We start from the raw sequence: 229,695 nt of genomic DNA on the forward strand, positions 1-229,695 counted from the left end.
CCTCCCTTACAGCCTGAAGGTGCTGCTGGAGAACCTGCTCCGGACGGAGGACGGCGCGAACATCACCGCCGACCACATCCGTGCGCTGGGCGGATGGGACTCGCAGGCCCAGCCCAGCCAGGAGATCCAGTTCACGCCGGCCCGCGTGATCATGCAGGACTTCACGGGTGTCCCGTGTGTCGTGGACCTCGCCACCATGCGTGAGGCGGTCAAGGAGCTCGGCGGCGACCCGGCGAAGATCAACCCGCTGGCCCCGGCCGAGCTGGTCATCGACCACTCCGTCATCGCCGACAAGTTCGGCACCAACGACGCGTTCGCCCAGAACGTCGAGCTGGAGTACGGCCGGAACAAGGAGCGCTACCAGTTCCTGCGCTGGGGCCAGACCGCCTTCGACGAGTTCAAGGTCGTCCCCCCGGGCACCGGCATCGTCCACCAGGTCAACATCGAGCACCTGGCCCGCACGGTCATGGTCCGTAACGGCCAGGCGTACCCCGACACCCTCGTCGGCACCGACTCGCACACCACCATGGTCAACGGCCTGGGCGTGCTGGGCTGGGGCGTCGGCGGCATCGAGGCCGAGGCCGCGATGCTGGGCCAGCCGGTCTCCATGCTCATCCCGCGCGTCGTCGGCTTCAAGCTGACCGGCGAGCTCCCGGCCGGCACGACCGCCACCGACCTCGTGCTGACCATCACCGAGATGCTCCGCAAGCACGGCGTCGTCGGCAAGTTCGTCGAGTTCTACGGTGAGGGCGTCGCCGCCACCTCCCTCGCGAACCGCGCCACCATCGGCAACATGTCGCCGGAGTTCGGCTCCACCGCCGCGATCTTCCCGATCGACGACGAGACGCTGAAGTACCTGCGCCTCACCGGCCGCGACGCCCAGCAGGTCGCGCTCGTCGAGGCCTACGCCAAGGAGCAGGGCCTCTGGCTGGACCCGGCCGCCGAGCCCGACTTCTCCGAGAAGCTGGAGCTCGACCTCTCCACGGTCGTCCCCTCCATCGCCGGCCCGAAGCGCCCGCAGGACCGGATCGTCCTCGCGAACGCCAAGGCGCAGTTCGCCCAGGACGTGCGCAACTACGTCGCAGACGACGAGGAGGCGGGCAAGGAGTCCTTCCCGGCCTCCGACTCCCCGGCCGCCACCAACGGCGTCCCGTCGAACCCGGTCACCGTCACGGCCCCCGACGGCACGACGTACGAGCTCGACCACGGTGCCGTCACCGTCGCCGCGATCACCTCCTGCACCAACACCTCGAACCCCTACGTCATGGTCGCCGCTGCGCTCGTGGCGAAGAAGGCGGTCGAGAAGGGCCTGACCCGCAAGCCCTGGGTCAAGACCACCCTCGCCCCGGGTTCCAAGGTCGTCACCGACTACTTCGACAAGGCGGGCCTGACCCCGTACCTCGACAAGGTCGGCTTCAACCTCGTCGGCTACGGCTGCACCACCTGCATCGGCAACTCCGGCCCGCTGCCGGAAGAGGTCTCCAAGGCGGTCAACGACCACGACCTGGCCGTGACCTCTGTGCTCTCCGGCAACCGCAACTTCGAGGGCCGGATCAACCCCGACGTCAAGATGAACTACCTGGCGTCCCCGCCGCTGGTCGTCGCGTACGCCATCGCCGGCTCGATGAAGGTCGACATCACCAAGGACGCCCTCGGCGTCGACCAGGACGGCAAGCCCGTCTTCCTCCAGGACATCTGGCCCTCCGAGGCCGAGGTCAACGACGTCGTCGCCAACTCCATCGGCGAGGACATGTTCAACAAGTCCTACCAGGACGTCTTCGCGGGCGACGCCCAGTGGCAGGCGCTGCCGATCCCGACCGGCAACACCTTCGAGTGGGACTCCGAGTCCACCTACGTGCGCAAGCCCCCGTACTTCGAGGGCATGGCGATGGAGACGACCCCGGTCGAGGACATCACCGGCGCCCGCGTGCTGGCCAAGCTGGGCGACTCGGTCACCACCGACCACATCTCCCCGGCCGGTGCGATCAAGGCCGACACCCCGGCCGGCAAGTACCTCACGGAGCACGGCATCGAGCGCCGCGACTTCAACTCCTACGGCTCGCGCCGTGGCAACCACGAGGTCATGATCCGCGGCACGTTCGCCAACATCCGCCTGCGCAACCAGATCGCGCCGGGCACCGAGGGCGGCTTCACCCGCGACTTCACCCGGGCCGACGAGGGTGCCCCCGTGTCGTTCATCTACGACGCCTCGCAGAACTACCAGGCCGCGGGCACCCCGCTCGCCATCCTGGCGGGCAAGGAGTACGGCTCCGGCTCGTCCCGCGACTGGGCGGCCAAGGGCACCGCGCTCCTGGGCGTCAAGGCCGTCATCGCCGAGTCGTACGAGCGCATCCACCGCTCGAACCTCATCGGCATGGGCGTCCTGCCGCTGCAGTTCCCGGAGGGCCACACCGCCGAGACCCTCGGTCTGACCGGCGAGGAGACCTTCTCCTTCACCGGCGTCACCGAGCTGAACAACGGCACCACGCCGCGCACGGTCAAGGTGACCACCGACACGGGTGTGGAGTTCGACGGCGTCGTCCGCATCGACACCCCGGGCGAGGCGGACTACTACCGCAACGGCGGCATCCTGCAGTACGTCCTGCGCAGCCTGATCCGCAGCTAGGAACACCGGCCACGGCCGCGAAGTGAGCGAAGGGCCGCACCCCGGGGGTGCGGCCCTTCGCCGTTAGGCTCAGCTCCTGATGAAGAACACCCTCACCTCGCCCGCGGCCAAGGCCGGACACGAGTCCGTGCGCCGTCACAACCTGAGCCTCGTCCTGCGGACCGTGCGCGACGAGGGCGAGGTCACCCGGGCCCGGGTGGCGAGCCTCGTCGGGCTCACCAGGGCCGCCGTCTCCTCCCTCGTCGAGGAGCTGCTCGCGCTGGACTGCCTGAGCGAGTCCGGCAAGACCTCCAGCGGATCGGCCGGGCGCCCCGGCACCGTACTGAAGCTGTCCCGCACCGGCCCGGCAGGGCTCGGCGTGGAGATCAACATCGACTACGTGTCGGTGTGCGCGGTCGACCTGACCGGCACCGACCGGGTCCGGGTCACCGAGCACACCGACCACCGGAACGTCCCGCCCGCCGAGGTCCTCGCCCACGCGGCCCGGCTCACCAACCGGGTCATCGCCTCCACCCGGGAGCAGGAACTGCGCGTGGTGGGCGTCGAGCTGGCCCTGCCCGGCCTGGTGTCCGGCGGCGTCGTCAGACACGCCCCCAACCTCGGCTGGAGCCGGGTCGCCGCCGAGGGGATCTTCGGCCAGGCGCTCAGCACACTGCGCCCGGCCGGACGCGCACTCGCCGTCGGCTCGGACAACGAGGCCAACCTGGCGGCCCTCGCCGAGCTGTGGTTCGGCGGGCTCGGCGACGTACGCACGTTCCTCTATCTCACCGGCGAGACCGGGGTGGGCGGCGCGCTCGTCGTCAACGGCGAGATGCTGCGCGGCGCCCACGGATTCGCGGGCGAGATCGGGCACGTCGTCGTCGACCCCGAGGGCCCGCTCTGCCGCTGCGGCGCGCACGGCTGCCTGGAGCAGTACGCGGGCCGGGCGGCGCTGCTGCGGGCGGCCGGGATCGACCCGGACACCGGCGTACGCGGGATCGCCGAGCTGGAGCAGCGGGCCGCCGACGGGGAGGAGCGGGCCGTCACCGCGCTGCGCGAGGCGGGGGACCGGCTGGGCGTCGTCCTGGCCGGCGCGGTCAACCTCTTCGACCCGGAGGCGGTCGTACTCGGCGGGATCTACCGCAATCTGATGCCGTGGCTCGAGGCACCCGCGGACGCCCAGCTCACCGCCCGGGTGGTCTCCGGCCGCTGGCACGAGAACGGCAGCAGCCTGCGGGCCTCGTCCCTGTCCGGCGACGCGGCCCGGGGAGCGGCGGCGCGGGTGGTGCACGAGGTGATGGACAACCCGGCGGCGTACGCGGCGCGTTGAGCGTGCCCGCGTACGCCTCCCGGGCGGCGGTCAGCCCCGGTGCGCCGCGATCAGCCGCTGATACCAGCGGTAGCTGTCCTTCGGTGTGCGCTCCAGCGTGTCGTAGTCGACCCGGATGATCCCGAACCGCTTCGCGTAGCCCAGTGCCCACTCGAAGTTGTCCAGCAGCGACCAGACGTAGTACCCGCGTACCTCGACACCGGCGTCCATCGCCGCGCGCAGCGCCGTCAGGTGGGTGCGCAGGTACTCCACCCGGTCCGCGTCGTGGACGGAACCGTCCGCCTCGACGCCGTCGAGCTCGGCCGAGCCGTTCTCCGTGATGTGCACCGGCGGCAGGTCGTCGCCGTACGTCTGCTTCAGCGCGGTCAGCAGGTCGGTGAACGACTCCGGGACGACCGGCCAGCCCATCGCCGTCCTGCGGACGTCCGGGTACTGACCTTCCGCGTACCGGTTGTCCGTGGCCACGCGCAGGGCCGGGTCCGCCTCGTGGTGCGGGGCGGCGGCGACCACGATCGGCCGGTAGTAGTTGATGCCCAGGAAGTCCATCGGCTGCGAGATCAGCTCGAGGTCGCCCTCGCGGCGGAAGTCCTGACCGGTGATCAGCTCGCCCCAGGTCTCCTCCTCGGTGGCCGGGTAGCGGCCCGCGAGGAGCGGCTCGGTCCACACCAGGTTGTGCTGGGTGTCCGCCCGCACGACCGCGGCGAGGTCGGCGTCCGACTCGGTGGCCGGGACGTTGCGGTCCAGGTTCAGTGTGATTCCCGCCTCGCGGACGCCCGCCGCGCGCAGCGCCTCCATCGCGTGGCCGTGGCCGACCAGCAGGTGGTGGGCGGCGGCCAGCGCCCCGCGCCCCTCCTTGGCGCCCGGCGCGTGCCGGCCCACCGAGTAGCCGAGGAAGGCGCTGCACCAGGGCTCGTTGAGGGTGATCCAGCGCGGCACCCGGTCGCCGAGGTGCTCGGCCATGATCGCCGTGTACTCGCCGAAGCGTTCCGCGGTCTCCCGCACCCGCCAGCCGCCCCTGTCCTCCAGGGCCTGCGGAAGGTCCCAGTGGTAGAGGGTGGCGGCCGGCTCGATACCCGCGTCGAGGAGCGAGTCGACGAGCCGGGAGTAGAAGTCCAGCCCCTTGGGGTTGACGGCGCCGCCGCCCGTGGCCTGGACGCGCGACCAGGCGATCGAGAAGCGGTACGACTCCACGCCCAGGTCGCGCAGCAGCGCCACGTCCTCGGGATAGCGGTGGTAGTGGTCGCAGGCGACGTCACCCGTGTCACCGCCGTCCGTCCTGCCGGGCGTGTGGCTGTAGGTGTCCCAGATGGACGGGCCGCGGCCGTCCTCCTCCACGGCGCCCTCGATCTGGTAGGAGGCCGTGGCCGCGCCGAACACGAATCCGGGCGGGAAGACCGGGAAGTCAGTCATGGAAACCCTTACTTGACCGAGCCGCCGGTGATCCCGGCGGCGATGTACTTCTGGGACAGGACGAGCAGGACCGCCGCCGGCACCGCGGAGAGCACGGACGCCGCCATGACCGAACCCCAGTCGCCGACGTGGGCCCCGATGTACTGGTAGATGCCGAGCGTGATCGGCTTGACGTCGTCCGTGGTGTTCAGCGTGAGCGCGAACATGAAGTCGCTCCACGCGTAGAGGAACGAGAACAGTCCGGCGGTGATCAGGGAGTTGCGGCTCATCGGCAGGACGACCTGGACGAACGTGCGGAGGCGGCCCGCGCCGTCGACCTCGGCGGCCTCGACGACCTCGCGGGGGATCGACACCATGAACGAGCGCATCAGCACGATCGCGAAGGGGATGCCGAGCGAGGCGTCCGCCAGCATCAGGCCGAAGTAGGAGTTCACCAGGCCCAGGTCCACGTACGCGCTGTACAGCGCGTTGGCGATGACGATCCCCGGCACCATCTGCGTGATGAGCGTGCCGAAGACGATGGTCCTGCCGCCCCGCAGCCTGAACTGCGCCAGCCCGTACGCGGCGGGCGCCGAGACCGCCAGGCAGATGGCCACCGCGCCGAGCGCGACCGCCAGCGAGGTCAGCAGGTTGGCGCCCTGGTCCGTGACGGCCGAGGCGAAGCCGGAGAAGTCGAGGCCCGTCGGGACCGGGCCCACGTCGACCAGGCTCGCGTCCGGCTGCAGCGCCGTGTTGATCATCCAGTACAGCGGGAACAGCATGACGGCGAGGACGGCGAGGCCGAAGACGGTCGCACCCCAGCGGCGCCTCGGCCGGTGGACGGCGGCCGGAGCCGGGGCGGCGGGGATCTGGGTGGTGGTCGCCATGCCGGTCACTTCCCCTCGTTGCGGTTGACCCGCAGGTAGAACACCGCGAAGACGGCGGAGATCAGGATCAGGATGTTGCCGACCACGGCACCGGCCCCGAAGTCCATCTGGACGAAGGAGTTCTGGTACGTCAGCGTGCCGAGCGTCTGCGTGGAGTCGGCGGGACCGCCGTCGGTGAGGGCGAGCACCAGGTCGAGGATCTTGACCGTCGACATGAAGCCGAGCACCAGCACCACGGTGATGACGGGCTTGAGCATCGGCAGCGTGACCGAGCGGAAGGTACGCCAGGCCGACGCCCCGTCGAGCGCGGCGGCCTCGTTCAGCTCCTTGGGGACCTCCTGGAGGCCGCCGTAGAGGATCACCATGTTGAACGGGATGCCGATCCAGATGTTCACCAGGATCACCGAGGTCAACGCCATGCTCGTGCTGGTCAGCCAAGGGGTGTCGCCCGGCAGGCCGACGGTGCCCAGGAAGGAGTTGAGGACACCGGTGTCCTGGTCGAAGATGCGCCGCCAGACGATGCCGGAGACGACCATGGGGACCAGCCACGGCAGCAGGATCAGCGAGCGGAGGATGCCGTTCAGCGGGAAGCGCCGGGTGAAGAAGACGGCGAGCGCCAGACCGATGCAGAACTGGCCGACGAGCGATCCGACGGTGAAGAGGACCGTCTGCCACAGTGCCTTGCCGAACAGCCCGTCGCTGAAGACGTTGCTCCAGTTGTCGGTGCCGTTGAACGGCGCCTCACCGGTGAAGAACGTGGACGGAGAGTAGTCCTGGAAGCTCATCACGATGTTGCGGACGAGCGGATAGCCGAAGAACAGCGCCATGAAGATCACGGCGGGCGCGACGAACCCCCACTGGGCGAGCGTCCTGCGCCGCCTGGTGCTCCGAGGGTTCACAGGCCTGCCGACCGCTCCGGCCGCCGGGGCCTTCGGGTCGGAGGGGAGTGTGGCGGCCGAGGCCGTGGTGGATGACATGTTCGGTGACCTCAGTTCCCGCTCGTGACCTGCTGCTGGGCCCGCTTCAGAGCGGCCTCGCTGGACTCGCCGGTGAGGGCGGACTGGAAGGCGCTCTGCAGGGCGAGCGACACGGACGACCACTGTGCGCCGACCTTCGCCGTACGGGAGCGGGCCGTCGAGACCTGCCCGGCGAGCGCCGCCAGCTCCGGGGCCTTGGTACGCCACACGGCGGCGGCCTTGGTGTTCGCCGGGACCATCCAGCTGTTCAGGGCGTACGTGATCTGCTCCTGCTCGCCCGACATGCAGCCGATGATCTTCGCGGCCGTCTTCTCGCGCTCGCTGTCACCGGTGTTGGGCACGGTCAGCACACCGCCGCCCAGCGGACCTACCGAGTCGTCGCCCGCCTCGGGGACGGGTATCTCGGCGATGCCCCAGTCGAGACCCTTCTTGGCGTTCAGGGTCTCGACCTGCCAGGGGCCGTTGATCATCATGGCCGCGTTGCCCGCCATGAACTGGTCGTTCACGTCGGCCTGGGTCCAGTTGACCGTGGACTTGGAGAGGGAGCCGTCCTTGAGCAGGCCCTTCCAGTAGTCCAGCGCGCCGGCGACCTCGGGGGTGTCGAGCTTCGACTCGTCGCCGCCGTTGGACCACATGAACGGGGTGAACTGGAAGACACCGTCCTCCGCGCCGCCCGCGCTCAGCGCCAGTCCGTATCTCTTGCCCTGGGTCAGCTTCTCGGCGGTCGACCGCATCTCGGCCCAGGTGGTGGGCACCTCCAGGCCGGCCTTGTCGAGGGTGTCCTTGTTGTAGAACAGCGCCAGGGTGTTCACCGTGCGCGCCGCCCCGTAGTACTTCCCGTCGAACGAGCCGAAGTCGACGATCCCGTCCGGGATGTCCGTCGTGGTCAGCCCGAGGTCCTTCAGCGGGATCAGCCCGCCGGCCTCGGCGAACGTCGGCATCTCGGAGGCGTCCAGCTGGAGCACGTCCGGCAGCGACTTCGAGGAGGCCATCCGCAGCGCCTTCGTCATGAGCTGCGCCGCCGGCACGCTCTGCTGCTCGATGGTGACCCCGAGCTCCTTGCTGCAGCGCGCGAGGGTGTCGCCGTCCCAGCGGTGGTACGACTCGTCGGTCGAGGAGTTCATGACGGTGAAGACGTCCTCGTCCCGCTGCTGACCGCACCCCGACAGGACGCTGCCGGCGACGATCGCGGAGACGACGGTGAGGGGGACGGCGATCCGCCTGGTACGGCGGCTGCGGCGTCCGGTCCGCCCGTCCGGGGATGGTTCTGTCACGGTGTGCCCTTGCGGTGAGAGGGGGAGGCCGGGGCCCATGGGAACGCTCCCACGGGATGCTCGTCAAGCCCTTGCGTGAATCCGGCGGTGTCCGTGCGGGGAGGGATGAGGGGTGCGCGACCGCCGTCGGCCGCTCACCGCGGCGGCGGGCGCGATGCCTCGTGTCGCGGGTCGGACCGGCATGACCCCTCCATCGATCGGCCAATTTGTTTGCTTGCAGTACTAATACGTCATCTCGTCGATGGTTTCCAGACCGTTTCCGTGACGTGTCCGTCACGTGGCGCCAACGGCGCGGATTCAGGCCCGGTCATGGCCGTGCGACTACTCGGGCAATGCGGGGATTCCCGTCACGTACCAGCCCTGTCGCTCGCATTTGTTTTGTGTACGATCAAAATCGGGACGACCCGCAGCCGCGCCTCCCGCGGGCACCCTGGAGCCCAGCAGTCCAGCACCTCCGCACGTTCCGACCGGCTAAGGACCACCCCCATGAAGTTCACCGACGGCTTCTGGCAGTTGCGCACCGGTGTGCACGCCTCGTACGCCACCGAAGTCCGCGACGTCCGCCTCGACGACGACCGCCTCGCCGCCTACGCCGCGGTGCAGCGCGTCCAGCGGCGCGGCGACACGCTGAACGCCCCGCTGATCACCGTGGACGCCTACGCGCCGGCCGAGGGCGTCATCGCGGTACGCCTGACCCACCACGCGGGCAGGCGGCGCCGGGGCCCCGACTTCGAGATGCCCGGCGCCGCCGCGAGTTCGGCCGCGACCACCCGCACCGAGGGCGCCCGCGCCGAGCTGGTGAGCGGCCCGCTGACCCTGCGCCTGCCCACCGAGGGCGCCTTCGGCCTGGAGTTCCTCGACGAGGCCGGCCGGGTGCTGACCTCCGCCGGCCGCAAGGGCAGCGCGTTCGCCACGGTCGACGGCGGCGGGCACCACATGCTCGCCCAACTCGCCCTCGGTGTCGGCGAGACCGTGCACGGTCTCGGCGAGCGCTTCACGCCGTACGTGAAGAACGGCCAGGTCGTCGACATGTGGCAGGCCGACGGCGGCACCAGCAGTGAACAGGCCTACAAGAACATCCCGTTCTACCTCTCCTCGCGTGGCTACGGCGTCTTCGTCAACCACCCCGGCAAGGTCTCGTTCGAGGTCGGCTCCGAGGCCGTCGGACAGGTGCAGTTCAGCGTCGAGGACCAGACGCTCGAGTACTTCGTCATCGCCGGCCCCACCCCCAAGGACGTCCTGGCGCGCTACACCGCGCTGTCCGGCCGCCCGGCACTGCCGCCCGCGTGGTCGTTCGGGCTCTGGCTCACCACGTCCTTCACCACCTCCTACGACGAGGCGACCGTCACCTCCTTCGTCGACGGAATGGCCGAACGCGGCATCCCGCTGAGCGTCTTCCACTTCGACTGCTTCTGGATGCGCGAGTACCGGTGGTGCGACTTCGAGTGGGACCCGGCGGTCTTCCCCGACCCGGAGGGCATGATCGCCCGCCTCAAGGACAAGGGGCTGAAGATCTGCGTCTGGATCAACCCGTACATCGGGCAGCGGAGCGCCCTGTACGAGGAGGGCGCCCGCGAGGGCTACTTCGTCCTCACCCCCGAGGGCGACATCTGGCAGTGGGACAAGTGGCAGGCCGGCATGGCGCTCGTCGACTTCACGAACCCCGCGGCCACCGCCTGGTTCCAGGGCAAGCTCAAGGGCCTGCTCGACCAGGGGGTCGACGGCTTCAAGACCGACTTCGGGGAGCGCATCCCCACGGACGTCGTCTGGCGCGACGGCTCCGACCCGGAGCGCATGCACAACTACTACGCGCACCTGTACAACAAGGCCGTCTTCGAGCTCCTCGAGGAGGAGCGCGGCCAGGGCGAGGCCGTGCTCTTCGCCCGTTCGGCGGCGGCCGGCGGCCAGCAGTACCCCGTCCACTGGGGCGGAGACTGCTGGTCCTCCTTCGAGGCCATGGCGGAGTCCCTGCGCGGCGGACTCTCGCTCTCCCTGTCGGGCTTCGGCTTCTGGAGCCACGACATCGGCGGCTTCGAGGGCACCCCGGACCCCGCGGTCTTCAAGCGCTGGCTCGCCTTCGGCCTGCTCTCCTCGCACAGCCGCCTGCACGGTTCGTCGTCGTACCGTGTGCCGTGGGAGTTCGGCGACGAAGCGGTGGACGTGGCACGGCAGTTCACCCGCCTCAAACACCGCCTCATGCCGTACCTCTACGCCGCGGCGGTCGAGACGCACCGCACCGGCGTCCCGATGATGCGCCCCCTGCTGCTGGAGTTCCCGGACGACCCGACCGCCCGCGTGGCCGACCGCCAGTACCTGCTGGGCCCGGACCTCATGGTCGCGCCGGTCTTCTCGGAGGACGGCACGGTCGAGTACTACGTCCCCGAGGGCGCCTGGACCCACCTCCTCACCGGTGAGACGGTCACGGGTCCCGCCTGGCGTCGCGAGACCCACGGCTTCGACAGCCTCCCGCTCCTGGTCCGCCAGGGCGCGGTCCTGGCGCTGGGCGCGGACGAGTCCCGCCCGGACGGAGCGTGGCTCGACGGCCTCGAACTGCGCGTCTTCGCACCCGCCGGCACGGGTGACTTCACCCGCACGGTGACCGTCCCCGGCCCGACCGGCGCCGTGGCCGCGACGTACGAAGTGGTCCACGAGGGCGGCGAGGTCCGCGTCGCGACGGACACGGACCGGCCGTACACGGTCACGGTGGTCGTCGGCGGCACGGCCTGACGGCTGTCAGCCGCTGACCAGGCCCCGGGCAGGCGGCCGGAGTGCCCGGTCCTGCCGCCTGCCCGGGCGAGCCGCCCCGCCCCGGGCGCGGTGGAATGCGATCGTTGGCCGGCAGGTTGGCACCTGTGGCACACACGTACGAGCACGGCGCACAGAGCGGAAGTATCCATGGGCGAGCTCATCCTCATCCGGCACGGCGAGACCGAGTGGTCCCGGTCCGGGCAGCACACGAGCTGGACCGACCTGCCCCTGACCGAACTCGGGGAGCGCCAGGCCCGCGCCCTGGTCCCGCTCCTCGCCGAACGCGAGATCGGGCTCACCATGGTCAGCCCGTTCCTCCGCGCCCGCCGTACCGCGGAACTGGCGGGGCTGACCGCGCCCCGCGAGGCACCTGACCTGCGGGAGTGGGACTACGGGGCGTACGAGGGCATCACCACGGTCGAGATCCGCCGCACCCGCCCCGACTGGAACCTCTGGACCGACGGAGTGGCCCCGGGCCCCGAGGAGCACCCGGGGGAGAGCCCGCAGGAGGTGGGCGACCGGGCCGACCGGATCCTGGCGGAGGTCCGGGCGGCGGCCTCCCGGCTCGGCGAGGCCGACATCGCGCTGGTGGCCCACTCGCACTTCCTGCGCGTCCTCACCGCGCGCTACCTGCGGCTGACGCCCGCGAGTGGTGAGCTGTTCCAGCTCGCCACGGGTGCGGTCTCCCGCCTCGGCACGGAACACGACAAGCCGGTCGTCACGGCGCTCAACATGGCGCTTCCGGAGAAGCTGTTCGACGCCATCCGCTGACCGGTGTCAGAGTGCGCCGCCCCTGAGGGCCTGGACGAACTGAGCCCAGTGCGCGGTGGCGAAGGCGAGCGCGGGGCCGTCGGGGGCCTTGCTGTCGCGTACGGGGACGAGGCCGGGGAAGCCGTCGGCGGACCTCGACGCACTCGCCGCCGTCGCCGTTGCCGTGGGACGCCTTACGCCAGGCAGCTGTACGCAGATCAGGCACGGTGGTCATGGCGCCAAGAACTCCTTCGCCGCCGAGGCGATCCGGTCCGGGGCGTTTACAGGTCGTGGCGTCGGCGCTAGCCTCCGCCCATGGGAGCGCTCCCAAACTCGCACCGTACTCCGGCCCCAACCGGCACCGCAGCGAAGGGACGTACATCGTGATCCGTCTCGACAGGCATCGATTACTGGCGGGCACCCGCCGACGAGCGCTGCTCCTCACCCTGCTCGCCCTCCTCGCCACCGTCCCCGCCATCGGACTCGTCGTCACCACGGGCGAGAAGGCCGAAGCCCACGGCACCCCGATGAAGCCCGCCAGCCGCACGTTCCTGTGCTGGCAGGACGGGCTGACCGACACCGGCGAGATCAAGCCGGTCAACCCCGCGTGCAAGGCCGCGGCGCAGGAGAGCGGAACCACCCCCTTCTACAACTGGTTCTCCGTGCTGCGCTCCGACGGCGCCGGCCGGACGCGCGGCTTCGTCCCCGACGGGCAGCTGTGCAGCGGCGGCAACCCCAACTTCACCGGGTTCAACACGCCGAGCACGGACTGGCCGCTGACCCATCTGACCGAGGGCGCGACGATCGACTTCTCGTACAACGCCTGGGCCGCGCACCCGGGTTGGTTCTACGTCTACGTCACGAAGGACGGGTACGACCCGGCGCAGCCGCTCACCTGGGACGACATGGAGGAGTCGCCGTTCCTCTCCGTCGACCACCCGCCGCTGAACGGCAGCCCGGGGACCGTCGAGGCCGACTACAAATGGACCGGCGCCCTGCCCGAAGGCAAGGACGGGCGGCACGTCATCTACGTGGTCTGGCAGCGGTCCGACAGCCAGGAGACGTTCTACTCCTGCTCCGACGTCGTGTTCGACGGTGGCGACGGAGAGGTGACCGGGGTCAAGGACGGCTCCTCCACCACGCCGACCGAGCCCCCGCCCGGCGCCTGCACCGCCACCCGCAGCACGACCGGGAGTTGGAGCGGCGGCTACCAGTCCGAGGTGAAGGTCACCAACTCCGGGACGGTGCCCATGCTCGGATGGATGGCGCAGTGGACGCAGCCGGCCGGTCAGAGCGTCGCGAGTCTGTGGAGCGGAGCCATGACGGCGCAGGGGCAGGAGGTGATGGTCCACAACACGGACTGGAACGGTTCGCTGGACCCCGGTGAATCGACGACCTTCGGCTACGTCAGCGCCGGAGGCGCCCCGGATCCCGGCCTGGAGATCGGCTGCAGGGTGGGCTGAGCCGCTCGACGCACCGACCCGGCGCACGAACGGCCGGTACCTCGCCCCCGAGGTACCGGCCTGTTCCGTGCGGCGTGATCAGGCCGCCTTCCTGCCGAGTGACGTGAGGTGGGCGAACACGACGACGTTGGCCGAGTAGCCGTTCTTCTTGTCGAAGCGTCCACCGCACGTCAGGAGCCTCAACTCCGGGCGGCCGGTGGGCCCGTACACCTGCTCGTCCGGGAACTTGTCCTTCGTGTACGTCTTCACCTTGTCGACGGTGAACACCGCGACCCTCCTGTCGGCCCGGCTGACCTTCACCGTGTCGCCGCGGCGCAGGGCGTTGAGGTTGAGGAAGATCGCCGGTCCCGTCGCCGTGTCCCGGTGGCCGACGAGCAGGGACGTTCCCGCCTCCCCGGGGGACGGCCCCTTCCGGAACCACCCCACCAGCTTGGGCTTCGTCAGCGGCGGGGCGCCCAGGCGGCCCTTCGCGTCGAGGCCGAGGCCGGTGACCGGGGCCTCGATGAAGATCGCTGGGATGGCGACCTTCACCGGCCGGGAGTGCACCAGTGGGGCGTGCGAGGCGGGAACCTTCTCCTGAGGCTTGTGCGGCGCCCTCCGGAAGGGCGGCGCCTCGCCGCCCGCGGCGTCGCTGCCGCGGGCGGCGGTGACCGACGAGGCGTCCTCGGGCGAGTCCGAACTCGCCCACACGACGCCGGTCACCAGCGAGAAGGTCACACCGAGGGTCATCGCGAGCCGGCATGCGCGGCTCGGCCCCCGTCGTCGCCGTCGGCCGCGCGCGCTATGCCTCGTTACGGGCACGGCGGCGTGCGGATCGGCGGACCACGATCAGTCCCGCGATACCGGCAGCGCCGGCCACGAGCGCGGCCGAGGTCCCGATGCCGGACTCGCTCTCGGAGCCGATGTTCTCCATCTCCGGTACGCCGCCGCCGCCCGCGGGCACCGCGCCGGACGGCTTCTCCCAGGTCTTCTCGCCGCCCTTCTCGCCGCCCTTCTCGGAACCCGACGCCGACGACGAGCCGCGCTCGCCGTCAGCACGGCCGCCGCCCTGGCCGCGCTGGGCGCAGTCGACCTCGAAGCTCTTCTGCTTCGGCGTGGCACCGGGGACCAGCCAGGTGAGCTGGTACGTGCCCTCGGGGAGCAGGTACTCCTGGCTGCGGGCCTTGCCCTGGATGAGCGGCAGGGAGGCGGTGAGCGTGTCGCCCGGGGGAACGGTCGGCGGCTGCTCGGTGATCGTCCACGTGACGAACGGGAGCGCGTCGAAGTTGTTGGCCACGAGTGCGAACTGGCAGACCTCGACGCCGTCGCGGTCGCCTCGGGAGTGCCAGCTGACCGAGCGGACGTCGATGTCGCCGCTCTCGCCGATGGCGAACGCGGCGGGTGCGCCGGCCAGAGTGGCGACGCTCGCGACCGCTACTGCGGCGGCGAGCTTGGCACCCGTGCGGGCGGTGCGGGAGCGGACGGAAGCGGAAATGCGCATGCTGGACCCCTTCGAGCCGAGATGATTGTCGTACTGATCACCTGATCGCATAAGGGATGACATGGATCATCGAGAGAGTCTGTAAGGACACCGTAAAAGCGCGCAAAAGACCCCTGACTGGCCCAAGACGGATATCGAGTGGCTCTGGAGCGGAACGGGTGCCGGTCCGTCGGCGGCCGGTCAGGCCGATCTGGAGCGCAGCCTGTGGCAGCGGCCGGCACGAGGTCCAGGGCGAGAGCTGTGGTGGCATCCGTGACCGGAGCCACCGCGCGCCCGGTGCCGTACCGGTGAGGGCACGCGGCGCACCACGCCGAAGGGGGCGGACCGCCCGCGTCTGCGGGTGGTCCGCCCCCGATGTGCGGAGCGGTGTGCGGATCAGGCGGTCAGGAGATCAGCTCGATCTCCGCCAGCGTCGCCGCCGTCGCGCTCACCAGCCGGTACTTCGTGTACGTCCCCGGCGCGCGCACCGAGAACACCCGGGTCTGCTTGTCCCAGGCGAACGTCTGGCCGGACCGCTTGTCGAGGTCCTTCCAGGACTTCCCGTCCGCAGATCCCTGGAGCACCCAGCCCGCCGGGGCCTTGGCCGCGGTGGCCGAAGTCAGCGTGTACTGGACCGCCTTCGTGCCCGTGGCGACCGGCAGGTCGACCGTCTCGACCGTGGACGAGGTGGCGGAGGAGTCGTCGAAGAGGGCGCCGGCTCCCTTGAGCACGTCGGCCTTCGGTGTCGGCACCTTGTCGTCCTTGGTGATGGAGACCGGGGCCGCGTCCTTGCCCGTGCCCCACGCCGACGGCTCGGAGCCCATGTCGAACTCCAGCACCCCGCCCCTGGCGAGCAGGTCGTGCGGCAGCGAAGTGGAGTTCCACCTCTTGCCGTTGACCTTCAGACCCTGGACGTAGATGTTCGTCGCGCTGTTCTTCGGAGCCCTGACGACCAGGTCGCGGCCGTTCTCCAGGTGCACGGTCGTCTTCGTGAAGAGCGGCGAGCCGATGGCGTACTCACCGCTGCCCATGACCAGCGGGTAGAAGCCGAGCGAGGAGAAGAGGAACCAGGCCGACTGCTCGCCGTTGTCCTCGTCGCCGTGGTAGCCCTGGCCGATCTCGCTGCCGGTGTACAGCCGGCCGAGGACCTCGCGGACCTTCTCCTGGGTCTTCCAGGGCTGCGAGGCGGCGTCGTACATGTAGGTGGCGTGGTGCGCGACCTGGTTGCTGTGGCCGTACTGGCCCATGCGCACGTCGCGCGCCTCGGTCATCTCGTGGATCACGCCGCCGTACGAGCCGACGAACTCGGGCCCGGCGGTCTCCGGGGTGGAGAAGTACGTGTCCAGCTTCTTCGCGAGACCGTCACGGCCGCCGTAGAGGTTGGCCAGGCCCCGGCTGTCCTGCGGGGCGGTGAAGGCGTAGCCCCAGCCGTTGGTCTCCGTGTAGTCGTAGCCCCAGACGCGGGGGTCGTACTGGTCGGACGGCAGGCGCCAGTCGCCGTTCGCCTTCTTGCCCTGGAAGAAGCCGGCCTTGTCGTCGAAGAGCTTGACGTAGTTCCGCGCGCGGTTCAGGAAGTACTCGGACTCCTCCTTGTAGCGCTCCTTCTTCGTCCTCTTGTAGAGCGCCTGCCCCATCTGCGCGATGCCGTAGTCGTTGAGGTAGCCCTCCAGCGACCAGGAGAGGCCCTCGTGGGTCGAGGTGTCGGCGTACCCGGTGAAGACCGAGGTGTCCATGCCCTTGCGGCCGACGCCCGAGGACGGCGGGGTCACCGTGGCGTTCTTGACCGCCGCGTCGTAAGCCGCCTCGGCGTCGAAGTCGACACCCTTGACGTACGCGTCGGCGAAGGCCACGTCGGAGCTGGTGCCGGTCATGAGGTCGGAGTAGCCGGGGGAGGACCAGCGGGAGATCCAGCCGCCGTCCTTGTACTGCTGGACGAAGCCGTCGACCATCTTGCCGGCCTGCTTCGGGGTCAGGAAGGAGTACGCCGGCCAGGTCGTCCGGTAGGTGTCCCAGAAGCCGTTGTTGACGTACACCTCACCCTTGACGATCTTCGCGCCGGTGTGGGTCGGGGTGTCTGCCCCGGTCTGCGGCGAGAAGGGGCTCGCGTAGGTGGACCTGCCGTCGACCTGCTCGAAGCCCGAGTTCGGGTAGAGGTAGAGCCGGTACAGGCTGGAGTAGAGCGTGGTCAGCTGGTCGGCGTTCGCGCCCTCCACCTCGACCTTGCCGAGGATCTTGTCCCAGGCCTTCTGCGCGTTCTTCCGCACCTTGTCGAAGGAGGTCCTCGCCGGCAGCTCCATGGCGAGGTTCTTCTTCGCCTGGTCGACGCTGATCAGCGAGGTGGCCAGCCGCAGGCCGACCTTCTTGTCCTTGCCCGCGTCGAATCGGAAGAAGCCGGTGACGTCGTCACCGCCGCCGCCCTTCAGCTTGCCGCTGTCGGTGACCGGCGCGTCGAAGGAGCCGTATACGAAGAGGCGGGTGGCGCCGGTGGAGCCGCCGCTCTTCACGTCGGAGTAGCCGGTGAAGGAACCGGACTTCGCGTCGAGGGTGAGACCGCCGTCGTTGGAGACGTTGTCGAAGACGAGGCTCGCGTCGTCACCGGGGAAGGTGAACTGCATCCGCGCCGCGTGGTCGGTGGGCGTCATCTCGGCCTTGAGGCCGTTCTCGAACGTCACGCCGTAGTAGTGCGGGGTCGCCGTCTCGTTCTCGTGGCGGAACGGCAGCGCACGGGCGGTGCGGGAGGCGTCCGGGGTGCCGGAGGCCGCCGAGGGCATCATCTGGAAGGTCTGGCGGTCGCCCATCCAGGGGCTCGGCTCATGACTGGCGCTGAAGGCCTGCAGGGTGGGCAGGTTGTCGTCGTTGTTGCCGCGCGAGTAGTCGTAGAGCCAGCTCGTGGAGCCCGCGTTGGTGACCGGGGTCCAGAAGTTGAAGCCGTGCGGGACCGCGGTCGCGGGGAAGTTGTTGCCGCGCGAGAAACCGCCGCTCGAGTTGGTGCCGCGCACGGTCGACGCGTAGTCCGAGAGGTGGGCCTTGCGCTTCTCCGGGGCCTTCGGGGCGATCGAGATGTCGTCGATCCAGCCCTGGAACTTCGACGGGCCCTTGGGGGAGTCGTACGCCACCAGGATCCGGTCGACCGTCTTGCCGGCGGCCACCGAGCCGATGCGCGAGGCGACCTTGTTCCACTGGTTCACGTACAGCCGCTTGGCGTCCGCCTGGCCCTGCGGGGTCAGCGGTCCGCCGTGGCTGTCGGTGGCCTTCAGCTCACTCAGATAGGTGCCGTCGGTGAAGGCCAGGTCCACCGCCACGTGCGTCGCGGGGTAGTCGAGGTCCGTCTCGTTCATCTGGGGGTAGACCAGGTACGAGAGCTGCGTGTCCTTGGTGACCGCCGTGTCGACGTCGAACACCTTGTTGTACGAGTAGGCGCGGCCGTCCGGCTTGTGCGTGCCCGCGTAGCGCAGTGCCTTCCTGCCGGTGAAGCCGGCGCCCTGCTTGGCGGTGGGGGAGCCGGAGGGGCCCCGGTCCGCCTGGGTGCGCATGTCGTCGGGGGCGGGGGTGGAGGCGTCCCCGTTCGAGAACTGCACGTCGGCGAGTTGGAGCGCGTCGGACGCGCCGTTGTTCTTCGTGATCTCCAGCCGGAAGTGCTGGTAGGTCCTGTCCGCGGTGAAGTCGTACGACTTCGTCTGGAGCCGCCCGGTGAACGCCTGGCCGGTGCGGGTGTCCAGGTCCGTCCACGTCTTGCCGTCGGCGGAGCCCTTCAGGGTCCAGTCCTTGGGGTCCCGCTCGGCGTGGTCGTTGGCCGAGGTCAGGGCATAGGTGACGACCTTGGTGGGCGCGGCGAGGTCGAACTCGACCCATCCGGTGGTCTCGAAGGCCAGCCACTTGCTGCCGGGTTCCAGGTCGGTCAGGTTCTCCTTGACCTCGCCGCCGGCGGTGTTCTCGTCGCTGGCGCGCAGATCGGTGACCTGATCGGTGACATTGCCCGGTATTCCGGCGGAGAATCCGCCGTCGACACCCGACGCCCTTTTCTTTCCGTCCGCCCCCTCCTCAACCGTATTGCGCCAGTCCGGCTGCTTTTCATCTGTTTCGAAGGAGGAGCTGAACGACAGATCGCCGGAAGGCTTCTTGGCGGCGCCGGAAGGCTGGGCGAGGGCCGCGGTGGGTGCCGCGAGAGTCAGGACGAGAGAGGCCGCGAGGACCGCGGCCGAGCGGCTTTGTCTGTGGCGCGAGCCTTGCTGGGGACCACGTAGGGGCTGCATACGGAGCCATTCCTCCCGGAGGGGCATGCCTGGACAACGTTGTCATCATGGGATACGTGTTCCAGTAGGGAGCCAAGTGACCGAGTGTGTCAAGGGTGTTGCACGGGGCCGCCCTGGTGGTTCGACCGTATTGCGAGAAACGGTGCATCCGCGTGAGGGCGCGCGGTGCCGAGGTGTCCGTGAGGTCTCAACTCGGGAAAGACTGCCGCTCAACCATGCATTCGATCTTGCTCAGTTGGCGGGAAGTGGACTATACCTGTCGGCGTCTGCACAGCCGCTTCACAACGGCACGCGGGCACGGGGGAGGGGGTGCGTGCGTGGGTCGCGAAGGCGGCCTGCTGTACGGTCCCCAAAACTCCTCCACGGCATCTGGTAAACCGCAATCTGCACGACCCGAGCGCAACTGACCGCGGTGGCGGGACCCTTCGCCTGAGGCGAATTCACGACGGGTGACCGGTACACCGCCTGAGTCCTGGAGAAGGCGAGGACTTGAGCATGGGATCCACCTCAGGCCACACGAATGAGGGCCTTGGCCGTCGCGATCTGATCAAGCGTTCTGCCGCACTCGGCCTGATCGCTGTTCCGACGATGAGCTTCCTGTCCGCCTGCGCGAGCAGCGACAGCGGAAGCGACGAGAAGGTCGAGAAGGGCACCAAGAGCGCGAAGAACCCGCTCGGTGTCAACGAGACCGCCGCCCTCGAGGTCGTCATCTTCAACGGTGGCTTCGGCGAGCAGTACGCCATCGACGCCGAGAAGAAGTACAACACCGCCTTCCCGAAGGCGCCCAAGGTCAAGCACGCCGCGACCGAGAAGATCCAGTCGACGCTGCAGCCGCGCTTCAACGGCGGCACCCCGCCGGACCTCATCGACAACTCCGGCGCCGAGCAGATGGACATGGGTGTCCTGGTCGGCAAGAAGCAGCTGGCCGACCTCACGCCGCTGATGGACGCCCCGTCCTACGACGACCCGGCCAAGAAGGTCCGCGACACGCTGCGCCCCGGTGTCCTGGAGATGGGCCAGTTCGAGGGCGACCCGGTCTGGATCATGTACTACGCGTACACGGTCTACGGCGTCTGGTACTCGCAGACCAACCTCGAGAAGCTCGACGCGACGTACCCGGAGAACTGGGACGACATGCTCGCGCTGTGCGAGAAGGCGAAGAAGAAGGGCATCGCCGGCTGGACCTACCCCGGCAAGTACCCGTACTACCTGCCGTTCTCGCTCTACCCCTTCATCGGCAAGATCGGTGGCCGCGAGGTCCTCGACAAGATCGACAACCTGGAGCCGAACGCCTGGAAGGACCCGGCCGTCAAGGCCGCCTTCGAGGCGTACTACGAGCTCTTCAAGAAGGGGTACATCCTCAAGGGCACGCCCGGCCTCACTCACATCCAGTCGCAGACCGAGTGGACCAAGGGCAAGGCGCTGTTCATCCCGAACGGTTCGTGGGTGGAGAACGAGGCCGCGCCCACCACGCCGGAGGACTTCAAGATGATGGTCGGCGCCCCGTCCAGCCTGGACTCGTCCGACAAGCTGCCCTTCGGCACCCTGTGGGCCTCCGGTGGCGAGCCGTTCGTCGTCCCGGCGAAGGCGAAGAACCCCGAGGGCGGCATGGAGCAGCTGCGCATCATGCTCAGCGAGGAGTCCTCCAAGAACTTCACGAAGTCGGTGAAGTCCCTCAGCGCCTTCAACGGCGGCACCGACGGCCTCACGCTCTCCACCGCCATGCAGTCCGGCGTCGACGTCCTGAAGACGGCCGGCGACAACGTGCTGAACCCGCGTCTGCAGGACTGGTACGTGAAGCTCCAGAAGGAGCAGATCGGCATCGCCGGAATCGGCGAGATGATGGCCGGCCGCGCGACCCCGGCGGAGACCATCAAGAAGATCCAGGCCTTCGCGGACGCGGCGGCCAAGGACCAGTCCGTCAAGCACTACAAGCACCAGTGAGCCACCGTCACCAGCGGCGGCACCCGCTCAGAAACCGGGGTCGGTAAGCGATGCAGCACGGCAAGTACCGTTTCATCGTGGGGTTCCTCGTCGCCCCACTGGCGTTGTACGCCATCTTCGTGATCTGGCCCTTCGCCCAGTCCATCTACTACTCGTTCACGGACTGGACCGGGCTGAGCCCTGACTTCAAGATGGTCGGCTTCGACAACTACAGTCGGATGCTCGACGACAACATCTTCTGGAAGTCGTTGCAGCACAGCGTGCTGCTGGCGCTGCTGCTGCCGCTGGTGACGCTGGGCCTCGCGCTCTTCTTCGCCTTCATGCTCAATGTCGGTGGCCGTCGGCGCAAGAGCGCCGCGGTCGCCGGTGTGCGGGGCTCCTCGTTCTACAAGATCGCGTACTTCTTCCCGCAGGTCCTGTCGATCGTGATCGTGGCCCTGCTGTTCCAGTTCGCGTTCAACCCGTCGTCCGGAATGCTGAACGAGACGCTGAAGGCGGTCGGGCTCAAGAGCCTCCAGCCGGACTGGCTCGGCGACCCCGACCTCGCGCTCTACTGCGTGATGGTGGTGCTGATCTGGTCGACGGTCGGGTTCTTCGTCGTCCTCTTCTCCGCCGGAATGGCGTCCATCCCGAAGGACTTCTACGAGGCGGCCCTGCTCGACGGGGCGAACCGCATCACCACGTTCTTCAAGATCACGCTTCCGCTGCTCTGGGACACCGTGCAGTCCGGCTGGGTCTACATGGGCATCCTGGCGCTCGGGGTGGAGGCCTTCACCGCCGTACAGGTCATGACGGTCGGGCCCGGCGGGCCCGACTACTCCACCACCGTCCTGCCGCTGTACGTCTACCAGACGGCCTTCCGCGACGCCCAGGCCGGCTACGCGACCACGATCGGCGTCGGACTGCTCATCGTCACCATGCTCTTCGCGGCCGTCGTGATGCGGCTGGGCCGGCGCGAGCGGCTGGAGTTCTGATGCCGGCCCCTTCGCGCTACGCCGCCCGGTCCGCCGGCGGCACGCAGAACAGTTCGGTCCCGGTGGCCGGCTCGACAGTTGTACGAGGTGAGCACACATGAAGGTCACTGAGACTCCTCCCGCCGTCCCGGCCCAGCGCTCGCCGGTGACGAAGACGGACGCACCCGCCGGTGAGCAGGCGAAGAGCAGCGAGGGCAAGGTCCTCAACGTCTTCTCGCACGGTGTGCTGGTCATCTGGGCGGTGCTCGTCATCATGCCGCTGCTCTGGGCGGTGATGGCGTCCTTCAAGACGGACGACTCGATCCTGTCGACGCCCTGGGCGCTGCCGGACAGGCTCCACTTCGAGAACTGGTCGCGTGCCTGGAACCAGGCGCACATGAGCGACTACTTCTTCAACACCATCCTGGTGGTGGGCGGTTCACTGATCGGCACGCTGCTGCTGGGCTCGATGGCGGCGTACGTGCTGGCGCGGTTCGACTTCCCGGGGAACCGCTTCGTCTACTTCCTCTTCATCGGGGGGATGAGCTTCCCGATCATCCTGGCGCTGGTCCCGCTGTTCTTCGTCATGAACAACATGGGCCTGCTGAACTCGCCGCACGGGCTGATCCTGGTCTACATCGCCTACTCGCTGCCGTTCACCGTCTTCTTCCTCACCTCGTTCTTCCGGACCCTGCCGACCTCGATCGCGGAAGCGGCCATGCTCGACGGCGCTTCGCACACCCGGACGTTCTTCCAGGTGATGCTGCCGATGGCCAAGCCCGGACTGATCAGCGTCGGCATCTTCAACTTCCTCGGGCAGTGGAACCAGTACATGCTGCCGACGGTGCTGAACACCGATCCGGAGGGCAAGGTGCTCTCCCAGGGCCTGGTCGAACTGGCAACCAGCCAGGGGTACAAGGGGGACTGGTCGGGTCTGTTCGCGGGTCTGGTCATGGCGATGCTGCCGGTACTCCTCGCCTACATCGTCTTCCAGCGCCAGGTCGTCGCAGGGCTGACGGCGGGGGCGCTCAAGTAGCGGCGCGCGTTCAGCTGTCAGGTCTTGTCGTCACTCCGGTAACAGGAGTCACCGGAAGCGAACAGGCTCCCGGAGCGGGGAACCACCCTTCGGCCATCGGCCGGGGGGTGGTTTTCGTGACCTTTGCGATGCTTTCGCGCCCGTCGGTTTGTGGAGGCCCCATGCTCATCGGAGGCTGCGACTGCTCAAGGTCTTGACGGGAGGCGCCCCAAAACGCTCAGCTTAGGGTTCACATGTTAGAGAAAACGGCAGGAGTGAGTGAGTCGATGGAGACTCCGGGGTCGCAGACATCTCTGCATCGGGCCAACCTTGAGCGGGTCGTACGTGCCGTGAGGATGGCAGGGTCGCTGACCCAGGCCGAGATCGCCAGGAGCACCGGCCTCTCCGCAGCCACCGTCTCCAACATCGTGCGTGAGCTCAAGGACGGCGGCACGGTCGAGGTCACCCCCACCTCGGCCGGCGGGCGCCGTGCCAGGAGCGTGTCCCTGAGTGGTGACGCGGGAATTGTCATAGGGGTAGATTTCGGGCACACGCACCTACGGGTCGCCATCGGCAACCTGGCCCACCAGGTGCTGGCCGAGGAGTCCGAGCCGCTGGACGTGGACGCCTCGTCCGCGGAGGGCTTCGGGCGGGCCGAACGGCTGGTCAACCGCCTGGTCGAGACCACGGGCATCAGCCCCGAGAAGGTGATCGGCGTGGGCCTCGGTGTGCCGGGGCCCATCGACGTCGAGTCCGGCACGCTCGGCTCCACCTCGATCCTGCCGGGCTGGACGGGCATCAACCCCAGCCAGGAGCTCGCCGGCCGCCTCGGTGTGCCGGTGTACGTCGACAACGACGCCAACCTCGGGGCGCTGGGCGAGCTCGTCTGGGGCAGTGGCCGCGGGGTCAGGGACCTGGCGTACATCAAGGTCGCCAGCGGTGTGGGTGCCGGCCTGGTGATCGACGGGCACATCTACCGGGGCCCCGGGGGTACGGCCGGCGAGATCGGCCACATCACGCTCGACGAGTCGGGCCCCGTCTGCCGCTGCGGCAACCGGGGCTGCCTGGAGACCTTCACGGCGGCCCGGTACGTCCTGCCCCTGCTCATGCCGAGCCACGGGCCCGACCTCACGATGGAGCGGGTGGTGCAGCTGGCCCGCGAAGGCGATCCGGGCTGCCGCAGGGTCGTCGGGGACGTCGGCCGGCACATCGGCAGCGGGGTGGCCAACCTGTGCAACCTGCTCAACCCGAGCCGCGTGGTCCTCGGCGGTTCCCTCGCGGAGGCGGGCGAGTTGGTGCTGGGGCCGATCCGCGACTCGGTCTCGCGGTACGCCATCCCCAGTGCCGCGCGGCAGCTCTCCGTGCTCCCCGGGGCGCTCGGAGGGAGGGCCGAGGTGCTCGGCGCGCTCGCCCTCGTACTCAGCGAAATGGGTGATTCATCCCTTTTGGAGGGCACCCTCCCTGCTGCGACTCCTGCCTTCACTTAGATAACGAATGGCACCGTTGTCATCTCGTTAAGGATTTACTCCTTGACGCTGACCTCGCGGCCGAGTTGACTTCCAGCCACCTCGGCCGCAACGTCGCGGCCTCGTCAGGGAGGTTCGAAATGAACACGCGTATGCGTCGTGCCGCCGTTGCCGTTGCCGCCACCACCATGGCCGTCTCGCTCGCTGCTTGCGGCAGTGCCAAGGAGTCCGGCGACAAGGCCAGCACCGACTCGGGTAAGAAGGGCGACGACCTCAAGATCGGTCTGCTCCTTCCCGAGAACGTCACGGCCCGTTACGAGAAGTTCGACAAGCCGATCATCGAGAAGAAGGTCAGCGAGCTGACCGGTGGCAAGGCGGAGGTCGTCTACGCCAACGCCAAGCAGGACGCCACCACGCAGTCCCAGCAGGTCGACACCATGATCACGAACAAGGTCGACGCGCTGATCATCGACGCCGTCGACGCCAAGGCCATCGAGAACAGCGTGAAGAAGGCCAAGGACGAGGGCATTCCCGTCGTCGCCTTCGACCGCCTCGCCGAGGGTCCGATCGACGCCTACACCTCCTTCGACAACGAAGAGGTCGGCCGTGTGCAGGGCAAGGCCCTGCTGGAGGCCCTGGGCGACGCCGCCAAGCCCACCGTCGTGATGATGAACGGCTCGATCACCGACCCGAACGCCGCGCTCTTCAAGAAGGGCGCCAAGTCGGTGCTCGACGGCAAGGTGACCTACGGCAAGGAGTACGACACCAAGGAGTGGAAGCCGGAGAACGCCAACTCCAACATGGAGGGCGCGATCACCGCTCTGGGCAAGGACAAGATCGCCGGCGTCTACTCCGCCAACGACGGCATGGCCGGCGGCATCATCCAGGCCCTCAAGTCCGCCGGGCTCTCCAAGCTCCCGCCGGTCACCGGCCAGGACGCCGAACTCGCCGGTGTGCAGCGCATCGTCACCGGTGAGCAGTTCATGAGCGTCTACAAGCCCTACCCGCAGGAGGGCGTCGTCGCCGCGGAGATGGCCGTCGCGCTCGCCAAGGGCGAGAAGCTCGACTCCATCGCCACGTCCAAGGTCGACAACGCCGGCACGAAGGGCATCGCCACCGTGCTCGTCCCGGTCGTCTCGCTGACCAAGGACAACATCAAGGACACCGTCATCAAGGACGGCATCTACACGCTCGACGAGATCTGCTCGGCCAAGTACAAGGCCGCCTGCGACTCCGCGGGCCTGAAGTAGGCCCCCGCCGCCCGGCAAGGCCCTCACGGCCTGCCGGGCGGCCCCGAAGCCTGTCCGGCGCCCCGCCCACCAACTGTCCCGCTACCGGGCCGGGTGCCGGACGGAACACCTTCGGACGCTCTTCCTCAATTCTTCTGCTCAACCACCGCGCCTCCCCCCAGGCGCGGTATCCCCGCCGGGTCAGGCGGCGAAGGAGATGGTTCACGTGTCCGCTACGCCCGTGTTGGCGTTGCGAGGGGTCTCCAAGCGATTCGGTGCCGTCCAGGCGCTCACCGACGTAGAGCTTGAGGTCCACGCCGGTGAGGTGGTCGCCCTGGTGGGTGACAACGGCGCCGGTAAATCAACGCTGGTCAAGACGATCGCCGGAGTACATCCCATCGATGACGGTGTCATCGAGTGGGACGGCCGGCCGGTCCAGATCAACAAGCCGCACGATGCCCAGAACCTGGGGATCGCGACCGTCTACCAGGACCTCGCGCTCTGCGACAACATCGACGTCGTCGGCAACCTCTACCTCGGCCGGGAGCTCCGCAAGTACGGGATCCTCGACGAGGTCGAGATGGAGCGGCGCTCCCGCGAGCTCCTCAGCACGCTGTCGATCCGCATTCCCAGCGTCCGCATCCCGATCGCGTCGCTCTCCGGCGGTCAGCGCCAGACCGTCGCCATCGCGCGTTCGATGCTGGGCGAGCCCAAGCTCGTCATCCTCGACGAGCCCACCGCCGCGCTCGGTGTCGAGCAGACCGCACAGGTCCTCGACCTCGTCGAGCGTCTGCGCGAGCGGGGCCACGCGGTCATCCTCATCAGCCACAACATGGCCGATGTGAAGGCCGTCGCCGACAAGGTCGCGGTGCTCCGGCTGGGCCGGAACAACGGGATCTTCGACGTGAAGACCACGTCGCAGGAAGAGATCATCTCCGCCATCACGGGTGCCACGGAGAACGCCGTGACCCGACGTGCGGCGCGCAACGCGGAGGCCCAGAAGTGACAACCGACAAGAAGTCCACCGCAGTGGTCAACCCGGAGGCGGCCAAGGGCGCCGACACCGTGGTCGACCCCCGGCTCCTCGTGCGCGAGCAGGGCCTCGCCGGCTACCTCAGCGAGTTCAAGCGCAAGATGCGCGGCGGTGACCTCGGCTCGATCCCCGTGATCGTCGGCCTGATCATCATCTGCGTCGTCTTCCAGAGCCTGAACTCCGAGTTCCTCTCCGCGAAGAACGTCAGCGACATCGCCGTCACGATGGTGGCCACCGGCATGATGGCCGTCGGCATCATCTTCGTGCTGCTGCTCGGCGAGATCGACCTCTCGGTCGGCTCGGTCAGCGGTGTCTCGGGCGCGGTCGTCGCCGTGCTCAGCGTCACGCACGGGATGAACGAGTGGCTCGCCATACTCGTCGCCGTCCTCAGCGGCGCGGTCATGGGCGCGATCCACGGCTTCTTCTTCGCACGGATCGGCGCCCCGGCGTTCGCCGTCACCCTCGCCGGTCTGCTGTTCTGGCTGGGCTTCATGCTCCAGCTGCTCGGCGACACCGGCACGATCAACCTGGACAGCGACGGCGTCGTCGGCAGTCTGACCACGTACTACTTCGCGGACGTCGCCGCCGCCTACGGGCTCGCCGCCGTCGGGGTGATCGGCTACTTCCTCGCCGCCTTCCTCGACACCCGCCGCCGTGAGGCCGCCGGCATCCCGGCGCGGCCGCTCGTCGACATCGTGGTCCGCACCGTCGTCCTCGCGCTGTTCGCCTTCGGCGCCGCCTTCATGTTCAACCAGTACCGCGGCCTGCCGCTGGCCCTGGTCCTCTTCCTCGTCGTCCTGGTCGGCACGGACTTCATCCTGCGCCGCACCTCCTACGGCCGGAAGATCTTCGCGCTCGGCGGCAGCGTCGAGGCGTCCCGCCGCGCGGGCATCAACGTCACCGCGATCCGCGTCTCGGTCTTCTCCATCGCCGGTACCTTCGCGGCCGTCGGCGGCCTGTTCTGGGCCTCCAAGATCGCGGCGGCCAACCAGGGCTCCGGAGCCGGTGACCTCCTGATGAACGTCATCGCCGCGGCCGTCATCGGCGGCACCAGCCTCTTCGGTGGCCGGGGCCGCACCTGGAACGCGCTGCTCGGCGTCATGGTGATCGTCTCGATCCAGTACGGCCTGGCCCTCGAAGGCATCGCCACGCCGATCAACTACATGATCACCGGTGCTGTTCTTCTCATCACGGTCGTCATCGACTCCATCACCCGCAAGACGCAGAAGACCGCAGGCCGCGCCTGACCGTCGCACCTGCGCACATGTGCCCGGCATCCTCCGCGATGCCGGGCACACCCGTGTCCGGCGGGACCCGGCGCGGCCGGGCCGAAATGCGCCGCCCGACGACCCGGGCCGCCGGCGGAACATTAGACTCATCGGATCGACACGCTCGACCAGCTCACACGCAAGGAGGCACGGGTGGATCTGCTGACCCGCATCAGGGGACCGCGCGACCTGGACCGGCTCGACTCCGAGCAGCTGGACCAGCTCGCCGGGGAGATCCGTACCTTCCTCGTCGAGGAGGTGTCCAAGACCGGCGGCCACCTCGGCCCGAACCTGGGTGTGGTCGAGCTGACCATCGCCCTGCACCGGGTCTTCGAGTCCCCGCAGGACAAGGTCCTCTTCGACACCGGCCACCAGAGCTACGTGCACAAGCTGCTCACCGGCCGGCAGGACTTCTCGAGGCTCAAGAGCAAGGGCGGCCTCTCCGGATACCCGTCCCGCGCCGAGTCCGAGCACGACGTCATCGAGAACTCGCACGCCTCGACGGTGCTCGGCTGGGCCGACGGCCTCGCCAAGGCCAACGAGGTCCTGAAGAAGGACGACCACGTCGTCGCGGTCATCGGTGACGGCGCGCTCACGGGCGGTATGGCCTGGGAGGCGCTGAACAACATCGCCGCGGCCAAGGACCGGCCCCTCGTCATCGTCGTCAACGACAACGAGCGCTCGTACGCCCCGACCATCGGAGGCCTCGCGAACCACCTCGCCACCCTCCGCACCACCGACGGTTACGAGCGGTTCCTGGCACGCGGCAAGGACTTCCTGGAGCGCACGCCCGTCGTCGGCAGGCCGCTGTACGAGACCCTGCACGGCGCCAAGAAGGGCCTCAAGGACTTCATCGCCCCGCAGGGCATGTTCGAGGACCTGGGCCTGAAGTACGTCGGCCCGATCGACGGCCACGACATCGAGGCCCTGGAGTCCGCGCTCCAGCGGGCCAAGCGCTTCGGCGGGCCCGTCATCGTGCACTGCCTGACCGAGAAGGGCCGCGGCTACACCCCCGCGCTCCAGGACGAGGCGGACCGCTTCCACGCGGTCGGCAAGATCCACCCGGACACCGGCCTGCCGATCTCCACCTCCGGCCTCGACTGGACCTCGGTCTTCGGCGAGGAGATGCTCAAGCTCGGCCAGGAGCGGGAGGACATCGTCGCCATCACCGCGGCCATGCTCCAGCCCGTCGGCCTCGGCAGGTTCGAGGAGGCCTTCCCGGACCGCATCTACGACGTGGGGATCGCCGAGCAGCACGGCGCGGTCTCCGCGGCGGGCCTGGCCACGGGCGGGCTGCACCCCGTCTTCGCGGTCTACGCGACCTTCCTCAACCGGGCCTTCGACCAGGTCCTGATGGACGTCGCCCTGCACAGGTGCGGAGTGACCTTCGTCCTCGACCGTGCCGGTGTCACCGGTACGGACGGCGCCTCGCACAACGGCATGTGGGACATGTCGATCCTCCAGTGCGTGCCCACCCTGCGCATCGCGGCCCCGCGCGACGCCGACCAGGTCCGCGCCCAGCTGCGCGAGGCCGTCGCTGTCGACGACGCCCCGACCGTGGTCCGCTTCTCCAAGGGCGCCGTCGGCCCCGCGGTCAAGGCGGTCGGCACGGTGGGCGGCATGGACGTCCTGCGCGACGCCGGCACGGACGAACCCGACGTCCTGCTGGTCTCCGTCGGCGCGCTCGCCCCGATGTGCCTGGAGATCGCCACTCTGCTCGACGCCCAGGGCATCTCCACGACGGTCGTCGACCCGCGCTGGGTCAAGCCCGTCGACGAGGCGCTCGCCCCGCTCGCCGCGGAGCACCGGGTCGTCGTCACCGTCGAGGACAACAGCAGGGCCGGCGGTGTCGGCTCCGCCGTCGCCCAGGCCCTGCGCGACGCGGAGGTCGACGTACCGCTGCGCGACTTCGGCATCCCGCCGGTCTTCCTCGACCACGCCTCACGGGCCGAGGTCATGGCCGAGATCGGGCTGACCGCGCCGGACATCGCCCGTCAGGTCACCGGCCTGGTCGCCAAGCTCGGCGGCGGGTACGAGAGCCGGACCGCGGCGCCCGTCCGCGACTGATCCACCGCGCCCGTCGGGCCGGTCGGCCACCCCACTCGGGTGGTCCGACCGGCCCATTCGCGTGAAACGGGGCCGGGCGGAGCGTGCCGGAGCGGCCGGTTCCGAATCATGGCGTGCACGACGAGTGCGTGGAGGTACGCCGGTGAGCACGCAGCAGGACACGCCCCCCAGCAGAGAGGGGCTGTTCCGGACCAAGACGGTCGAACAGTCCATCCGCGATACCGAGGAGCCGGAGCACGCCCTCAAGAAGTCCCTCTCCGCTCTGGACCTCACGGTCTTCGGGGTCGGTGTCATCATCGGCACCGGGATCTTCGTCCTCACCGGCAAGGTCGCCAAGGAGACCGCCGGCCCCGCCACCGCCCTCGCCTTCGTCGTGGCGGGCATCGTCTGCGCGCTCGCCGCACTCTGCTACGCGGAGTTCGCCTCCACGGTCCCGGTGGCCGGATCCGCGTACACCTTCGCCTACGCCTCGCTCGGTGAGCTGGTCGCCTGGATCATCGGCTGGGACCTCGTGCTGGAGTTCGCGCTGGGCACCGCGGTGGTGGCGGTCGGCTGGTCCGGCTATGTCCGCTCGCTGATGGACAACGTCGGCTGGACCATGCCCGAGGCGCTCTCCGGCCCCGACGTGGCGAGCGGCTTCGGCTTCGACATCCTGGCCTTCGCACTGGTCCTGGTCCTGACGGTCATCCTGGTGCTCGGGATGAAGCTCTCCGCCCGGGTGACCACGGTCGTCGTCGCCATCAAGCTGGCGGTCGTGGCCATCGTGATCATCGCCGGCCTGTTCTTCATCAAGGCGGCCAACTACTCGCCCTTCATCCCCGAGGCCGAGAAGCAGACGGGCGGCTCGGGCCTCGACGCCCCGCTGGTCCAGCTGATCTTCGGCTACGAGCCGACGAACTTCGGCGTCATGGGGATCTTCACCGCGGCGTCCATCGTCTTCTTCGCCTTCATCGGCTTCGACGTCGTGGCCACGGCCGCCGAGGAGACCAAGCTCCCGCAGCGCGACATGCCGCGCGGCATCCTCGCCTCGCTGGTCATCTGCACCCTGCTCTACGTCGCCGTGTCGATCGTGGTCACGGGCATGCAGAACTACTCCGAACTCTCCGTCAGCGCGCCGCTCGCCGACGCGTTCAAGGCCGTCGGGCACCCCTTCTACGCGGGAGTGATCAGCTTCGGCGCGGCCATCGGTCTCACCACCGTCTGCATGATCCTGCTGCTCGGCCAGACCCGGGTCTTCTTCGCGATGAGCCGGGACGGCCTGCTGCCGAGGTTCTTCTCGGTGACGCACCCGCGCTTCGGCACCCCGTACCGCCCGACGATCCTGCTCGGCGTGATCATCGCGATCGTCGCCGGCTTCACGAGCATCAACGAACTCGCGACGCTGGTGAACATCGGCACGCTCTTCGCTTTCGTGGTCGTCGCCCTCGGTGTGATCGTCCTGCGCCGCACCCGGCCGGAACTCCACCGCGCCTTCCGTACGCCGTGGGTGCCGGTGCTCCCCATCGTCTCGGTGGCCGCGTCGGTCTGGCTGATGCTCAACCTGCCGGCCGAGACCTGGCTCCGGTTCGTGATCTGGATGGTGATCGGCGTGGTCATCTACTTCTGGTACGGGCGCCGGAACAGCCGTATGGCCAAAGGGGAACTGACCCGGCCCGCCTCGTCGTGACGGCGGCGGCGGGGCCCGGGGACCGCCTCGGGTGCCGCCGCCGCCCGTCCTGCCGCCTCCCCGGGGTCAGCCGCCGGTGGCCGGGGACTTCTTCGCCGACTCGGGGATCGTGCCGTCCTCACGGATCGCCTTCCAGAGGTCCCCGGCCCGCGGCTCCGAGGCCACCACCCGGTTCGGGTCCCGCTCGTCGTACGCCACCGGGAGCATGATCGTCTCCATGGAGGCGGGATCGACGCCGTTCATCGAGCGGGCGAACTCGCTCAGCGACGTCAGCGAGGCGAGACCCTCGTCGGTCGTCAGCGACCTGGTCGCCGAGTCGGCGATCCGGTACGTCGTCGTCGGACTGCCCAGCAGGTCCTGCGACTTGATCTCGGTCAGCAGCGCGAGCAGGAACTGCTGCTGCAGCCCTATCCGACCCAGGTCGCTGCCGTCGCCGACGCCGTGCCGCGTACGGACGTAGGCGAGCGACTCGGTGCCGTCGAGGCGGTGCGTGCCCGCGGTCAGGTCGAGTCCCGAGGCCTGGTCCTTGATCGGCTCCTCGACGTCGATGGTGACGCCGCCTATCGCGTCGACCAGGTCCTTGAAGCCCGCGAAGTTGATCTCCAGGTAGTGGTCGATCCTGACCCCGGACATCTGCTCGACCGTCTTCACCACGCAGGCCGGACCGACCTGGGAGTACACGGAGTTGAACATGACCCGTTCCGCCGACGCCTTCTTCGAACCGTCCGGCGCGGTGCACTCGGGCCGGGTCACCAGGGTGTCGCGCGGGATGGAGACGGCCACGGCCTCGGTGCGCCCCTCGGGGATGTGCACCACGAGCGCGGTGTCGGACCGGGCGCCCCCGACGGCGCCGCCCCCGCCCAGCTCCCTGTTCTCCGCCCCGGCCCGGGAGTCGGAGCCGAGCACGAGCAGGTTCTGTCCGGTGGTGGGCAGCTTCTCGGGACGGTTCCCGCCGAGAGCCCTGTCGATGTCGACGCCCTTGATGTTGCCTTGGAGGTCGGAGTACATCCAGTACGCCGTGCCGCCGCCCGCGAGCAGGAGTACGAGCAGCACCCCGAGCGTGATCCTGAGGCCACGTCCGCGCTTTCGTGGCTCGGGGGTGTGTCCGGACCGGGACCCGTCGGATATCCGCGATCCGGTGCCGGTGTTCTGATCTGTCATGGGCTCGTCCGGTTCTTCCGTCGCGACGCGCTCGGCGCGTGCGAGAGGCGAGGAGAAGGAGTGCGGACGGTCCGGTTCGTGCGTGCCGGAGTCGTCCCTGTGCCGCGCTTCCTCCAGACGTCGTGCACGACTGGAAGTCGCATTCTGTGATAGGAAGCAGCCTGAAATCGACCCCTGTCGAGTATTATTGCGACACTAGTTGACGCCGTGAAAGTAAAAACGGTCATTCGACAGAGAAACCACGAGACTCCGCCCATCGCCTCCGGCACCGGAGGAAGTACTCGGTGAGGAACGGGCGGAGAGCCATGGGTTTGCGTTCGGGGCGCGTGCGCGCGGGTCGTCCTGCCGAAGCGGGACCTGCCGCACAGCCGGCTCCCGCACCGCACGCCGTGGCCGCGGCTCCGCGAACGGCCGGCTGGCTCGTGCCGGACGGCGAAGGCCGTCTCACCGCGTACGCGGCCGGCAGGGCCGGTGGCGTCGTGCGCTGGACCGAGTCCGCGGTGCCGGCCGGCGGCTGGTCCCGGCCCGAACCACTGCTCCCGGACACGCGGATACTCCCGTACCTCTCCGTCGCGCGGAGCCCCCTGGGTTACGTCGACCTCTTCGCGGCGCGCCGCAAGGGCAAGGGCGCGAAGCCACCCGTCGAGATCGTCTTCGCGTCCCAGTACCAGACGGGCCGTCCCATGACGGGTTGGCACTCGATCGGAAACCCGCACACGGACGCCGCACAGGCGGCCGCCGTCGGCGCTCCGGTGGCTGTCGTCGACGGCAGCGACGTGGTGCACGTCTTCGTCCGCGACGCGGCCGGCGGGGTGTTCACCCGTCGGCGGGGCCGTGAGGGCACCTGGAACAAGTGGGCGGCGCTGCCGTGCGATCCGGTGCGGGACGGCATCTCCGCGGTCGTCACCGGGTCCGGCCGCGTCGAACTCCTCATGCCGGCCGACGAGGGCGTGTACGTATGGCGCCAGGAGAAGCCGGGCGGCTCCCTGGACCGCGCCCCGGACCTGGCCTTCGTGGCCCGGCCGGGTACGGCGTCGGGCACCGGGTCCCACGAGGACAGGATCACCCACTTCTGGCGCGACGAAGCCACCGGCGACGTCGTCGCCTACCGGCTGCCCGCACCCGGTGGCGAGGACGTCGCCCCCGCCCCGCTGGACGGCCGTGCGGGCCGCGGCCCCCTCGCCCTGTCCCGGTGCCTCGTCGACGGGTACGACTGCACCGTGCTGGCCCAGGCCGAGGAGACGGGCACCCTCGCGGTGACCGCCTACCCGACCGAGGAGGAGTCGGCCGGCGCTTGGTGGACCCGCACCAGGCAACCCTGCGAAGGCGTCCCCGCGCTCGCCCGTGACCGCGCCGGACGGCTGGTCGCCGCGGTCATCGGCCCGGACGGCGGGCTGAGCGTGAGCCGGCAGCGGACGGACGAGCGCGGCCTGGCGCTGGAGGCCTGGCTCCGCTGCTGAGACCGGCCCCGGGCACGGCGCGGCGAGGCGAGTGTCGCGCCGGAACGCACGGAAGCGGGCCGCACGGTGATCCGTACGGCCCGCTTCCGCTCAGCACGCGGATCCGGTGAGGAAGAGTGCGGCCCCGCCTCAGGCAGGCACGCTCGCCACGCCCGGCTCCAGGAACCGCTTCCCGTTGACGCGCTCGGCGACGCCCTCACGGTCCAGGTACGGGGTGATGCCGCCCAGGTGGAAGGGCCAGCCGGCGCCGGTGATCAGGCAGAGGTCGATGTCCTGGGGCTCGGCGACGACACCCTCGGCGAGCATCAGGCCGATCTCCTGCGCCACCGCGTCCAGGACGCGGTCGCGGACCTGCTCCTCGGTGAGGACGGTGTCGCCCTGCTCGAGGAGAGCCGCGACCTCCGGGTCCAGCTCCGGCTTGCCGGAATCGTAGACGTAGAAGCCGCGCTTGCCGGCCTTGACGACCGCCGCGAGGTTCCCGGAGACCGTGAAGCGCTCCGGGAAGGCGCGGTTCAGCGTCTCGGAGACGTGCAGGCCGATGGCCGGGCCGACCAGCTCCAGCAGCACCAGCGGGGACATCGGCAGGCCGAGGGGCTCGATGGCCTTCTCCGCCGTCGCGACCGGGGTGCCCTCGTCGATGACGTTCTGGATCTCGCCCATGAAGCGGGTGAGGATGCGGTTGACGACGAACGCCGGGGCGTCCTTCACCAGTACCGCGGTCTTCTTCAGCTTGCGGGCGACGCCGAAGGCCGTGGCCAGCGAGGCGTCGTCGGTCTGCTCGCCGCGGACGATCTCCAGGAGCGGGAGGATCGCGACCGGGTTGAAGAAGTGGAAACCGACGACCCGCTCGGGGTTCTTCAGCTTCGACGCCATCTCGGTGACCGAGAGGGACGAGGTGTTCGTGGCGAGGATCGCGTGCGCCGGGGCGACCGCCTCGACCTCCGCGAACACCTTCTGCTTGACGCCGATCTCCTCGAAGACGGCCTCGATGATGAAGTCGGCGTCGGAGAAGCCCTCCGCCTTGTCCAGCACACCGGAGACCAGGGCCTTCAGGCGGTTGGCCTTGTCCTGGTTGATCCGGCCCTTGCCGAGCAGCTTCTCGATCTCGGCGTGGACGTAACCGACACCCTTGTCGACGCGGGTCTGGTCGATGTCCGTGAGGACGACCGGGACCTCCAGACGGCGCAGGAAGAGCAGCGCGAGCTGGCTGGCCATCAGACCCGCGCCCACCACGCCGACCTTGGTGACCGGGCGGGCCAGGGCCTTGTCCGGGGCACCGGCCGGGCGCTTGGCGCGCTTCTGGACCAGGTTGAAGGAGTAGATCCCCGAGCGCAGCTCGCCGCCCATGATCAGGTCCGCGAGGGCCTGGTCCTCGGCGTCGAAACCGGCGCCCAGATCGCCGCTCTTCGCCGCGGCGATGATCTCCAGCGCGCGGTACGCGGCCGGGGCCGCGCCGTGCACCTTGGAGTCGGCGACGGCCTTGCCGCGGGCGACGGCCTGGTCCCAGGCGTCGCCGCGGTCGACCTCGGGGCGCTCGATCGCGATCTCGCCCTTGAGGACGGCCGCGGTCCAGATCAGCGACTGCTCGAGGAAGTCCGCGCCCTCGAAGATCGCGTCCGCGATCCCGAGCTCGAAGACCTGCTTGCCCTTGAGCTGGCGGTTCTGGTTGAGCGAGTTCTCGATGATCACCGAGACGGCGCGGTCGGCGCCGATCAGGTTGGGAAGCAGCGCGCAGCCGCCCCAGCCGGGGACCAGGCCGAGGAATACCTCGGGCAGCGAGAACGCGGGGATCGCGGTGGAGACGGTGCGGTACGAGCAGTGCAGCCCGATCTCGACGCCACCGCCCATCGCCGCGCCGTTGTAGTACGCGAACGTCGGGACCGCGAGCCCGGAGAGACGGCGGAAGACGTCGTGGCCGCCCTTGCCGATGGCCAGGGCGTCCTTGTGGTCCTTGAGGAGCTCGACGCCCTTGAGGTCGGCGCCGACCGCGAAGATGAAGGGCTTGCCGGTCACACCCACACCGGTGATGGTGCCCTCGGCCGCCTCCTTCTCGACCTGGTCGACGGCGGCGCTCAGGTTGGCCAGCGACTGCGGGCCGATGGTGGTCGGCTTGGTGTGGTCGAAGCCGTTGTCCAGCGTGATGAGGGCGAACCGGCCGGCGTCACCGGGAAGGTCGAGGTGGCGTACGTGCGCCTGCGTGACGACCTCACCGGGGAACAGCTCGGCCGCACCCTTCAGAAGCTCGGTGGTGGAGCTCACTTGCTGCCTCCGGCTGCGTTGTCGAAGTTCGGGTTCTCCCAGACGACCGTCGCGCCCATGCCGAAGCCGACGCACATGGTCGTCAGGCCGTAGCGGACCTCCGGCTGCTCCTCGAACTGGCGCGCCAGCTGAGTCATCAGGCGTACGCCGGAGGAGGCGAGCGGGTGGCCGTAGGCGATGGCTCCGCCGTACTGGTTGACGCGCTGGTCGTCGTCGGCGATGCCGTAGTGCTCCAGGAAGGCCAGTACCTGCACGGCGAAGGCCTCGTTGATCTCGAAGAGGCCGATGTCGTCGATGGAGAGACCGGCCTTCGCCAGTGCCTTCTCCGTCGCAGGGATCGGGCCGTAGCCCATGACCTCGGGCTCGACGCCCGCGAAGGCGTACGACACGAGCCGCATCCTGACCGGGAGGCCCAGCTCGCGGGCGGTCTCCTCGGACGCGAGCAGCGAGGCGGTGGCGCCGTCGTTGAGTCCCGCGGCGTTACCGGCCGTCACGCGGCCGTGGGCGCGGAACGGGGTCTTCAGGCCGGCCAGGGACTCCAGCGTGGTGCCGGGGCGCATCGGCTCGTCGGCGGTGACCAGGCCCCAGCCCGTCTCACCGACCTCGGCGTTCGTGCGGCGCACGGAGACCGGCACCAGGTCCTGCTGGATCTTGCCGTTGGCGTACGCCTTGGCGGCCTTCTCCTGCGAACGCACCGCGTACTCGTCGGCGCGCTGCTTGGTGATCGTGGGGTACCTGTCGTGCAGGTTCTCCGCGGTCATGCCCATGAAGAGGGCGGACTCGTCGACCAGCTTCTCCGACACGAGGCGCGGGTTCGGGTCCACGCTCTCGCCCATCGGGTGGCGACCCATGTGCTCGACACCGCCGGCGATGACGACGTCGTACGCGCCGAAGGCGATGGAGCCGGCCGTCGCCGTGACGGCGGTCAGGGCGCCCGCACACATGCGGTCGATGGAGTAGCCGGGCACGGACTGAGGCAGACCGGCCAGGATTCCGGCGGTGCGGCCGAGCGTGAGGCCCTGGTCGCCGATCTGCGTGGTCGCGGCGATGGCGACCTCGTCGATCCTGGCGGGGTCCAGGTCCGGGTTGCGGCGCAGCAGCTCCCGGATGGCCTTCACGACGAGATCGTCGGCGCGGGTCTCGTGGTAGATGCCCTTCGGGCCCGCTTTGCCGAACGGGGTGCGGACGCCGTCGACGAAGACGACGTCCCGGATGGTACGAGGCACGGTGGCTCTCCTCCAGGGTGCGGGATGGCACTGCTGCGGGCGCGCACATCGGCACGCCACGACCCTCATGCTACTTGCGGGTAACCAGACTGCCCACCCCCCACCGCCGGAGCGGCGAACGTCACACGTGCGAGGGGCTCCGCCGGTGGCCCGGAGAGGCCGGGTAACTGGCGTGAATTCGATCCTCGCCGATGAGGTGATCCCAGGCGCCGACCCGACACGCGTACGCCCCCCTGCCGACCGGAGGGGGGCGTGCCACCACGGCGGTCAGGCGGCGTTCGTGTCCAGGGCCCGCAGCAGCAGGGGGCCGACCTGCTCGATCTGCCAGCGGCGCGCGCCGTACCCGGCGAGGGCGGTCTCGACCGCGTCCGGCGTCAGGGCCTTGGGCGGCTCCCAGCAGACCCGGCGCACGGTGTCGGGGGTGATCAGGTTCTCCTGCGGCATGTGCAGGCGCTCCGCGAGCTCCGACACCGAGGTGCGGGCCGCGGACAGGCGGGCCGCGGCGTCCGGGTCCTTGTCCGCCCAGGACCGGGGCGGCGGCGGGCCCGCCGGCTGCTGGCCCGGCTGCGGGAGCTCCGACTCGGGCAGCTCCTTGGCCCGGTCGACGGCCGCCTGCCACTGCTCGAGCTGGCGGCGCCCCATGCGGTGGCCGAAGCCCGGCAGCGCGGTCAGCGCCTGGACGTTCGCGGGGACGGCGAGGGCCGCCTCGATGATCGCGGCGTCCCCGAGCACCTTGCCCGGCGAGACGTCGCGGCGCTGCGCCACCTGGTCACGGGCGGTCCACAGCTCCCGCACGACGGCGATCTGGCGGCGGCGGCGCACCTTGTGCATGCCGGAGGTCCGGCGCCAGGGGTCCTTGCGCGGGGGAGCGGGCGGCGCCGAGGCGATGGCGGCGAACTCCTCCAGCGCCCACTCCAGCTTGCCCTGGCTGTCCAGCTCCTCCTCCAGGGCGTTGCGCAGATCCACCAGCAGCTCGACGTCCAGCGCGGCGTAGCGCAGCCAGGGGTCGGGCAGCGGACGGGTCGACCAGTCGACCGCGGAGTGGCCCTTCTCCAGGGCGTAACCGAGGACGTTCTCCACTATGGCGCCCAGTCCGACGCGCGGGAATCCCGCCAGCCGCCCCGCGAGCTCGGTGTCGAAGAGGGACGTCGGCGTCATGCCTATGTCGCGCAGGCACGGCAGGTCCTGGGTGGCGGCGTGCAGGATCCACTCGGTGCCGGTGAGGGCCTCGCCGAGACCGGAGAGATCGGGGCAGCCGACCGGGTCGATCAGCGCACTCCCCGCGCCCTCGCGGCGCAGCTGCACCAGGTAGGCGCGCTGGCCGTAGCGGTAGCCGGAGGCGCGCTCCGCGTCGACGGCGACGGGGCCGGTCCCGGCGGCGAAGTCCGCGATCACCCGCGCCAGCGCGTCATCGGTCGCCACCACCGGGGGGATGCCCTCGCGTGGTTCGAGCAAGGGGATCGGCGCCGGGGCGACGTCGTCCGGGGGAGCGCCCCCGGTGGTTCGCAGTGAGGTGTCTGCTGCGGTCTCTTGGGCGTCGGTCACATGCCAAGGGTATCTGTGTATGCGCGCCGCCCGTCGACGGAACGTTCCGTCGACGGGCGGCCATGCGCGTAAACCGGCCGGATGCGCATCCGCGCAGGTACCGGCGGGTCGGGTCGTCCGGATCGGGCCGGATCAGGCGGTGGGCCCGGCACGATCCGGACGAGAGGCCCCGGGGGTCAGTGGATGATGCCCGTCCGCAGGGCCACGGCGACCATTCCTGCGCGGTCTCCGGTGCCGAGCTTGCGGGCGATGCGGGCGAGGTGGCTCTTGACGGTGAGGGCGGAGAGGCCCATCGAGACGCCGATGGCCTTGTTGGACTGGCCTTCGGCGACCAGGCGGAGCACCTCCACCTCACGGCCGGACAGTTCGCGGTAGCCGCCCGGGTGGCTCGGTGAGCCGGGAGGCCTGCGGTGCATCCGGGCGGCGTTGGCGCCGATCGGGGCGACACCGGGACGGGTGGGATGGCCGATGTTGGTACGGGTGCCGGTGACGACGTAGCCCTTCACTCCGCCCGCGAGGGCGTTGCGTACCGCGCCGATGTCGTCGGCGGCGGAGAGGGCGAGGCCGTTCGGCCAGCCGGCGGCTCGGGTCTCGGACAGCAGGGTCAGCCCGGAACCGTCGGGCAGGTGGACGTCGGCAACGCAGATGTCGCGCGGGTTGCCGACGCGGGGGCGGGCCTCCGCGATGGACGACGCCTCGATGACGTCACGAACTCCGAGGGCCCACAGGTGGCGGGTGACGGTGGAACGGACGCGGGGGTCGGCCACGACGACCATGGCCGTCGGCTTGTTCGGGCGGTAGGCGACCAGGCTTGCGGGCTGCTCGAGGAGAACGGACACCAGGCCTCCTGGGGAGTGGCGGCACGGGCCGACTCGGGGGTGAAGCCGGGGCGAACCGTGATTGAAGGGTCATTGACCTCTTCGGCAGCAGGCACGTCCTCCTTTAGGGGAAGATCGCGATTTAGTGAGTAACAATTCGGGCAAATCGGACGGGCGATCGATTGTACGAAAAGAGAGCCGGTCCATGTGCGACCGGCTCTCTCCGAAAATGACGCAGCGTTATGAGACCTGTGGCCCACGCCGTTGGGGGAGGGTGACCACCGCGGCGTCGGCGGTGCCGGACGGCGGCAGGCCCGCGAGCTGGCAGAGCAGGTCGCCCCACGCGACCAGGTGCGCCGCCACGTCGGGCACGCCGCCACGCCCCTCCCGAGGCGTCCACGAGGCCCGGATCTCGATCTGCGTGGCCGGACGCCGCGCGGACAGCGCCCCGAAGTAGTGCGAACCGGCACGGGTCACCGTGCCGCCGGCCTCCCCGTAGGACAGCCCCCGTGCGTCGAGGGCGCCGGTCAGCCACGACCAGCAGACCTCGGGCAGCAGCGGGTCGGCCGCCATCTCCGGTTCCAACTCGGCCCGTACGAGCGTGACCAACCGGAAGGTGCCCTGCCAGGCGTCGTGGCCGGACGGATCGTGCAGCATCACGAGCCGGCCGTCGGCGAGATCGTCCTCACCGTCCACGACCGCGGCCTCCAGGGCGTACGCGTGCGGTGCGAGGCGCTTCGGCGGCGGCGTGGTCTCGACCTCGAGCTCGGGGCGCAGCCGGGCGGAACGCAGCGCGTCGACCGCCGACCGGAACGCGACCGGGGCTGATTCGCCCTCCCCACTCCCCTCGGTGCCTGTGCCATCGGAATGATCGGAGAATTGTCCCTGAGCCGGAGCCATGCGGGGAAGAGTAGGCGGAACCGGAGCCCCGCGCAGGGAGGGACACCCATGCGACGTCCGGCTCCTTGCCGCTCCGTGCGAAGATTCTGTGTGTGAGTGTCAACGACCTTTCCCCAGAGATCAGCCCCCTCCGATCAGGGGAGGGCCCGTCCTCGGGCCTGCGGACGCCCCCCGCCACCCGTGAGTCGGCGTTCCTCAAGGCGTGCCGCCGGGAACCGGTGCCCCACACCCCGGTCTGGTTCATGCGTCAGGCGGGGCGCTCGCTGCCCGAGTACCTGAAGGCCCGCGAGGGCACCGCGATGCTCGAGTCCTGCATGATGCCGGAGCTGGTCACCGAGATCACGCTGCAGCCCGTACGCCGCCACAAGGTCGACGCCGCGATCTACTTCAGCGACATCGTCGTGCCGCTCAAGGCCATCGGCGTCGACCTCGAGATCAAGCCCGGCGTCGGCCCGGTGATCGCCGAACCGATCCGCACCCGCGCCGACCTGGCCCGGCTGCGCGACCTCACGCCCGAGGACGTCCCGTACGTCACCGAGGCCATCGGCATGCTCACCGCCGAACTCGGCGCCACGCCGCTGATCGGCTTCGCCGGAGCGCCCTTCACGCTGGCGAGCTACCTCGTGGAGGGCGGCCCGTCCCGCAACCACGAGCGCACCAAGGCCATGATGTACGGCGACCCGGAGCTCTGGGCCGACCTGCTCGACCGGCTCGCCGAGATCACCGGTGCGTTCCTGAAGGTCCAGATCGAGGCGGGCGCCTCCGCGGTCCAGCTCTTCGACTCCTGGGTCGGCGCGCTGGCCCCCGCCGACTACCGCCGCTCCGTGATGCCGGCCTCCGCGAAGGTCTTCGACGCCGTCGCGCCGTACGGCGTCCCGCGCATCCACTTCGGCGTCGGCACCGGCGAGCTGCTCGGCCTCATGGGCGAGGCCGGCGCGGACGTCGTGGGCGTCGACTGGCGCGTCCCGATGGACGAGGGCGCCCGCCGGGTCGGCCCCGGCAAGGCCCTCCAGGGCAACCTCGACCCGGCGGTGCTCTTCGCGCCGACCGAGGCGGTCGAGGCGAAGACCCGCGACGTGCTGGACGCCGCCGCCGGTCTCGAGGGCCACATCTTCAACCTCGGCCACGGTGTCATGCCGACGACCGACCCGGACGCCCTGACGCGGCTCGTGGAGTACGTCCACGAGCGCACGGTGCACTGAGGCGCGGTCTCAGCGGTCCCCGTCCTCCCGCAGCGCCGCCCGCACCGCCGACACGGCCTTGCGGGCGGCCACCAGGACGGGGTCCCAGACCGGCGAGAACGGCGGGGCGTAGCCCAGGTCGAGCGCGGTCATGGCCTCCACCGTCATTCCGGCGGTGAGGGCGACGGCGGCGACGTCCACCCGCTTCGCCGCCCCGTCGCGGCCCACGATCTGCACGCCCAGGAGCCGGCCGGTGCGGTGCTCCGCGAGCATCTTGACCGTCATCGGCCGCGCCCCCGGGTAGTAGCCCGCACGGCCCGTCGACTCGATCGTCGCCGTGACGTAGCGCAGGCCGACGGCACGCGCGTCCTTCTCGCGCAGCCCGGTCCTGGCGATCTCCAGGTCGCAGACCTTGCTCACCGCCGTACCGACCACGCCGGGGAACGTGCCGTAGCCGCCGCCCGCGTTGGCCCCGATGATCTGGCCGTGCTTGTTCGCGTGGGTGCCGAGCGCGATGTGCCGGGTGCGGTGCGCGACGAGGTCCATGACCTCGACGCAGTCCCCGCCCGCCCAGATGTCGTCGTGGCCCACGACCCGCATCGACAGGTCGGTCAGCAGGCCGCCGTGCGGGCCCAGGGGCAGACCGGCCGCGCCCGCCAGCGCGGTCTCCGGCTCGACACCGATGCCCAGCACCACCACGTCCGCCGGATAGGTCTCCTCCTCCGTGACCACCGCGGACACCCGTCCGTCCTCGCCGGTGAGGACGGCGGTCACCGCGGCGTCGTTGACCGTCGTGATGCCCAGGCCGTCCATCGCCTCGTGGACCAGCCGCCCCATGTCCGGGTCGAGGGTCGCCATCGGCTGCGTGCCCCGGTTGAGCACCGTCACCTCGAAGCCGCGCTTGAGCATCGCCTCGGCCATCTCGACGCCGATGTAACCCGCCCCCACGACCACGGCCCGGCGCCCCGTCGCCCGGTCCAGCGAGTCCAGGAGCGCCTGGCCGTCCTCCAGCGTCTGCACCCCGTGCACACCGGGGGCGCCGATGCCCGGCAGGTCGGGGCGGACCGGCCGGGCACCCGTCGCGATCACCAGCTTGTCGAAGCCGGTCCAGTACGACTCACCGCTGTCGCGGTCCAGCGCGCGTACCCGCCGGCCCTCGACGTCGATCTCCGTCACCTCGGTACGGGTGCGCAGATCGATGGAACGCTCCCGGTGCTCCTCGGGCGTACGGGCGATGAGGTCGTCGCGTGACTCGACGTCGCCGCTCACCCAGTACGGGATGCCGCAGGCCGAGTACGAGGTGAACGCGCCGCGCTCGAAGGCGACGATGCTCATCTCCTCGGGCCCCTTGAGCCTGCGAGCCTGCGACGCGGCGGACATGCCCGCCGCGTCGCCTCCGACGACCACCAGTCGCTCCGCCGCCATGCCGGGTCCCTTCGCCGCCGTGTACAGGTCGGGGGCCCACGCTACGGCGTCAGACGGCGGGTGGGGTCTGCGCAGTCCCGGAGGGCTCCTGGGGCGTCCCGCGGCGGCGCGGCAGCCGCCGCCCGCGCAGCAGCCGCCACAGGACCAGCAGGACGGCCGCGGCGGCCAGGAACGGTGCCGTCGCGCCGACCGCCACCGCGATCCACCGCAGCATCGTCACGAAGGCGTCCCAGCCCCCGGCCAGTGCGTCCAGGAAACCGGTGGTCCCGTCCTCCGGGGCCCCGCCCTCCTCGTACGGTTCGCCGAGCTCGAGCGTGACGGTCGCCAGCGAGGTGCGGTCCTCCAGGGACGCCTGCTGGGCGAGCAGCGACTCCAGATCGGCCTGACGGCTGCTGAGTTCGCCTTCGAGGGCCACCACGTCCGTGAGCTTCCCCGCCTTGTCCATCAGGTCGCGGACCCGCGTGACGCTCGCCCGCTGGGTGGCGATCCGGCTCCCGACGTCGACGACCTGGCCGGTGACGTCCTTCGCGTTCGACGTGCGGGACAGCAGCTTCCCGGCGCCGGCGAGCCGCCGCAGCACCTCGTCGTACCGTGCCTGGGGCACCCGCAGGACCAGGTGCGACGTCTCGTGGGTGTCGTCCACCCGTTCCGTGGTCTCCTCGGCCACGAGTCCGCCCGCCCCCTCCGCGGCGTCCCGGGCGGCGGCGACCGCCTTCGGCACGCTCTCCACCTCGACGGAGAGCGTGGCCGTGCGTACGACGTGGACCGCGACCGCGGGTCCCGGCGCGGTGGAGGCGCCGTCGGCCGGCTTCGCCGCGGACTCCCCGCCCGCCCCCTCGGCGCCGGGAGCCGCCGCCTTCCTGTCGGACGCGGAGTCCAGCGCCTGCCCGCCGCCGTCCCCTGAGGCGCCGCACGCTCCGGTGGTCAGCAGTACGGCGAGCAGTCCGGCGGCCGCCCACGCACGCGGTGGGCGCCGAGGGTGGTGGACGGGGCTGGCGAGGTGGTCCGGTGGACGGCTGTCGGTGTGGCGGTCGAACGGCATGTGACGTCCCCCCAGGGCGCGTGTCGATGGTGCTGGTTCGACGTACGGGGGCCGTGTGCGGGTTGCCCGCCCGCGGTTTCGAAGCGGTCACGTTCAGGACTCGGCGCGGGTTTGAGAGAGTGGACCCATGCAGCGTTCCCCTCAGCGCGACACCACAGGCACGGGCCACGCCGTCGTCATCGGCGGCGGCATCGCCGGACTCGCCGCCGCCCACCGGCTGCTGGGCTCAGGTCTCAGGGTCACCGTCCTGGAGGCGACCCAGCGGCTCGGCGGCAAGCTGATGACCGGCGAGGTCGCGGGCACCCGGGTCGACCTCGGAGCCGAGTCGATGCTCGCGCGCCGCCCCGAGGCGACCCGGCTGGCCACCGACGCCGGACTCGGCGACCGCCTCCAGCCACCCGCCACCGCCACCGCGTCGGTCTGGACCCGCGACGCCCTGCGGCCCATGCCCAAGGGGCACGTGATGGGCGTGCCCGGCGACCCGGCAGCCCTCGGCGCACTGCTGTCGCCCGAGGGGCTGGCCAGGATCGCGGAGGAGCGGGACCTCACGCCGACGGCCGTCGGCGACGACGTCGCGGTCGGTGCTTACGTCGCCGACCGGCTCGGCCGCGAGGTCGTGGACCGGCTCGTGGAGCCGCTGCTCGGAGGGGTCTACGCGGGAGACGCGTACCGGATCTCCATGCGCGCCGCCGTGCCGCAGCTCTTCGAGGCCGTGAAGGAGGGCGGCCCGCTCCTCGACGGCGTACGCCGCATCCAGGAGAGGGCGGCGGCCCGGCAGCAGACAGGACCGGTCTTCCAGGGCATCGAGGGCGGCGTCGGTACCCTGCCGGGCGCGGTCGCCGACGCCGTGCGGGCCGGGGGCGCCGAGATCCTCACGGAGACCCCGGTGCTCGGCCTGACCAGGACCGCTGACGGCTGGGACGTGCGCACCGACCGCCGGGTGATCGCCGCCGACGCCGTCGTCCTCGCGGCCCCCGCCTGGTCCGCGTCCACCCTGCTCGCCGCCGAGTGCCCGGCCGCCTCCGTCGAACTGGCCGCCGTCGAGTACGCCTCGATGGCCCTGGTCACCATGGCCTTCCGGCGCACCGACACCGAGGGCACGGACGCGCTCCGGGGGCGTTCCGGATTCCTCGTACCGCCGGTCGACGGGCGGACGATCAAGGCCGCCACCTTCTCCAGCAACAAGTGGCGGTGGGTCGCCGACGCCGCCCCCGACCTCTTCGTGCTGCGCACCTCCGTCGGACGCTACGGCGAGGAGGAGCACCTGCACCGTGAGGACTCCGAACTCGTCGACGTCTCCCTGAGCGACCTCGCCGCCGCGACCGGACTGACGGCCCGGCCCGTGGACACCGAGGTCACCCGGTGGATCGGCGGGCTGCCCCAGTACCCCGTGGGCCACCTCACCCGGGTCGCCCGGATCCGCGACGAGGTCGCGAAGCTGCCCGGTCTGCGGGTGTGCGGCGCGGCGTACGACGGCGTCGGGATCCCGGCCTGCGTCGCGAGCGCGCACCGCGCCGCGGACGAGATCGCCGAGGAACTCACGGGGGTGGGCGCGGGTGGGACCGCCGAGATCCCCACCCGGGTTCGGGGCACCCGGAGCGAGGCGGGACAATAGCCGTATGAGTGCGCCAGAAAAGCTTCCGAACGCGGGTAAGAAGGCCAAGGACCTCAACGAGGTCATCCGCTACACGCTGTGGTCCGTCTTCAGGCTGAAGGACGTCCTTCCTGTCGACCGCGCCGGTTACGCCGACGAGGTCCAGGAGCTGTTCGACCAGCTCGCTGCCAAGGACGTCACGGTCCGAGGCACCTACGACGTGTCCGGTCTGCGGGCCGACGCCGATCTGATGATCTGGTGGCACGCGGAGACCTCCGACGAACTCCAGGAGGCGTACAACCTCTTCCGGCGCACGAAGCTGGGCCGCGCACTCGACCCGGTGTGGTCGAACATGGCGCTGCACCGCCCCGCCGAGTTCAACAAGTCGCACGTGCCGGCCTTCCTGGCCGACGAGACGGCCCGTGACTACATCAGCGTGTACCCCTTCGTGCGCAGTTACGACTGGTACCTGCTGCCGGACGAGGACCGTCGCCGTATGCTCTCGGACCACGGCAAGATGGCCCGCGGTTACCCTGACGTGCGGGCCAACACGGTGGCCTCCTTCTCGCTGGGCGACTACGAGTGGGTCCTCGCCTTCGAGGCCGACGAGCTGTACCGCATCGTCGACCTCATGCGTCATCTGCGTGCGTCCGAGGCGCGGCTGCACGTACGTGAAGAGGTGCCGTTCTACACGGGACGCAGGAAGTCCATCGCAGACTTGGTGTCCGGACTCGCATAGCCAGCGTTTCCGGTCATCCAGACCCGGAAGATCAGTTGGCGGGCAACGGCGCGTGTGACGCCGCCCGTCGTTCCAGCGATCACCGGGTCCGGTGCCGGGTGCACATCGGCCGAAGGCCGGCGAACCGCCGTGGCGCGCGGGGGAGTCATCCATTCCTCCCCGCAGACCGCCGCTCCTCGCCGGCACCGGCCGATGTGTCCCGGCCCGCATACGTGGATACGGCACGACGGAGGGCCGCCCCGGCCGGGGCGGCCCTCCGTCGTGCCCGGGTCGTCCGGGGCCGCGCCGCTCGCCCCGGCGCGTCTCAGGACCGCGGCCCGCTCAGCAGGGCGGCCCGCAGCGCCGGGTCCTGGACGGCGCCCACGCCCCGCACCGCCACCGCCGCCAGGAGGTCGCGGTCCGCACCGTGCACCGGGGCCGGCAGCGAGTCCAGCCACCGCTGCCCGGTCGGGGAGGCCCACGGGCTGTACGGGGGGTTCTCCACCCTGGCGATGGCCAGGCATCCCAGCGTCAGCACCAGCGGCAGTCCGAACCAGGACGCCACCAGGCCTGCCTGGTCGGCTTCCTGACCAGGCATCAGCATGGCGGTCACGGCCAGGGCCACGACCAGTACGGCGGCGCCCCGGACGGACCGCACCGCCGACTCCAGGGTCGTACGGGTGCCGTGCGGCACGGCGAGCCCCGCCGCCACGAGACGGTCGGCGAGGGTGCGTACGGCGTCGGCGGCCGCAGCGGACGCCCTTATCGGAGCTATCCGGGACTGGCCTCCCGGCCCGATCGCCCGGATCACCGTGCGTTCCACCTCGTCCCGCCCCTCCGGGTCGACGACCGTCGCCCAGCCCGTGTGGGCGAGCAGCAGCCGACGTCGCAGATGCATGGAGACCAGGGCCAGGTCGGCGACCCGGTGCGGTCCTCCGGCCAGGAACGCCGTCTCGTACAGGTTGAGTTCGGGCGGGGTGTGTTCCCGCGGGCCGCAGGGCTGCCGCTGGGCCGCGCCCGCGGTGACGAGGCACAGCCGGATGCAGGAGACGGCCGCGGCACCCCATGCGACCAGAAGAAGCAATACCCAGAGCATGACGGAGTTCTATGCGAAACCTGCGGGGAAGCGCCACGGGTTGTTCACGATTCGGACGAATCCCGGTCACGAATGGTCACCGGTGGCTGAAACCATACGCATGCCAACCCATCTGCGGCGTGTGCCGGTTGTGACGGGATGTCCGTCGTGACGGAGCGGCGCAGCCGGCGCCCGCCGCGACCGCGGGGTTCACGAACCGCCGCCCCCGCAGCTGGAACCACCGCCACCGCCGCAGCTCGACCCGCCTCCGCAGCTGGACCCGCCACCGCCCCCGCAACTGGACCCGCTACTGCCGCCGCAGCTCGATCCCGAGCTGCACGTGGAGCCCGTCCCCGAGTCGCCGCCCCCGCCGGTGGAGCCGCCGCAGCCGCCGCCGGGTCCCGCCCCCGCGCACCACATCACCGGCACGAACGCCGTCGTCCCCGGGTCCGACGCCGAGGAGGTCCTGGTGCGCCGCTGCCGGGCCGCCGCCACCAGCTGACCCTGGAGCTCGGGGTCGGGGAGCGAGCCCAGCCCCCGGGTGGCCACCAGGTGGGCCGGATCGGTCAGGTGGGCGTTGGCCGTGCGGTAGCTCTCGACCGCCCCGCGCCCCGCCGTGGTGAGCCGTGCCCTGGCGGCCGACGCGGTGACCAGACCGACCACGGCGCCGACCAGGAGGGCCGGAAGCACCTTCACGACGAAGGGGAACGGAGGATCCGTGTACCCGTCGTGCGTGGCGTACTCCGCGATGGTCAGGGCGATGGAGACCGGGAAGCCCACCATGCACCCGATACCCAGGGTGAACGCCCGGACGCGGCGGGTCCGGCTCCCTCCGGGTGCGACCATCAGCCCCCGTTCGGCGAGGCCGTCGCCGATCTCCTGCACCGCCGGGTGCCTCATCACGGCCTCCCGCAGGGTGTGCAGGGCGCCGCTCGGGGCGGCGGCCGACTCCTGGAGCACGGCGCGTTCCACCGGGTCACGGGCCTCGTCCCGCAGGACCACGACGATGCCGGGCCCACCGACGGCCAGCCGCCCGTCCGCGTGCAGACGGGTGAGGGCGGTGTCCACCACCCTGGCCGGGCCGCCGCTCAGGAACGCCGCCTCGAAGAGGTCGTGCACGTACCCGGCGGTGCCGCTGCCCCGCAGACCGGCGTGGCGCGTCGCGACGACCAGGAGTGTCGAGGAGACGGCCACGACAAGGGTCACAAGAAGAGCGAGAGTGTTCACGGCGGTCACTTTCCGATGAGGGCTGAACGGGCGGCGCGGACCAGACGGGTCCCCCGGCGCGGTGGGCGCGGTGCGGCGCGCTCCTGCCACCAGCGGGTCAGCCTCCGTCGGGCCGCCTCGTCGTCCGGCTGGCCCGAGACGAGCAACTGCTCGGCGAAGCCGAGGGCGTCACGGCGGTAGCCGGCGGACATCGGCCGGTTCCTGGCGTACGCGAGGAACGCCTGCCGGTAGCCGTCGCCGAGGATCTCGGGCAACTCCGGTGCGACCTTGGCGACGACGTCGGCGCGCTTCGCCGCCAGGGCACGGCTCTGCACCCCGAGCCGCCGGTGGTCGAAGCCGTCCGGTGCCGGTGTCCCGGCCACCAGGGACGAGAGCAGCGCGGTCTGCGCCACCGCCGTACGGTCGCGGGCCCCGGCAGTCCGGGAGGACGGCTCGGCGGCCCGCACGGGCCTCTGCCGCGTCGGCACGGGCACCGCGGTCGACGCGGCCAGGGTGTCCCGGATCGCGGCCAGTTCACCCGCCAGCTCCGCGGCCGGCGGGAAGTCGTCGTCGCGCTCCAGCAGCACTCCCGGCGGGTCGACGCGGGAGCGGAGCTCGCTCAGCACGTCCAGGACCGGGCGGGTCACGGGATGGGCGTGGGTGTCGTGCCAGACCCCGTCCTTCTCGACGCCGCCCGCCACGTGGACGTACGCGATGGCCTCCACCGGCAGTTCGTCGAGGGCGGTCGCCGGGTCCTCGCCGCGGTTGACGTGGTTGGTGTGCAGATTGGCGACGTCGATCAGCAGCCCTACGCCGGTGCGCTCGACCAGCTCCGCGAGGAACTGCCCCTCGGTCAGCTCCTCGTCCGGCCAGGAGATCAGCGCTGCGATGTTCTCCAGGGCAAGGGGAACGGGCAGCGAGTCCTGGGCGATCCGCACGTTCTCGCACAGCACCTCCAGCGCGTCCCAGGTCCGCGGCACGGGCAGCAGGTGGCCCGCCTCCAGCACCTGCGACGCGGTGAGGAGTCCTCCGGCCCGTACGAACGCGATGTGCTCGGTCACCAGGGGCGCGTCCAGCAGTTCGGCCCGCGCGGCCAGGTCGGCGAGACGGCCGGGGTCCGGTCGGCCTGCCCCGCCGAGGCCCAGTGAGACGCCGTGCGGGACGACGGTGACCCCTCGCCCCCTGAGGCGCGCGAGGGACTCGGGGAGGTGGCCCGCACAGATGTTCTCCGCGACCGCCTCGACCCAGTCGATCCCCGGCAGCGCCTCGACCGCGTCCGCTATCTCCGGCCGCCAGCCGATCCCTGTTCCCAGCCTCATGGTGTCCCCTCCCCGTTCTGTCCAGGGGTGATGGCCCCGCCGGGCGGCGGTGAACCCGAAAGGGGGGACGTTCAGAGGTGAATTTGAGGTTCCCTGACGCGCGCATGTCGTGCCGTTGCACGATCGCGATGTGTTCGGCCGGCCGTTCGCGGGCCTACGGCTGCGGCAGCGGGGCCATGGTGGGCGGCACCGGGCGTGAGGTGAAGGACTGGTCGGCGCCCGGGGTCACCGGTACCGGGACCTGGGGGACGCCGCCGCCCGACGATACGGGCGGACCCGAGGGGCCGGCGGTCGAAGCCGCCGCCGCGTCGCGCGCCAGACCGTCGAAGTCGACGAACCCGGTGCGTTCCAGCATGGTGATGTGGTCGAGCACGGTCTGGTTGGCGTCCGAGGCCAGCTGGCGGATCAGCGAGTTGCGTGTGGTGTGCCGGACCTGGGCGATCAGCGCGAACACCTTGCCGTGCGCGGCCCGCAGGAGGTTGGCGAACTTCTGCTCGTACTCCTGGCCACTGGCGGCGGTGAGCTCGTCGAGCCAGCCCTGCTGCTGTTCCGACGGCTGGTTCGGGAGCTCGACGCCGAGCTTGGCCGCCACGTCGCGGGCCCGCCGGTCCAGGTCCGTGTGCCCGACCACCAGGTGGTCGCCGGCCAGCCTCACGCCCTCGCTCGGCGCGCGCTCGATGGCCTGCTGCCCCGCCGGCAGTTCCCACAGCCCGGCCAGGCGCACCTTGACCAGGAAGTCCCGGTCGGTGGCGGAGAGCGGACCCCACTGGGTGGCGACGCTGGACGCGTTCAGATTGGCCTCGCCGGTCCCGGAGCGGTCCGCGTAGGACCAGACGGGAAAGGCGAGCGCGCCGAGCGTGGCGACCAGCGCGGCGATGATGAGGGCCGTTCCGTTGATGCGTCGCAGCAAGATGTTCTCCCGGGCCGGTACGTGACAGCGTCGAATCGACCGCCAACTGACTCGTCGGGCAACCTGCTTGGCGGTACGCCGATGTGGCGGTACGGGGAGATACGCAATCGGGCGCGGCGATGTTCAGCCGGGCCGGAACCGGTCGCGCGTGGAACCGGCCCGGCACGTCAGGTCAGCGGCGCAGCGCCGGATGATCGGCGACGACCGTGCAGGAGCCCGGGGCGACCTCGGTGAATCCGGCGTCGCGCACCACCGGGAGCCCGCTCGCGGTGAGTTCGCGCCAGCGGCCGGCTTCCGGGGTCGCGACACAGAGCGGGAAGCCCGCCTCGCGCCAGGCCTTGCGCTCCGTGTCCGACAGCTCCCACCAGGCGAGCTGCGCGCCGTGCCCGGCCTGCGCCATCGCCTTGCCCGCCGACATGCCGACCTCCGGATTCATCCAGAGCACGGGACCGGCCGGATCGGGCGCGGCCGGGGGCTCGGGGTCGTCGAGATCGGTGCCCGACACCTGGAGCTTGGCCAGCTCCTTGGGCCAGCCGTCCAACGGCACGGGCGGGAAGACCCGGACCTCGGCGTGCTCACCGGTGACCGTGATCCCGGGCAGCGCGCACGCCTTGCGCCACTCCGCGCCGCGGGCCCGCCGGACCACCTTGCGGATCCGGGCGTCCTGCCAGTCGCGCACGGCCCGCGCCCACTCACCCTCGCCCTCGCTCCCGATCTCGTCCTCACCGAGGGACCGGACGTCGGAGAGGAGCGTGAGCACCGCGCGGGCGGCGGTGACCAGCGCGTCGTTGCGCGCCGGGGGATCCGTCTTCTCGATGTGCACCACCAGCGGCAGGACGAACTGCGGCGCCTCGTCGCGGGGTGTCGGCTCCGTACGGAACGGGCTGTCGGCGGGGGCCGGGGACGCCGCGGGAAGGGGCTCGGGAATGCTGTCGCTGCTCACCCACCCAGTCTGCCAGGCGTCCCGCGGAAGCCGTTCTTGGCGGAACGCGGGGCTCCGGGTGAGGATGCACGGCATGAAGAGCGACCTCTTTTCCAGCGAGCACATGGCGCAGCAGGCCACCGCCCCCGGCATGACCCTGCAGAACGCCAAATCCATCAAGTACGCCGTCGACGGCGAGCTGCACGCGCGTCAGGGATCGATGATCGCCTTTCGTGGCAGTCTCCAGTTCGAGCGCAAGGGCCAGGGCATCGGCGGCATGCTCAAGCGCGCGGTCACCGGCGAGGGCCTGCCGCTCATGGCTGTCTCCGGCCGGGGCGAGGCGTGGTTCGCCCACGAAGCGGCGAACTGTTTCATCGTGGACATGGAGCAGGGCGACGTCCTGACCGTCAACGGCCGCAACGTCCTGTGCTTCGACTCCACCCTCGCGTACGAGATCAAGACCGTGAAGGGCGCCGGAATGACCGGCGGCGGCCTCTTCAACAGCGTCTTCAGCGGCCACGGCAAACTCGGCCTGATCTGCGACGGCACTCCCATAGTGATACCCGTCACAGCGCAGCAGCCGGTGTACGTCGACACCGACGCGGTGGTCGGCTGGAGCGCGCAGCTCTCCACCTCGCTGCACCGTTCGCAGAGCTTCGGCTCGATGGTGCGCGGCGGCTCCGGCGAGGCGGTCCAGCTGATGCTGCAGGGGGAGGGGTTCGTGATCGTGCGGCCCAGTGAGCTGAAGCCGGAGAAGCCGTCGGCCAACTGATCCCGCTGATCCCGCTGGGTGGCGGCCGGCCGGGCCGTGCGTCCGGGGTGCCGCGCGGGTCCGGTCCGGAGCCGCGATCCGCTGCCCGCGCGTGAGTACCCTCGTGCGCATGGACGATGCGTACTGCGAGACGCCCGCGCCGGCCCCCGACCCCGCACCCGGGGACGCGGGTCCGCCGTACGCCGACTGCGTGCTGTGCCGGAAGCCGACCGAGTACCCGGAGTCGGCGAAGGGGCGCACGCTCTGCCCGGTCTGCGCCTGGCAGGAGGCGGAACGTAACGCGTGCTCCGGCTGACCGGTGCGGGGGTGCCCACGCCGGGCCCCCACGGCGGCGCGTCAGCTCCGGGAGCCGCGCATCAGCTCCGAGACCTTCACGAAGCGGTAGCCCCGCTCGCGCAGCTCCGGGACGATCCGGCGTACGGCCTCGTCGGTGACGGGTGCCGCGCTCCGGGTGCAGTGCATCACCACCAGCGAGCCGGGCCGCACTTCCGCCAGCACCTGCTCCGCCACGGCGTCGGCGTCCGTGGCGAAGGCGTCGCCGCTGACCACGTCCCACTGCACCGCGGTCACCCCGGTCGGGGCCAGGGTCTTCAGCGACGCGTCGTCGTAACAGCCTCCGGGGAACCGGAAGTACGGCACGACGTTGCGTGCGCCCGTCCCCCGGATCGCGGCGAAGGCCCGTTCCACCTCACGCCGCATGTCCGCCCTCGCCACGGTCGGCAGTCCGTAGCACGGGGAGGAGAAGGCGTAGTGGCTGAAGGAGTGGTTGGCGATCTCGAACAGCGGATCCGTGCCGATCGCTCGGGCCTGGACGGCGTACTCCTGTGCCCATCTGCCCGTCATGAAGACCGTCGACGGCACCTCCAGCCGGCGCAGGGACGTGATCAGCCCCGGATTGTCGAAGTGCTCGCCCGCAGCGGCCCTCGGCCCCTGATCCGCCGTCATGTCCGCGTCGAACGTGAGGGCCACGACCTTGTCGGTCCCGGCAACCCTGCCCGCTCCGTCCGTCTCCCCGGCCTTCTCCGTCCCGGCCCGGGACGGAGCGCCGTCGGCCCGGCGCTCGAAGACCGGTGTGCGGCCGCCGGGGCCGGGGGCGAGCACGGGGGGCCCGCTCTCCGCGGCCTGCTTCGGGACCCGTGACGGGGACGCGGATCCCGTGGCGGACTCCTGGCCGGATCGCTGCGCTCGTGGGGGAGAGGCCGCCGGTTCCGCGCCCGTCCCCGCGCGGGTGGCGTCAGGGCCCCCGCAGCCGACGAGCGCCGCGCCCAGGACAGCCAGTGCGGTCATCGTACGAACAGATCTGATCACATTCCGAAGTTATCTGATGGATAATCAGATCATTCCGAGGCGCTCCGGTCGCGGCCCGGACGGATCACCGCGTCCCGTGGAAGCGGGCCCGTCCCGGCCTGCCGGCGCCCGAGCGCCCCGGCCCGTTCAGCGCCGGGGCCGCCCGGACCCGTCAGTCCCGGGGCCTGCCGTGACCGGTCAGCGCCAGGGGCCCGTCACGGCGAAGGTCGTGCCCGGCGTGTAGCAGTTCACGAACATCGTGCCGCCGTCCGGCGAGAACGTGACCCCGGCGAACTCGCCCCACTCCGGTTCGTCGGCCGTCCCGATGTTCTGCCGCCCGCGCGCCATCGGGTAGACGTCGCCGCGCCGCGTCACTCCGAGCACGTGCTGGGCGCCGCCGCCGTCCTCGCAGACCATCAGCCCGCCACCCGCGGCGAGGCAGATGTTGTCCGGGGACTCGCCCGGCAACTGGATGTCGGTGTCCGGGCCGAAGACGACCACCAGCGTGAGCCGGCGTCGCTTCGGTTCGTACCGCCACACCTGGCCGAAGTGGTCGGCCGCCGAACCCTCCGCGCTGTGCGCGAAGCTGGAGACGAAGTACACCGAGGAGCCGCCCCAGTAGCAGCCCTCCAGCTTCTGGGCGTGGGTGATGCCCTTCGGCCCGAAGTCCTGCAGCCGGATCGGCGTCCCGTCCGCCTGCGGGTCCGGTACGGGGACCCACTCGATCCGGTCGAAGCTCGCACCGGTCTCCTGCACGACGGAGAGGTCGGGCACGCCGGGCACCCGCATCGCCTCCAGGGCGCCCCCGGCGCGCAGCGAGCCCGTGCCGCCGAGCGGCTTCTTCGGGAGGAAGCGGTAGAAGAGCCCGAACGGCTTCTCGAACGCGTCCTCGGTCTCGTACACGATCCCGTTGCCCGGATCGACGGCGATCGCCTCGTGCTGGAAGCGGCCCATCGCGGTCAGCGGCACGGCCCCGGTGCGGCGCGGATCGGCGCCGTCCACCTCGAAGACGAAGCCGTGGTCCTTCGTGTAGCCGTTGGTGCCGGCCCTGTCCTCGGTCTCCTCGCAGGTCAGCCAGGTGTTCCAAGGGGTGGGGCCGCCCGCGCAGTTGACGGCCGTACCGGCGATGGCGACGCGCTCACCGCGTACGCCGCCGTTCGCGTCGAGCTCGATGGACGTACAGCCGCCCTTGCCCATCGGGTCGTAGGTGAGGCCCTCGACCGTGGGTACGCCGATCTTTCCGGTGACCCGGTTCTCGTGGTTGCGGACGAGATGGACCCGCCCGTGGCGGCCGGCGAAGGCGGACATGCCGTCATGGTTGCTGGGCACGAGGCCCTCACCGGAGCGGAGCGGGTCGCCCTCCCGGGAGAGCACGCGGTAGCGGAAACCTTTCGGCAGGTCGAGCAGGCCGTCGGGGTCCGGCAGGAGGGGCCCGTAACCACTGTGGCCCCTGGCTTCTGCGGTGCCCGCGAAGAGTTCGGTGAAGGCCCCGGTGAAGGCTACGGAGGCCGCGGTCGCGGCGCTTCCTGCCAGGACCTGTCGTCGTGTCGCGAGTCGTCGAGGTGCGGATGACATTGAGGCAACTCCCTGTTGGCGGACAGGTGAAGTGACCCGCATGTGTGTACCACGCGTCGAGGCGCGCGGGAACCATGCGGACCACGGTGCCCCTTGTGTCCCCGGGGCGGACGAGGCCCCGGGGACGGGTGGGATCAGGCCAGCGACGCGGTGAGCGTGATGGTGGTGCCCGTGAGCGCCTGGCTGACCGGGCAGTTCGCCTTGGCGTCCTCGGCGGCCTTCACGAAGCCCGCCTCGTCGAGTCCGGGAACCGTGCCCTCGACCGTGAGGTGGATGCCGGTGATGCCGGTGCCGGGCTGGAAGGTGACCTCGGCCTGCGTGTTCAGCCGGGTCGGCGGGTTGCCCGCCGTGGCCAGGCCGTTGGAGAGGGCCATCGAGAAGCAGCTGGAGTGCGCCGCCGCGATGAGCTCCTCCGGGCTGGTCTTGCCGTTCGCCTTCTCCGCGCGGGAAGGCCAGGAGACCGGGTACTCCCCGATCCCCGAGGAGTCGAGGGTGACAACGCCGTTGCCCTCGATCAGGTTGCCTTCCCAGACCGTGTGCGCCTGACGCGTGGTAGCCATGCTGGATCCCTTCGAACGGAGTGCGCGCTTACGGGTGTACGGCGTGTCCGGAGACGGCGCCTGACACCCTTCGCCCCCGAACCTACTGCGCCACCAGCCCCTTCGCGTCACGCGCCAGCGCCGTCAGACGCGAGATGGCGCGGAAGTACTTCTTCCGGTACCCGCCGTTCAGCATCTCGTCGCTGAACAGCCGGTCGAAGGGGAGACCGGACGCGAGCACCGGTACCTCGCGGTCGTACAGCCGGTCGGCGAGCACCACGAGGCGCAGCGCCGTCGACTGGTCGGGCACCGGGCCCACATCGGTCAGGCAGACCGCCGAGATCCCGTCCGTCAGCGCGCCGTAGCGGCTCGGGTGGACCCGCGCCAGATGGTCGAGCAGAGCCGGGAAGTCGTCGAGCGAGGCGCCCGCGGTCGCGTACGCCGCCCTGGTCACCTGATCGGTGGAGTACGGCGGCGGTGCCTCGGGCAGCCCGCGGTGGCGGTAGTCCTCGCCGTCGATACGCAGGGGCCTGAAGTGCGAGGAGAGCCCCTGGATCTCACGGAGGAAGTCGACCGCCGCGAACCGGCCCTCGCCCAGCTTGCCGGGGAGCGTGTTCGACGTGGCGGCCAGTGCGACGCCCGCCTCGACGAGCCTGCTGAGCAGCGAGGACACCAGGACGGTGTCGCCCGGGTCGTCAAGTTCGAATTCGTCGATGCAGAGCAGTCGGTGCCCGCTCAGCGTCTGCACGGTCTGCTGGAAGCCCAGCGCGCCGACCAGGTTCGTGAGCTCCACGAAGGTGCCGAAGGCCTTGAGGGAGGGGTCGGCCGGCGTGGCGTGCCAGAGCGAGGCCAGCAGGTGCGTCTTGCCCACGCCGTACCCGCCGTCGAGGTAGACACCGCGCGGCCCGGTGGGTGCCGGCTGCTTCTTGCCGAAGAGTCCGCCCGTCGCCCGCAGCCACTTTCCGGGGGACCCGCCTCGCGATCCGCCCGAGCCCGTCGCGTGCGCCCCGCCGAGTCCGGCGGCGAAGGAGCTGAGCACGCCGACCGCCTCGGTCTGGCTCGGCTGGTTCGGGTCCGGTACGTACGTATCGAAGCGCACCGAGTCGAAGCGCGGCGGCGGCACCATCTCCGCGACCAGCCGGTCGGCGGGAACGCGCGGCTCGAGGGCGCACAGGGACTGCGGGGCCGTTTCGGCTATGGGGCGCTGCCCCGGCACGGCTGTTGAGGACGACACAACTCTCCACCTTAAGGGCCGTGCCAGACTGCGGGGCATGCGACGCCTGCTCCCTGTGACGGACCCGACAACCCCGGCCGCTGCCGCTGACCACGAGTGGACGCTCGACGAGCTGGCGGACGCCTACGCGTACCCCGGCGGCGGACGCCCTTGGCTGCGCGCCAACATGGTGTCCACGCTGGACGGCGCCGCCCAGCACGACGGCCGGTCCCAGGGCATCTCGTGCCCGGCCGACATGCGGATCTTCGGCACCCTGCGGGGGCTCGCCGACGTCGTCGTCGTCGGAGCCGAGACCGTGCGCCTCGAGGGTTACCGGCCCGCCCGGGCCCGCGAGGCCTTCGCCGCCCGGCGTGCTGCGGCGGGTCAGGGCCCCGCCCCCGCGGTCGCCGTGGTCAGCGCGAGCCTCGACCTGGACTTCTCGCTCCCGCTCTTCGTCTCGCCCCTGGTCCCGACGTTCGTGATCACGGGGGCCGCGGCGCCCCAGGACCGGATCCGGGCGGCCCGGGACGCGGGGGCCGAGGTGCTCGTCGCCGGGGACGGCGGCGCTGTCGATCCGGCCCGCGCGGTGGCGGAACTCGCGGCACGGGGCCTCAACCGGCTCCTCACCGAGGGCGGACCGCGCCTCCTCGGCCAGTTCGTCGCGGCCGGGGTGCTGGACGAGCTCTGCCTGACCCTGTCCCCGCTGCTCACGGCCGGAGAGGCGCAGCGGATCGCCGGCGGACCCGCCGTCGCCGTGCCGGAACGTTTCTCCCTTGTCTCGCTGCTGGAGGAGTCAGGGTTCCTCTTCACCCGGTACGGGAAGATCTGACACTTAGCGGAATTTACCGTTCCGCTTAGCTCCGGGTGGGCACACTTAGTCCTGCTACCCCGTGCAATTGCGGGGAAGGATGGTTTCAGCAACAGAGGTCGTCCCGGCGGCCGACAAGATGAAGCGGAAGGGCGCCTGTCGTGTTCACAAGCGTTTTGATGATCGAGAAACCCCTCACCCCCGAGGACGTGGAGTTCGTCACGACCCTCCACGGCGAGGAGCGGATCTCGTTCGTCGTCCTGATGCAGCCCCGCAGCGACCAGGCCGACGTACTGCTGCGCGCGATCGACGACGTGGCGATCGGTGAGCTCCGGGAGGCCGTACGCGAGGGGGACCGGCCCGAGGGCAAGGAAGCCCGCGAGCCGGCCGAGATGGCGCTGGAGTACTCGCTCAGGGAACTGCGCGAGGCGGGCTCCGAGGCGGTCGGACAGGTGATCGAGGACCACCCCCTGGACAAGCTCAAGACGGTCGTCGACGACTCGGGGGCCGACGAGGTCATCGTGCTGACCGCGCCGCACTACGTCGAGGAGTTCTTCCACCGCGACTGGGCGTCCCGCGCCCGTCACAAGGTCGGCGTACCGGTGCTCAAGCTCTTCGCGCACAGCGAATAGGCTGGGGCGCACCAGATCCACGTCACACCTCGGGAGACACACGCATGGCATCCGGTATTCCTGCCGCCCTGGAACGGCCGCACTTCATCGGCATCGGCGGAGCCGGAATGTCGGGCATCGCGAAGATCCTGGCCCAGCGCGGAGCGAAGGTGGCGGGCAGCGACGCCAAGGAGTCCGCCACCGCCGAGGCGCTCCGCGCCCTGGGGGCCACCGTCCACATCGGGCACGCCGCCGGTCATCTGGCCGACGACGCGACCTCGGTCGTCGTGTCCAGCGCCATCCGCGCCGACAACCCCGAGCTGGTCCGCGCCGCCGAGCTGGACATCCCCGTCGTGCACCGCTCCGACGCGCTCGCCTCCCTGATGGAGGGGCTGCGCGCCGTCGCGGTCGCCGGCACGCACGGCAAGACCACCACGACCTCGATGCTCGCCGTCGCCCTCACCGAGCTCGGCCTCGACCCGTCGTACGCCATCGGCGGCGACCTGGAGGGCCCGGGAACGAACGCCACGCACGGCGGCGGTGACATCTTCGTCGCCGAGGCCGACGAGAGCGACCGGAGCTTCCAGAAGTACGACCCGCAGGTGGCGATCGTCCTCAACGTGGAGCTCGACCACCACGCGAACTACGCGTCGATGGACGAGATCTACGAGTCGTTCGAGACCTTCGTGGGCAAGGTCGTCCCCGGCGGCACCCTGGTCATCGCGGCCGACCAGCCCGGGGCCGTCGAGCTGACCCGCCGGGTCCGCGAACTGTCCTCCCTCACCGTCGTCACCTACGGCGAGTCCGAGACCGCCGACGTGCGCGTGCACAAGGTCACCCCGCGCGGTCTGACCAGCGAGGTCACGGTCGTACTCAACGGCAAGTACCTCACCTTCACCGTCTCCGTGCCCGGCCGTCACTACGCCCACAACGCGGTCGCCGCCCTCGCCGCGGGCGTCGCCCTCGGCATCCCGGCGCACAACCTGGCCTCCGCCATCGGCAAGTACACCGGGGTCAAGCGCCGTCTCCAGCTCAAGGGCGAGGCGGCCGGCGTCCAGGTCATCGACTCCTACGCGCACCACCCCACCGAGATGGCCGCCGACCTGGAGGCCATGCGCGGCGCGGCCGCGGACTCACGCCTCCTGGTGGTCTTCCAGCCCCACCTCTTCTCCCGCACCCGGGAGCTCGGCACCGAGATGGGCCAGGCCCTCGCCCTCGCCGACGCGTCCCTGGTCCTGGACATCTACCCGGCTCGCGAGGACCCGATCCCGGGCATCACCAGCGAGCTGATCATCGACGCCGCGAGGACCGCGGGCGCCGATGTCACGGCCGTGCACGACAAGGCGGGGGTGCCGGCCGCCGTCGCGGGAATGGCGAAGCCGGGCGATCTGGTTCTCACCATGGGAGCGGGCGATGTCACCGACCTCGGCCCGCAGATCCTGGACCACCTGTCGAGCTGAGGGAGCCACCGTGTCGTACGACGTCGAGAAGCCGGACGAGCAATGGCGGGCGGACCTGACCCCCGCCGAGTACGCGGTGCTGCGCAAGGCCGGCACCGAGCCCGCGTTCGTGGGCGAGTACACCGATACGAAGACGGCGGGTGTCTACTCCTGCCGTGCCTGCGGCGCGGAGCTGTTCCGCTCCGACACCAAGTTCGAGTCGCACTGCGGCTGGCCGTCCTTCTACGACCCGAAGGACACCGACGCCGTCGAGCTGCTCCAGGACAGCAGTCTCGGCATGGCGCGCACCGAGGTGCGCTGCGCCCGCTGCGGTTCACACCTCGGGCACGTCTTCGAGGGCGAGGGCTACCCGACGCCCACGGACCAGCGGTACTGCATCAACTCGATCTCGCTGAGGCTCGCGCCCGACGAGGCCTGAGAGGCGCGGGCCCGCGTCGTCCTGAGTCCGGGGCGCGGGCCGGGTCCGGCGCCGCCATACCGCGGGGCCTTCGCACGACGCCGCCCGCCGGGAGCAGGTCTCCCGGCGGGCGGCGTCGTGCGAGACGGATGCGCGACCGGCGGTCCGTCCACACCGCCGTGCGATCAGGCGGTCCCGCCGCGCGGGTAAGCGACCCGTGGGGCAGCAGGACCGCCGTTCTGTTTCGCGGCACGGCCGCTCACACCTTCGTGAGCTCCGCGGTCTCCCGCCGCACCGGGATCTCCTGCTGCAGCCGCTCACCCTCGATGTCGAGGTCGGGCAGGATCCGGTCGACCGGGCGGGGCAGCCACCAGGCGGCACGTCCCAGCAGGTGCATGACCGCCGGCACGAGGGTCATGCGGACCACGAAGGCGTCGACGAGTACGCCGATGGCCAGGGCGAAGCCGATCGACTTGATGACCGGGTCGTGCATCAGCACGAATCCGCCGAAGACGGCGGTCATGATGATCGCCGCCGCGGTGACCACCCGTGCGTTGTGGCCGACCCCGCTGATGACCGACTCGCGGGCGTCGCTGCCGTGGACGAAGTCCTCCCGCATCCGCGAGACGAGGAAGACCTCGTAGTCCATGGCCAGCCCGAACAGGATGCCGATCAGCAGGATGGGCAGGAAGCTGACCAGCGGCCCGGGGACGTCGAGGCCCACCAGGTCTGCGAGAGCGCCCTGCTGGAAGATGGCGACGGTGATGCCGAACGTGGCACCGATGGTCAGCAGGAAGCCCAGCGCCGCCTTGACGGGCACCAGGACCGAGCGGAAGACCAGCATCAGCAGCAGGACCGACAGCCCGACCACCAGGAGCAGGTAGACCGGCAGGGCGTCGGCGAGCTTCTCCGACACGTCGATGCCGACCGCGGTCGCGCCCGTCAGGGCGACGGCGGCGCCCCGCACGCCCTCCACCCGGTCGCGGATCGCGTTGACGGTGTCCTCCGTCGCGGCATCGGTGGGGCCGGTCTCGGGGATCACGGCCAGCAGGGCGGTGGTGCCCTGCTGGTTCAGCTGCGGAGGGGCCACGGCCAGTACGCCGTCGGTCTCCATGATCAGAGCGGCGGTCTCCTTCGCGGCGGCGCCGGTCGCCTGCGCGGTGTCGCCGGACACGACGGCGACCAGCCGCCCGTTGAAGCCCTCCCCGAAACCCTCGGTGGTCAGGTCGTAGGCCTCGCGGTTGGGTGAGCCCTCGGCCTCGGTGCTCGCGTCGGGCAGGGCGAGCCGCATGTCCTGCACCGGCAGGGCGAGAGCGCCCAGGCCGATCACGCCGATCAGGAGGACGGGGACGCGCAGCCGGGCCACGATCCGCCCCCAGCGGAAGCCGAAGCCGGTGCCGGTCTCCGCGGGAGGCGTGGCGGGTGTCCCGTCCCCGGTCCGCTGCTTGCGCGGCAGGACACGCGGCCCCGCGAAGCCGAGGACGGCCGGAAGGAGTGTGAGGGACACCAGCACCGCGAGGGCTACCGTGGCCGCCGCCGCCAGGCCCATCACCGTCAGGAAGGGCACGCCGGCGACGGCGAGCCCGGCCAGCGCGATGACGACGGTCGCCCCGGCGAAGACCACGGCCGAACCGGCCGTCCCGGCGGCCCGGCCGGCCGCCTCCTCGCCGTCCATGCCCTCCGAGAGGTAGGTGCGGTACCGGGAGGTGATGAACAGGGCGTAGTCGATGCCGACGGCCAGGCCCAGCATGAGCGCCAGGATCGGCGCGGTGCTCGTCAGCTCGACGGTGCTGCTGAGGGCGAACAGCCCCGCCATACCGGCCGCCACGCCGACCAGGGCGTTCAGCAGGGTCATCCCCGCCGCCACCAGGGAGCCGAAGGTCAGGACCAGCACGAGCGCGGCGACCCCGACACCGATGATCTCGGTCGAACCGACTTCGGGGACGCCCCGCATGATCTCGCCGCCGTGTTCGACGCGCAGATCCGCCACGGACGCGCCCGCCTTCGAGAAGGCCTCGCGCTGGGCGTCGGTGATGCCGTCGACACCGGACTTGAACTGCACCTGGATCAGCGCGTAGCGGCCGTCCGGCGAGACGGCCCTGGACACGAACGGGTCCACGGCGGCAACCACGCCGGGAACCTTCGCGGCCTCCCCGGTCACGGGAGCCACGGCCGCCTTCGTCAGCTTGCCGCCCCCGGGTGCGGCCACGACTATGGTCCCGGTCGCGCCGCCCGCCTGCGGGAACTCCCGGGAGAGTTCGTCCAGGGCCTTCTGGGACTCGGTGCCCGGAATCGAGAACTTGCTGGTGGTGGGCCCGCTGAAGGCCGCCGCTCCTCCTCCGAGCAGTGCGAGCAGCAGGAGCCAGAGCGCGAGGACACGTCCTCGGCGGCGGAAGGAGGACCGGCCGAGCCGGTAGAGCAGGATTGCCATGCGAGAGAGGCGTCTTTCTCTTCGGACTGGACGACTTCTGTCAGCTGACGGGATGCCCGAGGACTCTCAGGGCTCCCCGCACCAATTCGGCGCGCATCGTTTCCGTGGGGACATCCACGTCGCCGGCGACCGTGACTGCCACGCCGCCGATCACCATCTGTGCCGCCACACGGGCACGCGGTTCCCGCGAACGCCCGGCCAGGGCGTCCGCGAGTTCGTCGACCGCCCGGGGGATGACGGCCAGGACCGGGTGACCGAGCATGTCGGGCAGCTCGGCGAAGATGATCTTCACTTCCTGGCGGAACCGCATCGCCAGACCTACGTAGACGGCCACGGCCGACCGCACTGCCTGGTCGCCCTCCAGCGTCGCCAGTTCGTCCCTCATGGCCGACAGGCTCTCGGCCGGAGGGGTCAGCAGTTCCGTGAGGATCGCGTCCTTGCCTGCGAAGTGGTAGAGCAGGGACGCCTTGGAGCAGCGCGCCTCGACCGCGATGTCGTGCAGCGAGGCCCCTTTGAAGCCGTGCTCGGCGAAGAGGTGCAGTGCGGAGTCGAGGATCTGGCGGCGCATGGGGGAAGGCGGGCGTGGCATGCCGACACCGTAGCTGGCCGATCGGTCAGTTCTGGCCGATCGGTCAGGTATTTACTGTGAGCCACGCCACTTTCCGCCGGTTGCCGCTGGGTGAGGCGTCCGCCCTCCCGATGACGCACGAGGACCGGCCGGCCTCCAGCCCTCTAGTCCTCCTCGGGGGACCTGGACTCCGCAGCCGCCTCCGCCCGGAGCAGCGGGTGCGCGACGCCGGGGAACACCCTGGCCCGCACGATCTCCTCGGCCGCCCCGCCCTGCACCACGGTCTCCGCGACGCCCCACGGGCGCCCGGCCAGGTGGACGGTCAGCGTGTACGAGGACGAGCAGCCCATGCACTCGTACCGGTCCGCCCAGGCCTCCACGTCGGTGACGCTGCCCGGATAACGCTTCACGTGCCGATGGCGGGCGTGGCAGCGGTCGCAGGTCTCGCCCGGCTCGCACGTGCCGCCGCACGGGCAGGGCACGTCCAGCGAATCTGCGGGCTGCCAGCGCTGGACGAGAAGGGCGTCACGGGTCGCGCCCATGTCCTTCATCGCCTTCAGGTTGCGCGCGGCGACGTTGTACGACTCGCCGGTCGCGGCCATCCGGTCCCGGATCACGTCCTTGCGTCCGCGGTTCGTCGTCATGCTGTCTCCTCCCGGGGTGTCACGCAGCCCGCCAGGAGGCACACGAGATCAGAACCGCCAACGGTACCCGCCCCACGGGCGCGGGCGGACACGCGCACCGGGCGCCGCGCCTGGCCGTTGCCCCTGGCGGGCGGACGCCCGGTCCGTCACCCCCGGCGCACCCGGCCCGCGATCCGCTTGCCGAGGCGCCCCAGGGTGCGGGGCGGACGGTTCCAGGCGCGGAAGGCGTCGAGGGTGCGGCTGCTTCCCTCGCGTTCCACCGCCTGTTCCACCGCGGCCAGTCCCTCGGGCGACAGGGCGCGGACGGCGGGACGCAGTACGTCGTCGAGCAGGGCGGCCCGCGTTCCCGTCCAGGCCTCACCCGCGTGCGGATGGGCGTTCCACACCGCGAAGCAGTCCGCCGCGTACGCCGGATCGGCCTCCAGGAGGGCCCGGACCTCGTCGCGGCGGGCGGCCCTGCCGTACGCCGCGATCAGGTCCTCGTCCCCGCTGTGCACGAACGCGTACAGCTCCGCGTCGGGCCGCTGCGGGGCGAGCAGCCGGCCGGCCAGGGCTCCGTAGGCGTGTTCCAGGGCCAGGGGCTCCACCGGTTCGGCACGGCTGCGCAGCATTCGGGCGTGGTCCGCCCAGCCGGGCTCCGCCGATCCCGAGCGCATGGTGCGCGCGAAGTCCAGCAGCATCAGGCAGGCGCGCACCCGGGTGCTGATCTCCTGCGGGAACCCCCGCAGCAGGTCGTGCGCGAGTTCGGCGGCGTCCTCGTCGTGTGCGGGGGCCCCGAGCGCGGCGTCGACCAGGCGCGTCCAGGTGCCGGCCGTTCTGTGGGCGTCGGACGTGGTCTCGTCGAGCAGCGCCCTGGCCTCGCCCGCCGTAGGGGTCTCCTCGCCCCACACCAGGCCGACCGCGGTCCGCAGCACCAGGGGCTCGGCGAACGGGGACATGCCTGCGGCGCGCAGCACCGTGTGCAGGACCGCCACCCGCTCGGTGCCCCGGGCCCTGGCGGCCGGTGCCTCGGCGCACATCCGCAGATGGGGCAGTGCCTGCGTCCCGGTGAACGGCAACGAGACCCGGGTCAGCAGCGACTCCGTGTCCGCCGGATGGTCGGGCCCGAGCCGGTCCAGTTCGCCCAGCAGGGCCGTACGCACGTCGAACTGCTCGTCCAGCAGCTCCAGCAGAGCCGGACACGCCTCCGCCCCGGGATCGTCGAGCAGCGCGCGGGCCAGTCGGCGTACGGCGTCGGGGAGCAGCTCGGCGACGTCCAGGCCGAGCAGCCGCACGAGCCGCAGCAGTTGTACGGTCCGCGCGACACCACGGGGTACTCCGGAGGAGAGCTCGGCCAGCAGTTCGTCGCCGAGCTCCTCGACCAGTGCGGCGAGCGCGCGTCGTCCCTCGGGTTCCTCGAACGCCGAGCGTGCGGGCGGCTCCAGGTCCACGTCGTCGCCCCGCACCGCCTCGGTCACCAGCAGTGCCGCCAGCGGCGCCGTGACGTCGGCGGGGCAGCGGCCGTCCAGCGCCGTCAGCAGCCGTAGCGCGGCCGCGCACTCCGCGGCAGTGCGGTCGTCGGCGGGCGCGGTCAGCGCGTCGGTCAGCTGCCGGGTGCGCTTCTCGTCCAGGGCGTACGGCCGCTCGGCCGCCCAGTCGGCCGCCGCCGCACGCTCGTTGGAGCCGAGTGCGATACCGGCGCCGAGCGCGGTCACGGCGAGCGGCCCGGCCGCGAAGGGCTCGCCCGGCAGGTCCGCCGCGTCCCGGAAGAGCTCGGGGGCCCGGCTGCGCCAGATCCTGGCGGCGGTCCCCGCCCAGGCGTCGCCGACCGCTCCGGCCGGCCGCGGGCCCGAGGCGACGTGCACACGGAAGCGGGGGTCGCGGGTGTCGGGCGCGTCCTCCGGCAGGACGCCGACGACCTGGTGCGCCGTGCGACCCGGATGCCGGGTGTAGGTGGTGAAGGTCAGCCGCTCCGCGTGCTCCCGGGGCAGTGCGGCGGCTGCCAGCGCGATCCACCTGGCGACGTCGGCGCTCTGCCGCTCCACGAGTACGACGGGTGGCGCCGACGGGTCCTCGCTCGCCCGGCGCAGGTCGGCGAGCACGGCCGCGAGCCACGGGCTGCGTGACACCGCGAAGTCGCCGAGCCCCTCCCGTGTGAGCCCTCGGGACGGGCCGTGCGTGGTGGACAGCGAGGTCAGAGGGTCGGGAGGGGTGCGGTCCGGTGTCCCGGAGAGCCAGCCGGCGGCACCCCACGCCGTCACCGGGAGGGCCTGGCCGGGCATCGGCGTACCCGGTGTCAGATGTACGGCGTGCGCGTGGAAGCCGGCCGGGCCGGTGGCGACCGCACGGCTGAGCAGGTGGCTGCCGTCGGAGAGCGCTACGTACCCGAACGCTACCGGCAGGGCCCGGAGTTGGGAATCGGAGAGCCGGTCGGGAGTGCCTGCCGGGGCTTCGTACGACAGAAGCGGCGCGGCCTCGGCGCGGACCGGCCCCGGTATCCCGGGGTCGACGGCGGTGAAGCGGCCGCCGGTCTCCCCGCCGCCGGCCGTGACGGAGGTGTAGTGCAACTGCGGGAGGCTCATGCGTAGGCCCTCATTGTCCCTGCCACGTGCGTCCCCGTGACACGCACCGGCCACTGCTCGCCGCCCTGTCGGTGCGGCCCGGCCCGGCGGAGCGACGACCCCGGCGGGGAGCTTTCCGTAGTCGTGCGGGCGACGCTATCAAGGCCTGACACCCTGTCGGGCCGCGCGCCGTACGACGACGCCACACGTTGGACGTATGACCGGGGACCGCTCCACGCGGGAGCGGTGGAGCGCGAGGGCGGCGGCGGCCCGGGCCGCCGCGGAGCCGCGCCGGTCCGGGCCGCGCAGGGCGAGGCCCCCGGGGTCCGCGGGAGCGGGCCGGTCCGGCCGGGTGGCGGGCGCGTTCCCCGCGCTGACCTTCTCCCGGCCGCACTTGACGAGACGTCAACTACGTACGTCGGTCGGCCCGGTGGCGCGGCGCATGCCGAATCCGGCCAGGAGCGCCCCCGCGACACAGAGGACTGCCGTGACGAGTGCGGCGCTGTGCACGCCGTTCATGAACGCGTTGCCGCTGCCCTCCACGACAGCGGCCCGCAGTTGGGCCGGCATGTCGTCCGTGACGGGGGCGACGCCCATGGCCACAGCGTCCTCCGCCTTCCGGAAGCCCGCCGCGGCCCCCGCCGGAACACCCGCGGAGGTCAGTTCGCCTGTGAGGGTGGAGCTGACCTTGCCGCTGATCAGGGAAACCAGCACGGAGGTGCCGAGCGCCCCGCCGACCTGCAGCGACGTGGCCTGCAGGCCTCCCGCCACCCCGCCGTCCCTCTTCGGGGCGTTGCCGACGATGGCGTCGGAGGACGCGGACATCACCATGCCCACGCCCAGCCCGATGGCCAGGAACGGCGGCCACAGGGCGGCGTACGGGGAACCGGCGTCCCAGGTGAGCATCCACAGGGAGGCGGCGGCCTGGAGGACCATGCCGGCCGGCATGGTCAGCCGCGGGCCGAAACGCTGGGTCAGGGCGGCCCCCAGAGGTGCGGCCACGACGGTGGCGAGGCTGAGCGGCAGGGTGCGGACGCCGGACTCGACGGGGCTGAAGCCGCGCACGTTCTGCAGGTACAGCATCAGGAAGAAGATGACGCCGAGCAGCACGAAGAAGTTGATCGCGGTGACGATCGTGCCGATGGTCAGCGACCGGTCGCGGAAGAGGCGCATCGGCAGCAGCGGGTGCCGCAGACGCGTCTCGTACCAGCCGAAGACGGTCAGCACGACCAGGCCCGCGACGACCGAACCCAGTGTTCCGGCGGACGTCCAGCCCCAGGTCTCGCCCTTGACCACGCCGAAGACCAGGGCCACCAGACCGAGCGCCAGCAGGATCACGCCGGGTACGTCGAAGCGGTGGTGGCCGGTGGAGTCCTTGCTCTTCGGGAGCACGAGCAGGCTGATCACCAGGGCCACGACGCCGATGGGGGCGTTGATGTAGAAGACCGACTCCCAGCCGACGTGCTCGATGAGCAGCCCGCCGACGATCGGCCCGAGTGCGGTGGAGCAGGACGCCACCATCGCCCACAGGCCGACGGCCGTGCCGAACCTGTGGGGCGGGAAGACCGCGCGCAGCAGCCCCAGCGTGTTGGGGATCAGCAGCGCGGCGAAGAGGCCCTGCACGGCACGGAAGGCGATGACCCCCTCGATCGAACCTGAGAGGCCGATGGCCACCGAGGCCAGCGTGAAGCCGACGGTGCCGACCATGTAGACCGTGTGCCGGCCCAGGCGGTCACCGAGCTTGCCGCCGAGGATCAGCAGGGCCGCCATGGCGATGAGGTAGGCGTTGGTGACCCACTGGAGGTCCGCGGTGGACGCGTCGAGGTCGCGGCCGATCTCGGGGTTCGCGATCGCGACGACGGAGGCGTCGAGATTGACCATGAACAGGCCGATGGCGACGGCGACGAGGGTCAGCCAGGGGTTGGTACGCCTGCCCCTGGGGGCGTCGGCCGGGCTGGTCTCGGGCGGGGAGGAGGTGTCCACGGTGGTGGAGGACATGCGGAAGCCTTGTCTGTGAACTGCTTGATCGGGGGAGGCCCTGGATCAGGGGAGACGGAAGCGTGGAGGCGTGCGGGAGTGGAACGGCGCGCACCGGTGGGACGGGCCGCGGCACGCGGGTGCGGCGGCCGGGCCGCAGGGATGTGCTGAGGGCTCGGCGGGAGGTCAGCCGGCGGCGGAGTGGAGGTTCCGGTTCAGGGAGGACAGTGCACCCAGAGCCGCGCCGAGGGCGTCCAGCTCACCCTCGGTGAGGGTGTGCAGGGCGCGGGCGAGGTGCGTCTCCTTGAGCGTCCGCGCCTGGGCGAGCCGCTCCCGGGCCGTGGCCGTCGGGTACAGGTGGGCGACCCGCTTGTCGGCCGTGTCCTGCCTGCGTTCCAGCAGCCCCTGCTCGGTGAGCTGGGAGACCAGCGCGCTGACGTTGTTCGGCTTCATGAGCAGGGCGTCTGCCGACTCGCGCACCGTGATCCCCGCACGCTCCTCGACCAGGAACAGCAGCGCCAACTGGCCGTCCGGAAGCCGGGGGTGAGGGAATCCGTGCGCGACCTGCCGCTCCAGACCCCGGTGCAGCGCGGGCAGGAAGGCCACGAGCACGGAGGCGACGTGGTCGATGTCCTGGTCGGGCGCGGTGGAGTCGGGCACGCCGGCAGCATAGGTACCGGATGATAGCTATGTCAACATACTTAAATGCGGTGTCGGGTGGTACGCGGTCGGGGAGAGTGGCTCCGGCGCACCTGGGGTGAGGGCTCACAGGGGTGGTATACGTGCAGTTGAGAGCCCCGAAGGGCCCCGAAGAGCCCCGAAGCGTCGCGAAGGCGGTCGAGAGAAGGACCATGGACAAGCCCACGCATCTGATCGAGTTCGAGACCATGCTGCTCGGGCGGCACCTTCAGCTGGGCGCTCCCCGGTCCCGCAGGGGCGGCGGATGCCTCGACCGCAGTGCGTACACCCTGCTCAGCCGGATCCGGATGGAGGGCCCGATGTCCATCGGGCAGCTCAGCGAGGCGTTCGGGCTCGACGCCTCCACCCTGAACCGGCAGACCGCCGCGATGCTGCGGGCCGGGCTCGTCGAGCGGATCCCGGATCCCGCCGGCGGCATCGCCCGGAAGTTCCGCATCACGGAGCAGGGCGAGGGCAGCCTCGACGCCGAGCGCGCGGAGAACATCAGCGGTCTCGACCAGGTGATGGCCGGCTGGGCCCCTGACGAGGTCGCCGGCTTCGCCGCGTACCTCAAGCGCTTCAACGGTGACATCGAGGACCTCGACGGCCGGCCCTGGCCCCGGCCCCGCTCCTGAGGCCCCGGTCCCGCCCCCTGCTCCCGAGGCCCCGGCCCGGCCCCCGCGGCCACCCCTCGGCGCCCTCCGGACCACGGCCCGAGGCTGATCCACGGCCTCGCTCGGGATCACGGCCTGAAGTCGATCTACGCCCTCGCTTAAGAAATCCTCGATGGACCTGAGGCCCTGCGTACGGCACATTCGTCATGACGGCGGACAGCCCGTCGGCAGGCCTCACGGTCCGCCCCGTCCGTCGTGACCCCCCAGCCACCCCGGGCCGAAGGCCGCCTTGGCCGTGCCTCCGTCCGGGGTACTCACCATGCACCAGGACAGGGAGCCGCACCCGTGAAGGCACTCGTGAAGCACAAGGCCGAGCCCGGACTCCTGCTGATGGACGTGCCGGAGCCCGAGACCGGCCCCGGGGACGTGCTGATCAAGGTCCTCCGTACCGGGATCTGCGGCACCGACCTGCACATCCGCGACTACGACGGCTGGGCGCAGCAGGCCGTGCGCACCCCGCTGATCCTGGGCCACGAGTTCGTCGGCGAGGTCGCCGGGATCGGCGCGGACGTCGTCGACATCAAGGTCGGCGACCTGGTCAGCGGCGAGGGCCACCTGGTGTGCGGGAAGTGCCGCAACTGTCTCGCCGGCCGTCGGCACCTGTGCCGCTCCACGCTCGGGCTCGGCGTCGGCCGGGACGGTGCGTTCGCCGAGTACCTCGCCCTGCCCGCCTCGAACGTCTGGGTCCACCGGGACAAGGTCGACCTCGACATCGCCGCGATCTTCGACCCGTTCGGCAACGCCGTGCACACCGCGCTGTCCTTCCCGCTGGTCGGTGAGGACGTGCTGATCACCGGCGCCGGTCCGATCGGCATCATGGCCGCCGCCGTCGCCCGTCACGCCGGTGCCCGCAACGTCGTCATCACCGACGTCAGCGAGGCGCGGCTGGAGATCGCCCGCAAGGTCGGGGTGAACCTCGCGCTGAACGTCGGCACCGGGACCATCGCCGACGGCCAGCGCGAACTCGGCCTGCGCGAGGGCTTCGACATCGGCCTGGAGATGTCGGGACGCCCCGAGGCCATGCGCGACATGATCGCCAACATGACCCACGGCGGACGTATCGCGATGCTCGGACTGCCCGCGGCGGAGTTCCCCGTCGACTGGTCCCGGATCGTCACCTCGATGCTCACGATCAAGGGCATCTACGGCCGCGAGATGTACGAGACCTGGTACGCCATGTCCGTACTGCTGGAAGGCGGGCTCGACCTCGCCCCGGTGATCACAGGCCGGTACGGCTACCGCGACTTCGAAGCCGCGTTCGACGACGCCGCGAGCGGCCTCGGTGGCAAGGTACTGCTCGACTGGGCCGCCTGAAGCTCCTCGTACGCACCCCGTAACCACCTGGGAGACACCCTTCATGTTCGATTCCGTACGCGACGACCTGCGCACCACCCTCGACGAGATCCGCGACGCCGGGCTCCAGAAGCCCGAGCGGGTCATCGGCTCCCCGCAGTCCGCCACCGTCACCGTCACCTCAGGTGAGGTGCTCAACTTCTGCGCCAACAACTACCTCGGTCTCGCCGACCACCCCGAGGTCGTCGCCGCGGCCCACGACGCACTGGACCGCTGGGGCTACGGCCTGGCGTCCGTACGTTTCATCTGCGGCACCCAGGAGGTCCACAAGGAGCTGGAGCAGCGGCTCTCGGGCTTCCTCGGCCAGGAGGACACGATCCTCTACTCCTCCTGTTTCGACGCCAACGGCGGAGTCTTCGAGACGCTGCTGGGCCCCGAGGACGCGGTGATCTCGGACGCCCTCAACCACGCCTCCATCATCGACGGCATCCGCCTCTCCAAGGCCAAGCGCCACCGCTACGCCAACCGCGACATGGCGGACCTGGAGCAGCAGCTCAAGGACGCCTCCGGGGCGCGCCGCCGCCTCGTCGTCACCGACGGCGTCTTCTCCATGGACGGCTACGTCGCCCCGCTGGCGGAGATCTGCGACCTCGCCGACCGGTACGACGCGATGGTCATGGTCGACGACTCGCACGCCGTCGGATTCGTCGGGCCGGGCGGCCGGGGCACCCCCGAACTGCACGGGGTCATGGACCGCGTCGACATCATCACCGGCACGCTCGGCAAGGCGCTCGGCGGTGCGTCGGGCGGTTACGTCGCGGCGCGCGCCGAGATCGTCGCGCTGCTGCGCCAGCGTTCGCGCCCGTACCTCTTCTCCAACTCCCTCGCCCCGGTCATCGCCGCCGCCTCCCTCAAGGTCATCGACCTGCTGGAGTCCGCGGGCGACCTGCGCGAGCGGCTCAACGCCAACACCGCGCTGTTCCGCTCCCGGATGGCCGAGGAGGGGTTCGACATCCTCGCCGGTGACCACGCCATCGCCCCCGTGATGATCGGGGACGCGGCGAAGGCGAGCCGGATGGCGGAGCTGCTCCTGGAGCGCGGGGTGTACGTGATCGGGTTCTCCTACCCCGTGGTCCCGCAGGGCGCCGCCCGCATCCGCGTCCAGCTCTCCGCCGCCCACTCCACCGAGGACGTCGACCGGGCCGTCGAGGCGTTCGTCGACGCGCGGAAGGCACTGGAGGCGTAGCCGTCCCCCCGCGACCGGGGACAATGAGCACATGATCGATGCACGGCGGCTGCGTATCCTCCGTGCGGTGGCCGACCACCGCACGGTGACCGCCGCTGCCGCCGCGCTCTACCTCACCCCTTCCGCGGTCTCCCAGCAGCTCGCCGCACTCGAGCAGGAGACCGGCCACCGCCTGGTCGAGCGCGGGGCGCGGGGCGCCCGGCTGACCGCCGCCGGCGAGATCCTGCTGACCCACGCCAACGCCGTCCTCGCCCAGCTGGAGCGGGCGGAGGCGGAACTCGCCGACTACGGCGCGGGCGTCGGGGGGACCGTCACCGTCGCGGCGTTCGCCACGGGCATCGGCCTCGTCCTCGCCCCCGCCATCGCCGGACTCGCGCGCTCCGCGCCCGGCATCCGGGTCCGTGTGCAGGACGCGGAGGGCGACGCGAGCGTGCCCATGGTGCTGGACCGGCAGGCCGACGTGGCGGTGGCCGTCGAGTACCGGGGCGCGCCCGGTGAGGACGACCGGCGGCTGACGCGGGTGCCGCTCTACTCGGAGCCCTTCGACGCGGTGCTCCCGGCAGGCCACCGCCTCGCCGACGAGGAGCAGGTGGCCGTCGCCGACCTCGCCAAGGACGCGTGGATCGGGCCGTATCCCGGCAACCCCTGCCATGACGTGGTGGTCCTGGCCTGCGAGTACGCCGGGTTCGCGCCCCGCCTGGAGCACTCGTCGGACGACTTCCACGCGGTGGTAGCCCTGGCCGGGGCGGGCGCCGGAGTGGCGCTGGTGCCCCGCTCGGCGCTGCGCGGCACGGAGCTGGGCGGTGTCGTCGTACGGCCGGTCGAGGGGGTCGCCCCGACCCGCCGTGTCTTCGCCGCGGTGCGCCAGGGTGCCGAGGGGCACCCGCTGATCAAGCCGGTCCTGGACGCGCTCCTCGCGGCGGCCCGGCCGGGCGGCGAGGGCGGCGGGGCCTCGGTCACGGCCCCGGACGTCGGGCCCGCGTGACGGCGCGTGTCCGCCGGGGCGTTCCGGCCCGCGGCGGGTCCCGCGGGTCCGGGCCGGTGCGTACTCAGGCCGGCTGCAGCAGGTCCCACCGGTTGCCGTAGAGGTCCTCGAACACGGCGACGGAGCCGTACGTCTCGTGCCGCGGCTCCTCCAGGAAGCGGACACCGGCGGCCCGCATCCGGGTGTGGTCGCCCGCGAAGTCCTCCGTGTGCAGGAAGAAGCCGACCCGGCCGCCCGTCTGCGCCCCGACGCTCGCCAGTTGCGTGTCGTCCTTGGCGCGGGCCAGCAGCAGCCCCGTACCCGCCGTACCACGCGGCCGCACGACGATCCAGCGGGTGCCGTCGCCGCGGTCCGTGTCCTCCACCAGCTCGAAGCCGAGCGCCCCGGTGTAGAAGGACAGGGCTTCGTCGTAGTCGCGGACGACCAGCGTGACCAGGGCGATGTGGGACATGGAGATCCTCGTCGTCGGAGTGGCGGAACGGGTTGGTTATACGTAACACTAACCTGGTGCCGACCGGTGCGAGGACAATCGCCGCCATGGACACGAGTGACTTCGCCGCACAGGCGGACCGGGCGCGCGGCCTCGCCGCCACCGGCGAACGCCGCATCCTCGGCATCGCGGGACCACCCGGCGCCGGCAAGTCCACCCTGGCCGCCCGGATCGTCGGCGCGCTCGAAGGGCGCGCCGTCCTCGTCCCGATGGACGGATTCCACCTGGCGGGAGCGGAGCTGGAGCGTCTGGGACGTGCGGGGCGCGAGGGCGCTCCCGACACCTTCGACGCCGCCGGATACGCGGCGCTCCTGCGGCGCCTGAGGCATCCGCCGGAGTCCGGTCCGGTCTACGCGCCCGCCTTCGACCGGACCCTGGAGGAGCCGGTCGCCGGCTCCGTCCGCGTCCCGCCCGGCATCCCGCTCGTCGTGACCGAGGGCAACTACCTGCTCCTGGACGAGGGTCCCTGGGCGCCGGTGCGCGGGCTGCTCGACGAGGTGTGGTTCCTGGACGCCGATCCACGGGAAAGGGTCGGCGGACTCGTGGAGCGGCATGTGCGCTTCGGCAAGTCCCGTGCGCACGCCGAGCGTTGGGTCGCCGACTCCGACGAGCGCAACGCCAGGCTGGTCGAGCGCCACCGCGACCGCGCCGACCTGGTCGTACGACGCAGCTGATCCGCACGGCCCACGCGACACCCCGCCGCACCACGCCGCAGGACGGGCGCGGCGCCACGCTCGCGTCCACCGGCGCGGACGGGCAGGATGCTCGGTGCCGCGTCGCGTTCCCGCCAGGAGGTCCCCATGCCCAGTCCCGACCAGCCCGTGCCCTTCACCGCCGACGACTACCGCGACCGGATGGCCCGCGCGGCCGGGGCCGCGGACGCCGCGGGCCTCGCCGGTGTGCTCGTGGCCCCGGGCCCCGACATGGTGCATCTCACCGGGTACCGCCCGACGGCCGAGACCGAGCGTCTCACCGTGCTCGTCCTGCGTGCGGGGCACGAGCCCGTCCTCGTCGTCCCGGCGCTGGAGGCCGCGGACGCCGGTCGGGCGCCCGGCGCCCCCGCCCTGGCCCTTCGGGACTGGACCGACGCCGCGAACCCGTACGCCCTGACCGCCGGACTGCTCGACGCCAAGGGCAGGTTCGGGATCAGCGACAACGCCTGGGCGTTGCACCTGCTGGCCCTGCACGGGCTGCTTCCCGACACCTCCTACGCCTCGCTGACCGAGGCCCTGCCGATGCTGCGCGCTGTCAAGGACGCCGCCGAGCTCGACCGGCTCGCGGCGGCAGGCGCCGCCGCCGACGCGACGTACGAACGGATCCTCAAGGTCCGCTTCTCCGGGCGGCGGGAGAGCGAGGTGGCGGCCGATCTGGCCGGGCTCCTCCTGGAGCACGGGCACTCCCAGGTCGACTTCACCGTGGTCGGGTCCGGGCCGAACGGCGCCGACCCCCACCACGAGGCGGGTGAACGGACCATCGGAGCCGGTGACATGGTCGTCCTGGACTTCGGCGGGCTCAAGCACGGCTACGGCTCCGACACCTCCCGCACGGTCAGCGTCGGTGAACCCACCGCCGAGGAGCAGCAGGTCCACGACGTCGTACGGGAGGCGCAGGAGGCGGGCGTCCGCGCGGTGCGGCCGGGCGTCTCCTGCCAGGAGATCGACCGGGCGGCCCGCGCCGTGATCACCGAGTCCGGTTACGGCGAACGGTTCATCCACCGCACCGGCCACGGCATCGGCGTCACCACCCACGAACCGCCGTACATGATCGAGGGTGAGGAGCTGCCCCTCGTGCCCGGGATGTGCTTCTCCGTGGAGCCCGGCATCTACCTCCCGGGCCGCTTCGGCGTCCGAATCGAGGACATCGTCACGGTCACGCGGGACGGCGGGAGGCGGCTCAACACCACCTCCCGCGAACTCGCCGTCGTCGAGTAGCGGACCCGACCGGCGCCGCACCGGTCCCGCGGCCCGAGGTCGCGGAACCGGTGCGGCACGTCGTACGGGCAGGGCGTGGGGCAGCGGGCCGGTTCAGTCGTCGGCCAGCACCACGCACGACTCGGGCGGCAGGTGCAGCAGCCCGTCGGCGCCCGGAGCCTCCACCGGCTCCCAGGCGGCCAGCACCCTGCCCCCGCCGCCCCGGTGCCGGCCCGCGCCCAGCGCGATGGCGGCGGGCTTCCCGGACAGGTTGACCGCGATCCGCAGATCGCCCCTGCGGCAGACGAGCCAGCGGGCCTCCTCGTCGAACGCCGCCTTCACCGAGGCGAGATCGGGGTCGGAGAGGTCGGGCACGGCGTGGCGGAGCGCGATCAGCTCTCGGTACCAGGCCAGCAGCCGGGCGTGCGGCTCCCGGTCCCGTTCGCTCCGGTCGAGGCAGGAACGGGCCCGGGTTTCCGGGTCCTGCGGGTCCGGGACGTCCTCCGCCGCCCAGCCGTGCGCCGCGAACTCCCGGCGCCGTCCGTCGCGTACGGCGCGTGCGAGCTCCGGATCGGTGTGGTCGGTGAAGAACTGCCACGGGGTCCGTGCGCCCCACTCCTCGCCCATGAACAGCATGGGGACGAACGGGCCGGTGAGCACGAGCGCCGCCGCACACGCCTGGAGGCCCGGGGAGAGTCCGGCGGAGAGCCGGTCCCCGAGGGCGCGGTTGCCGATCTGGTCGTGGGTCTGGGCGTATCCGACGAAGCGGTGGGCGGGCACCCGGGACACGTCGACGCGGCGGCCGTGTGCGCGGCCCCGGAAGCTGGAGTACGTACCGTCGTGGAAGAAGGCGCTGGTCAGGGTCTTGGCGAGGGCGGCCAGCGGTGCGGTCGCGAAGTCGGCGTAGTAGCCCTGGGACTCGCCGGTGAGCGCGGTGTGCAGGCCGTGGTGGAAGTCGTCGTTCCACTGGGCGTGCAGACCGAGGCCGCCCTCCGAGCGCGGCGTCGTCGTCCGGGGGTCGCAGAGGTCGGACTCCGCGATCAGGACGAGCGGCCGGCCGAGCTCCGAGGCGAGTGCGTCGACAGCCGTGGAGAGCTCCTCGAGGAAGGTGAGGGCCCGGCCGTCGGCCAGCGCGTGCACGGCGTCCAGGCGCAACCCGTCCAGACGGTGGTCCCGCAGCCAGGCGAGCGCGCTGCCCAGCAGGTAGGCGCGCACCTCGTCCGAACCCGGCGCGTCCAGATTGACGGCCGAGCCCCAGGGGGTGTGGTGCGTGTCGGTGAAGTACGGGCCGAAGGCCGGCAGGTGGTTGCCCGACGGGCCGAGGTGGTTGTGGACCACGTCCAGGACGACCGCGAGACCGAGCCCGTGCGCCGTGTCGACGAAACGCTTCAGTCCTTCCGGCCCGCCGTACGGCTCGTGCACCGCCCACAGGGACACTCCCTCGTACCCCCACCCGTGGGTTCCGGGGAACGGGCAGACGGGCATCACGGACACATGGGTGATGCCGAGGTCCACGAGGTCGCCGAGCCGCTCGGCCGCGGCGTCGAAGGTGCCCGCGTCCGTGAACGTGCCGATGTGCAGTTCGTACAGGACGGCGCCGGGCAGGCCGCGCCCCGCCCACGTCGTCCGCCAGGCGTAGGCGTCCTGGTCGACGACCGCGCTCTCGCCGTCGGGCCCGTCCGGCTGCCGCCGCGAGCGCGGATCGGGCAGCACCGGGCCGTCGTCGAGCGAGAAGCCGTACCGGTCGCCGTCCGCGGCCTCCGCCTCGGCGGTCCACCAGCCGGCCCGCAGCGGGTCGCGCCCCATCGGGACCCGCCCGCCCGCCGTGCACAGGGCCACGGACCCGGCCTCGGGGGCCCACACCTCGAACCGCATTCACCACTCCTCGTCCATGAACCTGACGCCTCACCGGAGGCCCCATGATCGGCGTAATCCGCACGCACGGCCCCGGGACACTGGAGCGAGCCCACAACTGGCCGTTAGGGTCTGGTCCTGATCATTGCCCTTCCGGGTTCTGCTCATTCGCGGCGAGCCCGGGCAGTAATACGAGGTCCCTCTTACGGCTGCTGGAGGCCGAGATGACCGTGCCGACGTTCCCACCCGGTTTCCTGTGGGGCGCCTCCGCCTCCGCTTTCCAGACGGAAGGGGCCTTCGACGCCGACGGCAAAGGGCTCTCCGGCTGGGACGCCTTCGCCGCGCAGCCCGGCCGCATCAAGGACGGCACCGACACCACCCGCGGCACCGGCTTCCACGAGCACTACCGCGAGGACGTGGCCCTGCTCGCCGGACTGGGCGCCGACGCGTTCCGCTTCTCCATCAGCTGGCCCCGGGTCGTCCCCGGCGGAAGCGGCTCGCTCAACCCCGCCGGACTGGACTTCTACGACCGGCTCGTCGACGAACTCTGCGCCAACGGCATCACCCCGGCACCGACCCTCTACCACTGGGACACCCCGCTCCCGCTGGACGAGGCGGGCGGCTGGCTCAACCGGGACACCGCCTACCGCTTCGCCGAGTACGCGGGCATCGTCGCCGAGCGGCTCGCCGACCGCGTACCGATGTGGATCACCATCAACGAACCGGCCGAGGTGACCATGCTCGGCTACGCGCTCGGCGAGCACGCCCCCGGCCGCACCCTCCTCTTCGACGCCCTGCCCGCCGCCCACCACCAGCTCCTCGCACACGGCCTGGCCGTACGGGCGCTGCGTGCCGCCGGTGCGGACAACATCGGCATCGCGCTCTCCCACTCGCCCGTCTGGACGGCGGGGGAGTCGGACGAGGACCGCACGGGCGCGGAGCTCTACGACACCCTGACCAACTGGCTGTTCGCCGACCCGGTCCTCACCGGCCGCTATCCCGACGAAGCCTTCGCCGCCCTGATGCCCGGCCCGGTCGAGGACGACCTCAAGGTAATCTCCGCCCCCCTCGACTGGTACGGCGTCAACTACTACAACCCGACCCTCGTCGGCGCCCCGCGGCCCGAGGCGCTCGACTCGTTCTCCGGCTACTCCATGCCGGAGGGGCTGCCGTTCGGCATCAGGGAGATCGAGGGGTACGACACCACCGACTTCGGCTGGCCCGTCGTCCCCGAAGGACTCGCCGAGACGCTCGGCGGGCTGCGTGACCGCTTCGGCGACCGGCTGCCGCCCGTCTACATCACGGAGAACGGCTGCGCCGTCGACGAGCCCCTCGCCGACGGCCGCCGCATCGCCTTCCTCCAAGGGCACCTGGAGGCGCTGCGGACGGCCATCGACGCGGGCGTCGACGTACGCGGCTACTTCACCTGGTCACTGACCGACAACGTCGAGTGGACCGAAGGCGCGAGCAAGCGGTTCGGCCTGGTCCACATCGACTACGAGACGCTGCGGCGCACCCCCAAGGAGTCCTACGCCTGGTACCGCGACGTGATCAGCGCGCAGCGCACGGCCGGCGCGCGGGGAGCTGCGCCCACACCGGGCGGGGGTGTTCCCGGATGGCAGCCGCCCGCTGCCGCACAGGTCGGGGAGGCCGGAAACGGGCATCGTCTGGACACCCCGGGCCCGTCGGCCCGACAATCGTTGCTGTGACGTCCTCCTTCGAGTCCTCCACGCATCCCGCGCGGCTGTCGGACGCCCAGCGCGACCGTGTTCTCGGTGTACTCAGAGACGGCGCCGCCCAGGGCAAGCTCTCCCACGACACGTTCCTGCGGCGCATGGAACTCGCCCTGGTCGCCAGACGCCCCGAGGAACTCGTCGCCCTCACATCGGACCTGGACCCGGGCGGGCGCTGGTCCCGGGGCCTGTTCCGCGCGGTGGGCGGCGTCTCCGCCTTCCCGGCCCGGGTGCGCAGGGCCTGGCAGTCCGAGCGGCTGCCCAGGCTCCTGCTGCCGGTGCCGGGCCCACACCCCCTGCTCATCGGCCGTGACCCCGGCAACGGACTACGGCTCAGCCACGAGACGGTGTCGCGGCTGCACGCCGAACTGTCCGCGCACGGCAGCCGGTGGATCCTCCGCGACCTCGGCTCGACGAACGGCACGTGCGTCAACGGGCAGCGCGTCGTCGGATCGGTCGGGGTGCGCGACGGTGACCAGGTGAGCTTCGGCCGGATGACCTTCCGGCTCACGGCGTCACCGCCCGTACCCCCGGCCTGACCGCTCCCACGGCCGTCCTTCACCCCTGCCCCGGCGCCGCCCTCACGAGCAGTGCCACCGGCCGCCGCGCGAAGAGCCCCGCCACGGCGACCCCGGGACCGGTGAACTCCGAACCCGGCGACAGCAGATCGGTCCACGGTCCCTCGTCCGGCAGGGACAGCACGGTGTCGCGCCAGCCGCCCTCCTCGTCCAGCCGCAGCGCCAGCCGCGTCACCGCCGTGACCACCTCGCCGGACCGGCAGAACGCCAGGCAGTGTGCGGCAGCCGTGCCCCGCGCCGTCAGCGGGACATACGTGCCCGCCCCGCCGAAGACCTCCGGGCGCTCCCGGCGCAGGTGCAGCGCTGCCGTGGTCAGGGCCGCCTTCTCGTCGTCGCCCTCGGGGGGCCTGCTGAACGGCCGCCGGTTGTCCGGGTCCACCAGTGCGATGTACTCCCGTTCCGTGCCCTGGTACAGATCGGGCACACCCGGCATCGTCAGATGCACCAGCGCCGCACCCAGCACGTTGGCCCGCACGAAGGGGGCGAGTGCGTCCGCGAACCGGGTCATCAGCTCCCGCGCCTCACCCGCCTCACCGCCCGGACCCGCCGCGACGAAGTCGGTCACCGCACGCTCGTACGCCGGATCCGGTTCGGTCCAACTGGTGAACAGCCCCGCCTCGCGCACGGACTTCAGCAGCGCGGGCTCCAGCCTGCCCGCCGTCTCACCGGCGGGCATCGCCGCGCAACCGTACGCCGACTGCCAGGCCTGCCAGGCCAGCTGCGGGTCCGGAGCCGGCACGGACGTCGCCGTGGACAGCCGCGCCACCAAAGACGACCACCGCTCGGGGCACTCGGACAGGACCGCGATCCGGGCCCGCATGTCCCCGCTGCGTTTGGTGTCATGCGTGGTCAGCACCGTGCCGGTGCCCGGCCAGTCCCGGCCGATCCGGGCGCCGAAGGCGTGGAACTCCTCCGGGCTCACCGCCGGCTGCCCCGGGTCGCCGCCCACCTCGGTCGCCGAGATCAGCGGGACGTAACGGTAGAACGCCGTGTCCTCCACCGACTTGGCGTGCAGCGCGGACGCCGTCTGCGCGAACCGGGCGCAGAACGCCGCCTGCCCGGGCCCGGCGCCGAGGCGGCCCAGCGCGAGGTCGCGCACCACGTCCACGGCCTCCGCCTCCTGGGGGACGGAGAACACCGCCTTGGCGTCCCGCACCGCCTCGGCCGGGAGCGCCGACTCCGCGACCTCCGTGAGCGGGCCGCCCGCCGTGACGTACGGCCGGTAGACCGGGACCCGTACCAGCAGCTCGCGCACCGCCGTGCGCAGCGCCCACGGGGCGTGGTCACGCAGGGCCGGATCCTCCGCGCAGACCTGGACCGCCAGACGCGTCAGCCACTCCGTCTCGGCGGCCAGTTCATGGGTGACCACGCGGTACGCCGCCCTGCGGACGGTGGCGGTCCAGTAGCCGCCGCGATCCCCGGGAGGGCCCGCGAAGTCCCGGTAGCGGCCGAGCAGGTCCGCCGCGCCCATCGGGTCCGTGAACAGCCCGTCGATCCTGTGCAGCGCGTCGTACCCGGTCGTCCCCGCGACCGCCCAGCCCGCGGGCAGGGTCTCGGAACCGGTGAGGATCTTCTCCACCACGGTCCACCGCCCACCGGTCTCCTCGCCCAGCCGGCCGAGGTACGCCGCGGGATCGGCCAGCCCGTCCGGATGGTCGATGCGCAGCCCGTCGACCACCCCGTCGCGGACCAGTTCGAGGATCTTGCCGTGGGTGGCGGCGAAGACCTCGGGGTGCTCCACCCGGACACCGATCAGCTCGGAGATGGTGAAGAAGCGCCGGTAGTTCAGCTCGGTCCTGGCCAGCCGCCACCATGCGAGGCGGTAGTGCTGGGCGGCCAGGAGCTCGGGCAGCGGGAGTTCCGCCGTGCCCTCGCGCAGCGGGAACTCCAGGTCGCCGTAGCGCAGCACAGGCGTGCCGTCGTCCCTGGCGGCGGTCTCGAAGCCGGCGCTCTCCTCACCGACGCGTCCGGCGAGCACGGGCAGCAGGATCCTCCCGCCGCCGGCCGCCCAGTCGATGTCGAACCAGCGGGCGTACGGCGAATCCGGCCCCTCCCGCAGCACCTCCCACAGCGCCAGGTTGTGCCGGGGGGCGGCAGCCATGTGGTTGGGCACGATGTCCACGACCAGCCCCAGGCCGTGGGCGCGTGCCGTGGCGGAGAGCTGCCGCAGCCCCTCCTCACCGCCGAGCTCGGCCCGCACCCTGCCGTGGTCGACGACGTCGTAGCCGTGCCCGGAGCCGGGCACTGCCTCCAGGACGGGCGACAGGTGCAGATGCGAGACGCCGAGCGAGGCGAGATACGGCACGGCGTCCGCCGCGGCGGCGAAGGGGAAGTCCGGTTGGAGCTGCAGCCGGTACGTGGCGGTGGGCGTCATGGTCTCGTACGTACCCAGCCACGCGACTCTCTCCCACCCGTCTCCGCCACCCGGCACCGGCCGGCGGTGCTCGCCGGGCCCCCGGCACCCCATCGGCCTACGCCGGACGTTTGAGCACCGTCAGGCTGCGCCCGACCAGTGTCACCCGCTCGCCCGCGGACACCTTGGGCCCCGCGCCCGGCGGCACCCCGTCCGGGACGGCCGTGTCCACGACCACCTGCCACTGCCTGCCGTGGTTCATCGGCACCGTGAACTCCAGGGTCTCGGCGCCCGCGTTGAACATCAGCAGGAACGAGTCGTCGGAGATCCGCTCCCCCCGCGGCCCCGGTTCGGAGATCGCGTGGCCGTTCAGGAAGACCGTCATGGCCTTGGCGTGCGCGGCCTGCCAGTCCCGCTGGGTCATCTCCTCACCCCTGGGGGTGAACCACGCGATGTCGGACAGCTCGTCGTGCGTGCCCTCCACCGGGCGGCCGTGGAAGAAGCGCCTGCGCCGGAAGACCGGGTGGTCGCGCCGCAGCCAGACCATGGCCCGGGTGAACTCCAGCAGGCTGGTGTCCGTGCCGGCGGCGCCCCGGTCGCCGTCCTCGGCGCGTGAGGCGGCGGCCGGATCGGGCCAGTGCACCCAGGAGAGCTCGTTGTCCTGGCAGTAGCCGTTGTTGTTGCCCCGCTGCGTCCGCGCGAACTCGTCGCCGTGGCTCAGCATCGGCACACCCTGGGACAGCATCAGCGTGGCGACGAAGTTGCGCATCTGACGGCTGCGCAGCTCCTGGATCTCCTTGTCCTCGGTCTCGCCCTCCGCGCCGCAGTTCCACGAGCGGTTGTGGCTCTCGCCGTCCCGGTTGCCCTCGCCGTTGGCCTCGTTGCGCTTGTCGTTGTACGAGACCAGGTCGTGCAGCGTGAAACCGTCGTGGCAGGTGGTGAAGTTGATGGACGCCAGAGGCCGCCGCCCGTCGTCCTGGTAGAGGTCGGACGAGCCCGTGAGCCGCCCGGCGAACTCCGCGAGCGTGCGCGGCTCGCCCCGCCACAGGTCGCGGACGGTGTCCCGGTACTTGCCGTTCCACTCGGTCCACAGCGGGGGGAAGTTCCCCACCTGGTAACCGCCCTCGCCCACGTCCCACGGCTCGGCGATCAGCTTCACCTGGCTGACCACCGGGTCCTGCTGCACCAGGTCGAAGAACGACGACAGCCGGTCCACCTCGTGGAACTGCCGTGCGAGCGTGGCCGCCAGGTCGAAGCGGAAGCCGTCCACGTGCATCTCGGTCACCCAGTACCGCAGCGAGTCCATGATCAGCTGCAGGACGTGCGGCGACCGCATCAGCAGGGAGTTCCCGGTGCCCGTGGTGTCCATGTAGTACTTCTGGTCGTCGGCCAGACGGTAGTACGAGGCGTTGTCCAGCCCCCGGAAGGAGAGCGTCGGGCCGAGGTGGTTCCCCTCCGCCGTGTGGTTGTAGACGACGTCGAGGATCACCTCGATGCCCGCCTGGTGCAGCGCCTTCACCGCCTGCTTGAACTCCAGCACCTGTTCACCGCGGTCGCCCCACGAGGCGTAGGCGTTGTGCGGGGCGAAGAAGCCGATGGTGTTGTAGCCCCAGTAGTTGGCGAGACCGGCGTCGGCGAGGCGGTGGTCCTGGACGAACTGGTGCACGGGCATCAGCTCGATCGCCGTGACCCCGAGCTCGGTCAGGTGGGCGATGACCTCCGGGTGCGCGAGTCCCGCGTACGTGCCGCGCAGCTCCTCGGGCAGGCCCGGGTGAAGCATCGTCAGGCCCTTCACATGGGCCTCGTAGATCACCGTGCGGTGGTAGTCCGTACGGGGTCGGCGGTCGTCGCCCCAGTCGAAGTAGGGGTTGACCACGACGGAGCTCATCATGTGCGGCGCCGAGTCCAGGTCGTTGCGCTCGTCCGGCTTGCCGAACGGGTAGCCGTAGACCGCCTCGCCCCACTCGATCTTCCCCGAGATCGCACGTGCGTACGGATCGAGGAGCAGCTTCGCGGAGTTGCAGCGCTGCCCGTGCTGAGGCTCGTAGGGGCCGTGCACCCGGAAGCCGTACCGCTGCCCCGGCATCACCCCGGGCAGGTAGGCGTGACGCACGAAGGCGTCGGTCTCGCGGAGCTCCACCGCCGTCTCGGAGCCGTCGTCGTGCAGCAGGCACAACTCGATCCGGTCGGCGGCCTCCGAGAAGACCGCGAAGTTGGTTCCGGCGCCGTCGTACGTGGCGCCGAGGGGATAGGCGTGTCCCGGCCAGACCTGCATAGATAGGACTCTTCCACTTCTGATCCGGGTGCTGGGGGTTTTCGCCCCGATACTCCCCGAAAGACGGTCCTGTACCTAGTACGTCGGCCGGTGCGGCCGGGTCCCGTCGACGCGATCCCGTCGGGCCGGTCAACCTGGGACACCTCGGTGTCGCCCGGACAGGTGTCACGGGCTGCCCGACAGCTCCTCCGTCCGGTATACGGCCTGCGAGAGCGTGCACAATCGCTATGAACCATCTCACTCCACCCGATCTCGCCGCAAGGAACAGGCCTGATTCATAGGGGAGTTGAGTGAGGAGCCTGTGCATCCTGCTGCACCGGCTCCCGCTCGCGGAGTACCCTTCCTTGATCGTTGGTGGGGGAGTGGAAGGCGGTACACGGGTGAGCTCGGGAGGATTCGAGCTGCCCCCAGGTGACGCAGGTCACGAGGGGGAGTCGACCGATGCTCAGCCGGGGGCGGTCTCCCTCGTGCAGCCCATGGAGATCGGCGCCGAGCTGGACTGGGGGGCGGACGCCTGGAACGAGGTGCGCACCCGAGCCCAGCGGGCCGGTCGTGCGTACATCTGGCTGAATCTGGTGGAGCAGCGGCTGCGCGCCGTGGTCTCGGCGGTGATCCGGCCGATCTACGAACCGGTGCACGGCGAGGACTGGGTGGTGGCCGCGGCGGGCCCCGCCGGACAGGAGTGGGTGCAGCGCGCGGTGGCGGTCCGGGAGGTGTCGCGGCGCAAGGGCTACCTGCTCGACCCGGCCGACGACAACGTCCTCAGCTTCCTCACGCTGCCCCAGCTGCGCGAGCTGATGGTCCAGCACTGGCCCTGTTTCGAGCCGTACTTCGACGACCGCCGCGAGGTGGAGCTCGCGCTGGACGAGCTCGAGGTGGCGCGCAACGTCGTGTCCCGCAACCGTGCGCTCAACGAGGCCGTCCTCGCGCAGGCCGAACGCGCCTCGGCCCGCCTCCTGGAGATCCTGGGCAACGGCGCCGCGGTCCCCTCCGCCGACCGGCTGCCCGTGGACGCGGTCGAGGAGCTGGTCGGCGACCGTTACGCCGACGTGGTCTCCGTCCACCCCGACCGGGTGCGGCTGCAGCGCCAGCTGCCCGCCGAGGACCTGTTCGGCGCCGCGCGCCGGCTCGACGCGATCGGCATCGGGCTCAACCTCCTCACCCAGAACTTCTCGGGGCGCCGGCTGGTCCGCCTCGCCGAGTCCGGCTGCCGGGTCAGACTGCTGTTCATCAACCCGGCGAGCAGCGCGGTCAAGCGCCGGGAGCGCGAACTGGGCCTCAAGAAGGGCGAGCTGAGCCGCTCGGTGGAGATGAACATCCTCCACATGCGCCGGGTCCGCTCCAAGCTCCGGGACCCCGGCGCCTTCCAGATCCACGTCTTCGACGAGACACCGCGCTTCACGGCGTACCTGGTGGACGGCGACGGGCCCGACGCGGTCGGGGTCGTCCAGCCGTACCTCCGGCGCGCACGCGGCATGGAGGCGCCCGTGCTGGTGCTGCGGGGCGGCGGGCGCGCCGTGGTCCGTGCGGGGCAGGACAGCGAGCACGGTCTCTTCGAGACGTACCGCGAGGAGTTCGAGTCGGTCTGGACGGACTCCAGGCCGGTCTCCTGACGTCCCTTCCGCCGTTGTCAGTGGCGCGTGCGAGGGTTTGTCCATCACTCGGGGGAACGCACCACAGGAGGAGGTACGGGATGAGCTGGCACCAGGAGCGCCTGGTCGGTTTCGACCTGGAGACGACCGGCACAGACCCGCTGGAGGCCCGGATCGTCACCGCCGCGGTCGTCGCCGTGGACGGCAGGGACGCGGAGCCGGTCCGCTGCGGCACCTGGCTGGCCGATCCCGGCATAAGGATCCCCGAACAGGCCTCCGCGATCCACGGCATCAGCAGCGAGCGGGCGGCGGCGGAGGGCCGCCCGGTGCGCGAGGTGGCGGACGAGGTCGCCGAGGCCCTCGTCGAGTACTGGCGCGAGGGGGTGCCCGTCGTCGCCTACAACGCGGCATTCGACCTGACGCTGCTCGCCGCGGAGCTGCGACGCCACGGCCTGCCCTCGCTGGGGGACCGGCTGGGCGGCAGGGAGGTCGGGCCGGTGGTCGACCCGTACACCATCGACCGGGCCGTCGACCGCTACCGCAAGGGCAAGCGCACCCTGGAAGCGGTCTGCGTGGAGTACGGCGTGGTGCACGGCGGGGCCCATGACGCCGCCGCCGACGCGCTGGCGGCCGTACGCGTGGCGTACGCGATAGCCGCACGGCACGGCTCGGTGGCCGCGCTGGGGACCGACGAGCTGCATGAGCGTCAGATCGCGTGGTACGCGGACTGGGCGGCCGACTTCCAGGAGTTCCTGCGCCGCAAGGGCACGGCCGACGCCGTGATCGACGGCCGCTGGCCACTGCGGGAGCCGGCCGGGGTGCACGCCTCCTGACGGCGGACGCGTCAGAAGGGGTACCAGCGCACCTCGGGGTCGTCCTCGCGCAGGGACGCCACCCTGCGCCGGAACTCCGTGAGCGCCTTGGGGTTGGCCGGGGCGTGCTGGGAGACCCAGGCGCAGCTCGCCGTCTCGCGGGCGCCGCGCAGCACCGCGCATCCCTCCCATGAACGGACGTCCCAGCCGTACGCCTCGGTGAAGGCGTCGTAGGCGTCGGCCGGCAGGCCGTACCGGTCACGGGAGAGGGCCAGGACCACCAGGTCGTGCTCGCGCAGATCGGCGGAGAAGGTCTCCAGGTCCACCAGCACCGGCCCGTCCGGGCCGACATGGACGTTGCGGGGGAGCGCGTCGCCGTGGATCGGACCCGAGGGCAGATGGGGGACGAGCGCGGCCGCTGCCTTCGCGAAGCCGTCGCGCCGGCCGCGCAGGTAGTCCGCGTCGGCCGGGTCGATCGCGTCGCCGGCGAGCCGCAGCCAGCGCTCGACACCGCCGAGCAGCTCACGGCGCGGTAGGGCGAAGCCCTCCGGTGCGGGCAGGGCGTGCACCTGGGTGAGCAGCGGAGCCAGATCGCGTGGTTCGGGCGGACGCACGGCGTCCGGCAGCCGGTGCCACAGGGTGACGGGGTGGCCTTCCACCAGGCGGGCCCGGGATTCGGCGGCGCGCACGGCGGCCACGCCCGACTCGGCCAGCCACCGGGCGACGGCGACCTCGCGCTCGGCCCGTTCCCGCAGCTCCGGGTGGTGCGTGGCGTCACGGCCGACCTTGACGACCAGGCCGCCGTCGGCGAACACCGCGTTCTCGCCCAGCGCGAGGAGCTCCGCCCCGGCCGGCAGTCCGGCGGCGGTCAGAACCTGGCGTGCACGCGTCTCGTCCATGGCCCGATTTTCTCATCCCCGCAGACCACCTTGACGAACGGGCGGCCCGTCAGCACGATGACGATGGCTGCCCGGGCGGCCATACAGGTGTGAAACCGATCCAATGATGCAAAGGGGTCGAATTCATGACACTGGCGACCGCGGCGAGGCGGTCCGGGCGCAGGGTTCCGCAGGAGGGACAGGGCGGGCGTCGCCGGGTGCGGGACGGCGCGACATGGTTCCTGGTGCTGCCCGCGCTCATCCCGATCCTGATCCTGAGCGTCGGCCCGCTGCTCTACGGCATCGCGCTGGCCTTCACGGACGCGCAGTCGGGTCGCACCCGGTCCACGCAGTGGGTCGGCGCCCTCAACTTCCAGGACCTGCTGCACGACACCCTGTTCTGGGACTCCTTCCGGATCGGGCTGCTGTGGGCCGTCGGCGTCACGGTCCCGCAGTTCGTCCTCGCCCTCGGCCTCGCGCTGCTGCTCAACGCGAACCTCCGGATGCGCTGGCTCGCCAGGGCGCTGGCGATCATCCCCTGGGCGATGCCCGAGGTGGTCGTCGGCATCATGTGGCGCCTGGTCTACAACCCCGACGCGGGCATCCTCAACGAGACCGTCCGCGACCTCGGGCTCGGCGACGGCCGGGACTGGCTGACCGGGCTCGCCACCGCCCTGCCCGCGGTGGTCGTCGTCGGCATCTGGGCCGGCATGCCGCAGACCACGGTCGCGCTCCTCGCCGGACTGCAGAACACCCCGCAGGAGCTCCACGAGGCGGCCGCCCTCGACGGTGCGGGCGCCTGGCGCCGCTTCCGCACCGTCACCTGGCCGGCCGTCCGCCCCGTGGCACTCGCCATCAGCGTCCTCAACTTCATCTGGAACTTCAACTCCTTCGCCCTGGTCTACGTCCTGACCAGCGGCGGACCCGGTGGCCGCACCCGGCTGCCCATGCTCTTCGCCTACGAAGAGGCCTTCCGCTACGGGCAGTTCGGTTACGCGGCCGCGATGGGGTGCGTGATGGTCGCCGTCATCTCGGTGCTGCTCGCGGTGTATCTCGCCGGCCGGCTCAAGGGAGATGAGGACGCGTGATGCCGCGTACGAGCCCGACCGCGCGCGCCGGACAGTACGCCGCGCTCCTCTGCTACCTCGTCTTCCTGGCGTTCCCGTTCCTGTGGCTGATCTCCACCGCCTTCAAACCGGCCCGCGAGCTGGGTTCGCTGCACCCCACCTGGATCCCCCGGGACCCGACGCTGGAGAACTTCCGGCAGGCCTTCGACGAGCAGCCGCTGCTCCGGGCGGCGGGCAACTCGCTCACCGCCGCGGTCTGCGCCGCCCTGATCGCGGTCGTCATCGCCACGCCCATGGCGTATGTGATGGCACGGCACCGGGGGAAGCTGTCCACGGCCGCCACCGGGTGGGTCGTGATCAGTCAGGCCTTCCCCTTCGTCCTGGTGATCATTCCGCTCTTCCTGGTCCTCAAGTACCTGCACCTGATCAACTCGCTGTGGGGGCTGATCCTGGTGTACGTCGTGTGGTCGCTGCCGTTCGCGCTGTGGATGCTGGCCGGATACGTCCGGGCCGTACCGCCCGAACTGGAGGAGGCCGCGGCGGTCGACGGGGCCGGGAAGGCGCGCATCCTCGTATCGGTCACCGCGCCGCTGCTCGCGCCCGGGATCGTGGCCACCGCGCTGTTCGCGTTCATCACCGCGTGGAACGAGTTCTTCTTCGCGCTCGTCCTCCTCAAGACACCGGAGAAGCAGACCTTGCCGGTCGTACTCACGCACTTCCTCGGCGCGGAGGGGGTGGTCGACCTCGGGCCGCTCGCCGCTGCCGCCTTCCTCGCCACGCTCCCCTCCCTCGTCGTCTTCGCGGTCATCCAGAAGCGGATCACGGGTGGCCTCACGGCCGGGGCGGTGAAGCACTGATGCGCCGACTCCCCGTGACGGCCGCGGCGGCCGTCACCGCCCTCGCCCTCCTGCTCTCCGGGTGCTCCGGCGATGACGGCCGCGGTACCGACGCCGACGGCACGGTCCGGCTCAGTTTCCAGTCCCTGGCCTGGCAGAAGGAGTCGGTCGACGTCAACAGGCGACTCGTGCGCGAGTGGAACGCCGCCCACCCGGACATCCAGGTCGACTACGTCCAGGGCAGCTGGGACAACGTCCACGACCAACTGCTCACCTCCTTCGAGGGCGGTGAGGCGCCGGACATCATCCACGACGCCTCCGACGACCTCGCGGACTTCGCGTACGGCGGCTACCTGGCCGATCTGCGGACCCTGCTGCCGGACCGCCTGACCGAGGACATCCCCGAGCAGTCCTGGGAGACCGCCACCTTCGGCGACGGCGTCTACGGGGTGCCCTTCCTCCAGGAGCCCAAGGTCCTGATCGCGAACAAGAAGATCCTCGAGTCCTCGGGCGTGCGCATCCCGACCCCCGGGAAGCCGTGGAGCTGGCCGGAGTTCCGGCAGGTCACGGCGGAGCTGGCCGGTGAGGGGAGGTACGGCGTTGCCTGGCCCCTGAAGGAGCCGGTCTCCGTCACCCTCAACCTGGGCCTGTCGGCCGGCGGGCAGCTCTTCCACCGCGGCGCGGACGGCAGGGTGACGATCCGCTTCGACGAGGGGGACGGGGTCGTGCCCGGCACGGTCCGTGACCAGGTCGACGACGGCAGCGCGGCCCGGACCGCCCTCGGCATGGGGGGTTCGGACACGCTCCCGGGCTTCTTCGGCGGCAGGTACGCCATGGTCCCGCTGGGCTTCTCCTACCGCCAGCAGGTCGTCGAACAGGCCCCCGAGGGCTTCGAGTGGACGGTTCTCCCCACCCCGGCGAGCAGCGGCCGACTCGCCCAGGGCGTCAGTCCGCAGACCCTCTCGGTCGCGGAGGAGAGCCCGCACAAGAAGGAGGCGGCCCGGTTCATCGACTTCATGCTGCGCCCGGCGAACATGGTGCGCCTCGCCAAGGGTGACTGGATGCTCCCGACCGGCACCGAGGCCCTGGCCGACCCCGCGCTGCACACCGAGGAGAACGGCTGGGCGACCGGGACAGCCCTGGCCCGCGAGTTGCGCCCCGCCCCCGCGCAGTCGGTGCGCGGCTACCCGGAGTGGAAGGACAAGGTCGCGACGCCCGCGCTCCAGGAGTACTACAGCGGCGCGATCGGCACCAGGGAGCTGAGGAAGCGCCTGGTCGACGACGGGAACCGGGTGCTGGCCCGCTACCAGCGCTGATCCGGCCGCGGCGTGGTCCGAAATGGAGTGGACGATACGTATCGTCTCGCCTAGCGTCCCGTGGCATGACATCGACCCCGAGCGCCCACATCGCCATGTTCTCCATCGCCGCCCACGGGCACGTGAATCCGAGCCTCGAAGTGATCCGGGAACTCGTCGCCCGTGGGCACCGCGTCAGCTACGCCATCCCCGCCTCGTTCGCCGAGAAGGTCGCCGCCACCGGGGCGGAGCCGGTGATCTACAACTCCGTGCTGCCCACCACCGCGGAGGAGTGGGGCGGTGAACTCATCGATCACTTCGAGCCGTTCCTCGAGGACGCCGTGCAGGCCCTCCCGCAACTGGCGGCGGCCTTCGACGGCGACGAGCCGGATCTCGTCCTGCACGACATCACTTCGTACCCGGCCCGCGTCCTCGCCCACCGGTGGGGCGTACCCGCCGTCCAGCTCTGGCCCAATCTCGTCCCCTGGGAGGGGTACGCCGAGGAGGTGGGGGAGCCCGCGACCGCCGGACTCAAGCAGACCGAACGGGGTCGTGCCTACTACGCGCGCTTCGCCGGCTGGCTCACGGAGAACGGCCTCGGCGACCTCTCCAGCGACGACTTCGTGGCCCGGCCGCGCCGTGGGCTGGTGCTGATCCCGGAGGTGCTCCAGCCGAACGCCGAACGCGTGGACCACGACCGCTTCACCTTCGTCGGCGCCTGCCAGGGGGAGCGGGCCGACCAGGGGGAGTGGAAACGGCCCGCGGGGGCCGATAAGGTCCTGCTCGTCTCGCTCGGCTCCTCGTTCACCGGCGAGCCGGGGTTCTACCGCGCGTGCGTCGAGGCCTTCGGAGGCCTGCCGGACTGGCACGTGGTGCTCCAGATCGGCACGCAGGTCGACCAGGCCGAGCTCGGGCGGATCCCGGCAAACATCGAGGTGTGCTCCTGGGTTCCGCAGTTGTCGGTGCTGAAGCAGGCCGATGCCTTCGTCACGCACGCCGGCGCCGGTGGCAGTCAGGAGGGGCTCGCCACCGGAACCCCGATGGTCGCCGTCCCGCAGGCGGTCGACCAGTTCGGCAACGCGGACGTGCTCCAGTCCCTCGGCGTGGCACGGCACCTGCCGAAGGAGGAGGCGGACGCCGCCGCCCTGCGTGCCGCCGTCCTCGCCCTGGTGGACGATCGCGAGGTCGCCGCGAGGCTCGCGCGGATCCGTGAGCGGATGAGGGGCGAGGGCGGCGCGCGTCGGGCGGCCGACCTGGTCGAGGCCGAACTACCCGCCCGCTGAGGGCGGTCCGCTCCCCGCGTCGGCCGTCCGGCGCCGGGAGCGGCGTGTCGCCCGCGGTGCGCACGAGCGGAACCCGCGTTCCGCTTCGTTGCGCCACAGCGCTGAGCTGCGGTTGTTCGCCGTGGGTCGGGCCGAGTCCACCCGCCCGGCACTCGGATGGGCCCCGGTGTGCGGGAGCGGCCCGGACGGCAATGTCTTATATCGGATGAAGTGCGGCAGTTTTCTGTGGCGAAAGCTTGCCGACTACGTGACGGCTACATGAAGGCCTTGATCTGGGCGCGTCAATCGAGCAGGGTTTCGACCCAACCCCCGGAGATCTTCCGGCCGAGGGTCAATCCCCCCACAAAGAATGACGAGGAGGCCCCTCTTCATGGCAACTCACAAGCGTGCACGCTCGGTCAAGCTCACCGCCGCGATAACCGCAGTCGCAGCGGCCGCCGGTGTCACCCTGTTCGCCACCCCGTTCGCCGGAGCCGCCACCGCACCCGCGACGGGCACCGTGTACGGCGCCGACGCGGCCACGGCCGTGTCCGGCAGCTACATCGTGATGCTGGACCAGAAGACCGACAAGGCCGAACTCGCCGCGGAGTACGGCGGCAAGCTGAAGAGGAACTACAGCTCGGCCATCAACGGCTTCTCCGCCAGCGGCCTCTCCGACACCGAGGCCAAGCGACTCGCGGCCGACCCGGCCGTCTCCAAGGTCGTCCAGAACAAGAAGTTCCACATCGACGCCACGCAGGACAACCCGCCGTCCTGGGGTCTCGACCGGATCGACCAGGCCGAGACCGCGGGCGACGGCGCGTACACCTACCCGGACGCCGCGGGTGACGGTGTCACCGCCTACGTCATCGACACCGGCGTACGCGTCACGCACACCGACTTCGGTGGCCGGGCCACCTCGGGCTTCGACGCCGTGGACAACGACGACGACGCGAACGACGGCAACGGACACGGCACCCACGTGGCCGGGACCATCGCCGGTTCGGCCCACGGTGTCGCCAAGAAGGCCAAGATCGTGGCCGTCCGGGTCCTGGACGACGCCGGCTCGGGCACCACGGAGCAGGTCGTCGCGGGCATCGACTGGGTCACCGCGAACCACGAGGGGCCGTCCGTCGCCAACATGAGCCTGGGCGGGGGCGCCGACCCGGCGCTCGACGCCGCCGTACAGAAGGCCATCGCCTCCGGCGTCACCTTCGCGGTCGCCGCGGGCAACGAGTCGAGCGACGCCGGCGAGGGCTCCCCCTCCCGTGTCCCCGAGGCCATCACCGTCGCCTCGTCCACGAAGGAGGACGAGCAGTCCTCGTTCTCCAACTTCGGTTCGGTCGTGGACATCTATGCTCCCGGCTCGGACATCACGTCGGCCTGGAACGACAGCGACGACGCCACGAACACCATCTCCGGCACGTCCATGGCGACCCCGCACGTGGTCGGTGCCGCGGCCGTGTACCTGGGCGGGCACCCGGACGCCACCCCTGAGGCGGTCGCCACGGCGCTCACCGAGGGAGCCACCCCGGACGCGATCAGCAACGCGACCGAGGGCACGGCGAACAAGCTCCTGAAGATCGTGGAGTAACGAGGCCAGAGGCCGCCGTGCCCTCCCCCACGGGGCACGGCGGCCGCCGTCTGCTCGCCCGGCAGGGGCGTTCGGTCCGATCCGGACCGGAGGCTCTAGGGTGGGTGCATGAGCACGATGTACGCGGCGCTGCTGCGCGGGGTCAACGTCAGCGGCCACCGCCGGGTCCCGATGGCCGAACTCCGCTCGCTGCTCGGGGATCTGGGCCACGAGGACGTCGCCACGTATCTGCAGAGCGGGAACGCCGTGTTCCGCGCAGTGGCGGGCGACGAGAACACCCTGGCTGCCGCTCTGGAGCGGGCCATCGAGGAGCGGTTCGGCTTTCCCGTCGACTGCCTCGTGCGCTCCGCCGCCTACCTCGCGGACGTGGCCGACGCCTGTCCGTTCCCCGCCGCCGAGCTCGAACCGAAGCAGCTGCACGTCACCTACTTCGACAAGTCCGTCGACGCCGCCCGCTTCGCCCCGCTCGACCCCGAAGCCTTCCGCCCCGAGGAGTTCCGGCTCGGGGAGCGCGCCCTCTACCTGTACGCGCCCGACGGGCTCGGCCGTTCCAAGCTCGCCGTGGCACTGGGCCGCCCGGCTCTGAACCGTGACCTCGTGGCGACCAGCCGTAACTGGAACACCGTGGTCAGACTTGTGGAGATGACCCGTGACTGAGCCTTCGCCCGCCGTGGCCGCAGCCATCGAGGGTGAGCTCCGGCTCCTCGACCCCCTGGTGCGAGCCTCCGTGGACCAGCTGGCCACCCTGCTCCACCCCGACTTCCGGGAGATCGGCACCAGTGGCCGGCTGTGGGAGCGGGACACGATCATCGCCATGCTCACCGACCCGGACGCGCCACGTCCCGGACCCCTCACCGCGTCCAGGATGAGAGGCGACCTGCTCGCGCCGGACCTGGTGCATCTCACCTTCGACACCGAGTCCAGGGGGCTGCGCTCCCACCGCAGTTCACTGTGGCGGCTGACCGGAGCCGGCTGGCTCCTCTACTTCCATCAGGCCACGCCGTTCATCGACGATCCGTTCGCCGAGGCCTGACCGGCCGACCGGCGGGCGTTCCGTCATCCTCCTCTGCACATCACGGGGCGGCCTCGCAAGAGTGCCGCCCCGGTCTGATGCGTGCTCGGAACCCGGCCGATTCTCGCCGGAAGGGCTGTTTTCAGCCAACTGGAACGCTCGGGCAAAAGGCAGGTAAAGCGCCTGAACGGACAGCGTTCCGGTGGGCCCGGACCGTGCCCGCCGGCCGCTTGGTGCCGCCGGCTCCCGGGCGGCCGGGGCGTGTGTGAACGCGATGCGCGCGGACAGGATCCGACGTCCGCTCGCCGCTTCGCGCTTTGCTGCAATTCGCCTGGCCGCTCCGTTCGGTGGGCGGACGTCGGCGTTCGGAGGGCACCCGCACGCATATCGGAGTTCACGGTCCGTTCTCCGCCAGGGTCCGGAAGGGGGCCTTGCCACCGGGTCAACCGGAGTCAAGGATTCGAGCCGTGCGGTTGGCAGGTCCACGACCAGAACCCAATTGGTGGTGGAGAGCCGCACAGCACTCGGTCCGCCCACCCAGTGGACCGGTCACCCCCCAAAGACGGAGGATCCTGTGACCTTCAAGCGCTTCGCTCCTCTCGGTTCGCTCTCCAGACGCGCTCGCCTCATCGCCGCGACCTCAGGTCTGGTCACGGCCGTGGCGCTTGCCGCCCCCACCGCTGTCGCACAGGCCGCACCGGACACCGTGACGAAGGCGGAACTGGCGTCGGCCAGCTCGGCCGTGGGCGGCGCCGACATCGCCGGCACCGCCTGGTACACGGAGGCGAGCACCGGCAAGGTCGTCGTGACCGTCGACAGCACGGTCAGCGCTGCCGAGATCGCCACGATCAAGAAGTCGGTCACCGACTCGGGCGCCAAGGCCGACATCAACCGTACCGAGGGCACGTTCAACAAGCTCATCGCCGGCGGGCAGGCCATCTACGCCGGCGGTGGACGCTGCTCCCTCGGCTTCAACGTCCGCAGCGGCAGCACCTACTACGCGCTGACCGCGGGGCACTGCACCGAGATCGGCAGCACCTGGTACACCAACTCGGGCCAGACCACCTCCCTCGGTACGCGGGCGGGCTCCAGCTTCCCCACCAACGACTACGGTCTGATCCGGCACTCCAACTCCGCAGCCGCTGACGGCCGGGTCTACCTCTACAACGGCAGCTACCAGGACATCACCTCCGCCGGCAACGCCACCGTCGGACAGTCCGTCAAGCGCAGTGGCTCCACCACCGGGGTCCACAGCGGCACCGTCACCGGCCTCAACGCGACGGTCAACTACGGCGGCGGCGACGTCGTCTACGGCATGATCCAGACCAACGTCTGCGCCGAGCCCGGCGACAGCGGCGGCTCGCTCTTCGCCGGCAGCACCGCACTGGGCCTCACCTCGGGCGGCAGCGGCAACTGCAGCTCGGGCGGCACCACGTTCTTCCAGCCCGTCACGGAGGCGCTGAGCGCCTACGGCGTCAGCGTCTTCTAGTCGCGACCTGAGCCACCGGCACCATCTGATCCACCTGATCCACCTGAACGACTCGTACCCCCGGCGGGCCGCGCTCCCTGAGCGCGGCCCGTCGCCGTATCCGCTTTCCCCGTGCCGCGGTGCTGTGCGAGGCTCGCCCGTATGCGCTACATCATCGTGGGAGCGGGCGCCGTCGGCGGCGCCCTGGGCGGACGGCTGGCCGAGGTGGGCCACGAGGTGGTGCTGGTCGCACGGGGAGCGCAGTACACCGCCCTGCGCGACGACGGGCTCCGTCTCACCACACCCGAAGGCACCCGCACCCACCGCCTCCCCGTCGTCGACGGCCCGGCCGCACTGCGTCTCGGAGAGGGCGACGTACTCGTCCTCGCCGTCAAGACGCAGGACGCCGCCGAGGCGCTCGACACCTGGAGCGCCGTCCCCGTGGAGGGCGGCGGAACGGCCGGGGAGCGGCTGCCCCTGATCTGCGCGCAGAACGGCGTCGAGGGCGAACGCCTGGCCCTGCGCCGCTTCCACCGCGTCTACGGCTGCTGCGTCTACCTCCCCGCGACGTTCGTGGAGCCCGGCAGGGTCCTCGCCGCCGGAGCCCCGCTCACCGGCATCCTGCACCTCGGCCGGTACCCGTCCGGCGCCGACGACACCGTGCGAGCCGTCGCGGCGGACTGGGCGAAGGCGAAGCTGGAGGCACCCGTCGTACCCGACGTGATGCGCTGGAAGTACGCCAAACTGCTCTCCAACCTCGCCAACGCGATCGAGGCGGCAACCGGTGTGATCGACGGTCCCGAGGGCCGCGCCCTGTTCGACCGGGCGTCGGAGGAGGGGCGGGCGGTGCTCGCGGCCGCCGGGATCGAGGCCGCCGGAGCCGCCGAGCAGGCCGCCGCGCGCGGCGACAGGATCCGTTTCGACCCGTTCGACGGCTCGGCACGAGGCGGAGGATCGTCCTGGCAGAGCCTCACCCGGGGTACGGGCACCATCGAGGCCGACTACCTCAACGGCGAGATCGCCCTGCTCGGGCGGCTGCACGGTGTCCCGACGCCCGTCAACGACGTCCTGCGGCGCACCGCCGACGCCTTCGCCCGCGAGCGGCGGGCGGCCGGGTCCATGACGGTGGCCGAACTCGTCGCGCTGGTGGACGCGGAGGCCTGAGCGGTGTGGAAGCCCGTCGGCGTCGTCGTACGGGTACGCGGCGGGCGCCTTCCACCGCACCGGGCACGACGTCGGGAGCGGGGCGCGCCCTCAATCGCCCGGCGTCGTCCGCCCGAGCGCCGGGACACGCGCTTCGTCGTACCGGGTGAGCAGGAGCCGGGCCAGTGCGGGGGACGGGCCGAGCACGCCGGACAGGACGTCGGCACCGGCCTCCTCCGCACCCGCGGCGATACGGTCGGGCAGACGGCCGGGGGCGATGACGTACGGGGCGACCGCCACCCGCCGGATGCCGTCGGCCCGCAGGCCGCGCACCACCTCCGCCGTACGGGAGAAGCCCCCGGCGACCGCGGCGGAGGCGAACGCAGGCCGCACGGCGCACCAACCGGTGTGCCGCAGCTCCCGCGCGATTTCAGCGATCACTGCGATCGCCTCCGGGTCCGTGGAGCCCGCCGAGGCCAGGACCAGCCCGGTCGAGGCCTTGTCGGCGGACGAGAGCCCCGCCTCGGCGAGCCGCTGCTCCAGCGCGGAGTTCAGCAGGGGTGACGGGCCGAGTACACCGGCCTGGCTGATCCGCAGCCCGGGGAGCCGTGCCCGGGCCTCGTCCAGCACCGAGGGGATGTCCGCCTTGGCGTGGAAGGCGCGGGTCAGCAGCAGCGGAAGGGCCACGACCTCGTCCGCCCCCTCCGCCGCCAGACGTTCCAGCACCCCGGGCACCGACGGGGCGTCGAAGTCGAGGAAGCCGCTCTCCACGCGCAGCCCGGACCGCAGCGACCGCACCCGCGCGGTGAGCGCGTGCACGGTCGCCGCGTGCCGCGGGTCGCGGCTGCCGTGGGCGACGACGAGGAGAACAGGGGCAGACATGTCACTCAGCTCTTGACGAGGAGACCGCGGCTGCGCAGGACGCGCCGCTCCAGGGGGCTGAAGATCAGCAGGTCGATCGCGATGCCGACGAACAGGATGAGCAGGATGGCAAGGAAGATACCCGGCATGTCGAAGTTGTTGCGGCCGTTCTCCAGCAACTGGCCGAGTCCCAGACCGAGGTCGGGCGACGAGGCGATGATCTCGGCGGCCATCAGCGAACGCCAGGAGAACGCCCAGCCCTGCTTGAGACCCGCGAGGTAGCCGGGCAGGGACGCCGGCAGGACGATGTGGATCGTCCCCCGCAGCCCGGTCGCCCCTATCGTGCGGCCCGCGCGCAGGAACAGCGGCGGCACCTGGTCGACACCGGAGACCAGACCGTTGGCCACGGACGGGACGGCGCCGAGCAGGATCACCGCGTACATCGTCTTGTCGTCCAGGCCGAGCCAGATGATGGCCGGCGCCACCCATGCCACGGACGGCAGGGACTGCAACCCGGACAGGATCGGGCCTATCGCCGCCCGGACCACCTTCACCCGCGCGACCAGCAGACCCAGCGGGGTGCCGATCACGACGGCCATCACGAAGCCCAGCAGTCCGCGCGACACACTGGTCCAGATGACCTCCAGCAGAGTCCCCTGGGCCCACATGTCGGTCAGGCTGTCCCAGACGGCGCCGGGCGGCGGCAGCTTGTAGTCGTCGGTGACCTTCGCCCAGACCAGCAGCTGCCAGACGAGGACGACGAGAAGGACCGCGACGACCGGCGGCAGGACCTTGTCGAGCAGCACCTCGCGCGTCGGCGTCCGGCGTACCTGCACGGCGTCGAGCGCGTCCAGGCCCGCTTCGAGACCTGCCAGGTCGTCGGCCCTTGTCTCAGTGCTGGCCATGACGGCGGATCTCCCCACGCAGTTGTTCGGTGATCTCGACGGACAGCTCCGCCACCGCGGTGTCCTCGATACGGCGGGGCTGCTCGATGTCGACCGTCCACTCCCGGGCGATCCGGCCGGGGCGCGACGACAGCAGGACGACGCGCTGTGCGAGCCGCACCGCCTCGCGCACGTTGTGGGTGACGAAGAGGACCGTCGCGTTCGTCTCGCGCCAGATCCGTGTCAGCTCGTCGTGCAGCACGTCGCGGGTGATGGCGTCGAGCGCCGCGAAGGGCTCGTCCATCAGGAGGAGTTGGCTGTCCTGGGCGAGTGCCCGGGCCATCGCCACCCGCTGGCGCATCCCTCCCGACAGCTCGTGCACCCGCTTCCCGTACGCCCCGCCGAGGCGCACGAGTTCGAGCAGCCGCTCCGCCTCCGGGCGGCGGTCCGACTTCGGCACCCCGCGCAGCCGCAGGGCCAGTTCGATGTTCTTGCCCGCGGTCAGCCACGGGAAGAGCGCGTGCTCCTGGAACATCAGGGCCGGCCGCCCGCCGGGGGTCTCGATCGACCCCGCGGTCGGGCGGTCGAGTCCCGCCACCAGGTTCAGCAGTGTGGACTTGCCGCACCCGGAGGCTCCCAGGAGGGTGACGAACTCACCCGGAGCGACATCGAGCGTGATGTCGTCCAGGACGAGCTGCTGCCCCGCGGGTCCGGCGAAGGACTTGGAGACGTGATTGATGCGAGCGGCGTACTCGACCGCTGCACGGTCCTCGGCCTTGGTGAGGGTGGTGGTCGCCATGGTCGTCACCTCCTGGGAGTCGTCAGGAATCCTGGTGCGGTCGGGTGGGCTACTTCGCGCCGAGTCCGGCGTCGGCGACCGCGGGCTGTCCCGCTGCCTTCAGGATCTTGTTCAGCGGCTTCAGGTCGTAGATGCCGCCCAGGTCGGGCTTCTCCAGCAGACCGGCCTTGACCGCGTGGTCCGCCTGCGCCTGGAGCGTCGCGGCCAGCGGGTCGTCGGTGATCTGGATGGACGCCCACGCCGGGTCCAGGACCTCGGCGGGCAGGGCCTTGCCGCTCAGCTTCTCCAGCGCGCTGTTGGCCGAGGCCTTCGCCTTGTCAGGGTTGGCGTTGATCCACTTGTTGGTGTTCACCGTGCCGCGCAGCACCGCGTCCACGACGTCCGGGTGCTCGGAGAGGAACTTCTGCGACACGATGATGTTCGTGATGACGAACTTGTCGTCCGGCCACAGCTTCGACTCGTCGAGCAGGACCTTGCCGCCCTCGGCCACCAGCTTCGAGGCCGTCGGCTCGGGGACCCAGGCGCCGTCCAGGGCACCGGACTTGAAGGCGTCCGGAGTGACCTTGTTGTCCGAGCGGACCACGGAGACGTCACCCTTGCCGCTCTGGGCGTCGACCTTCCAGCCCCTCTCGGAGATCCAGTTGAGGAACGCCACGTCCTGGGTGTTGCCGAGCTGCGGGGTGGCGATCTTCTTGCCCTTGACGTCGTCCAGGGTCTTGATCTTCTTCGGGTCCACGACCAGCTTCACGCCGCCGGACGCCGAGCCGCCGATGATGCGCAGGCTCTGGCCCTTGGACTTGGCGTAGCCGTTGATCGAGGGGGAGGGGCCGATGAAGCCGATGTCGATCGAACCCGCGTTGAGCGCCTCGATCTCGGAGGGCCCGGCGTTGAACGTCGAGGGCTTGACCGCGGTGCCGCCCAGCTCCTTGGCTATGAGGCCCTCCTGGATACCGACCAGGGCGGTGGCGTGCGTGAGGTTCGGGAAGTACCCGATCTTCACGGTGTCCGTGGAGAGCTTCTTCCCGTCGGCGGAGACGTTCGACTTCTCGGCGTCGTCGTCCTTCGCCTCGGAGCCGTAGCCGCAGGCGGTGAGCGCCACGGCGAGCAACGGCAGAGCGGCGGCAGCGGCGAGGCTGCGGCGGAGAGTGGTACGGGTGGCTGGCACGGGAGGCTTTCCTCTCGTAGGCCCGGTGCTCACATCCCCCGGAAACCGGGTGGCGCGGCAGGGCGGTCGGCAGGTCTTCGTCTGAGCGGGCGGTGCGGTCGGGCGCGCAGGCAGTGCGCGTACGTCATCACGCACATCGCCCGACCCCGCCCAGTCCTCCCCCGAGCTCTCGACTTCGCTCGACCAGGGGGCACCCCCACCCCAGGGCGCCGCTGCCGACGCGGCCGCCCTCCTTCGCGAAGGTCGAGAAGAAATCGGTCGTCATCAGAAGTCCCACTCCGCGTCCTCGGCCGAGGTGTCCGCCTCTTCGGCCCCTGCGGCGACAGCGGCGAACGAGGCGCCCGCCATGCCGGCCGACAGCGTCGTGCCGTCGGAGGGATCGATCAACAGGAACGATCCGGTACGCCGCGAGTCCGCGTAGGTGTCGAGCGCGAGCGGCTCGGCGGTACGGACCACGACCCGGCCGATGTCGTTGGCCACCAGTTGCCCGGGCGCCGGGTGCTGGGAGAGGTCGTCCAGCGTCAGGCGCGACGGGATGTCCTTGACGATCGCCTTGACCGTGCGGGTGGTGTGCTTGAGCAGCACCCGTTGGCCGACGGTGAGCGCCCGGTCCGCGACGTGGCAGACGGTCGCCTCGACGTCCTGCGTGACCGCGGGGGCGTCGTCCGCCGGAGCGAGCAGGTCGCCGCGCGACACGTCGATGTCGTCGGACAGACGGATCGTCACCGACTGCGGGGCCCAGGCGACTTCGACGCTCTCGCCGAGCGCATCGATGCCCTCGATCGTCGTGGTGCGTCCGGACGGCAGCACGGAGACGGTCTCGCCGACCCGGAACACCCCGGCGGCTATCTGGCCGGCGTACCCCCGGTAGTCGGGGTACTCGGCGGTCTGCGGGCGGATGACGTACTGCACCGGGAAGCGCGCGTGGCACTCCGTCAGGTCGTGGCTGACCGGGACCGTCTCCAGGTGTTCCAGGACGGTCGGGCCGCCGTACCAGTCCATGTGGGCGGACGGCTCGACGACGTTGTCGCCGGCCAGGGCCGAGATCGGGATCGCGGTGATCTCCGGTACCCCGAGGGAGGCGGCGTACGCGGTGAACTCCTTGGCGATCGCGGCGAACACGGGTTCCGCGTACTCCACGAGGTCCATCTTGTTGACGGCGAGGACGACGTGCGGGACACGCAGCAGGGCCGCGACGGCCGCGTGCCGGCGGGTCTGCTCGACCACGCCGTTGCGGGCGTCGACCAGCACGACCGCCAGCTCGGCGGTGGAGGCGCCGGTGACCATGTTCCGTGTGTACTGCACATGGCCCGGGGTGTCGGCCAGGATGAACCGGCGCCTGGGCGTGGCGAAGTAGCGGTAGGCCACGTCGATGGTGATGCCCTGCTCGCGCTCGGCCCGCAGGCCGTCGGTGAGCAGCGCCAGGTCGGGCGCCTCCTGGCCGCGGTTGGTGGAGGCCAGCGCGACGGCTTCCAGCTGGTCGGTGAGGACCGACTTGGAGTCGTGCAGCAGGCGCCCGACGAGGGTGGACTTGCCGTCGTCGACCGAACCGGCCGTGGCGAACCGCAGGAGGGTGGTGGCCGAGAGCTGCTCTGCCGACAGGATGGGTGTGGTCATTTTAGAAGTACCCCTCGCGCTTGCGGTCTTCCATCGCGGCCTCGGACATCTTGTCGTCGGCGCGGGTCGCGCCCCGCTCGGTGAGGCGGGACGCGGCGATCTCCGTGATCACGGCGTCCAGGGTGGTGGCGTCGGAGTCGACGGCGCCGGTGCAGGACATGTCGCCGACGGTGCGGTACCGCACCTGCCTGGTCTCGGTCTTCTCGTGGTCCTTGGGACCACCCCACTCGCCCGCGGTCAGCCACATCCCGGAACGGCTGAAGACCTCGCGCTCGTGGGCGAAGTAGATCTCGGGGAGTTCGATGCCCTCGCGCTCGATGTACTGCCAGACGTCGAGCTCGGTCCAGTTGGAGATCGGGAAGACCCGGACGTGCTCGCCGGGGGCGTGGCGGCCGTTGTAGAGCTGCCACAGCTCGGGGCGCTGGCGGCGCGGGTCCCACTGGGAGAACTCGTCGCGCAGCGAGAAGACCCGTTCCTTGGCCCGCGCCTTCTCCTCGTCGCGACGCCCGCCGCCGAACACGGCGTCGAAGCGGTGCTGCTGGATGGCCTCGGTGAGCGGGACCGTCTGGAGCGGGTTGCGGGTGCCGTCCGGGCGCTCGCGGAGCTTCCCGGCGTCGATGTACTCCTGCACGGAGGCGACGTGCAGACGCAGCCCGTGCTTCTCGACGGTGCGGTCGCGGTACTCGAGCACCTCGGGGAAGTTGTGCCCGGTGTCCACGTGCAGCAGCGTGAACGGCACGGGCGCCGGCGCGAACGCCTTCAGAGCCAGGTGCAGCATCAGGATCGAGTCCTTGCCGCCGGAGAACAGGATCACCGGCCGCTCGAACTCACCCGCCACCTCACGGAAGATGTGCACGGCCTCCGACTCCAGGGAGTCCAGATGGCTCAGCGCGTACGGGTTGACGGTGCCTCCCGGCACGGTGGCGACGGTGCTCACGCCAGGCCCCTCTCGGTGAGCAGCGCACGAAGCGCCGCTGCGGACTCCTGCACGGTCTGCTGGTGCGACTCGATCCGCAGATCCGGCGACACGGGTGCCTCGTAGGGGTCGTCGACCCCGGTGAGACCACTGATCTCGCCCGCCGCCTGCTTGGCGTACAGCCCCTTCACGTCGCGCACGGAGCACACCTCGACCGGAGTGGCGACGTGTACCTCCAGATACGCGGTGCCCTCCTGCTGATGACGCTTGCGCACCGCGTCACGGCTGTCGGCGTACGGCGCGATGACCGGGACCAGGACCTTCACGCCGTTGGCGGCGAGCAGTTCGGCCACGAAGCCGATGCGGGCCACGTTGGTGTGCCGGTCCTCGCGGGAGAAGCCGAGGCCCGCGGAGAGGAACTCCCGGATCTCGTCGCCGTCCAGCACCTCGACCCGGTGCCCGTCACCGCGCAGCCGGCCCGCCAGTTCGTACGCGATGGTGGTCTTGCCGGCGCTCGGCAGACCGGTGAGCCAGACGGTTGCTCCCGTCTCCGTCACGCTCATCGATATCTCCTGATCAGTCGTCATCAGCCGTGCAGCCCGCATTCGGTCTTGCCGCGTCCGGCCCAGCGTCCGGCCCGTGCGTCCTCGCCCTCCAGCACCCGGCGGGTGCAGGGTGCGCAGCCGACGGAGGCGTAACCGTCCATCAGGAGCGGGTTGGTCAGGACGCCGTGCTCGGCGACGTAGGCGTCCACATCATCCTGCGTCCAGCGGGCGATCGGCGAGACCTTCACCTTGCGGCGCTTCTCGTCCCAGCCGACGACGGGAGTACCTGCCCGGGTGGCCGACTCGTCACGTCGCAGTCCTGTCGCCCACGCGGTGTACCCGGTCAGCCCCACTTCCAGGGGCTTGACCTTGCGCAGCGCGCAGCACAGGTCGGGATCGCGGTCGTGCAGCCGCGGCCCGTACTCGGCGTCCTGTTCGGCGACCGACTGACGCGGAGTCAGCGTGATGAGGTTGACGTCCATCACCGCGCCCACCGCGTCCCGGGTGCCGATGGTCTCCTCGAAGTGGTAGCCCGTGTCCAGGAAGACCACGTCCACGCCGGGCAAGGCCCGCGAGGCCAGGTGTGCGACGACCGCGTCCTCCATGGAGGAGGTGACGCAGAAGCCCTGGCCGAAGGTGTCCGCGGCCCACTTCAGGATGTCGCTCGCCGATGCGTCCTCGAGATCACGCCCGGCCCGTACGGCCAGCTCCCTCAGAGCCTCGTCGGTGAGCCGGTCGGCTCGCAGGGTGTCCGTCATGCTCCGTCCCCTTCGGCGTCGTCGCGCTTCAGTCCCTGGGCCAGCAGGCCCAGGAACTTCAGCTGGAACGCCCGGTTGCAGGACGCGCATTCCCAGGCGCCGTGGCCGGCCTCGTGCGGGCGCAGGTCCTCGTCGCCGCAGTAGGGGCAGTAGAACGGCGCGGCTCGTTCGCTCATGACAGCGACTCCGCGTCCGCGCGCGCCGCCCAGGTCGCGAAGCGCTCGCCGTCCTCGCGCTGCTCCTGGAAGTTGCCCAGCACCCGCTCGACGTAGTCGGGCAGTTCGGCCGAGGTGACCTTCAGGCCACGGACCTTGCGGCCGAAGCCGGCCTCCAGGCCGAGCGCGCCGCCGAGGTGCACCTGGTAGCCCTCGACCTGGTTGCCCTCGCCGTCCAGCATGAGCTGGCCCTTGAGGCCGATGTCCGCGGTCTGGATCCGGGCGCAGGCGTTGGGGCAGCCGTTGATGTTGATCGTGAGCGGCTCCTCGAAGTCCGGCATACGGCGCTCGAGTTCGTCGATGAGCGCGGCGCCCCGCGCCTTCGTCTCGACGATCGCCAGCTTGCAGAACTCGATGCCGGTGCAGGCCATCGTGCCGCGCCGGAAGGGTGAGGCGTCGACCTGGAAGCCCAGGGCCACCAGACCGGCCTTCAGCGACTCGACCCGGTCCTGCTCGACGTCCAGGATCAGCATCTTCTGCTCGACGGTGGTACGCACCCGCCCCGAGCCGTGCGCCTCGGCCAGATCGGCGATCTTGGCCAGGGTGGAGCCGTCCACCCGGCCCACGCGCGGCGCGAACCCGACGTAGAAGCGGCCGTCCTGCTGCGCGTGCACGCCGATGTGGTCGCGCCAGCGGGAGGAGGGCTGTGCGGGCGGCGGTCCGTCCAGCAGCGGGCGCTTGAGGTACTCGTCCTGGAGGATTTGGCGGAACTTCTCCGGACCCCAGTCGGCCATCAGGAACTTCAGGCGGGCGCGCGTACGCAGCCGGCGGTAGCCGTAGTCGCGGAAGATCCCGACGACACCGGCCCACACGTCGGGGACCTCGTCCAGCGGCACCCATGCGCCCAGCCGCTCCGCGAACCGCGGATTGGTGGAGAGCCCGCCGCCCACCCACAGGTCGAAGCCGGGGCCGTGCTCGGGGTGGTCGACGCCGACGAAGGCGATGTCGTTGATCTCGTGCACCACGTCCTGGACCGGCGATCCCGAGATCGCGGTCTTGAACTTGCGGGGCAGGTTGGAGAACTCCTTGCTGCCGATGTAGCGCTCGTGGATCTCGTCGACCGCCGGCGTGCCGTCGATGATCTCGTCCGCGGCGATGCCGGCCACCGGCGAACCGATGATCACGCGGGGGCAGTCGCCGCAGGCCTCGGTGGTCGAGAGCCCCACGGCCTCCAGCTTCGCCCAGATCGCGGGCACGTCCTCGATGCGGATCCAGTGCAGCTGGACGTTCTGCCGGTCGGTGATGTCGGCGGTGCCGCGCGCGTACTCCTCGGAGATCTCGCCGATGACGCGCAGTTGAGCGGTGGTCAGCCGTCCGCCGTCGATGCGCACGCGGAGCATGAAGTAGCGGTCGTCCAGCTCCTCCGGCTCCAGCACCGCAGTCTTGCCGCCGTCGATGCCGGGACGCCGCTGCGTGTACAGGCCCCACCAGCGCATGCGCCCGCGAAGGTCGTTCGGGTCGATGGAGTCGAAACCGCGCTTGGAGTAGATCGTCTCGATGCGTGTCCGCACGTTGAGACTGTCGTCGTCCTTCTTGAACTGCTCGTTGCCGTTCAGCGGAGTGAAGTGACCCATGGCCCACTGACCTTCACCACGGTGACGTCCGGCCTTGCGGCGGGGCGTGGCGGTAGCAGGCTTCTCGGGGATGGCGGCCATGGCAATACGTCCTTCGGGACTGCAGGAGGGCGGCTCTGAACTGCACACCCGCGTGAGGCGCGGCGGTGCGCAGGGATGGAGCGGAATCAGGAGATCGCGGTGCTGGAGACTCTCAGCGGACCGGACAGATGGCGCTGGACATGCGGCCGAGGTCGACGTGCCGCCGACTCACCAAGGCAATTCCAGTTCCGGACATGGCCAGAGCGTGTCACGCGGATCTCGGGCCAGTCCACCACGATCCATCATGTGGACGCGATGGTCCCGAAATGCGAGACGCTGTGGCATCCGTCACGCCGCCCTGTCGACAAAGCGATGTGATGGGGCCCGCCGGACGCCCGACCGGGGGCGCGCGGGGCAGGGGTCAGGCGTGCGCACCTGGCCAGGGGCCCGGGTTCGCGACGTGCGGCTCCTGCTCGATCCGCGTGTCGGCCAGCCTGAATCCACGCCGCAGGTAGTTGTCCATGGCGTGCGGGCCGTCGTTCGAGCAGGTGTGCAGCCACACCCGCGCGGTGGGCTTACGGCCCGGGTGGCGCTCGGCCAGGTCCCATGCGCGCGCGGTGCCGTAGGACAGCAGGTGCCCGCCCGTCCCACGCCCCCGGAAGGAGGGGATCAGCCCGAAGTAGGCGATCTCGACCGCGCCGTCCGCCTGGGCGTCGAGCTCCATGAACCCGGCGGGGGTCCCGTTCTCGTACGCCACCCAGGTCTCCGCCCCCGGACGGTCCAGGATCTCCTGCCACCCCGCGTACGTCAGGCCCAGCCGGTCGGTCCACCGGAGGTCCCCTCCCACGGACGTGTAGAGGAACCGGCTGAACTCCGGCAGTGGCGTCTCCGAGCGTACGACCGTCACTCCGGCCGCCGGAGCGGCGGAGGGGCTCAGGTCGGCGGGCGACGTCTGCTCGAGGTACCAGACGGTCACGTCGGAGACGGGGGCTGCGGAGGCTGCGGAGTCGCTCATAGCGGCCAGAGAAGCACGGCCGGGCCCCCACGCCCAAACCCGGCCATCTCAGACGGCCTCCGCCGACGCGCGTGCCCTGACCACCACGGGAGCGGTCGACCGGGGCAGCAGATCGGCCGGCACCCCCGGATGGACCACCTCCACCTCGACCCCCTCGCCGAAGCGGTACGGACGATGGGACAGCACCTCCGCCAGATGCCGACGCATCCGCGATATCTCGGCCCGCACCGTCACCGTCCTGGTCGCGTCGCCGAACACGTCCTCGGCCAGCTCCGCCGCCGTACGCCCCTCGCGGCGCAGGGACAGGGCGTACAGCAGCTCGGCGTGACGGGGGGAGAGGCGGCGCGTCCAGGTGCCCACCGGGCCCGCCACATGGACCGTGAGCTCCTGCTCCCTGCTCAGGTCCAGCACCACCCGGCGCGGCGGGCCGTCGTGCGCGCCCTCCGCGACCTGCACCAGCCAGCCGCCCGGCAGAGGCTCCACCCTGCACATCCCGAGCGCGGCCAGCCAGACCGTCCCGGGCCGCAGGGACTTCGGCAGCGGAAGCCTGTCCAGGGGCGGCATACCGCTCACCGCCGCGAGCCGGCCGTGGGTGTCCACGGCCAGGGCGCGCCCGCCCAGCCGGCACAGGATCGGGGCGGCCACGGCGCGAAGCCGCTCGATCGCCACCAGATGCCTGCCGCGCAGCTCGCTCTCCGCCAGCGCGGCCACCGAGCCGACCAGGGCCAGCGTCACCGGATGGAAGGTCGAGGCGGGACCGCTGATGTCGACGATGCCCATCAGCCGCCCGTCCCGTGGGTCCCGTACCGGCGCGGCGGCGCACGTCCAGCCGTGCAGGGCGCGGATGAAGTGCTCGGCGGAGTGGACCTGCACCGGCGTCCGGACGGCGAGGGCCGTGCCGATCGCGTTCGTCCCGGTCGCCGACTCCGACCAGGCGGCGCCCTCCTCCAGGCAGATGTCCTTCGCCCTGCGCATCACGGCCGCGTGGCCCTGTCGCCACAGGACCCGTCCGTCGGTGTCGGTGACGATCATGATCTGCTGCGCCGCGTCCGCGATGCCGGCCAGCCCCTCCCGCAGCAGGGGCATGATCTCGCCGAGCGCCGAACTGGTGCGCCGGTGCTCGATCTCCCCCGTCTCCAGCAGCCTGCTCTCCGGTGACTGCCCGGGGTCGATCCCGCAGCGCATCACCCGTTCCCAGGACGCGTCGATCTCCGGGCGCGGGCCCACCGCGGTGCGCTCGCCCGCGAGCCGGGCCTCCCGTGCGCGGTGCACCGATCGCTCGGTCGCCGCGGGGTACGGGGCTCCCCTCGGCCGCGGCGGTGCGACGGGCCTTGTCTCCATGAGCGTCCCCCAACCAAGCGCGGGCCCCGTCCGTAAGAAGGGAGACACGACCCGAAGGACCCATCCTGCCGTGCCGAGGGTCCCGCCACCTCGCACTCCACGCAATGGTTGCAACCCTTTGCAACCCTGGTGGCGGCGAGCGGATCGTACGAGAGTGGCGGAATGCCGCGCGACGCGTCCCTGACGTTCCGCGCGGTGTGCACAAGCGTGGGGGGTGGTGCCGTGTCGGCGCAGCACCACCCCCCGTCGTTTGCGCCCTCGCCCCTCCCGACCCGCGCCCTCAGCCCTCCCGGACCCGCGCCCGCTCCACGACCGAGGCCAGGTCCAGGCTGTGCGGCAGCGTCCCGAAGACCGCGCCCCGGTCCCCGCCCAGCCGTGAGGCGCAGAACGCGTCCGCGACCTCCGGCGGAGCCCAGCGCAACAGCAGCGACCCCTGCAGCACCAGGGCCATCCGCTCCGCCAGCCTCCTGGCCCCCGCCTCCGCGCCGCCCAGATCCGCCAGCTCCGTCAGCATGTCCCTGATCGCGGCATCGAGGCGGTGGTCCGCCCCGCGCGCCTTCCCGACCTCCCGGAGGAACGCGTCGAGCGCCCGCGGCTCGCGCCGGAGCGCCCGCAGCACGTCGAGGGCCTGCACGTTGCCCGAGCCCTCCCAGATCGAGTTGAGCGGCGCCTCGCGCAGCAGCCGGGGCATCCCGGACTCCTCGACGTAACCGTTGCCGCCGAGGCACTCCAGGGCCTCGCCGACCACCGCGGAGCACCGCTTCGTCACCCAGTACTTGGCGGCCGGCACCGCGATGCGCAGGAAGGCGCGCTCCTCGTCCGTGTCCGCGTCGTACGCCGCGGCGAGCCGCAGCGCGAGAGTCGTGGCCGCCTCCGACTCCAGGGCCAGATCGGCCAGCACGTTGCGCATCAGCGGTTTCTCGATCAGCGGCCCGCCGGACACGCTCCGGTGTGCGCTGTGATGGACCGCCTGCGCCACGGCCTGGCGCATCAGCGCCGCCGAACCCACCACGCAGTCGAGCCGGGTCGCCGCGACCATGTCGATGATCGTGCGGACCCCGTGCCCCTCATCGCCGACCCGGCGGGCCCACGTCCCGTCGAACTCGACCTCGCCGGAGGCGTTCGACCTGTTGCCCAGCTTGTCCTTCAGGCGCTGGATCGCGAACACGTTGCGGGCACCGTCCGGCAGGACCCGGGGCACGAGGAAGCAGCTCAGGCCTCCCGGCGCCTGCGCCAGCACCAGGAACCCGTCGGACATGGGTGCCGAACAGAACCACTTGTGGCCGGTGAGCAGATACTCCCCGTCACCCGCCAGCGGCTCCGCCCGGGTCGTGTTGGACCGTACGTCGGTGCCGCCCTGCTTCTCCGTCATGCCCATCCCGAACAGTGCGCCCGCCTTCTGCGCCGCGGGCCGCAGCCCCTGCTCGTAGACGTGCGAGGTCAGCAGGGGCTCCCACTCGGCTGCCAGCGCCGGATCGGTCCGCAGCGCGGGGACCGCCGCGTGCGTCATCGACAGCGGGCAGCCGTGCCCCGCCTCGGCCTGCGTCCAGACGAGGAAGCCGGCCGCCCGCCGCACATGGCCGCCCGGCCTGCCCCAGGCGTCCGTCAGTCCGGCCGACACCGCGTGCCCCAGCAGCCGGTGCCAGGAGGGGTGGAAGTCGACCTCGTCGACGCGGTTCCCGTAGCGGTCGTGCGTGCGCAGGACCGGAGGACTCCCGTTCGCCCGCGCGCCCCACTCCTGTGCCTGGGCGGAACCGGCGGACCGGCCGAGCTCGCCGAGTTCCTCCCGCGCCTCGTCCAGGACCCCGGGGTCGAGGTGCCGCTCCACCGCCTCCGTCAGCGCGCGGTCCCCGGCGAAGACGTCATAGCCGACCAGCGGCGGAACCTGGTTGGTCACTGTGTGGGTGCTTGCTGCCATGCCGATACGGTAAGGACGTGCAGGCAGCGAACGAAACACCCGAGCGGCCACCGGGGCGGCTCCACCGGGCTCGAGTCCTCTACCGCAACGTCTCGAAGCGGCAGATGGCGTGGCAGTTGCTGAAGGACACGGTCAACTCGTGCGTCGAGTACCGCATCCTCGGTCTCGCGGCGGAGGCGGCGTTCTTCACCCTGCTCTCCCTGCCCCCGCTGCTGCTCGGGCTCATCGGGCTGCTCGGTTACGTCGACGACTGGACGGCCACCACCACGGTCGCCTCCATCGAGCGGAACATCCTGGGCGCCGTGCAGACGGTGCTGTCCGAGCGGGGCGTCAACGACATCGCCAAGCCCCTCATAGCCGACGTCACCACCGGCGCGCGGCCCGACGTCATCTCGCTCGGCTTCGCGATCGCCCTCTGGTCGGGCTCACGCGCGGTGAACGTCTTCATCGACACCATCACCGTGATGTACGGCCTCGACGGCCACCGAGGCATCGTCAAGACCAGGCTGCTCGCCTTCCTGCTGTACGTGGTCGCACTGCTGCTGGGCGCCGTCGTGCTGCCGCTGCTGGTGGTCGGCCCCGACCGGGTGGTGGAGTTCGTCCCGTGGGGGACGGAGGTACTCGCGGTCATGTACTGGCCGTTGGTGATAGTGCTCTCCATCGCGTTCCTGACGACGCTCTACCACGTGTCCGTGCCCGTACGTTCGCCGTGGATAGAGGATGTGCCCGGTGCGCTCGTGGCGCTCGGGATGTGGGTGCTGGGCAGCTTCCTGCTGCGGATCTACCTCACCGGCACGGTCGAAGGGCCCACCATCTACGGCTCGTTGGCCGCGCCCATCGCCGTCCTGCTGTGGATAGGGATCTCCGCTTTCGCGGTGCTCGTCGGCGCCGCCGTGAACGCCGCGATCGACCGTGTCTGGCCCTCGCTCGCCACCGCCGCGGCCCGCGCCGCGAGCGACCGGCTCAAGGCCGCCCAGGCCGCGGAGCTCGTCGCCCGCACCCAGGCGGCGAACTGGGACGCCTACGCCGACGACGAGGAGGACGACGACGTGTCCATGCCGTCGGAGTTCCCGGAGCGCTGGTCGCGCTTCCTGCCCCCGGACGACGTGAAGTCCCGGCTGCACGGCAACCGGGACAAGGACGCTCCCTGAGTGCGGTCCCGACAGCCGTGGTGACCGCGGGCGCACGTTACGACGAGCGGGCATCGCGCTTCGTGGGCGCGGTCCTCTGGGCCTGGAGCGGGCGGCGTGAACCCTCCCGTCCCGTGCTCCCCGACGGCTGCATGGACCTGCTCTGGGTGGGCGGCCGACTGGTGGTGGCGGGCCCCGACACCCACGCCTTCACCCCCGCCGGGACGCTCTCCGGCTGCTGCGCGGGCATCCGCTTCGCCCCCGGCACGGCCCCCCCGCTCCTCGGCGTGCCGGCACACGAGCTCCGTGACCGGCGGGTCCCCCTCGACACGCTCTGGCCAGGCGGAGAGGTCCGCCGGCTCACCGAGCGGACCGGCTCGGCCGACGACCCCACCGCCGCGCTGGAGGACATCGCCCTGCGCAGGGCGATGTCCTCCGGCGCGGCACCCCCGGACCCGCTCACGGCCGCCGTCGCCGCGCAGCTGCGGCAGGGGCGGTCCGTCGCCGCGACCGCGGACGCCGTCGGCCTCGGTGCCCGTCAGCTGCACCGGCGCTCACTGGCCGCGTTCGGCTACGGCCCCAAGACACTGGCCCGGGTCCTGAGGCTCCAGCGTGCCCTGGACCTCGTACGCGCGGGAACGCCGTACGCCTCGGCCGCCTGTGCCACCGGCTACGCGGACCAGGCGCACCTGGCCCGCGAGATGCGGGGGCTGACCGGCACCACGCTCGGCGCCCATCTCGCCGCGACGGGTCACGCGGAGCGGGCGGCGAACAGCGAGACGGCGCAGCCGTCCGGGTCGAGGACGACGGCGTAGCGCTGCCCCCAGACCGCGTCCCAGGGCTCCAGGTGGCCCCGGTGGCCGGCACCGGTCAGGTCCGCGTACACGGAGTCGACCTCGGCCGGGCTGTCGCAGAGGAAGGCCAGGCCCAGGCGTTCGCCGCCCTGGGAGCCCTGCCAGCCGGGATCGAAGGAGCGGACGACGTCCTCGGTGTCCCACAGCAGGCGCTGCCCGCCCGGGAGGGCCACTTCGACGTGCGGGGCGGATTCGGCTCCGGCGGGGATGTCGAGGCCGAGCCGCCGGTAGAAGGCCAGCGATGCGGCCAGATCGGCGGTGGTGACGGAGATCGCGTCGAGTCGTGGAGTCATGGAAGGACGGTATGCGCCGTGCCGTGGCCGGGTCTTGTACGAAACGGTCACGGCACGGCGGGTACGGCCTACGCGCAGGCCTCGGGCGGGGTGCCGGGGTCCGTCAGGGCCAGGCCCAGCTGGGCGCGCTCGGTGAGCCAGCGGGTCGGCCGGTGCCGCGGGTCCCCGGTCGTGGCGTGCAGGGACCGCTGGAGCTCAAGCATCCGCGCGGCCCCGATCCGGTCGCCCCAGGCCAGCGGCCCCGACGGATAGCCGAGGCCGGCCGTCACCGCGAGGTCGATGTCCGCAGGGGTGGCCAGCGAGCGCTCCGCGATCGATGCGGCGACCGACACCACCGAGGAGAGCAGCCGCTGCGCCACCGAACCCGCGGTGTCCCGCACCACCGACACGGCCCACGGATCCCCGCCGTCGGCCGCGCGGGCCAGCACCGCGCGGGCGTCCCGCGCGGCGGCCGGGTCGGAGGCGGGCGTCACGGCCAGTACCCGGCGGCGTCCCGACGGCGTCAGCGGGTCCACGCCGAGGGTGCGCGCCGGGGGCAGCCCCAGCGTGGCCGCCGCGGCGGCCACCGTGGTGCCCCAGACCTGTACGAGGACGAGGGCCCCGGCGGAGGGGGCCGGGCCGTCCTCGACCGTGGCGCCCGCCGAGGCCAGGACGGTCCGCAGCCCGAGGGTGTCCTCGCCCGCCACGAAGACCGGCCGGTCCGCGTCGCCGGTCACCGGCGGCTCGGCGGCCGGGGCGGGCGCGTCGGGTCCGTAGGTGAACCAGCCCCGGCCCGTCTTGCGGCCGTGCAGACCGGCGGCCACGCGGTTGGGGGTCAGATAGGAGGGCCGGAGCCGGTCCTCGTGGCGGAAGCCCTGCCAGATGGAGTCGATGACCGCCGCTGTGACGTCGAGTCCGGTGAGGTCCATGAGTTCGAACGGGCCCATGCGCAGGCCCAGCACGTCCCGGGCGATCCGGTCGATGCCGGCCGGGTCGGCGACCGACTCCTCCAGCAGCGCCAGGGCCTCCGTCACCAGGCCCCGGCCGGCGTGGTTGACCAGGAAGCCGGGGGCGTCGGCGACCGTGACCGCGCGGTGGCCGCAGCTCTCGACCAGCGCGGTCAGGGCCGGCGGGATCTCCGGACGGGTGGCGGCGCCCGGTACGACCTCGACGATCTTCATCAGCGGCACGGGGTTGAAGAAGTGCAGCCCGGCCAGCCGCCCCGGGTCCCGCAGCGACGCCGCGATCCTGGTCACCGAGAGGGACGAGGTGTTCGTCGCGAACACGGCGGAGTCCGGCAGGGCCTCCTCCAGTCTCCCGAAGACCTCGGCCTTCGTGTCGAGGTCCTCCCTGACGGCCTCGACGACCAGCGCGACATCCGGGCCCGGCGCCCACGGGTCGTCCAGCGGGACCAGCCGTCCCAGCGCCGCCGCGCAGTCGCCGGCGGACATCCGGCCCTTCTCGACGGCGCGTTCCAGCATGGAGCGTACGAAGTCGACGGCGGCGGTCACCGCCTCGCTCCGGACGTCGCAGAGCTCGACGGTGTGCCCGCCCACGACGGCCCACTGGGCGATGCCGCGGCCCATGGCCCCGGCTCCGACGATCCTGATACGCATGGGGGTTACGTCCTCTCGGCAGGTGCGGTCGATGTCAGCGAAGATAGACGCGGCCGGGGTCGACGTCCTCACGCAGGAGTCGCAGTTCCGCCGCGCTCGGCGGGGGCACGGTGTCGACAGCGTCCGCCACCTCCAGGTCCCAGCCCGTCGCCGCCCGGACCTGTTCGACCGTCACACCCGGGTGCACGGAGACGAGCCGCAGTTCCTCACCGACACCGGCGCGTGCCAGGACGCCCAGCTCGGTGATGACCCTGGTGACCCCGGCGCCCGACGGCCGGATGCCCTCGGCGAGCGCGCGGTCCGGGCCCGGTGTCGTGCAGAAGTCCAGGGTCCCGGTGAAGGAACGCGGGTTGTGACGGCGCATCACCACGAACACCTCACCGGAGTTGGCCATCACCTCGATCGCGCCGCCGGATCCGGGCAGCCGCACGTCGGGACGCTCCCAGTCCCCGATGACGGAGGTGTTGAGGTTCCCCCACCGGTCGATCTGGGCGGCGCCCAGGAAGCCCACGTCGATATGGCCGCCCTGGAGCACGCAGCCGAACAGCGCGGGCATCGACAGCACGGCCTCCGCGCCCGAGATGAGCACGGCGTCGGCGATGGTCTCCGGAAGGTGCGAGGGGTGCGCGCCACACACCCCGGACTCGTACACGACCTCGATCTGCGGCGCGACCGTCAGACGGGCGAGCTCGGTGGCGAGCGTGGGCAGCCCGATCCCGGCGAACACCGTCCGGCGGGAAGCCAGTTCGCGGGAGGCCACCACGGAGAGCAGCTCCGAGGGGGTCGGGGTCCGTGCTGCCGCCGTGGCCATGGCCGACTCCTCGTCGAAGGGCGCGTTCACAGACGCCGCCCGTAGTTCACCGGTTCGCTGAGCGCTTCGCCGACCGCCAGTCCCGCCCAGAACTCGTCGCCCTGCTTCGCGGTGTACTCGGCGTGGTCCGCCGTGCCGTACACCCACTCGGCCAGCCACTCCCGCAGTCGGTCGGGGTCCTTGCTGATGTGCGACCAGGCACGGTAGAAGTCGTTGTCGCGGTCGTAGTAACCCTGCGCGAAGGACGGGTGCGCGCCCCGCGGGCAGACCACCACGGCGTCCACGGCGTGGGAGGGGACGAGGGTGCGGTTCGGGTCCGAGCGGACCACCTCCTCCCCGACGACCTCCTCCACCACGACGATCGCCTTGTCCGCCGCGTAGACCGCCTCGGCCTGGATACCCGTCAGCCCCCAGATCTGGGTGTTGCCCCGCCGGTCGGCCCGCTGCGCGTGAATGATCGTCACATCCGGGTTCACGGGCGGCACGACGTAGATCTGCTCGGGCTCCCCGTCCGGGCCCGGGTAGGGCGAAGTCACCTTGCGCAGATCGCTGTTGACCGTGGGAAGGTCGCTGCCGCCGTAACTGCGCAGCGGGTAGAAGGGCAGCCGCTGCGAGCCGGCGAGGTAGCGGCAGACCATGCCGTAGTGGCTGTACTCCTCGAAGGCGAGCGGCGCGGGATCGGCGCGCTCGATCCTGCGGCGCAGCTCACCCAGCGAACCGGCGGAGGAGTTGCCCACGAAGGAGGAGACCAGCCGGGAGACGCAGCCCGCGGCGATCATCTGGTCGACCACGATGTCCGCCGTCATCCGCACGACGGTGAGGTCCTTGCGGCCCTGGCGGATGATCTCGTGCCCGGCGGCGGTGGGGACGAGGTGGGTGAAGCCTTCCAGGCAGACCGTGGCTCCGTCGCGCACGAAGCGTGCGACCGCCTCCCTCATCGACATGACTTTGCTGGGCCCGTCGGCCGTATCCGTCGTCCGCTCCACGGTGCTCCTCGGCGGTTGTGTGCTGGTCGCCCCACGGTGTCAGCGCCCATTGATTGCTGTCCAATACCGAATTAAGGTCGAATCGAGACCGCTGATTAATGAATGGATGCCGCCGTGGAGCTACGCCACCTCATCGCGTTCACCGCCGTGGCCGAGGAGCTGCACTTCGGCCGCGCCGCGAAGCGGCTGCAGATGGCGCAGCCGCCGCTCAGCCAGCAGATCCGCCAGTTGGAGAAGGAGCTCGGCGTCCAGCTCTTCGAACGCAACACCCGCTCGGTGCGGCTCACCAGCGCGGGGGAGTCCTTCCTCGAACCCGTACGGACCGTGCTCGACGACCTCGACACGGCGGTACGGGCCGCCAAGGCGGCCGGGCGCGGGGAGTACGGCCGCGTCACGATCGGGTTCGCGGGCGCCTCCAGCCACGAGACGCTGCCCCTGCTGACCCGCGCGGTGCGGGCCGCCCATCCCGCGCTCGAGCTGGTCATGAAGGGCCAGACCTATGCCAACGTCGCGCTGTCCAGGGTCGCCGACGGCTCCCTCGACCTGGGGTTCGTCCGCCTCCCGGTGTCCCAGCCCGGCGTGTCCTACCGGGTGATCGACGAGGAGGAGCTGCTCTGCGCGCTGCCCTCCGACCACCGGCTCGCCCGCCTGGAGAGCATCCCGATCGGAATCCTGGCCGACGAGCCCTTCGTCTCCTTCCCCGCGAACGCCGGCTCCACGGTGCGCGACGCGATGGTCCAGGCGTGCGAGGCCACCGGCTTCAACCCCCGCGTGGTGCAGGAGGCCCCGGACTCGTACACGATCCTGGCCCTCGTCGCCGCGGGCGTCGGGGTCACGCTCACCGTCTCCTCCGTCCGGCACATCCAGCAGAACGGCCTCGTCTACCGCCCCCTCGCCGGTCCGCCGATCAGGCGCCAGGCCGCGCTGGCCTGGCGCGCGGACAACCCCTCCGCCGCCCTCCGGGCGGTGCTCGCGGTGGCCGAGGAGGCACTGCCGACCCCTGGTACCGATTGAGACGCACAGCGTCTCGAACACCGGCCAACTCGATATTGGACCGACTCAGTGGTGCAGTGCGAAGGTCACCCCACACATTCGAACCCCCGAAAGGTGTTCCGCCGTGCCCGACCAGACCGATGTCGTCATCTGCGAGCCGCTGCGCACACCCATCGGGCGTTTCGGCGGCGCGTTCGCCCAGCAGACCCCGGCCGCACTCGCCGCACGCGTCATCGCCGAAGTCGTCGCCCGAACGGGGATCGACGGGGACCGGGTGGACGAGGTGATCCTCGGACACGCCTACCCCTCCGCCGAAGCCCCCGCCATCGGCCGGGTCGCGGCCCTGGACGCCGGACTCCCCGACACCGTCACCGGCATCCAGACCGACCGGCGCTGCGGTTCCGGCCTGCAGGCCGTCCTCGACGCGGCCATGCAGATCAGGGCCGGCTTCAGCGACGTCGTCATCGCGGGAGGCGTCGACGTCATGAGCGCCGCCCCCTACTACACGCACGACGGACGCTGGGGCATCAAGGGCCCCGGCCTCCAGCTCCACGACGCACTGGCCCGCGGCCGGGTCACCGCGGGAGGTGTCCACCACCCCGTACCCGGCGGCATGATCGAGACCGCGGAGAACCTGCGCCGCACCTACTCCATCAGCCGCGCCGACCAGGACGCCCTCGCCCTGCGCTCGCAGGCCCGCGCGGCCCGCGCCGTGCGGGAGGGGCGCTACGACGCGGAGACGGTCCCCGTGACCGTACGCACCAGGAAGGCCGAGACGGTCGTCACCGCCGACGAGCATCCGCGCCCCGACACCACCGCCGAGCAACTCGCCGCGCTGCGCCCCGTCATGGGCAAATCCGACCCGGAGGCCACCGTCACCGCGGGCAACGCGAGCGGACAGAACGACGCGGCCGCCGCCTGCCTGGTGACCAGCGCCGCCACCGCCGAACGGCTCGGGCTCACCCCGCTCGTCCGTCTGGTCTCCTTCGCCCGCGCGGGTGTCCCCGCCGCGACGATGGGCATCGGCCCCGTCCCGGCCACCCACGCCGCCCTCGGCCGCGCCGGACTCACCCTCGCCGACCTCGACCTGATCGAGATCAACGAGGCGTTCGCCGCCCAGGTCCTGGCCTGCACCCGGGAACTCGGGCTCGGCGAGAAGGACCACGAGCAGCGGATCAACGTCAACGGATCCGGCGTCTCGCTCGGCCACCCCGTGGGTGCCACCGGCGCCCGCATCCTCGCCACGCTCAGCCACGAGATGCACCGCAGCGGGGCGCGCTACGGCCTGGAGACCATGTGCATCGGCGGAGGTCAGGGCCTCGCCGCGGTCTTCGAGCGCCTGACGGTCTGACGGCGTCGTCCGACAGCACGTCCGACGACGCCGTCCCCGGGCGTCGTCCCACCCCTCCCCTCCTCCGTCCCCTCCACCGAACGACCCACGGCGCTTCGGGCGACGCCGGGGTCGGTCATGCCTCCATCCGCTTGATCAACCATGTTCACGGGAGCCACCAATGAGTGCGACCACCGCAACCGCACGCGAGCGAACGAAAGCCGCCAACCGTGCGGGGTTCGGAGCCTTCATCGGCTCCACCATCGAATGGTTCGACTTCTACATCTACGGAACCGCGGCAGCGCTCGTCTTCGACAAGGTGTTCTTCCCCGAACTCGAAGGTCCCATAGGCACCCTGGTCGCCTTCGCCACCTTCTGGGTCGGCTTCCTCGCCCGCCCCATCGGCGGCATCATCTTCGGCCACTACGGCGATCGCCTCGGCCGGAAGAAGACACTGGTCATCACCCTGCTGATGATGGGCATCTCGACCACCGCCATCGGGCTGCTCCCCGGCTACGCCTCCATCGGCGTCGCCGCCCCGATCCTGCTGGTCTGCATCCGCATGATCCAGGGCATCGGCCTCGGCGGTGAATGGGGAGGCTCCGTCCTCATCGCCTCCGAACACGCCCCCAAGGGCAAGTCCGTCCTGTACGGGGCGTTCGCCCAGCAGGGCTCGCCCGTCGGCAACACGCTCTCCACGCTCAGCTTCCTCGCCATCAGCCAACTGCCCGACGCCGCCTTCGTCTCGTGGGGCTGGCGCGTGCCCTTCCTCGCCTCCGCCGCCCTCGTCATGGTCGGTCTGCTGGTCCGGCTGAAGGTCACCGAGTCCCCGGCCATGGCCGAGCTCATCGAGAAGAAGGAAGTCGCCAAGCTCCCGCTGACCGAGGTGCTGCGCAGCCACCCCATGCTGATCGTCCTCGGCATCGGTGCCTGCACCATCGGCCTGTCCGCGACGTACTTCAAGTCGACGTTCGCCCTGTCCTGGGCCACCACGTCGCTCGACTTCGACCGCAGCTCGTTCCTGACGATCATCCTCGTCGCCAACATCACCCAGATCGTCGTCCAGCCCTTCGGCGCCCTCATCGCCACCCGGATGAAGAGCTGGTCCCGCGCGGTCATCGTGATGCTGGTGCCGGAACTGATCCTGATGCCGGTCATGTTCGTCCTCATCAGCACCGGCAACTACGCTCTCGCGATGGCCGGCGTCGCCGTCGCGACCATCCCGCACTGCCTCTACTACGCCGCCCTCGCCGGCATGCTCGCCAGCCGCTTCCCGGCGCATCTGCGCTACACCGGCATCTCGCTCTGCTACCAGCTCTGCGGCACCCTGCTCGGCGGTACGACCCCGATCATCGGGCAGTTCCTGCTCAACCGGACCGGCTCCATCACCGCCGTCATCGCGTACGCCGTCTTCCAGGTGGCACTGACCCTGGGCTGCATGCTCCTCCTGCTCAAGCGGCCCAACCACGACGAGCTTTCCGTGCAGCCGGCGACCGCTCCCCGTGCCGCGCCCGTCACCGCCTGACCGTCGTACCCACGTACCGCACGCAGAACGGAGAACCGCCATGGCGCTGACCGCGCACGGCATCCCGGAGGTCCTCGCCCTCGGCGGGCGCGACCTCGGGCACTCGGAGTGGAAGGAGGTCACCCAGGAGCTGATCGACGCCTACGCGCACGTCTCCGGCGACCACCAGTGGATCCACACCGACGTCGAACGCGCCGCGTCCGGCCCCTACGGGCGCACCATCGCCCACGGCTACATGGTGCTGAGCTGGGGAATCCCGATGTTCGGCGAGCTGCTCCGGGTCAGCGGCGTGGGGCGCGCCCTCAACTACGGGGTCAACCGGGTCCGCTACCCGGCACCCGTGCCCGTCGGCAGCAGGGTGCGGCTGCACGCCACCGTCACCGGGGTGACCGAGGTCGCCCGGGGCGGCGTACAGATGACGCGGGCCTTCACCTTCGAACTCGAAGGCTCCGAGAAGCCGGCCTGCGTCGCCGAGTCGCTGACGCACTTCTACCCGTAGGCCGCGCCTGGGGATCCGCTACCGCTTCCCGGCGGGAACCGCTTTCTCCGGCTCCCCGGCCAGACGGTCGGCCCGATGACCGTCATCCCCTTGTCCGGGTGCGGACGCGGCGGGGCCGTGCACGCCGACCGGCGTGCACGGCCCCTGCTGCGTCAGCTCTCGCCGAGCAGGCTGTTCAACGGACGAAGGGCCGCCCCGCGGCATCGTGCTGCTCGGGACGGCCCTTCGTGCTGCGCTGCTAGTTGCGCGAACCACGGGTGCGACGCATGAGCACCGTGCCGCCCAGGAGCAGCGCCGCGCTCGCACCGGCGGCCAGGCCGATGTCGCCGGCACCGGTCTGGGCCAGCTGCGTGTCGGGCGTGTTCGGGCCGGGGTTGCCGGCCGGCGGCTCGTCGACCGGGGGCTTGGAGGCCGGCGGCTCGACCGGGGGCTTCGAGGTGGGGGGTACGACGGTGGGCGGCTCCTCCGTCGGGGGCTCGACCACCGGCGGCTCGACAGGCGGGTGCTCGTGGTCGTAACCGTCGTCGTTGGCGCAGGTGTTGCCACCCGTGGGGTTGAGCAGACCGACGACATCGACGGTGTTGCCACAGGCGTTCAGCGGGACGTCGACCGGGACCTGGCCGAGGTTGCCGGACAGGACACCGGGTGAGCCCACTGCCTTGCCGTCGGCACTGGCACCCGACGAGTGGTGGCCGCCGCCGTGCCCGGCGTTCTGCCCACCGCCCTGTCCGTTGCCGTGCTCGTCCCCGTGCCCGCCGCCGTGCTTGTCACCGGAGCTGACGTTGGCGCAGGTGTTGCCGAAGGCCGGGTTCAGCAGGGCGATCACATTGACGGTGTTGCCGCAGAGGTTGACCGGCACATGCACCGGGACCTGCACGGCGTTGCCCGAGCCGACACCTGGCGAATTGGCGGCGACACCGTCGGCCGAGGCGTCGGCGTGCGCATAACCGCCGGCGGCGGTCAGGATGCCCGACGCCGCCGCCATGACGATCATGCTTTTATTCAGAACCTGTCGCATTACATGCCCTTCTCCGGGAAATTCGCGCGGGCGGTGACCCTGATGGAAGTCATTCCATCGACGCGGACGCTTCCATAACGACACGGCGGTTACGGAGGAAACTTGGAGAGCCGTGGAAATCCTGTAACCACCCGAAAGGGTCACGCACGGGTGTTCGCCCAGTGGTGGAAATCCTGGCATTCGGGTGAACGGGGGCCGGCAGGGGGAACCAAACGCCCGGCCGCGAGTTGATCAGTGCGCTCCGCCAAGGGGCACTCGGTACGAGAAGGGTTCATCGTGATCAAGAAGGTTCTGGCTACGGGTGCCGTCGCCGCCTCCATCCTCGGTCTCTCGGCGACCAGCGCCATGGCGATCGGTGACGACACGGGCACGACGTCGATCAACGGCAACGGCGCCGAGTCGGAGTACGGCAACAGCGAGACCAAGGGTGACCAGAGCCCGCAGCTCAGCCTGGTCCAGGGCTCGCTGAACAAGCCCTGCGTCGCCCTGCCGGTCAAGGCCAACGCCGGTGCGCTCGTCGGTCTCCTCGCCGCGGTCGCGGTCCAGGACGTCAACGTCCTGTCCAACCCGCAGAACCAGCAGTGCACGGACAACTCCACCCAGGCCAAGGGTGACGAGCCGCTGTCGCACATCCTGTCCGACATCCCGGTCCTCTCGGGCAACGGCGCCGGCAACGGCTGATCCGGCCGCAAGAACCGGTCCGGGCCGCCGACACTCCTCCATCGTGCGGCCCGGGCCTGCAGCATTCGGGCGGTTTTCCGGGAAACCACGCACACAGCGTTTCGATGCCGCCCGTCAATCGTTACGTATTACAGCTCCGGAGTCACGAGTGCGTTGTGAGAAGCGCTCGTGCGGCACGAAAGACGTGTCCGCTCAGGACTCCGCTGCAGAAAGGGACAAAAGTGAAGTACACCAAGGTTGCCGCTGTCGCCGCCGGAACCCTCATGGCGCTGGGTGCCGCTGCCCCGGCCATGGCCGACTCGGGCGCCGAGGCTGTTGCCGTCGGTTCCCCGGGCGTCCTGTCCGGCAACGTCGTTCAGGTCCCGATCCACATCCCGGTGAACGTCTGCGGCAACAGCGTCAACGTCATCGGTCTGCTCAACCCGGCGTTCGGCAACGTCTGCATCAACGACTGAGTATTCGCCGACCGAGCCGAAGGCTCTTCGGCAAGGCCCCGGAACACCGTTCCGGGGCCTTCCCCTTGCGCCGACGGGGAAATCCCGGCTCGCACAGTTTCCCGTGAACGATTTGGTCGTTGTCCCGGACAGAGGTGGCACAGGCCGCCGCAGAAGGGATTTGAGAACGTGAAGTACGCGAAGACCGTCGCCCTTGTCGCGGGTTCCGTGGCCGCTCTCGGGGCCGCCGCTCCCGCCTCGGCCGCCGCCACCCCCACCGCGCCCCGGATCAGCCTGACCACCGGCGTGAACGAACTGACGTCCACCGTGCCGCAGGTTCCGGACCAGGTGGTGAACCCCGTGGTGGACACGGTCGGCCGGACCGCCGAGTCGGTCCGCGACGACGGCACGGTCGGCAAGTCGGCGGAGGCCGTGGCCGACGTGGCGGACACGGCGGCCCCGCTCCTGGGCGGCCTGCCGCTCGGCGGCTGATCGGTCGGGGCGCCTGAATCGCGCCTCAGGGCTGTGCCGTACTTCTTCACGGGCCGGCTCCAGTGGAATTCCCTGGAAATGCGGCGCACGAAATCGTTCGAGTGAAATGGCGCAACCGAAAGCTGTCCGAGGAGTTGTACAGAATGCTCCGGACAGGCGGGCAACAGATTAACCAGAAGGGCACGTTCATGATGAAGAAGATCCTGGCGACCGCGGCAATGGCCGCTTCCGTCGCCGGTGTTTCCGCCGCTGCTGCTCCCTCGGCGATGGCGATCGGCAACGACAACGGCACGACGTCGATCAACGGCAACGGCGCCGACCAGTACTACGGCAACAGCAGCACGCACGGCGACATGAGCCCGCAGATCGGCCTCATCCAGGGCTCGTTCAACAAGCCCTGCATCGCCCTGCCGGCGAAGGCCAACGTCGGATCGCTCCTCGGTCTTGTCCCGGTCTCGGTCCAGGACATCAACGTCCTGTCCTCGCCGCAGAACCAGCAGTGCACCGAGAACTCCACCCAGGCCAAGGGTGACGAGGCGCTGTCGCACATCCTCAGCGACATCCCCGTCCTCTCGGGCAACGGCGCGGGCAACAACTGACCATGCGTCATGTCGGCTCCCTCTGTGCCCCTTCCGGCCAGGGTGTACCGCTTCCCGCCTCGTCGTAGTCCGTGAAACCGCGTGGGGCCAGTCCGTCCGTGCCGTGACCGAGTGTCGGTCGCGGGTCCGGACGTACTGGCCCCACGCGTCGTGCGGCTCCGTCCGGTCGGGACGGTGCCGGTCCGCAGGTCGGGTAGCCCGATAGTGCGGATATTGGGCCGGTTGCCGCACCCCGGGCCGACGGCTGCCGCGCGGCCGGGTAGGTGCGCCGCATGGACCCGTACGACAGTCAGCCCGGCCGTGACCGCCCGGTGGAGAGCTCCACGCCCATCTACGACCGTCTGCTCGCCGAATGGCACGCGGCGGCCACGCGCGAGACGGGGCGCGGCCCCGAGGGTGAGACCTCTGGTTCGCGGAGCCCCGTCGGCCCGGGACCGCGGAGGGAAGCCGCCTTCGTCCCCGCCGCACGGGCGGAGGGTGAGCGGGGCGGCAGGTAGCCGGCCGGCCTTCGCGGGCGTCGTCCCGGAAGTCGGTCCAACCCGTTCGGGTGGTGTAGCGGAACCAAACCTTCCGCTTCTAGTTAGTCAGTACGTTCCACAACGGGACGCTCGGAAAGGTGAAGCGCAATGAAGAAGATGATGGCCGGCGCCGCTGTGGCTGTGTCCCTGATCGGTCTGTCCGCCGCCGCGGCCCCCTCGGCCATGGCGATCGGCGACGACCACGGCACCACGACGGTGAACGGCAACGGCGCCGAGTCCGCGTTCGGCAACAGCGCCACCAAGGGTGACCAGAGCCCGCAGCTCAGCCTGGTCCAGGGCTCGCTGAACAAGCCCTGCATCGCCCTGCCGGTGAAGGCCAACGTCGGCTCCCTGATCGGTGTCGTTCCGATCGCGGTCCAGGACATCAACGTCCTGTCCAACCCGCAGAACCAGCAGTGCGCCGACAACTCCACCCAGGCCAAGGGCGACGAGCCGCTGTCGCACATCCTGAACGACATCCCGGTTCTCTCGGGCAACGGCGCCGGCAACAGCTGAAGCCACTGAATGCGGGCGGCCCGGGGCGTACGCCCACGGACCGCCCGCATTTCGCTGTGAGGCACGCGTACGCGGCGATGCCCACCACTCGACGGGGGGTGGTGGGCATCGCCGCGTACGCGTGCGGAAGCGCGCCGGTCAGCCCAGGCTGCGTACCGGCAGGAGGCAGTGGGCGGAGGTCGCGACGACCTCGGGGTCGGCCACGAAGGACCGCAGCAGGTCCTCGCCCACCGGCTGCCCGGGGACGGCCGCGGGCCACGGACGAGTGGCGAACATCCCGTGCACCGAGCCTTCGGACCGCGCCACTGCCAGCCACTCACTGGGCACCGTGTACTGCGCCTTGAAGTGAGGCAGCGTCAGGACCACCTGGCCGGCCTGGATGAGGAGCTTCACCGGAAGGTTCGGCATCTCCGAGGCGTGCAGGGTCTCGCCCCCCACCCGAAGTCCGCTGCGCTCCAGGGCCGTCTGCATGGCCCTCTCGCCGACCTCGGGACCGTCCGTGCCGTCGCCGAGCGAATAGGTCATGAGGAAAGCGGTCTCGCGGTCCGTTCCGGGATTGGAACCGCTCCACGCGATGAGGATCTGGGTGCCCAACTGGGCTGGTGAGTAAGGGGTGGTGACGGAGTTGGATGAGCTCATGTCCGGCACCCTAACGGCCCGGGACCGGTACGTGTGCACGCGTATCACCTGATCGGGGGATATCTCGGCCTACGGGAGCTGACGTCCTGTCCGGCAGGAGCCCGCGGAAAACCTGTTGACGGTCCCGGGAGGCCCCGGGCTAGGGTGTGCGCAGTTCGAGGAAACAGGAGGTGAGGACATTGATGACTGTCGTCGCGGTGGGCGCTGCCCACGACCCGAAGAGCATCGTTCCCACCCCTGCGGCCACCGGCTGAACTGCTGTACGACTTCCGCGCCCGAGCGCGCGGTGCCGGGGTCGCCCTTGTGAAGGGTTTCCCTTGTCTTTCCCTCTTTCCCACGCTTCCTCCCCGTCGCACGCCCTGGCCCCCTACGGCTGGGACGACGACTGGGCCGCCACCTTCGCTCCGTACGCAGGGAAGGGCCTGGTGCCGGGACGCGTCGTGCGGGTGGACCGCGGACAGTGCGACGTGGTCACCCCGGCCGGCACGGTCAGGGCGGACACCGCGTTCGTGGTGCCCCGCGACCCGATGCGGATCGTCTGCACCGGTGACTGGGTGGCCGTCGACCCCGACGGCGACCCGTTGTTCGTCCGTACGCTCCTGCCCCGCCGCACGGCCTTCGTGCGCTCCACGTCCTCGCAGCGTTCCGAGGGCCAGGTGCTGGCGACCAACATCGATCACATCGTCATCTGCGTCTCGCTCGCCGTCGAGCTGGATCTCGGACGACTGGAACGGTTCCTCGCGCTGGCCCTTTCCAGCACCGCGGGTGCCGCCCTGCTCGGTGACGGGGTGGGGACCGAGGAGCGCGAGGCGCGTCCGCTCGTGCTGCTCACCAAGGCGGACCTCGTCCCGGACCCCGCCACGCTCACCCACCTCGTCGAGGACATCGAGCGCATCGCCCCCGGGGTGCCTGTACTGCCCGTCAGCTCCGCGACGGGGGAGGGCGTCGACGTGTTCGGGGCGATCGTCCGCGGTGGTACGAGCGTGCTGCTCGGGGTCTCCGGTGCCGGCAAGTCGACCCTCGCCAACACGCTGCTCGGGGAGGACGTGATGGATGTGCGGGCGGCGCGTGGCGTGGACGGCAAGGGCCGGCACACCACCACGACACGCAACCTCCTCGTGCTGCCCGGCGGCGGCGTGCTGATCGACACCCCCGGACTGCGCGGGGTCGGTCTGTGGGACGCGGAGGCCGGCGTCGGCCAGGTCTTCTCCGAGATCGAGGACCTCGCGCGGGGGTGCCGCTTCCACGACTGCGGCCACGAGGCCGAACCGGGCTGTGCCGTGCTCGGCGCGATCGAGGACGGCTCACTGCCGGAGCGCCGCCTGGACAGCTACCGCAAGCTGCTGCGCGAGAACCACCGCATCGCCGCCAAGACCGACGCCCGGCTGCGGAGCGAGACCCTGCGTGAATGGAAGCGCAGGGGCGCGGAGGGCCGGGCGGCCATGGAGCTGAAGCGTGGCCGCATCCGGTAGCGGGATCCTGCCGGGGGGCCGGGCGGCGCAGCAGGCCGCCCGGCCCCTCCGGCCTCAGCCCCAGACCACGGCTCCCAGCCAGGACCCCGTCACCAGCAGGCAGCAGAAGAGCTCGACCAGTACGGAGTACCCCGTCGCGCGCATCACGGACTTGAGGGAGGCCCAGCCCGCCGCCCTGCTGCCCAGCCGCAGGTGCTCGGCGCCGTAGACCGCGCCCACGTAGCCCAGGATCCCGCCCACCACAGGGACCACGAAGAATCCGACGATGGCCGCCAGCCCGCCGGCCATCAGCGTCCTGCGCGGCGCCCCCGACTCGCGGGGGCGGCGCGCGGGCAGCAGCGCCTTCAGCGCCTGGTTCAGGAGGAGCAGGCACGTCGCGCCGATCAGCACGCCCCAGGCGACCGGAGTCGGGTCCGTCAGCGCCCACCACAGGACCGCGGCCCAGACGATCGCCTGCCCGGGCACGCCCGGCACCAGCACGCCGATCAGGCCGAGCAGCATCACCGCCCCTACGGCAACGAGCTGCCACACACTCATTCGACCAGCGTGCAGGAGTGTGCCGGGTCCCGCCCGTCAGAGCGGACCGGGCCGCGGGCCGGAGCCGTCAGCGCGGGGCGCGGGCCACCCAGCCGCGCTCGTACGCGTGCCAGCCCAGCTGCAGCCGGGTGGTGACGCCGGTGAGCTCCATGAGCCCCTTCACCCTTCGCTGCACCGTCCGCAGGCCCAGGTCCAGCTGTTTCGCCACGCTGGCGTCGGTCAGCCCGGCGAGCAGCAGCGAGAGGATCTCCAGATCGGTCGGATCCACGCCGGGACCGCTCTGCTCGCTGACCCCGTTCCCGCCCAGGCGCAGCGGCATCGCGTCCCGCCACACCGCCTCGAAGAGCCCCATCAGGGACTCCATCAGCCCGCTGGCGTGGATCACGAGGGCGGCCGGCTCCGCTCCGCGGCTCGTGAGCGGCACCATGGCCAGTGACGCGTCGGCGACGACCAGCTTCGTCGGCACCCGGTCTACCACCCGGCACTGCTCGTGGCGGCTCAGCGCCGCGGACAGCTCCGCGATCCCGGACGGCAGGTGGAGCACGTCGCGCTCGACGACCACCCGGTACGAAACGCCCCGCATCGCCGCGCGTTCCTCCGACTCGTTCTCCACGCCCGTGACGGCGACGGGCTTCCCGGTGACCAGGGCGCAGACCTCGGACCGGGCGCCCAGTTGGAGCTGATGGAACCGGTGGGCCACCGCGCTCGCGCCGGTCACCACCTCCACGAGGTCGTGCACCGCGGGTTCGGCCGCGTCCGCCCGGTACTCCTCGGCCAGCAGGGCCGACGCGATCTCCGCCTGTTCGAGCTCGTGCCGCTGCTGGGTCAGCAGCGCGCTCAGCGCGACACCGGGCGGCGCCGCGACCCAGCGGTCCGCCCGCGACGAGGACTGGGCCACGAGCCCCTGCTGCTCCAGCCGGCGCAGCGCCCGCTCGGTGTCCGCCTCCGGCAGGGACAGCCGCCGCGCGAGATCGGACATCTCCGCGGCTCCCGTCGCGACCAGAGCCCGGTAGGCCGCTTCCTGCCTCTCGTCCAGACCTATCGCTGCCAGCATTCTCGGCCCTCCCCGGAGTGGTCGTCGTACGTCGCCGCGCCCTCGGCCGATCCGCGCAGTGGCGGAAAACAGCCACGGCGTAAACCCGCCGGTCCCATCATGCCCCGTCACACCAGCACCTCTGGCAATGTGGCGTCTCTTCGGTATCGACCGCCCACCGGCGCGGGCCGAACGCGAACCGGCCCGCCGGGCGACCTTCCCGTGGGGGGTGGGGACGCTCGGCGGGCCCCTTTCCCGGTGCTGCTTCCGGTCCGTTTTTCCGGATGCCCCGGCCCCGTGCCGCCCGTGCGGGGACAATGCGGGTATGAGTCAGCAGGGGGACAGGCCCGCCGCCCACGAGGACGACTGGTGGCGTGAGCTGTACGACGACACGGCCAGGGACACCGGGCCGAGCGGCGCGGCCGACACGCTCGACGACCGCTTCGACTCCGCGACGGACGCGGTGGGCGCCCCGGAGGCCGACCACCCGGTCACGGTGGTCCCGCTCCCCGACCCGCGCCCGCCGGCTGATCCGCCGCAGGCCACACCGGGGCCGGCCCTCACGGCCCAGCCGCCGCCCGCGCCGCAGCCGCCGCCGGCCGTCACGGTCGAACGCGCTCCCTGGGAGCCGCCGACCGGGCCCCCGCGGCCGCGGACCTTCGCCGCGCCGCGACCGGTCCCACCGGAGCCACCCGCCGCCCCGGCACCGCCCGAGCCACCGGCACGCCCCGTCGTCGGCCACATCGGGGACCGCCCGCCCACCTACGACGCCGAGCCCGCCGCCCTGCCGCCGTACGGACCCGGCGGTCCCGACGCCGCCGTACCGGACACGGTCCTGGACGGCGCGCGGTACGGGACGTACACACTGCGTGCCGCCTCCGTGCGCGGGGACTCGGCACGCTTCCGCGGCGAACCCCGCCGCGACGCCCTGCTCACCGCACGCTTCGGGGCCGGGGACACCGCTCTGGTCCTGGTCGCGGTCGCCGGAGGCGCCCGGGGCGCCGACGGCACCCACAGTGCCGCGGCCGACGCCTGCCGTTTGATCGGCGGCGCCGTCGCCCGCAGCCACGCCCGGCTCTCCGACGACATAAGGGCGGGGCGCGGGGGCGACCTGAAATCGGGTCTGCACCGCCTCACCGGCCGTACCTACGGGAAGCTGCGCGCCCGCGCCACGGAACTCGGCCTCGACCCCGCCTCCTACAGCGCCGGCCTGGGCTGCCTGCTGCTGTCCGCGGACCCGGAGTGCCGCACGCGGGTCTTCTTCGGCACGGGCGCGGGCGGCCTCTTCCGGCTCCGTGACGGCGCCTGGCAGGACCTGGGTCCCGGCCTCCCGGCGGCCTCGGGCGCGGTCGACGAGGAGGGCCCCGGCGGGGACCGGCTCACGATGGACCTGCAGATCACCACACCCCCGTCGCCGTACGAGGAGAACCCGCCGCCGCGGTCCCCGGAGCCCTTCCGCTTCCGTGCCTCCGCCGCCCGGCCGGGGGACACGCTGCTGCTCTGCGGGAACGGCCTGGCCGAACCGATGCGCGGCCGGCCGGAACTCGCCGAGGAACTGGCGCGGCGCTGGAGCCCCGGCGGCCCGCCGGGCCTGCCCGCCTATCTCGCCGACATCCAGCTCAGGACCAAGGGGTACGCCGACGACCGCACCGGCGCGGCGGTCTGGGAGGCGTAACGGGGTGCGGCGTGGGTTGATGGAGGCACGGACAGCCTGACGCTGAGAGGGTGCGCACCCATGGCCAAGCAGAACGTGTCGGAACAGTTCGTCGACATCCTCGTGCGGGCGGGGGTCAAACGGCTGTACGGCGTCGTCGGCGACAGCCTCAACCCCGTCGTCGACGCCGTCCGGCGCAACGGCGCCATCGAGTGGGTCCAGGTCAGGCACGAGGAGACGGCGGCGTTCGCGGCCGGAGCCGAGGCGCAGATCACCGGCACGCTCGCCGCGTGTGCCGGTTCGTGCGGCCCCGGCAACCTCCACCTGATCAACGGCCTCTACGACGCCCACCGCTCCATGGCCCCGGTGCTCGCGCTGGCCTCCCACATCCCTTCCGGGGAGATCGGCCTGGGCTACTTCCAGGAGACCCATCCGGAGCTGCTCTTCCAGGAGTGCAGCCACTACAACGAGATGATCTCCAACCCGCAGCAGATGCCCCGTCTGCTCCAGACGGCCATCCAGCACGCCATCGGCCGGGGCGGGGTCAGCGTCGTCTCGATGCCCGGTGACGTCGCCTCCCGGCCGGCCCCGGAGAAGTCCGTCGAGCACGCCCTCGTCACCTCGCGGCCCTCCGTACGGCCCGGTGACGAGGAGATCGACAAGCTCTGCCGCATGATCGACAAGGCCAAACGGGTGACGCTGTTCTGCGGCAGTGGAACGGCGGGCGCACACGCCGAGGTGATGGAGTTCGCCGAGCTGGTGAAGGCCCCGGTCGGCCACGCTCTGCGGGGCAAGGAGTGGATCCAGTACGACAACCCGTACGACGTGGGCATGAGCGGGCTGCTGGGCTACGGCGCCGCCTACGAGGCCACCAACGAATGCGATCTGCTGATCCTGCTCGGCACGGACTTCCCGTACAACGCGTTCCTCCCGACCGACGTGAAGATCGTCCAGGTCGACGTACGCCCCGAACGCCTGGGCCGGCGGTCCAAACTCGACCTCGCGGTCTGGGGCGATGTGCGCGAGACGCTGCGGTGCCTGATCCCGCGGGTGAAGGTCAAGACCGACCGCAAGTTCCTGGACCGGATGCTGAAGAAGCACGCCGACGCGCTGGAGGGCGTCGTCAAGGCGTACACCCGCAAGGTCGACAAGCACGTGCCGATCCACCCCGAGTACGTCGCCTCGGTGCTCGACGAACTCGCGGACGACGACGCCGTGTTCACCGTGGACACCGGCATGTGCAACGTGTGGGCGGCGCGCTACCTCACGCCCAACGGCAGGCGCAGGGTGATTGGGTCGTTCAGCCACGGCTCGATGGCCAACGCTCTGCCGCAGGCGATCGGGGCGCAGTTCACCGACCGGAACCGGCAGGTCGTGTCGATGTCCGGCGACGGCGGGTTCACCATGCTGATGGGCGACTTCCTCACGCTCGTCCAGTACGACCTGCCGGTGAAGGTCGTCCTCTTCAACAACTCCTCGCTCGGCATGGTCGAGCTGGAGATGCTGGTGGGGGGACTGCCGTCGTTCGGCACCACCAACAAGAACCCCGACTTCGCCGCCGTCGCCAGGGCCGCCGGGGCCTACGGGGTGCGCGTGGAGAAGCCCAAACAGCTCGAGAGCGCGCTCAAGGCCGCCTTCAAGCACAAGGGGCCCGCGCTCGTCGACGTGGTCACCGACCCGAACGCCCTGTCCATCCCGCCCAAGATCAGCGCTGACATGGTCACCGGCTTCGCACTGTCGGCAAGCAAGATCGTGCTGGACGGCGGAGTCGGCCGGATGCTCCAGATGGCCCGCTCCAACATCCGCAACATGCCGCGCCCCTGAGCGCGGCACGGGGCGAGGACCCCGTCTCCGGCAAGCCCCTGATGTTCGCCGTCGGCCGGGCACCGCGCGCGGGCTCACATCAGCCGTAGTGTCCCGGGCTCGGTCCGGTCCGTGATGATCTCGACCAACTGGTCGAAGAGGGTAGGGCCCCGGCCCGCCCGGGCCTCGGCTAGTTCGCGCTCGAGGCCCGCCCTGCCGGTGGGGTGCACCCGGGGGAGCAGGCGCTCCAGCCGGCGGGCGGTCTCCGCGTGCCCCAACGCGTCGGCGGACTGGGCGTGGTCACGCCACTCGATGACGAAGGAGCCGTCCCCGGGGGTGCCGAAACCGCCGCCGAGGCAGTCGGCGAAGGCATCGAGATTGCGGCCGAAGTAGCCGCCGGGGCCGTTCACCGCCTCGCCGACAGCATCCCAGAAGCTGTCCAGGCCGGTGATCCCGGAGCCGTCGATCACATAGGTCACGGTCATGCGTGGAGCGTACAAGCGCGTTCTCTCCGGATGCCGGATGCCGGATGCCGGATGCCTGCCTCCGGTCGACGGCCCCGGGGCCCGCGCCGCAGGTGGGGGACTGCGGCGCGGACCGGACCGTGGAGGGCGGATCAGCAGCCGTGGTCGACCAGGTCGAAGGACTCGTAGTGGTCGGCGGTGTAGTAGTCCTCCTCGGTCTCCTCACCCGTCACGATCCGGCGGGCACCGCGGTCCGAAGAACCGGGCGTGATGACCGTGTACTCGTGGTAGTACCCCGTGCTCCGGCTGGGCAGCACTGCCTCCCGGTTCTGGAAGACGGTGCCGTCCTGGTCGTACGGGAACGGGCCGCCCGCATCGATGAGGTCGAGCGTGTCGTGCGCCTGGGAAGGCAGTGCGGAGTAGCAGACACTGCCGACCGCGGTGGTCGAGGGGGCCGTCGCGGCCGATGCCGAGACCGGGCCCGAGACGAAGAGGACGGACAGGAGGGCGGCGACGCCGCCGAGCGTGGTGATCCGTGGGGGGATTCGCATGTCCACCATGATGACGCGCGTAGATCCCCATCCGTCAACGGCAACTCATGTGAATTTTTTGGAAGTTAACCGCAAGTACGAAAACGTGACGCGGTGGTCGAACGTCGGGTCTTGCGCGGCCGTGTGTTCATCTGTTGACGCCCGGAATAGCTTGACCGCTCGCCGACGGGGCATGCATCGGGTGCGAGCGTTCGAGACCTGACGGAGTGAAGCGGATCAGAAGGGGGCCGATTCATCGTGCGTACGGGGGACATGACGAAACGACGGGAGAGCCCGCCGGCGCGGCTGCATCGGAGACTGGGCCACGCGGATCTGTCCGCGGTGGGGGAGATACGCGGTGCGCTGAGGGAGTTCCTGCGCTACCGGCGGCGTCCGGAGGACACCGACGTGGCGGAGCTCCTGCTCAGCGAGCTGGTGACGAACGCGCTCATCCACACCCGCAACGGGGCCGTGGTCACCGTGACCTCCGTGCCCGCTCGCCTGCGCGTCGAGGTGCGTGACTTCATGACGGGGCAGGAGCCCGCGCCGTACGTACCGAACGCCGACGACGGTACGCACGGCAGGGGACTGCTCCTCGTCCAGAGCCTGGCGGACTCCTGGGGAGTCACGGTCCAGGCGCTGGGCAAGGTGGTCTGGTTCGAGCTGAGTGGCGCGCGGGCCTGACGCTCAGCCGAACTGCTGCTCCAGGTCCTTGAGCTTCTGCTCCAGCGAGTCGAGCCGGGGCAGGGCCTGGGTGTCGTCCTCGGCGGTGAGGTCGACGGTCGCGGGGTCACCGCTCGTGGTCTGTGCCGAAGTACTCCTGGAGTTCGATCGGTTCACGGCTTGCAGGGATGGCCGGGGTCGCAGAGGCAGTTGTCCCTGCTCTGTTATGGCGGGCTCCGCGGCAGCCGGTGGGCCGCCACCCGCCGCGGGGGCGATGGCCTGCACGTCCACCACCTGGCGGCCGGTCCGGCCGCCGCGCCCCCAGACCCGGTTCTGCCGGTTCAGGGCCTTGATCTGTGCCCGGTCCAGCTTCGCCTGGTCCCTTCTGCGGTGCCGGTTCTGTTCGTTCTCCCGGCGGTCCTCTCGGACCTCGTCCACCGCCTCGTCCAGGCTGCGTACGCCCTCGAGGAGCATCAGCGACCAGGCGCCGAAGGTCTCCCTGGGTGCGCGCAGCCACCGTACGATCCGGATCTGCGGGAGTGGACGGGGCACCAGGCCCTGCTCGCGCAGCGCGGCCCGGCGGGTCTGTTTCAGCGCGCGGTCGAACAGCACCGCGGCCGACAGCGACATCCCCGCGAAGAAGTGCGGAGCGCCCGCGTGGTCCAGGCCGCGCGGTGCGTGTACCCAGTTGAACCAGGCGGCCGCACCCGCGAACGTCCAGACCAGCAGTCGTGAGCCCAGCGCCGCGTCACCGTGGCTGGCCTCGCGTACGGCGAGTACCGAACAGAACATCGCGGCCCCGTCGAGGCCGAAGGGGACGAGGTACTCCCAGCCGCCGGAGAGGCTGAGGTTCTGCCGGCCGAAGCCGACGAGCCCGTGGAAGGACAGGGCGGCGGCGACCGCGGCACAGCAGAACAGCAGGACGTACGAGGCGGTGGCGTAGAGCGCCTCCTTGCGCCTTCGGCGGTCCTCGCTCCGTTCCCAGTTGTCGTCGGCCTGGGCCTTCCCAGCGGCGCGCTTGCCGCGCGCGACCACCGTCACCGCCGCCATGACCCCCACGAGCAGCACGGCGCCCGGAAGCAGCCAGTCAAGCGATATGTCGGTCAGTCTCATGCACGGTCCCTTGCGTCACGTAGGGCGTTTCGGACGCCATCGTGACGGAAGTACCGTCCCTCACAGACGAATTCGGGGCAAGTGAATGCCATCGGGGAGTCCGGGCTCATCATTGGGTGGAATCTTCTCGAACGCACTGTGAGGGAAGTCGAGTTGTGTTCGAATTCCGGTCGCCCGCCCGGGTGGTGTAAGCCCACGAAGGGCTCAGGCCGCGGCCGCCAGTCGGTGGACGCGGTCCTCGTCACAGGTGCGCGGGCAGGTGACGCAGGTGTCCTCCGGGCGCAGCGTGTAGAAGAGGCAGCAGCTCGCCCTGTCCCGGGTGGGGAGCGACTCGCCTGCCGGGCCTGTCAGTTCGCGGAAACCGGCCGTGCCCACGTACGGCTTGGTGGTGCCCGGCAGCAGCTGCTCCAGCTCGGTCATCGCCCGGCCCTCCTCGCCCAGGAGGTGGGCGACGTACCAGAGGCCCTCGACGATCTCGTCCGTCGCCATGCCCCACAGGGCGCGCTTGCCGCGCCGCATGCGAGGCCCGAATCCGTCGAGCACCGGGCCGATGTGCTGCGCGACGGCGTCGCGGACCTCGGCCCGCAGCGCCGCCTCGTCAGGAACGACCCGGGCACCGGGCAGGGCTGCGGCCGGGTCGTCGGGGAGGCAGGCGAACTCGTCCACCCGGAGCGCCAGACGGCCCAGCCCCCGGTGGAAGGACACGTCGGCCACGGGGATCCGCGGCACCCGGCGGTGGAGGAACCACGGGAGGGTCACCAGGAGGCAGGCGGGCCAGGCGTAGCGGTGCAGGCCGAAGCTCGCCACCACGTCCGGGCGGGCCCGGATGCCGTAGTCCCGCAGCACCTGCGCCTCGTCCCAGGCCAGGAAGTCGTCCAGTGCCGCGCCGCCCTCGGCGAGGTCCGCCGCTCCGACCCATCCGGTCCCCGAGGGTGCCGGTGCGCCGTCGGTGAGGACCTCGGCGCGCAGCCCGGGGAAGACCTCGGTCAGGCGTTCGTACGACACGGTCAGCGGAGACGGGGCGGTCGTGGGGAGCAGGGCGGGCACGGTCATGCGGGGACCACCGAATCACGATCATTGACAGGTAAGCCTTACCTTACCCGATCGATCGATATGTGAACCAGGGCCCACTCCGCCTATCGTGCACAGGTGGTCCGGCGCGCGCGAGCCGGTCCGTAGGCCCGAGGAGGTCCCGTGGAGCAGGGCAGAGCGTGGGACGACGTACACCCGTACCCGTCCGCAGGCATCCGGCCTGATCTCCGTGTGCCCGAACAGGCTCGCGGCGAGCACACCCACGGCGAGCCCGCCGCGCCCCGTACGGTGCGGCGCCACTCCGTACGCGGGCAGGTCCTGGACGCCCTGCGTGCCGCCCTCGCCGGCGGGGAGCTGACCCCGGGGGAGGTCTACTCCGCCCCCGCGCTCGGTGCGCGCTTCGGCGTGTCCGCCACGCCCGTGCGTGAGGCGATGCAGCGGCTGGCCGTCGAGGGCGCCGTCGAGGTCGTCCCCAACCGCGGCTTCCGGGTCAGCGAGCGGGGCCCACGCGATCTGGCCGAGCTCGCCGAGGTGCGCGCCCTGGTCGAGGTACCCGTCATCCTGCGGCTCGCCCGCACGGTCCCGGCCGGCGGCTGGTGCGCGCTGCGCCCGCTGGCCGACGCCACGGTCGCGGCGGCAGCGGCCGGCGACCGGGCGGGTTACGCGGACAGCGACCGCGCCTTCCACCGCGCCGTGCTCGGGTTGTCCGGCAACCAGCAGCTCGTGCGGGTCGCCGACGACCTGCACCGCCGGGCCCAGTGGCCGCTGGTCAGCGGTCCGTCCGGCCGCCGGGCGGACCTCCTCGCGGACGCCTCGGAGCACACCGCGCTCCTCGACGCGCTGATCGCCCGCGACCTCACGGCGGTCCGGTCCCTCGTGCGCGAGCACTTCGACGGCGTGGACGTGTGAGTCCCGGCACCGTCGCGGGTGCCGGGTGCCGGGTGCCGGGGCCGCGGGCCGTCGCGTTCCCGCCCCGGCCGGCGGCTCAGTTCGCCCCGACGGTCTCCGGGTCCGGCGGCTCCAGACGTGGCGCCAGCCAGGTGGGTACGCCGCCGAGCAGCCGGAACAGCCGGCCTGCCTCGGCGCGCAGCCGGGCGGCGGCCTCGGGTTCGGACTCGGCGTCGGCGAGCGAGATGAGCGCCGGGGCCGTGCCGACGAGGTAGCCCAGCTCCTCCCTTATCCGCAGTGACTCGGCGAAGCCGTGCCGCGCCTCGGCCAGCTCGCCCTCCCGCAGGGCGAGCGAGGCGAGGTGGCGCCAGGTGGAGGAGAGCAGGAGTTCGTCTCCCCTGGCCGCGGCTCCGGCGTGCGCCCTGCGGTAGGCGGCCCGGGCGGACTGCGGGGAGTCGGCGATGTTCTGGGCGATCAGCCCCCGCCGGAAGTCCAGCAGGGGACGGCCGGGCGCGGCGGGGGAGAGCAGTGCCGCCGCCCTGCTGAGTGCCACGCTGGCCTCGTCGGCCCGGTCGCGCGCCCCGAGCAGCGTCGAGGCGTAGGCGAGGTAGCCGCGCTCGCAGGCGGCTGCCCCGCGCTCGGAGTCGTCGTGGGCGAGCGCCTCCGCGGTGCGCAACGCGTCCTCGGCGTCGGTCCAGCCCGCACCGGTGTAGAGGCACCGCTCGGTCAGCAGCGAGGTCCGTTGGAGCGCGGCGGCGGGGTCGGTGGCCGCGTGGGGTTCGAGCAGTGCGGCCGCGTCCGTCCAACAGGCTCGTGAGCGCAGCCGCCATACCGCTGTCTGGAGCGGCGGATCGTCATCTGCTGTCGTTCCGGAACCAGACATGGCGGTATGCGCCACGTTGCCCTCCCCGAGCGCGCCGTCGAGCTGTGGAGGCCGACCGGCAAGTGCCGGTCGGCCAGGGTCTGCGCGCATCTCAGCACGGAATGGCACGCCGGGCCAAGGGGTGGGATCAATGTCAGGTGAAAGATTTCACAATCGCCTGGAGCGGTGCCGGGCCCTGACGGGCCCCGGAAGTCAGCTCATCCGCAGGGCGAGGAAGAAGTCGAGCTTGTCCTCCAGGCGCGAAAGGTCACGACCCGTCAACTGCTCGATACGTCCGACGCGATAGCGCAGCGTGTTGACGTGCAGGTGCAGCCTGGCCGCGCAGCGGGTCCAGGAGCCGTCGCAGTCGAGGAAGGCCTCCAGAGTCTCCATCAGCTCCGCGCGGTGGCGCCGGTCGTAGTCGCGGAGCGGGTCCAGGAGGCGCGCGGTGAAGGCGCGGCGGACGTCGTCCGGCACGAAGGGCAGCAGCAGGACGTGCGAGGCCAGCTCGTGGTGGCCGGCCGCGCAGACCGGGCCCGGCCGGGCCGCCGCCACCCGGCGTGCGTGCCGGGCCTCCTCCAGGGCTCCGCGCAGCCCTTCGGCGGAGTGCACGGCGGCGCTGACACCCAGGGTCAGGCGGCCGTCGTCCGCGAGGCCGGCGGAGAGCGGCGCGCGGACGCTGTCCAGCAGGGCGTCGGCGTGCAGCGCGGGGTCCTGCCGCTCCGTGGCGTCCTCTCCGTCCGCCTCGACGGAGGGGTCCGTCCCGCCGTCGCCGCCCGAAGGAGCGAGCGCGCTCAGCGGCACGAGGGCGATGGCCTCCTCACCCGTGTGCGCCACGGCGATCCGGTCCGCCGAGTCGGGGCCGGTCACCGCGGGATCGACCAGGACCTCCTCCAGCAGGGCCTGCGCGGCCTGCCCGCCCGAGAGCTCCGCGTCCCCGGCCGACCACTCGACCCGGGCCACCACGACCTGCCAGTGCGGGGCCGTCCCGAGGCCGGGCAGCAGGACCGGGGCCGCGACCCGGAGCCTGGCGGCGATCTCGGCCGGGGCGGCGCCCGTCTGGACCAGCTCCAGGACCTCCTGGGCGAGCCTTCGGCGTACGGACCTGGCGGCGTCGCGGCGGTCCCGCTCCACCGCGATCAGCTGGGTCACGCCCTGGAGCAGGTCCAGCCGGGCGGCCGGCCAGTCGCTCGCGTCGGCCTCGACGGCCAGCAGCCAGTCCGAGAGCACCGACTCGCGCACGTCGCGGGACGGGACCGGAGCGGCACCCCGGCCGGTGTTCCGGATCGGGAAGAGCGAATAGGCCGTGCCGCCCACCTCCGCCCGGTGCGGTCCCCGGCGGCCGGTGCGCGTCGCCGCGAGGTGCTGACCGGCCAGCTCCGCGCCGACGCGAGGGGGCAGCGGCTCGCCCGCCCCGGCGATCCGGCGGCCGGTGGGGGAGAGGACCCAGGCGCGCAGGTCGAGGTCCGAGGTGAGCAGTTCGAGCACCACCTCGGGGCCGCCGCCCGCCGGGCCCGAGGTCATCAGCCGGCGGTGCCGGTCCACGACGGCCGCCAGGTCGCCGGCCCGCTCGCCGGAGACCTGGCGCACCACGTGCTCGGTGATCATTGCGAAAGCGACGGTCTCGTGCACGGCGAAGAGCGGCAGCCGGTGCCGCAGGCACGCCTCGACCAGATCGTCGGGGATGTCCCCCAGCTCTGCCTCACCCGCGGCCAGCCCCGCGACCCCGGCCCCCGCCAGGATGCGTACGAAGGGCTCGGAGTCCCCGGCGTCCCGCCGCCACGCCAGACCCGTGAGCACCAGCTCACCGCCGGACAGGTAGCGGCTGGGGTCGCGCAGGTCGGTCGTCATGACGCCGCGGACCGAACGGTCCAGCTCGTCCTCGCCGCCGAGCAGCCGCAGGCCCAGCGCGTCGGTGTCCAGCAGTGCGCGCAGCCGCATCGTCGATTGCCGCCGATCTCTTCGTTGGTGCGGGGGAGACGGGGGGTGCCTGTGAATTGCGGTGAGGCCACCGGTACCCGCCATTCGTTCGAATCTACAAGACGGGAACGGGGACCAGCCAATTCCTTCATGGTTTCGGTGACTGCACCGAGTGGAGCAAGGCTTGTGTACTGGGCCACACACCGCGTCAAACAACACAGGAACGACCAGACAAGGGCCGGCCGCACCCCGCCCCCAGCCGAACGACCCGATTGAGAAGAAGAGAGCCACTCATGGACTTCCTTCGCCCCGCCAGCTGGGAGGAGGCGCTCGCCGCCAAGGCCGAGCACCCGACGGCTGTGCCCATCGCGGGTGGCACCGACGTCATGGTCGAGATCAACTTCGACCACCGGCGGCCCGAACACCTCATGGACCTGAACCGCATCGGTGAGCTGTCCGAGTGGCAGGTCGGCCCGGACGCCGTACGCCTCGGCGCGTCCGTGCCGTACAGCGCCGTCATGGAGAACCTGCGGGCCGAGCTGCCCGGTCTCGCCCTCGCCTCGCACACCGTCGCCTCGCCGCAGATCCGCAACCGCGGCGGCGTCGGCGGCAACCTGGGCACCGCCTCACCCGCGGGCGACGCCCACCCGGCACTGCTCGCCGCGGGGGCCGAGGTCGAGGCCGCGTCCGTACGGGGGACGCGGATGATCCCGATCGACGACTTCTACACCGGGGTCAAGCGCAACGCCCTCGCCCCGGACGAGCTGATCCGGGCCGTGCACATCAAGAAGGCCGACGGCCCCCAGCAGTACTCGAAGGTCGGCACCCGCAACGCGATGGTCATCGCCGTCTGCGCCTTCGGCCTCGCACTGCACCCCGAGACCCGCACGGTGCGCACCGGCATCGGCAGCGCGGCACCGACCCCGGTACGGGCCAGGGAGGCCGAGGACTTCCTGAACGCCGCGCTGGAGGAGGGCGGGTTCTGGGAGAGCGGCAAGATCATCACCCCCTCCGTCGCCAAGCAGTTCGCCCAGCTCGCCGCCGGGGCCTGCAACCCCATCGACGACGTACGGGGCACCGCTGCCTACCGCAGGCACGCCGTCGGCATCATGGCCCGCCGCACGCTGGGCTGGACCTGGGAGCAGTACCGCGGAGCGGGCCGCACCCTCGAAGGAGCTGCTTAACCATGCGAGTGAATTTCACGGTCAACGGCCGGAAGCAGGAAGCCGACGACGTCTGGGAGGGCGAGTCCCTCCTGTACGTCCTGCGTGAGCGCATGGGCCTCCCCGGCTCCAAGAACGCCTGTGAACAGGGTGAATGCGGCTCCTGTACGGTCCGTCTCGACGGCGTGCCCGTCTGTTCCTGCCTCGTCGCGGCCGGCCAGGCGGAAGGCCGCGAGATCGTCACCGTCGAAGGGCTGGCGGACTACGCCAGGCACCGCGACGACTCCCACCCCGGCAGCGGCTGCGCCGCGGGCGCCTGCGGCACCTCGATCGACGCCGCCCAGCGCTGGCAGGCCAGGCCCACCGACGCGCGGAGCGCCGACGCCGCGGACCTCTCGCCGGTCCAGCAGGCGTTCATCGACGCGGGAGCCGTGCAGTGCGGCTTCTGCACCCCCGGCCTGCTGGTCGCCGCGGACGAGCTGCTGGAGACCCACCCCTCGCCGTCCGACCAGGACATCCGCGAGGCGCTCTCCGGCAACCTCTGCCGGTGCACCGGTTACGAGAAGATCCTCGACGCGGTCCGCCTCGCGGCCGCCCGTCAGGAAGAGGCGGTCCGATAGCCATGACGCTGCACCCACGAGCCGCGTCCGTACCGGCCGGCACCCCCACCAAGATCACCCAGGGCTCCGAGACCCGGGGCGGTATCGGCGAGTCCACCCTGCGCCCCGACGGCACCCTCAAGGTCACCGGCGAGTTCGCGTACTCCTCGGACATGTGGCACGAGGACATGCTGTGGGGACACACGCTCCGGTCCACGGTCGCGCACGCCGAGATCCGGTCGATCGACATCGGCGAGGCGGTCGCCACACCCGGTGTCTACGCCGTGCTGACCTACGACGACCTGCCCGCCGAGATGAAGAACTACGGGCTGGAGATCCAGGACACCCCCGTACTCGCCCACGGCAAGGTCCGCCACCACGGCGAACCCGTGGCGCTCGTCGCCGCAGACCACCCCGAGACCGCGCGCCGCGCCGCCGCCAAGATCCGGATCGACTACGCCGAACTGCCGGTCGTCACGGACGAGGCGTCCGCGACAGCGCCGGACGCGGTGCTGATCCACGAGGGCCGCGACGACCACCACATCGGACACGTGCCGCACCCCAACATCGTCCACCGCCAGCCCGTCGTCCGCGGCGACGCCGACGCCGCCGCCGCGCGGGCCGACGTGATCATCACCGGCGACTACGTCTTCGGCATGCAGGACCAGGCCTTCCTCGGCCCCGAGTCCGGCCTCGCCGTGCCGTCCGAGGACGGGGGCGTCGAGCTGTACGTGGCCACCCAGTGGCTGCACTCCGACCTCCGCCAGATCGCCCCGGTCCTCGGCCTCCCCGAGGACAAGATCCGGATGACGCTCTCCGGCGTCGGCGGTGCCTTCGGCGGGCGCGAGGACCTGTCGATGCAGATCCACGCCTGCCTGCTGGCGCTGCGCACCGGCAAGCCCGTCAAGATGGTCTACAACCGATTCGAGTCCTTCTTCGGCCACGTCCACCGGCACCCGGCGAAGCTGCACTACGAGCACGGGGCCACCAAGGACGGCAAGCTCACCCACATGAAGTGCCGGATCGTCCTGGACGGCGGCGCCTACGCCTCCGCCTCCCCGGCCGTCGTCGGCAACGCCTCCTCCCTCGCGGTCGGGCCGTACGCGGTCGAGGACGTCGACATCGAGGCGATCGCCCTCTACTCCAACAACCCGCCCTGCGGCGCCATGCGCGGCTTCGGCGCGGTCCAGGCCTGCTTCGCCTACGAGGCGCAGATGGACAAGCTCGCCGCGGCCCTGGACATGGACCCGGTCGAACTCAGGCAGCTGAACGCCATGGAGCAGGGCACCCTGCTCCCCACCGGCCAGCCCGTCGACTCGCCGGCCCCGGTCGCCGAACTGCTCCGCCGCGTCAAGGCCAGGCCCATGCCGCCCGAGCAGCAGTGGCTCTCGGCCGGCGCGGAAGGCACTGCCGTCGACGTACGCGCGCTGCCCGGCGGCCTGTCCAACACCACCCACGGCGAGGGCGTCGTCCGAGGCGTCGGGTACGCCGTCGGCCTGAAGAACGTCGGCTTCTCCGAGGGCTTCGACGACTACTCCACCGCCCGGGTGCGCATGGAGGTCATCAACGGCGAGCCGGTCGCCACCGTGCACACCGCGATGGCCGAGGTCGGGCAGGGCGGCGTCACCGTCCACGCCCAGATCGCCCGTACCGAGCTCGGGGTCAACCAGGTCACCATCCACCCGGCGGACACCCAGGTCGGCTCGGCCGGCTCCACGTCCGCGTCCCGTCAGACGTACGTCACCGGCGGCGCCGTCAAGAACTCCTGCGAGGCGGTCAGGGAACGGGTACTGGAGATCGGCCGCCGCAAGTTCGGCACCTACCACCCGGCCTGGGCCACCGCCGAACTCCTCCTGGAGGGCGGCAAGGTCGTCACCGACGGCGGCGAGGTGCTCGCCTCGCTCGCCGACGTACTGGAGGACGAGAGCGTCGACGTCGAGCTGGAGTGGCGCCACCGGCCCACCGAGGCCTTCGACCTGCGCACCGGACAGGGCAACGGCCACGTCCAGTACTCCTTCGCCGCGCACCGCGCGGTCGTCGAGGTCGACACCGAGCTCGGCCTGGTCAAGGTCATCGAACTGGCCTGTGCCCAGGACGTCGGCAAGGCACTCAACCCGCTGTCGGTCGAGGGCCAGATCCAGGGCGGCACCACCCAGGGGCTGGGGGTCGCCGTCATGGAGGAGATCATCGTCGACCCGAAGACCGCGAAGGTGCGCAACCCGTCCTTCACCGACTACCTGATCCCCACCATCCTCGACACCCCGACCATCCCGGTCGACGTGCTCGAACTCGCCGACGACCACGCCCCGTACGGGCTGCGAGGCATCGGCGAGGCCCCGACCCTGTCGTCCACCCCGGCCGTCCTCGCGGCGATCCGGAACGCGACGGGTCTGGAGCTCAACAGGACACCGGTGCGCCCCGAGCACATCACCGGGACCTGACGGCTCATCAAGACCCTCCGGGCGGTGCGTACCTGCCGTGAACGTCACACTTCCCCGCACCGCACCGTCCGGAGCCATCGCACGACCGCACCATCTGCACGAAGAGTTCGCCTCGGGCCGTCCCCCGGGTCGTGCGCCTCGCAGTCATCCCAAATCCCGCAATCACCAAAGCTCCACGCGGGTGCCCCTGTGAACCTTGGGAGTCAGGCAACATGACCCAGCAGTCAGTGGAACCCAGGACGGGCGCGGAGGACGCGGGCCCCGGCTCGCGCGTCCCCGCCGGACGGTCCTGGCTCGACCGGTACTTCCACATATCCGAACGCGGATCGACCGTCGCACGCGAAGTGCGCGGTGGCGTCACGACCTTCATGGCCATGGCGTACATCCTCCTGCTCAACCCGCTCATCCTCGGCGGCAAGGACGTCGACGGCCAACTGCTCGGCCAGTCCGGCCTCATCACCGCCACCGCCCTCGCGGCGGCGGCCACCACCCTGCTGATGGGCTTCGTCGGCAAGGTGCCCCTCGCGCTCGCCGCCGGACTGAGCGTCTCCGGCGTGCTCGCGTCCCAGGTCGCGCCCGCCATGACCTGGCCGCAGGCCATGGGCATGTGCGTGGTCTACGGCGTGGTGATCTGCCTGCTGGTCGTCACCGGCCTCCGCGAGCTGATCATGAACGCCATCCCGCTGGCCCTGAAGCACGGCATCACCATCGGGATCGGCCTCTTCATCGCCCTCATCGGCCTCTTCAAGGCCGGCTTCGTCCACCAGGGCGAGGCGACACCCCTCTCCCTCGGCCCGGCCGGTGAACTCGCCGGCTGGCCGGTGCTCGTCTTCGCCGTGACGCTTCTGCTGATCTTCATGCTGCAGGCGCGCAACGTCCCCGGCGCGATCCTGATCGGCATCGTCGTCGGCACCCTGGCGGCGATCGTCGTCAACGCGGTCGGCGACATCGACCCGAAGGCCTGGAGCAGCGGCCCGCCCGAGCTGAGCGGCAGCGCGGTCTCCTCACCGGACTTCTCGCTCTTCGGCGACGTCGAGTTCGGCGGCTGGGGCGACGTCGGCGTGATGACCGTCGGCATGATCGTCTTCACCCTCGTGCTGGCCGGCTTCTTCGACGCCATGGCCACCATCATCGGGGTCGGCACGGAGGCGAAGCTCGCCGACGACAAGGGCCGGATGCCCGGCCTGTCCAAGGCGCTGTTCATCGACGGTGCCGGCGGAGCGATCGGCGGTGTCGCCGGAGGCTCCGGCCAGACCGTGTTCGTCGAGTCGGCGACCGGGGTCGGCGAGGGGGCCCGCACCGGACTCGCGTCCGTCGTCACCGGTCTCTTCTTCGCCGCCTGCCTCTTCTTCACCCCGCTCACGGCGATCGTGCCGGCCGAGGTGGCCTCCGCCGCCCTGGTCGTCATCGGCGCCATGATGATGCAGAACGCCCGGCACGTGGACTGGGCGGACCGCTCGGTCGCCGTCCCGGTCTTCCTGACCGTCGTCCTGATGCCGTTCACCTACACCATCACCACCGGTGTCGCCGCGGGCGTCATCTCGTACTCGGCCATCAAGCTCGCCCAGGGCAGGGCCCGCGAGGTCGGCGTCTTCATGTGGGTGCTGACCGCGGTCTTCGTCGTCTACTTCGCCCTCCACCCCATCGAGAGCTGGCTGGGCGTCAACTGACGTCCCCGCGAACTCCGCACCTCAGTCCTAAGGAGACACGCCATGCTGGACATCGCCGAAGAGCTCCACCGGTGGGTCGGGCAGGGACGCGCGTTCGCCGTCGCCACCGTGGTGGCGGTCGGCGGCAGCGCGCCCCGGCAGCCGGGGGCCGCCCTCGCTGTGGACAGCGACGGCACGGCCATCGGATCGGTCTCCGGCGGATGTGTGGAGGGCGCGGTGTACGAACTGTGCCGGCAGGCCCTCGAAGACGGCACCACCGTGCGCGAGCGCTTCGGCTACAGCGACGACGACGCCTTCGCGGTCGGTCTGACCTGCGGCGGCGTCATCGACGTCCTGGTGACACCGGTGCGCGCGGACGACCCCGCGCGCCCGGTGTTCGCCGCCGCGTTCGCCGCCGCGGCGGAGGGCCGGGCGGCAGCGGTCGCCCGGGTCACCGAAGGGCCCGCCGGCCTGCTCGGCCGGCCCCTGCTCGTCCACCGCGACGGTACGTACGAAGGCGGCCTCGGCGGCCACCCCGACCTCGACCGTACGGCCGCCGCGGAGGCCCGGGCGATGCTCGACGCCGGCCGCACCGGACAGATCACGGTCGGCGCCGAGGGCTCCCGCTGCGGCAGCCCACTGACCCTGCTCGTCGAATCGAGCGTCCCGCCGCCCCGGATGATCGTATTCGGGGCCATCGACTTCGCCGCCGCCCTGGTGAGGGCCGGCCGCTTCCTCGGCTACCACGTCACCGTCTGCGACGCCCGGCCCGTCTTCGCGACGGCCGCACGCTTCCCGGACGCCCACGAGATCGTCGTCGACTGGCCGCACCGCTACCTCGCCGCCACGGACGTGGACGCGCGGACCGTGCTCTGCGTCCTCACACACGACGCCAAGTTCGATGTCCCGCTACTGGAGCTGGCGTTGCGGCTGCCGGTCGCCTACGTCGGCGCGATGGGCTCGCGCCGCACCCACCTGGAACGCAACGACCGGCTGCGCGAGGCGGGTGTCACCGAACACCAACTGGGCGCGCTGCACTCGCCGATCGGGCTGGACCTCGGAGCCCGTACACCGGAGGAGACAGCCCTCTCCATCGCCGCCGAGATCGTCGCCGACCGGCGCGGAGGCAGCGGCCTGCCGCTGAAGGGCGCCCACACCCCGATCCACCACGAGTCCGGACGGCCACTCGCCTCGGTGGCCTGAAGCGGGCCAGGCACGCCGGACCGGAGCGGGCGGGTTGCCGCCACGGCGGTTTCACGCCAGGGGGGAAGCGGTCGGGGCCCCGGTTTTACCGGTAGATCAGCTGCATGACATTTTCCCTCTCCTCCGCTTCCGGCCGGGCGAGATCCGCTCGCGCGGGACGCAGGGCCCTGCTCATAGCGACCTCGGTCGCCCTCGTGAGCGGTGTCATGCTCCCCGCGGCGGGTTCCGCCGCCGCCGCTCCCGAGCCGCCCACCGCCCGGGACCGTCACGGTTCCGAGGTCCACGACCACGACATCACGCTCCTCACCGGTGACGTCGTCCACTACTCGGACGGCCCGGGCGACCAGGACACCGTCACCGTCGAGCGCCCCGACGGCGCGAAGGGCGGCGTGCACGTCCAGCAGGCCGGGAAGGACGTCTACGTCATCCCCGACGAGGCGGCCTCCCTGCTCGCCGCGGGCAAGCTGGACCGCCGGCTGTTCAACGTCTCGACCCTGGTCGCGATGGGGTACGACGACCGGCGCTCGCCCGGTATCCCGCTGATCGCCACCTACCCCGCGGACGGCACCCGTTCGCTGCCCGCCGCCCCGGAGGGCAGCAGCGCGGTCCGACGCCTGGAATCGGTCCACGGCGCGGCGCTGAAGGCCGACAAGGACGAGGCCCGGGCCTTCTGGAACGGCATCTCCCGTACGCAGAAGAGCCGTTCACTGGACAGCGGCATCGTCAAGCTCTGGCTCGACGGCAAGGCCGAGGCCTCGCTCAAGGACTCCGTGCCACAGGTCGACGCGCCCCAGGCCTGGGCCGCCGGCTTCGACGGCAAGGGCACCACGGTCGCCGTACTGGACACCGGTATCGACGCCGACCACCCGGACGTCAAGGACCGCGTCAAGCTGTCCAGGAGCTTCGTGCCGGGTGAGGAGGTCGACGACAGGAACGGCCACGGCACCCACGTCGCCTCCACCATCGCCGGTTCGGGCGCGGCGTCGGACGGTGTCAACAAGGGCGTCGCACCGGGTGCGGACCTGATCGTCGGCAAGGTCCTCAGCGACGAGGGGTCCGGAGCGGACTCCGGCATCATCGAGGCCATGGAGTGGGCGAAGGCCGAAGGCGCCGACGTCGTCTCCATGAGCCTGGGCTCCAGCATCCCGGACGACGGCACCGACCCGATGGCGCAGGCCGTGGACGCGCTGTCCGCCGACGGCGGCCCGCTGTTCGTGGTCGCCGCGGGCAACGCCTACGGCGCGGGCACCATCGGATCGCCCGGCTCGGCGGAGAAGGCACTCACCATCGCTGCCGTCGACAAGAAGGACGGCCGCGCGGACTTCTCCTCCATGGGTCCGCTCGTGCGCTCCTACGGTCTGAAGCCCGACCTGTCCGCCCCCGGTGTCGACATCAACGCCGCGGCCTCGCAGTCGGTCCCCGGCATCGAGGGCATGTACCAGCAGATGTCCGGTACGTCGATGGCGACCCCGCATGTCGCGGGCGCCGCAGCCATCCTGAAGCAGCGTCACCCCGACTGGTCCGGGCAGCGCGTCAAGGACGCGCTGATGAGCACGTCCAAGGAGCTCCCCGACCGCACGCCGTACGAGCAGGGCACCGGCCGGCTGGATGTGAAGGCCGCCGTCGACACGGTGATCGAGGCCACCGGCTCCGTCGAGGTCGCGTCGTACGACTGGCCGCACAGCGCGTCCGACCCGGTCGCCGAGCGGACCATCACCTACCGCAACACGGGTGACAAGGACGTGACGCTCGACCTGTCCACCGGCACCGACGCCGAGGCGTACACCCTCTCGGACTCCTCCCTGACCGTCCCGGCCGGGTCCACCGCCGAGGCCGTCCTCTCGCTCGACCCGGCGAAGGCGGCGAGCGGCACGCTGTTCTCCGGGCAGGTCGTCGCCCAGGACGCGGCGGGCGCGACCGTCGCCCACACCGGCTTCGCACTCAACAAGGAGCAGGAGCTCTACGACCTGACGATCCGTCTGCGTGACCGCGCCGGGGCGCCGATGGACGGCAACGTCGTGTTCGCCGCGCTCGGCGACACGCAGCTCGGAGTCGTCCCGGTCTCCGGTGAGACCACCCTGCGCCTGCCACCGGGCAACTACACCGCGTGGACCTCGGCGGACGTCGACGGCGACCGGGCCGACTCCAAGGCCGTGGCGTTCCTGGCGGCCCCCGAGACGATCCTGGACAAGGCCACCACGGTCACGCTCGACGCGTCCAAGGCCCGCAGGATCGGGGTGCGCACCCCGAAGGAGACCGAGACGCGCCAGCTGCGCTACGACATGGCCCGCACATCCCCCGAGGGCGTCGTCCAGCGTGACGCGTACCAGATCCCGCTGACCTACGACCAGCTGTGGGCGAGCCCGACGAAGAAGGTCACCCAGGGCGACTTCAGCTTCCTCACCCGCTGGCGCCAGGGCGAGGAGCTGGTGGGCCTCACGGCCGACGGCGACGACGTTCCCGTCACGGTGCAGCAGGGCTCGCTCGTCGCAGAGGACAGCCGGCAGAAGCTGACCGCCGTCTTCGCGGGGAACGGCGCCGCGTCGGACTTCGAGGGCCGCAGCGCCAAGGGCAAGGCGGTCGTGGTCACCCGGAGCGACGCCGTACCGCCCGCCGACCGGCTGGCCAACGCGCAGGCCGCCGGCGCCAAGGCGCTGTTCGTCGTCAACGACCGCCGTGGTGTCGCCATGGAGAGCTACGCGCCCTACGGCGAACAGACCGCCATACCGGTCGCGTCGGCGCAGAGCATCGCGGGCGAGTCGCTGATCAAGGCGGCGCAGCGCGGCAGGAAGCTCACCGTCGACCAGCGCAAGTTCGCCTCGTACGTCTATGACCTGGTGGACCGTCACGACGGGACGATCCCGGACCGTTCGCTGACCTTCGCTCCCTCGACCCGGCAGCTGGCGAAGGTGGAGAACACCTTCTACGGCCACAAGGAGACCCTGGGCGGCGGCTACCGCTACGACATCCCGGACTACGGCCCCGGCCTCGGCTTCGAGGAGTACGAGAAGTTCCCGGGCACCCGCACCGAATGGGTCAACCCGCTCCCCGGCGAATCCTTCTGGTACGAGAACCACTCCGTGCCGAACGCCGAGGGGACGGACACCGCGTACGAGATGCGCAGCGCGGAACTGGACTACACCGCGGGCCGCACCTACCGCGCGGACTGGTTCGCACCGGTCACCGGGCCCCGCCTCGGCACCGGCTACTGGGGGCCGTTCCGCACCTCGTACAACGACGTCCAGTTCAACATCACGCCGTGGACCGACTCGGGCGAGGGCCACGCCGGCTCGATGCCCGCCGACGAGTACGACACCACCGCGTACGCCTTCTACCAGGGCGACACGCTGATCAAGAAGGGCGCGGGCCGGGCCGGTAACGCCTGGGACCTCCCGGCCGGGAAGCTGGCCTACCGGCTCGTTATCGACTCCGCGCGGGACGAGGCCACCTGGAAGACCTCGACCCGGACGCACACGGAGTGGAACTTCCTCTCCGGCGCCCTGCCCGAGGGCACCGAGCAGGCCGACATCCCGCTGCTCCAGCTCGACTACGACGTGGACACCGACCTGGCCGGTGACGTCAGGGCGGGCAGGCCGGTCGAGGTCGGCGTCGAGTCCGGCACCCAGGCGTGGCTGGACGGCGCGGTGAAGGCGGACAAGGCCTCGCTGTCGGTCAGCTACGACGAGGGCGGGACCTGGAGCGCGGTCGAGCTGCGCAAGGGCGCGTCCGGCAAGTGGACCGCGAAGCTGCGGACACCTGCCCGGGGAGCGTCCTCGGTCTCCCTCAAGGCACACACCGAGGGCCCCGGTGGCCTGTCCGTCGACCAGGAGATCATCAAGGCCTTCGGCCTGAAGTGACCCACTGAGAAGGGCCGATCGAGGTGGTTCCGCATCCCGCGTGGGGTGCGGAACCACCTCGCTGTTCCGGCCGGCTCCACCGGCCGCGGGGCAGCCTTCAGGACCTGCGCCGCGCGATCGTGTACTTCGACCAGTCGCCCCGGTGCCTGTCGCACCGGGACGCGTCCTTCATCGCGAGCCGTTGGCAGCGGGTGCCCTTCTGGGTGAGTGCCCCGCATTTCGACTGTGTACGAGCCATGTGCGTCCGCCCCCCGGTCCTGCCGGCCGGATGCCGGCAGGACCCAGGATCACCCGGGACCGGGTCCCGGGGAAGGCGCACCCGGGCCGACCGGATGTGCTCCGGAGCGCACGGGCGGCGGGGTGGCGCCGTCGGACCGTGGCGTTCCGCTTCTCGGCGGCCACGGTTCCCGGACGGCCCCGGCTCCCGCCCCACCGGGTCAGCGACCCGACTGCAGTGCCGCCCAGGTGTCGGGGCCCACGCTGCCGTCCGACGACAGGCCGCGTGCGCTCTGGTAGCCGCGTACGGCCGTGTCCGTCGCCGTGCCGAAGGTCCCGTCGACGGACACGGTCCTGCCCAGCGCCGCCGTCAGCGCCCGCTGCAACCGCTTCACGGCGTCGCCGGAACCGCCCTTGGCCAGGGTCGGGGTGGTGCCGGCGGAGAGCAGCGCGGTCCAGGTCTTCGCGCCGACCACGCCGTCGGCGGAGAGCCCGCGTGCGGTCTGGAAGGCCTGGACGGCGCCCTTGGTGGCGGAGCCGAAGGCACCGTCCACGGCGCCCGCCTCGTACCCCTGCTGGTTGAGCAGCGTCTGGACGGCCTTGACCTGGGCACCGGCCGAGCCCGTCTTCTGCGTCGTGTACGAGGCGAAGGTCAGGGCGTCGCTGCCACTGCCGCTGCCCGATCCGCCGACCAGCTGCATGTAGTAGGTCCAGTTCCAGTTGGCGCCCGGGTCGGTGTGGTCGTTCCCGGGGGCCTCGCTGTGCCCGATCACGTGCGACCGGTCCTTGGGGATGCCGTACCGCTCGCAGAGGGATGCGGTGAGCGCGGCCGAGGAGCGGTACATCGGGTCGGTGAACCACGACGGGTCGTCGACGAAGCCCTCGTGCTCGATGCCGAGGGACGAGGCGTTGGCGCTCTTCGCGTGGTAGGCGGTGTCCTTGTCGCGCACCATCTGGGTGATCTGGCCGTCGGAGGAGCGGACGACGTAGTGGGAGCTCACCTGGGACGTCGCGTTCTGGAACCAGCTGATGGTCCCGGCGTACGAGCCCTGGGTGACGTGGACGACCACCTTGTCCACCGTCGCGGTGCGTCCCGTCGCGTAGTTGGCGGAGTTGGCCGCCACCCAGAGGGCCGGGGGGTAGTCGGGGCTCTGCGCCGTGACGTCGGCCTTCGCCAGGGGACCCTTCTCGGGTGCGACCGGGCGTGAGGTGACCGAGACCCGCTCGCCGCCGGGGACGGTCGCCCGCACGCCCTCGGCGAGGAAGGTGTAGACGGTGTCCGCGTAGAGGGCGGCGACGGAGCCCTCGGCGGCGCTGTAGCGGGCCACGGCCGGGTACCAGGCGTTGATGTCGGCGCGTTCGGCCTTGTCCAGGCCCAGCGCGTCGGCGTGGCTCCGGAGCACGGCTGCGCCGCCCAGGATGTTGGTCCGGGTGTCCTCGCGCAGGTCGGCGGTGGACTCGCCCGTCAGCGCGGCGGCCTTCTCCAGGGAGTGGTTGGCCGGGTTGCTGGCGAGGTGCATCACGCCGTAGCCGTTGTCCTGGCTGGGGGTCCCGGCGTGTCCGTCCAGGTGCGTCTCGCCGTAGCCGACGGCCGCGAGCAGGTCGCGGGGTACGCCGAACTCCTGGGCGGCCCGGGCGAAGGCCGTGTTCATCGGGGTGCTGCCGGTGGGGGCGGCGATCGCCGGGTGGCCGGTTGCGAGGAGGACGGTGGTGGTGAGAGAGGCCAGAACGGCTGCGCGGCCACGGGTGTGGCCTGCGGGGCGTCGGGGCATACCTGCTCCTGGTTCGTGGGGGAGAGGGACCGCCGGGCCGGGGTGGGGTGGCCGGGGGCCTGTCGAGCTCGCACAGGCTATCGATCTGTTCGGGGCATGACAACGGAATCGCGGCGTGTCCAAATCCCTTTCACTCCAATGGAGTTGTGCGGCTCTCGGGCTGCTCCCCGGACCCTCTCCACCCACTCTCCTGGGGCCGGTTCGGCAGCCTGACCCCGGTCCGCGCGGGTGCCCGCCACGGGCGGGCCCGCCGGGCCGTCTCCCCCTCCCGAGGGTGACGGCCCGGCGGCCTCGCTACCAGCGGTCCCGGTGGATGACCTCCGCCACCGGCCGGCGCCTGACCGGCCCGAAGTTGCCCTGCGGCCACCCCACCGGAATGGCGGCGAAGGTGTGCGTGTCCGAGGGGATCCCGAGGGCCTTCTTCCACTCCTGCTCCAGCATCAGGTGCCAGATGGTCACGTTCGCCGCGAGCCCCAGCGCCCGTGCGGCGAGCAGGATGTTCTGGACGCCCGGGTAGACGCAGGAGCCCTCGGCGAGCGCCTGGAAACGCGTCTGCGTGCTCGACATGTGATCGAGTCCCGCCGGGCCCAGTGACTCGGCGTAGACGGCGAGGCCCTCCTCGTCGAACCGCGGCTCCGGGAACCTGTAACAGGGGATGATCAGTGCCGGGGTGTCGGCGAAGTGGTCGCGCTGGTGCTCGATCGCCGCCACCATCCGCCCGTACGCCGCGTCGTCCATGCCTTCCGGGGCGTGCTTGCCGGTCGTCGCGAGATAGGCGTCCACGCACCGCTTCCACAGCGGGGCGAGATCGGCCATCACCGCGCGGTCGGTGACGACCACGTACTCGTAGCACTGCATGTTGCCGCCGCTCGGCCCCCAGACGGCGGCCTGTATGAGCCGCTCGACGGTCTCGTCCGGCACCGGGTCCGGCTTGAGGCGGCGCATGGCGCGCATGGTGGACATGGTCGGGAAGAGCGCCGGGCCGTCGGGGTCGGGCGCGTCCGCGTACACCGTTTCGAATGTCATGATCGCGGAGTGTACGGCTCGGGTACCGCCGTCGGGAGCGTTGCCGGTCCCCTTCTCCCCGCACCGGCGACGCCTGCAACGCGGCGCCCCCGGAGCCCGGTTGACCGCGCCCGCCGGCACCGCGCGGTGATGCCGTCCCTCCTCGCGGCGGTCCCGCCCTCCTGCTGGTCCGCACGTCCGTACGCCCGTGCCCATTCGTGTCACCCGCCACTGCCGCGCGTCGGAATCGCACACCTGCCCACCCCCCCTCCTCACGGGGGAACGAGAGGCGGAATTCCGGCCGTGAAGGCGTATAAAGGGTCCCTCCCGAGCAGCCGGCGTCCCCCGATGGCCATCTCACCCACCACGCGGCCGGCGTCACCGCGTACCGAGAGCGGAGGAGCGTCCCCATGAGCACCTCGGAAGAGATCAGCGCCTTGCTCGTCACCAGGTTCGGAACCGACCCGCGGGACATCCGGCCCGAGGTGCCGCTCCGTCAACTACGCCTCGACTCACTCGCCCTGGAGGAGCTCCGGCTCCTCATCGAGGACCGGATGGACATCGACCTGGAGGACGTCGTCCTCTCGTCGCGCGACACGGTCGGCCACCTGGTCGCCGCGGTGACCGGCAAGGCCGGCGCGTGACGGGCCGGGGGCCGTTCGCACGCAGGCCCGCCCGCACGGGCATCGAGCCGTTCAGCGCGGCGGTCACCGGTGTCGGCCTGGTCACCGCCGCCGGGGTGGGTGTCGAGGCGGCCTGGCGCGGGGTGTGCGACACCGCGCTCGCCCCCTCGGTGCCGCACCTTCCCGAACTCGCCGGTCTGCCCTGCGACTTCATGTACACCGTCACCGGCCTGGACACGAAGGCGATCCTCGGCGTCGCCGTGCAGCGGCTGATGGACCGCTTCTCGCAGCTCGCCGTGATCGCGGCCCGCGAGGCGGTCGCCGACGCGGGACTCGACCCCTCGGTCTGGGACAGCGGCCGGGTGGCCGTCGTCATCGGCTCCGCCCACGGCGGCCTCCCGTTCTACGACGAACAGCACACCCTGCTCACCGAGCGCGGCGCACGGCGCGTCTCCCCGAAGCTCGCACCGCTGAGCGTCGTCAACGGCGCCGCCAGCAGCGTCGCGATGGACCTGGGCGTGCACGGCCCCAGCCAGGCGGTCTCCACGGCCTGTTCGTCGGGCACCGTCGCCATCGGCACCGCCCACCAGATGCTCCGTGCCGGGGCGTGCGACATCGTCGTCGCGGGCGGCGCCGAATCGGTGCTCTCCCGGCTGCTGATCGCCAGCGCCTGCCAGATGCGGGCCGTCTCCACCCGCCGCGACGACCCGCAGGCCGCCTGCCGCCCCTTCGACACCCACCGCGACGGCTTCGTGGTCGGCGAGGGAGCCGGCCTCCTCGTCATGGAACGCCCCGAGCACGCCCGCGCCCGCGGCGCCACCGTCCGCGCCCGTGTCGCAGGCTACGGGGCCTCCAGCGACGCCCACTCCGCCGTCGCGCCCGACCCGGACGGCCTCGGTATCGAGCGGGCGCTGCGCACCGCCCTCGCCGACGCGGACATCGACGCCCCGGACGTCGGACACGTCAACGCCCACGGGACCTCGACCGTCGCCAACGACCTCATCGAGTCGACGATGCTACGCCGGGTGCTCGGAGAAGGGCCCCTCGTCACCTCGACGAAGGCCATGACCGGGCACACCCTGGGCGCCGCCGGCGGCATCGAGACGGCTCTGACCGTCCTCGCACTCCAGCACCAGCTCGTCCCGCCGACCGCCAACCTGGACGCCCCCGACCCCGCGATCCCCGTGGAGGTGGTGAGCAAGGAGGCCCGGCACGCCTCGTTCGACTGCGCGGTCAAGACATCGCTCGGCTTCGGCGGGCACAACGCGGCACTCGTGCTCACCAGGGCCTGACGGGAGACGAGGAGCACCATGCCCGAGGAGATCATCCGTACGCTCACCGTGGACGGACTGCGTTACGGCTACCGCGTCATGCCCCGTGACCCCGCCGCGTCCGGACGGCCGGGGACCGAACCCGTCCTCGTCATCGGGGGCGCGCTGCAGGGCATGTTCGGCTGGCCCCAGATGGACGACCATCTGGGGCCGGTGGCCGACGTCGTGACCGCCGACCTGCCCGGGATGGGCACGGCGGATCCCCTGCCGCCCGGCCCGAGCCTCCCGGTCCTGCGCGCCGCCGTCACCGGGATCATCGACGACCTCGGAGCCTCCCGGATCAACCTCTTCGGCTTCTCCTACGGTGCGGCCGTCGCCTTCGGCTGCGCGCGGTACGACCCGGGGCGCGTCGCCAGGCTCGTCCTCGGCGGAGTCCCCGTCCACATCGATGACGACCGCCGGGCCCACTGGCACCGGGCGACGGCGGCGCTGGCCGACGGTGACGAGGAGGGCTTCGCCGGGCTCGCCGCCGACGGCCTGATGTGCCTCGACCCGGCCAGGCCGGTGTACCGCAGGGAGTTGGCCCGACGCTACGTACGGCGGTCGTTCCTGCACGCCCTGGCCCACTCGGACCACGCCGCCGAGTCGTTGCGTCGGGCGCTGGGCGACCGGCCGGACTTCACCGGCGGACTGTCGGGCGTACCGGCCCTGGTTTTCGCCGGGGAGCACGACACGGTGACCTCGCCGGAGCGGCAGCGGGAGTTCGCCGCGACGATCGAGGGCAGCCGCTTCCTGACGCTTCCGGAATCCGACCACTGGGTCGTGCTGGAGCGGTCCGACGAGGTCGCCGCCCTCGTGACCCGCTTCTTCACCGACCAGCCGCTCGACCCGGCCGCGGGCCTGCTCCCGCACCAGCACGGGGGGCCCGCTCCGGTGGAGCCCGCTCCCGCATGACCCCCGGTCCGGGTGGCGGCCCCGCCGGGCCGCCACCCGTGGGCGTCAGTGCCCGTGTCCGTGACCCTTCACGTCGATCCGCACGATCTGCGGGTCGTGGTCGCTCGCCTGGTCGGCGAACTCCGCGTTGATGTGCACCACGTCGTAGTCGAAGCGGCGTACGGCGGGGCTGGTCAGGATGTGGTCCAGCGTCTGCGAGTTGCCGTCGTAGACGTAGCTGTACTGCTCGCCCACCGGCAGGGTGGTGATCAGTGGCTTGAGTACCCTGCCGCTGGTCAGCGCCTTCATGGTCGGCGAGAAGGCGAAGTCGTTCAGGTCGCCCAGTGCGACCACCCGGGCCGACTTGTCCGCCTTCAGCAGTGAGGTGACGAAGGTGTTGACCTCCGCCGCCTGCCGCACGCGCTGCGTCTCCGAGCTCCGCACCGGTTCCTGGTAGCGGCCGTGCAGGGACTGGTCGCCGCCCTTGGACGCGAAGTGGTTCGCGATGACGAAGACCGGCTCCCCGCGGAAGCGGAACTCGCCCACCAGTGGCTTGCGGCTGCTGTCCCAGGCCGTGCTCGCCGGGTTGATCCGGCCGGGCGAGACCGAGAGCGTGGCACCCTTCCTCGTCCGCACGGCCCGCACGGCGGTGGTCGCGTCACCGCCCGGACGGTCCACGAAGCCGACCCTCTCGGGGTTGAAGAGGAAGACGTTGCGGATGTTGCCGCCGGGCTCACCGCCGTCCCTTCCGTCCTCGGGGGCCACGTAGCGCCACGAGTACCGGGGGCCGCCCGCCGCGACGACAGCGTCCGTGAAGCGCTTCAGCGTCGCCTCGGAGCCCACGGTGCCGTCGTCGACCGCGCCGTTGTCGTCCTGGATCTCCTCCAGTGACACGATGTCGGGGGCCGAGAGGCTGACCGCCACACCCCGGGCGAGGGTGTCGAACTTCTCCTGCGCGTCGCTCGTGTCCAGGTTCTCCACGTTGTACGTGGCGACGGCGAGTTCCCCGCGCTTCTGCCTCCGCGTCACCTCGCGTTCGAGGCCGTTGTCCCGGAGCGTGCCGAGCTCGGTGGCCTGGACGTTGTAGCCGCCGTAGGAGGCGTAGTCGACGACGCCCGTGGTGGTGCCGGACAGCACGTCGCCCACGTCCGCGACCGGCACGGGCGACGCCGCGTCCAGCGACATCACCTTGAGGCGGCCGGTGTTCTGGTCCTCGTACGACTTGTACAGCGTGCCGCCGCGCCGCGTGGGGTTCTCCCGCGGCTTCACCGTCACCCACACCTCGTCGTACGCGGTCGTCGCACCCGTCACGCGGGTGTCGGCCATGGTGACTCGGGCGCCCTCGACCGACTCGTAGAGATCCAGGGCGTACGCCGACGGGTCGAGGGCCAGGGCCTCGATCGATCCGCCGCCGGCCGTGGGCACATAGGCGTCCGGCACCGAGGCGGCGTTCAGGACGACCGCTGCCGGCAGGGCGTTCCCCGACGAGAGGACCGTGGTCAGCGGGCCGGTGATCTGGGTGAGCGACTGGGCGCCGGTGGCCGGGTAGTACTCGGCGACCTTGCCGCTGACCAGCACCGAGTCACCGACCGCGACGGTGGGCGCGGTGGAGCCGGTGTAGACGAACACGCCCTCGCTCGTGCGGGGGTCCGCGTCCGGTGCGGTGTCCTGTATCCAGAACCCGCGTGATCCGGTGGTCCGTACGCCGGTGACGACACCGGGCACACCGGTCACCGACCGGCCGGCCAGCGGGGAGAGCCGGGTCGTGCCCTGGATGTCGTGCACCCGCACGGTGCCGGGCTCGGTGGGTCCGCCCGGCTCGCCCGGTCCTGACCCGCCGGACGTCTCGCCGGCCGCGTTCACCGGCGTCGGGGTACCGGCGGTCAGGTCCGCGGCGTTGTCGTCGGTGTCCGCCAGGGACGTACCGCGCGCCACGGAAGCGCCGGCCGAGGCGCCCGTCACGGGGCCGCCGCCTTCCCGGACGGCCGCGGAGCCGTAGCCCACGAGGTCGACGATCCGGGTGTCGGCCGCGCAGTCCGCGGGGGTCTTGCAGGTCAGCGGTGCGGTGCCGGAGACGAGCGCGACGGTGCCGCTCGCCGCGGCCATCGCGACCGTGCCGGTCGCGTCGGCGGCCGGCAGGGCCACGGTGCCGCCGGTGCCGGCGGCCTGCGCGACGAGGTAGCGGCGGCCGGGCGCGACGGCGCCTGACAGCGCGGAGACCTGCCACAGCGAACCGGCGGAGGGGGTGCCCGGCAGGTACTGGACGCTGAAGCCGGACAGGCCGAAGGGGCTCTGGCCGGCGTTGGCCAGTTCGATGAAGTCGCGGGTGAGCGTGGCACCGGAGTTGCCCCCGCCGCCGTACACCTCGGAGATGACGGCCGACGACGACGGTGCCGCGAAGGCGGCGGGCAGCGCGGTCACCGAGAGGGTCACGGCGACGGCGGTGGCCAGCAGGGCGGAGCAGGGTCTGGCTATGTGCACGGGAACTGCCCCCAAATGTGTAGTGAGGGCCCAAAAGCTATGCGCGTAGACCGGTCGTGGCAAGAGACCGGAGGTTAATTCCGGGCGTCATCGTCCCGCTCTCGCCCAGCAGTTCGACGAACCGCACAACCTGGCACGGCGGTTCGCCCCGCCGGACCACGTCTCCGGGGGCGGGCCGGCTGGAACACCGTCACCACCGCCGGTGCCGACGCGGCTCGACGAACCACGTGTCCGGCGACAGCTCACCTGCGGCGTCAGGCTCGGGGAGGTCCACCGTCCCCGCGGCCGCCGCGCGCGGCCAAGCGGACACCCTGCGGGCCTCGTCGGTGAGCAGACACGGGTCGGCGAAGGACCAGGGGGGTAACCCCACCACGCTCGCTGGCATCAGCAGCACCATCGACAGACGTGCCAGCCGGATTCTGCGGGCAGCCAGGTTCCCGAATGATCGGACAGGTACCACAGCGCCCTCAAGCCGTCGAAGGATCACCCGTGTCCCGCACCCCCCGTACGAGCCGTTCCGCGTCCCGTGTTCTGTCCTCCCTGGCCTTGCTGGCTCTGGGTGCCGGTGGCATTACCGCCTGCGGCGACAATGATCCCGACTCCAAGCCCATGGCCTCGGCGTCCGCCACCCCATCCTCCTCCCCGGGATCCGCCAAGGCGGCCGAAGCGAAGCTGCACATGGTCGACAACCGAGGTCACCGCGTGGCCTTCTATGTCACGCAGGGTAATGGCTCCACCATCGTCCTGGACTCGGGCGGCGGTGAGTACTCCTCGCAGTGGAAGGACATCGTCCCCAAGCTTCACGCAGCCACCGGTGCCACTGTCATCACGTATGACCGGGCCGGTCTCGGCAAGAGCGACGTGGTGCCCGGCGCGTGGAAGGTTCGGAGCGCCGTCAGCGACCTCAAGGCGGGACTCAAGCAACTGGGCATCGCCAAGGACGTGACCTTGGTGTCTCACTCCCAGGCCGGGGAGATCGCGAGCTACCTCGCCCAGGACGACCCGGAGATGCTCTCCGGCGCAGTCCTGGTCGACGCCAATCTCCCGCAGTTCTTCACGGACGAGGAGATTCCCCGTCTCGTAGCCGGGACTCAGCCCGACGTCGATGCGGCGAAGAAGGACCCCGAGAAGCCGGAGAACCGCCAGTTGATCTCCACCGCAGAGGGCTTCGCCGCAGCGCACAAGGCATTCCACAAGGTGACGTGGCCGGCTTCGGTGCCGGCAACGGTCATGGTTTCGGAGAAGACTCCGTTCGCCGGGTCTCCTGAGGACGCCCAGCGCTGGCGTGACGCCGCCGCCTCATTCGCCCAGGATGGTCCGAACCGGACGCTCTTCACTGCCAAGGGCACTTCCCACGAGATTCCGACGGACCGTCCCGACCTCGTGCTCAAGGAGATCGAAGCCATGTTCGCCGCACAGCACTGACCTCCGGGACGCGATGTCCCGGCAGGTCCGCAGTGTTCTGCTCTGCGAGCAGCAGCGAAGTGCCTCGTGAAGCTGGTGGTCCGACCTGAAGTCAATCGTCGACAGATGATCTACACGATGGACAGCTGCCCGGCGGGGCCGGCAAACCCAAGGGACAAGGAACCTCCTGCCCTCCGGGGCGGAGGTGTTCGTGGAGTGGGTCGTCCCGATCCTCCAGGAGCGTGTTCCGCACCGAGTACACCGGCTCCGCCCTGCGCGAGCACCACGGCCTGCCGAGGCCGGCCAACAGGCTGGTCGACACAGTCGACACCCGGGAGGGTCGCACCGGCATCGGCCTCCTGGCGGCGGCCGGATGACCGAACGCCCCGGCGCCGGGCCCGCGCCCCGTCGGCGTCGGGCCCGGGTGTTCCACCTCTACGAGGCCGGTCCGGCGGACGAGGGCGGGGCGGGGCGCACGGCCAGTGAGAAGGAGTGTCCGGCCGGGTCCGCGTAGACGCGGACGTCGTGGGGGCCACCGTTGTCCTTGGTCTCCACCGGCCGGGCGCCGAGCCCGATCGCCTCGCGCTCCGCCTCGTCAATGGCGCCCCGGTCCACCAGGATGCGCAGGTGGGCCTGTTGGGAGTCCTCGGGGCGGGGCCAGCTGGGCGGCGCGTAGCCGTGGTCGCGGCGGATCGCCAGATGCACGCCGCTGTGGCCGATGATCTCGACGAAGTCGGGATCGTTCCCGACACGCGTCTCGGCGTTGAGCAGGGCGGCGTAGAACTCGGCGAGTTCCACGTGCTCGGCACAGTCCAGGACCAGAACACTCGTTTTCCCGACAGTCATACTTTCATCGGTACCCGCGAGGCGGCCGGGCACGCCGGACGGCGGACCTCCACGTCCTGCGGACCTGCTTCCGCGCGGCGACGGACGCGCGCCACGGACCACCCCGCCCCGGTACGACGGGTGGCCGCACGCACGACCGACAGGGGCCCGCACCCCGGCCGCACGGCGCGCCCGGGGGGCCGATCGGGGAACCGGGCCCAAGGGCTGTCCCGCGATTCCCGGCGGGCGCGCGACGACAGCTACGGCACCTCGCTGCGTTGTCGGAACGTCCATATACGTCCAGTATGCGGACGTCCCTCCGCCTTGCGATGCACCGCATCCGACGCCGCGCGCTGATCCACCGGGAATTGCGGGACAGCCCTTAGGGTGCGGATCATGGCAGCGAGCGCGGCGGACCGGGACACGGACGCTTCCGGCCCCGGGCCCTCCGATCCCAACCGGTGGCGTGCCCTCGCGGTCTGCCTGGTGGCCGGCTTCATGACACTGCTGGACGTGTCCATCGTCAACGTGGCGCTGCCGTCCATCAAGGAGGGCCTCGACACCCCGGAGTCCGACCTCCAGTGGGTGCTGTCGGGCTACGCCCTCGCCTTCGGGCTCGTCCTCATCCCCGGGGGACGGCTCGGGGACGCCCGGGGCAGGCGGGCCGTGTTCATGGCGGGTCTCACCCTGTTCACCCTGTCGTCCGCGGCCTGCGGCGCCGCCCAGTCCAGCCTCTGGCTGGTCGTCGCCCGCTTGATCCAGGGAGCGGCGGGCGGGCTGCTCTCGCCGCAGATCTCCGCGCTGATCCAGCAGATGTTCTCGGGGCGCGAAAGGGGCCGCGCCTTCGGGATGTTCGGCACCGTGGTCGGCATCTCCACCGCGGTCGGCCCGCTCCTGGGCGGGCTCCTGATCCAGGTGGCGGGGGCGCAGGACGGCTGGCGGTGGGTGTTCTACGTCAATCTGCCGATCGGCTTCGTCTGCCTCCTGCTGGCTCGCCGCCTGCTCCCCGACACCCCGTCGGCGACCCGGGTACGTCCGCGTGACCTCGACCCGCTCGGCGTGCTGCTGCTCGGCGGCGGAGTGCTCGCACTGCTGCTGCCGTTCGTCCAGGCGCAGCAGTGGCGGGGCGACGGGAAATGGCTGCTCGTGCCGGTGGCCCTGGCCCTGCTCGCCGTGTTCGTCGGATGGGAGTCCCGGTGCGCCCGCCGCGGCATCCAGCCTGTGCTGGACCTGTCGCTGTTCAGGCAGCGGTCCTTCTGGCTCGGCTGCCTGATGATCCTCCTGTACTTCGCGGGATTCACCTCCATCTTCTTCATCAGCACGCTCTACCTCCAGTCCGGGCTGCACTACAGCGCACTCGAGGCCGGGCTCGCGATCACCCCGTTCGCCCTCGGCGCGGGCGGGTCGGCGATGGTCGGCGGCCGGCTGGTCGGCCGCTTCGGGAGGCCCCTCATCGTCGTGGGACTGACGATGGTCGCGGTCGGGCTCGGACTCACCGCCCTGGCGGCGCACCTCGTCCCGGGCCGGGGCGTCGGACTCGCCATGGCCGCGCCGCTGCTGCTGGCCGGGCTGGGAAGCGGACTCGTCATCGCGCCGAACCAGACCCTCACGCTCTCCGAGGTGCCGGTGAACAACGCAGGCAGCGCGGGCGGCACCCTCCAGACCAGCCAGCGCGTCGGATCGGCCATCGGGATCGCCGCGGTGGGCTCTGTCTTCTTCGCCCGGCTGGGTCCGGGGGACTGGCCGGCGGCGTACGACCACGGACTCCTCGTCTCGGTAGCCTTCGTCGTCGCTGCCCTGATCGTGGCGCTGGCGGATGTCGCAGCGGGCAGGCGGGGCAGAAGACGTTCCGGGACACCCGAAGTCACCGACCAGCCGAGGGGAACACGATGAACGACACGAGCGCCGGCGAACGGGACGGGAACACCTCGTACGGGCGGAAGCCCTTCAAGCGCTCCCGCAGCCACTTCGCCGACCGCATCACCGCCGACGGCCGGGACGGCTGGCCCGTCGAGGCCGGGCGCTACCGGCTCGTCGTCAGCCGCGCCTGCCCCTGGGCAAGCCGCGCGCTGATCTCCCGGCGCCTGCTCGGACTGGAGAGCGCCCTCTCCCTCGCCGTGGCCGACCCCATCCAGGACGACCGCAGTTGGCGCTTCACCCTCGACGAGCACGGCAGGGACCCCGTCCTCGGCCACCGCTACCTGAGCGAGGCGTACGACGCGAGGGAGACCGGCTACCCCGGCGGTGTCAGCGTGCCGGCGATCGTCGACGTACCGACCCGCGCCCTGGTCACCAACGACTACCCGCAGATCACGCTGGACCTGGCCACCGAATGGACCGCGCTGCACCGGCCGGGGGCGCCCGACCTCTACCCGGAACCGCTGCGCGACGAGATCGACACGGTGATGGACGGCATCTACCGCGACGTCAACAACGGTGTGTACCGCGCCGGATTCGCCAGTGACCAGCACTCCTACGAAGAAGCCTACGTCGATCTGTTCCGGCGCCTCGACCAGGTCTCGGAGCGCCTCGCCGACCGGCGCTACCTCGTCGGCGACACGATCACCGAGGCGGACATCCGGCTGTTCACCACGCTGGTGCGCTTCGACGCCGTCTACCACGGCCACTTCAAGTGCAACCGCTCCAAACTGGCCGAGGACCCCGTCCTGTGGGGGTACGTCCGCGACCTCTACCAGACCCCCGGCTTCGGCGACACCGTCGACTTCGACCACATCAAACGGCACTACTACGAGGTGCACACCGGCATCAACCCCAGCGGTGTCGTGCCGCTCGGCCCGGACCTGTCGGGCTGGCCGACCCCGCACCACCGGGAGCAGTTGGGCGGCCGGCCCTTCGGCGACGGGACCCCGCCCGGACCCGTACCGCCCGGCGAGGAGATCCCGGCCCGCGGGCGCCCCTGAGGCCTCACCCCGCCCGGGGTGCGGGCTCCGGGCGGGGTCCCGTCGCCAACGGGGAACGGGCCAGGACCACGCAGCCGCCGGTGATCAGTGCCACCCCGGCCACCTGCGGCAGCAGCCACCAGCCGGTGCGCACCTGCTCGTCGAACAGCGTCACGCCGTACGCGACGCTGATCAGCGCGTCCCCGAGCGTCAGCATCGGCTGGACCGCCACCAGCGAACCGGCCTGGAGCGCGTTCTGGAGGAGGAACAGCGCGCCCACCCCGGCCACCGCGGTCGCGTACAGCTGCCACGCGGTCAGCAGACCGGTCACACCGTCGGCGTCCAGCCGTCCCATGGCGTCCTTCATCAGCGCCGCGGTCAGCGCGTACCCGCAGGCCGCGGCGAGACCCAGCAGCGCGGCCCGGGTGTTGCCTGAGATGCCGAGCGCGGTCGTGACCAGCACGGCCTCGAAGATCCCGGTCGCCACCAGGGCCGGGATCCAGGCCGCGTCCCGCACGGCCTCGCTGCCGTCGGCCGGCGCGGCTGCGGCCATGCCGAGGGCCAGTCCGACCGTCACGGCGGCCACCCCGGTCCAGACCGCGCGCGGCACCCGGACCCGCATCACGAAACCGGCGACGAGCAGGGCCGCCGGCAGCTCGATCACGAAGATCGGCTGGACCACGGCGATGGGGCCGGTGGCCAGGGCCACCGCCTGGCAGACCGCGGCGACGATCACGAGACCGATCCCGGCCAGCCACACCCTGCGGCGCAGCAGATGCCTGATCAGAGACAGGCGCATCGCCTCGCTGTCGGGCACGTCGAGGGCGGCGCGGCGCTGCAGGACCGAGGCGGAGCCGTTGCTGAGGGCTGTCAGCACGGCGAACAGGACACTGATCACCGTCCCATCATGCGGGCCGGAACCCTCCCGTCCGTGGCGCCGCGACCACGCGGGTGTCGCCGTTCCAGGACCGGTCCACCCGGGTCCGCGTAGCCTGCGGTCCATGGTCGCCAAGAACGCTCCCGTGCTCTCCAACCGTGCGCTCAACAGGGCCACCCTGAAACGTCAGTTGCTCCTGAGCCGCTCCGCCGTGCCGGTCCTGGACGCCGTCCGCGGGCTCGTCGGCCTCCAGGCGCAGAACACCAGGCCCCCGTACTTCCAGCTGTACTCCAGGCTGGCCGGCTTCGACCCCGCGGAGCTCTCGGCGCTGATGGAGTCCCGCGAGGTGGTCAGGATCGTCACCCTGCGCTCCACGATCCACACCCACACCGCCGAGGACGCGCTCACGCTTCGCCCCCTGGTGCAGCCGGCGCGCGACCGTGAGCTGAACATGTTCCGGGGCGGGCTCACCGGTGTGGACCTGGACCGGCTCACCGAACTCGCCAGGGAGCTCGTGGAGGAACGGCCGCGCACCATGAAGGAGTTGCGCGAGGAGCTGCTCCAGCACTGGCCTGACGCGGACCCCCGGGCGCTCGCCGTGGCCGCCCGCTGCGGTCTTCCGCTGGTCCAGGTCACCCCGCGCGGGCAGTGGGGACGCAGCGGCCAGGTCGCCCTGACGACCGCCGAGCACTGGCTCGGCGGTCCGCCGCTCCCCGCCGCCTCGCCCGACGACATGGTCATGCGCTACCTCGGGGCCTTCGGCCCGGCTTCGGTGAAGGACATGCAGACGTGGGCGGGACTCACCCGGATGCGTGAGGTGTTCGAACGGCTGCGCCCCCGGCTCGCCACCTTCCGCGACGAGAACGGCGTGGAGCTCTTCGACCTGCCCGACGCCCCCAGGCCCGGCCCCGACACCCCTGCGCCGCCGCGCTTCCTGCCGGAGTTCGACAACGTACTGCTCGGCCACGCCGACCGGACCAGGGTGATCCCGCCCGCGTACAAGGGGCGCAACGGCGTGGGCAACCAGTCGTACGGCACGGTGCTGTCCGACGGCTACCTGGCCGCGCTCTGGCGCCTCGACGGGACGGCGGACGACGCGACCGTCACCGTGCAGGCCCTGGGCGGTCTCGGCCCGGCCGCACGTGAGGAGATCACGCGGGAGGCCGTCGACATGCTGAAGGTGATGTCACCCGCGCCCGCGTACGACGTCCGGTTCGACACGTTCATCGACTTCGGGGACTGACCCGCCGGAGATTCCGCGAACGGCCTGCGGGGGAGCGGGCCGGGCAGGGGCGGCGCCCGCTCAGGGCAGCAGCCCCGCTCGGCGTGCCGCCACCACCGCCTCCAGCCGGGTGTGCGCCCCGAGCTTGCGCATCGCGGACCGCAGATAGCTCTTCACGGTCTCCGGGCGCAGGCCGAGCCGACTCGCCGCCGCGCCGTTCGTCGCGCCCGAGGCGACGCAGGCGATCACGTCGACCTCACGCGGCGCCAGCCGCACCCGCGGGGCTCTTGGGCCTTCCGCGTCCGCCCCGGAGGCCGAGGCGAGCCGCCCGCACACCGCGAGCAGCTCGTCCCGCAGAGCCGGGTCGAGGATCTTCGGGGCCAGGGCACGCAGCTCGCGATGCGCCTCGCGGACGTCCTCCCAGGTGCCGGGACCCGCTCCCGGGTCGGCGATCTGCTCCCGGGTGGCCGTCAGGAGCCGCTGCACCTCGTCGCGCACGGCCAAGGCCTGCTCCACGTCCCGGGCGGCCGAGGCGGCGACGTCGAACGTACGGTCCCCGAGGGTGAGCGGCTCCCGCAGGGCTCCGTACAGCACACCCCGCACCGTGCGGCGTACGACGACGGGCACCGCGACGACCGAACGCAGGCCCTCGGCGGCGACGGCCGTGTCGTACTCGTGGCTGATGTGGCGCGAGGACCGGTAGTCGGTGACCGCGCACGGCCGTGACAGGGCGATCGCCTTGCCGCCGAGCCCGCTGCCCGCCGAGATGACCAGCCCGCGCAGCGCGGGGGTCTGCGCCCCGCTCAGCTCCGCGATCCGCGCGTGCCGGGTGTCGGACGACAGCCCTCCGAACACCACCGGCAGCCCGCTGGTCCGGCGCAGCCGCAGCAGGGCCGCCCGCAGCTCGGTCGCCTCGCCCGCTTCCGGCACCCCGATGACTCCGCCCTGTCGGCCGTACCCCCGTTCGGGGGTGGTGAGATCCAGGTCACTGTTCACATGATGTTAAGGGACGGGTCCGCAACGAGGAGGGCACATGCCGGCAACGAGTGCGACGGAGACGTTCCGGGCGGCCCGGGACTTCCTGATCGAGCACCGCGAGGACTACGCCGCGGCCCACGCGGGCTTCAGCTGGCCCAGGCCCGACCGCTTCAACTGGGCGCTCGACTGGTTCGACGTCATCGCCGAGGGCAACGACCGCACCGCCCTGCACATCGTGGAGGAGGACGGAGGCCGTACCGAGGTCTCCTTCGCCCGGATGGCGGCCCGCTCCAACCAGGCCGCGAACTGGCTCCGGGACCAGGGAGTGGGCGAGGGCGACCGGATCCTCGTCATGCTCGGCAACCAGACCGAGCTCTGGGAGACGGCACTGGCCGCGATGAAGCTGCGGGCCGTCGTCATCCCCGCCACCCCGCTGCTGGGCCCCCTGGACCTGCGCGACCGGGTGGAGCGCGGCCGGGTCGGCCACGTTCTCGTACGGGCCGAGGACACGGCGAAGTTCGACGAGGTGCCCGGCGGCTACACACGGATCGCGGTCGGCGCCGAGGTCGGGGGATGGCTGCCCTACAGCGGGGCCGGCGAGGCTTCGCAGACGTTCACCGCCGACCGGGAGACGGAGGCCGACGAGCCTCTCATGCTCTACTTCACCTCCGGCACCACGGCGAGTCCGAAGCTGGTCGAGCACACCCACGTCTCCTACCCGGTCGGCCATCTGTCCACGATGTACTGGATCGGCCTCAAGCCCGGTGACGTCCACCTCAACATCTCCTCGCCCGGCTGGGCGAAGCACGCCTGGTCGAACCTCTTCGCGCCGTGGAGCGCCGAGGCCACCGTCTTCATCTTCAACTACACCCGGTTCGACGCGGGACGGCTGATGGCGGAGATGGACCGCTCGTCCGTCACCAGCTTCTGCGCGCCGCCCACGGTCTGGCGGATGCTCATCCAGGCCGACCTCGGACAGCTGAGGACCCCGCCGCGCGAGGTGGTCGCGGCGGGCGAGCCGCTGAACCCCGAGGTCATCGAGAGTGTCCGGCGGGCGTGGGGCGTGACCATCCGCGACGGCTTCGGCCAGACGGAGACCGCCGTGCAGGTGGCCAACACCCCCGGGCAGCTGCTCAAGGCGGGTTCCATGGGGCGGCCCAGCCCGGGCTTCGACGTCGTGCTGCTCGATCCGGTCACCGGCGAGCCGGGCGCGGCGGAGGGCGAGATCTCGCTCGACCTCGCCTCCGCCCCCGTCGGACTGATGACGGGCTACCACGGCGACCCGGAGCGCACGGCCGAGGCGATGGCGGGCGGCTACTACCGCACCGGCGACATCGGTTCGCGGGACGAGGACGGCTACATCACCTATGTGGGCCGGGCCGACGACGTGTTCAAGGCGTCCGACTACAAGATCTCGCCGTTCGAGCTGGAGAGCGCCCTGCTCGAGCACGAGGCGGTCGCCGAGGCCGCGGTCGTGCCGGCCCCCGATCCCGTGCGCCTCTCCGTCCCGAAGGCGTACGTCGTACTGGCGGAGGGGTGGGAGCCGGGGCCCGGCACCGCGAAGGCGCTGTTCGAGCACTCCAGGGCGGTCCTCGCGCCGTACAAGCGCATCCGGAGGCTGGAGTTCGCCGAGCTGCCCAAGACGGTCTCCGGCAAGATCCGCAGGATCGAGCTGCGCGAGCGCACGGCCCGGGGGACCGGCACCGAGTACGACGAGGGGGACCTGCGATGAGCGACCTGTCCTACGCGCACGGCACGGGCGACACGGCGCTGCTCGGCGACACCATCGGGCGGAACCTGGCACGGGCGGTCGAGGACTTCCCCGAGCGGGAGGCCCTGGTCGACGTGGTGTCCGGACGCCGCTGGACCTACGCCGAACTCGGTTCGGCCGTCGGGGAACTGGCCCGCGGACTGATGGCGTCCGGGGTCGCCAAGGGGGACCGGGTCGGAATCTGGGCGGTCAACTGCCCGGAATGGGTGCTCGTCCAGTACGCCACGGCCCGTATCGGCGCAGTGATGGTCAACATCAACCCGGCCTACCGGGCGCACGAGCTGAAGTACGTACTCGACCAGGCCGGGATCTCCCTCCTGATCGCCTCGCTCGCCCATCGCACCAGCGACTACCGGGCGCTCGTCGGCCAGGTGCGCGCCGACTGCCCCGAGCTGCGCGCCGTCCACTACATCGGTGACCCGTCCTGGGACGAGCTCACGAGCGCCGCAGACACCGTGACCCCCGAACAACTGGGGGCACGCGAAGCGGAGTTGTCCTGTGACGACCCGATCAACATCCAGTACACCTCCGGCACCACCGGCTTCCCCAAAGGTGCCACGCTCTCCCACCACAACATCCTGAACAACGGGTACTTCGTGGGGGCGATGGTCGCCTACACCGAGCAGGACCGGGTCTGCCTGCCGGTGCCGTTCTACCACTGCTTCGGCATGGTCATGGGGAACCTCGGCATCACCTCGCACGGGGCCTGCATCGTCATCCCGGCCCCCGCCTTCGAGCCCGCCGCCGTGCTCGACGCCGTCCAGCGGGAGCGCTGCACCTCGCTCTACGGCGTGCCCACCATGTTCATCGCGGAGCTCGACCTGCCCGGCTTCGCGTCGTACGACCTCTCCTCGCTCCGTACCGGGATCATGGCCGGATCTCCCTGCCCGGTCGAGGTGATGAAGAGGGTCGTCGCGGAGATGCACATGGCGGAGGTGTCCATCTGCTACGGCATGACGGAGACCTCTCCCGTGTCCCTCCAGACCCGCGGGGACGACGACCTGGAGCGTCGTACCGGCACGGTCGGCCGGGCCATGCCGCACATCGAGGTGAAGGTGACCGAACCCGCTACCGGGGTGACGCTGCCGCGCGGTGAAGCCGGTGAGCTGTGCACCCGCGGGTACAGCGTGATGCTCGGCTACTGGGACCAGCCCGAGCGGACCGCCGAAGTCGTCGACGCGGGACGGTGGATGCACACGGGTGACCTCGCGGTGATGCGGGAGGACGGGTACGTCCAGATCGTCGGCCGGATCAAGGACATGATCATCCGTGGTGGTGAGAACGTCTATCCGCGTGAGATCGAGGAGTTCCTCTACGGCCATCCGAAGATCGCGGACGTCCAGGTGGTCGGAGTGCCCGACGACAGGTACGGCGAGGAGATCCTGGCCTGTGTGATTCCCCGGGACCCGGCCGATCCGCCGACCCTCGACGAGTTGGCGGCGTACTGCCGCGAGAAGCTGGCCCACTACAAGATCCCGCGTGGGCTGCGGATCCTGGACGCCTTCCCGATGACGGTGAGCGGGAAGGTCCGGAAGATCGAACTGCGGGAGGGCTACGGCGCGTAGGGCCGGAGCCCCGGGATGGCCGGGCGCCGCAGGGTCAGGCGGCCTCGATGACCCCGGAGCCGATGCCCTGGGTCGCGGCCGCCCACTCGATGAGCAGCACTTCGTACTCCGCGGCCTCGACGGACGTCCAGTCCTGGCCGGCACGCGCGTCCACGAGCGCGCGGATGGCGTCGTTCGCCTCGACGGCGGACGGGTGTGCGGGCTGGGCCGGAAAAACGGGGACGGAGTGGGTGGTAAGCCGTGGAGTTAAGACCATGCCTTCACTGTACGTCCTCATACCGACAACAGACCGAACATAAGGGCCCCGCGGGGCACAGGTGACCGAAATCATTCCGTGGGTCTCCGGGGGGCGCGGTGTCTCTCGGCGGGTCCCGGTGCGTCCCGGCGGGTCTTCGCGGGACCGGAGGAGGGGCGGTGACCTGACGCATCGTCAGGGACCGGCGCTGATCAGCTCGTCCGCCGGCCCGTTCACGGGCTGCGGCGTACCGGTGAGGTCCAGGACGAACAGCGGGACGGCGAGCCCGTCCGCGCGGGTGCGGGCCTCGTCCGTGTAGCCGGCCAGGGAGAAGAGTACGCCGGAGACCGACGAGTTGAGCGCGTTGAGCCAGAGGCACTCGACGTCGCGCAGGGCCGTCGGCCGTGTGGTCGCGTCGACCTGGGCGATGAGGCCGGCCGCCCTGAGGTCTATCCGGGAGCTGGGCCGGACCTCTGGCTGGAGGACGTCGCGGTAGCCCAGCCACTGCAGGTACAGCGCCGCCGTGCTCACGGCGTCGCGGGCCGTGCGTATCACCAGGGGCCGGAACGACGGGCGCGGGTGCGCGGCCGTACGCGGCAGGGGTATGTGCGCCGGGCCCTGCGGGGCGGGCGGTGCGCCGCCGTGCGAGGCCACCGGGCGTACGGGGACCCGCAGCACCGTGCCGCAGGGGCAGCAGAGTTCGGGGTGCGGCCACTGGTCGCGCCGTCCGCAGGAGTGGCAGCGCACGCTCACCCAGTCGTCGTTCCAGGTGCGGTGCGTGATCGGTACGGCCGGGGCGCCGCGCATCAGCGGTGGAGCGATCGGGGAGCCGCACGGGCAGGGGTATACCGGCGTGATGTACGCGTGGTCCCGGCGGCAGACCGGGCAGCGCACCGGTACGGACTCCACGTGCTGCCCCTTCCTTCGCCGCGCTCGCGGCGGTCGCTTTCCGTGCCCCCATCGTCCACCAGGAGCGACGTCCGGGGCAGCGGAACGGCCCACTCCGGCCCATCTCGCCCGCCGTCCGGGCGCCCTCCCTTGACGACTGCGCGGGGCGGCCCTAAGTTGATTCCGTATAGTAGAAGTAAGTTTCCGTAATGCGGAATTGGTGCTCTCAGGTGGCGCGACAGAGCCCGACTCCACCAGGTCCGAGCAGGAGTACTCATGCCTCGTATGACCGCTGCCCGAGCGGCAGTTGAGATCCTCAAGCGCGAAGGCGTCAGCAACGCGTTCGGCGTGCCGGGTGCGGCGATCAACCCGTTCTACGCGGCTCTCAAGGCCTCCGGCGGGGTGGACCACACCCTTGCGCGCCACGTCGAGGGCGCGTCCCACATGGCCGAGGGCTACACGCGTGCCGCGGCCGGGAACATCGGGGTCTGCATCGGTACGTCCGGCCCCGCAGGCACCGACATGATCACCGGCCTCTACTCCGCGATCGCCGACTCCGTCCCGATCCTCTGCATCACCGGCCAGGCCCCGACGGCGGTGCTCCACAAGGAGGACTTCCAGGCCGTCGACATCGCGTCGATCGCCGCCCCGGTGACCAAGGCCGCGACCACCGTCCTGGAGGCCGCACAGGTCCCCGGCGTCTTCCAGCAGGCCTTCCACCTGATGCGCACGGGCCGGCCCGGACCGGTCCTCGTCGACCTGCCGATCGACGTGCAGCTCACCGAGATCGAGTTCGACCCCGAGCTGTACGAGCCGCTGCCCGTGCACAAGCCCGCCGCGACCCGCAAGCAGGTCGAGCGGGCCGTCGAGATGCTCAACGCCTCCGAGCGCCCGCTGCTCGTCGCGGGCGGCGGCATCATCAACGCCGACGCGTCCGACCTGCTGGTCGAGTTCGCGGAGCTGACCGGCGTCCCGGTCGTCCCCACGCTGATGGGCTGGGGCATCCTGCCGGACGACCACCCGCTCAACGCCGGGATGGTCGGCCTCCAGACCTCGCACCGCTACGGCAACGCGAACTTCCTGGAGTCCGACTTCGTCCTCGGCGTCGGCAACCGCTGGGCCAACCGCCACACCGGCAAGCTGGACGTCTACACCAAGGGCCGCACCTTCGTCCACGTGGACATCGAGCCGACCCAGCTGGGCAAGATCTTCGCCCCTGACCTCGGCATCGCCTCCGACGCCAAGGCGGCGCTCCAGCTCTTCGTCGAGGTGGCGCGTGAGCTCAAGGACGCCGGTGGGCTGAAGGACCGTTCGGTGTGGGCCGCGTCCACGCAGGAGCGCCGGGCCACGCTCCAGCGTCGTACGCACTTCGACAACGTGCCGCTGAAGCCCCAGCGGGTGTACGAGGAGATGAACCGGGCGTTCGGCCCCGAGACCCGCTACGTCAGCACGATCGGCCTCTCCCAGATCGCCGGCGCGCAGATGCTGCACGTCTACCGGCCGCGCCACTGGATCAACTGCGGCCAGGCGGGCCCGCTCGGCTGGACGATCCCGGCCGCGCTGGGTGTCGCCACGGCGGACCCGGACGGCTCCGTCGTCGCCCTCTCCGGCGACTACGACTTCCAGTTCATGCTGGAGGAGCTCGCGGTCGGCGCCCAGCACCGCATCCCGTACGTCCACGTGCTGGTCAACAACTCCTACCTGGGGCTCATCCGGCAGGCCCAGCGCAACTTCGACATCGACTTCCAGGTCAACCTGGAGTTCGAGAACCTCAACTCCCCGGAGCTGGGCGTCTACGGCGTGGACCACGTCAAGGTCGTCGAGGGCCTGGGCTGCAAGGCGATCCGGGTCACCGAGCCCGACCAGCTGCTGCCTGCCTTCGAGGAGGCGAAGAAGCTCGCCGCCGAGCACCGGGTGCCGGTCGTCGTCGAGGCCATCCTGGAGCGGGTCACGAACATCTCGATGAGCGGGACCGACATCGCGTCCGTCAACGAGTTCGAGGACGTGGCGTCCGAGCCCGGCCACGCCCCGACCGCGATCCGCCCGCTGTCGGTTTCCTGACCTGGAGCGACTCCGGCCTCCACGACCCGCACGGGTCGTGGAGGCCGTCGTCGTGTCCGGGTCGGGCGCCGTCCCTCGCGCGGGCCGGCGTCCCGCTACCGGGTACCGGACGTGCCGTCGCCCTTGTACGCCTCGTAGTAACCGGGCGCGGAGAGTGTCACTCTGAGGACCAGCCCGTACTCCTCGCGCAGCTCCGCGACCGTCCTGGACGCGGGCTCGCGCAGGCATCGCGCGACGGTCCCCTCGTCGTCCGCGCACGGATCCGGTTCCTCGAGCCGGGTCCGTGCGGAGCTCCGCACGGTGTCCCAGGAGACGTCGTGCGCGGGATCGGACAGCTGGGTGGGCTCAGGCGCGTCCGGGCCCGACGGGTTCGGGCCGTGATCCCGGTAGTAGCCGACGAGCCGTTCCCGGTAGTCGTCGTGGCCGAACGGGATCAGGGTCGCCGGATCCGTGTCGGACGCGTCCCTGTCGCCGGCCGTGAGGACGGCGTCCAGCACGTCGCCGATCCGGTCCGGGGCGGTTCCGTAGTACGCGGTGACGTCCATGGAACAGCGGATCAGGTACCTGTCGTCCTCGGCCCGGGCGAGCCACTCCTTCTCCCCGCCACCGGCGCAGGTGTCGTTCACCACGACCAGGCCGAGGGTCAGGGGGGTCTTCTCGTCGTACGCACGCACGACGGCCCTGAGGTGCTCCTCGGACTCCTCGCGCGCCTTGCGCGCCGGAGCCCCCGCGGAGAGTTCGCGCACCTCCCCGGGGCTCGTGGCGCGGTGCTCGGAGGAGCATGCGGAGACGGCCAAGGCCAGGAGCAGGGCCGACAGCCCCCCGGCTGCGCCTCGCCTGGCGGACGTGCGGGCCGGTACTCGCGGAGTCATGCGGCCATCTTCGCCGCTGGGAGCGGAGCTCGCCATCCGCTCTCGTACTCAGTTGTGAATCAACATTCTTGACGAATAGTCAGGGAAATCGGCAGATGCCGGAGTGCGGTGCACGCGAACAGCGTGCACCGCACTCCGGCATCTGTTCACAGCGACCGCGACGGCGGACCTCGGGCGGCGGGTGGGACGCTCCTTCAGGTCTGGAGCGGGCCACCCGGCCCTTCGCCACCGCACTGGCGTCGTCCGCCGCCGCGGTCCCGTCCTGCCGGTGCCGCGCCGCCCCTCATCCGGGTGCGCGGCACGGGCAGGGCCCTGGGGGGAGAGGCTCAGTCCTCGCGCAGCGCGCGGACGGCCTCCTCCACTCGCCTGCCGTAGTCGGCGTCGGCGGCGTGGAAGTGGGCGAGGTTCTTCTCGATGACGTCGTCGCGGGTGACCTGCGAGAGGCCGCCGGCGATGTTGGCGACCAGGCGGCCCTTCTCCTCCGCGGACATCAGCCGGTAGAGCTCGCCCGCCTGGAAGAAGTCGTCGTCCTTGGTGTGGGCGGGCGCCTCGTGCGTACCCGTCCAGCCGTGCACGGCGAGCGGGGCGGCCAGGGCCTCACCGGTCTGTGACGGCCCGGCGTACGAGTTGGGCTCGTAGTTCTTGTCCTGGCGCGAGCCGTGGCGGGTCGCGTGCAGTCCGTCGCGGCCGTAGTTGTCGACGACGGCCGTCCTCGGCGCGTTGACCGGCAGCTGGGTGTGGTTGATGCCCAGCCGGTAGCGCTGCGCGTCCGCGTAGGCGAACAGCCGGCCCTGGAGCATCTTGTCCGGGGACGGGCCGATGCCGGGCACGAAGTTGTTCGGCGAGAACGCCGCCTGCTCCACCTCGGCGAAGACGTTGTCCGGATTGCGGTCCAGCACCAGGCGGCCCACCCGCTGGAGCGGGTAGTCCGAGTGCGGCCACACCTTCGTGACGTCGAAGGGGTTGAACCGGTAGTCCGCGGCCTCGGCCGCGGGCATCAGCTGCACGTGCAGGGTCCAGGACGGGTTGACACCCCGCTCGACGGCCTGGAGCAGGTCGGTCTGGTGCGAGCTCGCGTCTTTGCCGGCGAGCTCGGCGGCCTGATCGGCGGAGAGCGAGCGCACGCCCTGGTTCGTCTTGAAGTGGTACTTCACGAAGAAGGCCTCGCCCGCCGCGTTGGTCCACTGGTAGGTGTGCGAGCCGTAGCCGTTCATGTGGCGGTACGACGCCGGGACGCCGCGGTCACCCATCAGCCAGGTCACCTGGTGGGTCGCCTCGGGTGAGTGCGCCCAGAAGTCCCAGACGTTGTCCGGCTCCTGACGGCCCGTGAACGGATCGCGCTTCTGGGAGTGGATGAAGTCGGGGAACTTGACCGGGTCCTTGATGAAGAAGACCGGGGTGTTGTTGCCGACCAGGTCGTAGTTGCCCTCGTCCGTGTAGAACTTGAGGGCGAAGCCGCGGGGGTCGCGTACGGCGTCGGCGCCGCCCAGCGAGTCGGCCACCGTGGAGAAGCGGATGAACGTCTCGGTGCGGCGGCCCACTTCGGAGAGGAAGTCGGCGCGGGTGAAACCGGTGACGTCGTCCGTCACCTCGAAGTATCCGTACGCGCCGGAACCGCGGGCGTGGACCACGCGCTCCGGGATGCGCTCACGGTTGAAGCGGGCGAGCTTCTCCAGCAGGTGCTGGTCCTGGAGGAGGATCGGCCCGCCGGTGCCGGCCGTGGCGGAGTTCTGGTTGTCGGCGACCGGGGCGCCTGACTCGGTCGTGAGCACACGCTGGGACATGGAGGCCTTCCGTACGGGGCTGCTGACGGCTTCAGGAGCGTAGATAGACCAGGATCGGCACGTCAACAGTTTGTTGAAATTGGAGGAGGAGGTTCCGGGCCGCGGCGACGCCTGGGCGCGACAGGACAGGTGTCAGCGCCACCGCGACCCGGAGTTCGGGGGGCCCTGGGAGGGCCGGGGTGTCAGACCTGGGAGCCGGAGAGCCGCTCGACGGAGCGCAGCAGCGCCGAGTGGTCGAGCCCGCCGTCACCCTGCGCGCGCAGCGAGGCGACCAGCTGGGCGACCACGCCGCCGACGGGCAGGGCCGCGCCGACGTTGCGGGCTGCGTCCGTCACGATGCCCATGTCCTTGTGGTGCAGGTCGATCCGGAAGCCCGGAGCGAAGTCCCGCTTGAGGAAGTTGTCCTTCTTGCGCGTCAGGACCGTCGAACCGGCGAGCCCGCCGTTCAGGACGTCGAGCGCGGCGCCCAGGTCGACCCCGGACTTCTCGAGGAAGACCACGGCCTCTGCGCAGGCCTGGATGTTCACCGCGACGATCAGCTGGTTGGCGGCCTTCACCGTCTGGCCGGAGCCGTGGGGCCCGCAGAGCACGATCGTCCTGCCGAGCGCCTGGAGCAGCGGCTGGGCGGTGTCGAAGTCGGTCTGCTCGCCGCCGACCATGATGGACAGGACGGCCTCGACGGCGCCGGCCTCGCCGCCGGAGACCGGGGCGTCCAGCACGCGGATGCCCTTCTCCTTCGCCTTCTCGGCCAGGTCCACGGAGGTCTGCGGGGTGATCGACGACATGTCGATCAGCAGGGCGCCCCGGCGGGCGTTCTCCAGGATGCCGTCCGGGCCGTACGCGATCGCCTCGACCTGCGGGGACGCCGGGACCATCGTGACGACGACATCGGCGTCGCGCACCGCTTCCGCGATCGACGCGGCGCCCCGGCCGCCCGCCGCGACGAGGCGGTCGACCTTGTCCTGCTCGAGGGTGTAGCCGGTCACCTGGTATCCGGCCTTGACGAGGTTCTCGGACATGGGGGAGCCCATGATGCCGAGACCGATCCAGGCGACCTTGGGGAGGTTGCTGCTCATGAGGGTGCCTTCCGGGTAAGCGTGTGTACGTGGGGCGGGGGCCCTCAGCGGGCCGGCCGGTGCTCGGCGGGGAGCCATCCGAACGACTCGGCGCTCGGTCGGTCGCCCGGCTTGTACTCCAGGCCGACCCAGCCGTCGTAACCGGCCTCGGTCAGCTCGTCGAGGAGCCGCTCCAGCGGGAGCGAGCCGGTGCCGGGTGCGCCGCGCCCCGGGTTGTCGGCGATCTGGACGTGGCCGGTCTTCGAGGCGTACGCCTTGATGACCTGGCTGAGGTCCTCGCCGTTCATCGACAGGTGGTAGAGGTCCAGCAGGAACGCCGCGTTGCCCAGGCCCGTCGCCTCGTTGACGCGGTCGACGACATCCACACCGGCCGGTGCGCTCACCAGCGGGTAGAGCGGCGACTCCGTGTCGTTGAGGGTCTCGATCAGGAGCGTGGCCCCGATCCGGTCGGCCGCGCGGGCGGCCAGGACCAGGTTCTCCAGGGCGAGTTCGTCCTGGACGGAGGGCTCCACACCCTCGACCCGGTTGCCGTACAGCGCGTTGAGCGCCTTGCAGCCGACCGAGGCCGCGAAGTCGGCCGCCACGTCGATGTTGGCGCGGAAGCGGTCCGACTCCTCGCCCGGCACGGAGAGTGCCCCGCGGTCGGGGCCGGGCAGCAGGCCCGCGTAGAAGTTCAACCCCACCAGCTGGGTTCCCGCGTCGTCGAGCGCCTTCTTCAGGGCGTCGAGCTCGGCCTGCGCGGGGGTGGGGGTCTCGATCCACGGCCACCAGAGCTCGACCGCGGTGAAGCCCGCCGCGGCGGCTGCCGCCGGGCGCTCCAGGAGCGGGAGTTCGGTGAAGAGGATCGAGAGGTTCACATCGAAGCGCTGGTCCGAGAAGCCCATCATGCGCTCCTTCCGTATCGCGGAAGTTTGTTTCTGCCTAACGGAAGATTGCCCGGCGGGTGGCGGGGCTGTCAAGAGGCCGCCCGATTTTCCGGACGTACGGAAGCGGGGCGGAGGCCGCTCGGCCCCCCACCCCGCCCCTGCTCACGCCTGCCTGGTCAGAGGGGCGGTGCCGTGTGCCGGAAGGTGCGCGGCGACCCGACCGCGTCGTCCACCCGGGAGTGTGCGGGCCGGACCGTGGGGCGCCGCGGCCCGCTGTCCGCCTGCCCGCCGGGACCGGGTCGCTCCACTCACGTGCCATAAGGTCGTGGCGAGCCGTGCGAGCCGATGGACACGGCGGGACATGAGGGAGGCACCGTGCGCTTGAGGGTGGAATTCACCACCGAACCCTTCGATCTCGACGAGGCACCCGCCCATGCGGTGGTGGCCCGCGAGGTCGTCCAGGCGGCCGGCCTCGACGCCGTGGACGTGGGGCCGTTCGGCAACACGGCCGAGGGGGGCGCGGACCAGATCCTGACCGCGGTGGACTCGCTCCTGCGCAAGGCCCTGGCCTCGGGTGCCACCCGGGTGTCGCTCCAGCTCAACGTGATCGGGGAGGACACCCCGTGACCGGCCCGGCCGACCATCCCCTGGTCTCCGCGGTGAAGCCGCTCGCCGACGCCATGGGCGCCGAACTGCTGGACCCGGAACAGGCCACCGCCGAGGACGTGGTGCTCGCCTGGGAGGGTGCGGACGTCATAGCCGTACGCCTTCCTCAGCTCTCCGAGTCGCTCGACCACATCCTGGCGGCGATGGAGCGGCGGCACGGGATGCCGCTGGCCGACCTGGACCGCAAGGCCAAACAGGGCGTGGTGCGGGCCCTGGAGGCGCGTGGCGCCTTCGCCGTGCGGCACGGCGTGGAGACCGTGGCGGGCGCACTCGGCGTCTCCCGCTTCACCGTCTACAACTACCTGAACCGCGACAGCGCGGCCAAGGGTGACTGAGAACCGTCCCTCCGGCGGCGCGTACGCCTGCCGATGCCGTCGTCCGGGAAGTCGGGCGGCGGCATCATCTGTTCGCGGAATTTCAACAAACTGTTGACGTGGTGTTGCTGAGGGCGTTAGCTATCCGCAGCCCGACAACGCACAGCGAAAAACAGCCACGGAGGCTCCCGTGACTTCGAGCTCCACACCGGGCCTCGCCCGGTTCAACACCCTGGCGGCCGACGAGGCCACAGCCGCGCTGCACGAGGTCTGTGCCAGTGCGGCTTGGGGAAACGCCGTCCTGGCCCACCGGCCGTACGCCGGCACGGAAGCCCTTCTCTCCGCGAGTGACGCCGCCACGGCCCAGCTCTCGGCGGAGGACCTGTCCGAGGCCATGGCGGGACACGCGCCGATCGGCCGCCCGAAGCCCGGCGACCCGGACTCGGCCCGCGAGCAGCGGGGGATGGCCGGTGCGTCCGAGGAGCTCAGGACCGAGATGCTCGAACTGAACCTGGCCTACCAGGAGAGGTTCGGACACGTCTTCCTGATCTGTGCCACCGGGGCCACCGGTGAGCAGATGCGCGACGCGGTGAGGTCCCGGATCGGGAACTCGCCCGAGGAGGAGCGCGGACACGTGCGCACCGAACTGGGCAAGATCAACCGCATTCGGCTGACCCGCCTCGTGCAGGACTCCCCAGAACAAGGAGCGTGACGGTCATGAGCACCGACACCACCGCATCGGTGTCCACCCACATCCTGGACACCAGCATCGGCCGCCCCGCCGCGGCCGTCGCCGTCTCGCTCGCCGCCCGCGGCGCCGGCGGCGACTACGTGGCGCTCGGCGGGTCCGCGACCGACGCGGACGGGCGCTGCAAGGACCTGCCGGCGCTGCCGGAGGGAACCACCCATGTGCGGCTCGAGTTCGACACCGAGTCGTACTTCACCAGCAAGAAGCAAGCCGAGGCGCAGCAGGACGCCCCCCGCGTAAGGGACAGCGGTGCGTTCTTCCCGGAGGTGGCGATCGCGTTCGCGGTCACCCCGGGCGAGCACTACCACGTACCGCTGCTGCTCAACCCGTTCGGCTACTCCGTTTACCGAGGGAGCTAGCAGACATGCCCACGATTCTCGGCCAGAACCAGTACGGCAAAGCAGAGAACCGCGTCGTTAAGATCACGCGGGACGGCGACACCCACCACATCAAGGACCTCAACGTCTCGGTCGCCCTCTCCGGCGACATGGACGACGTCCACTACTCCGGCTCCAACGCCAACGTCCTGCCGACGGACACCACCAAGAACACGGTGTTCGCCTTCGCCAAGGAACACGGCATCGAGTCGGCGGAGCAGTTCGGCATCCACCTCGCGCGGCACTTCGTCACCTCGCAGGAGCCGATCAAGGTGGCCCGGATCAGGATCGAGGAGTACGGCTGGGAGCGCATCGCGACCTCCGACGGCAACTCCAGGTTCATCGGCGCCGACGAGGTCAACCACTCCTTCGTCCGCAAGGGCCAGGAGACCCGTGTCAGCCAGATCACCTTCGACGGTGAGAGGTGGGAGGTCGTCTCAGGCCTCAAGGACCTCACCGTCATGAACTCCACCAACTCGGAGTTCTGGGGGTACGTCAAGGACAAGTACACGACGCTGAAGGAGGCGTACGACCGCATCCTCGCGACCGACGTCTCCGCCCGGTGGCGCTACAACTGGACCAGCGACGAACAGCGCATGCCCAACTGGGAGAAGTCCTACGAGCAGGCGCGCAAGCACATGCTCCAGGCCTTCGCCGAGACCTACTCCCTCTCGCTCCAGCAGACCCTCTACCAGATGGGGTCGCGCATCATCAACAGCCGCAGCGAGATCGACGAGATCCGCTTCTCGCTCCCGAACAACCATCACTTCCTGGTGGATCTGGAGCCCTTCGGCCTCAAGAACGACAACGAGGTCTACTTCGCGGCCGACCGTCCGTACGGCCTCATCGAGGCGACGGTGCTCCGGGACGGCGTCGAGCCGAAGATCCCGGTCGACATGACCAACCTCTGACGCGGAGCTGAACCGGCCCCCGCCGAAAAGTGCGGCGGGGCCCGGTCATCCCGGAGGGAAATCCCATGGCACAGCCAGCAACGGGGCCGGCCGAAGGCCCGTGTACCGCACCATCGACCGCTGCCGTCGAGGCAGTTCACCCGGTGGACGTAAAACTCCCTCTCGCACGGCTCGTCCCCGCCGCGCTCCAGCACATCGCCGCCATGTACGCCGGTGTCGTCACCCCTCCGCTCATCATCGGGCAGGCCGTCGGTCTCGGCACGGCCGGTATGACCCGCCTGATCGCGGCAAGTCTCCTGATCGCGGGACTCGCAACCCTGCTCCAGACCATCGGGGCCCGCCACTTCGCGGGAAACCGGCTGCCGTTCGTCAACGCCGCGTCCTCCGCGGGCATCGCCCCGATGCTCGCCATCGCCGAGACCAGCGCGCCGGGTCACCAACTCCCGGCGATCTACGGGGCGGTGATGGTCGCAGGAGTGTTCTGCCTGGCCGTCGGACCGTTCTTCGGCCGGCTGCTGCGCTTCTTCCCGCCGCTCGTCACCGGGGTCGTGATCACCCTCATCGGCGTCACCCTCATGCCGGTCCCGGTCGGCTGGGCCCAGGGAGGCGACGCGAGCGCGGACGACTTCGGCCACATGAAGTACCTCGCACTGGCCGCCTTCACCCTCGTCGTCATACTGGTGATCCAGCGGTTCGGCCGCGGGTTCGTCAAGCAGACCGCCCTGCTGGCAGGCATGTTCGTCGGCACCCTGGCGGCCGTCCCCTTCGGGCTCGCCGACTTCTCCGCCCTCGGATCGGCGCCCGTCGCCGCCCTGCCCACACCCTTCGCCTTCGGGGCCCCCGAGTTCCAGCCCGCCGCGATCCTCTCCCTCTGCATCGTGATGCTCGTCCTGATGACGGAGTCCTCCGCCGGCATGCTCGCCCTCGGCGAGATCTGCGAGCGGCGCACCGACGGGGCCACCATCACGCGCGGGCTGCGCACCGACGGCATCGCGACCCTCCTGGGGCCCGTCTTCGGAGGCTTCCCGACCAGTGCCTTCGCCCAGAACGTCGGGGTCGTGTCGCTGACCCGGGTACGCAGCCGGTACGTGGTCGCCGCGGCCGGGGGTGCCCTGCTGGTCCTGGGCGCCTTCCCCGTACTCGGGGCCGTCGTCTCGCTCGTACCGATGCCCGTGCTCGGCGGCGCCGGCATCGTCCTGTTCGGCTCGATCGCGGTCAGCGGCATCCGGACCCTGTCCGAGGCCGGGCTCGACGACAGCTCCAACATCATCCTGGTGGCGGTCGCACTCGGCGCGGGCATCATCCCGCTCGCGGCACCCGCCTTCTACGCCGGATTCCCGTCCTGGGCACAGACCGTGCTCGGCTCAGGGATCAGCGCGGGAGCACTCGTGGCGGTCCTGCTCAATCTTTTCTTCCATCATCTCGGCACCCACAGCCGTAACGCTGTGGCACTCAAATCCTCCTAGGGTCCTGCCGTGCCCACATCGCCAGAGACAGAAGAAGGAAGCACCATGGCAGCTTCGGCGGACCTCAGGCCCACGCAACGCATCGTCATCGAGAACTGCTCGATCGCCACGGTCGACGCCCACGACACCGAGTACGCCTCGGGACACGTCGTCGTGGCCGGCAACCGCATCGAGTCCGTCGGCGCGGGCAACGCGCCGGAGGGCCTGACCGGCGTCGTACGGCGGATCGACGGCACCGGACACCTGGTCACACCCGGCCTGGTCAACACCCACCACCACTTCTACCAGTGGATCACCAGGGGGCTGGCCACCGACCACAACCTCTTCGACTGGCTGGTCGCGCTGTACCCGACATGGGCGCGCATCGACGAGCCGATGGCCCGCGCCGCCGCGCAGGGTTCGCTCGCCATGATGGCCCGCGGCGGTGTCACCACCGCGATGGACCACCACTACGTGTACCCCCGCGGCTCCGGCGACCTGTCCGGCGCGATCATCGGCGCGGCCCGTGACATGGGTGTGCGCTTCACGCTGGCCCGCGGCTCCATGGACCGCAGCCAGAAGGACGGCGGACTGCCGCCGGACTTCGCGGTGGAGACGCTCGACGGTGCTCTCGCGGCGACCGAGGCGACCATCGACGAGCATCACGACACCTCGTTCGACGCGATGACCCAGATCGCCGTCGCGCCCTGCTCTCCCTTCTCCGTGTCGACCGAACTACTCCGGCAGGGAGCCGAGTTGGCCCGACGGCGCGGCGTGCGACTGCACACGCACGGTTCGGAGACCGTCGAGGAGGAGCAGTTCTGCAAGGAACTGTTCGGGATGGGCCCGACCGACTACTTCGAGTCGACCGGGTGGCTCGGCGACGACGTGTGGATGGCGCACTGCGTCCACATGAACGACTCCGACATCGCGGCCTTCGCCCGCACCGGCACCGGCGTCGCGCACTGCCCGTCCTCCAACGCACGCCTCGCCGCCGGTATCGCCCGAGTCCCCGACATGCTCGCCGCCGGTGTCCCGGTCGGTCTCGGTGTCGACGGCACCGCCTCCAACGAATCCGGCGAACTGCACACCGAACTGCGCAACGCCCTCCTCGTCAACCGCCTCGGCGCCCACCGTGAGAAGGCGCTCAACGCGCGCCAGGCGCTGCGCCTCGGCACCCACGGCGGAGCCAGGGTCCTCGGCCGGGGCGACGAGATCGGCTCCCTGGAGCCGGGCAAGCTCGCCGACCTGGTGCTGTGGAAGCTGGACACCTTGGCCCACGCCTCCATCGCCGACCCGGTGACCGCGCTCGTCTTCGGCGCCGCGGCACCCGTGACCCTCTCCCTCGTCAACGGCCGGCCCGTCGTCGAGGACAACCACCTCATCACGGTCGACGAGGACGCCATCGCCCGGGTGACCCGCGACGAGGCCAGGCGCCTCGCGCAGATCGCCGCCGGCGGCTGACGCCCGCAACCCCCTGAACAGGCCGGCCGAGGGGGACGGCCCTCGGCCGGCCGCCGTGGACCCAGCAGGGTCCACGGCAGCCTGTGCGGGTGCGCGTACGAGCCGTACGCGCACCCGCACAGGTGAGCCCGAAGCTGCCCGCACCAGCTGCACGACCTGCACCAACGCACCACTCAGCACCACCTCCCTGATACCCGCGTCGTCCGACGTGTACCCGACCGGAGGAAGCCGTGGCAGCTACGCCCAGGTTTCGCAAGAACGCAGTCGAAGGAAACGAGGCCGGAGGAAGTGCGGCCGAACGAGAAGTGGTTGGAGGAGAGGAGCGCGGACGGAACGCGGTCGGGGAACCCGGCAGCAGGCATCCGGTCGACGAGAAGCTTCCGCCCCTCAAGATGTTCACCAGCGGCCTCCAGCACGTGGCCGCGATGTACGCCGGTGTGGTGGCGCCGCCCATGATCGTGGGGCCCGCCGTGGGCCTCAGCGCCAAGGAGACCGCCTTCCTCATGGGGGCGAGCCTCTTCACCGCGGGCATAGCCACCCTGCTCCAGACCCTGGGCTTCTGGCGCATAGGTGCCAGACTGCCGTTCGTCAACGGCGTCTCGTTCGCCGGGGTCACCCCGATGATCGCGATAGGCAAGGACCGGGGGCACGACGGCATCGCCGTCATCTTCGGCGCGATCATCGTCGCCGGCCTCCTCGGCTTCGTACTCGCCCCGTACTTCTGCAAGTTGGTGCGGTTCTTCCCGCCCGTCGTCACCGGCACCGTGATCACCCTGATCGGTGTCTCCCTGCTGCCGGTGGCCTTCAACTGGTCGCAGGGCGGCAACGCCACCGCCGACGACTACGGCTCGACGACGAACATCGCGATGGCGGCGGTCACCCTCGTGATCGTGCTGGCCCTGCGCAAACTCCTGCGCGGCTTCCTCCAGCAGATCGCCATCCTGCTCGGTCTCGTCCTCGGAACCCTGATCGCGATTCCCGCGGGCATCACCGACTTCGGGGCGCTCGGCGACGCCGACCTGGTCGGGTTCCCGACCCCGTTCCACTTCGGCGCACCGCAGTTCGAGGTCGCGGCCATCATCTCGATGTGCATCGTGATGCTCGTCTGCATGACCGAGTCCACCGCGGACATGCTCGCCCTCGGCAAGATCGTGGGCCGCCCGGCCGACGAGCGGACCATCGAGGGCGGCCTGCGCGCGGACACCCTGGGCAGCGCCGTCAGTCCGCTCTTCAACGGCTTCATGTGCAGCGCGTTCGCCCAGAACATCGGACTGGTCGCGATGACCAAGGTCCGCAGCCGGTTCGTCGTCGCCGCGGGCGGCGCCATCCTGGTGCTGCTCGGCCTGATCCCCGTCGCCGCGTCCGTCATCGCCCTCGTACCGCTGCCGGTGCTCGGCGGCGCGGGGATAGTCCTCTTCGGCTCGGTCGCCGCGAGCGGTATCCAGACCCTGGCCACCGCGGCCCTGGAGAAGGGCGAGAACGCCCTGATCGTCGCCGCGGCCGTCGGCGTGGGCCTCATCCCGATCGCCGCGCCGGACTTCTACCACGCCTTCCCCGAGGACCTGCTCGTGGTCCTTGACTCGGGCATCTCGACGGGGTGTGTCGTGGCGATCGTCCTCAACCTGGCCTTCAACCACTGGGGCCGCGGGTCGGACGCGGAGCCCGGGGCCGACGGGGCCGACGAACAGCCGAAGGACCCGATGGCGGTGCCGGTGGTCCACTGACCCGTGGTCCACCGGTGCGCGTACGCGGTCCTCTCGCAGGAGTCCACGGGTGCGCGCACCGCCGGCGGGCGGACCTGGGCGACGGGTAGGTGGGCGCAGGGCCCCACGGCCCGAGGCCAACAGCCCACGGCACGCCGGCCGTGGGGGCCTGCCGGTCTCAGCCGATGTGGAAGTCGTCGCCGTACACCCGCCAGTCCAGCGGCGGGGCCAGGTCGAGGTTGCCCTTGCGCAGGAAGACCCGCTGCGCCGTGTCCACCCGGCTGGTGTCCGAATGCGCCACCTCCCGCTTCATCGCCCGGACCCGCGCGTCCATGAACGCGTTCAGGTACACCACCTCGTCACCGCCCCGCGACGGAGGTTGCGCCTTCGCCAGGGCCGCGCGGCGGATCCCGCCGAAGCTCGCTTCGTCGTCGCCCTCGCCGTGCATGACGTAGGCGTCGTAGTAGGCGAACTGGCCCAGCGTGCGCAGACCGTCGGCCTTGGCGCCGCGCACCGCCGGGTCGAAGTAGACCCGGTCCCGTTCGTCCCGCTGCATCCGGCGGAACGCCTCGGTGGTCGCCGCCTTCACCCAGTCCCGGGTGAAGCCGGGGTCGAGCCCGTCGTGCGAGTCCGTACCGTCGACCTCGCGCAGCGCGGGAAGGTACGCCGCGAGGGCGTTGTGGGCGTCGCGCCCCGTGTACCGCTCGACGAGCTTCAGCATGTCGCCCGTGCCGGAGCAGAAGCCGACGATGCCGGCGGTGTAGCCCCGGCCGTCGCCGATGTCCTCGATGTAGCCGTACTGCGCCTCCCAGTCCAGTGAGGAGTTCTCGGCGCTGGACACCAGCCGCATGGCGATGTCCTTCTTCGCCGGATCGTCGAGTCCGGACACGGCGGCCTCCAGGAGGTTGCGGGCCGCCGCCGTGTGGGCGCCGGCGTGTGCGATGACGGGCGTCGCCGCGAGGGCCAGTCCGAGCACCGTCAAGGCGAGACCGACGGGACGGGTGAGCCGCCCGGGTCGGGCAGGTGGGATGCGGCGGGGTGTGCGGTTGAAGCGGGTGGCGCGACGCGTGTGGCCGCCATGGGGGTGTTCGCGGGGGTGGTGCACCGGTCCTCCCGGGGAGTCCGTACGTTCCCGGCGGCGCCGGGGTCAGCTCCCGTCGATGCGGAAGCTCTCCCCGTAGACCTTCCACGCCAGAGGGGTCTCCAACTGCAGGTTCCCCTGACGGACGAAGACGCGCTGCTGCGTCTCGACCCGGCTGGTGTCGCTGTGCGAGGGCTCCTCGCGCAGGGCCGCCACCCGGGCGTCCAGGAAGGCGTTCAGATACGTCTCCTCGTCGCCTCCCTCGGACGGCGGGTCCTCCGCCGCGACGGCCTGGGCCCGTATCGTGCGGAAGCCGACCGTCCCCTCCGCGTCGGCGCCGCCGTGCATCACGTAGGCGTCGTAGTAGATGAACTGCCCCAGCGCGCTCAGCCCGTCGGCCTCGGCCCGCTCGACCGCGGGGTCGAAGTACGCGTGGTCCCGCTCCGCGTCCTGCGCCGACCGGAACACCGGATCGCCCGCCGCCTTCGCCCAGGCCGAGGTGAACGCGGTGCCCAGCCCGTCGTGCGAGTCGCCGCCCTTCACCGCGCGCAGCGCCGGCAGGAAGTCCTCCAGCGCGGTACCGGGGCGCTTCGCCGTGTAGCGCTCGACCACCTTCAGCATGTCGCCGGTCCCGGAGCAGAAGCCGATGATGCCGGCGGTGTAGCCCCGGCCGTCGCCGATGTCCTCGATGTAGCCGTACTGGGCCTTCCAGTCCAGTGAGGAGTTCTCGGCGCTGGACACCAGCCGCATGGCGATGTCCTTCTTCGCGGGGTCGTCGAGCCCCTTCTCGGGCGAGCCGTGACCGGACGCCGAACAGCCGGTCAGAACGAGGGCCGCGGCGGCGGCGAGCAGGAGACGTCTGTGCTTCACGCACCAAGCGTGCCAGGTCGGGGGCGGGAGCCGGCCGCGGTCCGGCGCCTGTAGCGTTCGGGACATGGAAGATCAGTCTGTTGTGGACGTCGGCGATGTACGGCTGGCGTATCGGACCTGGGGCGACCCGTTCGGCTCACCCGTGGTCCTGTTGCACGGCCTCGGCGGCTCGTCGCTGAGCTGGGAGGCCGTGGGCACCCTGCTGGGCGAGGAGTGGCGGGTGTACGCCATCGACCTGCGCGGGCACGGCGAGAGCGACTGGCCCGACGAGTACGCCTTCGAGCAGATGCGGGACGACGTCCTGGAGTTCCTCGACGCCTGTGAGCTCGACCGGGTCGGTCTCGTCGGACACTCGATGGGCGGGGTGGTCGCGTACCTGCTCGCGGAGGAGCACGCGGACCGGGTGGAGCGGCTGGTCCTGGTGGAGACCCCGCCGCCTTTCCCGGGACAGCTGGTCGCCGACAGCCGCCCCACCGGACCGGTGGACCACGACGAGAACGCGGTGTCGGCGGTCCGGGCCCAGATCGCCGAGCCCGACCCCCGCTGGGAGGAGGAGCTGGGGCAGATCGTCGCTCCCACGCTGATGATCGCGGGAGGCCCGGAGAGCGGTATGCCCCAGGGCCGGCTCGCCGACATGGCCTCGCTCATCCCCGACTGCCGGCTGATCACCCTGGGCGGCGGTCACCAGGTGCACAAGAGGCACGCGGACCAGGTGGCCCAGCAGATCACCGAGTTCTTCACCAGCTGAGGAGCTCCACCGGCTGAGGCGTCTGGGAAGGCTGAGGCGACTGGGAAGGCTGGGGCGACTGGGGCGGTTGGCGAGTCCCACCGGCTCCACCGGCCGCGGCGGCACCGGCTGAGGTATCGGCGGACACTGCCGGGCCTGGAAGCTCGGCAGTGCCCGCCCGTGCGTACGTCAGTCGCCCGGCCGCCAGTCCGGCCGGCGCCCGCTCAGCGCGATCACCCGGTCCATCAGCGACGCGTCGGACGGGACAGGTACCGGCGGACCGAAGATCGCTTCGGGGCCGGACCTGTCGTCGTCACCCGGCGCCAGCATCGCTTCCGAGGAACGCAGGCTCGCCTCGTCCGCCCGGAACTCCTGTCCCGTGGACCTGGCCAGGTCCCAGCCGTGTACGACCAGCTCGTTCCGCGCGACCATTCCCGCGACCCGGCCTGGCAGATCCACCCCGCCCGCCCGTGTCATGCCCTCCAGGGCGGCCGGTGAGCGCCAGGCCGCGACCAGCTCGTCCAGCAGCGGCGGCAGCGCCGTACGCCAGTCGCCCGGCAGCACCGGTAGCGACGCCGTGGGCGGGGTGCCGGTCGTCGGGCCGGGCTTCTTGCCCGCCGCGTCACGGAAGGCGACGGTCAGACCGAACAGATGCCCGAGCAGTTCCCGTACCGAGTAGTCGGGACACGGGGTCGGGCCGGTCAGCTGCCCGTCGTCGACCGAGCCGATCAGCTCCCGGACCTGCCGCGCCGCCGGTTCGAGATCCAGGCCGGGCGCGGTTCCCTCATTCGTTTCCATACGGTTCAGACCGTTCGCGGTCCCGGAACTCATCGCCGCCATCGTGGAACGTTCGCATCCGCCCTCTTGTCGGAGGCCCCACTCTCATGGCATACAGGTCTGGACCAATCCTGTCGGACGGAAGGCATCACCGTGCAACGCCCCCACGCACGCACCGCGTTGGCCTGTTCCGCCGCGCTGCTCATGGCCGCGCTCACCTCCTGCGCGGGATCCGCGGAAGCGGACACCAGGAAGCCGACGGCCCCACAGGGGGTGACCGCGCAGGCCGGCAGCGCCACATCGGCCCACGTCATGTGGGAGCAGGCCTCGGACGACAAGGGCATCACCGGCTACGACGTCTACCGCGAGGGGACGAAGGTCGCCTCCGTACCCCCGGCGAAGCTGATGACCGACATCGACGGCCTGACCGCCTCCACCGCGTACACCTTCACCGTCAGGGCCCGCGACGCCGCGGGGAACCGCTCCGCCCCGAGCGCCGCCGTCGCCGTCACCACGCCGGCCCCCACACCCGCCGACGAGGAACCGCCGACCGGGCCGGTGAAGCTGCGGGGCGAGGCCGAAAGCGGCCGGACGGTCACCCTCTCCTGGGGCGGGTCCACGGACGACGTGGGCGTGACCTCGTACGACGTCTACCAGGAGGACTCCAGGATCCACAGCGTCGCCGGTACGGAGACCACCGCCAGGCTCACCGGACTGCGGCCGGGAACCGTCTACACGTTCACCGTGCGCGCCCGTGACGCCGCCGACCGTTCCTCGCCGGACAGCAACGCCCTCGACCTCACCACCCCGTCCGCCTCCGGCGCACCCGCGAGCACGGCGCCCACCGGCCTCCGCACCAGCACGAGCGCGGACGGCGGGGAGTTCCTGGTCGACCTCTCCTGGGACCAGCCGGACACCGGCGGCACGATCCCCGCGTACCAACTGTTCCTGAACGGGAAGATGACGACCACGATCGTCTGGGGCGGCACGCCGCCCACGGGCCGCGCGACGTACCGCCTCACCCTCACCGACCCGCCCGGCACCCGCTACTCCCTCAAGATCCGGCCCAAGCTCCCGGACGGCAAGTGGGGCGACTTCTCGGGGCAGCGGACGGTGGTGCTGCCGGGCTGAGCCCCGGCCGGGAGCCACCGCCGGGGGTGGGTGACGTACGGTCTTGAACCCTGTGTCCGGCATTCGCCGCCGGGACCGTGGCGTACGCGGTGACCGGGGCCCTGGGCAGCAGCGCCTCCGGCTCGCTCGCCTCCCTTCTGGCTGGAGGCGTCGTCCTGACGGGCGTCTTCCTGGCCATCGCGCACTTCATGCGGCTCCCGGAGCTCAGTGCCCTGGTCGGGGCGGCGCGGGGACGTCTCGGCCGCTGAGGGCCCAACCGCCCTCCGAGCGGACCGGTCCCGTCCTTCGGCGGTCACATCGCTGTGCCCCGTCCCGAAGGAGCCGCAGGGCACTGCTCCGCAACCGGCTTCCTCGTGCTTTCGGCGTCCTTGGCGAGGCTGCCGGTACGGGCTGCGCGGTCGCGCCCGACGGCGGGCCGGAAGCGCCGCGCCCCCGCGGTGACTCGCGGGGGCGCGGCGCTTCGTCGTGCGAGGGGTCAGCCCAGCTGCTCGTACGCCGGCAGCGTCAGGAAGTCGGCGTAGTCCTGGTCCAGCGAGACCTGGAGCAGCAGGTCGTGGGCCTGCTGCCACTTGCCGCTCTTGAAGGCCTCGTCGCCGATCTCCTCGCGGATCGCGGTCAGTTCCTCGGCGGCGACCTTGCGGGCCAGGTCCGCCGTGGCGTGTTCGCCGTTCTCGAAGACCACGTCCGCGTTGATCCACTGCCAGATCTGCGAACGCGAGATCTCTGCGGTGGCCGCGTCCTCCATCAGGTTGAAGATGGCGACCGCGCCCATGCCGCGCAGCCACGCCTCGATGTAGCGGATGCCGACCGCGACAGCGTTGCGCAGGCCGTCGTACGTGGGCTTCGCGTCCAGGGTGTCGATGGCGATCAGGTCGCCGGGCGCCACCGAGACGTCCTCGCGCAGGCGGTCCTTCTGGTTCGGCCTGGCGCCGAGGACCGCGTCGAAGGAGGTCATCGCGATCGGGACGAGGTCGGGGTGGGCGACCCAGGAGCCGTCGAAGCCGTCGCCCGCCTCGCGGTCCTTGTCGGCCTTGACCTTCTCGAAGGCGACCTTGTTGACCTCGGCGTCGCGCCGGGACGGGATGAACGCCGCCATGCCGCCGATGGCGTGAGCTCCGCGCTTGTGGCAGGTGCGGACCAGCAGTTCGGTGTACGCCCGCATGAACGGGGCGGTCATCGTGACCAGGTTGCGGTCCGGCAGGACGAACTTCGAGCCGCCGTCACGGAAGTTCTTGACGATGGAGAAGAGGTAGTCCCAGCGGCCCGCGTTCAGCCCGGAGGCGTGGTCGCGGAGCTCGTAGAGGATCTCCTCCATCTCGTAGGCCGCGGTGATCGTCTCGATCAGGACGGTCGCGCGGACCGTGCCCTGCGGGATGCCGACGTAGTCCTGTGCGAAGACGAAGATGTCGTTCCAGAGGCGCGCCTCCAGGTGGGACTCCGTCTTCGGGAGGTAGAAGTACGGGCCCTTGCCGAGGTCGATCAGGCGCTGCGCGTTGTGGAAGAAGTACAGGCCGAAGTCGACAAGCGCGCCGGGCACCGGGGTGCCGTCGAGCTGGAGGTGACGCTCGTTCAGGTGCCAGCCGCGCGGGCGCGTGACGACGGTCGCGAGCTCCTCGGCGGGCTTGAGGGCGTAGGACTTGCCGGACTTCGGGTCGGTGAAGTCGATGTTCCGGGTGTACGCGTCGATCAGGTTGAGCTGGCCGGTGATCACGTTCTCCCACGTGGGGGCGGACGCGTCCTCGAAGTCGGCGAGCCAGACCTTGGCGCCCGAGTTCAGGGCGTTGATGGTCATCTTGCGGTCGGTCGGACCGGTGATCTCCACCCGGCGGTCGTCCAGCGCGGCCGGGGCCGGGGCGACCTTCCAGCTGTCGTCCGCGCGGACGGCTGCCGTCTCCGGCAGGAAGTCCAGCGTGGAGGTGCGGGCGATCTCGGCCCGGCGCTCGCCGCGGCGGGCGAGCAGTTCGTCACGTCGGTGCGTGAACTGCCGGTGCAGCTCGGCCACGAAGGCGAGGGCCGCATCGGTCAGGACCTCGTCCTGCCTCGGCAGGGGCTCGGCGTCGACGATGGCCAGCGGGGACGGCGCTGGTGCGGACATGAGCTGTCACTCCTTCAGCGGGGCGGCGCGGGCGACGTCCCACGGCTGCCGGGTCGCCTGAGGTGGCACGGGGTGCCATGGCTCCGAGATACGGCCGTGGGTGCCGCCTGGGTGCGGAAGCGGTGCGGCGTCTGTGTCGCGTGCTTCTGATCAGTGGATATTAGTTTCCTCATGGTGGAAGTTCAATGGTTTGTTGATGTCGAGATTCTCCGGGTCGACAGATGTCGGCGGACGCGGGGTCCGTGGTGGCGCGGCGTGCCAGGCCGTGCACGGTCGGTTCACTCCAGATGCCTCAGGTCCTCCGTGGTGTCGATGTCGTACGCCTGCGCCACATCGGAACACTCGACGAGAGTGATCGCCCCGCGGTGTTCCCCCAGGTATGCCCGCGCGCCCTGGTCGCCGATCGCGCCTGCCGTGATGTCCGCCCATCGGTCGGCACCGAACAGCACCGGATGGCCGCGCTTCCCGTCGTACGAGGCCGCCGCCAGGGTCGTCCGGGAGCGGTACGCGGAGCGGACGCGTGCGACGGCCTCCGGCCCGATGCCCGGCTGGTCGACCAGGAGTACGAGGGCCGCGTCCACCTCGGAGCCTGCGAGGTCGCGCAGGCCCGTGCGGAGCGACGAGCCCATGCCCTCCTCCCAGAGGGGGTTCACGGACACCGTGCAGGCGGAGAGGTCGGCCAGGGACCGGACCTCCTCGGCCGCCGCGCCCAGCACGACATGGACGGGGCCGCACCCGCCGTTGCGCAGGGCGCGGGCCGCGTGTTCGACCAGGGGGCGCCCGCGGTGCTCCAGCAGCGCCTTCGGCCGCCCGCCCAGGCGACGGCCGCCGCCTGCGGCGAGCAGTACTCCGGCGACCACGGGGATCCGTTGTGTGTGAGCCATGTGCACTGGATACCACTGTGCCGCCCGGGGCCGCGTGAGGGGTGTCACCCCTCGGGAGTACCCTCGCTCGGCGCGCGCACAGTGGCGCGCGTCACCTTTCATAGCGTTAACTGGCGTTCACACCGAGCCACTTGGCTGCCGCCGTGGGCGGGTGGGCACACCGGCACGATGACGCGCGAGGGGGAGTGCTTTGTTGCGAAGCGTGGGGCGGGGGCGGTTGACCGAAGGCGGCGACGATCCGAGGGTCGTGGAGCTGCGTACGGCCGTCTCCCGGCTTCGCCGGCAGCTGGCCGGGCACCCCGCCGAGTTCCCGGACCGCGGCATCGCGGAGGACGAGCTGGCCGCGCTGGACTCGATGGCGGCCGGCGGCGCGCCCGAGATTCCCCGGCTGCGCCGTTCGCTGTTACTGGTCGCGGGGGCCATCGGATCGGTCAGCGCGCTGGCTCCCGGCCTGCGTGAGGTGCGGATCGCGGTCGACCTCTTCGGGGAGCCCCCACGCGGCCCGAGGTGACCCCGGCTCCCGCCCGGGGCGCGACGCGCCTCGGAGACCCGTCGCTCCGCGCGCCCGTATCGACTCGTGGGCCTGCGCGCCCCCGGGGTGCCGTCCGCGCGCCTCGCGATTCGGCACGCGCCTCGCCCGGCCTCCGGGCCGGCCGCACGGCCGGGGTCCGGGAGCGTCAGGAAGCCGGGCCGCTGCTGGCCAGCGCTTCGGAGAGCTCCTTCGCGATCTGCTGGAGGATCGGCACGATCCGCTCGGTCGCCGTCTCCGTCACCCGGCCCGCGGGTCCCGAGATGGAGATGGCCGCGGAGGTGGGTGAGTCGGGCACCGGGACCGCCAGGCACCGGACCCCGATCTCCTGCTCGTTGTCGTCCACCGCGTAGCCGGCCCTGCGCACCTGTTCCAGTGCGTCGAGGAAGCCGTCCGGGGTGGTGATCGTCTTCTCGGTGGCCGCCGGCATGCCCGTGCGGGCCAGCAGCGCGCGCACCTCGTCCGCCGGGGTGTGGGCGAGCAGAGCCTTGCCGACGCCGGTGGAGTGGGGGAGTACCCGTCGGCCCACCTCGGTGAACATCCGCATCGAGTGCTTGGACGGAACCTGGGCCACGTAGACGATCTCGTCCCCGTCGAGCAGTGCCATGTTCGCCGTCTCGCCGGTCTCCTCGACCAGGCGCTGGAGGTACGGCCGCGCCCACGTGCCCAGCAGCCGGGACGCGGACTCGCCGAGCCGGATCAGGCGCGGGCCCAGTGCGTAACGGCGGTTGGGCTGCTGGCGTACGTACCCGCACACGACCAGGGTGCGCATCAGCCGGTGGATGGTGGGTAGCGGGAGTCCGCTGCTCGCGGAGAGTTCGCTGAGTCCGACCTCGCCCCCGGCGTCCGCCATGCGCTCCAGGAGATCGAAGGCGCGCTCGAGGGACTGGACCCCGCCACTGGGACCGGCGGGCTTGGAGTCGGAAGTGCTGGCGTGGGACGGCGGCACGTCAACGGTCCTTTCGAAGCGGAGGCAAGGCAGCAGCCTACCGGGCCCTTCCTGATCGGCCCACTGCTCCCGGTGCGGCGTCCTTGCCGGTCAGGACCTGTTTTGTCCTGGTGTCGAGCTCGGAGTCGGGTCTGGCCGACGTGCGGCCCGAGCCCTGGTGATGCCGCTCCTGGCCCATTCTACGTTCCGCCTGCCGAAAATGAACTTTTACTTCGTGGAAATCTCCAAGTGGGTGCCGTGCGTGGCCGGATGGCCGTGACGGCACGGCCCGGCGGTGGTCGCGTGAGCGGGGTGAGGTCTTGACGGGCCGCTGCCCCGAGTGAAGACTCCTTCAACAGTTCGTTGAAATTCTGCGTGAGGAGCACAGGTGCCCGGTGTGGACATGAGACTGGTACTCCGCTCGACGCGCGTCGTCACCCCCGAGGGGACCCGCGCCGCAGCGGTGTCCGTCGCAGGCGGGGAGATCGAGGCCGTCCTGCCCCACGACGCGGAGGTGCCCGACGGCGCCCGCGTCGAGGACTTCGGCGACGACGTCCTGCTGCCGGGCCTCGTCGACACCCACGTCCACGTGAACGACCCGGGCCGCACCGAGTGGGAGGGCTTCTGGACCGCCACCCGGGCCGCCGCCGCCGGTGGCATCACGACCCTGCTCGACATGCCGCTCAACTCCCTCCCGCCGACCACCACGGTCGAGCACCTGCGTGTGAAGCAGCAGGTCGCCGCCCCCAAGGCGCACATCGACACGGGCTTCTGGGGCGGCGCGATCCCGTCCAACACGAAGGACCTGCGCCCGCTGTACGAGGCCGGGGTCTTCGGCTTCAAGTGCTTCCTCTCGCCCTCCGGCGTCGAGGAGTTCCCCGAGCTGGACCAGGAGCAGCTGGCCCGCTCCATGGCCGAGATCGCCGGCTTCGGCGGCCTGCTGATCGTGCACGCGGAGGACCCGCACCACCTGGCCGAGGCCCCGCAGAAGAGCGGCGAGAAGTACGCCGACTTCCTGGCCTCCCGCCCGCGTGACGCGGAGAACACCGCCATCGAGGGCCTCATCGCCCACGCCAGACGGCTGAACGCGCGCATCCACGTCCTGCACCTGTCCTCCAGCGACGCGCTGCCGCTGATCGCCGCCGCCAAGCGTGAGGGCGTGCGCGTCACCGTCGAGTCCTGCCCGCACTTCCTCACCCTGACCGCCGAGGAAGTCCCGGACGGCGCTACGGAGTTCAAGTGCTGTCCGCCGATCCGGGAGGCCGCGAACCAGGACGCGCTGTGGGCCGGGCTGGCCGACGGCACGATCGACTGCATCGTCTCCGACCACTCGCCGTGCACCACGGACCTCAAGACCCCCGACTTCGCCTCCGCCTGGGGCGGCATCTCCTCGCTCCAGCTCGGGCTGCCCGCCATCTGGACCGAGGCGCGCCGGCGCGGTCACAGCCTCGACGACGTCGTCCGCTGGATGTCCGCCGCACCCGCCGCTCTCGCCGGACTCACCCGCAAGGGCGCCATCGAAGCGGGCCGGGACGCGGACTTCGCGGTGCTCGCCCCGGACGAGACCTTCACGGTCGATCCGGCCGGGCTGTTCCACCGCAACCAGGTCACCGCCTACGCGGGACGCACCCTGCACGGCGTGGTCAAGTCCACCTGGCTGCGCGGCAGCCGGATCGCGGCCGGCGGCGTGCTCGCCGAACCGACCGGCCGACTCCTCGAGAGGAACCACTGACCATGACGGCGACACCGCACTTCACCGGCGACGCGAACCCGTACGGGGGCGGCGACCCGTACGCCGACTACCGCACCGCGGACTTCGCCTTCACCTCACTCGTGGACCTTGCCGACCGCCGGCTCGGTGCCGGTGTTATCGCCGCCAACGACGAGTTCTTCGCCGAGCGCGAGAACCTGCTCAAGCCGGAACCCGCGGAGTTCGACCCCGAGCGCTTCGGCCACAAGGGCAAGATCATGGACGGCTGGGAGACCCGGCGGCGGCGCGGCGCGTCCGCCGCCGAGCCGCATCCCACCGACGACGACCACGACTGGGCGCTCGTACGCCTCGGTGCCCCCGGCGTCGTACGCGGACTCGTCGTCGACACGGCCCACTTCCGCGGCAACTACCCGCAGTCGGTCTCCGTCGAGGCCACCTCGCTGCCCGGCTCCCCGTCCCCCGAGGACCTCCTGGCACCCGGCGTGAAGTGGACGACCCTCCTGCCCCGCACGCCCGTCGGCGGACACGCCGCCAACGGCTTCGCGGTCGACGCCGGGCAGCGCTTCACCCATCTGCGGGTCAACCAGCACCCCGACGGTGGCATCGCGCGCCTGCGGGTCCACGGCGAGGTCGTTCCCGACCCCGCGTGGCTGGCCGCCCTCGGTACCTTCGACCTCGCGGCCCTGGAGAACGGCGGGCAGGTCGAGGACGCCTCCGACCGCTTCTACTCCCCGGCCACCAACACCATCGCGCCGGGCCGCTCCAGGAAGATGGACGACGGATGGGAGACCCGACGCCGGCGGGACAAGGGCAACGACTGGATCCGCTACCGCCTGGCCGAGGAGTCGGAGATCCGCGCCGTCGAGATCGACACGGCCTACCTCAAGGGCAACGCGGCCGGCTGGGCGGAGATCTCGGTGGGCGACGGACCTGAGGGGGAGAGCGCCTCGTGGTCCGAACTCCTGCCCCGCACCAGGCTCCAGCCCGACACGAACCACCGGTTCGTCCTGCCGGTGCCCGTACGCGGCACGCGCGTGCGGATCGACATCTTCCCGGACGGCGGGATCTCCCGGCTGCGGCTCTTCGGCTCGCTGACGGAGGAGGGCGCGGCGCGGCTGGCCGCCCGCCACGAAGAGCTCGGCGGGTAGCCGCCCTTGGGTGGTGGCGGGGTTCGTGTGCCGGTCCCTGCCCGCCCCTCGGGCGTATGGGACCCTGACCGGACGCCGCCCCACCGACCAGGAGCCGTCATGATCTTCATCGCCGTCAAGTTCACCGTGCGTACCGCCGAGCGGGACAACTGGCTCCCGGCCGTCGAGGAGTTCACCCTCGCCACCCGCCAGGAGCCGGGCAACCTCTTCTTCGACTGGTCCTACAGCGTCGAGAACCCGGACCAGTTCGTCCTGCTCGAAGCGTTCGCCTCGCAGGAGGCGGGCGTGGCACACGTGAACTCCGAGCACTTCAAGGCGGCCGTCGAAACCATGTCCGAACTCGTGACGGAGATCCCGGAGATCATCAACGTCGAGGTTCCCGGGGACGACTGGTCCCGGATGGGAGAGGTCACTCCGCGCAACCGGTGATCCCGCGCAACCGGCGACCCCCGTGCAAGCGGCGACCCCCGTGCAAGCGGTGACCTCCGTGCAAGCGGTGACCTCCGTGCAAGCGGTGAACCCGCTCAACCGGTGATCTCCGCGCCCGACGGCGTCCGCGGGCCCCCGGTCCGGGGGCCGCTGCCCGCCGGCGGACCTCGGCCGTCGCGTCAGAACTCCTCGTGCGTGTCGGGGTCCCCGCCGAAGCGGTGCGGCGGCCTTGCCCCGATCCGCTCCAGTTCCCGCCCGGTCAGCTCGAAGCCGAACAGGTCGAGGTTCTCCCTCTGCCTCCCGGGATCCGCGGACTTGGGGATCGGCACCGCCCCCAGCTGGGTGTGCCACCGCAGCACCACCTGACCTGGCGTCACACCGTGGGCCTCGGCCGCCGCGACCACCTCCGGGGCCTCGAGGACCTGACGCCCCCGGGCCAGCGGGCTCCAGCTCTCGGTGACGATCCCCTTCGCCGCGTGGACGGCCCGCAGTTCCTCCTGCGGGAGCAGGGGATGCATCTCGATCTGGTTCACCACGGGCAGCACACCCGTCTCGCGCTCCAGCCGCTCCAGATGCCCGGCCGTGAAGTTGGATACGCCGATGGAACGGACGAGCCCCTCCTCGCGGAGCTTGATCATCGCCTTCCAGGTGTCCACGTACCTGTCGACCCGGGGCAGCGGCCAGTGGATGAGGTACAGGTCGACGTACTCCAGCCCCAGGTTGCTCCGGGACTCCTCGAAGGAGGCCAGTGTCTCGGCGTAGCCGTGGTGCCGGCCGGGGACCTTGGTGGTGACGAAGAGGTCCTGCCTCGGTACCCCCGCGCGGGCGATGCCCCGCCCCGTACCGGTCTCGTTGCCGTAGTTCAGCGCGGTGTCCACGAGCCGGTAGCCGAGCTCCAGCGCACCGGCCACGGCCTTCTCTGCGGCCTCGTCGTCGAGCGGCCAGGTGCCCAGGCCCACCGCGGGCACGGTGCGGCCGTCGAGGAGGTTGCGGACCGGGGGCTGAATCTGGCTCATGGTCTCCCATTTCGTTCGATCACCGTCCCCGCCAGCGTAGGGCGGGCCGCCGGGAGACGCGGCACGAGGCGGATCCGCCCGGCGTAGGCCGCCGCGTCACCCGCCGGGCGCGTCGACGGATTCCGGCCGAAGGTGGAGTCGGAGACAGATGCCGGGAACCGCGGCAGTGAGGTGAAGGAGGAGGACCATGGCCAGGCTGACTCTCACCGCGTTCGTGTCCCTCGACGGGGTGACGCAGGCCCCCGCGGGGCCGGACGAGGACACCACCGGGGGGTTCGGGTACGGCGGATGGCTGGTGCCGTACGCGGACGACGGCATGGGCGCCTTCATGGCCGAGGTCTTCGACCGCTCGGGCGCCTACCTCCTCGGGCGGCGTACGTACGACATCTTCGCGGCGTACTGGCCCAGGGTCACCGACCCCGAGGACCCGATCGCCTCCCGTCTCAACACACTGCCCAAGCACGTCGTCTCCACCACCCTGACCACCCCGGCGTGGGAGAACACCACCGTCGTGTCGGGTGACGTGCCCGCCGCGGTCGCCCGGTTGAAGGAGCGGACCGAGGAGGGCGAGCTGCAGATCCACGGCAGCGGCGTGCTCGCGCGGTCCCTGATGGCGCACGATCTGATCGACGAGTACAACCTGCTCGTCCACCCCGTGTACCTCGGCGCGGGACGCCGGCTCTTCCCGGAGGGTGGACAGCCGACGGCCTTCGAACTGGTCGGCGCGAGGACCACGGGGAGCGGTATCGCCATCCAGACGTACCGGCCCGCGGGGCGCGCACGGTTCGGAACCCTGGAGTGACGTCCGAAACCGCGCGACGTGCGGTGGACGTGGCGCCGGAGGCCTCTCAGGGTGCCGGCGGAAGCACCGAGGGGGCCGTCGCGGCACCGCGCAGCCGCCCCAGGATCGCCCGTGCCGCCTTGGTGTAACCGGGGTTGTTGTTGTGCAGGACCGACTCCGCGTTGGCCAGTTCCATGAACGCGATGAGCTCGAAGGCCAGCTGCGAGACATCCGTGTCCGCCGCGAGCTGGTCCCGCACCCGTGCCTCCTCGATCGTCTCCTCGACGAAGGTGACCCAACCGGTCTGGGTGGAGGCCAGGGCGTCGTGCACCTTGCCCTCCCTGGAGTCGAACTCCGCGATGGTCGCGTAGAAGAAGCAGCCGCCGCTGAACACCCGCCGCTGCGAGTACGAGAGCCAGCTCTCGCACATGCGCCAGACGCGGCCCAGCCCCGGCGGCGCCGCCCGGGTCGGTGTGAGCACGTGCTCGACGAAGACGCTCACGGCGGCGCGCACGGTGGCGAGCTGCAACTCCTCCTTGGAGCCGAAGAGTGCGAACACCCCGCTCTTGCTGAGCTTCAGCTCCGTGGCCAGCCGGCCGAGCGACAGGCCCTCCAGTCCCTCGGTCGAGGCGACGTGGACCGCGCGCCCCAGCACCAGCTGCCTGGTCTGGTTCCCCCGCTCGACCCGTCCGTCCAGCCGCGCTCCACCCATGTGCCAACTCCGTGTGTCCGAGCGTCCCAAGGCCGACATTCTAGGAGGACTCGACACGCTCGGGGGCGTCTTCGCCCGGTGACGACCTCCGGACCCGGGCGGACCGGGTCACCCTGCGGACAGTGGTTCCCGGGGCGAGCGTCCGTTCGGTACGGTGATCGCCCCCGTGCGAGCCGGTGAAGTCTCCACATCGATCCCGCTGTGGAGAACCAGGAGGACCAGGTGTCCGCCGCCGTCCTGCCCGCTCCCGCCCCCTCGCGCCGGGCGTGGGTCACCGACCTGCCGCTCCTGCTCGTCGCCGCCGTATGGGGCGCCAGCTATCTCGCGGCCAAGGGCATCACCACGACCCACACCGTCATCGCCGTGCTCGTCCTCCGCTTCGCGATCGTGCTGCCGGCCCTGGCCGTCGCCGGGCGGCGCGGGCTCCGGGCCCTGAGCGCGGCGCAGTGGCGGGGTGCCGGCCTGCTGGGCCTGGTGCTCAGCGTGATCTTCCTGCTCGAGACGTACGGGCTCGTTCACACCTCGGCGACCAACGCGGGGCTCGTCATCAGCCTGACGATGATCTTCACCCCGCTCGCGGAGGCCGCCGTGACCCGGGTCCGCCCGCCGGGGTCCTTTCTCGCCGCCGCCGGCCTCTCGGTCGCGGGCGTGGTGCTGCTGACCCAGGGCGGCGGCTTCACCAGTCCCTCGGCGGGCGATCTCCTGATGCTGCTCGCGGCACTCGCCAGGACGGTCCACGTCCTGGCGATGGCGCGCATCAAGGCCGTCCGGGGCGCCGACCCGCTGTCCCTGACCACGGTCCAGCTCGGCGGCGCGGTCGCGGTCTTCGCCGTGCTCGCGGCCCTTCCCGGTACGGGCCCGGCGCCCTGGACGGTGGCGGCGGACTTCGGCGCCGGCGAGTGGGCCGGGCTGATCTTCCTCTCCGTCCTCTGCACGCTCTTCGCCTTCTTCGTACAGATGTGGTCGGTACGCCGCACCTCGCCGTCCCGGGTCAGCCTGCTGCTCGGCACGGAACCGCTCTGGGCCGCCGCCGTCGGCATCGTGATCGGGGGCGAACGCCTCGGTGCCCCGGGGGTCCTGGGCGCGGTGCTCGTGCTGGCGGGCACCGCGTGGGGACGCCGCCGCGCCGGCGTCACGTCCTGATCGAGTCCGCCGCGATCATCACGGCGGCGCCCGTCACGACGAGCACGGCGCTGACGAAGATCCCGTAGCGGTCGAGGAAGTCGAGCCTCGCCACCACCGCCCACAGCCGGAACCAGCCCGTCCACTCGTACAGCAGCCCTGCGGCGCCCTGCGCGAACACGATGAACCCCACCGACTCCACGAATTTCTTCATGGCCGGAGCCTCGCGCGGGCCGTGGCGCGCCCGCGTCGGTCATCGGTCCGCGGGTGGCCGACGAAGGTATCGGATCGTGCGACTTCGGTATCGACCCGGACCGGAACGGCCCTCCCGAGCCCTTCGGCTACGTAGATTCGTCGACATGACACGCACGGAGTACCGCTGGCTGCTGCCCTCGGCCCTGGCCGACGACGAGTTGCCCGGCGACCGGGGCAGGTCGCGCCGGACCGTACGGGACTGGGCTGTCGACATCACGGCCTTCCTCTGCGCCGCGGGCTTCGGGATGCTGGCCCTCGCGGCGATCGAGGCCGACCCCACCACGCCGGACGGGGTCGTCTTCGCCGACTCGCTCGTCGGTGCGGCGGCGTGCTGCGGGCTCTGGGCCCGGCGGAGGTGGCCGGTCGGGGTCGCCGTGGCCCTGACGGCCGTCAGCCTCGTCGAGCCCGTCGCGGCCGGAGCCATGCTGGTGGGTCTGTTCAGCCTCGCCGTGCACCGGCCGTTCAGGCCCGTGGCGCTCGTCGGGGCCGGCGCACTCGCGGTCTCCCCCGTACAGCCGATGCTGCGCCCGGACCCCGAGGTCTCCTTCGTCGTCTCCTACGTGATCGGTGTCCTGCTGGTACTCCTCGTGCTCAGCTGGGGCATGGTCGTACGGTCACGGCGCCAACTCGTCGTCTCCCTGCGCGAGCGGGCACGCCGTGCCGAGACCGAGGCCGCACTACGCGCGGAACAGGCCCAGCGGCTGGCCCGTGAGGCCATCGCCCGCGAGATGCACGACGTCCTCGCCCACCGGCTGACGCTCCTCAGCGTCCACGCGGGCGCGCTCGAGTTCCGCCCCGACGCACCCCCGGCCGAGGTCGCCCGCGCCGCCGGGGTCATCCGGGACAGCTCCCACGAGGCACTCCAGGACCTGCGCGAGATCATCGGCGTACTCCGTGCTCCCGGTGAGGGGGACGAGGGCGACAGGCCGCAGCCCACCCTGGTGACCCTGGGCGCCCTGATCGAGGAGTCCCGTGCGGCCGGCATGGAGGTCACCCTGGACAACCGCGTGGCCGAGCCGGACCGGGCACCCTCGGCCACCGGGCGCACCGTCTACCGCATCGCCCAGGAAGCCCTCACCAACGCCCGCAAGCACGCGCCCGGAGCCCCGGTCGGCGTCGCCGTGGCCGGCGGTCCGGGCGACGGGCTGACGATCGAGGTCGGCAACCCCGCCCCCACCGAGGAATTCGAGCCGGTGCCCGGATCCGGCCAGGGGCTCATCGGCCTCGCCGAACGGGCGAGCCTGGCCGGCGGAAGCCTCGATCACGGATCCCGGCCCGACGGCGGATTCACCGTCCGCGCCCGGCTACCGTGGCCGGCATGACTACCCCCACGCCCCCGGAGGCGCCACGGGTCCGGCTGGTCGTCGTCGACGACGACCCGCTCGTCAGGGCCGGCCTCGCCCTGATGCTCGGCGGCGCCGAAGGCATCCTCCTGGTGGGGGAGGCCGCCGACGGCTCCGAGGTCGCGGGCCTGGTCGGCCGGGTGCGTCCCGACGTCGTGCTCATGGACATCCGGATGCCGGGCATGGACGGTCTGACCGCGACCGAGGCGCTGCGGCGCCGCCCCGGCGCCCCCGAGGTCGTCGTCCTGACCACCTTCCACGCCGACGAGCAGGTGCTGCGGGCCATCCGGGCGGGCGCGGCCGGATTCGTGCTGAAGGACACCCCGCCCGCGCAGATCGTGGAGGCGGTCCTGCGGGTCGCGGCCGGTGAGCCGGTCCTCTCGCCCGCCGTCACCCGCCGCCTGATGGCCCGCGCGGCAGGGGATCCCGCGCACGACGGCATGGCCCGCCGAGCCCGTGCCCGGCGGCGTTTCGCCGAACTGGGGGAGCGGGAGCGGGACGTGGCGGCGGCCGTCGGGCGTGGCGGCTCCAACGCGGAGATCGCCGCCGCGCTCCACCTGAGCGTCGCCACCGTCAAGACGCACGTCTCCCGGATCCTCGCCAGGCTGGACCTCAACAACCGTGTCCAGATCGCCCTGCTGGTGCATGACGCGGGTCTCCTCCACGAGGACGGTGACCAGCCGCCGGGCACCGGCCCGGCCTGAACCCGTCGGACCGGTGGCGGGGCGCCCCACCTGGGGTGCGTCGACCGCGGCCCGAGCGGGCTCCGGCCACGCGCGTCAGACGTCGGCGATCTCCGTCATGCGTACGGGACGCTGCCGCGCGCGCGACAGCTCGCACGCCTCGGCGACGCGCAGTGCGTGCAACGCCTCCCGGCCGTCGCAGGGGTTGGCCAGCTCCCCGCGCGCGACGCGGAGGAACGCGTCCAGTTCGGCCTCGTACGCCGTGGCGAACCGCTCCAGGAAGCCCGTCCACGGCTCGGTCGGCGCGGGCGGGCCCTGCGGTTCGGCGGAGGTGAGGGGCGTCCGGCCGTCGAGGCCGACCGAGATCTGGTCCCGCTCGCCCGCCAGTTCCATGCGTACGTCGTAGCCGGCGCCGTTGCAGCGGGTGGCCGTCGCGGTGGCGAGGGTGCCGTCGTCCAGGGTCAGCAGTGCCGCGGCGGTGTCGACGTCGCCGGCCGCCCGGAAGATCGCGGGCCCCGCGTCCGACCCGGTCGCGTACACCCCCAGCACCTCACGGCCCGTCACCCAGCGCAGGATGTCGAAGTCGTGCACCAGGCAGTCCCTGAACAGCCCCCCGGAGAGCGGCAGGTAGGCGGCGGGCGGGGGAGCGGGGTCGGAGGTCGTCGCCCGTACGGTGTGCAGCCGTCCCAGGGCCCCGGCGCGCACCGCGGCGCGCGCGGCGGTGTAGCCCGCGTCGAAGCGGCGCATGAATCCCAGCTGGAGCACGCTGCCCGCGCGCTCGACCTCGCGCAGCGCGCCCAGGGTGCCGCGGAGGTCCAGGGCGATCGGCTTCTCGCAGAAGGCCGGCAGGCCGGCCCGGGCCGCCCGGCCGATGAGATCCGCGTGGGCCGAGGTGGCAGAGGTGATCACCACCGCGTCCACGCCCGCGCCCAGGACGTCATCGGCGGAGGCGACGGGAGTGGCCCCCGTCAGCTCCGCGACCCGCGAGGCCCGGGCCGCGTCGGGGTCCGTCACCACCAAGGAGGCGACCGAGGGATGGCGCGCCAGGACGCCCGCGTGGAAGGAACCGATCCGGCCGGTGCCGATGAGTCCGATGCGCATGGACCCAAAGTGCCGCCCTCCTGTCGCACTGTCAACTATATGTCCTGACAAATTGAAGGGTGTGGCGCGGTGGCACGGGGTACGCTCCGTGCCGTGCCCAAACCAGCCGCCGACTCCGCCGCCCTGGGGCTGGGCGTGGACCGCACCAGCCCCGTACCGCTCTACCACCAGCTGGCCCAGCAGCTCGAGGCCGCCATCGGCCAGGGGCTGCTCGCACCCGGCAGCCTCCTCGGCAACGAACTGGAGCTCGCCGCGCGGCTGGGCCTGTCCCGGCCCACCGTCCGGCAGGCCATCCAGTCGCTCGTCGACAAGGGCCTCATGGTGCGCAGACGGGGCGTGGGAACCCAGGTCGTCCACAGCCGGATCAAGCGCCCGCTCGAACTGAGCAGCCTCTACGACGACCTGGAGACGGCCGGTCGGCAGCCGGCGACACGGGTCCTGCGCAACACCACCGAGCGGGCCACACCGGAGGTCGCCGTCGCGCTCGGCGTCGAGGAGGGCGGCGAGGTCCATCTCGTGGAGCGGGTGCGATACGCCCACGACGAGCCGGTGGCCCTGCTGCGCAACCACCTCCCGCCCGGCCTGCTCGACCTCGCCACGGAGCGGCTGGAGTCGACCGGGCTGTACCGGATGATGCGCGGCGCGGGCATCACCCTGCACAGCGCCCGGCAGTCCGTGGGGGCCCGGGCCGCCACCACCGGTGAGGGCGAAATCCTCGCGGAGCCCGTGGGGGCGCCGCTGCTGACGATGGAGCGGACCACCTTCGACGACGGCGGCCGGGCGGTCGAGTTCGGCTCGCACGTCTACCGGGCCTCGCGCTACGCCTTCGAGTTCCAGCTGCTGGTCCGCCCCTGAGGGGCCCACGGTGCCGGGTCGGAGTGTTCGGACGAAAACATTGACGCGGTCATGCTAGGTCGCTTAGAACGGCGGGTGGGCGCCGCCAGCGCCCCTGCCGGGCCACGCCGGTCCGGGCTCGGGGATACTTGGCCCGCCGGGCGGCGAGTCCGCTCTCCCGGCTCCACCAGGCAGCACAGCGAGCAGCACTAGAAGGGCACGGCGTCGTGGCAAGGGTTCGGACAGGGGTACGCGCGATGGGCGCCGTGCTGGCAGCGGTACTGGCGGCCTCCCTCGTGGGATGCAGCAGCACCGGCGGCAGGCGGGCGGAGGAGCGCGCCGCCAAGGAGGCGGCCGAGGGCCGGTCCGCGGTGAACACGCCCCGCTGGACGTTCGCCATGGTCACCCACTCGGGCGATGGCGACACCTTCTGGGACATCGTCCAGAAGGGCGCCGAGCAGGCGGCCGGCAAGGACAACATCAACTTCCTGTACTCGCACGACGCCGAGGGCCAGCAGCAGGCCGAGCTCGTACAGACCGCCATCGACAAGAAGGTCGACGGCCTGATCGTCTCGCTGGCCAAGCCCGACTCGATGAAGACGGTGGTGGCCAAGGCCGTCAAGGCCGGGATCCCCGTCATCACGGTGAACTCGGGATCCGCCGAGTCCAAGGCCTTCGGCGCTCTCACCCACATCGGCCAGGACGAGTCCATCGCGGGCGAGGCCGTCGGTGACGAGCTGGGTGAGCGCGGACGCAAGAAGGCCCTGTGCGTCCTGCACGAGCAGGGCAACGTCGGACACGAGCAGCGCTGCGCCGGAGCGAAGAAGACCTTCGACGGGACGATGCAGAACCTCTACGTCGACGGCACCAACATGCCCGACGTCCAGGCGTCCATCGAGGCCAAGCTCGACTCGGACAAGAGCATCGACGCCGTCGTCACCCTCGGCGCGCCGTTCGCCGCCGCCGCCGTCAAGGCGAAGAAGACCGCGGGCAGCAAGGCCGAGATCGACACCTTCGACCTGAACGCGAGCGTCGCGGCCGGGCTTCGGGACGAGTCGCTCGGCTTCGCCGTCGACCAGCAGCCCTACCTCCAGGGCTACGAGGCCGTCGACCTGCTCTGGCTCTACCGATACAACCAGAACGTGCTCGGCGGCGGCCTGCCCGTCCTGACCGGCCCGCAGATCATCACCGCCGAGGACGCCGACGCGCTCGCGGAGTACACGGATCGGGGAACCCGATGACGGCGACCGGCCAACCGGCGGCGCCCCGTACCGACGAACGCCTGCTGCGCACCTCACCGCTGCGCAGGCTGCTCGGCCGGCCGGAACTCGGCTCGGTCGTCGGGGCCGTGGCCGTCTTCCTCTTCTTCGCGATCGTCGCCGACAGCTTCCTGCGGGCCTCCAGCCTCGGCACGGTGCTCTACGCCGCCTCCACCATCGGGATCATGGCGGTGCCGGTGGCACTCCTGATGATCGGCGGCGAGTTCGACCTCTCCGCCGGTGTGATGGTGACCAGCTCGGCGCTGGTCTCCTCGATGTTCAGCTACCAGATGACCGCCAACGTCTGGGTGGGCGTCTTCGTGTCGCTGCTGGTCACCCTGGGCTTCGGCGCGTTCAACGGCTTCATGCTGACCCGCACCAAACTGCCGAGCTTCATCATCACCCTCGGTACGTTCCTGATGCTGACCGGCCTGAACCTGGGCTTCACCAAGCTGATCAGCGGCACGGTGTCGACCAAGAGCATCGGGAACATGGAGGGCTTCGACTCCGCCCGCAAGGTCTTCGCGTCCTACCTCACCATCGGCGAGGTGGAGCTGAAGGTCACCATCCTGTGGTGGGCGGCGCTCATCGCGATCGCCACCTGGATCCTGATCCGTACCCGCTTCGGGAACTGGATCTTCGCCGTCGGCGGTGAGGCCGACGCCGCGCGCGCGGTCGGCGTGCCGGTCGTCCGTACGAGGATCGGGCTCTACCTCGGTGTCGCCTTCGCGGCCTGGGTCTCCGGGCAGCACCTGCTCTTCTCCTACGACGTGGTGCAGTCCGGCGAGGGAGTCGGCAACGAGCTGATCTACATCATCGCGGCCGTCATCGGCGGCTGCCTGATCACCGGCGGCTACGGCTCCGCGGTCGGGTCCGCGATCGGCGCGCTGATCTTCGGCATGACCAGCAAGGGCATCGTGTACGCGGAGTGGAACCCCGACTGGTTCAAGTTCTTCCTGGGAGCGATGCTGCTCCTGGCCACCCTGCTCAACGCATGGGTACGCAAGCGCGCGGAGGCGACGAAATGACGGCCACCCAGGCTCCCGCCCCGCGGGACACGGCCGGTCCGGCGCTGGTCGAGCTCGACGACGTCAGCAAGTTCTACGGCAACATCAAGGCTCTGGAGCACGTCTCGCTGGAGGTTCGCGCCGGGGAGATCTCCTGCGTCCTCGGGGACAACGGTGCCGGCAAGTCGACCCTCATCAAGATCATCGCGGGTCTCCACCGGCACGACGCCGGGACCTTCCTCGTCGAGGGCGAGGAGACCACGCTCGCCAATCCGCGTGACGCACTGGACCGGGGAATCGCCACCGTCTACCAGGACCTGGCCGTCGTGCCGCTGATGCCGGTCTGGCGCAACTTCTTCCTGGGTTCGGAACCGACGAAGGGCTCCGGGCCGTTCAAGCGCCTCGACGTCCGGCGTATGCGCGAGACGACGCGCGCGGAGCTGCTCCGCATGGGCATCGACCTGCGGGACGTGGACCAGCCGATCGGCACGCTCTCGGGCGGTGAGCGGCAGTGTGTGGCCATCGCCCGCGCCGTGTACTTCGGTGCCAAGGTCCTCGTCCTCGACGAGCCGACCGCGGCACTCGGCGTCAAGCAGTCGGGGGTCGTGCTCAAGTACGTCGCGGCTGCCCGGGACGCCGGTCTGGGCGTGGTCCTCATCACGCACAACCCGCACCACGCCTATCTCGTGGGCGACCGGTTCGTCCTGCTGAAGCGGGGCGTCATGTCCGGCAGCCACACCAGGGACGACGTCACCCTGGACGAACTGACCCGTCAGATGGCCGGTGGGAGCGAGCTCGAAGAGCTCAGCCACGAGCTCGAACGGGCCACGCCGCCGGACCACCTCGGTGGCCGCCCGGTCGGAGACGACGCCGCTTAAGTCCCGTTCTGTACCCCGCGCCCCCGGCCCGGAGACCGGCTCCGGGGGCGCGGGAATGGCAGAATCGTGCACAGCGGGCACCGTCCGCCGCCGGACTGAGTACCGACCGGCCCCCCGACCTGCGCAGGGACGATGAGCACGTACCGCGACTTCACACACCGCGGCTCCGCCCGCGCGACCGTCCTGCGTACCGTCGGCACCAGGGAGCGGCGCTCGCACCTCACCGCGCCCCGTGTCCCCACGGTCGGCATCGACATCGGCGGCACGAAGGTCATGGCCGGTGTCGTCGACGCCGACGGCAACATCCTGGAGACCCTGCGCACCGAGACGCCGGACAAGTCCAAGAGCCCCCGGGTCGTCGAGGACACCATCGTCGAGCTGGTCCTGGACCTCTCCGACCGGCACGACGTGCACGCCGTCGGTATCGGTGCGGCCGGGTGGGTCGACGCTGACCGCTCCAAGGTGCTCTTCGCGCCGCACCTGGCCTGGCGTGACGAACCGCTCCGTGACGCGCTCGCCTCCCGCCTCGTCGTCCCCGTCATGGTCGACAACGACGCCAACACGGCGGCCTGGGCGGAATGGCGCTTCGGCGCCGGCCGGGGCGAGGACCACCTGGTCATGATCACGTTGGGGACCGGCATCGGCGGAGCCATCCTGGAGGACGGCCACGTCAAGCGCGGCAAGTACGGGGTAGCCGGTGAGTTCGGCCACATGCAGGTGGTGCCCGGCGGACACCGCTGCCCGTGCGGGAACCGCGGCTGCTGGGAGCAGTACAGCTCGGGCAACGCCCTGGTGCGCGAGGCCAGGGAACTGGCAGCGGCGGACTCCCCGGTGGCGCACGGCATCATCGAGCGGGTCAAGGGGAACATCCCCGACATCACCGGGCCGCTCATCACCGAACTCGCCCGCGAGGGCGACGCGATGTGCGTCGAGCTCCTCCAGGACATCGGTCAGTGGCTCGGCGTCGGAATCGCCAACCTCGCCGCCGCGCTGGACCCCTCCTGCTTCGTCATCGGCGGCGGGGTGAGTGCGGCCGACGACCTGCTGATCGGCCCGGCCAGGGACGCCTTCAAGCGCCACCTCACCGGCCGCGGCTACCGCCCCGAGGCGCGCATCGCGAAGGCGCAGCTCGGCCCCGAGGCCGGTATGGTCGGCGCCGCCGACCTCGCCCGTCTGGTCGCCCGGAGGTTCCGCCGCACCAACCGCCGCCGGGTCGAGCGGTACGAGCGCTACGCGCAGTTCTACGACCAGGCCGCCAGCACCATCCGCGGCACCCGCACCACGGCCGACTGACGCGCGTCGCGGCACCCGCCACCCGCACTCCGCACCGCAGCTTCGAGGGATCACCGACCATGACCGCAGCCGAGCACCACATCGTGCCGCGCCAGCCCCCTTCGTCAGGCCCCGCCGGGTCCTCCGGTTCCTCGGGGTCGGGCTCCTCGGGCTCGTCCGGTGCCTCGGGATCGTCCGGCGACGGCGACGGTACGCCTCCGCAGGACCGGCGCAGGGTGGTCCGCCGACGCCTGATCACGCTGACCATCATCGTGCTGCTCATCGGGATCCCGGCCGGCTACCTCGTGATCTCCGCCGGTCAGAGCCGCCGGTCCGGCAAGGACAAGGAGGCCGAGGCGGCGGCCCAGGGCCTGCGCGAGGACTGGCCGTCCGGGATGCAGCGCCGGATCTTCGAACTGCCCGTCCCGGGCAACGCGGTCGGGGTCCAGTACTACGAGACGAACAACTGGAAGGCCAGCAGGATGTACGTGAAGTTCCGTACGACCTCCGCCGGGCTCGACCGCTTCCTGAGCGGCGTCGGAACCGGCCGGGCGGCGCTGGAGACCGGCAAGGTCACGATCGGCGCCCGGGACGTCAAGATCACCGGCTGGTACTTCGGACCGGGCGTCGACTGGGCGGGGACGGTCCACACGAACAAGGACCCGCGTCCCACCCAGAACATCACCGTCAACATGACCGATCCGGCGGCTCCGGTCGTCTACGTGGTGTCGGCGGCGACCCCCTGACGGGGGAGTGGGACGGCCGCTCATTACCCTGGAGCGAGTGAGCGACGTGAGCGAGACGACCCCGCAGCCCGCCCGGCCTACGCGGACGGCCCATCCCGAGCCCCTGCTGGGCGAGGTGATCCGGCACCTTCCCCAGGCTCCCGGGCCCGTACCGGGACAGCCGTACGCGCAGTCCCCCCACGACGTCGCCGGCGGCCCTCCGCCGCAGACGCACGCCCCGCTTTCGCAGCCTGCTCCCGGACCGAGATACGCCCAGGACGCCGGCGGCCCCCCGCAGCCCGGCCCGGCGCCCCGGCCCGGTCCCGCCGACCAGGTGCCGCACCCCGGCCACGCGCGACCGGGCACGCAGGCGCCGTACCCCGCCCACACACAGCCGGGACCGCAGCAGCCGCAGCCCGGCCACGCCGGGCCGGCGCCCTACCCCGGCCCGGTGTCCCAGCCCGGTCCCGCGGGGCAGGCGCCGTACCCCGGACAGCACGCGCAGCCGGGCCCGCAGGGGCCGCAGTCCGGCCCGGTTTCCGAGCCCGGTCCCGTGGCGCAGGCGCCTTACCCCGGACAGCACGCGCGACCTGGTACGCAGGCGCCGCAGCCTGGTCCCGCGCAGCCTGGTCCCGCGCAGCCTGGTCCCGCGCAGCCGGGACCGCGGCAGCCGCGGCCCGCGCCCGACTCGCGAGGGGCCGCCCAGGCCTCCGAATCGGGCCGGCTGCTCCAGTACCGCTTCGACGGTCCCGAGGACGCCCCCGTCCTCGTCATCGGGCCCTCGCTCGGCACCACCTGGCACATGTGGGACCGCCAGATACCCGAGCTCGCGCAGCACTGGCGGATCTTCCGCTACGACCTGCCGGGCCACGGCGGGGCCCCCGCCCATCCCGCGGCCTCCGTCAGCGACCTCGCCGACCGGCTGCTCGCCACGCTGGACAGCGTCGGCGTCCAGCGCTTCGGCTATGCGGGCTGCTCCATCGGCGGCGCCGTCGGTGCCGACCTCGCGCTGCGCCATCCGCACCGGATCGCCGCCCTCGCGCTCGTCGCCGCCTCCCCGCGCTTCGGGACAGCGGACGAATTCCGTCAGCGCGGGGTGATCGTCCGTACCAACGGGCTGGAGCCCATCGCGCGTACGTCCCCGGAACGCTGGTTCACCCCCGGTTTCGCGGCCGCCCAGCCCGCCATCGTCGAGTGGGCCGTCCAGATGGTCCGCACCACCGACCCCGGCTGCTACATCGCCTCCTGCGAGGCACTGGCCGCCTTCGACATCCGTACGGAACTGCCCCGCCTCGGGGTCCCGACCCTCGTCCTGGTGGGAGCTGAGGACAAGGTCACCGGCCCCGCCGAGGCCCGGAACCTGGTCGCGGGCATCCCGGACGCGCGGCTCGCCCTCGTGCCCGGCGCCTCCCACCTGGCCCCGGTCGAGCAGCCCGGCGCCGTGACCGACCTGCTGCTCATGCACTTCTCGACTGCCTGGCAGGACACCCTGGCGTCGATCCCCGTACCGCCGTCACCCGGCTTCGCCGCACCGTTCGCCCCGGTGGTCCCCGTAGCGGAGATCGCGTCCGCCGCCGGCCTGCCCGACGCCTCCGCGACGGGACGCAGCGACCTGTACGACCGGGGGATGAAGGTCCGGCGTGAGGTGCTCGGCGACGCGCACGTCGACGCCGCGACCGCGGCCTCCGACGGCTTCACCGAGGACTTCGAGGAGCTCCTCACCCGCTACGCCTGGGGGGAGATCTGGACCCGCGAGGGCCTCGACCGCAGGTCCCGCAGCTGTGTGACCCTCACCGCGGTCGTGGCGTCCGGCCATCTCGGGGGCCTAGCGCAGCACGTCAGGGCGGCCCTGCGCAACGGGCTGACCCCCGTGGAGATCAAGGAGGTCCTGCTCCAGACGGCCGTGTACTGCGGTGTTCCTGCCGCCGGCGCCGCGTTCGAGATCGCGCGGTCCGTCATCCAGGAGGAAACCACCCCGCCCGCGTAGCAGGATGGTGGCATGAACGCCTCGCCACTCACCCTCACCAAGAAGACCCACTCCTGTGTCCGCCTGGAGCGGAACGGGCAGTCGCTCGTCATCGACCCGGGCGGGTTCACCGAGCGGGACGCCGCGATCGGCGCCGACGCGATCCTGGTGACCCACGAGCACCCGGACCACTTCGACGAGGCCCGGCTGCGCGCCGCTCTGGAAGCCGACCCGGCCGTGCACCTGTGGACCCTGCGCAGTGTGGCCGAGCAGATGTCCGCCGCGTTCCCGGGCCGTGTCCACACCGTCGGCCACGGCGACACGTTCACCGCCGCTGGACTCGACGTGCAGGTGCACGGCGAACTGCACGCGGTGATCCACCCGGACATCCCGAGGGTCACCAACATCGGCTTCCTGGTGGATGGGTCGGTCTTCCACCCGGGTGACGCCCTCACCGTGCCCGACCAGCCGGTGGACACGCTGATGCTGCCGGTGATGGCCCCCTGGAACAAGATCTCGGAGGTCATCGACTACGTGCGCGAGGTCGGCCCGCGCCGTGCCCTGGACATCCACGACGCGCTCCTCACCGACCTCGCCCGGCCGATCTACGACACACAGATCGGCGCCCTGGGCGGAACGGACCACGGACGGCTGACCCCCGGCGACGCGACCCGTCTCTGACCCGGCTGTCAGTGGGAGCGGCTAGGTTTACGGCATGCGCATCGCCACCTGGAACGTCAATTCGATCACCGCCCGGCTCCCGAGGCTGCTGGCCTGGCTGGAGAGCAGCGGCACCGACGTGCTGTGCATCCAGGAGACCAAATGCACGCTCGAGCAGTTCCCCGCCGAAGCCCTGCGTGAGGCGGGCTACGACTCCGCGGTCAACGCCACGGGCCGGTGGAACGGCGTCGCGCTGCTCTCCCGCGTCGGCCTCGCGGACGTGGTGACCGGGCTGCCCGGCGGCCCGGAGTACGAGGGCGTGGAGGAGCCGAGGGCCGTCTCGGCGACCTGCGGCCCCGTCCGGGTCTGGTCCGTCTACGTACCCAACGGCCGCGAGGTCGCCCACGACCACTACGCGTACAAGCTCCGCTGGCTGGAGGCCCTCCAGGGGGCCGTCGCGGACGATGCCGCCGGAGCGCTGCCGTTCGCCGTCCTCGGCGACTACAACATCGCGCCCACCGACGAGGACGTCTGGGATCCGGCGGTCTTCGAGGGGGCCACGCACGTCACCCCCGCCGAGCGTGACGCGCTCGCCGCGCTGCGCGGGAAGGGGCTGTCGGACGTGGTGCCGCGTCCGCTCAAGTACGACCACCCGTACTCCTACTGGGACTACCGCCAGCTCGCCTTCCCCAAGAACAGGGGCATGCGCATCGACCTGGTCTACGGCAACGCCCCCTTCGCGGCGGCGGTCAAGGACAGCTACGTCGACCGCGAGGAGCGCAAGGGCAAGGGGGCGTCCGACCACGCCCCGGTGGTCGTCGACCTCGAACTCTGACGCTCCGGTGCTCGGCGGGACGGCCGCGGCGGGATGCCGGACCCGCGCGGTCCGTCCCGTGACAGGTCAGTGCACGGAGAAGCCGCCGTCGACGAACAGCGACTGTCCGGTCACGTAGGCCGAGGCGGCGCTCGCCAGGAACACGGCGGCGCCCTCGAAGTCCCCTGCCAGTCCGTTGCGCCCCACCATCGTCCGGGCCGCCAGCGCGGCCACCCGCTCCGGGTCCGACGACAGCCGCTCGTTGAGAGGGGTCATCACGAACCCGGGCACGAGGGTGTTGCACGTGACCCCGTACGGCGACCAGGCCTCGGCCTGTGAACGCGCCAGCGACTCCAGCGCACCCTTGGAGACGCCGTAGGCACCGCTCTGCACGAACGCGCGGTGCGCCTGCTGCGAGGTGATGTGGATGATCCGTCCGAAGCCCCGCTCGGCCATGCGGGGCCCGAAGCGACGGCCCAGCAGATGCGGTGCCTTGAGGTTCACCGCCATCGTGGTGTCCCAGACGTCCTCGTCCAGCTCGCCCATCGGTGGCCGCAGGTTGATGCCCGCGGAGTTGACGAGGATGTCGGGTTCCCCGAACACGGCGGCCGACTCCTCCGCGGCGATCCGTACGCCCTCACTCGTCCCGAGGTCCGCGCTCACCCAGGACGCGCGGCAGCCCTCGGCCGTGAGTTCGCGGGCGGTCCGCCTCAGCTCCGCCTCCCCGCGTGCCACGACCACCACGCCGGCGCCCGCCCGGGCTAGGGCCCCGGCGATACCGCGGCCGATCCCGGAACTGCCGCCGGTGACGACGGCGACCCGGCCTTCCAGCGAGAAGAGTTCGGAGAGATAGTTCTGCGAGGTCATGCTCCGTACCCTAAGCACGTGTCCGGATCATGCCCGGCCGGGGCCCGGGTCCCGACCGCCGTGAGCGTGACGTGTCCCGGGGCCCGCCCGACGCCCGCCCGTCAGGAGACGTCGCCGCGGACACTGTCGCCTAGGAGCCCGTCGGTGTAGGTCACGTACTCCGGTGCGAACGTGCCCTTCCCGGTGACGGTGCCCGTCAGGTTCTCTCCCGGGGCCAGAGCGACCGTGGCGATCTGGTTCTCGTCCACGGCGAGTTCGGCCATGTGCCTGCTGCCGTCGGTGGCCGTGATGGAGAAGTACAGCGGGTTGACGCCGATCGCCTCCGTGCCGTTGTTCGTGATCGTGACCCGCACGCTGGTGTAGTCGGTGCCCTCGGCGAGGGCGCTGCCCTCGAAGGCGGTCCTCCTCGCGACGACCTTCACCGGCCCGTCGGCGGGCTCCTCCGTCGCCGATTCGTCCGCCTCGGCGCTGTCTGCGCTGGCTGTGCTGTCACCCCCGCCCGGCCCGGTGGCGGACTTCGCGGCGGCCGGTCCGGTTCCGGACGCCGACGAGCTGTCCTCCCCGCCACCGAGGAGGGCGGCGCTGCCGATGGCGAAGACGATGACCAGGCCGACGACGCCGAGGCAGCTGAAACCGACGATCTTCCCGGCGCGGCTCTTCCTCGGTTGCTGCCGCGGTGGAACCCACCCCGGCTGCGGCTGCTGATATGACATGTGCCCCCCAAGGACGGTTCGTGAGGGCCCGACCGTAGCGGCGCGCTCCTGAGCGCGGGAAGTGGATGTTCCGGTGGTGACGGAGTCGTGACCGAAAGGTGGGGGCCGGGGGGAGACGTCCGTGGAGGCCCGCCGCACGGATACGTTCGTCCGGTTCACCCGGGCTCCCCGTCATAGGCTGGAAGGTGGGCACTTTCGTCCGGCGATGCGATGCTTGTTCGTATCGTGGGCGATCGAATGAACCCGATCCGTTCCTTGCGCGCCTCGCACTTCCCGGAGCGTCGTTCACACCCCCTGAGGTGCGGCGACCTGGAGCCGGTTCTGTGTCATGGTGATCCTCGAGGCGGCGCTTCAGGGGGAGTTGTCCCTTTGGGGCGGCGGGGCGCAGTGGGAGTCGACTGGGAGATGGTCATGGGATACGCAGGCACGTCGGAGCCGGCCGCGGCCGGCAAGCAGGTAGGGCGCAGTGCGTCCGCCTCCCGGTGCGGCCCGTGGGGCACCGCCGACGCGCCCCGGGGAAGCCGGTCATGAACATCCCCTTCCTCGACAACTGGCGCAAGCGCCACGGCGCTACACGGCAGGCGGCGCTCGCGGCCGGCGTCCGGACCGATCCGGAGGGTGTGGCCGAACTCTTCGCGGAGTGCGAGTTGCTGCGCGCCCGTGCGGCGCAGTGCGGGCTCGAACTGGACGACAGTCCTGCCTCGTTGTCCGCGCTCGACCAGCTGCCGCCGATCTGGCGCGACGACCCGGAGGAGCTGCCCTGGGTGGGCAACGACGCCGGTCTCTACCTCGGTACCGTGCTCGTGCGGACCGTTCCCGGAGCCGTCTGGGACATCCTCGCCGGCGGGAAGCCAGTGGTGCGGCTGTCCTCGGGGCGCGAGATCGACGTGGTGGCCGCCGGTCTCGACTGGGCGATGACGGGCAGCCCCGAGCTCTCCGAGATGTACGCGGAGTCCGCCGAGAGCGGGCCGGAAGCCAAAACGCGATAAACAGCCTTATGAGTGGCCGGTGCGTGTCGGCCCCGAAGTGCGTGTCCGCCCCGGATAGTTTTCGCTGACCTCGACACAAGCGATAAGTGGGTAGGGCAGCGTATGGCCGTCGATCCGTTGATCGAGCTGCGGGACGTCAACAAGTACTTCGGGAAGTTGCACGTGTTGCAGGACATCAATCTCACCGTCGGCCGCGGGGAGGTGGTGGTGATCATCGGCCCTTCCGGATCGGGCAAGTCCACGCTCTGCCGCACCATCAACAGACTTGAGACGATCGAGTCCGGCCACATCGCCATCGACGGGCACCCGCTCCCCGCGGAGGGGAAGGGGCTCGCGCAGCTCCGGGCCGAAGTGGGCATGGTCTTCCAGTCGTTCAACCTGTTCGCCCACAAGACCGTCCTCGCGAACGTCACGCTCGCCCAGCTCAAGGTCCGCAAACGGCGCAAGGACGAGGCCGACCAGCGCTCCCGGGAGCTGCTGGAGCGGGTCGGTCTGGCCTCGCAGGCGGACAAGCTCCCCGCCCAGCTCTCCGGCGGGCAGCAGCAGCGGGTGGCCATCGCCCGCGCCCTCGCCATGGACCCCAAGGCTCTCCTCTTCGACGAGCCCACCTCCGCGCTCGACCCGGAGATGATCAACGAGGTCCTGGAGGTCATGCGCCAACTGGCCCGGGAGGGCATGACCATGGTCGTCGTCACGCACGAGATGGGGTTCGCCCGGTCGGCGGCCAACCGCGTGGTCTTCATGTCCGAGGGACGCATCATCGAGGACCGCACACCGGAGGACTTCTTCACCGCCCCGGAGAGCGACCGCGCCAAGGACTTCCTGTCCAAGATCCTCAAGCACTGACAGGGGGCACCGTGTTGCGTACGAGGAACATCGCGGCCCTGCTGGTCTGTCTCCTGGTCGCCGCGCTCGCCGCGGGCTGCGGCAGGGAGGGCAGCCCGCCGGTCAGGGGACCGAAGGCGGAGGCCTTGCCCCGGTACGAGGTCGACACCGCGTTCCGGCTGCCGGATTCCAGGACCTGGAAGAAGGCCAAGAAGCGCGGCTACCTCGTGGTCGGCGCAAAGGAGGACCAGCCCTACCTGGGTGAGAAGGACCCGGCCACCGGTGTCTACTCCGGCTTCGACATCGAGATCGCCCGCATGATGGCGGCCTCGCTCGGCTTCGAACCCGACACGATCCGCTTCCGGACCATCGCCTCCGCCAACCGGGAGACGGCACTCCAGAACGGGCAGATCGACTACTACGTCGGCACCTACACGATCAACGACATGCGCAAGAAGCTCGTCGGCTTCGCCGGGCCGTACTACATGGCAGGGCAGGGTCTGCTGGTGCGCACCGACGAGAACGACATCCACGGCCCGCAGGACCTGGCCGGCAAGACCGTGTGCTCGGCCGCGGGGTCCACGCCCTACCAGCGCATCGCCGCCGACCACCCCGAGGCGGATCTGGTCGCATACGACACGTACTCGATCTGTGTCGACAACCTGTTGACCTTCCAGGTCGACGTCGTCACCACCGACGACGCCATCCTGCTCGGCTTCGCGGCCAAGGCGCCCGAGGAGATGAAGGTGGTCGGCAAGCCCTTCTCCCAGGAGCCCTACGGCATCGGCGTACCGCGCGGCGACAACGCGCTCCGCCTCGCGCTCGACGACGCGCTGGAGGCGAACGAGAAGAACGGCAACTGGAAGAAGGCGTTCGAAGCCACCCTGGGCCTCTCCGGGGTGCCCGCGCCGACACCGCCGCCCATCGACCGCTACCCGGCGAACTGAGGGGTCTGCCACCACCATGGACGTACTGACAGACAACTTCTCGCTCTACGCCGAGGGCTTCCTGGGCACCCTGGAACTCACCGTCTACGCCTCGGTCCTGGCGCTCGTGCTGGGCTTCGTGATGGCCTCCTTCCGGGTCGCGCCCGTCGGCTCGCTCCGGGTGATCGGCACGGTCTGGGTCATGGTCCTGCGCAACACCCCGCTGACCCTGCTGTTCTTCGCCGTGCTGCTCGGCCTGCCGCGCTTCGGCCTGGTCCTGCCCTTCCAGGTCTTCGCGGTGCTGGCTCTCGGCTGCTACACGTCGGCCTTCATCTGCGAAGCCCTGCGGTCCGGTATCAACACCGTGCCCACGGGCCAGGGCGAGGCGGCGCGCAGCCTCGGGATGTCCTTCGGGCAGACGCTCGGCAGCGTGGTGCTGCCGCAGGCCTTCCGGTCGGTGATCCCGCCGGTGGGTTCCACGCTGATCGCCCTCGCCAAGAACTCCGCGATCGCGGGGGCCTTCAGCGTCACCGAACTGCTGGGCACCTACAAGACCCTCAACGAACTCGGCTACAGCATCATCTGGACCTTCGTCTGGATCGCCGTCGGCTACCTGATCATCACCCTCGCCATCAGTGCGCTCTTCAACGTGATGGAGAAGCGCTGGGGAGTCGCCCGATGACCCGCTCCACCGCCTCCGCCACCGCGCTCTACGACATCCCGGGCCCGGCGACGCGCAAGCGCCACTTCGCCTACGGGGTCGCGTCGACAGCCGTGATCGTCGCGCTGCTCGGCTGGCTCCTCTACCTGCTGTTCGACACGAACCAGTTCACCAGCCAGAAGTGGACACCCTTCATCTACAAGGGCATCCAGGAGCTGCTGCTGCGCGGGCTCGGCAACACGCTCAAGGCCTTCGCGTACGCGGCGGTCCTCTCCCTGGCCCTGGGTGCCGTGCTCGCAGTGGGGCGGCTCTCCGACCACAGGCCGGTGCGCTGGCTCGCGACCCTGCTGGTCGAGTTCTTCCGGGCCATGCCGGTGCTGGTGATGATCTTCTTCATCTTCGTCGCGCTCAAGGTCCAGCCGCTGCCGGCACTGGTGGCGGGCCTCACCCTCTACAACGGCTCCGTGCTCGCCGAGGTCTTCCGTACGGGAATCAACTCGGTCGAGCGCGGCCAGCGGGAGGCGGCGTACGCGCTGGGGATGCGCAAGACCCAGGTCACCACCCATGTGCTGTCCCCCCAGGCGGTCCGCGCGATGCTGCCCACCATCATCAGCCAGCTGGTCGTGGCGCTGAAGGACACCTCGCTCGGCTATCTGATCACCTACGAGGAGTTCCTCCACGCGGGCAAGCTGATCGCATCGAACCTCGACTACGGTCTGCCGTTCATCCCCGTGGTCATGGTGATCTCACCCATCTACATCGGGATGTGCATGCTGCTCTCCTGGTTCGCCACCTGGATGGCGAGACGCCAACGGCGCAACCCGAAGACGGAGGGCACGGGAGTCGCCTCCGCGGAGTCGGGGCCCTTGTTGCCCGGGGTCCGTTAGCCGTCGGCCGAATCCGCCCGGCAGCAGCCGGTGATCACTTCTCGCACCGTGGAACCGGGACACCACCCGTGCCCGGTCGGGGAGAAGGTCAGCTGTGTGCCGGTCGGGTAGCGGCCGAAGTGATGAGGACCGGCGTCGCCGGTCATGAGGGCGACACGGGACGGGCCCGGAGACCTCGGGTGCGGAGCACGACTCCGCACCCGAGGGGAAACGGCCTTCCCGGTGCCCGTCCGCACAGAGGATGAGGGGGCGTTGCCGACCAGTCCGCATCCATCCGGCCCCGCGTCGCGCAGTCAGGCGACGCGGGGCCGCTTTCTACTGTGCGGGCGGCGGCGGTCGCGTACGGCTACCGTGGCAGAGCGGTTCCACCACGTCAGGGCCGTACGCCTGCGAGTTGAGGGCCTTCAGGAACCGGACGGAGAAGCCGCTGCGGTGCTTGCGTCGCAACTTCTCGTGGTTGCGATGAGGCAACGCGTGGCGGCCTGGTTGGCGCCTGGCTGGTGAGGCGCGCTGCCCGCAGGACATGAATACCGGACGCGTCCCCATTTCGCGAGCAGGTTGCGGAACGTTTGTTCGACTCTGTAAAGATTGCCGTGTGGCAATTGAGAGAGAGCCCTCATCGCGCTCGTCCGAGGAAGGGGGTCCGGTCCTGGAGGCCGTCGGCGACGGTGTCGTGCTGGTCCGGGTCCGGGGTGGCTTGGACAGCTGGGCGGGCTCCGCCGAGCTGGTCGAGGTGCTGACGGCTGTGGCCGACGGCGGAGGGCGGCGGACCGTGGTGGATCTGTCCGGCGTGGACTTCGCCGACTCGGCCGGTCTGCACGCCTTGCTGCACGCCCAGCGTAAGTACGACAAGGCGGGGGTCACCCTGGTGGTGGCCGGTCCGCTGAGCGTGAAGGTCCGCCGCCTGCTCGAGGTCACCGGCACTCTGGGTGCCTTCCGGTTCGCGGACGACGTCGACGCGGCGATCGCCGAATGAGAGGCGTCCGTCCGCGGGGGCGGCGTGTGAGCGGGTTTTGGACGGGCATGCGATGAAAGTGATCCACGGGGAACGAGAGGCAGTGGAGTACGGCACTGGTCCGGCCGATGGGCTGGACGAGTCCGTTGCTGCTCCTGCTCCTGTTCCTGAGAACGCGGCCGCGGCGCGCGACGCTGTCATGCGGCTCCTGACGTCACAGTTCTGCGGAGAGGTCGGCGAGGGGCTGGCAGACGACGTGGTGGTGGCCGACGCACTGCTGGTCACGTCGGAACTGGTGACCAACGCCGTCCGGCACGGCGGTGGACTCACCGGATTCGCGGTCGAACTCACCGACGAGGGACTCCGTGTCGCGGTCGCGGACGCAAGCCCGGAGCTGCCGGTCTCCGGCGACACCGATGCCGAGACCTGCGGTGCCGGGCGCATAGGGGGGTATGGGTGGGCCCTGGTGCGCCGACTCGCCAAGCGGGTGTCGGTCTCCGTCCATCCCGGGGGCAAGCGCATCGTCGCACTGATCTCCCTGGCGTGATCAGTGCCTGCCCCGACCGCACGGACCGGCGCCGCCTTCGTGGGTTCTCGGTGCGTGCGCCATTTCGAAGTCGCCCCCTGTGGCCGTCAGGGGTTCCACCAGCGGCCCGGGTCTCCCGAAGGGGATCACCGGCGTCGGCCATCGGCTGGCAGCCGACCCGACGCCGGCAGGTCGATCGTCCAGCCGCGCAGATTCGGCCGTCGGTGGATGAACCGCCTGTTCAGCTCACCCGTAGTGCCAGGTGAAAAGGCCCTGCCACCGACATGGAACAGGAGAACCCCACGATGCCTGAACAAGGTGGGGGACCAGCTGACCCGGGCCCCCGGACCGCTGTCGGGCGGGCCGCACGAGCCCTGATCGAGCTGTCAGCGGTTGAGCGAAATTTCGACAATCCCACGCATAACGTCCACGGCGAGAACAGCAGGCCCCGAACCGGTCCTCAGTCGCAAGGGGCCCTGGCGCGGGCTGCCATCCGGTATCAGCCGGCACCAGTCTCGAGCAATCCCGCCGGCGGACCACAGGCCAGTTCCGAGCCCGACAGGCGTGCCTACGACCCGGTACGGGAGGCCGCCAACAAATCCTCCCCCAGAGCGCCGCGCCGCTGAGAACCTGCTGGCCTTGAGGGAATGTTCGGGGCGAAAGGCGTGCGGGCCCGCCGACCGTCAGTCGGTGGGCCCGGCAGATCGCCAATCGTCAGTGGCCGGTATTCGGTTCGCCTGCACCCAGGAGTGCGACCGCAGCAGCGCCCACCGCATGCGGTGGCCCTCTCCTCCGACCAGGTGGGGGTCGAGGCAAACGGGTGCCTGGAGGGTGGCGCCAGGCCCGCCGACAAGGTCCCGGGTGGCGATTCCGTGTGGCTGTGGGGCGGCCTGATCACACCTGATCGAACCTACGCCGGAACCGACAACACCCAGGGCCCCGCCGCCGGATTCGCGAACTCGGCTGTGGAACCGAGCGGGCAGAGCGCCTCCGGGGCGGCGGCTTAGCTCTCGCCGATCGGGCGCGGAGGACGCCAGTGGGGGCGTGTGTGGAGTTGTCACCGGTGACTGCGATGATCGCCCTGCGCAGCGTGGGCAAGCTGGAACGGCGACTCCGGGGTGGCTCGAATGGATACGTGGCAGGAACTTTCGACACTGGTGGAAGAGCGGCTGAAGGCGGCGTCGGCCGGCGAGCGGGGCGTGTTCGCCACTGGCGTCGCAGAACGCCTGATGCGCCGGCACGAGGCCCTCCCGGAGGACGAGCAGGGTCCGTTCACCGTGAGCCTGCGACCGCTGCTGAATTCCGTGTGGGAGGGCGTCCTCGGTGACTCGACGGCCTTCTCGGCGGTCAAGCGCGGTGTCGGCGAGTACATACTCAGCGACCACTGCCACAACGACGGCCAGGACGGGCCGGATGACGCGGACGAGCCGGCTGCGGCGGCCACCTTGCACGCCGCACATGCGCACCTCTTCACCTGCCAGGAATTCGCCGTCTGGAACAGCAACCGCGCAGTCGAGGCGATCGACCAACACCTTGAGTACCTGGCTGAGCAGGGAGAACACGAACCCCTCGTCGACACGGACGAGGCGCTCGCCTCCGAGTTGCAGCGGCAACTGCGGGATCTGGACCTCATCGCGCGCTACTCGAAGGATCTTCGCCACGTCGGCTCGGGACTGCCCGTCGACACTTCCATCCGGCTCCGGGTGGAGCTGCGCGCTCCTCTCTCCAGTCGGGGGTGAGCTCTCAGGGAGCCACCGCCTCGTCCTCGGGCGGCGTTGTGTGACGCCCAGGAGTACGCCTCAGGCGTCGTCGAGGCCGTGACTTCGTTCACCTCTCGCGGTTCTTGCGCACTTTCCGTCCACCCGCCCCGCCGGCCGCCGGACCCGGTCCCCCGCGGAGGCGGCGCCGGTGCCGTCTCCGCACCGTGCGGTGGGGCGCGAAGGTGAGCCCGGCCCCCCCCGAGGCGCCCTGGCGACCGGCAGCCACGGCATCAGCCGGCACCGCACCGTCGCGGGCTGGGCTGGGCGGGGCCGGGCGGGGCCGGGCGGCAACAGTCGCGTCGGCTGAACCGCCCGAGCCCGGAAGGCGGTTCTGCCTACGCGTTACGGCGTCCACGGCGGCGCAGTGTGTAGAGGCACAGCCCTCCGACGCCGGCCATCGCGGCGCCGGCGGCGGCGATCAGCGGGGTCGTGGAGCTGCCGCCCGTCTCCGCCAGGTCCTCGGTGCCGGCGCCGTCCTTCTTCGCCTGCCGCGGTGCCGCGGGCGCGCCGGCGTCGGAGCCCTTTTCGGAGACGGGGGCGCCTTCACCGCCCTGGGCCTGCGGGGCGGGCGCGGCGGTGTTGCCCTGTTCGGCGGAGCCGGCCGCGGGGGCGGGCACGCCGTCGAGGCTGACCGACACGGTGGCCTTGCCGTCGCCGGACCGGCCGACCTCGACCTCGACCTTGTTCTTCTTGTCGGTCAGTGTGGTGATGGCGTCCTCCTTGCCCTCGCCCTCGCCCGGAGTGGGGTCCAGGAGCCGGGACTTGTTGTAGTCGCCCCCAGGCGCGAGGTAGGCGTGCACGCCCTCGACGGCGGCGTCGAGGTTGCCGTCCTCGTCGTCGGTGTACGTCGGGTCCTCTTGGCGGTACTCCACGACCAGCCGGTCCTTGCCCAGCGGTATGTCCAGGGCCCGGACACCGCCGGCCTCACCACCGAAGAGTGCGTCGAGGGTGAAGGTGGCGGACTTCTTCACGGTGACGGCCTGGCCGCCGGGCAGCCAGCCCCGGCTGATCAGCTCGGGAGCGGCGAAGCCGACGCCGGGGCCGCCGCTGCCCATGGGGGTCTTGCCGCTGTATCCCTCTCCGGTGGTGCACTTGGCGAGGTCGCCGTCCGGGCACTCGTCGCGCTTGTGGTGGCCGAAGCCCTGGTTGTGTCCGAACTCGTGGACCATGGCGCCCTTGCTGATCTTGCTGTCCTCGCCGACCTGGAGCCAGGTGTTCGGACCGGGCACGGAGCCGAGTCCGGCCCAGCCGCAGTCGCTTCCGGCGCTCGGCTGCAGGATGGAGATGCTGTCGTAGTCCTCGTCCGCCGTGTAGCCGTCGGCCTCCGCGGCCTCGGCGGCCGCCGTGCGCACGGCTCCGGCGTCGCACGGGTTCTGCGGCAGGTCCAGTTCGTACGGTCCGACGACCCCGTCCGTGGCGGCCGGGACGTACGTGAAGGCTCCCTGGGAGACCTTGGTGTAGTAGCCCGCGATCGACTGGGAACCGCCGAAGTACTCCTTCTTGGCGTTCTCCTTGACCGCCTCCGCGTCGGAGTGCTTGACGTCCTGGAAGTCGACCACGACCACGAGCACCCGGTTCTTGGCCGGGGTCTCGTCGGCAGCGTGGGCCGCGGTGATCGCGGTGCCGGCGGCGAACACGGCGGTCGTGGCTGCGACGGTGGCGATTCTCGTACGGGCGCGCTGGTGCATGGGGGTCCTTGTGGGGTTCGGTGAAACGTTTACGGGGGTGGGGAGTGCGCCCGCACACCCCCGTCCCGCCGCTTTGCCGATCCTTTACCCAACTGCCCGCGGCGGTGTCAGCCGGGTCCGGGGACGTCCTCCTCGGGAAGCCCGGCGAAACGGCCGTCGAACAGCGCCCCGTCGTAGCGGAAGCCGAACGAGGGGGAGGCGTAGTAGTGGTGGTTGGTCCCGATGTCGGTGGTGTGCTCCACGCCGTCCTCGGCGTTCTTCCAGTCGTTGAGCCCCAGGTACATCCGGTCGCCCCGCTGTCTGAACCGCGCCTCACCGGTGCCCTCCGGCTGCCACAGCCCCCACAACTGGTGGGAGTCGGCAGCGGAGCAGACCGTCTGCACGACCGGGGCGTCGTCGGTCTCGGTGCCCTGGTTGGCCAGGCACTTGCCGGTCCCGGCGTTGCGTATCTGCACCCGGCCGTCGTCGTTCGGCCGCAGCAGGTCCCACACCTGGTCGCGGCCGCCGTCGCAGGGCGCCTCCCGCGCCTGGACACCGGCGGCCCCGCTGCCCCCGGGTATCTCCATGCACCTGCCGGTGGACGCGAGCCGGAGTCTGGTGCGGTCCTCTGCCGCCGGGAGCCGTTCCCGAGGGGACGGCGAGGCGCTCACGGAGGGAGAGGGACTCGCGCTGGGGGTGCGGCTGACACGGGGGCTGGGCGAGGGGGATGCCGCCTCCGTGGGGCGCGCGAGTACGTCGGCAGGCCCGGACGGGTCGGCCGTCGGGGATTCCTCCGCTCCGCCGGGCAGGAGGAACAGGCCGCCGACCACCAGGGCGGACGCGGTGACCGCGGCGGCGCACAGCAAGGCGGCCTTCCCTCCCGTGGCGGACGCGGCAGACGCCCCTCCACCGCCCGCCGACGCGGCCGCCGCGCCGCTGCCGGCCGCTCCGAGCTGGGCGGTGACATAGGCATGGCCACCCCAGAGCAGCAGTCCGGCGGGCAGAACGGCACCCAGCCGGCTGTCCAGGTAGGTGAGTTCGGTGAGTGTCCGCCGGCAGTTCTCGCAGTGCTCCAGATGCCGGTCCAGCCGTCGGTCGCGCCGGGTGCCGCCGCGGCGGACGGCGGCGCCGAGCAGCGAGCCGTGGCGCCGGCACTCCTCGCCGCGACTGCCGCTCTCGGCGTGCGCGCTCAGGTACGCCTCACGCAACCCTTCACGGGCCCTCGCGGTGAGCGAAGTGACACCACTCGGGCTCAAGCCCAGCAGCACGCCTATCCGTTCGGCGGACTCGCCCTCCACCACGCTGTGCCACAGGGCCGCCTGCCAGCGCTCCGGCAGGGCGCGGAAGCCTCGGACGATCATGTCCCGGTCCTCCAGCGCGACCATCCGCTCGTCGCCGCCGGCGTACTCCGCACTCCCGGCTCCCGGTCCGGCGCCGGTCGCCCCCGTGTCGAGCCACTGCTCGAAGTCCTCGCGCAGCTCGGTGCGTCGGGCGGTGGCCGCCCATTCCCCGGCGGTGTGCCGCACCACGGTGAGCAGGTAGGGCCGCCAGGCCGCCTCGGGCCCGGCACCCGACCGCACCGCGCGCAGGACGCGGGCGAACGCCTCCGAGGCCAGGTCCTCGGCGGAGTGCGGATCGCGGGCGAAGGTACGGGCATAGGTGAGGACGGCCGAGTGGTGGCGTCCGTACAGTTCGGCGAGTGCCGCCGGATCCCCCGACCCTCTGACCTCTCGACCGAGTTCTGCGTCCGAACGCGGGTCGGCAGACACCGCCGGATCGTCGCGGCGGTGCCGCTTGTGTGTGCCAGTCATGCGGAGACCTCGTCCAGGGCGCTGTTCCATGGGGGCCGGCGCCCGTCTCGACCGGACCGGGGCCCGTCCCGGCAGAGCCCGGAACGACGACGGCGCGGGCAACGCTCACGGTAGTGCCCACCGCTTCCACCAGGCCCGGCGGATGCACCCGGTACGCCGACAAGGCCCCTGGCCTGGCCGACGGGGCATGGTGCCCGGGCGGCCCGAAGAAGGCCTGCCCGCGGCGGAGTTCGCCATGCCAGGGATTCGTACGGGCCGGCCGGCCCGGGCCCGCGCTCGTCCGGCGGCCATGAGGCCGAGCACGATGTTGCGCAGGTCGTCGTTCATGAGCGGGCATACCGGCGCTGTTCGGACACGTGGCCGGTGCGGTCCTGACGATCCGGGTGGGGTGGCGCTACCCTGCGCGGACGTTTCTTCATCGGAGGTACGGATGCGTCGTCCTGTCGGCCGGAATGTGTCGTTGCTGAGCGTGATCGCCGTCATCGGTTCGCTCGGCGCCGCGGCTCCCGCGGAATCGGCACCACCTGCGCCGCCTCCCAAGTCGCCGGTGGCGGTGGGGTACGGGGGAGCCGTGTCGAGCGTCGACGCCGACGCGTCGGCGGCCGGTATCGAGGTGCTCCGCAAGGGAGGCAACGCCGTCGACGCCGCCGTCGCCACCGCGGCCGCCCTCGGGGTGACCGAGCCCTACTCGGCGGGGATCGGCGGCGGCGGGTACTTCGTCCACTACGACGCCAGGTCGCGCACCGTCCGGACCATCGACGGCCGGGAGACCGCCCCCCGCAGCGCGGACTCCTCGCTCTTCCTGGAGAACGGGCAGCCGATCCCGTTCGACGACGCCGTCACCAGCGGCCTCGGGGTCGGCACCCCCGGCACCCCAGCCACCTGGCAGAAGGCCCTCGACGCCTGGGGCAGCAAGCCGCTGAGGCGACTGCTCGAACCCGCCGAGCGGCTGGCCCGGGACGGATTCGTCGTCGACGAGACCTTCCGTTCCCAGACCGCGGCCAACCAGGCGCGGTTCGCCGACTTCCCCGCGACCTCCGACCTGTTCCTGCCGGGAGGTCAGCCACCGGTGGTCGGTTCCGTCTTCAAGAACCCCGACCTCGCCGGCACCTACCGCACGCTCGGCCGTGAGGGCGTCGACGAGCTGTACCGGGGCGCGCTGGCCCGGGACATCGTGAAGACGGTGCGCAAGCCTCCCGTGGACCCGGCGGCGACCAGGGTGGTACGTCCGGGAGACCTGACGACCGCCGACCTGAAGTCGTACCGCGCGCTGCACCAGGCACCGACGAAGGCCGCCTACCGGGG

General features: G+C 71.3%; 202 protein-coding genes and 2 pseudogenes (2 of these 204 running past the window's edge). 114 read left to right on the plus strand and 90 right to left on the minus strand.

Annotated features, from left to right (window positions below; translation table 11 throughout):
* Positions 1–2,626 carry the 3' portion of an aconitate hydratase AcnA gene (gene acnA / locus AB0I83_RS00195; RefSeq protein WP_356534476.1) on the plus strand. It extends 95 nt beyond the left edge of the window, so the window shows 2,626 of its 2,721 coding nt (coding positions 96–2,721); the start codon falls outside the window, past its left edge; it ends in the stop codon at positions 2,624–2,626.
* A gap of 79 nt (positions 2,627–2,705) precedes the next feature.
* Positions 2,706–3,935 carry an ROK family protein gene (locus tag AB0I83_RS00200; protein WP_363303015.1) on the plus strand — a complete coding sequence of 410 codons (1,230 nt, stop codon included), beginning with the start codon at positions 2,706–2,708 and terminating at the stop codon, positions 3,933–3,935.
* Positions 3,936–3,965: 30 nt separating this feature from the next.
* On the opposite strand, the gene AB0I83_RS00205 is transcribed toward AB0I83_RS00200, so the two are convergent.
* Genes AB0I83_RS00205 through AB0I83_RS00220 form a run of 4 tightly spaced genes read right to left on the minus strand, consistent with a single transcriptional unit; the run spans position 3,966 to position 8,462 of the window.
* Entirely contained in the window at positions 3,966–5,345 is a 1,380-nt protein-coding gene (locus AB0I83_RS00205) for a GH1 family beta-glucosidase (RefSeq protein ID WP_363303016.1), read from the minus strand.
* An 8-nt stretch (positions 5,346–5,353) separates the two neighbouring features.
* Positions 5,354–6,211, minus strand: coding sequence for a carbohydrate ABC transporter permease (locus AB0I83_RS00210; protein ID WP_363303017.1), 858 nt, complete (start codon positions 6,209–6,211; stop codon positions 5,354–5,356).
* Between the two features lie 5 nt (positions 6,212–6,216).
* Positions 6,217–7,188, minus strand: a complete 972-nt coding sequence (locus AB0I83_RS00215; protein ID WP_363303018.1) for a sugar ABC transporter permease — start codon at positions 7,186–7,188, stop codon at positions 6,217–6,219.
* A gap of 11 nt (positions 7,189–7,199) precedes the next feature.
* Complete coding sequence (locus tag AB0I83_RS00220; RefSeq protein WP_356534467.1) at positions 7,200–8,462, minus strand: sugar ABC transporter substrate-binding protein; 1,263 nt, start codon at positions 8,460–8,462, stop codon at positions 7,200–7,202.
* A 486-nt stretch (positions 8,463–8,948) separates the two neighbouring features.
* On the opposite strand from AB0I83_RS00220, the gene yicI reads away from it, so the two are divergent.
* Together yicI and AB0I83_RS00230 are read left to right on the plus strand one after the other, a co-directional pair.
* Positions 8,949–11,189 carry an alpha-xylosidase gene (gene yicI / locus AB0I83_RS00225; protein ID WP_363303019.1) on the plus strand — a complete coding sequence of 747 codons (2,241 nt, stop codon included), beginning with the start codon at positions 8,949–8,951 and terminating at the stop codon, positions 11,187–11,189.
* Between the two features lie 168 nt (positions 11,190–11,357).
* Positions 11,358–11,981 (plus strand): histidine phosphatase family protein, encoded by a 624-nt coding sequence (locus AB0I83_RS00230; protein ID WP_363303020.1) that lies wholly within the window; start codon positions 11,358–11,360, stop codon positions 11,979–11,981.
* A gap of 6 nt (positions 11,982–11,987) precedes the next feature.
* On the opposite strand, the pseudogene AB0I83_RS00235 reads toward AB0I83_RS00230, so the two are convergent.
* Positions 11,988–12,195 (minus strand): annotated as a pseudogene (locus AB0I83_RS00235) (DUF397 domain-containing protein).
* Between the two features lie 148 nt (positions 12,196–12,343).
* Here AB0I83_RS00235 and AB0I83_RS00240 point away from each other — a divergent pair.
* The gene (locus AB0I83_RS00240) at positions 12,344–13,423 is read left to right on the plus strand and encodes a lytic polysaccharide monooxygenase (RefSeq protein ID WP_363303021.1); all 1,080 of its coding nucleotides are present in this window, start codon (positions 12,344–12,346) and stop codon (positions 13,421–13,423) included.
* 78 nt (positions 13,424–13,501) lie between these two features.
* Here AB0I83_RS00240 and AB0I83_RS00245 read toward each other — a convergent pair whose 3' ends face one another.
* The 3 genes from AB0I83_RS00245 to AB0I83_RS00255 all read right to left on the minus strand — a co-directional run bounded on the left by AB0I83_RS00245 (position 13,502) and on the right by AB0I83_RS00255 (position 19,135).
* On the minus strand, positions 13,502–14,152 hold the full coding sequence (locus AB0I83_RS00245) for a class F sortase (protein WP_356534455.1): 651 nt from the start codon (positions 14,150–14,152) through the stop codon (positions 13,502–13,504).
* Positions 14,153–14,204: 52 nt separating this feature from the next.
* Positions 14,205–14,903 carry a hypothetical protein gene (locus AB0I83_RS00250; protein ID WP_363303022.1) on the minus strand — a complete coding sequence of 233 codons (699 nt, stop codon included), beginning with the start codon at positions 14,901–14,903 and terminating at the stop codon, positions 14,205–14,207.
* Between the two features lie 383 nt (positions 14,904–15,286).
* Entirely contained in the window at positions 15,287–19,135 is a 3,849-nt protein-coding gene (locus tag AB0I83_RS00255; protein WP_363303023.1) for a GH92 family glycosyl hydrolase, read from the minus strand.
* A 495-nt stretch (positions 19,136–19,630) separates the two neighbouring features.
* Here AB0I83_RS00255 and ngcE point away from each other — a divergent pair, with 495 nt between their 5' ends.
* From ngcE to AB0I83_RS00300, 9 genes are all read left to right on the plus strand, one after another.
* Positions 19,631–21,079: an N-acetylglucosamine/diacetylchitobiose ABC transporter substrate-binding protein gene (gene ngcE, locus AB0I83_RS00260; RefSeq protein WP_356534450.1), complete on the plus strand. Its 1,449-nt coding sequence runs from the start codon at positions 19,631–19,633 to the stop codon at positions 21,077–21,079.
* A 50-nt stretch (positions 21,080–21,129) separates the two neighbouring features.
* Positions 21,130–22,053 (plus strand): sugar ABC transporter permease, encoded by a 924-nt coding sequence (locus tag AB0I83_RS00265; protein WP_356534449.1) that lies wholly within the window; start codon positions 21,130–21,132, stop codon positions 22,051–22,053.
* A 97-nt stretch (positions 22,054–22,150) separates the two neighbouring features.
* A complete protein-coding gene (locus AB0I83_RS00270) occupies positions 22,151–23,068 on the plus strand; it encodes a carbohydrate ABC transporter permease (protein ID WP_363303024.1) in 918 nt (305 codons plus the stop codon).
* A gap of 266 nt (positions 23,069–23,334) precedes the next feature.
* Entirely contained in the window at positions 23,335–24,534 is a 1,200-nt protein-coding gene (locus AB0I83_RS00275; protein ID WP_363303025.1) for an ROK family transcriptional regulator, read from the plus strand.
* A 119-nt stretch (positions 24,535–24,653) separates the two neighbouring features.
* Complete coding sequence (locus AB0I83_RS00280; RefSeq protein WP_363303026.1) at positions 24,654–25,763, plus strand: substrate-binding domain-containing protein; 1,110 nt, start codon at positions 24,654–24,656, stop codon at positions 25,761–25,763.
* 196 nt (positions 25,764–25,959) lie between these two features.
* Positions 25,960–26,748, plus strand: coding sequence for an ATP-binding cassette domain-containing protein (locus AB0I83_RS00285; RefSeq protein WP_356534443.1), 789 nt, complete (start codon positions 25,960–25,962; stop codon positions 26,746–26,748).
* A complete protein-coding gene (locus AB0I83_RS00290; RefSeq protein ID WP_363303027.1) occupies positions 26,745–28,022 on the plus strand; it encodes a sugar ABC transporter permease in 1,278 nt (425 codons plus the stop codon). The genes AB0I83_RS00285 and AB0I83_RS00290 overlap by 4 nt, the downstream gene beginning before the upstream one ends.
* Before the next feature lie 174 nt (positions 28,023–28,196).
* The gene (dxs, locus tag AB0I83_RS00295) at positions 28,197–30,110 is read left to right on the plus strand and encodes a 1-deoxy-D-xylulose-5-phosphate synthase (RefSeq protein WP_363303028.1); all 1,914 of its coding nucleotides are present in this window, start codon (positions 28,197–28,199) and stop codon (positions 30,108–30,110) included.
* A gap of 142 nt (positions 30,111–30,252) precedes the next feature.
* Complete coding sequence (locus tag AB0I83_RS00300) at positions 30,253–31,776, plus strand: amino acid permease (protein ID WP_363303029.1); 1,524 nt, start codon at positions 30,253–30,255, stop codon at positions 31,774–31,776.
* Positions 31,777–31,842: 66 nt separating this feature from the next.
* Here AB0I83_RS00300 and AB0I83_RS00305 read toward each other — a convergent pair whose 3' ends face one another.
* Positions 31,843–32,937: an LCP family protein gene (locus tag AB0I83_RS00305; RefSeq protein WP_356534437.1), complete on the minus strand. Its 1,095-nt coding sequence runs from the start codon at positions 32,935–32,937 to the stop codon at positions 31,843–31,845.
* A 305-nt stretch (positions 32,938–33,242) separates the two neighbouring features.
* Between AB0I83_RS00305 and AB0I83_RS00310 the strand changes: the two genes are divergently transcribed.
* Positions 33,243–34,397, plus strand: a complete 1,155-nt coding sequence (locus AB0I83_RS00310; protein ID WP_363303030.1) for a hypothetical protein — start codon at positions 33,243–33,245, stop codon at positions 34,395–34,397.
* 129 nt (positions 34,398–34,526) lie between these two features.
* Here the strand turns inward: AB0I83_RS00310 and AB0I83_RS00315 are convergent, their stop codons facing one another.
* From AB0I83_RS00315 to AB0I83_RS00335, 5 genes are all read right to left on the minus strand, one after another.
* The gene (locus AB0I83_RS00315) at positions 34,527–36,656 is read right to left on the minus strand and encodes a 3-hydroxyacyl-CoA dehydrogenase NAD-binding domain-containing protein (RefSeq protein ID WP_363303031.1); all 2,130 of its coding nucleotides are present in this window, start codon (positions 36,654–36,656) and stop codon (positions 34,527–34,529) included.
* Entirely contained in the window at positions 36,653–37,882 is a 1,230-nt protein-coding gene (locus AB0I83_RS00320; protein WP_356534432.1) for an acetyl-CoA C-acyltransferase, read from the minus strand. The genes AB0I83_RS00315 and AB0I83_RS00320 overlap by 4 nt, the downstream gene beginning before the upstream one ends.
* A 267-nt stretch (positions 37,883–38,149) precedes the next feature.
* Complete coding sequence (locus AB0I83_RS00325; RefSeq protein WP_356534431.1) at positions 38,150–39,427, minus strand: ribonuclease D; 1,278 nt, start codon at positions 39,425–39,427, stop codon at positions 38,150–38,152.
* A 176-nt stretch (positions 39,428–39,603) separates the two neighbouring features.
* Positions 39,604–40,266 carry a response regulator transcription factor gene (locus tag AB0I83_RS00330; RefSeq protein WP_033300087.1) on the minus strand — a complete coding sequence of 221 codons (663 nt, stop codon included), beginning with the start codon at positions 40,264–40,266 and terminating at the stop codon, positions 39,604–39,606.
* Positions 40,267–40,485: 219 nt separating this feature from the next.
* Positions 40,486–41,145: a DUF3000 domain-containing protein gene (locus AB0I83_RS00335; protein WP_363303032.1), complete on the minus strand. Its 660-nt coding sequence runs from the start codon at positions 41,143–41,145 to the stop codon at positions 40,486–40,488.
* A gap of 158 nt (positions 41,146–41,303) precedes the next feature.
* Between AB0I83_RS00335 and hemE the strand changes: the two genes are divergently transcribed.
* Complete coding sequence (hemE, locus tag AB0I83_RS00340; RefSeq protein WP_356534486.1) at positions 41,304–42,347, plus strand: uroporphyrinogen decarboxylase; 1,044 nt, start codon at positions 41,304–41,306, stop codon at positions 42,345–42,347.
* Between the two features lie 9 nt (positions 42,348–42,356).
* On the opposite strand, the gene AB0I83_RS00345 is transcribed toward hemE, so the two are convergent.
* Positions 42,357–43,751 carry an FAD-dependent oxidoreductase gene (locus tag AB0I83_RS00345; protein ID WP_363303033.1) on the minus strand — a complete coding sequence of 465 codons (1,395 nt, stop codon included), beginning with the start codon at positions 43,749–43,751 and terminating at the stop codon, positions 42,357–42,359.
* 49 nt (positions 43,752–43,800) lie between these two features.
* Complete coding sequence (locus AB0I83_RS00350) at positions 43,801–44,793, minus strand: DUF4349 domain-containing protein (RefSeq protein WP_363303034.1); 993 nt, start codon at positions 44,791–44,793, stop codon at positions 43,801–43,803.
* A 127-nt stretch (positions 44,794–44,920) separates the two neighbouring features.
* On the opposite strand from AB0I83_RS00350, the gene hemG reads away from it, so the two are divergent.
* Together hemG and hemQ are read left to right on the plus strand one after the other, a co-directional pair.
* Entirely contained in the window at positions 44,921–46,408 is a 1,488-nt protein-coding gene (gene hemG / locus AB0I83_RS00355) for a protoporphyrinogen oxidase (RefSeq protein WP_363303035.1), read from the plus strand.
* A 4-nt stretch (positions 46,409–46,412) separates the two neighbouring features.
* Positions 46,413–47,126 (plus strand): hydrogen peroxide-dependent heme synthase, encoded by a 714-nt coding sequence (gene hemQ / locus AB0I83_RS00360; protein WP_356534422.1) that lies wholly within the window; start codon positions 46,413–46,415, stop codon positions 47,124–47,126.
* Positions 47,127–47,430: 304 nt separating this feature from the next.
* Here the strand turns inward: hemQ and AB0I83_RS00365 are convergent, their stop codons facing one another.
* The 5 genes from AB0I83_RS00365 to AB0I83_RS00385 all read right to left on the minus strand — a co-directional run bounded on the left by AB0I83_RS00365 (position 47,431) and on the right by AB0I83_RS00385 (position 52,558).
* A complete protein-coding gene (locus AB0I83_RS00365; RefSeq protein ID WP_363303036.1) occupies positions 47,431–48,201 on the minus strand; it encodes a TIGR04222 domain-containing membrane protein in 771 nt (256 codons plus the stop codon).
* A gap of 189 nt (positions 48,202–48,390) precedes the next feature.
* On the minus strand, positions 48,391–49,407 hold the full coding sequence (locus tag AB0I83_RS00370) for a TIGR04222 domain-containing membrane protein (protein WP_363303037.1): 1,017 nt from the start codon (positions 49,405–49,407) through the stop codon (positions 48,391–48,393).
* 5 nt (positions 49,408–49,412) lie between these two features.
* A complete protein-coding gene (locus tag AB0I83_RS00375; RefSeq protein ID WP_363303038.1) occupies positions 49,413–50,705 on the minus strand; it encodes a DUF692 domain-containing protein in 1,293 nt (430 codons plus the stop codon).
* A 154-nt stretch (positions 50,706–50,859) separates the two neighbouring features.
* Positions 50,860–51,612 (minus strand): DUF4142 domain-containing protein, encoded by a 753-nt coding sequence (locus AB0I83_RS00380; RefSeq protein ID WP_363303427.1) that lies wholly within the window; start codon positions 51,610–51,612, stop codon positions 50,860–50,862.
* A gap of 175 nt (positions 51,613–51,787) precedes the next feature.
* On the minus strand, positions 51,788–52,558 hold the full coding sequence (locus AB0I83_RS00385; RefSeq protein WP_356842328.1) for a peptidyl-tRNA hydrolase: 771 nt from the start codon (positions 52,556–52,558) through the stop codon (positions 51,788–51,790).
* 73 nt (positions 52,559–52,631) lie between these two features.
* On the opposite strand from AB0I83_RS00385, the gene AB0I83_RS00390 reads away from it, so the two are divergent.
* Together AB0I83_RS00390 and AB0I83_RS00395 are read left to right on the plus strand one after the other, a co-directional pair.
* Positions 52,632–53,309 carry an AIM24 family protein gene (locus AB0I83_RS00390; protein ID WP_356534414.1) on the plus strand — a complete coding sequence of 226 codons (678 nt, stop codon included), beginning with the start codon at positions 52,632–52,634 and terminating at the stop codon, positions 53,307–53,309.
* 109 nt (positions 53,310–53,418) lie between these two features.
* The gene (locus tag AB0I83_RS00395; RefSeq protein ID WP_356534412.1) at positions 53,419–53,604 is read left to right on the plus strand and encodes a hypothetical protein; all 186 of its coding nucleotides are present in this window, start codon (positions 53,419–53,421) and stop codon (positions 53,602–53,604) included.
* Between the two features lie 41 nt (positions 53,605–53,645).
* On the opposite strand, the gene AB0I83_RS00400 is transcribed toward AB0I83_RS00395, so the two are convergent.
* From AB0I83_RS00400 to zapE, 4 genes are all read right to left on the minus strand, one after another.
* The gene (locus AB0I83_RS00400; protein WP_363303040.1) at positions 53,646–54,596 is read right to left on the minus strand and encodes a polysaccharide deacetylase family protein; all 951 of its coding nucleotides are present in this window, start codon (positions 54,594–54,596) and stop codon (positions 53,646–53,648) included.
* 198 nt (positions 54,597–54,794) lie between these two features.
* Complete coding sequence (locus AB0I83_RS00405) at positions 54,795–56,171, minus strand: alkaline phosphatase PhoX (protein ID WP_356534409.1); 1,377 nt, start codon at positions 56,169–56,171, stop codon at positions 54,795–54,797.
* A 134-nt stretch (positions 56,172–56,305) separates the two neighbouring features.
* Positions 56,306–56,731, minus strand: coding sequence for an OsmC family protein (locus AB0I83_RS00410; protein WP_356534407.1), 426 nt, complete (start codon positions 56,729–56,731; stop codon positions 56,306–56,308).
* Between the two features lie 82 nt (positions 56,732–56,813).
* Positions 56,814–57,944, minus strand: a complete 1,131-nt coding sequence (gene zapE / locus AB0I83_RS00415) for a cell division protein ZapE (RefSeq protein ID WP_356534406.1) — start codon at positions 57,942–57,944, stop codon at positions 56,814–56,816.
* A gap of 37 nt (positions 57,945–57,981) precedes the next feature.
* Between zapE and AB0I83_RS00420 the strand changes: the two genes are divergently transcribed.
* The 4 genes from AB0I83_RS00420 (at position 57,982) to msrB (ending at position 61,220) form a co-directional block, all read left to right on the plus strand.
* The gene (locus AB0I83_RS00420; RefSeq protein ID WP_356534404.1) at positions 57,982–58,752 is read left to right on the plus strand and encodes a pyrimidine reductase family protein; all 771 of its coding nucleotides are present in this window, start codon (positions 57,982–57,984) and stop codon (positions 58,750–58,752) included.
* Between the two features lie 158 nt (positions 58,753–58,910).
* Positions 58,911–59,363, plus strand: a complete 453-nt coding sequence (locus tag AB0I83_RS00425) for an indole-3-glycerol phosphate synthase (protein WP_356534403.1) — start codon at positions 58,911–58,913, stop codon at positions 59,361–59,363.
* 44 nt (positions 59,364–59,407) lie between these two features.
* Entirely contained in the window at positions 59,408–60,802 is a 1,395-nt protein-coding gene (murC, locus tag AB0I83_RS00430; RefSeq protein ID WP_363303041.1) for a UDP-N-acetylmuramate--L-alanine ligase, read from the plus strand.
* 10 nt (positions 60,803–60,812) lie between these two features.
* The gene (msrB, locus tag AB0I83_RS00435; protein ID WP_363303042.1) at positions 60,813–61,220 is read left to right on the plus strand and encodes a peptide-methionine (R)-S-oxide reductase MsrB; all 408 of its coding nucleotides are present in this window, start codon (positions 60,813–60,815) and stop codon (positions 61,218–61,220) included.
* A 238-nt stretch (positions 61,221–61,458) separates the two neighbouring features.
* Here msrB and AB0I83_RS00440 read toward each other — a convergent pair whose 3' ends face one another.
* The 6 genes from AB0I83_RS00440 to AB0I83_RS00465 all read right to left on the minus strand — a co-directional run bounded on the left by AB0I83_RS00440 (position 61,459) and on the right by AB0I83_RS00465 (position 70,019).
* Positions 61,459–63,630, minus strand: coding sequence for an MMPL family transporter (locus tag AB0I83_RS00440; RefSeq protein ID WP_363303043.1), 2,172 nt, complete (start codon positions 63,628–63,630; stop codon positions 61,459–61,461).
* Between the two features lie 40 nt (positions 63,631–63,670).
* Entirely contained in the window at positions 63,671–64,219 is a 549-nt protein-coding gene (locus AB0I83_RS00445) for a TetR/AcrR family transcriptional regulator (protein WP_356534396.1), read from the minus strand.
* Between the two features lie 143 nt (positions 64,220–64,362).
* Entirely contained in the window at positions 64,363–64,842 is a 480-nt protein-coding gene (locus AB0I83_RS00450; protein ID WP_356842340.1) for a hypothetical protein, read from the minus strand.
* Between the two features lie 146 nt (positions 64,843–64,988).
* On the minus strand, positions 64,989–67,403 hold the full coding sequence (locus tag AB0I83_RS00455; protein ID WP_363303044.1) for a GTPase-associated protein 1-related protein: 2,415 nt from the start codon (positions 67,401–67,403) through the stop codon (positions 64,989–64,991).
* Between the two features lie 384 nt (positions 67,404–67,787).
* Positions 67,788–69,380: an MFS transporter gene (locus tag AB0I83_RS00460; RefSeq protein WP_363303045.1), complete on the minus strand. Its 1,593-nt coding sequence runs from the start codon at positions 69,378–69,380 to the stop codon at positions 67,788–67,790.
* 165 nt (positions 69,381–69,545) lie between these two features.
* On the minus strand, positions 69,546–70,019 hold the full coding sequence (locus AB0I83_RS00465) for a MarR family transcriptional regulator (protein ID WP_356534388.1): 474 nt from the start codon (positions 70,017–70,019) through the stop codon (positions 69,546–69,548).
* A gap of 191 nt (positions 70,020–70,210) precedes the next feature.
* Here AB0I83_RS00465 and AB0I83_RS00470 point away from each other — a divergent pair, with 191 nt between their 5' ends.
* From AB0I83_RS00470 to AB0I83_RS00485, 4 genes are all read left to right on the plus strand, one after another.
* The gene (locus AB0I83_RS00470) at positions 70,211–70,672 is read left to right on the plus strand and encodes a MarR family transcriptional regulator (protein WP_363303046.1); all 462 of its coding nucleotides are present in this window, start codon (positions 70,211–70,213) and stop codon (positions 70,670–70,672) included.
* Between the two features lie 324 nt (positions 70,673–70,996).
* Entirely contained in the window at positions 70,997–72,025 is a 1,029-nt protein-coding gene (gene tdh, locus AB0I83_RS00475; RefSeq protein ID WP_356534384.1) for an L-threonine 3-dehydrogenase, read from the plus strand.
* 43 nt (positions 72,026–72,068) lie between these two features.
* Positions 72,069–73,250, plus strand: a complete 1,182-nt coding sequence (locus AB0I83_RS00480; RefSeq protein WP_356534383.1) for a glycine C-acetyltransferase — start codon at positions 72,069–72,071, stop codon at positions 73,248–73,250.
* 31 nt (positions 73,251–73,281) lie between these two features.
* Entirely contained in the window at positions 73,282–74,235 is a 954-nt protein-coding gene (locus AB0I83_RS00485) for a LysR family transcriptional regulator (protein ID WP_356534381.1), read from the plus strand.
* 64 nt (positions 74,236–74,299) lie between these two features.
* Here the strand turns inward: AB0I83_RS00485 and AB0I83_RS00490 are convergent, their stop codons facing one another.
* Positions 74,300–74,686 carry a VOC family protein gene (locus AB0I83_RS00490; protein WP_356842349.1) on the minus strand — a complete coding sequence of 129 codons (387 nt, stop codon included), beginning with the start codon at positions 74,684–74,686 and terminating at the stop codon, positions 74,300–74,302.
* Between the two features lie 86 nt (positions 74,687–74,772).
* On the opposite strand from AB0I83_RS00490, the gene AB0I83_RS00495 reads away from it, so the two are divergent.
* Together AB0I83_RS00495 and AB0I83_RS00500 are read left to right on the plus strand one after the other, a co-directional pair.
* The gene (locus AB0I83_RS00495; RefSeq protein WP_363303047.1) at positions 74,773–75,399 is read left to right on the plus strand and encodes a nucleoside/nucleotide kinase family protein; all 627 of its coding nucleotides are present in this window, start codon (positions 74,773–74,775) and stop codon (positions 75,397–75,399) included.
* Between the two features lie 126 nt (positions 75,400–75,525).
* Positions 75,526–76,656, plus strand: coding sequence for an aminopeptidase P family protein (locus AB0I83_RS00500; RefSeq protein ID WP_363303048.1), 1,131 nt, complete (start codon positions 75,526–75,528; stop codon positions 76,654–76,656).
* A 93-nt stretch (positions 76,657–76,749) separates the two neighbouring features.
* Here the strand turns inward: AB0I83_RS00500 and treZ are convergent, their stop codons facing one another.
* The gene (gene treZ / locus AB0I83_RS00505; RefSeq protein WP_363303049.1) at positions 76,750–78,510 is read right to left on the minus strand and encodes a malto-oligosyltrehalose trehalohydrolase; all 1,761 of its coding nucleotides are present in this window, start codon (positions 78,508–78,510) and stop codon (positions 76,750–76,752) included.
* 203 nt (positions 78,511–78,713) lie between these two features.
* Between treZ and AB0I83_RS00510 the strand changes: the two genes are divergently transcribed.
* Both AB0I83_RS00510 and AB0I83_RS00515 read left to right on the plus strand, forming a co-directional pair.
* The gene (locus AB0I83_RS00510; RefSeq protein ID WP_363303050.1) at positions 78,714–80,198 is read left to right on the plus strand and encodes a GH1 family beta-glucosidase; all 1,485 of its coding nucleotides are present in this window, start codon (positions 78,714–78,716) and stop codon (positions 80,196–80,198) included.
* A complete protein-coding gene (locus AB0I83_RS00515; protein WP_363303051.1) occupies positions 80,195–80,761 on the plus strand; it encodes a DUF1707 and FHA domain-containing protein in 567 nt (188 codons plus the stop codon). The genes AB0I83_RS00510 and AB0I83_RS00515 overlap by 4 nt, the downstream gene beginning before the upstream one ends.
* A gap of 19 nt (positions 80,762–80,780) precedes the next feature.
* Here the strand turns inward: AB0I83_RS00515 and treY are convergent, their stop codons facing one another.
* Both treY and glgX read right to left on the minus strand, forming a co-directional pair.
* On the minus strand, positions 80,781–83,174 hold the full coding sequence (gene treY, locus AB0I83_RS00520; protein WP_363303052.1) for a malto-oligosyltrehalose synthase: 2,394 nt from the start codon (positions 83,172–83,174) through the stop codon (positions 80,781–80,783).
* 97 nt (positions 83,175–83,271) lie between these two features.
* Entirely contained in the window at positions 83,272–85,428 is a 2,157-nt protein-coding gene (gene glgX / locus AB0I83_RS00525) for a glycogen debranching protein GlgX (protein ID WP_363303053.1), read from the minus strand.
* A gap of 380 nt (positions 85,429–85,808) precedes the next feature.
* Between glgX and AB0I83_RS00530 the strand changes: the two genes are divergently transcribed.
* Positions 85,809–87,041 carry an SAV2148 family HEPN domain-containing protein gene (locus tag AB0I83_RS00530; protein WP_356842358.1) on the plus strand — a complete coding sequence of 411 codons (1,233 nt, stop codon included), beginning with the start codon at positions 85,809–85,811 and terminating at the stop codon, positions 87,039–87,041.
* Between the two features lie 80 nt (positions 87,042–87,121).
* Positions 87,122–87,853 (plus strand): 3'-5' exonuclease, encoded by a 732-nt coding sequence (locus AB0I83_RS00535; RefSeq protein WP_356534362.1) that lies wholly within the window; start codon positions 87,122–87,124, stop codon positions 87,851–87,853.
* A gap of 11 nt (positions 87,854–87,864) precedes the next feature.
* Here the strand turns inward: AB0I83_RS00535 and AB0I83_RS00540 are convergent, their stop codons facing one another.
* Positions 87,865–88,731 carry an aminoglycoside phosphotransferase family protein gene (locus tag AB0I83_RS00540; protein ID WP_356534360.1) on the minus strand — a complete coding sequence of 289 codons (867 nt, stop codon included), beginning with the start codon at positions 88,729–88,731 and terminating at the stop codon, positions 87,865–87,867.
* 125 nt (positions 88,732–88,856) lie between these two features.
* On the opposite strand from AB0I83_RS00540, the gene AB0I83_RS00545 reads away from it, so the two are divergent.
* The 9 genes from AB0I83_RS00545 (at position 88,857) to AB0I83_RS00585 (ending at position 98,408) form a co-directional block, all read left to right on the plus strand.
* Positions 88,857–89,798, plus strand: coding sequence for a sugar ABC transporter permease (locus tag AB0I83_RS00545; protein ID WP_363303054.1), 942 nt, complete (start codon positions 88,857–88,859; stop codon positions 89,796–89,798).
* A complete protein-coding gene (locus AB0I83_RS00550; protein ID WP_363303055.1) occupies positions 89,798–90,634 on the plus strand; it encodes a carbohydrate ABC transporter permease in 837 nt (278 codons plus the stop codon). The genes AB0I83_RS00545 and AB0I83_RS00550 overlap by 1 nt, the downstream gene beginning before the upstream one ends.
* Positions 90,634–91,929 (plus strand): extracellular solute-binding protein, encoded by a 1,296-nt coding sequence (locus tag AB0I83_RS00555; RefSeq protein ID WP_363303056.1) that lies wholly within the window; start codon positions 90,634–90,636, stop codon positions 91,927–91,929. The genes AB0I83_RS00550 and AB0I83_RS00555 overlap by 1 nt, the downstream gene beginning before the upstream one ends.
* 65 nt (positions 91,930–91,994) lie before the next feature.
* The gene (mgt, locus tag AB0I83_RS00560; RefSeq protein ID WP_363303057.1) at positions 91,995–93,191 is read left to right on the plus strand and encodes a macrolide-inactivating glycosyltransferase; all 1,197 of its coding nucleotides are present in this window, start codon (positions 91,995–91,997) and stop codon (positions 93,189–93,191) included.
* Between the two features lie 370 nt (positions 93,192–93,561).
* Positions 93,562–94,764, plus strand: coding sequence for a S8 family peptidase (locus AB0I83_RS00565; protein WP_356534351.1), 1,203 nt, complete (start codon positions 93,562–93,564; stop codon positions 94,762–94,764).
* 108 nt (positions 94,765–94,872) lie between these two features.
* Entirely contained in the window at positions 94,873–95,421 is a 549-nt protein-coding gene (locus AB0I83_RS00570; RefSeq protein WP_363303058.1) for a DUF1697 domain-containing protein, read from the plus strand.
* The gene (locus AB0I83_RS00575) at positions 95,414–95,797 is read left to right on the plus strand and encodes a nuclear transport factor 2 family protein (protein ID WP_363303059.1); all 384 of its coding nucleotides are present in this window, start codon (positions 95,414–95,416) and stop codon (positions 95,795–95,797) included. Before AB0I83_RS00570 ends, AB0I83_RS00575 begins: the two co-directional genes overlap by 8 nt.
* Before the next feature lie 553 nt (positions 95,798–96,350).
* The gene (locus AB0I83_RS00580; RefSeq protein ID WP_356534348.1) at positions 96,351–97,265 is read left to right on the plus strand and encodes a S1 family peptidase; all 915 of its coding nucleotides are present in this window, start codon (positions 96,351–96,353) and stop codon (positions 97,263–97,265) included.
* Positions 97,266–97,406: 141 nt separating this feature from the next.
* Positions 97,407–98,408 (plus strand): 2-dehydropantoate 2-reductase N-terminal domain-containing protein, encoded by a 1,002-nt coding sequence (locus AB0I83_RS00585; protein ID WP_363303060.1) that lies wholly within the window; start codon positions 97,407–97,409, stop codon positions 98,406–98,408.
* Between the two features lie 90 nt (positions 98,409–98,498).
* On the opposite strand, the gene AB0I83_RS00590 is transcribed toward AB0I83_RS00585, so the two are convergent.
* From AB0I83_RS00590 to AB0I83_RS00655, 14 genes are all read right to left on the minus strand, one after another.
* Entirely contained in the window at positions 98,499–99,269 is a 771-nt protein-coding gene (locus AB0I83_RS00590; RefSeq protein WP_363303061.1) for a sirohydrochlorin chelatase, read from the minus strand.
* A gap of 5 nt (positions 99,270–99,274) precedes the next feature.
* A complete protein-coding gene (locus tag AB0I83_RS00595) occupies positions 99,275–100,153 on the minus strand; it encodes an ABC transporter permease (protein WP_363303062.1) in 879 nt (292 codons plus the stop codon).
* Positions 100,140–100,931, minus strand: coding sequence for an ABC transporter ATP-binding protein (locus AB0I83_RS00600; protein WP_356534343.1), 792 nt, complete (start codon positions 100,929–100,931; stop codon positions 100,140–100,142). The genes AB0I83_RS00595 and AB0I83_RS00600 overlap by 14 nt, the downstream gene beginning before the upstream one ends.
* A gap of 49 nt (positions 100,932–100,980) precedes the next feature.
* Entirely contained in the window at positions 100,981–102,096 is a 1,116-nt protein-coding gene (locus AB0I83_RS00605) for an aliphatic sulfonate ABC transporter substrate-binding protein (RefSeq protein ID WP_363303063.1), read from the minus strand.
* A gap of 264 nt (positions 102,097–102,360) precedes the next feature.
* The gene (locus tag AB0I83_RS00610; RefSeq protein WP_363303064.1) at positions 102,361–103,713 is read right to left on the minus strand and encodes a GTP-binding protein; all 1,353 of its coding nucleotides are present in this window, start codon (positions 103,711–103,713) and stop codon (positions 102,361–102,363) included.
* A gap of 1 nt (position 103,714) precedes the next feature.
* On the minus strand, positions 103,715–104,650 hold the full coding sequence (gene cysD / locus AB0I83_RS00615) for a sulfate adenylyltransferase subunit CysD (protein WP_363303065.1): 936 nt from the start codon (positions 104,648–104,650) through the stop codon (positions 103,715–103,717).
* Entirely contained in the window at positions 104,647–105,216 is a 570-nt protein-coding gene (gene cysC / locus AB0I83_RS00620; protein ID WP_363303066.1) for an adenylyl-sulfate kinase, read from the minus strand. The genes cysD and cysC overlap by 4 nt, the downstream gene beginning before the upstream one ends.
* The gene (locus AB0I83_RS00625) at positions 105,216–105,932 is read right to left on the minus strand and encodes a phosphoadenylyl-sulfate reductase (RefSeq protein WP_356534334.1); all 717 of its coding nucleotides are present in this window, start codon (positions 105,930–105,932) and stop codon (positions 105,216–105,218) included. Before AB0I83_RS00625 ends, cysC begins: the two co-directional genes overlap by 1 nt.
* Positions 105,929–106,108 carry a hypothetical protein gene (locus tag AB0I83_RS00630; protein WP_356534333.1) on the minus strand — a complete coding sequence of 60 codons (180 nt, stop codon included), beginning with the start codon at positions 106,106–106,108 and terminating at the stop codon, positions 105,929–105,931. Before AB0I83_RS00630 ends, AB0I83_RS00625 begins: the two co-directional genes overlap by 4 nt.
* The gene (locus AB0I83_RS00635) at positions 106,105–107,802 is read right to left on the minus strand and encodes a nitrite/sulfite reductase (RefSeq protein WP_363303067.1); all 1,698 of its coding nucleotides are present in this window, start codon (positions 107,800–107,802) and stop codon (positions 106,105–106,107) included. Before AB0I83_RS00635 ends, AB0I83_RS00630 begins: the two co-directional genes overlap by 4 nt.
* A 112-nt stretch (positions 107,803–107,914) precedes the next feature.
* A complete protein-coding gene (locus AB0I83_RS00640) occupies positions 107,915–107,998 on the minus strand; it encodes a putative leader peptide (protein ID WP_349817346.1) in 84 nt (27 codons plus the stop codon).
* A gap of 165 nt (positions 107,999–108,163) precedes the next feature.
* Entirely contained in the window at positions 108,164–108,757 is a 594-nt protein-coding gene (locus AB0I83_RS00645; protein WP_356534330.1) for a GNAT family N-acetyltransferase, read from the minus strand.
* Between the two features lie 48 nt (positions 108,758–108,805).
* Positions 108,806–110,098, minus strand: a complete 1,293-nt coding sequence (locus tag AB0I83_RS00650) for a GAF domain-containing protein (RefSeq protein ID WP_363303068.1) — start codon at positions 110,096–110,098, stop codon at positions 108,806–108,808.
* Between the two features lie 280 nt (positions 110,099–110,378).
* The gene (locus tag AB0I83_RS00655) at positions 110,379–112,016 is read right to left on the minus strand and encodes an acyl-CoA dehydrogenase family protein (protein ID WP_363303069.1); all 1,638 of its coding nucleotides are present in this window, start codon (positions 112,014–112,016) and stop codon (positions 110,379–110,381) included.
* Positions 112,017–112,033: 17 nt separating this feature from the next.
* Here AB0I83_RS00655 and AB0I83_RS00660 point away from each other — a divergent pair, with 17 nt between their 5' ends.
* Both AB0I83_RS00660 and AB0I83_RS00665 read left to right on the plus strand, forming a co-directional pair.
* Positions 112,034–113,167 (plus strand): YihY/virulence factor BrkB family protein, encoded by a 1,134-nt coding sequence (locus tag AB0I83_RS00660; protein WP_356534326.1) that lies wholly within the window; start codon positions 112,034–112,036, stop codon positions 113,165–113,167.
* Positions 113,168–113,187: 20 nt separating this feature from the next.
* Positions 113,188–113,961 carry an AraC family transcriptional regulator gene (locus AB0I83_RS00665; protein ID WP_363303070.1) on the plus strand — a complete coding sequence of 258 codons (774 nt, stop codon included), beginning with the start codon at positions 113,188–113,190 and terminating at the stop codon, positions 113,959–113,961.
* On the opposite strand, the gene AB0I83_RS00670 is transcribed toward AB0I83_RS00665, so the two are convergent.
* From AB0I83_RS00670 to AB0I83_RS00685, 4 genes are all read right to left on the minus strand, one after another.
* Positions 113,898–114,293: a VOC family protein gene (locus tag AB0I83_RS00670; RefSeq protein WP_363303071.1), complete on the minus strand. Its 396-nt coding sequence runs from the start codon at positions 114,291–114,293 to the stop codon at positions 113,898–113,900. The genes AB0I83_RS00665 and AB0I83_RS00670 overlap by 64 nt on opposite strands.
* Before the next feature lie 68 nt (positions 114,294–114,361).
* Entirely contained in the window at positions 114,362–115,888 is a 1,527-nt protein-coding gene (locus AB0I83_RS00675) for a 3-hydroxyacyl-CoA dehydrogenase (RefSeq protein ID WP_363303072.1), read from the minus strand.
* 34 nt (positions 115,889–115,922) lie between these two features.
* On the minus strand, positions 115,923–116,699 hold the full coding sequence (locus tag AB0I83_RS00680) for a CoA-transferase (protein WP_363303073.1): 777 nt from the start codon (positions 116,697–116,699) through the stop codon (positions 115,923–115,925).
* Positions 116,700–116,725: 26 nt separating this feature from the next.
* Positions 116,726–117,643: a CoA-transferase gene (locus AB0I83_RS00685; RefSeq protein WP_363303428.1), complete on the minus strand. Its 918-nt coding sequence runs from the start codon at positions 117,641–117,643 to the stop codon at positions 116,726–116,728.
* 156 nt (positions 117,644–117,799) lie between these two features.
* Between AB0I83_RS00685 and AB0I83_RS00690 the strand changes: the two genes are divergently transcribed.
* From AB0I83_RS00690 to AB0I83_RS00705, 4 genes are all read left to right on the plus strand, one after another.
* Positions 117,800–118,699, plus strand: a complete 900-nt coding sequence (locus AB0I83_RS00690; protein ID WP_363303074.1) for a LysR family transcriptional regulator — start codon at positions 117,800–117,802, stop codon at positions 118,697–118,699.
* 103 nt (positions 118,700–118,802) lie between these two features.
* Positions 118,803–120,029, plus strand: coding sequence for an acetyl-CoA C-acetyltransferase (locus tag AB0I83_RS00695; RefSeq protein ID WP_363303075.1), 1,227 nt, complete (start codon positions 118,803–118,805; stop codon positions 120,027–120,029).
* Between the two features lie 160 nt (positions 120,030–120,189).
* Positions 120,190–121,533, plus strand: a complete 1,344-nt coding sequence (locus tag AB0I83_RS00700) for an MFS transporter (protein ID WP_356537111.1) — start codon at positions 120,190–120,192, stop codon at positions 121,531–121,533.
* Positions 121,534–121,573: 40 nt separating this feature from the next.
* Entirely contained in the window at positions 121,574–122,032 is a 459-nt protein-coding gene (locus AB0I83_RS00705) for a MaoC family dehydratase (protein ID WP_356537112.1), read from the plus strand.
* A 238-nt stretch (positions 122,033–122,270) separates the two neighbouring features.
* Here AB0I83_RS00705 and AB0I83_RS00710 read toward each other — a convergent pair whose 3' ends face one another.
* Positions 122,271–123,050 carry a chaplin gene (locus AB0I83_RS00710; RefSeq protein WP_356537139.1) on the minus strand — a complete coding sequence of 260 codons (780 nt, stop codon included), beginning with the start codon at positions 123,048–123,050 and terminating at the stop codon, positions 122,271–122,273.
* A 276-nt stretch (positions 123,051–123,326) separates the two neighbouring features.
* On the opposite strand from AB0I83_RS00710, the gene AB0I83_RS00715 reads away from it, so the two are divergent.
* The 6 genes from AB0I83_RS00715 (at position 123,327) to AB0I83_RS00740 (ending at position 126,290) form a co-directional block, all read left to right on the plus strand.
* Complete coding sequence (locus tag AB0I83_RS00715; protein WP_356537140.1) at positions 123,327–123,731, plus strand: rodlin; 405 nt, start codon at positions 123,327–123,329, stop codon at positions 123,729–123,731.
* A 221-nt stretch (positions 123,732–123,952) separates the two neighbouring features.
* A complete protein-coding gene (locus AB0I83_RS00720) occupies positions 123,953–124,186 on the plus strand; it encodes a chaplin (protein WP_356537142.1) in 234 nt (77 codons plus the stop codon).
* A 168-nt stretch (positions 124,187–124,354) separates the two neighbouring features.
* Positions 124,355–124,657: a hypothetical protein gene (locus AB0I83_RS00725; RefSeq protein WP_363303076.1), complete on the plus strand. Its 303-nt coding sequence runs from the start codon at positions 124,355–124,357 to the stop codon at positions 124,655–124,657.
* 188 nt (positions 124,658–124,845) lie between these two features.
* Complete coding sequence (locus AB0I83_RS00730) at positions 124,846–125,256, plus strand: rodlin (protein WP_356537146.1); 411 nt, start codon at positions 124,846–124,848, stop codon at positions 125,254–125,256.
* Positions 125,257–125,528: 272 nt separating this feature from the next.
* The gene (locus AB0I83_RS00735) at positions 125,529–125,753 is read left to right on the plus strand and encodes a hypothetical protein (protein WP_363303077.1); all 225 of its coding nucleotides are present in this window, start codon (positions 125,529–125,531) and stop codon (positions 125,751–125,753) included.
* Positions 125,754–125,882: 129 nt separating this feature from the next.
* Complete coding sequence (locus AB0I83_RS00740; RefSeq protein ID WP_356537149.1) at positions 125,883–126,290, plus strand: rodlin; 408 nt, start codon at positions 125,883–125,885, stop codon at positions 126,288–126,290.
* Positions 126,291–126,428: 138 nt separating this feature from the next.
* Here AB0I83_RS00740 and AB0I83_RS00745 read toward each other — a convergent pair whose 3' ends face one another.
* Complete coding sequence (locus tag AB0I83_RS00745; protein ID WP_363303078.1) at positions 126,429–126,929, minus strand: DUF5949 family protein; 501 nt, start codon at positions 126,927–126,929, stop codon at positions 126,429–126,431.
* 317 nt (positions 126,930–127,246) lie between these two features.
* Between AB0I83_RS00745 and rsgA the strand changes: the two genes are divergently transcribed.
* On the plus strand, positions 127,247–128,401 hold the full coding sequence (gene rsgA, locus AB0I83_RS00750) for a ribosome small subunit-dependent GTPase A (RefSeq protein WP_363303079.1): 1,155 nt from the start codon (positions 127,247–127,249) through the stop codon (positions 128,399–128,401).
* A gap of 54 nt (positions 128,402–128,455) precedes the next feature.
* On the opposite strand, the gene AB0I83_RS00755 is transcribed toward rsgA, so the two are convergent.
* Complete coding sequence (locus AB0I83_RS00755; RefSeq protein WP_356537155.1) at positions 128,456–128,938, minus strand: DUF456 domain-containing protein; 483 nt, start codon at positions 128,936–128,938, stop codon at positions 128,456–128,458.
* A 67-nt stretch (positions 128,939–129,005) separates the two neighbouring features.
* Positions 129,006–129,992 carry a helix-turn-helix domain-containing protein gene (locus AB0I83_RS00760; RefSeq protein WP_356537157.1) on the minus strand — a complete coding sequence of 329 codons (987 nt, stop codon included), beginning with the start codon at positions 129,990–129,992 and terminating at the stop codon, positions 129,006–129,008.
* Positions 129,993–130,296: 304 nt separating this feature from the next.
* Between AB0I83_RS00760 and AB0I83_RS00765 the strand changes: the two genes are divergently transcribed.
* The gene (locus AB0I83_RS00765; RefSeq protein ID WP_363303080.1) at positions 130,297–131,646 is read left to right on the plus strand and encodes a protein phosphatase 2C domain-containing protein; all 1,350 of its coding nucleotides are present in this window, start codon (positions 130,297–130,299) and stop codon (positions 131,644–131,646) included.
* Positions 131,647–131,706: 60 nt separating this feature from the next.
* A complete protein-coding gene (locus AB0I83_RS00770) occupies positions 131,707–133,449 on the plus strand; it encodes a pyruvate dehydrogenase (protein WP_363303081.1) in 1,743 nt (580 codons plus the stop codon).
* Positions 133,450–133,523: 74 nt separating this feature from the next.
* Here the strand turns inward: AB0I83_RS00770 and AB0I83_RS00775 are convergent, their stop codons facing one another.
* Together AB0I83_RS00775 and AB0I83_RS00780 are read right to left on the minus strand one after the other, a co-directional pair.
* Positions 133,524–133,913 (minus strand): barstar family protein, encoded by a 390-nt coding sequence (locus AB0I83_RS00775; RefSeq protein ID WP_356844238.1) that lies wholly within the window; start codon positions 133,911–133,913, stop codon positions 133,524–133,526.
* A gap of 131 nt (positions 133,914–134,044) precedes the next feature.
* Complete coding sequence (locus AB0I83_RS00780) at positions 134,045–134,443, minus strand: ribonuclease (protein WP_363303082.1); 399 nt, start codon at positions 134,441–134,443, stop codon at positions 134,045–134,047.
* Positions 134,444–134,695: 252 nt separating this feature from the next.
* On the opposite strand from AB0I83_RS00780, the gene AB0I83_RS00785 reads away from it, so the two are divergent.
* A complete protein-coding gene (locus AB0I83_RS00785) occupies positions 134,696–135,106 on the plus strand; it encodes an ATP-binding protein (protein WP_356844240.1) in 411 nt (136 codons plus the stop codon).
* A 3-nt stretch (positions 135,107–135,109) separates the two neighbouring features.
* On the opposite strand, the gene AB0I83_RS00790 is transcribed toward AB0I83_RS00785, so the two are convergent.
* Positions 135,110–136,198 carry a DUF2637 domain-containing protein gene (locus AB0I83_RS00790; RefSeq protein WP_356537168.1) on the minus strand — a complete coding sequence of 363 codons (1,089 nt, stop codon included), beginning with the start codon at positions 136,196–136,198 and terminating at the stop codon, positions 135,110–135,112.
* Positions 136,199–136,402: 204 nt separating this feature from the next.
* Positions 136,403–137,251, minus strand: coding sequence for a (2Fe-2S)-binding protein (locus AB0I83_RS00795; protein ID WP_363303083.1), 849 nt, complete (start codon positions 137,249–137,251; stop codon positions 136,403–136,405).
* Positions 137,252–137,392: 141 nt separating this feature from the next.
* On the opposite strand from AB0I83_RS00795, the gene AB0I83_RS00800 reads away from it, so the two are divergent.
* On the plus strand, positions 137,393–138,139 hold the full coding sequence (locus AB0I83_RS00800) for a GntR family transcriptional regulator (protein ID WP_363303084.1): 747 nt from the start codon (positions 137,393–137,395) through the stop codon (positions 138,137–138,139).
* A gap of 76 nt (positions 138,140–138,215) precedes the next feature.
* On the opposite strand, the gene AB0I83_RS00805 is transcribed toward AB0I83_RS00800, so the two are convergent.
* The gene (locus AB0I83_RS00805; RefSeq protein ID WP_363303429.1) at positions 138,216–139,001 is read right to left on the minus strand and encodes a hypothetical protein; all 786 of its coding nucleotides are present in this window, start codon (positions 138,999–139,001) and stop codon (positions 138,216–138,218) included.
* Positions 139,002–139,193: 192 nt separating this feature from the next.
* Positions 139,194–140,921: a PucR family transcriptional regulator ligand-binding domain-containing protein gene (locus AB0I83_RS00810; RefSeq protein ID WP_363303085.1), complete on the minus strand. Its 1,728-nt coding sequence runs from the start codon at positions 140,919–140,921 to the stop codon at positions 139,194–139,196.
* Between the two features lie 272 nt (positions 140,922–141,193).
* On the opposite strand from AB0I83_RS00810, the gene AB0I83_RS00815 reads away from it, so the two are divergent.
* The 6 genes from AB0I83_RS00815 to AB0I83_RS00840 all read left to right on the plus strand — a co-directional run bounded on the left by AB0I83_RS00815 (position 141,194) and on the right by AB0I83_RS00840 (position 151,812).
* Positions 141,194–142,084, plus strand: a complete 891-nt coding sequence (locus AB0I83_RS00815; RefSeq protein WP_356531628.1) for a xanthine dehydrogenase family protein subunit M — start codon at positions 141,194–141,196, stop codon at positions 142,082–142,084.
* 2 nt (positions 142,085–142,086) lie between these two features.
* The gene (locus AB0I83_RS00820) at positions 142,087–142,683 is read left to right on the plus strand and encodes a (2Fe-2S)-binding protein (protein WP_356531629.1); all 597 of its coding nucleotides are present in this window, start codon (positions 142,087–142,089) and stop codon (positions 142,681–142,683) included.
* A gap of 2 nt (positions 142,684–142,685) precedes the next feature.
* Positions 142,686–145,103 carry a molybdopterin cofactor-binding domain-containing protein gene (locus AB0I83_RS00825; protein ID WP_356531631.1) on the plus strand — a complete coding sequence of 806 codons (2,418 nt, stop codon included), beginning with the start codon at positions 142,686–142,688 and terminating at the stop codon, positions 145,101–145,103.
* A 212-nt stretch (positions 145,104–145,315) separates the two neighbouring features.
* On the plus strand, positions 145,316–146,773 hold the full coding sequence (locus tag AB0I83_RS00830) for an NCS2 family permease (RefSeq protein WP_356531633.1): 1,458 nt from the start codon (positions 145,316–145,318) through the stop codon (positions 146,771–146,773).
* A 42-nt stretch (positions 146,774–146,815) separates the two neighbouring features.
* Complete coding sequence (locus AB0I83_RS00835) at positions 146,816–147,955, plus strand: XdhC/CoxI family protein (RefSeq protein ID WP_363303087.1); 1,140 nt, start codon at positions 146,816–146,818, stop codon at positions 147,953–147,955.
* Positions 147,956–148,161: 206 nt separating this feature from the next.
* Positions 148,162–151,812, plus strand: a complete 3,651-nt coding sequence (locus tag AB0I83_RS00840; RefSeq protein ID WP_363303430.1) for a S8 family serine peptidase — start codon at positions 148,162–148,164, stop codon at positions 151,810–151,812.
* A gap of 437 nt (positions 151,813–152,249) precedes the next feature.
* On the opposite strand, the gene AB0I83_RS00845 is transcribed toward AB0I83_RS00840, so the two are convergent.
* Both AB0I83_RS00845 and AB0I83_RS00850 read right to left on the minus strand, forming a co-directional pair.
* The gene (locus tag AB0I83_RS00845; RefSeq protein ID WP_363303088.1) at positions 152,250–153,800 is read right to left on the minus strand and encodes a peptidoglycan-binding protein; all 1,551 of its coding nucleotides are present in this window, start codon (positions 153,798–153,800) and stop codon (positions 152,250–152,252) included.
* Positions 153,801–154,094: 294 nt separating this feature from the next.
* A complete protein-coding gene (locus AB0I83_RS00850; protein ID WP_356531638.1) occupies positions 154,095–154,826 on the minus strand; it encodes a nitroreductase family protein in 732 nt (243 codons plus the stop codon).
* Positions 154,827–155,215: 389 nt separating this feature from the next.
* Between AB0I83_RS00850 and AB0I83_RS00855 the strand changes: the two genes are divergently transcribed.
* From AB0I83_RS00855 to AB0I83_RS00865, 3 genes are read left to right on the plus strand one after another with little or no spacing between them, the layout of a single operon-like run.
* Positions 155,216–155,449, plus strand: a complete 234-nt coding sequence (locus AB0I83_RS00855) for an acyl carrier protein (RefSeq protein WP_363303089.1) — start codon at positions 155,216–155,218, stop codon at positions 155,447–155,449.
* Positions 155,446–156,720 carry a beta-ketoacyl-[acyl-carrier-protein] synthase family protein gene (locus tag AB0I83_RS00860; protein WP_356531639.1) on the plus strand — a complete coding sequence of 425 codons (1,275 nt, stop codon included), beginning with the start codon at positions 155,446–155,448 and terminating at the stop codon, positions 156,718–156,720. Before AB0I83_RS00855 ends, AB0I83_RS00860 begins: the two co-directional genes overlap by 4 nt.
* 18 nt (positions 156,721–156,738) lie before the next feature.
* Positions 156,739–157,653 (plus strand): alpha/beta hydrolase, encoded by a 915-nt coding sequence (locus AB0I83_RS00865; protein WP_356531640.1) that lies wholly within the window; start codon positions 156,739–156,741, stop codon positions 157,651–157,653.
* 45 nt (positions 157,654–157,698) lie between these two features.
* On the opposite strand, the gene AB0I83_RS00870 is transcribed toward AB0I83_RS00865, so the two are convergent.
* The gene (locus AB0I83_RS00870; protein ID WP_363303091.1) at positions 157,699–160,113 is read right to left on the minus strand and encodes an endonuclease/exonuclease/phosphatase family protein; all 2,415 of its coding nucleotides are present in this window, start codon (positions 160,111–160,113) and stop codon (positions 157,699–157,701) included.
* A gap of 489 nt (positions 160,114–160,602) precedes the next feature.
* Between AB0I83_RS00870 and AB0I83_RS00875 the strand changes: the two genes are divergently transcribed.
* On the plus strand, positions 160,603–161,538 hold the full coding sequence (locus AB0I83_RS00875) for an alpha/beta hydrolase (RefSeq protein ID WP_363303092.1): 936 nt from the start codon (positions 160,603–160,605) through the stop codon (positions 161,536–161,538).
* Between the two features lie 163 nt (positions 161,539–161,701).
* Positions 161,702–161,894 (plus strand): annotated as a pseudogene (locus tag AB0I83_RS00880) (LLM class flavin-dependent oxidoreductase); the annotation flags it as partial.
* A gap of 58 nt (positions 161,895–161,952) precedes the next feature.
* Here the strand turns inward: AB0I83_RS00880 and AB0I83_RS00885 are convergent.
* Positions 161,953–162,363 (minus strand): VOC family protein, encoded by a 411-nt coding sequence (locus AB0I83_RS00885; RefSeq protein ID WP_363303093.1) that lies wholly within the window; start codon positions 162,361–162,363, stop codon positions 161,953–161,955.
* A gap of 375 nt (positions 162,364–162,738) precedes the next feature.
* Between AB0I83_RS00885 and AB0I83_RS00890 the strand changes: the two genes are divergently transcribed.
* Entirely contained in the window at positions 162,739–164,235 is a 1,497-nt protein-coding gene (locus AB0I83_RS00890; protein WP_363303094.1) for an MFS transporter, read from the plus strand.
* Positions 164,232–165,263 (plus strand): glutathione S-transferase C-terminal domain-containing protein, encoded by a 1,032-nt coding sequence (locus AB0I83_RS00895; RefSeq protein WP_363303096.1) that lies wholly within the window; start codon positions 164,232–164,234, stop codon positions 165,261–165,263. The genes AB0I83_RS00890 and AB0I83_RS00895 overlap by 4 nt, the downstream gene beginning before the upstream one ends.
* 4 nt (positions 165,264–165,267) lie before the next feature.
* Here AB0I83_RS00895 and AB0I83_RS00900 read toward each other — a convergent pair whose 3' ends face one another.
* Positions 165,268–166,140 (minus strand): DMT family transporter, encoded by an 873-nt coding sequence (locus AB0I83_RS00900; protein ID WP_363303097.1) that lies wholly within the window; start codon positions 166,138–166,140, stop codon positions 165,268–165,270.
* Between the two features lie 103 nt (positions 166,141–166,243).
* On the opposite strand from AB0I83_RS00900, the gene AB0I83_RS00905 reads away from it, so the two are divergent.
* On the plus strand, positions 166,244–167,362 hold the full coding sequence (locus tag AB0I83_RS00905) for a winged helix DNA-binding domain-containing protein (RefSeq protein ID WP_363303098.1): 1,119 nt from the start codon (positions 166,244–166,246) through the stop codon (positions 167,360–167,362).
* A 60-nt stretch (positions 167,363–167,422) separates the two neighbouring features.
* Here AB0I83_RS00905 and AB0I83_RS00910 read toward each other — a convergent pair whose 3' ends face one another.
* Positions 167,423–168,271 carry a LuxR C-terminal-related transcriptional regulator gene (locus AB0I83_RS00910; protein ID WP_356531648.1) on the minus strand — a complete coding sequence of 283 codons (849 nt, stop codon included), beginning with the start codon at positions 168,269–168,271 and terminating at the stop codon, positions 167,423–167,425.
* Between the two features lie 103 nt (positions 168,272–168,374).
* Here AB0I83_RS00910 and AB0I83_RS00915 point away from each other — a divergent pair, with 103 nt between their 5' ends.
* Together AB0I83_RS00915 and AB0I83_RS00920 are read left to right on the plus strand one after the other, a co-directional pair.
* On the plus strand, positions 168,375–170,051 hold the full coding sequence (locus AB0I83_RS00915) for an AMP-binding protein (protein ID WP_363303099.1): 1,677 nt from the start codon (positions 168,375–168,377) through the stop codon (positions 170,049–170,051).
* Positions 170,048–171,655 carry an AMP-binding protein gene (locus tag AB0I83_RS00920; RefSeq protein ID WP_363303100.1) on the plus strand — a complete coding sequence of 536 codons (1,608 nt, stop codon included), beginning with the start codon at positions 170,048–170,050 and terminating at the stop codon, positions 171,653–171,655. The genes AB0I83_RS00915 and AB0I83_RS00920 overlap by 4 nt, the downstream gene beginning before the upstream one ends.
* A 34-nt stretch (positions 171,656–171,689) precedes the next feature.
* Here AB0I83_RS00920 and AB0I83_RS00925 read toward each other — a convergent pair whose 3' ends face one another.
* Together AB0I83_RS00925 and AB0I83_RS00930 are read right to left on the minus strand one after the other, a co-directional pair.
* Positions 171,690–171,911: a hypothetical protein gene (locus tag AB0I83_RS00925; protein ID WP_356841589.1), complete on the minus strand. Its 222-nt coding sequence runs from the start codon at positions 171,909–171,911 to the stop codon at positions 171,690–171,692.
* A 174-nt stretch (positions 171,912–172,085) separates the two neighbouring features.
* Positions 172,086–172,799, minus strand: a complete 714-nt coding sequence (locus tag AB0I83_RS00930) for a hypothetical protein (RefSeq protein ID WP_356531653.1) — start codon at positions 172,797–172,799, stop codon at positions 172,086–172,088.
* 255 nt (positions 172,800–173,054) lie between these two features.
* Here AB0I83_RS00930 and gcl point away from each other — a divergent pair, with 255 nt between their 5' ends.
* Positions 173,055–174,839 carry a glyoxylate carboligase gene (gene gcl, locus AB0I83_RS00935; protein WP_356531654.1) on the plus strand — a complete coding sequence of 595 codons (1,785 nt, stop codon included), beginning with the start codon at positions 173,055–173,057 and terminating at the stop codon, positions 174,837–174,839.
* 95 nt (positions 174,840–174,934) lie between these two features.
* On the opposite strand, the gene AB0I83_RS00940 is transcribed toward gcl, so the two are convergent.
* From AB0I83_RS00940 to AB0I83_RS00955, 4 genes are all read right to left on the minus strand, one after another.
* On the minus strand, positions 174,935–175,711 hold the full coding sequence (locus AB0I83_RS00940) for a hypothetical protein (RefSeq protein ID WP_363303101.1): 777 nt from the start codon (positions 175,709–175,711) through the stop codon (positions 174,935–174,937).
* Between the two features lie 326 nt (positions 175,712–176,037).
* Positions 176,038–177,495: a catalase gene (locus AB0I83_RS00945; protein ID WP_363303102.1), complete on the minus strand. Its 1,458-nt coding sequence runs from the start codon at positions 177,493–177,495 to the stop codon at positions 176,038–176,040.
* Between the two features lie 182 nt (positions 177,496–177,677).
* Positions 177,678–178,571: a 2-hydroxy-3-oxopropionate reductase gene (locus AB0I83_RS00950; protein ID WP_356531657.1), complete on the minus strand. Its 894-nt coding sequence runs from the start codon at positions 178,569–178,571 to the stop codon at positions 177,678–177,680.
* A gap of 44 nt (positions 178,572–178,615) precedes the next feature.
* Entirely contained in the window at positions 178,616–179,455 is an 840-nt protein-coding gene (locus AB0I83_RS00955) for a TIM barrel protein (protein WP_356841621.1), read from the minus strand.
* 357 nt (positions 179,456–179,812) lie between these two features.
* On the opposite strand from AB0I83_RS00955, the gene AB0I83_RS00960 reads away from it, so the two are divergent.
* From AB0I83_RS00960 to AB0I83_RS00995, 8 genes are all read left to right on the plus strand, one after another.
* A complete protein-coding gene (locus AB0I83_RS00960; RefSeq protein WP_356531659.1) occupies positions 179,813–180,064 on the plus strand; it encodes a hypothetical protein in 252 nt (83 codons plus the stop codon).
* Positions 180,061–180,438: a helix-turn-helix domain-containing protein gene (locus AB0I83_RS00965; RefSeq protein WP_356531661.1), complete on the plus strand. Its 378-nt coding sequence runs from the start codon at positions 180,061–180,063 to the stop codon at positions 180,436–180,438. The genes AB0I83_RS00960 and AB0I83_RS00965 overlap by 4 nt, the downstream gene beginning before the upstream one ends.
* A 169-nt stretch (positions 180,439–180,607) precedes the next feature.
* Positions 180,608–181,129 (plus strand): 2-oxo-4-hydroxy-4-carboxy-5-ureidoimidazoline decarboxylase, encoded by a 522-nt coding sequence (uraD, locus tag AB0I83_RS00970; RefSeq protein ID WP_356841583.1) that lies wholly within the window; start codon positions 180,608–180,610, stop codon positions 181,127–181,129.
* Positions 181,130–181,134: 5 nt separating this feature from the next.
* A complete protein-coding gene (gene uraH, locus AB0I83_RS00975) occupies positions 181,135–181,524 on the plus strand; it encodes a hydroxyisourate hydrolase (RefSeq protein WP_356531665.1) in 390 nt (129 codons plus the stop codon).
* Between the two features lie 5 nt (positions 181,525–181,529).
* On the plus strand, positions 181,530–182,453 hold the full coding sequence (gene pucL / locus AB0I83_RS00980) for a factor-independent urate hydroxylase (RefSeq protein ID WP_363303103.1): 924 nt from the start codon (positions 181,530–181,532) through the stop codon (positions 182,451–182,453).
* 65 nt (positions 182,454–182,518) lie between these two features.
* The gene (locus AB0I83_RS00985) at positions 182,519–183,919 is read left to right on the plus strand and encodes a nucleobase:cation symporter-2 family protein (protein ID WP_363303104.1); all 1,401 of its coding nucleotides are present in this window, start codon (positions 182,519–182,521) and stop codon (positions 183,917–183,919) included.
* A 45-nt stretch (positions 183,920–183,964) separates the two neighbouring features.
* Positions 183,965–185,362: an 8-oxoguanine deaminase gene (locus tag AB0I83_RS00990; RefSeq protein WP_363303105.1), complete on the plus strand. Its 1,398-nt coding sequence runs from the start codon at positions 183,965–183,967 to the stop codon at positions 185,360–185,362.
* Positions 185,363–185,667: 305 nt separating this feature from the next.
* A complete protein-coding gene (locus tag AB0I83_RS00995) occupies positions 185,668–187,086 on the plus strand; it encodes a nucleobase:cation symporter-2 family protein (protein ID WP_363303106.1) in 1,419 nt (472 codons plus the stop codon).
* A gap of 157 nt (positions 187,087–187,243) precedes the next feature.
* Here AB0I83_RS00995 and AB0I83_RS01000 read toward each other — a convergent pair whose 3' ends face one another.
* Both AB0I83_RS01000 and AB0I83_RS01005 read right to left on the minus strand, forming a co-directional pair.
* Positions 187,244–188,047: a chitosanase gene (locus AB0I83_RS01000; RefSeq protein WP_363303108.1), complete on the minus strand. Its 804-nt coding sequence runs from the start codon at positions 188,045–188,047 to the stop codon at positions 187,244–187,246.
* A gap of 165 nt (positions 188,048–188,212) precedes the next feature.
* The gene (locus AB0I83_RS01005) at positions 188,213–189,016 is read right to left on the minus strand and encodes a chitosanase (protein WP_363303109.1); all 804 of its coding nucleotides are present in this window, start codon (positions 189,014–189,016) and stop codon (positions 188,213–188,215) included.
* A gap of 64 nt (positions 189,017–189,080) precedes the next feature.
* Between AB0I83_RS01005 and AB0I83_RS01010 the strand changes: the two genes are divergently transcribed.
* Positions 189,081–189,764: an alpha/beta hydrolase gene (locus AB0I83_RS01010; protein ID WP_356531674.1), complete on the plus strand. Its 684-nt coding sequence runs from the start codon at positions 189,081–189,083 to the stop codon at positions 189,762–189,764.
* A gap of 168 nt (positions 189,765–189,932) precedes the next feature.
* Here AB0I83_RS01010 and AB0I83_RS01015 read toward each other — a convergent pair whose 3' ends face one another.
* Positions 189,933–190,541 (minus strand): TIGR03086 family metal-binding protein, encoded by a 609-nt coding sequence (locus tag AB0I83_RS01015; RefSeq protein ID WP_363303110.1) that lies wholly within the window; start codon positions 190,539–190,541, stop codon positions 189,933–189,935.
* A 132-nt stretch (positions 190,542–190,673) separates the two neighbouring features.
* Between AB0I83_RS01015 and AB0I83_RS01020 the strand changes: the two genes are divergently transcribed.
* Positions 190,674–191,651: a fibronectin type III domain-containing protein gene (locus tag AB0I83_RS01020; RefSeq protein ID WP_363303111.1), complete on the plus strand. Its 978-nt coding sequence runs from the start codon at positions 190,674–190,676 to the stop codon at positions 191,649–191,651.
* 89 nt (positions 191,652–191,740) lie between these two features.
* Positions 191,741–191,899: a hypothetical protein gene (locus AB0I83_RS01025; RefSeq protein WP_363303112.1), complete on the plus strand. Its 159-nt coding sequence runs from the start codon at positions 191,741–191,743 to the stop codon at positions 191,897–191,899.
* A gap of 227 nt (positions 191,900–192,126) precedes the next feature.
* Here the strand turns inward: AB0I83_RS01025 and aceB are convergent, their stop codons facing one another.
* Both aceB and AB0I83_RS01035 read right to left on the minus strand, forming a co-directional pair.
* Positions 192,127–193,746 (minus strand): malate synthase A, encoded by a 1,620-nt coding sequence (gene aceB / locus AB0I83_RS01030; RefSeq protein WP_363303113.1) that lies wholly within the window; start codon positions 193,744–193,746, stop codon positions 192,127–192,129.
* A 278-nt stretch (positions 193,747–194,024) separates the two neighbouring features.
* Positions 194,025–194,630 (minus strand): nucleotidyltransferase family protein, encoded by a 606-nt coding sequence (locus AB0I83_RS01035; RefSeq protein WP_356531683.1) that lies wholly within the window; start codon positions 194,628–194,630, stop codon positions 194,025–194,027.
* 190 nt (positions 194,631–194,820) lie between these two features.
* On the opposite strand from AB0I83_RS01035, the gene AB0I83_RS01040 reads away from it, so the two are divergent.
* Positions 194,821–195,141, plus strand: a complete 321-nt coding sequence (locus AB0I83_RS01040; RefSeq protein ID WP_356531685.1) for a DUF5955 family protein — start codon at positions 194,821–194,823, stop codon at positions 195,139–195,141.
* A gap of 166 nt (positions 195,142–195,307) precedes the next feature.
* Here AB0I83_RS01040 and AB0I83_RS01045 read toward each other — a convergent pair whose 3' ends face one another.
* Positions 195,308–196,108: an IclR family transcriptional regulator gene (locus AB0I83_RS01045; protein ID WP_356531687.1), complete on the minus strand. Its 801-nt coding sequence runs from the start codon at positions 196,106–196,108 to the stop codon at positions 195,308–195,310.
* A 367-nt stretch (positions 196,109–196,475) separates the two neighbouring features.
* Between AB0I83_RS01045 and allB the strand changes: the two genes are divergently transcribed.
* The 3 genes from allB to AB0I83_RS01060 all read left to right on the plus strand — a co-directional run bounded on the left by allB (position 196,476) and on the right by AB0I83_RS01060 (position 199,375).
* Positions 196,476–197,819 (plus strand): allantoinase AllB, encoded by a 1,344-nt coding sequence (gene allB, locus AB0I83_RS01050; protein WP_363303114.1) that lies wholly within the window; start codon positions 196,476–196,478, stop codon positions 197,817–197,819.
* Positions 197,820–197,821: 2 nt separating this feature from the next.
* Positions 197,822–198,946, plus strand: a complete 1,125-nt coding sequence (alc, locus tag AB0I83_RS01055; protein ID WP_356531690.1) for an allantoicase — start codon at positions 197,822–197,824, stop codon at positions 198,944–198,946.
* A gap of 99 nt (positions 198,947–199,045) precedes the next feature.
* Complete coding sequence (locus AB0I83_RS01060; RefSeq protein ID WP_356531692.1) at positions 199,046–199,375, plus strand: putative quinol monooxygenase; 330 nt, start codon at positions 199,046–199,048, stop codon at positions 199,373–199,375.
* Positions 199,376–199,554: 179 nt separating this feature from the next.
* On the opposite strand, the gene AB0I83_RS01065 is transcribed toward AB0I83_RS01060, so the two are convergent.
* Entirely contained in the window at positions 199,555–200,391 is an 837-nt protein-coding gene (locus AB0I83_RS01065; protein WP_363303115.1) for an aldo/keto reductase, read from the minus strand.
* Between the two features lie 187 nt (positions 200,392–200,578).
* Here AB0I83_RS01065 and AB0I83_RS01070 point away from each other — a divergent pair, with 187 nt between their 5' ends.
* On the plus strand, positions 200,579–201,193 hold the full coding sequence (locus AB0I83_RS01070) for a dihydrofolate reductase family protein (RefSeq protein ID WP_363303116.1): 615 nt from the start codon (positions 200,579–200,581) through the stop codon (positions 201,191–201,193).
* A 46-nt stretch (positions 201,194–201,239) separates the two neighbouring features.
* On the opposite strand, the gene AB0I83_RS01075 is transcribed toward AB0I83_RS01070, so the two are convergent.
* Positions 201,240–201,884: a TetR/AcrR family transcriptional regulator gene (locus AB0I83_RS01075; RefSeq protein WP_356531697.1), complete on the minus strand. Its 645-nt coding sequence runs from the start codon at positions 201,882–201,884 to the stop codon at positions 201,240–201,242.
* Between the two features lie 222 nt (positions 201,885–202,106).
* Between AB0I83_RS01075 and AB0I83_RS01080 the strand changes: the two genes are divergently transcribed.
* On the plus strand, positions 202,107–203,027 hold the full coding sequence (locus tag AB0I83_RS01080; RefSeq protein WP_363303431.1) for a DMT family transporter: 921 nt from the start codon (positions 202,107–202,109) through the stop codon (positions 203,025–203,027).
* Here AB0I83_RS01080 and AB0I83_RS01085 read toward each other — a convergent pair.
* Entirely contained in the window at positions 203,017–203,220 is a 204-nt protein-coding gene (locus AB0I83_RS01085) for a hypothetical protein (protein ID WP_356531699.1), read from the minus strand. The two genes, AB0I83_RS01080 and AB0I83_RS01085, sit on opposite strands and share 11 nt — an antisense overlap.
* Positions 203,221–203,365: 145 nt before the next feature.
* On the opposite strand from AB0I83_RS01085, the gene AB0I83_RS01090 reads away from it, so the two are divergent.
* Positions 203,366–204,583, plus strand: coding sequence for a histidine kinase (locus AB0I83_RS01090; protein ID WP_363303117.1), 1,218 nt, complete (start codon positions 203,366–203,368; stop codon positions 204,581–204,583).
* Entirely contained in the window at positions 204,580–205,308 is a 729-nt protein-coding gene (locus tag AB0I83_RS01095; protein WP_363303118.1) for a response regulator transcription factor, read from the plus strand. The genes AB0I83_RS01090 and AB0I83_RS01095 overlap by 4 nt, the downstream gene beginning before the upstream one ends.
* 75 nt (positions 205,309–205,383) lie before the next feature.
* On the opposite strand, the gene AB0I83_RS01100 is transcribed toward AB0I83_RS01095, so the two are convergent.
* Positions 205,384–206,388, minus strand: coding sequence for a Gfo/Idh/MocA family oxidoreductase (locus AB0I83_RS01100; RefSeq protein WP_363303119.1), 1,005 nt, complete (start codon positions 206,386–206,388; stop codon positions 205,384–205,386).
* A 93-nt stretch (positions 206,389–206,481) separates the two neighbouring features.
* Between AB0I83_RS01100 and AB0I83_RS01105 the strand changes: the two genes are divergently transcribed.
* The 9 genes from AB0I83_RS01105 to AB0I83_RS01145 all read left to right on the plus strand — a co-directional run bounded on the left by AB0I83_RS01105 (position 206,482) and on the right by AB0I83_RS01145 (position 215,824).
* Positions 206,482–207,243, plus strand: a complete 762-nt coding sequence (locus AB0I83_RS01105; protein WP_363303120.1) for a GntR family transcriptional regulator — start codon at positions 206,482–206,484, stop codon at positions 207,241–207,243.
* Positions 207,244–207,479: 236 nt separating this feature from the next.
* Complete coding sequence (locus AB0I83_RS01110) at positions 207,480–208,463, plus strand: sugar ABC transporter substrate-binding protein (protein WP_363303121.1); 984 nt, start codon at positions 207,480–207,482, stop codon at positions 208,461–208,463.
* A complete protein-coding gene (locus AB0I83_RS01115) occupies positions 208,460–209,509 on the plus strand; it encodes an ABC transporter permease (RefSeq protein ID WP_363303122.1) in 1,050 nt (349 codons plus the stop codon). Before AB0I83_RS01110 ends, AB0I83_RS01115 begins: the two co-directional genes overlap by 4 nt.
* On the plus strand, positions 209,506–210,366 hold the full coding sequence (locus AB0I83_RS01120) for an ATP-binding cassette domain-containing protein (protein WP_363303123.1): 861 nt from the start codon (positions 209,506–209,508) through the stop codon (positions 210,364–210,366). Before AB0I83_RS01115 ends, AB0I83_RS01120 begins: the two co-directional genes overlap by 4 nt.
* Positions 210,367–210,498: 132 nt before the next feature.
* A complete protein-coding gene (locus AB0I83_RS01125; RefSeq protein WP_356531712.1) occupies positions 210,499–211,659 on the plus strand; it encodes an ROK family glucokinase in 1,161 nt (386 codons plus the stop codon).
* 59 nt (positions 211,660–211,718) lie between these two features.
* The gene (locus tag AB0I83_RS01130) at positions 211,719–212,384 is read left to right on the plus strand and encodes a hypothetical protein (protein ID WP_356531713.1); all 666 of its coding nucleotides are present in this window, start codon (positions 211,719–211,721) and stop codon (positions 212,382–212,384) included.
* Positions 212,385–213,087: 703 nt separating this feature from the next.
* Positions 213,088–214,350 (plus strand): alpha/beta fold hydrolase, encoded by a 1,263-nt coding sequence (locus AB0I83_RS01135; protein WP_363303432.1) that lies wholly within the window; start codon positions 213,088–213,090, stop codon positions 214,348–214,350.
* Positions 214,351–214,362: 12 nt separating this feature from the next.
* A complete protein-coding gene (locus AB0I83_RS01140) occupies positions 214,363–215,010 on the plus strand; it encodes an MBL fold metallo-hydrolase (protein WP_356531714.1) in 648 nt (215 codons plus the stop codon).
* Positions 215,011–215,044: 34 nt separating this feature from the next.
* Positions 215,045–215,824 (plus strand): exodeoxyribonuclease III, encoded by a 780-nt coding sequence (locus AB0I83_RS01145; RefSeq protein WP_356841564.1) that lies wholly within the window; start codon positions 215,045–215,047, stop codon positions 215,822–215,824.
* A 66-nt stretch (positions 215,825–215,890) separates the two neighbouring features.
* On the opposite strand, the gene AB0I83_RS01150 is transcribed toward AB0I83_RS01145, so the two are convergent.
* Both AB0I83_RS01150 and AB0I83_RS01155 read right to left on the minus strand, forming a co-directional pair.
* Positions 215,891–216,670, minus strand: coding sequence for an SDR family oxidoreductase (locus AB0I83_RS01150; protein ID WP_363303124.1), 780 nt, complete (start codon positions 216,668–216,670; stop codon positions 215,891–215,893).
* A gap of 101 nt (positions 216,671–216,771) precedes the next feature.
* Positions 216,772–217,383 carry a DUF4352 domain-containing protein gene (locus tag AB0I83_RS01155; RefSeq protein WP_363303125.1) on the minus strand — a complete coding sequence of 204 codons (612 nt, stop codon included), beginning with the start codon at positions 217,381–217,383 and terminating at the stop codon, positions 216,772–216,774.
* Between the two features lie 527 nt (positions 217,384–217,910).
* On the opposite strand from AB0I83_RS01155, the gene AB0I83_RS01160 reads away from it, so the two are divergent.
* From AB0I83_RS01160 to AB0I83_RS01195, 8 genes are all read left to right on the plus strand, one after another.
* A complete protein-coding gene (locus AB0I83_RS01160) occupies positions 217,911–218,372 on the plus strand; it encodes a DUF6278 family protein (protein ID WP_363303126.1) in 462 nt (153 codons plus the stop codon).
* Positions 218,373–218,474: 102 nt separating this feature from the next.
* Positions 218,475–219,218 (plus strand): amino acid ABC transporter ATP-binding protein, encoded by a 744-nt coding sequence (locus tag AB0I83_RS01165; protein ID WP_356531723.1) that lies wholly within the window; start codon positions 218,475–218,477, stop codon positions 219,216–219,218.
* 11 nt (positions 219,219–219,229) lie between these two features.
* The gene (locus AB0I83_RS01170) at positions 219,230–220,144 is read left to right on the plus strand and encodes a glutamate ABC transporter substrate-binding protein (RefSeq protein ID WP_356531725.1); all 915 of its coding nucleotides are present in this window, start codon (positions 219,230–219,232) and stop codon (positions 220,142–220,144) included.
* A gap of 16 nt (positions 220,145–220,160) precedes the next feature.
* Complete coding sequence (locus AB0I83_RS01175) at positions 220,161–220,805, plus strand: amino acid ABC transporter permease (RefSeq protein ID WP_363303127.1); 645 nt, start codon at positions 220,161–220,163, stop codon at positions 220,803–220,805.
* Positions 220,802–221,671: an amino acid ABC transporter permease gene (locus AB0I83_RS01180; RefSeq protein WP_363303128.1), complete on the plus strand. Its 870-nt coding sequence runs from the start codon at positions 220,802–220,804 to the stop codon at positions 221,669–221,671. The genes AB0I83_RS01175 and AB0I83_RS01180 overlap by 4 nt, the downstream gene beginning before the upstream one ends.
* Positions 221,672–222,320: 649 nt before the next feature.
* Positions 222,321–222,647 (plus strand): STAS domain-containing protein, encoded by a 327-nt coding sequence (locus tag AB0I83_RS01185; RefSeq protein ID WP_363303433.1) that lies wholly within the window; start codon positions 222,321–222,323, stop codon positions 222,645–222,647.
* Between the two features lie 82 nt (positions 222,648–222,729).
* Positions 222,730–223,173 (plus strand): ATP-binding protein, encoded by a 444-nt coding sequence (locus AB0I83_RS01190; RefSeq protein ID WP_363303129.1) that lies wholly within the window; start codon positions 222,730–222,732, stop codon positions 223,171–223,173.
* Positions 223,174–224,279: 1,106 nt separating this feature from the next.
* Positions 224,280–224,891, plus strand: a complete 612-nt coding sequence (locus AB0I83_RS01195; protein ID WP_363303130.1) for a hypothetical protein — start codon at positions 224,280–224,282, stop codon at positions 224,889–224,891.
* Positions 224,892–225,247: 356 nt separating this feature from the next.
* Here the strand turns inward: AB0I83_RS01195 and AB0I83_RS01200 are convergent, their stop codons facing one another.
* Together AB0I83_RS01200 and AB0I83_RS01205 are read right to left on the minus strand one after the other, a co-directional pair.
* A complete protein-coding gene (locus AB0I83_RS01200; protein WP_363303131.1) occupies positions 225,248–226,600 on the minus strand; it encodes an LAETG motif-containing sortase-dependent surface protein in 1,353 nt (450 codons plus the stop codon).
* A gap of 107 nt (positions 226,601–226,707) precedes the next feature.
* Positions 226,708–228,390 carry a sigma-70 family RNA polymerase sigma factor gene (locus tag AB0I83_RS01205; protein ID WP_363303132.1) on the minus strand — a complete coding sequence of 561 codons (1,683 nt, stop codon included), beginning with the start codon at positions 228,388–228,390 and terminating at the stop codon, positions 226,708–226,710.
* Positions 228,391–228,820: 430 nt separating this feature from the next.
* Here AB0I83_RS01205 and ggt point away from each other — a divergent pair, with 430 nt between their 5' ends.
* A protein-coding gene (gene ggt, locus AB0I83_RS01210; RefSeq protein WP_363303133.1) for a gamma-glutamyltransferase crosses the window boundary here: on the plus strand, positions 228,821–229,695 show its beginning. 931 nt of this gene lie beyond the right edge of the window; 875 of the gene's 1,806 nt are visible here — the first part of the coding sequence; it begins with the start codon at positions 228,821–228,823; its stop codon lies off the right edge, out of view.

Source organism: Streptomyces sp. NPDC049970 (genome assembly GCF_040660235.1).
Taxonomy (GTDB): Bacteria; Actinomycetota; Actinomycetes; order Streptomycetales; family Streptomycetaceae; genus Streptomyces.

Coding starts and splice junctions, on each gene's coding strand:
- AB0I83_RS00200 (WP_363303015.1), top strand. CDS start 2,706: ATGAAGAACACCCTCACCTCGCCCGCGGCCAAGGCCGGACACGAGTCC.
- AB0I83_RS00205 (WP_363303016.1), bottom strand. CDS start 5,345: ATGACTGACTTCCCGGTCTTCCCGCCCGGATTCGTGTTCGGCGCGGCC.
- AB0I83_RS00210 (WP_363303017.1), bottom strand. CDS start 6,211: ATGGCGACCACCACCCAGATCCCCGCCGCCCCGGCTCCGGCCGCCGTC.
- AB0I83_RS00215 (WP_363303018.1), bottom strand. CDS start 7,188: ATGTCATCCACCACGGCCTCGGCCGCCACACTCCCCTCCGACCCGAAG.
- yicI (WP_363303019.1), top strand. CDS start 8,949: ATGAAGTTCACCGACGGCTTCTGGCAGTTGCGCACCGGTGTGCACGCC.
- AB0I83_RS00230 (WP_363303020.1), top strand. CDS start 11,358: ATGGGCGAGCTCATCCTCATCCGGCACGGCGAGACCGAGTGGTCCCGG.
- AB0I83_RS00245 (WP_356534455.1), bottom strand. CDS start 14,152: ATGACCCTCGGTGTGACCTTCTCGCTGGTGACCGGCGTCGTGTGGGCG.
- AB0I83_RS00250 (WP_363303022.1), bottom strand. CDS start 14,903: ATGCGCATTTCCGCTTCCGTCCGCTCCCGCACCGCCCGCACGGGTGCC.
- AB0I83_RS00255 (WP_363303023.1), bottom strand. CDS start 19,135: ATGCAGCCCCTACGTGGTCCCCAGCAAGGCTCGCGCCACAGACAAAGC.
- ngcE (WP_356534450.1), top strand. CDS start 19,631: ATGGGATCCACCTCAGGCCACACGAATGAGGGCCTTGGCCGTCGCGAT.
- AB0I83_RS00265 (WP_356534449.1), top strand. CDS start 21,130: ATGCAGCACGGCAAGTACCGTTTCATCGTGGGGTTCCTCGTCGCCCCA.
- AB0I83_RS00270 (WP_363303024.1), top strand. CDS start 22,151: ATGAAGGTCACTGAGACTCCTCCCGCCGTCCCGGCCCAGCGCTCGCCG.
- AB0I83_RS00275 (WP_363303025.1), top strand. CDS start 23,335: ATGGAGACTCCGGGGTCGCAGACATCTCTGCATCGGGCCAACCTTGAG.
- AB0I83_RS00280 (WP_363303026.1), top strand. CDS start 24,654: ATGAACACGCGTATGCGTCGTGCCGCCGTTGCCGTTGCCGCCACCACC.
- AB0I83_RS00285 (WP_356534443.1), top strand. CDS start 25,960: ATGGTTCACGTGTCCGCTACGCCCGTGTTGGCGTTGCGAGGGGTCTCC.
- AB0I83_RS00305 (WP_356534437.1), bottom strand. CDS start 32,937: ATGACAGATCAGAACACCGGCACCGGATCGCGGATATCCGACGGGTCC.
- AB0I83_RS00310 (WP_363303030.1), top strand. CDS start 33,243: ATGGGTTTGCGTTCGGGGCGCGTGCGCGCGGGTCGTCCTGCCGAAGCG.
- AB0I83_RS00335 (WP_363303032.1), bottom strand. CDS start 41,145: ATGGCTCCGGCTCAGGGACAATTCTCCGATCATTCCGATGGCACAGGC.
- AB0I83_RS00345 (WP_363303033.1), bottom strand. CDS start 43,751: ATGGCGGCGGAGCGACTGGTGGTCGTCGGAGGCGACGCGGCGGGCATG.
- AB0I83_RS00350 (WP_363303034.1), bottom strand. CDS start 44,793: ATGCCGTTCGACCGCCACACCGACAGCCGTCCACCGGACCACCTCGCC.
- hemG (WP_363303035.1), top strand. CDS start 44,921: ATGCAGCGTTCCCCTCAGCGCGACACCACAGGCACGGGCCACGCCGTC.
- hemQ (WP_356534422.1), top strand. CDS start 46,413: ATGAGTGCGCCAGAAAAGCTTCCGAACGCGGGTAAGAAGGCCAAGGAC.
- AB0I83_RS00365 (WP_363303036.1), bottom strand. CDS start 48,201: ATGCTCTGGGTATTGCTTCTTCTGGTCGCATGGGGTGCCGCGGCCGTC.
- AB0I83_RS00375 (WP_363303038.1), bottom strand. CDS start 50,705: ATGAGGCTGGGAACAGGGATCGGCTGGCGGCCGGAGATAGCGGACGCG.
- AB0I83_RS00390 (WP_356534414.1), top strand. CDS start 52,632: ATGAAGAGCGACCTCTTTTCCAGCGAGCACATGGCGCAGCAGGCCACC.
- AB0I83_RS00395 (WP_356534412.1), top strand. CDS start 53,419: ATGGACGATGCGTACTGCGAGACGCCCGCGCCGGCCCCCGACCCCGCA.
- AB0I83_RS00400 (WP_363303040.1), bottom strand. CDS start 54,596: ATGACCGCACTGGCTGTCCTGGGCGCGGCGCTCGTCGGCTGCGGGGGC.
- AB0I83_RS00405 (WP_356534409.1), bottom strand. CDS start 56,171: ATGTCATCCGCACCTCGACGACTCGCGACACGACGACAGGTCCTGGCA.
- AB0I83_RS00410 (WP_356534407.1), bottom strand. CDS start 56,731: ATGGCTACCACGCGTCAGGCGCACACGGTCTGGGAAGGCAACCTGATC.
- AB0I83_RS00420 (WP_356534404.1), top strand. CDS start 57,982: ATGCGACGCCTGCTCCCTGTGACGGACCCGACAACCCCGGCCGCTGCC.
- AB0I83_RS00425 (WP_356534403.1), top strand. CDS start 58,911: ATGATCGAGAAACCCCTCACCCCCGAGGACGTGGAGTTCGTCACGACC.
- murC (WP_363303041.1), top strand. CDS start 59,408: ATGGCATCCGGTATTCCTGCCGCCCTGGAACGGCCGCACTTCATCGGC.
- AB0I83_RS00440 (WP_363303043.1), bottom strand. CDS start 63,630: ATGGCAATCCTGCTCTACCGGCTCGGCCGGTCCTCCTTCCGCCGCCGA.
- AB0I83_RS00445 (WP_356534396.1), bottom strand. CDS start 64,219: ATGCCACGCCCGCCTTCCCCCATGCGCCGCCAGATCCTCGACTCCGCA.
- AB0I83_RS00450 (WP_356842340.1), bottom strand. CDS start 64,842: ATGACGACGAACCGCGGACGCAAGGACGTGATCCGGGACCGGATGGCC.
- AB0I83_RS00455 (WP_363303044.1), bottom strand. CDS start 67,403: ATGAGCCTCCCGCAGTTGCACTACACCTCCGTCACGGCCGGCGGCGGG.
- AB0I83_RS00460 (WP_363303045.1), bottom strand. CDS start 69,380: ATGTCCTCCACCACCGTGGACACCTCCTCCCCGCCCGAGACCAGCCCG.
- AB0I83_RS00470 (WP_363303046.1), top strand. CDS start 70,211: ATGGACAAGCCCACGCATCTGATCGAGTTCGAGACCATGCTGCTCGGG.
- AB0I83_RS00480 (WP_356534383.1), top strand. CDS start 72,069: ATGTTCGATTCCGTACGCGACGACCTGCGCACCACCCTCGACGAGATC.
- AB0I83_RS00485 (WP_356534381.1), top strand. CDS start 73,282: ATGATCGATGCACGGCGGCTGCGTATCCTCCGTGCGGTGGCCGACCAC.
- AB0I83_RS00490 (WP_356842349.1), bottom strand. CDS start 74,686: ATGTCCCACATCGCCCTGGTCACGCTGGTCGTCCGCGACTACGACGAA.
- AB0I83_RS00495 (WP_363303047.1), top strand. CDS start 74,773: ATGGACACGAGTGACTTCGCCGCACAGGCGGACCGGGCGCGCGGCCTC.
- AB0I83_RS00500 (WP_363303048.1), top strand. CDS start 75,526: ATGCCCAGTCCCGACCAGCCCGTGCCCTTCACCGCCGACGACTACCGC.
- treZ (WP_363303049.1), bottom strand. CDS start 78,510: ATGCGGTTCGAGGTGTGGGCCCCCGAGGCCGGGTCCGTGGCCCTGTGC.
- AB0I83_RS00510 (WP_363303050.1), top strand. CDS start 78,714: ATGACCGTGCCGACGTTCCCACCCGGTTTCCTGTGGGGCGCCTCCGCC.
- treY (WP_363303052.1), bottom strand. CDS start 83,174: ATGACGCCCACCGCCACGTACCGGCTGCAGCTCCAACCGGACTTCCCC.
- glgX (WP_363303053.1), bottom strand. CDS start 85,428: ATGCAGGTCTGGCCGGGACACGCCTATCCCCTCGGCGCCACGTACGAC.
- AB0I83_RS00535 (WP_356534362.1), top strand. CDS start 87,122: ATGAGCTGGCACCAGGAGCGCCTGGTCGGTTTCGACCTGGAGACGACC.
- AB0I83_RS00540 (WP_356534360.1), bottom strand. CDS start 88,731: ATGGACGAGACGCGTGCACGCCAGGTTCTGACCGCCGCCGGACTGCCG.
- AB0I83_RS00545 (WP_363303054.1), top strand. CDS start 88,857: ATGACACTGGCGACCGCGGCGAGGCGGTCCGGGCGCAGGGTTCCGCAG.
- AB0I83_RS00550 (WP_363303055.1), top strand. CDS start 89,798: ATGCCGCGTACGAGCCCGACCGCGCGCGCCGGACAGTACGCCGCGCTC.
- AB0I83_RS00555 (WP_363303056.1), top strand. CDS start 90,634: ATGCGCCGACTCCCCGTGACGGCCGCGGCGGCCGTCACCGCCCTCGCC.
- mgt (WP_363303057.1), top strand. CDS start 91,995: ATGACATCGACCCCGAGCGCCCACATCGCCATGTTCTCCATCGCCGCC.
- AB0I83_RS00565 (WP_356534351.1), top strand. CDS start 93,562: ATGGCAACTCACAAGCGTGCACGCTCGGTCAAGCTCACCGCCGCGATA.
- AB0I83_RS00570 (WP_363303058.1), top strand. CDS start 94,873: ATGAGCACGATGTACGCGGCGCTGCTGCGCGGGGTCAACGTCAGCGGC.
- AB0I83_RS00585 (WP_363303060.1), top strand. CDS start 97,407: ATGCGCTACATCATCGTGGGAGCGGGCGCCGTCGGCGGCGCCCTGGGC.
- AB0I83_RS00590 (WP_363303061.1), bottom strand. CDS start 99,269: ATGTCTGCCCCTGTTCTCCTCGTCGTCGCCCACGGCAGCCGCGACCCG.
- AB0I83_RS00595 (WP_363303062.1), bottom strand. CDS start 100,153: ATGGCCAGCACTGAGACAAGGGCCGACGACCTGGCAGGTCTCGAAGCG.
- AB0I83_RS00600 (WP_356534343.1), bottom strand. CDS start 100,931: ATGGCGACCACCACCCTCACCAAGGCCGAGGACCGTGCAGCGGTCGAG.
- AB0I83_RS00610 (WP_363303064.1), bottom strand. CDS start 103,713: ATGACCACACCCATCCTGTCGGCAGAGCAGCTCTCGGCCACCACCCTC.
- cysC (WP_363303066.1), bottom strand. CDS start 105,216: ATGACGACTGATCAGGAGATATCGATGAGCGTGACGGAGACGGGAGCA.
- AB0I83_RS00625 (WP_356534334.1), bottom strand. CDS start 105,932: ATGACGGACACCCTGCGAGCCGACCGGCTCACCGACGAGGCTCTGAGG.
- AB0I83_RS00630 (WP_356534333.1), bottom strand. CDS start 106,108: ATGAGCGAACGAGCCGCGCCGTTCTACTGCCCCTACTGCGGCGACGAG.
- AB0I83_RS00635 (WP_363303067.1), bottom strand. CDS start 107,802: ATGGCCGCCATCCCCGAGAAGCCTGCTACCGCCACGCCCCGCCGCAAG.
- AB0I83_RS00640 (WP_349817346.1), bottom strand. CDS start 107,998: ATGTCCGGAACTGGAATTGCCTTGGTGAGTCGGCGGCACGTCGACCTC.
- AB0I83_RS00645 (WP_356534330.1), bottom strand. CDS start 108,757: ATGAGCGACTCCGCAGCCTCCGCAGCCCCCGTCTCCGACGTGACCGTC.
- AB0I83_RS00650 (WP_363303068.1), bottom strand. CDS start 110,098: ATGGAGACAAGGCCCGTCGCACCGCCGCGGCCGAGGGGAGCCCCGTAC.
- AB0I83_RS00655 (WP_363303069.1), bottom strand. CDS start 112,016: ATGGCAGCAAGCACCCACACAGTGACCAACCAGGTTCCGCCGCTGGTC.
- AB0I83_RS00670 (WP_363303071.1), bottom strand. CDS start 114,293: ATGACTCCACGACTCGACGCGATCTCCGTCACCACCGCCGATCTGGCC.
- AB0I83_RS00675 (WP_363303072.1), bottom strand. CDS start 115,888: ATGCGTATCAGGATCGTCGGAGCCGGGGCCATGGGCCGCGGCATCGCC.
- AB0I83_RS00680 (WP_363303073.1), bottom strand. CDS start 116,699: ATGGCCACGGCGGCAGCACGGACCCCGACCCCCTCGGAGCTGCTCTCC.
- AB0I83_RS00685 (WP_363303428.1), bottom strand. CDS start 117,643: ATGTCGATGAGGGAGGCGGTCGCACGCTTCGTGCGCGACGGAGCCACG.
- AB0I83_RS00700 (WP_356537111.1), top strand. CDS start 120,190: ATGAGTGCGACCACCGCAACCGCACGCGAGCGAACGAAAGCCGCCAAC.
- AB0I83_RS00705 (WP_356537112.1), top strand. CDS start 121,574: ATGGCGCTGACCGCGCACGGCATCCCGGAGGTCCTCGCCCTCGGCGGG.
- AB0I83_RS00710 (WP_356537139.1), bottom strand. CDS start 123,050: ATGCGACAGGTTCTGAATAAAAGCATGATCGTCATGGCGGCGGCGTCG.
- AB0I83_RS00730 (WP_356537146.1), top strand. CDS start 124,846: ATGATGAAGAAGATCCTGGCGACCGCGGCAATGGCCGCTTCCGTCGCC.
- AB0I83_RS00735 (WP_363303077.1), top strand. CDS start 125,529: ATGGACCCGTACGACAGTCAGCCCGGCCGTGACCGCCCGGTGGAGAGC.
- AB0I83_RS00740 (WP_356537149.1), top strand. CDS start 125,883: ATGAAGAAGATGATGGCCGGCGCCGCTGTGGCTGTGTCCCTGATCGGT.
- AB0I83_RS00745 (WP_363303078.1), bottom strand. CDS start 126,929: ATGAGCTCATCCAACTCCGTCACCACCCCTTACTCACCAGCCCAGTTG.
- AB0I83_RS00755 (WP_356537155.1), bottom strand. CDS start 128,938: ATGAGTGTGTGGCAGCTCGTTGCCGTAGGGGCGGTGATGCTGCTCGGC.
- AB0I83_RS00760 (WP_356537157.1), bottom strand. CDS start 129,992: ATGCTGGCAGCGATAGGTCTGGACGAGAGGCAGGAAGCGGCCTACCGG.
- AB0I83_RS00765 (WP_363303080.1), top strand. CDS start 130,297: ATGAGTCAGCAGGGGGACAGGCCCGCCGCCCACGAGGACGACTGGTGG.
- AB0I83_RS00770 (WP_363303081.1), top strand. CDS start 131,707: ATGGCCAAGCAGAACGTGTCGGAACAGTTCGTCGACATCCTCGTGCGG.
- AB0I83_RS00775 (WP_356844238.1), bottom strand. CDS start 133,913: ATGACCGTGACCTATGTGATCGACGGCTCCGGGATCACCGGCCTGGAC.
- AB0I83_RS00780 (WP_363303082.1), bottom strand. CDS start 134,443: ATGCGAATCCCCCCACGGATCACCACGCTCGGCGGCGTCGCCGCCCTC.
- AB0I83_RS00785 (WP_356844240.1), top strand. CDS start 134,696: ATGACGAAACGACGGGAGAGCCCGCCGGCGCGGCTGCATCGGAGACTG.
- AB0I83_RS00790 (WP_356537168.1), bottom strand. CDS start 136,198: ATGAGACTGACCGACATATCGCTTGACTGGCTGCTTCCGGGCGCCGTG.
- AB0I83_RS00795 (WP_363303083.1), bottom strand. CDS start 137,251: ATGACCGTGCCCGCCCTGCTCCCCACGACCGCCCCGTCTCCGCTGACC.
- AB0I83_RS00805 (WP_363303429.1), bottom strand. CDS start 139,001: ATGTCTGGTTCCGGAACGACAGCAGATGACGATCCGCCGCTCCAGACA.
- AB0I83_RS00810 (WP_363303085.1), bottom strand. CDS start 140,921: ATGCGGCTGCGCGCACTGCTGGACACCGACGCGCTGGGCCTGCGGCTG.
- AB0I83_RS00815 (WP_356531628.1), top strand. CDS start 141,194: ATGGACTTCCTTCGCCCCGCCAGCTGGGAGGAGGCGCTCGCCGCCAAG.
- AB0I83_RS00820 (WP_356531629.1), top strand. CDS start 142,087: ATGCGAGTGAATTTCACGGTCAACGGCCGGAAGCAGGAAGCCGACGAC.
- AB0I83_RS00825 (WP_356531631.1), top strand. CDS start 142,686: ATGACGCTGCACCCACGAGCCGCGTCCGTACCGGCCGGCACCCCCACC.
- AB0I83_RS00830 (WP_356531633.1), top strand. CDS start 145,316: ATGACCCAGCAGTCAGTGGAACCCAGGACGGGCGCGGAGGACGCGGGC.
- AB0I83_RS00835 (WP_363303087.1), top strand. CDS start 146,816: ATGCTGGACATCGCCGAAGAGCTCCACCGGTGGGTCGGGCAGGGACGC.
- AB0I83_RS00840 (WP_363303430.1), top strand. CDS start 148,162: ATGCTCCCCGCGGCGGGTTCCGCCGCCGCCGCTCCCGAGCCGCCCACC.
- AB0I83_RS00845 (WP_363303088.1), bottom strand. CDS start 153,800: ATGCCCCGACGCCCCGCAGGCCACACCCGTGGCCGCGCAGCCGTTCTG.
- AB0I83_RS00850 (WP_356531638.1), bottom strand. CDS start 154,826: ATGACATTCGAAACGGTGTACGCGGACGCGCCCGACCCCGACGGCCCG.
- AB0I83_RS00855 (WP_363303089.1), top strand. CDS start 155,216: ATGAGCACCTCGGAAGAGATCAGCGCCTTGCTCGTCACCAGGTTCGGA.
- AB0I83_RS00865 (WP_356531640.1), top strand. CDS start 156,739: ATGCCCGAGGAGATCATCCGTACGCTCACCGTGGACGGACTGCGTTAC.
- AB0I83_RS00885 (WP_363303093.1), bottom strand. CDS start 162,363: ATGACTGTCGGGAAAACGAGTGTTCTGGTCCTGGACTGTGCCGAGCAC.
- AB0I83_RS00890 (WP_363303094.1), top strand. CDS start 162,739: ATGGCAGCGAGCGCGGCGGACCGGGACACGGACGCTTCCGGCCCCGGG.
- AB0I83_RS00895 (WP_363303096.1), top strand. CDS start 164,232: ATGAACGACACGAGCGCCGGCGAACGGGACGGGAACACCTCGTACGGG.
- AB0I83_RS00905 (WP_363303098.1), top strand. CDS start 166,244: ATGGTCGCCAAGAACGCTCCCGTGCTCTCCAACCGTGCGCTCAACAGG.
- AB0I83_RS00915 (WP_363303099.1), top strand. CDS start 168,375: ATGCCGGCAACGAGTGCGACGGAGACGTTCCGGGCGGCCCGGGACTTC.
- AB0I83_RS00920 (WP_363303100.1), top strand. CDS start 170,048: ATGAGCGACCTGTCCTACGCGCACGGCACGGGCGACACGGCGCTGCTC.
- AB0I83_RS00925 (WP_356841589.1), bottom strand. CDS start 171,911: ATGGTCTTAACTCCACGGCTTACCACCCACTCCGTCCCCGTTTTTCCG.
- gcl (WP_356531654.1), top strand. CDS start 173,055: ATGCCTCGTATGACCGCTGCCCGAGCGGCAGTTGAGATCCTCAAGCGC.
- AB0I83_RS00940 (WP_363303101.1), bottom strand. CDS start 175,711: ATGACTCCGCGAGTACCGGCCCGCACGTCCGCCAGGCGAGGCGCAGCC.
- AB0I83_RS00945 (WP_363303102.1), bottom strand. CDS start 177,495: ATGTCCCAGCGTGTGCTCACGACCGAGTCAGGCGCCCCGGTCGCCGAC.
- AB0I83_RS00950 (WP_356531657.1), bottom strand. CDS start 178,571: ATGAGCAGCAACCTCCCCAAGGTCGCCTGGATCGGTCTCGGCATCATG.
- AB0I83_RS00955 (WP_356841621.1), bottom strand. CDS start 179,455: ATGGGCTTCTCGGACCAGCGCTTCGATGTGAACCTCTCGATCCTCTTC.
- uraH (WP_356531665.1), top strand. CDS start 181,135: ATGAGCACCGACACCACCGCATCGGTGTCCACCCACATCCTGGACACC.
- pucL (WP_363303103.1), top strand. CDS start 181,530: ATGCCCACGATTCTCGGCCAGAACCAGTACGGCAAAGCAGAGAACCGC.
- AB0I83_RS00985 (WP_363303104.1), top strand. CDS start 182,519: ATGGCACAGCCAGCAACGGGGCCGGCCGAAGGCCCGTGTACCGCACCA.
- AB0I83_RS00990 (WP_363303105.1), top strand. CDS start 183,965: ATGGCAGCTTCGGCGGACCTCAGGCCCACGCAACGCATCGTCATCGAG.
- AB0I83_RS01010 (WP_356531674.1), top strand. CDS start 189,081: ATGGAAGATCAGTCTGTTGTGGACGTCGGCGATGTACGGCTGGCGTAT.
- AB0I83_RS01015 (WP_363303110.1), bottom strand. CDS start 190,541: ATGGAAACGAATGAGGGAACCGCGCCCGGCCTGGATCTCGAACCGGCG.
- aceB (WP_363303113.1), bottom strand. CDS start 193,746: ATGTCCGCACCAGCGCCGTCCCCGCTGGCCATCGTCGACGCCGAGCCC.
- AB0I83_RS01035 (WP_356531683.1), bottom strand. CDS start 194,630: ATGGCTCACACACAACGGATCCCCGTGGTCGCCGGAGTACTGCTCGCC.
- alc (WP_356531690.1), top strand. CDS start 197,822: ATGACGGCGACACCGCACTTCACCGGCGACGCGAACCCGTACGGGGGC.
- AB0I83_RS01060 (WP_356531692.1), top strand. CDS start 199,046: ATGATCTTCATCGCCGTCAAGTTCACCGTGCGTACCGCCGAGCGGGAC.
- AB0I83_RS01065 (WP_363303115.1), bottom strand. CDS start 200,391: ATGAGCCAGATTCAGCCCCCGGTCCGCAACCTCCTCGACGGCCGCACC.
- AB0I83_RS01070 (WP_363303116.1), top strand. CDS start 200,579: ATGGCCAGGCTGACTCTCACCGCGTTCGTGTCCCTCGACGGGGTGACG.
- AB0I83_RS01075 (WP_356531697.1), bottom strand. CDS start 201,884: ATGGGTGGAGCGCGGCTGGACGGACGGGTCGAGCGGGGGAACCAGACC.
- AB0I83_RS01085 (WP_356531699.1), bottom strand. CDS start 203,220: ATGAAGAAATTCGTGGAGTCGGTGGGGTTCATCGTGTTCGCGCAGGGC.
- AB0I83_RS01090 (WP_363303117.1), top strand. CDS start 203,366: ATGACACGCACGGAGTACCGCTGGCTGCTGCCCTCGGCCCTGGCCGAC.
- AB0I83_RS01095 (WP_363303118.1), top strand. CDS start 204,580: ATGACTACCCCCACGCCCCCGGAGGCGCCACGGGTCCGGCTGGTCGTC.
- AB0I83_RS01100 (WP_363303119.1), bottom strand. CDS start 206,388: ATGCGCATCGGACTCATCGGCACCGGCCGGATCGGTTCCTTCCACGCG.
- AB0I83_RS01110 (WP_363303121.1), top strand. CDS start 207,480: ATGGGCGCCGTGCTGGCAGCGGTACTGGCGGCCTCCCTCGTGGGATGC.
- AB0I83_RS01115 (WP_363303122.1), top strand. CDS start 208,460: ATGACGGCGACCGGCCAACCGGCGGCGCCCCGTACCGACGAACGCCTG.
- AB0I83_RS01120 (WP_363303123.1), top strand. CDS start 209,506: ATGACGGCCACCCAGGCTCCCGCCCCGCGGGACACGGCCGGTCCGGCG.
- AB0I83_RS01125 (WP_356531712.1), top strand. CDS start 210,499: ATGAGCACGTACCGCGACTTCACACACCGCGGCTCCGCCCGCGCGACC.
- AB0I83_RS01130 (WP_356531713.1), top strand. CDS start 211,719: ATGACCGCAGCCGAGCACCACATCGTGCCGCGCCAGCCCCCTTCGTCA.
- AB0I83_RS01140 (WP_356531714.1), top strand. CDS start 214,363: ATGAACGCCTCGCCACTCACCCTCACCAAGAAGACCCACTCCTGTGTC.
- AB0I83_RS01145 (WP_356841564.1), top strand. CDS start 215,045: ATGCGCATCGCCACCTGGAACGTCAATTCGATCACCGCCCGGCTCCCG.
- AB0I83_RS01150 (WP_363303124.1), bottom strand. CDS start 216,670: ATGACCTCGCAGAACTATCTCTCCGAACTCTTCTCGCTGGAAGGCCGG.
- AB0I83_RS01155 (WP_363303125.1), bottom strand. CDS start 217,383: ATGTCATATCAGCAGCCGCAGCCGGGGTGGGTTCCACCGCGGCAGCAA.
- AB0I83_RS01160 (WP_363303126.1), top strand. CDS start 217,911: ATGAACATCCCCTTCCTCGACAACTGGCGCAAGCGCCACGGCGCTACA.
- AB0I83_RS01165 (WP_356531723.1), top strand. CDS start 218,475: ATGGCCGTCGATCCGTTGATCGAGCTGCGGGACGTCAACAAGTACTTC.
- AB0I83_RS01175 (WP_363303127.1), top strand. CDS start 220,161: ATGGACGTACTGACAGACAACTTCTCGCTCTACGCCGAGGGCTTCCTG.
- AB0I83_RS01180 (WP_363303128.1), top strand. CDS start 220,802: ATGACCCGCTCCACCGCCTCCGCCACCGCGCTCTACGACATCCCGGGC.
- AB0I83_RS01195 (WP_363303130.1), top strand. CDS start 224,280: ATGGATACGTGGCAGGAACTTTCGACACTGGTGGAAGAGCGGCTGAAG.
- AB0I83_RS01200 (WP_363303131.1), bottom strand. CDS start 226,600: ATGCACCAGCGCGCCCGTACGAGAATCGCCACCGTCGCAGCCACGACC.
- AB0I83_RS01205 (WP_363303132.1), bottom strand. CDS start 228,390: ATGACTGGCACACACAAGCGGCACCGCCGCGACGATCCGGCGGTGTCT.